The organism is Pseudomonas indica NBRC 103045, from assembly GCF_002091635.1.
GTDB classification, from domain to species: Bacteria; Pseudomonadota; Gammaproteobacteria; order Pseudomonadales; family Pseudomonadaceae; genus Pseudomonas_M; species Pseudomonas_M indica.
Genome location: NZ_BDAC01000002.1, coordinates 230687 through 459081 on the forward strand (window position 1 = coordinate 230687; position 228395 = coordinate 459081).

A 228395-nucleotide genomic window follows, 5' to 3' on the forward strand; every position below is an offset into this window, starting at 1 on the left:
ACGCCCTCCCTGCGCCTGTTCTTCGCCCTGCCGTGCCCCCTCGAACTGGCCCGCGCCATCGCGGACTGGCGCGACGCCCTGGAACTGGACGGCAAGCCGGTCGCCGCCGCCAACCTGCACCTGACCCTGGCCTTCCTCGGCAGTCAGCCGCGCGGCCGGGTCGACGAACTGAAGAGCCTGGCTTCCGCCTGTGCGACCGGTGCCTTCGCACTGCGCCTGGACCGCCTTGGATGCTGGCGCAACGGCCTGCTCCACCTGGATGCCAGCCATCCGCCCGAGGCGCTGTTGCAACTGGAGCGACAGCTTCGGCAGGCGCTGCTGGGTGCCGGCTTCGAGCCGGAACGCCGGCCTTTTCACGCTCATCTGACCTTGGCGCGCCGCTGCACCCGAATGCCTGCCGGCGTCATCCCAACCTTCGATTGGCTGGCCGATCGCTTCAGCCTGTTCGTCTCCGAAAACAGCCCCAAAGGCACCCACTACCGCACACTTGCCGACTGGCCGTTACGAGTTTCCGACACGATTTGACGTTTCAGCGCGTAACAGCAAGCCCTGCCGAGCATCGCCAACGAAGCGGACACATTCCCGCGCAAAGCCGTGCGCCAGAGCATCCCGCGCCGACCGAAGCGGAAATGGCATGGAAAATGCGCCACCCCATCGGCATCCGGAGTGATGCACGTGGCCTCGCAAGGATGCTTTTTCACTGCCGATTTCCTTTCTCGAGAGCATCTATGAAGAACAAGAAAACCCTGCTCGCCCTCTGCCTCGGCGCCGGCCTGGCCCTGTCCACCCAGACACAGGCGTTCTGGTTCGGTTCCAGCGGCTACACCCAGACCAAGTACCCCATCGTCCTGGCCCATGGCATGCTGGGTTTCGACAGCATCCTGGGCGTCGACTACTGGTACGGCATCCCATCCGCCCTGCGCCGCGATGGCGCCAGTGTCTACGTCACCGAAGTCAGTCAGCTGGACACGTCGGAAGCACGGGGCGAACAGTTGCTCGAGCAGGTCGAGGAAATCGTCGCGATCAGCGGCAAGCCGAAGGTCAACCTGATCGGCCACAGCCATGGCGGCCCGACCATCCGCTATGTCGCCGCCGTGCGCCCGGATCTGGTCGCCTCGATCACCAGTGTCGGCTCGCCGCACAAAGGCTCGGCCACCGCCGATTTCATCCGTCAGGTGCCGGAAGGCTCCGCCGGTGAAGCAGTGCTGGCCGGCATCGTCAATGGTCTCGGTGCGCTGATCAGCTTCCTGTCCAGCGGCGATCCGGGCGAGCAGAACGCCCTCGGCTCGCTGGAGTCGCTCAATAGCGAAGGCGCCGCCCGCTTCAATGCCAAGTTTCCCCAGGGCGTTCCCACCAGCGCCTGCGGCGAAGGGGCCTATCAGGTCAGCGGTGTGCGCTATTACTCCTGGAGCGGCACCAGCCCATTGACCAACATCCTCGACGTCAGCGACCTGATGCTCGGCGCTTCGTCCCTCACCTTCAACGGCGAAGACAACGATGGCCTGGTCGGTCGCTGCAGCTCCCACCTGGGCCAGGTGATCCGCGACAACTACCGGATGAACCACCTCGACGAGGTCAACCAGACCTTCGGCCTCACCAGCCTGTTCGAGACCGATCCGGTCACGGTCTATCGCCAGCACGCCAATCGCTTGAAGAACGCAGGCCTTTAAAGAGCGTCCAGCCGGGGCCGTTCGGCCCCGGCATCCCTCAGGAAGTATCCGTGAAAAAACTGCTGCTCCTGCCCCCTCTGGTTTTCGTCGGTTGCGTGGCCCTGGTTCTGGCCCTGCCACCGCCAGTTGCTACCACAGGGGCCAAGGCTCCCCAAGCCAACACCCCAACGACCACCATCCCCTCGCCCGCGCCGGCCGCGCCTCTCACCCCGGAGCGTGCCCTGGCCACGCCAAGCTCATTGGCGGGAACCCAGGTCGACGGCATCTTCCGTGTCGATGCCAATGGCGACCTGCTGATCAGCGAAGACATCCGGCGCATCTTCGATTACTTCCTCAGTTCGGTCGGCGAAGAATCGCTGGCCCGCAGCCTCGAGCGGCTACGGGCCTATATCGCCGGGCAACTGGAGCAGCCGGCTGAAGCCCAGGCCCTGGCACTGCTGGATCAATACCTGACCTACAAACGGGAACTGGTCCTGCTGGAGCGCAACCTGCCGCAACTGGCCGACCTGGAGGCCCTCCGCCATCGTGAACAGGCGGTGCAGGCACTACGGGCACGCCTGTTCAGCGATGAGGTTCGGCAAGCGTTCTTCTCCCGCGAAGAAGCCTACAACCGCTTCACCCTGGAACGCCTGGCCATTCAACAGGATGCCTCGCTCGATGCGGCGGGCAAGGCCGCCGCCGTCGATCGTCTGCGCGAAAGCCTGCCGGAAGAACTGCAAGCCAATGTTCTGCCGCAACTGCAGGCCGACTTGCGCAATCGAACCTCCGAATTGCGCGCCCAAGGCGCCTCCGCCGAACAGATTCGCCAATTGCGCCTGCAACTGGTGGGCGCGGACGCCACCCAGCGCCTGGAAGAGCTGGACCGCAAGCGGGACGCCTGGAAGCAACGGGTAAGGGCCTACAGCGAGGCCAAGGCGGAGATCGATGCCAATCCGGGACTCAGTGCCAGCGACAGGGAAGCCGCCATCCGACAACTGGCGGAGGACAGCTTCGACGAGCACGAGCGCTTGCGTCTGGACGCTGCTGAGCAATTGACCGTAGCGAAGGACGCAAACGGCGCTTAGCAGAAAGGGAATCGCGGCGAACGCACAAGGCGTCCGCCGCGAATAAGATCAGCGGAAGAATCAACCGGAGATGCGACGGTCCAGCGACAGCTTGCCAGCCCCCTCGATGAGCAGGGTGGCGCTGATCAGGGCGAGGATCATCGCGTACTCGAAGCCATTGGCGGTGATGAAGAAGCCATTGACCCAGTGCACGGTGAATATCGCCACCAGCATCGCCACGATCAATGCCGCAGCGGCCGGGCGCACCAACAAGCCCAGTACCAGTGCCAGGCCACCGAAGAATTCGGCGCTACCCGCCATCAGGGCCATCAGGTAGCCGGGCGTCAGGCCGATGCTTTCCATCCACTGCCCTACGCCAGCCAGGCCGTAGCCGCCGAACCAGCCGAACAGTTTCTGCGAGCCGTGCGCGGCGAACGTAAGGCCGGTCACGATACGCAGCAGCGCAATGCCATAGCCGGCTTGGGTAGAAGTGATGGACTTGATCAGGTTGTTCATTTTCGAATGCCGCCTCGGTTGGGGAAGATGGAGACAGCATAGATTATATTTTCGATATTATAATCGCGAAAAACGACTTATAACCATCGAAAAAACAGATATCAGCGACTTCTCCCCGCCGTCTGCGCTTGTGGCTCTAGCAAATACCTCTCGCGAGCATAGGCCAGGTAGTACTTATTGACGCTATTGACGTAGCTGACCACCCCCATGCCGACCTGCTCGGCGGCGACCCGTTCCACCTGGAAGAACCACTGGTTGGGATTGAGCCCGCGCCGACGCGCCTCGGCACGCAAGCCCTGGACTCGTTGCGGGCCCAAGTTGTAGGCGGCCAGGACGAACGCCATGCGCTCGCGCTCATTGAGCTGGGCGCTGGCGAAGAAATTACGTCGAATCGTCGCCAGGTACTTGGCGCCGGCCTGCACATTGCCGTCCAGGTTCTGGATGTTGCCCACCCCGACACTCCGCGCGGCGGACGGCGTGATCTGCATCAGCCCGGTAGCCCCACTGGCACCGCGCGCCGCTGGATTGAGGGTGGACTCCTTGAACGCCAGCGCGGCGAGGTTCAACCAATCGAATTCATGCTGCTCGGCATAGCGCTGCAGCACCGGGCGCACCTTTTCCAGACGCTGGCGGTCGCCCCGATTCAACGGGTAATGCACTTTGTAGAGGCGCCGGTAGGTGCGCTGGAACGCGCTGTCCAGATCGGCCGGACTGCGGTAGCCCTTGAGGAAGCGATCGACGCTGGCGCGCAGCATCGAGGCATCCCGGCGCATGAACCAGCTCATGTTGCCCTGGTTGCTCAGGACCAGATGACGTTCGATACGCAGTTTCGGCAGCACCTTGGCCCAACGCTCGGCGATGGGCTGCTCGACGGCAGTCATCGGGTAGATGCCCGCCTGGACCATTTCCAGCACATCTTCCACCGCCAGCGTCGGATCGACCCACTCGATCACGATGGGTGCCATTCTCCGCTGCGCCAACTGCTGGTTGACCACGCGTATCGCCTCGCCGGCCGCGCTCCCGGCAGGCAGCGCCAGGCTGCGTCCGGCCAGTTGTTCGAGACGCTGGTAGCGCCGGCTGCCCTGCCGGGAAACCAGCAGGAGCGGCACGTGCTCGCGAATCGCCGCGCTGGCGCTCAGGTCACGCCCCGCCTTGCCGCCGAACAACTCGCCGGGCGCGACCAGATCCCCCTCGCCACGCTGCAAGGCAGCGAGCAACTGATCCTTGGCCTTGGGAATGATTTTCAGGGTGAGGCTGCGGCCATCCCGCGCGTTGCGGTTCAAGTATTGCTCGAGCGCGCGCAGGCGATGGTATTCGATGCCGATGGCCTGCCCCTTGACCTCGCCGGAACTGTTGCGGCTCTGGTTGACCAGCACGCGCAAGACGCCGCTCCGGCGAATTTCCGCCAGGTCACGTACCGTGCCCGGCTGCTGCCAGGCCTCGGGCGGGCCGGCCACACGCGCGGCCGCCGCCACCGGAAGCAGCATCAGCAGGCAAAGCAAGAGCACCGAGGGTCGCGTCATCGAATCTCCAGGCCGGGCGCCAAGTGCGAATCCGACCGCCTAAGACAACTCGCCGGAGGCAATTTCCGGTTCGCAAGGGGCGCGGAGGTTCTCACAGCCCTCCTTCGGATGCCACCCCGACCCGACAGAACACCTTACCAAAACGTTACAACATCTTGTTTTGTAACAGCTTTTATAAAAAAAGCCCGGCTCTGCTATGCTGCCTAACCCGCCAGAGGTAGCACCATGCAACTCATCGACATCGGCGTCAATCTGACCCATCCGAGCTTCGACCAGGAGCGTGAGGCACTGCTCGTTCGTGCCTTCGAGGCCGGCGTTTGCCAGTTGGTGCTGACCGGCACCAGCCTCGACGAAAGCGAGCAGGCGCTCCGGCTCTGTCGGCAACTGGACGAAAGCGGCAAACGCCTGTTCAGCACCGCCGGCATCCATCCCCACGACGCCAGCCACTGGAATGCCGGTAGCGCCGGACAACTGCGTTCGCTGTTGAAGGAACCGGAAGTACGCGCCGTCGGCGAGTGCGGCCTGGACTTCAATCGCGACTTCTCCCCTCGCCAGCAGCAGGAAAAGGCCCTGGAGGAGCAGCTCGCGCTGGCGGCGGAGCTGCAGATGCCGGCCTTCCTTCACGAGCGCGATGCTGACCAGCGCCTGCTGGCCATCCTGCGCGACTACCGGGACCGCCTCCCGGCCGCGGTGGTGCACTGCTTCACCGGCGAGAAACGCGCCCTGTTCGGCTATCTCGATATGGACCTGCACATCGGTATCACCGGCTGGATCTGCGACGAGCGCCGCGGCACTCACCTGCATCCGCTGGTCCGCGAGATTCCCGCCGGGCGACTGATGCTGGAGAGCGACGCCCCCTACCTGCTGCCACGCAGCCTCAAGCCAAGGCCGAAGAACAACCGCAACGAACCCGCCTACCTGAGTGAAGTGCTGCGCGAAGTCGCCCATCATCGCCAGGAAACGCCGGAAGCCCTGGCCGCGCATACCACGGCCTGCGCCCGGCGTTTCTTCGGCCTGCCGGCGATCGACTGAGCCACGGCAAAATCTGCTTCGCGACGCTCAAGCAACCGTCCGCGCCGCCGTTAACCAGAATGGCGCCTTTGACGCGAATCAAAGGTAGACTGCCGTCCATGCGGCAATATGCCACCACTCTTGCAAAACGAACCGACATAGAAGAAAGCCATGGGCGACTGGATGCGCGACATTTCGCTGAAGTACAAGTTCTGGGCCGTCAACGCAGTAGCGTTCGTCACTACCCTGCTGCTGGTGCTCTACGCCATGCAGCTCGAACACCTCGCCCGGGTCGCCGATGCCCAGGCCACCGCCCAGGAGCGGGCCCGTCTGCTGACGGCCTGGCCAGCCGGGCAGCCCCTGCCCAGCGATGCGAACCTGCTGCGCTTCGCCAACGGCGAAACACCGAAACTCGCCAACGGTGCCGGCAATACCCTGAGCCGCGCCCGCGGCTGGGTCGAACTGGAGCATGACGGCCTGTTCGGCAGCGATCCGCTGATCGGCGCCCAGGTCATCGATCTCCCCGATGGGCAGCGCCTGGCCGTGCTGGCGCACGCTCCGAGCCTGATCCAGGTGTTCGCCACGCGCGCCTTCAATTACGCCGTGGCCGTCGGCATCCTGATGCTGATCCTGCTCGGTGCCTCCCAGTTGCTCATCCGCTTCCTGCTCACCCACCTGAATACCTTGAAGGACGTCATGCTCCATGTGGAGAAGAGTGGCGACCTGTCCGCCCGCGTGCCGCTGGACAGCCGCGACGAAGTCGGCCAGATGGCCAGCGCCTTCAATGCCATGCAGGCCGGTTACCAACGTGTCGTCGGCACCGTTGCGCAGGCGGCGACGCGCCTGGACGAAGGCGCCGCACGCCTGGCGACCAGCATGAACGATGTCCGCCACGGCATGCTCGGCCAGCAGAGCGAAACCGACCAGGCGGCCACTGCGATCAACGAGATGTCCGCGACCGTGCATCACATCGCCCAGCACACCGCGGATACCCGTGATCAATCGAAGAACGCCGACCAGTTGGCCGGTGCCGGGCAGCAAGTGGTCGGCCGCGTCGAGCAGTCCATCGCCGGGCTCTCCAGCGGCGTGCAACAGACCGCCGAAATGATCCGCAAGCTCGCCGAGGACAGCCAGAAGATCAGCAGCGTGGTCAGCGTGATCCACGGCATCGCCGAGCAGACCAACCTGCTCGCCCTCAACGCCGCCATCGAGGCCGCCCGTGCCGGCGAAATGGGCCGTGGCTTCGCCGTGGTGGCCGACGAGGTGCGCAACCTCGCCAAGCGCGTGCAGGACTCCACCGATGAGATCACCAACATGATCGGTGCACTCCAGGCCGGCACCCGCGATGCCGTGGAGTTCATGCAGGAGAGCTCGCTCAAGGCCGACGACTGTGTGCAACTGGCCCATGAGGCCGGCGCCGCCCTGACCGCCATCGCCGGAGCGGTGGCGCAGATGCGTGAAAGCAACACGCAGATCGCGGTCGCCGCCGAGCAGCAGAGCCAGGTCGCCGAAGAGATGAGCCGCGCCGTGGTGAGCATCCGCGACGTCACCGAACAGACCGTGCAGCAGACCGTCGATTCCGCCAGCACCAGCAGCGAACTGGCCTCGCTGGCCGGAGAACTGAGCCGGGCGATCCGCCAGCTCAAGCTGTAACGTCTTCTATACCGTCCATAAGCAGGAACGATTCGCCGGCCTCCAGGGGCCGGCCTAGACTTCCAGCAAATCTTTCGAGGATTTGCAGCATGGCCGTCAAGCGTCACCCCCATCCGCTCAACTGGCAATGGCGTGGCTACGCCACCAACCACCGGCATCCGACCAACCTGGTCCTGCATCTGATCGCCGTGCCGTTGTTCATCCTTTCCACCCTGCTGTTGCTCACCGCGCTGTTCCAGCTGCGTCTGTTGCCCTTGCTGCTCGGGGTGATCGGCCTGTTCGCGGCGCTCGCCCTGCAGCAGCATGGCCATCGCCTCGAAGAACATGCGCCGGAACCTTTCCTGGATCGGCAGGATGCCGTCGAACGTCTGCTGATGGAGCAGTTCGTCACCTTCCCCCGCTTCCTGCTCAGCGGAGGCTGGTGGCGGGCCTGGAAGAACCGCCGGCGCTGAACGCCGGATCAGCCGAACACGGTCACCGTCTGCCGACTGATCGCCACCAGTTCTCCAGCCGGGCTCCATAGGGCGGCAGCGATGTGCCCATAACCATCGCGGGCATGCTCGATCTCGGCCTGATACAGGCACCAGTCCAGCGTGCTCAGGTCGGGCGTCGGCTGGACGAACTCGATGGTCCAGGTCAGCGAGCTGCCGGGTGCCGGCGTCTTCAAGTATGGCAATACGGCTGGCGGCCAGGCATCCACCAGCGCCAGCAGGTGGGACTCATCGACCCGCTCCTCCTGCGCATCGCGCAAGCGCACCCAGCCACCCATCTGGCGGGACGGCGTGTTGCTGAACGGCAAACCGCCCACGCCCCAGCGCATCGCCAGGAAGCGGGTGAATTCCGGCAGGACGCCTTTGACGAAGGGCAGCTCCTGGCACTCATCCACCGGCTTCATGGGCGGTGGCGCCTCACTCGACACGGCGACCGCCGATGCGCGGGACGCACCGAAGCTCCCCTGCACCAGCGTAACCACCTGGCCATCCTGCACCGCCCGCCCCAGCACCTGGCTGACGGCCTTCCCCTCACGCAGCACTTCCGCCTCCAGTCTGACCGGCACGTCGCAGGTCAAGGGACCGACGAAGGTGATGGCCAACGAGCGGACCGGACGCCCCTCGGGCACTTGCGCACGCATGGCCTCGTAGACCAGCGCGGCAGCCATTCCGCCGAACGCCGCACGCCCCTGTCCCCACAGGCCCGGCACCACCACTGCTTCAGGGTTGGCACGCGCCGCCTGGATCATTTCGGAAAACGTCATACCTACCTCCCCCAACGATTGGGTTCGATCTTAGGGGATCGGTTATCCACGACGGTAGAGCCAGGAGAGGCCGATTCAGCCAAAGGCAGAGGGAAAATGGCAGGAATGACGCCCGTCAGCGCTCAGGAAAATGTTCCAGCAGCAACTCCAGGGCCTGGTCCGCACGCTGCTCGGCCTCGGTCAGCTCTGCCCGCCAAGCGCTGGCCAAGGGCTGAAGATCGGGCTCCGCCTCGGCACGTGCCAGCCACTGGAGCCGGTCATGCCAGTCTCCCAGGGCGGACTGGGCAGCCTTGAGCCGCGCGGGCTCGTCGCCGCCGACCGGGATCAGTTCCGGGTACGCATCGAAGCCATAGCGCACGCGCTTGATCAACAGGCGCAGCCGATGGCGGTCATGGGCCGGATCCCGCAGGGCCCGGGCCAATTGCCGGCGCTGCTTGACGAGACGCTTGCGCACGCGTTTGCGCAGGCCGCTCAAGGCCCCGCTGCGCTGTGCCTGACGCCAGAGCGCCGGCCAGGCATCGAGATGACGAAACAATCGCTCCAAGGCGGAAGACGCGAGCAAACGTTCATAACCGGCTTCGAGTCGGGCCAGGCGCACGGCCTCGGCCCCTCCCAGACCTTTCGCCCGCAGCTCCGGCAGCAGCACCTCGAGGTCACGCAGCGGCCCGCTCAACTCGCCGACGGCCCCGGCTGCCGCGCGCAAGGGCTCGACACCCGGCAGGTCGCGCAACGGCCGCAGCAGGCTGCGCAGCCTGCGCAAGGCGATGCGCATATCGTGCAATGCCTCAGTGTCGGTACGTGCCGCCAGGCGCGCCTGGCTGGCTCGCAGTTGCACTTCCAGCGTCAGCACCTGGGCAATCAGCGCATCGATGAAACGGCTCATCCTGCCATGCTCCCGACTTCGACTCGACCGCAATGACCCGTAAGCCTAGACGGCCGCCGCTTCGCTGCACAGTGGCCGAAAGTCGCATCAATCGGCGCGCGTGAGGCGCCAGGGCAAACCTTGGCGCACACGTGCCAGGGCCTGTCGCAAGGTCGCCGGCGAAGCCTTCTGCCCACCATAACGCTGCGCTTCGTAGACTTGGACGAAACCCCGGATCGCCTCCGCCTGCGCCGGGAGCGCCAGGGACGCGCGTTCGGCGAACGCCCGCGGCCCCTCCCCGGTCCGCCGACGCAGGCCGTGCCGGGCCAGCAGGCGCTCGAAGCGAAGAAACAGGCGCTGCTGGGGATCGTGCTCACAGCGCCAGGGTTTGAACAACAGCAGCGCCAGCAAGCTCAGCATCAGCCCGCCACCGCCGACCAGAACCACCGCCAGGACGCCGTTATCGATGCGACCGAACCAGCGCTGCAAGACCTCCAGCTGCTGCTCCCCCTGGTAGCCCAAGACCCAGCGCTGCCAGCCGTAGTTGACGCGATCCCAGGTCAGGCGCAGTTGGTTGATCCAGCCGATGTTGCGGTAGCGCAGCGGTGAAAACGGCGAGCTGGCGAGAAAGCTCTGTTCTTCCGCCACCGCCTGTTCGAGGCCCTGTTCGATCCGCTCGGGAGCGACCTGGAAGGTCGGATCGGCGCTGACCCAGCCCTTCCCCGGCTGCCAGTACTCGACCCAGGCATGGGCATCGAACTGGTGTACCGAGAGGTAGCGGCCGGACGGGTTGTATTCGCCGCCCTGGTAGCCGGCGACCACCCGCGCGGGAATGCCGGCAACCCGCAGGGCGAAGGTCATGGCGCCGGCGTAATGCGCACAGAACCCCCGCCGGGTGTCGAACAGGAATTCGTCTATCCCGTCAGCGCCGGCCAGCGGCGGTTTCAGGGTGTAGACGTAAGGCTCGCGGTTGAAATGCGCCAGCAGTGCCTGCGCCAGCTCGTCAGGCTGGGGATACTGCCGCTTCAGGGCCTCGGCCCATTCGCGCGTGCGCGGGTTGCCCGTTTCCGGCAGTTGCAGGGCCCGGCGCAATTGTCCGCCCGCCAACTGCGGTTCGCGCACTGCCTGGGGCCAGGACACCACCCGGTAGAGCAGCGAACGGTCCACCGGGCGGTAATACTCCAGACGGAAGTCGTTCATCATCCGCGCCCGATCCAGCGAGGTCTCGCCGATATCCAGGCTGAACAACCAGGGTCGCTGGCTGGGCTCCATGACGATGCTGTACTGCAGCGGCGTCCCCTTCCGTTCCCAGCGCGGTGCGATGGGCAGATGCGCAGCAGGCGACTGCGACCAGCGGCGGCCGTCGAAGTGTTCCAGGGTCAAGGCACGCCAGTAGAGCTGCTGGCGCGGCGGCGGTTCACCATCGAAGCTGGCACGGAACGCCAGGGCACCGGACTGGCTCAGCTCGGCGATATCGCCTGGCGCCATGCTGTCGGAGAGGCCGGTCACCGCCTGGTCGCCCGGTTGCGGCAAGGTCCACAGCGGCCCCAGGCGGGGAAAGAAGACGAACAGCAGCAGCATCAATGGCAGCGCTTGCAGTAGCATCCCGCCAGCCAGGCGCAGGGTCGGCCAGGGCCGCTCGGCGAAGCGAGTCTGCTGCAGACCGATCAGCGCCGCCAGCAAGGCGGTCACCGGCAGCAGGCTGTACAGCGCACTGACGATGCTGTCGTCGAACAGGTAGGCCGTGACCACGGCGAAGAAGCCGAGAAAGATCAGCACCAGCGCATCGCGGCGGCTGCGCATTTCCAGCAGTTTGAGGATGAACGCGGCGATCAGCAGGACACTGCCGGCTTCCAGGCCGATCAGGCTACCGCGGGAGAAGAACACGCCGAACCCCGTGCCGAGCAACAGGCCGAGCTTGATCCAGGCATTGGGGTAGCGCGCCCGCATCAGGAACACCTGGATACGCCAGCCGGCGCAGCCGAGCCAGAGGAAGACGATCCACAGCGGCAGGTGGATCAGGTGCGGCAGGATCACCAGGACCTGGGCCACCAGCAGCCAGGTCAGGCTGATCCGCGGGATCGCCTCCGGTGTCCGGCTCATCGCGGCTCCCCGTACAGCGCCAATGCCCGCAGACAGGCCTCACGGTGCGCCTCGCCGTTGTCCAACGGCAGGAACTGATCCGGCAAGCGCAAGGCGAACGGTTGCAGGCGCTCGGAGAACTGCAGCACCCAATGGCAGAGCAGCGACAGCCGATGTTCCGGGTCGCCTTCCAGCGCGTCGAAATCCAGGCACAGGTCGCGCCCCGCCAGGGCGGCGAAGTCCTTCACCAACAGCCCATGCCCACGGGAGAACGCCTTCCAGTGCAAACGGCGCTTGGAGTCGCCGGGCTGGTAAGGCTTGAGCCCCTGGTAATCGTCGGCGCCCGGCCCCTGGGCGCGGCGCCCCTCGTCGTCCTCATCCTCTTGCGCACCGACCGACAAGGGCAGGTCACCCTCCAGCGGGCGCGGATAGACCAGCAGCGCCTGATCCAGATCGACCCAGCTCCAGGCCACCAAAATGCCTAGCGGGAAGCGGCTCTCGATCCGCAGACGGCCGGGCCGCAGCCAGCCGCGTCGCAATGCCGGCTGGCTCAGCTCGCATTCGCTGAGCCCCTGCGCAGGCACATCCAGCGCCTGCAACGGCGCCGGTGGCCAGCCCAGGGCGATGGCCTGGTGCGCCCGCCCGGCGCTTTCCAGGCGCACCCGGAAACGCGCCTGCTCGCCGACGAACACAGCCCCTCCGCCCCCTGCCCTGACAATCAGCCCTGCGAGATTGCGGTAGGTATGCAGGATGGCGACGATGAACAGCGAGCCCAACAGGAATGTCAGCGCATAGGCGAGGCTGTTCTGGTAGTTGATCGCGGCCAGCAGCATCAGCAGCAGCGCGATACCGAACGCCAGCCCGACACGGGTGGGAATGATGAAGATGCGCCGCTGATTCAAACGAACGCTGGCGGCTGCCGGGATACGCCGCTCCAGCCAGCGGCTCCAGCGCGCCTTGAGTGGATGGGCGGCCATCAGACCGCTGCCACCTCGGTGAGCAGCCACTGCACCAGCGCACCGCCGCCGTGGCCGGTGGGGTCGGCGCGCTCGCGCAGGCGGTGCCCGACCACCGACGGCAGGACCGCCTGGACATCCTCGGGAATCACATAATCGCGCCCGGCGAGAAAGGCCCAGGCCCGCGCCGCGGCGAGCAGCGCCAGGCTGGCCCGTGGCGACAGGCCCCAGGCGAACTGCGGTTGGCTGCGGGTCGCCTCGACCAGCCGCAGCACGTAATCCACCAGCGCATCGCTGGCCCGCACCCGGGTGACCTCCTGCTGGATGGCCGCGAGTTCGGCATGATCCAGCACCGCATCCAGGCGCGGCAGGATTTCCCGGCGCGACTCGCCGAGCAGCAGCGCCTTCTCCGCCGCCTTGGCCGGATAGCCGAGCGACAGGCGCATGAGGAAGCGGTCGAGCTGGGATTCCGGCAGGGCGAAGGTGCCGCCCTGGCTGACCGGGTTTTGCGTGGCGATGACGAAGAACGGCTCCGGCAGCGGTCGGGTCGCGCCCTCGATGGTCACCTGTCCCTCTTCCATTGCCTCCAGCAACGCGCTCTGGCTCTTCGGCGTGGCCCGGTTGATTTCATCCGCCAGCACCAGCTCGGCGAAGATCGGCCCGGGATGGAAGACGAACTGCCCGGTGTCCTTGTCGAACACCGAGGTGCCGAGGATGTCGCCGGGCAGCAGGTCGGAGGTGAACTGGATGCGCTGGAAGCTCAGCCCCATCACCCGGGCCAGGGCGTGGCTCAGGGTGGTCTTGCCCATGCCCGGCAGGTCCTCGATCAACAGGTGCCCCCGGGCCAGCAGGCAGGTCAGCGCCAATCGCACCTGGGCCTCCTTGCCGAGCAATACCTGATTCACCGCCTGCAGGCAGTCCTCCAGTTTCGTGCGCATGCCACTCTCCTCTGTCAGGCGAACGATCCTACTGGTGCATATGACCGCCGCAAAGCCTCTGCAATCTTTGCTGACGAAAGTTGTGAAGCCGTTTGATCCAGGCCAATACCCGGTTCGGACCGTCCCTCTAGGCTGGAGTCGTATTCATCACCGGAGGACGCCATGAACGCCCCCGCTTCCCGCGACTGGCATGCGCAACCCGCGCATTACAGCCTGCAACAGCTCGACGCCAGCGACACTGGCCTGAGCACCGAGGAGGCCGAGCGCCGTCTCGCTCTCCACGGTCCCAACCAACTGCCGGAGCGCAACGCCGCCGGGCCGCTGAAGCGCTTCTTGCGCCAGTTCCACAACCTGCTGATCTATGTGCTGCTGCTTTCGACCCTGGTCACCCTCGCCTTAGGCGAGTGGCTGGACAGCGCGGTGATCTTCGGCGTGGTGCTGATCAACGCCATCGTCGGCTTCATCCAGGAGGGCAAGGCGGAACAGGCGATGCGCGCCATCCAGAAGATGCTCACCCTGGACAGCCGGGTGCGCCGCGACGGCGCCGTGCAAAGCGTACCGGCCGAACGCCTGGTGCCCGGCGACCTGGTGCTGCTGGAAGCCGGCGACCGGGTCCCCGCCGACCTGCGCCTGCTGGAAACCCGCGACCTGCGCATCGAAGAAGCGGCCCTCACCGGCGAGTCGCTGCCGGCCGACAAGGCCACCGATCCGGTGGCCCGGGACGTCGGCCTGGGCGACCGGCGCAGCATGGCCTACTCCGGCACGCTGGTCAGCGCCGGCAGCGGTTGCGGCGTGGTGGTCGCCACCGCCGGCCACACCGAACTGGGCCGCATCAGCCACATGCTGGGCACGGTGGTCAGCCTGCAGACCCCGCTGCTGGCGGACATGGCGCGCTTCGCCCGGCACCTGACCCTGATCATTCTCGCCCTGGCGCTGCTCACCTTCGCCTTCGGCGTCCTGCTGCGCGGCTACAGCCCGCAGGACATGCTGCTGGCGGCGGTCGGCCTGGCCGTGGCGGCGATTCCCGAAGGCTTGCCGGCGGTGCTCACCATCATCCTGGCTCTCGGCGTACAGCGCATGGCCCGGCGCCAGGCGATCATCCGCCGCCTGCCGGCAGTGGAAAGCCTGGGCGCGGTGACGGTGATCTGTTCGGATAAGACCGGCACCCTGACCCGCAACGAGATGACCGTGCAACAGGTCTTCACCACCGCCCACCGTTATACGATCGATGGCGTCGGCTATGCACCGGAAGGCCGCATCCATTGCGATGACGGTCAGCTCTGTAGCCTCGACAGCGCGGACGACCTGCGCGAACTGGCCCGTGCCGGGCTGCTGGCCAACAGCGCCAGCCTGTGTCTGGCCGACCAGCGCTGGTGCATCACCGGCGACCCCACCGAAGCCGCGCTGTTGACCCTGGCTGGCAAGCTGGGCCTGGAACGGGAGCGCGAAGTACTATCCCTACCGCGAGTCGACGCGATCCCCTTCAGTTCCGAACGCCGTTGCTTGGCCAGCCTGCATCACGACCACGCCGGGCATGGCCTGATCTATCTGGTCGGCGCTCCCGAACGCCTGCTGGAGGTGTGCAACCGGCAGTGGCGCGACGGCCGCCCCGAGCCGCTGGACCCGCGCCACTGGCACGAGGTCCTGGGTAACGGCGCCAGCCAGGGCCTGCGCATGCTCGGCCTCGCCCTGCGGCCGCTGCCCACGCCGCAACACGAGCTGGACTACCGCGATCTGGAAGGCGATTTCATCCTGCTCGGTCTGGTCGGCATGCTCGATCCGCCGCGGGAAGAGGCCATCGCCGCCATCGCCGAATGCCACAGCGCGGGCATCGCGGTGAAGATGATCACCGGCGACCACGCCGCCACAGCCAGCGCCATCGCCCAGCGCCTCGGCCTGGGTGGCGGTGCGCCGCTCACCGGGACCGATCTGGACCGGCTGAGCGATGCCGAGCTGGATGCCCGCCTGCCCCACACCACGGTATTCGCCCGCACCAGCCCGGCGCACAAGCTGCGCCTGGTGGAACGCCTGCAAGCCTGCGGCGCCCGGGTGGCGATGACCGGCGACGGGGTCAACGACGCACCGGCGCTCAAGCGCGCCGACATCGGCGTGGCCATGGGGGTCAAGGGTACCGAAGTGGCCAAGGAGGCAGCGCAGATGGTGCTTGCCGACGATAACTTCGCCACCATCGCCCACGCCGTGGAGGAAGGCCGCACGGTCTACGACAACCTGCGCAAGTCGATCCTCTTCATCCTGCCTACCAATGGCGGCGAAGCGCTGGTATTGCTGGTGGCCATCGCCCTCGGCCTGACCCTGCCGATCACGCCGTTGCAGATTCTCTGGGTCAACATGATCACCGCGGTGACCCTGGCCCTGGCGCTAGCCTTCGAGCCGGCCGAGGACGACCTGATGCGAAGGCCGCCGCGTGACCCACGCATGCCGCTGCTGACGCCTCGTCTGCTCTGGCGCGTGCTGTTCATTTCGATCCTGATGACCGTCGCCAGCCTGGGCCTGTTCCTCTACGCCCAATCGCTGGGCTGGAGCCTGGACAGCAGCCGTACCCTGGCGGTCAACGCCATGGTCGCCAGCGAGATCGGCTATCTGTTCAGCAGCCGCCGGCTGGACGGCACCGCCCGCTTCGGCTGGCGCGACAATCCGATGGTCTGGAGCATGGTGCTGCTGCTCATCGGCATGCAACTGGCGCTCACCCATTGGTCGCCGCTGCAGGCCTTGTTCGCGACCACCTCGCTGCCGGCGGACGCCTGGGGCTGGTGCCTGCTGGTGGCGGTCGGCGTCTGCGTGTTGGTGGAGTTGGAGAAGCTTCTGGTACGGAGCCTGGGGCAGTCGCCCCAGGTATGAATATGAAACGGAACTCGGCCGCGTCAGAGCTGCGGCCGGGCCATCTCGAACACCTCACGGGTGTGGGTATAACCGCTCCCGCCGAGCCGGCCGATCAGATCCAGCTTGCGTGGGTCGACTCGGCCACGTTCGTCGAGTATCTCCGGGTCGACGTGCGCCAACAGGATGCGGGCGAAGATCAGGTAATTGCTGGGGTTGTCGCGCGGATAGGGTTGCACCTCGGCCAAGGAGCACTCGAAGGCCACCGGCGCCCCGGCAACCCGCGGCGGAGCGACCCGTTCGGCCGGTACGCTGGCGATGCCACATGCCTCGAACTCGCTGACGCCATGCGGCAAGGAGGCCGACGAGGCGTTCATCGCCTCGGCCTGGCTCGCCGTCACCAAGTGGATCACCAGCTCGCCGGTGTCCTGCACGTTGCGCAGCGTGTCCTTGAGCCGACCATCGTCATGCAGGCCAATGTTGACCAGCAGGGTCGGCGGCTCGTCGCTGATCACCTGGAAGAAGCTGAACGGCGCCAGGTTGCTCACGCCTTCGCGGGACAGGCTGGACACCCAGGCGATCGGCCTCGGCGTCACCGTGGCGGTCAGCCAGCGATAAGCCTCCAGCGGGGTCAGCCGGGTAAAGTCGATGAGCATGGAAACCTCCGGCACGGAGCCGAAAATGCAAGGGAATGGGCGCCGGGCCAGAAGCGCGGCACCCGGAGGGAAATCAACGCCCGGCGCGGGACTCGCGGATGTAGAAGCGCGCCTTTTCCGCTTTGCGGGAGCACCCTTCGTAGGCCTCGAACTGCTGCTGGGTCTTGGCGCCGGTGAGCAGCGTCAGGGCCTTGGAGTAGCTCACGGTACCGGCGAAGCCTTCAGCCTTGGCCAGGTCCAGTTCCTTCCAGGCGGCGTCCAACTGGTTCGCGCAATTGTCGCGGTAGGTCGTCTTGGCGGCACATCCGGCCAGCAGCAAGGCGATCAAGGGCAGGCTGATCCAGGCTTTCATCCAATTAACTCCTCGAAAAAGGGACAACGATGGAAATGCGGGCGCGATGCGGGGTTCCGTTCACGCCCGATCGAATCCTAGCGCCAGGCTATGACGACGAGAAACCGGAAAAGTGCCGCTTTGTGGCCTATCCGGCACTGCCGCCACTTCAACGCGGCTGACGCTGGCGCAGATACTCGATCACCGCCGCCTGCTCGCCAGCGAATTCGATACGCTCCGCCTTGCTCTCGCGCTGGTAGGCGTACATCGGGTCGTAGTATTCGCTCAGCAACCCTTCGATCCAGCCGCGGTGCAGGCTGACGTCGCCACTGCGCTCCTGCTCGATCAACGCTGCGTCCATGATGGCGGCCATGCGTTGGTAGCGTTCCCCGCCCAGCCGCTTGACGATGTTCGACAGACTCTGCCGGAGCCGCTCGGCGAACGCCGGGAAACCGCGCTCCTCGCCATGTTCGGCGATGAACTCGGCGGTCAGGTCGATCACGTAGTCCTTGAGAATGCGCTCGATCCGCCCTTCCAGGCTGTCTTCCAGCCAGACCAGCGGGTATCGCTGCATACCCTGGTACAGCTCCAGCGGCACCGAGCAACTGCCGACGATGCGCCCTTCGTCCTCCAGAACGAACTGCTCGATCCCCGCCGCGCGCTTCTTCAGCAGGTCGATGGCCAGGCGGTTCTCGAAGTCGATCTGCGCCGGCTGCGGCGTGGCGCGTTTGCCGAAGCTGGAGCCACGGTGATTGGCGTGGCCTTCCAGGTCCAGACTGTTGGCCAGTTGCGCCACCACTTCGGTCTTGCCGGTGCCGGTGAGGCCGCCGACCAGCACGAAATCGCACTGTTCCACCGCCTGCTGGGTGGTTTCCAGCAGGAAGGTCCGCAGCGCCTTGTAGCCGCCGGTCACCCGCGGATAATCGATGCCCGCTTCGCTTTTCAGCCACTGCTGGACGATCTGCGAACGCAACCCGCCGCGGAAGCAATACAGGTAGCCGTCCGGGTTAGCCTTGGCGAAGGCGGCCCAGGCCTCGATGCGCTCGGCCTTGGTCGTGCCGGACACCAGTTGGTGGCCCAGCTCGATGGCCGCCTTCTGGCCGTGCAGCTTGTAGCAGGTGCCGACCTTCTGCCGCTCGATATCGGTCATCAGCGGCAGGTTGACCGTGTGCGGGAAGGCGCCCTTGGAAAACTCCACCGGAGCGCGGGCATCCATCATCGGCAAATCGTTGAGAAAAAGGGCGCGGTAATCGGCGGTATCCGGACGCATCAGAGCACCTCGACCGCGTAACGCTGTCGCTCGACCAACTGGCCGATCGCTTGCAGCTCCAAGCCCAGCTCGGCGCAGGTCGTCTGGAACGCCGCCTCGCCCTCCGGCGCGACGGCCACCAGCAGACCGCCGCTGGTCTGCGGATCGCAGAGCAGGAGTTTCTGCAATTCGGGCAGCGGCGCGATCTTCTCGCCGTAGCTGTCGAAGTTGCGCAAGGTCCCGCCCGGCACGCAGCCCTGCTCCAGGTAGTACTCGACCCCCACCAGACGTGGCACCCGGGCGAACTCGACACGTGCGGTCAGGCCGCTGCCGTCGGCCATCTCGATCAGATGACCGAGCAGGCCGAAGCCGGTGACATCGGTCATCGCCTTGACCCCGGCGAGCTTGCCGAAGCGGCTGCCGGGCTTGTTCAGGGTGCACATCCAGTCGCGCGCCACGCCCACGTCCTCGGCGCGCAAACGGGCCTTCTTCTCCGCCGTGGTGAAGATGCCGATGCCCAGCGGCTTGGTCAGGTACAGGGTGCAGCCGGCGGTGGCGCTGTCGTTGCGCTTCATGTGGCGCTTTTCCACCAGGCCGGTGACGGCCAGGCCGAAGATCGGCTCCGGCGCATCGATGGAATGGCCGCCGGCCAGCGGGATGCCCGCCTCATCGCAGACGGCACGGCCGCCGCGAATCACTTCGCGGGCGACTTCCGCCGCCAGCACGTTGACCGGCCAGCCGAGGATGGCGATGGCCATCAGCGGGTCGCCGCCCATGGCGTAGATGTCGCTGATCGCATTGGTGGCAGCGATCCGGCCGAAATCGAAGGGATCATCGACGATCGGCATGAAGAAATCGGTGGTGGAAACGACACCGCGCTCATCGTCCAGGGCATAGACCGCCGCATCGTCGCGCGAGGCGTTGCCAACCCACAGGCGCGGATCGAGGTTCTGTGCACCGCTCCCGGCGAGAATCACCTCCAGGACCTTGGGGGAAATCTTGCAGCCACAGCCGGCGCCGTGGCTGTACTGGGTCAGGCGAATGGGATCGCTCATGGGGAATCTCTCTGCGGACGACAACTGGCGGCGGATTTTACCTTGGCGCAGCCCTGTCGCGCGCGTATTGTCGAAAGGGAGTTGCCGGGGGTGGGTGCGATGGGGACGAAAGTGGCGTTGGTACTGGGCTCGGGCGGTGCGCGCGGTTATGCGCACATCGGAGTCATCGAGGAAATCGAGGCGCGGGGTTACGAGATCGGCTGCATCGCCGGCTGTTCCATGGGCGCCGTGGTCGGAGGCATCTACGCCGCCGGCAAGCTGCCGCAGTACCGCGAATGGATCGAAAGCCTGGACTACCTGGACATGCTGCGCCTGCTGGACGTCAGCTTCCGCCTCGGGGCGATCCGTGGCGAGAAGGTGTTCGGCCAGATCCGTGAGATCCTCGGCGAGATCGATATCGAGGACTTGCCGATCCCCTACACCGCCGTCGCCACCGACCTGACCAACCAGCAGGAAATCTGGTTCCAGGAAGGCTGCCTGCACAAGGCCATGCGCGCCTCGGCGGCGATTCCCAGCCTGTTCACCCCGGTCCAGCAAGGCAAGCGGATGCTGGTCGACGGCGGGCTGCTCAACCCGCTGCCCATCGTTCCGGTGGTGTCCAGCCATTGCGACCTCATCATCGCGGTCAACCTCAACGCCACCAACCAGAAGCAATACCAACTGCCGATCATTGAGCGGCCGGATGCGATCAAGGGCCGCTTCGACCTGCTGATGAGTTCGCTCGGCTCGCGGCTACCGTTCCGTCGCAAGGCCGGCGAAGAGATCGCGCTACTGGAGTCGGAGATCACGGCGGAATCGCCCGGGGCCAGCGACCCCTGGCTGGACGAACCGCCAGTGCCGGCCGCCCAGCCACCGGCGGCGCCGGAGACGGAAGGTGCCCCACGCTCGGCCAGCGACTCCACCGTGGTGGATATTGGCGGCCCGGCTTCGCTGCTCGAGCTGATCAACCAGAGCTTCGAAGTCATGCAGACCTCGCTCGCCCAGTACAAGATCGCCGGCTACCCGCCGGACGTATTGATCAACATTCCCAAGCGGGTCTGCCGCTTCTTCGAGTTCTACAAGGCGCCGGAGCTGATCCTGCTGGGACGGCAGATTGCCCGCGATACCTTGGATAAGTACGAATCCCACTAAACCAGCTCGGGCTCGTCAGAAAATCGACCAGCCGATCCGCGACGACAGCAACTCCAGCGCCGCCATGCCGGCCAGGGAGTTGCCCGCCGCGTTCAACTCCGGCGACCAGACGCAGACGGTGAAGCGCTCGGGCACCACCGCAACGATCCCGCCGCCCACGCCGCTCTTGCCCGGCAGGCCGACCCGATAGGCGAAGTTGCCGGCTTCGTCGTACAGGCCGCTGGTGGCCATCAGGGCATTGACCTGCTTCACCTGGCGAGGTGTCAGCACCTGCTCGCCGCTGTGCAGGCAATGTCCGCGGTTGGCCAGGAAGCAGAAAGCCCGGGCCAGGTCCGCGCAGCTCATGCGCAGGGCGCAATGATGGAAATAGCTGCGCAGCACCGCCTCGACGTCATTGTGGAAGTTGCCGAAGGACTGCATCAGGTAAGCCATGGCCGCGTTGCGCGAGCGATGCTGGTATTCCGAGCGGGCCACCATCTCGTCGGAGACCAGCAGGGGGTTGCCGCTCAGGCGGCGGACGAAATCGCGCATCGACTGGGCCGGCGCGGCGAAGCGCGACTGGTTGATGTCGCAGATCACCAGCGCGCCGGCATTGATGAAGGGATTGCGCGGCATACCGCGCTCGAACTCCAACTGCACCAGCGAGTTGAACGGCTGGCCGGACGGTTCCTGCCCCAGGCGCTCCCAGATCGCCTCCCCGGAATGCTGGATCGCCTGGACCAGGCTGAACACCTTGGAAATGCTCTGGATGGAAAACGGCACCTGGCCATCGCCCGCCACATACAGCTCGCCCTGGTTGCTGTAGACCGCGATACCCAGTTGGGCCGGCGGCACCTGGGCCAATGCCGGAATGTAATCGGCGACCTTGCCCCGTCCGATCAGGGGACTGACTTCGGCGAGAATCTCATTCAACAGTTCTTGCATGACGTCCTTCGCTCAAGCTGTGCGGAACGCTCCGCACGGTAGCTCGCTAGACGCCGGCCGTACCGGTGGAATCACACGGACTTTTCGCGGCCCGCCCGGAGCCTGTCTCATGCCTCCCGCTCTGCCCGCAGGCGATAACCGATCCCCGCCTCGGTGACGATGAAACGGGGATTCGCCGGGTCGTCGCCGAGCTTCTGCCGCAGATGGCCCACGACCACCCGCAGGTAATGGCTGTCCTCGACGTGGGTCGGGCCCCAGATGTCCTTGAGCAGTTGCTGCTGGGTCACCACCCGTCCGTGGTATTGGGCCAGCGTCGCCAGGACCGCGTATTCCTTGCGGGTCAGCGCCACCTCACGACCGTCGAGGGTGACCTGGCGGAAGGCGAAGTCCACCCGCAGCGGGCCGCTCTCCACCGCCGCCGCACCGCTATCGCCCTGCCCGCTCTGGCGCAGCAGCACGCGGACCCGGGCGAGGAATTCCTGGATGCCGAACGGCTTGGTCACGTAGTCATTGGCCCCGCCATCGAGCGCCAGGACCTTTTCGCCCTCGCCGGAGCGTACCGACAACACCAGCACCGGCACCGTCGACCAGCCGCGTAGCTCGCGCAGCACCTCCTGGCCGTCCATGTCCGGCAGGCCGAGGTCGAGCACCACCAGGTCCGGCCGGGTCAGGGCCGCTTCGGCGAGCCCGCTCCGGCCATCGGCCGCCTCGATCACCCGGTAACCTTGCGCCGTCAGGCTGATGCGCAGGAATTTGCGAATCTGCGCCTCATCGTCGATCACCAGAACGACATGGCTGTTGTCGGTCATGCTCAGGCCTGTCTCCCAAACCCTGTCATCAGGTTTCCTCCTCCGCGGCCGGCTGCTCCTGCAACGGCAAGTGCAGCATCAAGGTGGCGCCCCGGCCGTCCAGCCCTTCATCGACGGTCACCCGCCCCCCGTGCGCCCCGACCATGCCCTGGCAGATCGCCAGGCCCAGGCCGGTGCCCTGGCCGCCGCGATCGCCGCGCTTGGCGGTATAGAACATATCGAAAATCCGGCTGCGCTCCTCTTCCGGAATCCCCGGTCCCTGGTCGCTCACGGAAAAACGCAGCTCATCGCGCCCCACCGTCACCGCCAGGCGCAGACGGCCGCCCGGCGGCGAGAAGCGCGCGGCGTTCTCCAACACATTGACCAGCGCCTGCTCGATCAGCGCCGCATGAACATACAGCAGCGGCAGCTCGGCGGGCAGCTCGGTCTCCACGCGCAAGGGTGCCAGCACCGGCCGCAAACGTTGCAGGGCGCTGGCGACGATATCCGCCGGCGCCACCCAGTCGCGGCTCAGCTTGAGCCCGCCATGGCCCAGCCGGGTCATGTCCAGGAGGTTCTGGATATAGCGGTCCAGGCGCTCGGCCTCGTTACGGGTGCCTTCCAGCAACTCGCGGCGGTCGGCCTCGGGAATGCTTTCACCGAGGGCCAACAGGCTGTCGATGGAACCGCGCATGGCAGTCAGCGGTGTGCGCAGGTCGTGGGACACCGAGGCGAGCAAGGCGCTGCGCAGGCTCTCGGTTTCGCCCTTGAGACGGGCCGCTTCCAAATCCTCGGCCAATTGCGCACGCTCCAACGCCTGGACCAGCGGCTGGCAGAGCGCCCCGATCAGGCGGCGCCGCTCCGGCGGCAGCGGGTCACCATCCTTCGGGCTCATACCCAGCAGGGCCAGTGGCCCGTCCTCGCCGGCCAGCGGACACCACCACCAGCGGCCGACGGGCAAGGTCCCGGTGCCCAGGCCGGCCGGCTGGCCATGCTGCCAGGCCCAGTCGGCCGCGGCGCGCTCCTGCTCGGCAAGCAACCGATGGACGCCGGCCTCGACCTTCCATACGCCGTCCTTGCCGCGCGACATCAGGCAGCTTTCCAGATCGGACGCCAGTTCGAACTGCTGGATCGCCGCGGCGAGCACAGCGCGGCGGTCGGTGGCGGCGGTCAGCTTGCGCGACAGGTCGAGCAGCGCGGTGGTCTCCTGCTGGGTCTGCCGCAGGCTCTCCAGTTGCCGGCGCTGCCGCGCGGCGAGGTTGCCGGTCAGCCCGGCCATGAGCAGGAAGAACAGCAGCGTCAGGAGGTCTTCCTGGCGCTGGATGAACAAGGTGAGCCGGGGCGGGATGAACAGGAAGTTGTAGGCCAGGAACGCCAGCCCGGCGCAGACCAAGGCCGGCCCCAGGCTGCTGCGCACTGCCACCAGCAGCACGGCGGCGAGGAACACCAGGGAAATGTTCGGCAGCGCGAGCAGATGGGACACGCCCCAGGCCAGCGCGGTGGCGATCACCGAAGCGATCACCGCCAGCAGATAGTCCCGCCGCGTCGCCTGGTGCAGGCCGAAATGCCGCGCCGGCAGCGGGTTGTCGCCATTGTCCAGCACGCTGATTTCCAGGCCCCGGCCCCGCGCCAGCAGGCGCTCCGCCACGCCCCGGCTGCCCAGCCAGCGCCGTTGCCAACGCGGTCGGCTGATGCCCACCAGCAGCACGCTGGCGCGGCGCTCGCGGGCATGTTCGATCAAGGTCCGCGCCACTTCGCCGCCACGCAGCCGCACCACCTCGCCGCCCAGCCGCTCGGCCAACTGTTGCGCGGCCTGCAAGCGGGCCCGCGAAGGCTCGCCCAGGGGCCGGCCGACATCGACATGCACCAGGCTCCACGGCAGATGGCGCCGTTCGGCCACCCGGCTGGCATGGCGCACCAGCCGCTCGGCCTGGTCGTCGCCATCGACGCCGACCAGCAGGCGCCCCTGCAGGCTCGGCGCATCCTGCCCCTGCTGGCGGTAGCGCCGGTTGAGATCGGCATCCACCCGCGCGGCGGCGGTCTGCATGGCCAGTTCGCGCAGTGCGGTCAGGTTGGTCTGGGTGAAGAAGGCATCGATCGCCGCCCGCGCCTGCTCGGGCACGTAGACCTTGCCGTCGCGCAGGCGCTCGAGCAGTTCGCGGGGCGGCAGGTCGATCAGCAGAATCTCGTGGGCCTCCTGGAGCACCCAGTCCGGGACCGTTTCGCGAACGTGCACGCCGGTGATGTCGCGCACCTGATCGTTGAGGCTTTCCAGGTGCTGGACATTGACCGTGGTGAAGACATCGATGCCGGCGGCGAGCAGCTCCTGCACGTCCTGCCAGCGCTTGGCGTGGCGGCTGCCCGGTACGTTGCTGTGAGCCAGCTCGTCGACCAGCGCCAGTTGCGGGCGGGCCGCCAACAGCCCGTCCAGGTCCAGCTCGAACAGGGGCAGACCACGGTACTCCAGGCGTTTCGGCGGCTGCTGCGGCAGGCCGGCAAGCAAGGCCTCGGTTTCCGCCCGGCCGTGGGTTTCCACGATGCCGGCCCTCAACTTCACACCATGGCGAAGCTGCGCCTGGGCCGCCTGCAGCATGGCGTAGGTCTTGCCCACGCCCGGCGCGGCGCCGAGAAAGACCTTCAGCCGCCCACGGCCGTTCGGCCGCACGCTGTCGGGCAACTCGGCCAGCAGCGCCTCGGCGCGCGCCGTGTCGCTCATCGAACGCCCTCGCCGCTGGAGAGTGCGGCCAGCGCCCGGTTGAGCCCGGTCACGTTGACCACCGGCGGACCGAACAGCGGCCGCTCGGTGTGCTCACGCACCAGATGTGCCAGATGGGCCTCCGGTATGCCCCGGGCCTCGGCGATGCGCGGGATCTGGTACATCGCGGCATGCGGCGACAGGTCCGGGTCGAGCCCGCTGCCGGAAGTAGTCACCAGGGCCAGCGGCACCGGCCCCGATCCATGCTGGCGGCGGCTCTCGGTGGCGATACGCTCGGCCAAGGCCGCGCTGCTCGGCGCCAGGTTGCTCGCCCCGCTGGGCAGGGTGGCGTAGTCGGCGGCCGACGGGCGCGGCTGGAACCAGCCGGCGCCGTCGAAGCGCTGGGCCAGCAGCTGCGAGCCCCGCACCTGGCCGTCGTCGTCGACGAGTTGGCTGCCGTTGGCCTGCCAGGGAAACGCCAGTTCGGCGATGGCGGTCACGCCCAGGGGATAGGCGACGCCGGTGATCAGTGTCATCAGGAGCAAAAGACTGAAGGTGGGACGTAGTGCGTCAAGCATATGCAGTTCCTCCGGAAAAATCGAAGCCGTTCAGGCCAGCCCCACGGCTGTCAGCAACAGGTCGATCAGCTTGATCCCGACGAAGGGCGCGACCAGCCCGCCCAGGCCATAGATCAGCAGGTTGCGCCGCAGCAGGCTGGCCGCGTCGGCGGCCTCCACCCGCACCCCGCGCAGGGCCAGCGGGATGAGCGCGACGATGATCAGGGCGTTGAACACGATGGCCGAGAGAATGGCGCTCTGCGGGCTGGCCAGCCCCATCAGGTTGAGCACGCCGAGCTGCGGGTAGATCCCGGAAAACAGCGCCGGCAGGATGGCGAAATACTTGGCCACGTCGTTGGCGACCGAGAAAGTGGTCAGGGCACCACGGGTAACCAGCAGTTCCTTGCCCACCTGCACCACATCGAGCAGCTTGGTGGGATCGGAATCCAGGTCGACCAGGTTGGCGGCCTCGCGCGCCGCCTGGGTACCGTCGTTCATCGCCAGGCCGACGTCGGCCTGGGCCAGTGCCGGCGCGTCATTGGCGCCGTCGCCGCACATCGCCACCAATCGACCGTCGGCCTGCTCCTGGCGAATGCGCGCCAACTTCTTCTCCGGCGTGGCCTCGGCGATCACATCGTCGACGCCCGCCTCGGCCGCGATGGCCGCCGCCGTCAGCGGGTTGTCGCCGGTCACCATGACGGTGCGGATGCCCAGTCGGCGCAACTCGGCGAAGCGTTCGCGGATGCCCGGCTTGACCACATCCTTCAAATGAATGACGCCGAGCAATTGGCCGTCGGCGCAGACCAGCAACGGCGTACCGCCGCTCTGGGCGATGCGTTCGATTTCCCGAGCCAGTGGCTCGGGAAGCTGTTCGCGGGTCAGGCCGAGGAAGCCCAGCACCGCATCCACCGCCCCCTTGCGATAGACATGGCCCTCCCAGTCGACACCGGACAGGCGGGTTTCGGCGCTGAACGGCACCACCGTCAAGCGATCGCGGGCCGGCTCCGGCATCGGGTGCAGGTTGCGCAGGTACTCGACGATGGACTTGCCTTCCGGGGTGTCATCGGCCAGCGACGCCAGCAGCGCGCCCTGGGCCAGTGCCTGGCCGCTGACACCCGGGCTTTTCAGCATCGCACTGCAACGACGGTTGCCGAAGGTGATGGTGCCGGTCTTGTCCAGCAGCAGCACCTGGACGTCCCCCGCCGCTTCCACCGCACGGCCGGACTTGGCGATGACGTTGAGCCTGACCAGACGGTCCATGCCGGCGATGCCGATGGCCGAGAGCAGGCCGCCGATGGTGGTCGGCACCAGCGTCACCAGCAGCGCGACGAGGAACACCAGGGGCAGCTCGCCACCGGAAAAGCGGGCGAACGGCTGCAGAGTCGCCACCACCAGCAGGAAGATCAGCGACAGGCCGATCAGCAGGATATCCAGCGCCACTTCATTGGGCGTCTTCTGCCGCCGCGCGCCTTCCACCAGGGCGATCATCCGGTCCAGGGTGGACTCGCCGGGATTGGCGCTGATACGCACCAGCAGCCAGTCGGATACCACCCGGGTGTTGCCGGTGACGGCCGAACGGTCCCCGCCGGACTCGCGGATCACCGGAGCGGACTCACCCGTGATCGCCGCCTCGTTGACCGCGGCGATGCCTTCGATGACCTCGCCATCGCCGGGAATCAGCTCACCGGCCTCCACCCGTACCACGTCGCCCCTGCGCAGGCGACTGGCGGCAATGCCTTCGTATTGCCCCGGCGCGACCTGCCGACGGGCGATCAGCCCCTGGCTGCCGGCTTTCAGGCTGTCCGCCCGCGCCTTGCCACGCCCTTCGGCCAGCGCCTCGGCGAAATTGGCGAACAGGACGGTGAACCACAGCCACAGGGCGATCTGCACGGCAACCCCGGTGGCCACTGCCTGGCCGGGAACGAAGCAGAGCAAGGTGGTCATCAGGGCCGTGATTTCCACCAGCAGCATCACGGGCTGGCGCATCAACTGGCGCGGGTCCAGCTTGACGAAGGCCTGGCGCAGCGCCTCGCGCCAGAGCGGCGCCGGGTGCGCGGCGGCCTCGTGACGTACCGGCTGATCGATGAGTTCGTTTCGTGCGTTCATGTCTCGCTCCACTTACCAGCTCAGGCCGGCCAGTTGGCCGAGGTGCTCGGCCAGCGGCCCCAGAGCCAGCACCGGGAAAAAAGTGAGGCCGCCCACCAGCAGCAGGGTGGCGGTGAGCAGGCCGACGAACAGCGGGCCGTGGGTGGGGAAGCTGTCCTGCCCGAGCGGCGCGGCACGCTTCATCGCCAAGCCGCCGGCAATGGCCAGCACGGGCAGAATGATCCCGTAACGGCCGAGCAGCATGGCCAGGGCAATCATCAGGTTGTGATAGGTGGAACCGGCGCCGAAGCCGGCGAAGGCCGACCCGTTGTTGCCGGCACCCGAGGTGTAGGCGTAGAGGATCTGGCTGAGGCCGTGCGGGCCCGGATTGCTCACCGCCGCCACGCCGGCCGGCAGGATGGCTGCCAGCGCACCGAGCAGCAGCACGCCGATCGGCATCACCAGCAGGCTCAGCACCAGCAGGCGCACTTCCCTCGCCTCCAGTTTCTTGCCGAGGTATTCGGGCGTGCGGCCGACCATCAGGCCGGCGAGGAACACCGCGATCAGGACGAACAGCAGCATGCCGTAGAGGCCGGCGCCGACGCCGCCGAAGATCACTTCGCCGAGCATCATGTTGACCAGAGGCACCATGCCGCCCAAGGCACTGAAGCTGTCGTGCATGGCGTTCACCGAACCGTTGGAGGCCGCGCTGGTGGCGGTCGCCCAGAGTGCCGAGGCGGTGATGCCGAAACGGCTCTCCTTACCTTCCAGGGAGCCCGCCTGCTCGACCGGCAGTCCGGCCCAGGCCGGATTCGGCTGCCACTCGGCCCAGACCGCGACACCCAGCCCGATGCAGAACAGCAGCAGCATGCAGGCGAGAATGGCGCGGCTCTGGCGCAGGTCCTTGACGTAGTGGCCATAGCTGAACACCAGGGCGGCCGGAATCAGGAGAATCGCCGCCACTTCCAGCAGGTTGCTGAACGCCGTGGGGTTTTCGAAGGGATGGGCGGAGTTGACGCCGAAGAAACCGCCGCCGTTGGTGCCCAACTGCTTGATGGCGATCTGGCTGGCGGCCGGTCCCAGGGGCAGGCTCTGCTCCGCACCTTGCCAAGTAGTGGCCGTAACCGCGTGGGCAAAACTTTGCGGCACGCCCTGCCAGACCAGTAGCAGCGCCAACGGGATCGCCAGAGGCAGCAGCACATAGAGCGTGGCACGGGTGAGATCGATCCAGAAATTGCCCAGGGTCGCGGCCGAACGACGGGCGATGCCCCGGCACAGCGCCACCAGCACGGCGAGGCCGGTGGCGGCGCTGACGAAGTTCTGCACGCCGAGGCCGATCATCTGGCTGAAATAGGACAACTGCGCTTCGCCGCTGTAAGCCTGCCAGTTGGTGTTGGTGACGAAACTGACTGCGGTGTTCAACGCCAGCGGCCAGTCCATCCCGGCCACCTTCTGCGGATTGAGCGGCAGCGCGCCTTGCAGCATCAGGACCGCAACCAACAGGACCAGGCTGACGCCGTTGAACGCCAGCAGTGACAGCGCATAGCGCCGCCAGTCCTGCTCGATGGCCGGATCGACGCCCGCACTCCGGTAGCAGAAGCGTTCGAGCGGCGACAGCAGCGGGCTGAGCCAAGTGCGCTGCCCCTCCATCGCCCGGTGAATGAAGCGTCCCAGCCAGGGTGCCGGTGCCAGCACCAGAACGAAGAACGCGCCGATGAGCAGTACATCATGCATGGCCATGATCGCCCCCTAGCTCCGGCCGGTGCGCAACAGCGCGACCAGCAGGAACGCGAACAGCGCCACGGCGAGTGTCAGTGAGATTCCATCGAGAACGGTCATGTTTGCCTCCTGTGCGAATGTGCATGGAGGCATTGTTTTCCCCACCGGCGTAAAGGAACGAGATGGTAACGCCGGCCCGCCCGTAAAGAAGCCGTAAATTTGCCCCGAGGGGCCGCTTTGTATCGATCTGGATACAAAGCGCACATGCTTGCGATACGTCTGGCTAAGAGCCTTCTACACTGGCCGCGACCCCTCGCGCCGAGTAGGATGCGGGCATGTCCGGCGACGAACCCGGTGCCCGCCGGCACCGTTTTCCAGCAGCCAGCCCATGGCAGGACTTCATGCAGTACAAACCCCAGAGCCCTGGCGATATGCCAACCGACCCGACCACCGACAGCCGCCGCTGGAACGTCCGCGCCCTGCTCGTCGACGATGACCAGCCGATCCGCGAACTCCTCTGCGACTACCTGGGACGCTTCAACATCCTTGCCCATGGCGTCAGCAACGGCGACGGCATGCGCCAGGCCCTGGCCAACAAGCGCTTCGACGTGGTGGTGCTGGACCTGATGCTGCCCGGCGAGGACGGCCTTTCGCTGTGTCGCTGGCTGCGGGCCGAATCGGATATCCCGATCCTCATGCTCACCGCCCGCTGCGAGCCCACGGACCGCATCATCGGCCTGGAACTGGGCGCCGACGACTACATGGCCAAGCCGTTCGAACCCCGCGAACTGGTGGCGCGCATCCAGACGATCCTGCGCCGGGTCCGCGACGAGCGCGCGCCGGCCCAGCCGGAACCGCGCAACAGCCTGCGCTTCGATGGCTGGCGACTGGACGGTGTGCTGCGCCAGCTGCAGTCCGCCGAGGGGCTGGTGGTGCCGCTGTCGAATGCCGAGTTCCGCCTGCTCTGGGTCTTTCTGGAACGGCCACGCCGCGTCCTCAGCCGCGAACAACTGCTCGACGCCGCTCGCGGGCGCGCCATCGAAGCCTTCGACCGCAGCATCGACCTGCTGGTCTCGCGCCTGCGGCAGAAGCTGGGCGACGACCCGCGCGCTCCCCGGCTGATCAAGACGGTACGTGGCGAGGGTTACCTGTTCGATGCCCGAGACATCGAATGATGCGCAGTGCCGACACGCTGTTCGCCCGGCTGTTCGGCATCTTCCTGCTGGCCATCGTTCTCGCCCACCTGCTGGCATTCGCCTGGTTCGCTCAGGGCAGCCCGCCCTCCGAACGCCAGAATCCTCCTCCGCCCCGGACCGCTCTCGGCGACCCGGGTGGGCCACCACCGGGGCCTCGTCCCCCTGACGACCGGCCACCACCCAAGCCCGGCGTATTCGGCGGGCCCTGGATTCCCTTCGCCTCCCAGTCGCTGGCGCTGGTAATCGCCGCCTGGATCGGCGCACGCCTGCTGACCCGGCCGATCCGGCGCCTGTCCCGGGCGGCCGAGCAACTGAGTGAAAACCTCGACAGCCTGCCGATGAACGAAACCGGGCCGGCGGAAGTCCGCCAGGCGGCACACAGCTTCAACCGCATGCAGGCGCGTATCCGCGAGCAGGTCGAGCAGCGCAGCCGCATGCTGACGGCGGTCTCGCACGACCTGCGCACGCCACTGGCGCGCATGAAGCTGCGGGTCGAGCAGGTCGAGAACGAAGCGCTGCGAGACCGTCTGGCCCAGGACCTGGGCGAAATGAACCAGATGCTCGAGGCCACGCTTTCCTATCTGCGCGAACAGCGCAGCCAGGAGGAAGCCCAGTTGTTCGACCTGCAGGCCCTGGCCGAGTCGCTGGCGGAAAACGCCCAGGATCAAGGGGCCGATGTCCAGGTCGAAGGGCATTGCCGGCCGGTGCGCGTCCCGCCGATGGCGCTGCGCTCCTGCCTCGGCAACCTGCTGGAAAATGCCCTGCGCTACGCCGGACACGCACACATCCAGTTGCTGGATGGCGAGCAAGAGATCGAGGTGCGTGTCATCGACCGGGGGCCGGGCATACCGGCGGACAAGCGCGAGGCCGTCTTCGAGCCATTCTTTCGCCTGGAAAGCTCACGCAACCGGAACTCGGGGGGCGTCGGCCTCGGCCTGAGCATTGCCCTGGAAGCCTCGAAGCGCCTGGGTGGCAGCCTCGCGCTGGAAGAAACCCCGGGCGGCGGCCTGACCGCCATCCTCCGCCTGCCGCGCGCGTAAGAAGCCGGATACAAAGCACACACACCCCTGACAACAAACCCGTCGACTCTGCCATGACCGGAGAACCTTCTCCGGGCACACAACAGAGGAGTGACTCCCATGATCAGTGGTGTCAGCAGCGCCTATTCGGGGTACAGCTGTACCTCGAATTTCGCCAGCAAAACGCGCCCGCCCGCCGGCGACGCGCCTGATCCGGCGAAATTTCAGGCGGAGCTGTTCAGCAAGCTGGACAGCAACAGCGACGGCGGGATCGGCAAGGACGAACTGACTGCCGCGGTGAGCGCCGCCCAGGAAAGCGACAGCAGCCTTGAGATCGATATCGACGAGCTGTTTTCCCAACTCGACGGCGACGGCGACGGCAGTATCAGCGAGGAGGAAAGCGCCGCCCTGGCACCGCCTCCGCCGCCACCGCATGGCGGGCCCAACCCGGAAGAGCTGTTCGCTCAACTGGACAGCGATAGCGACGGCAGCGTCAGCCTCGATGAACTGACCAGCGCCATCGAATCGGCCCAGGGAACCAGCGGCACCGACCTCAGCGAACTGTTCGCCGCCCTGGACACCGATGAGGACGGCAGCCTGAGCCTGGAAGAAAGCGCCGCACTGGCTCCGCCCCCTCCGCCGCCGCCCGGAGAGTTTTCCAACAGCCAGGGCACCTATGCCGAGGCCGATACGTCATCCACCCAAAGCAGCAGCGATGAGGCTTACGGCAACCTCGTGGCCAACCTGCTCAAGCATTACCAGGCCGGCGCCGCCAGCTACAGCTCCCGACTCGGTAGCCAACTCAACCTTTCGGCCTGAAGGCCGCCGGCCATCTACCTCTGGTGGCCGGTTTTTTCCAGCGGCTCGACAGGTTCGAGCGCGTCTCCATTGCCATTGCCCACCCAGTCGCCAAGCAGGCTGTAGGCGACCGCCAGCAGCGTCGGGCCGAGGAAAAGCCCCATGAAGCCGAAGGCCAGGATGCCGCCGAACACCCCCAACAACACGACGACCAGCGGCAGGTTCCCGCCCCGGCTGATCAAATAGGGCTTGAGAACGTTGTCGACCCCGCTGACCACGAACATTCCCCAGATGCCCAGGAACACGGCGAAGCCGTAGTCGCCCTTCCAGGCCAGCCAGGCCGTGGCCGGTATCCACACCAGCGGCGGCCCCATGGGGATCAGGCTGAGCACGAAGGTCAGGATGCCCAGCACGATGGCGCCCGGCACACCGGCGATCCAGAACCCTATCAGCGCCAGCACCGCCTGGGCTGCCGCCGTACCGATCACACCGTTGACGACCCGCTGCACGGTCCCGGCGACCAGTTCGAGGTAGTGGTCGGCGCGGTTGCCGATCAGCCGCTCCAGCACACGGTGTACGAAGGCGGCCAGGCGCGGGCCGTCGCGGTAGAAGAAGAACACCAGCACCAGGCTCAGGGCCAGTTCCAGCATGCCGCCGCCCACCTGGGCGCTGCGCGCCAGCAGCCAGTTGCCGACCTGCCCGACGTAGGGCCGCAACGTGGCGAAGAACGCCGCGCCCTGCTGATCGATGGTCAACCAGAACGCCACCAGCCGATCTCCCACCAGCGGCAGATCGCCCAGCCAGGCAGGCGGCGGAGGCAAGCCCTCCACTTGCAGGCTTTTGACCAGCACGGTGGCGTCGCGGATATGGTCGGCCAGGTTGAAGCCCAGCATGACCAGCGGCACGGCGACCAGCACCATCCATCCGGCGGTCAGGATCGCGGCGGCCGCGGCTTCCCGGCCCTTCAGCCAATGCGTCAGCAGACGCATCAGGGGCCAGCTGGCAAACGCCAGCACCGCCGCCCAGAACAGTGCGGACCAGAACGGTGCCAGCACCCAGAGGCACGCGCCGAGTAATGCCAGCAGCAGGATCTGCACCAGCAGACGGTCATTGTTCAACATGCGAAGCGCTCCGCATCAAAGGAAGGCAGGCCGAAAGCGGGCCATTGTAGGGAAAGGCCTGTCCGGCGGGTTTGAGCCAGCGCTCAACCCCGCCGCGGCATGATCAACGCAGCACGCTCAGGTGCAGGCCCTTTTCATCGCCTTCGCCCAGCTCCAGCCGGGCCGCTCTGACGCCCTGAGCCACCAGCGCTTCACGCCAGGCGTCGGCATTCGGCCCGTCGAGGCTGACCCGGAGGGTCGTATCCAGGTTGAGGCTGCGCGCCAGCACTTCGACCCAGGGCTGCTCCGGCTCGCCGCTCAATCGCAGCAGCTTCAGCTCGCCGGTGCTCTTCAATTGACGGAGCAAGGTGGCCGGCGCCGGCAACAGCGTTCCCAGCGGAGCGGCGGAATCCAACTGCTCGACATGCAGATAGGCGCGCCGGTTGCCGCGAGTGATCGCGTAGAGTGCCAGCAGACTCTCCGGGTTCGGCTCCGCCAGCCGCAGCAAGGCGTAGGCCTGCTGATCGTCGGGGCCGTACAGGGTCGCCTTGCCGAACACCGAGTTGGCCCAGAGGCTGCTGGACCCGCAGTCGCGGCCCTGGCACCAGTAGAGCAGCTCGGCGCCCTTCTCCATCAGCGCCCGACGCGCCGCCTCGAAGGCTTCCGCACTGGAATGCTCGCTGGACAGCCGGTAAGTCACCGCGGTGAAGGCTCCCTCCGCCAGCACCTCACGCTCATAGCGCAACTGGCCGCTGATACGGCGGATGGAACCTTGCGGATAGAGACGCTCCAGCGTGGGCTCGGAACGGAAGTCGGTAATCTCCGATCGCGGGAAGCGTGGAAGAATCTCGAGATCGCGGCTGCCCGGCAGATCGGCCGCGAACAGCGAAGGTCCCGCGAGACACAAGCTCAACAGAATGATCAGGCGCATCCTGGCCTCAAAGTGTCAGCATGGATTGAGCGGTGTTCACGGTCTTGTCGGCATCGGTCTCCCGCTTGGGAATTTCCAATCCCCGTTGCACGGCCGGCCGGGCCTCCAACGCGGATATCCAGCGCTGAAGATTCGCCAGTCCGTCCACCGATACCCCGGACCAGTCATGAATGCGAACCCAGGGGAAGGTGGCAATATCGGCGATGCTGTAATCGCCGGCGAGGTATTCCGATTCGCCCAGGCGCCGGTCCAGCACCTCGTATAGGCGGCGGGTCTCATGCTGGTAACGGTCGATGGCGCCCGGCAATTTCTCCGGGAAGTAGCGGTAGAAGACATTCGCCTGCCCCTGCATCGGCCCTACGCCGCCCATCTGGAACATCAGCCACTGGATGACACGGGAGCGGCCTTTGACATCCTGCGGCATCAGGCGCCCGGTCTTTTCGGCCAGATAGATGAGGATGGCCCCGGATTCGAAAACGGCGAAATCATCGTTCTCGCGATCGACGATTGCCGGAATCCGTCCGTTCGGATTGATCTTCAGGTAGTCGGGCGCCTTCTGTTCCTTTCGGTCGAAACTCAGCGCATGCACGCGGTAGGGCAACCCCAGCTCTTCGAGCGCGATGGAGATTTTGTGTCCGTTCGGTGTGGCGGCGGTATACAGGTCGATCATTGCTTCTCTCCTGTGGCAACCCGCCCAGCCTCCGCAGTTGGTCAGGGCAAGTCAAGCCACAGTAAAGAAGCGATTGAAACAGTCTGCTACGGCATCCGCGCCTTTTTCATCGTCCAGGTGCAGGTGATGCCCGCCGGCCAGAGGGGTCACGTCGAAGGAGAATTCGCCCAGCATCTTCACCACCGCCGCCTGATGCGCCAGCATGCCCTGCTCCGCCAGGGCCAGGCTGACCGGGCAACTCAGGCGACGCAAAAACGCCAGGGCATGGGCCTGGGTCAGGCGTAGCGGCGATGGAAGCGTCAGGCGCGGATCGGTACGCCAGGTGTAACCGCCCGGCACGGGCATCAGTCCACGTTGCGCCAGCAGCTCGGCCGCCTCCCGACTGACCGCGCCGACACCCTTCATACGCGCCTCGACGGCACGCTCGACCGTCTCGTAGACGGGCTTGCGCTTGCTGCCCAGCGCGAGCTTCGCCCGTAGTGCCTCGCCCAGCTTCTCCGGGGCGGTTTCCGCCTCGCCGGTGAACGGCACCAATCCGTCGATCAGCGCGAGGCGTTCCACACGCTCCGGCAGGGCGCCGGCGAGCAGCACGGAAACTATGGCCCCCATCGAATGCCCAAGCAGCGAGAAACGCTGCCAGCCGAACTGCTCCGCGACCTGCAAGATGTCGTAGGCGTAATCCCAGAGCGCATATCCCCCGCCGGCCGGGCGATGCCCGGAATGCCCGTGGCCGGCAAGATCCAGGGCGACGATGCGCACGCCTGTCAGCTTCGGCGCCAGGCGGGCGAAGCTCATGGAATTGTCCAGCCAGCCATGCAACGCAATCACCGGCAGCCCGTCTTCCGGGCCGAACAGGTGGGCCGCCAGTTCGATATGCGGCAGGTTCAGGCGGACCTCTTCGAACAGGTTGCTCATGCACTCTCCTCGCCTTCTGTCGAGCCGTCCCAGCGGGTCAGCACGCGCCTCAGCAACTCGGCGGTCTCCTGGGGACGCTCCAGCGGAAACATGTGGCCACCCGGCAACGTCAGGTAAAGCCCCTGCGGCACACGCCGCACCAGCCGTGCATGGTGCGGCAGGACGACCCGGCTGTGGCGCCCGCGCACGACCGCCAGCGGTACCTTGAGCTGCTGGGGGCGGCCAGGGCTGGTGTGCGGGACGCTGCGGTAGATGCTGATCTCGGTCGCCGGGTCGAACCGCAGGCGCAGCCCATCTCCGGCTTCCTGCAAGCCATGCCGTACGTAGGCATCCAGGCAATCCGGGTCGAAGCGTCGGAACAGCGTCTTGCCGGCAAAGTATCGGCGCGCCTCTTCGATGCCGCCGAAGTGCTCGCGCCGCCCCAGCGTCCGTCCCGCCGGTGTGATGCGATCGATGAGGCCGAAGCGTTTCGCCGCGCGGATCAGCACGCGATCGGCCAGGGTCAGGACTGGCGAATCCAGCATCACCACTCCCCGGTAAAGCTCGGGCCGCCGCAGCGCGGCGTGGTAATGCAACACGCCGCCGAGCGAATGTCCCACACCCCAGATCGGCTCATCCAATTCACCGAGATGATGGAGCAGTTCTTCGACCAGGCTTTCCCAGTTGTCGTTTACGGGAAAGCGCGGGTCATGGGCGTGCTGCGCCAGATGCAGCACCCGATAATCCGGCTCCAGGGCCGCGAACAGCTTGCCGTAGGTGGCGGAAGGGAAGCCATTTGCATGGGCGAAAAAAACGGTCTGGACCATGGCGGCGTACGGATGGCGAAGATGAGCGGGATTGTCCGGCACCTTCGAGAAAAGGAGCAATGACCGTAATGGCCAGGAATGACGACACTCCGGCCATGTCCATGGTCCGGTCGCCGGATGCGCGGAACCTGTTAAAATACCGCCTCTGCCCGTCGTCTGGCCCTTCAGAGCGTTGTCCCTTGGAACTGTTCAAAGAATTCATCTTCGAAGCCGCCCACCGCCTTCCCCACGTACCGGAAGGACACAAATGCGGGCGCCTGCATGGCCACTCGTTCCGCGTGGCGATCTACATCGAAGGCGAAGTGGACCCGTACACCGGATGGATCCGCGACTTTTCCGAGATCAAGCAGATCTTCAAGCCGCTCTACGAGCAGCTCGATCACAACTACCTGAACGACATCCCCGGCCTGGAAAACCCCACCAGCGAAGTGCTGGCGAAATGGATCTGGCAGAAACTGAAACCGCTCCTGCCCGAACTGTCGCGCGTACGTATCCACGAGACCTGCACCAGCGGCTGCGAATATCGCGGCGATTGAGCGTCACCCGCCCACGGTCGCCCTGACTGCATGGCCCACCTGTCATGACGGGTGGGCCTTTTCCTTACTTAGATACGGAACTGCTTCACCAGCGCACCCAGGCGTTCGCCGAGGCCGGCCAGGCTGCGGGCGGTCTGGGCGCCCTGCTGGGTTTCGTCGGCCACGCTGTCCACCGCCACGGCGATCTGGTGCACACTGCGATTGATCTCCTCGGCCACCGCGGTCTGCTCTTCGGCGGCGCTGGCGATCTGCGCGTTCATGGCGTTGATGGTGCCGATCAACTGGGCGATGGCATCCAGCGACGAACCGGCCTGGTTGGCCTGTTCGCTGGTGGTGTCGCCGGCCTCGCTGGAGCGGCGCATCGCGGTCACCGCTTCCTGGGTACCCTGCTGCAGGCGGTCGATCATGCCCTGGATTTCCTGGGTGCTCTGCTGGGTGCGGCTGGCCAGCGCGCGAACCTCGTCGGCGACCACCGCGAAGCCGCGCCCGGCCTCGCCGGCACGCGCCGCTTCGATGGCCGCGTTGAGCGCCAGCAGGTTGGTCTGTTCGGCGATGGAACGGATCACACCGAGCACGCTGACGATGGACTGCACGTCCTGCTGCAGGCTGTCCAGGGACACGCCGCTCTTGCGGATATCGTCCACCAGGGCATGGATGCGCTGGATACTGCCGTCCACCACCTTCTTCGCGGCCTGGCCTTCCTGGTCGGTCTGGCGAGCCGCTTCGGCGGCGTTCTGCGCGCTGCGGGCCACTTCGTTGGCGGCGGCGGACATTTCGTTGATCGCGGTCGCCACCTGGTCGGTCTCATGGCGCTGGCGCTCCATGGCCTGCTCCGAGCGCTGCGCCTGGGCAGACACCTCACCAACCAGGCTGGTCAGTTGGCCGGTCATCTCGACGATCTGGCGCACCAGGCCATGAATCTTCTCGACGAAACGGTTGAACGAACCGGCCAGTTCACCCAGTTCATCATGGCTGTTCACCGGCAGACGGTGAGTCAGGTCGCCGTCACCGGCAGCGATGTCGTCCAGGTTGTCCTTGATCTGCTGCAGCGGACGCAGGATGGAGTTGCTCAGCGCGAGACCGGCGATACCCAACAGGACCAGCAGGATCAGGGCGATGACCACGATGCTGCTGACCACGGTGCTGATGCGATCGTCGATGGCCTTCTCCACCTCGGCCACCTGGGCCTCGATGCCGTCCAGGTTGACGGCGGTACCGATCACCATGTCCCATTTCGGCAGGTAATAGGTGTAGGCCAGCTTGGGTACCTGCACGCTCTCGTTGCCCGGCAGCGGCGAGGAGTACTGGACGAAATGGGTGCCGTTCTTGGCGACACTCACCAGTTCCTCGTTCAGCAGCACACCGTTGGCGTCACGGCGCCCCTTGAAGCTCTTGCCGACGTCCACCGGGCTGTCGCCACGGAACAGCCGGACGATCTCCGAGTCGTAGCCGAAGATATAGGAATCCTTGCCGTACTTGATCTTCGACAGTACGGCGATGGCTGCCTCGCGGCTGGCCATGTCGCCAGACGCGGCGGCGTCGTACATGCCCTGCACGGAGCCGAGGGCGATCTGCACGTAGTGCTCCAACTCTTCACGGCTTTCCTGCATCAGGCGTTCGCGGGTTTCCTCCAGCTCTTCATGCGCCAGACCGAGCAGTACCTTCGCCGTGGCGCCACTGAGCACCAGAGCGAACAGCAGCACCGGTACCAGGGCCAGCAACAGAACTTTCGATTTAAGCGTCAGACGCATTGTCCTTTCCTCGTGAGACGGCAAGCGGAATGAAAACGGGGTGACCTTATATCGGCCACCCCGTTGAAAAATTGAGCGAATAGTTTGACGCCAAAATGATGGCACTTCAATGACATCCTGATCGAACGGACAGTCCCCCAGGTGTCGACACGGGCCGCCAGGGCAGCGGCCCGGCAGGATTTACAGCAGCATCGCCGCCGCCCAGCCGAACACCAGCAGCGGCAGGTTGTAGTGCAGGAAGGTGGGCACCACGGTGTCCCAGATGTGGTTGTGCTGGCCATCGACGTTGAGGCCGGAGGTCGGGCCCAGGGTCGAGTCGGAAGCCGGCGAGCCGGCATCGCCCAGGGCGCCGGCAGTGCCGACGATGGAAACGATTGCCAGCGGGCTGAAGCCGAGCTGCATGCCCAGCGGCACGAAGATGGCGGCAATGATCGGCACCGTGGAGAAGGACGAACCGATACCCATGGTCACCAGCAGGCCGACCAGCAGCATCAGCAGCGCGCCGACCGCCTTGCTGTGGCCGATCCAGGCGGCCGAGGCATCCACCAGGGTCTTCACCTCGCCGGTGGCCTTCATCACTTCGGCGAAGCCAGCGGCGGCGATCATGATGAAGCCGATCATGGCCATCATCTTCATGCCTTCGGTGAACAGGTCGTCGGCCTCCCGCCAGCGCACCACGCCGGACACCGAGAAGATCACGAAGCCCACCAGCGCACCGATGATCATCGAATCCAGCCACAGCTGCACGGCGAACGCGGCGGCGATGGCGACGCCGGCCATCAGCAGGCTCAGCGGGTTGTACTGCACGTCGGCCCGCTCGACCTGCTCGATCCGGGCGAGATCGTAGACGCGCTTCTTGCGGTAGCTGAACAGCACCGCCACCAGCAGGCCGAAGAGCATGCCCAGGGCCGGGATCGCCATGGCCTGGGTAACGCTCACGCCGCTGACGTCCACCCCGGCCTTGGTCACGTTGGCCAGCAGGATTTCGTTGAGGAAGATGCCGCCGAAGCCCACCGGCAGGAACATGTAGGGTGTGATCAGGCCGAAAGTGATGACGCAGGCGATCAGGCGGCGGTCCAGCGACAGCTTGGTCAGCACGTACAGCAGCGGCGGCACCAGCAGCGGGATGAAGGCGATGTGGATCGGCAGGATGTTCTGCGAGGACACCGAGACCGCCAGCAGCAGCACGATCAGCACCCACTTCACCGCCCCGCCACCCTGTGCATCCTGGCGACCGACCAACGCCAGCACCTTATCGGCCAGGGCATGGGCCAGGCCGGACTTGGCGATTGCGACCGCGAACGCACCGAGCAAGGCATACGACAGCGCCACCGTGGCGCCGCCACCGAGGCCCTGGTTGAAGGCACTCAGCGTGCCCTCCACGCCCAGGCCACCGATCAGGCCGCCGGCCAGCGCGCCGACGATCAGGGCCACTACCACGTGCACACGGCACAGACTGAGGATCAGCATGATGCCGACCGCTGCGATCACAGCATTCATCGATAAGCTCCAGGATTCGACCGGAAGGCCCGGAAAAAAGGCGCGTACTCTGCCCCATGGCCGCCGTGCCTGTCAAAACGCAACCTGTCCGGTTCGACAGGTGAATTGCCGCAGGGGCGTGAGCCACGACTCACCTGGCGCATTCCGCCACCCACGCCGGCATCTCCGTCCTTGTTCCAAAGGGCTCTCACGGCTAGCCTGCGTGCACTTTTCCAGGAGAGTCATGCCATGCTCAACATCGCCCTCATTGCCGGATCCAGCCGCAACAACAGCCAATCCGGCAAGGTCGCGCGCTTCCTGCACCAGCGCCTGATCCAGCTCGAAACCACCACCGAGGAAACCAGCTCCGTCATCGATCTCGGCCTTGCCCCGCTGCCGCTGTGGCCGGGTGAAGACAGCGGCCCCTGGGACCTGTACGCCGCGCAACTGAAGGCCGCCGATGCGGTGGTAGTGGTGGCGCCGGAGTGGAACGGCATGGCCTGCCCGGCGATCAAGAACTTCTTCGTCTACGCCAGCAAGGCCGAACTGGCCCACAAGCCCGGCCTGCTGGTGGCGGTCTCCGCCGGCATCGGCGGCGCCTCGCCAATCAGCGAGCTGCGTGCCTCCAGCTACAAGAACTGCCGGCTGTGCTACCTGCCGGAGCACCTGATCGTGCGCCAGGTGGAAAAGGTGCTGAACACGCCGGAACCGGCCAGCGAGGACGAGCAGCGCCTGCGTGGGCGGATCGACTATGCGCTGGATATCCTGGCGAAGTACGGGGAAGCGCTGAAACCGGTGCGTGCGGCCATCGATATAAGTAATCCGGCGTTCACCAACGGCATGTAAGGACGCACAGTGGCCCGGATCAACGTACGTCCGGGCCACGCGCCGGCAGGAGGATTCGCACGCGCAGCCCACCCAACGGGCTTTCCTCCAGCGCCAGGCTCCCCGCCCAGGCATCGACGATATCGCGCACGATGCCCAGCCCCAGGCCATGCCCCGGCACCTGCTCGTCCAGCCGAGAGCCCCGGTCGAGCACCTGCTCGCGAGCTTCGGCGGCGATGCCGGGACCGTCGTCATCGATGGTCAACTGGAAGCCCGTCTCCACCGGTTCGATATCCAGTGTCACCTGGCCTCGCGCCCACTTGCAGGCGTTGTCCAGCAGGTTGCCGAGCAGTTCGAGCAGGTCCTCCCGATCCCACGGCAGGCGCAATCCGGGCGGAGCCTGCCAGCGCAGGTCCAGGTTGCGGTCATGGATCATCGCCAGCGTCTCGAACAGGCCGGGCAGTTCCGCCGCGCAATCGAAACGCGCCTTGGGTAGCGCCTCCCCGGCCAGCCGTGCGCGACCCAGCTCCCGGGCCAGCAGTTGCTCGATCTGCGCCAGTTGCTCCTGCAACCGTGCCTGCAAGTCCGGATGGGCCTGCAATTCCTCGCGATTGGCCAGGCTGAGCAGGACGGCCAGCGGCGTCTTGAGCGCATGGCCGAGATTGCCCAAGGCATTGCGCGAACGCTTGAGCGTGCTTTCGGTATGCGCCAGCAAATGGTTGATCTGCGCCACCAGCGGCTCCAGCTCCGGCGGGACGTCGCGGTCCAGCTCGCCGCGCTGGCCGCTCTGCAGTTGGGCGATCTGCTGGCGTGCCGACTCCAGCGGGCGCAGGGCGCGGTGGACGGTCCAGCGCTGCAACAAAACGATCAGCAGCAAGGCGCCGGCACCCAACCAGAGGATGAGTTGGCGCAGGCGGCGGAAGCTGTCGAGCACCGGGGTGTAGTCGTGCGCCACGCTGATCGACAGCTCGCGGCCGAAGCGCCGGTAGTCCGCCCGGTAGACCAGCAGATGCTGGTCGCTCGGCCCGTCGCTCAGTCCCTCCTGCAATCCGGCCGCTTCCGGGCGTGGCAGCGTATGGTCCCAGAGCGAGCGGGAGCGCCAGACCCGGTCGTCGAAGTCGATGCGAAAGTAATGCCCGGACAACGGCCGCTGGTAGCCGGGACCGATGCGCTGTTCGTCCAGTTGCAGGCCCTGCGGCCCGCGCACCATGGCGATCAATAGCGCTTCGGCTTCTTCACGCAGGTAATTCTGCAGGTAGCGGCGCAGACCGAGGTCGAACAGCCAGAGGCTGCCTTGGGCAAAGATCAGCCCGACGACCAGCAGTACCGCCACCAGCCCCAGGCTCAACCGATGCTGCAAGGCTATCACCCGCCGGCACCGTTGTAGCGGTAGCCCTGTCCGCGCCGGGTCTCGATCACTTCGCGACCGAGCTTGCCGCGCAAGCGATTGACGTGCACTTCGATGACGTTGGAGTCGCGCTCCTTCTCGCCGTCATACAGGTGCTCGGCCAAATGCGTCTTCGACAGCAACTGCCCCGGATGCAGCATGAAATAACGCAGCAGCCGGAACTCGGCGGCGGTCAGCTCGATCCATTCGCCGTTGCGTCCGACACACTGTCGCGCCTCGTCCAGTTGCAGGCCGGCGGCCTCCAGTTGCGGCTGGTTGGCCAGCCCGTGGGCCCGGCGCAGCAACGCCTGGATGCGCAGGTTCAGCTCTTCGGGATGGAACGGCTTGCTCAGGTAATCGTCGGCGCCGGTCTTCAGCCCCTCGATGCGCTCGGCCCAGGAGTCACGCGCGGTGAGGATCAGTACCGGCGTGGTCAGCCCGCCGGCACGCCATTCGCGCAACACCTCCAGCCCCGGCTTGCCGGGCAGGCCGAGGTCGAGAATGATCAGGTCGTAGGGTTCGCAGGCCCCCTGGTAGGCCGCATCGCGGCCATCGGCCAACCAGTCCACGGCATAGCCCTGGCGGCCAAGGCCGGCGACCAGTTCGTCGGCCAGGGGCACGTGGTCTTCCACCAGCAGCAGGCGCATCAGTCTTCCTCGTCCTTCAGGATGGCCCCATTGCGGGCATCCAGTTCCAACTCGCGGACCACACCGCCCTGAGTCAGCAGCTCCACTTCGTAGACGTAGACGCCGTCTTCCTCTTCCAGCTCGGCTTCCAGCAGGGTCGAGCCGGGGTAACGCGCCAGCGCGTTTTCGATCAGGCTCTCCAGCGACTGGATGACGCCTTCCTGGCGCAGGCGCAGAGCCGCGTCCTGATCCAGGTCACGGGCCGAGACATCCCGGCCCAGCAACCCCAGCAGCAGGAAAAGTACCCCGATCCGGTGCAGCGTCGTATGCATCAATCGTCCTGGTGATCCTTGAGGATCTGGCCATTGGTGGCGTCGAGTTCCAGGTCCCATTTCACGCCCTGGGCGTCACGCAATTCGACCTGGTAGATATAGCGTCCGTATTCTTCTTCCAGCTCGGTTTCCTCGACGGTGGCACCGGGGTGCTTGGCCACGGCGGCGGCGTTGAGTTTCTCGAAGGACTGGATGGTGCCGGCGTCGCGCAGCTTCAGCGCCTCGTCCGGGCCGAGGTCTCGGGCCTGGGCGATACCCGCGGTAGCGGCAAGGGCGGCGGTGGCGAAAAGGGCTGTCAGTTTGTTCATGGCGGTTTTCCTCGCGGGATTGGTTTCGACGTGTTCAGGTTATTCAAGCGGACTTAAGCCAACCTGAATTTCCCGTGTGCCGTCCGATCGCCCTGTTGCCCATCATTCATCCGCTGAAGCCACTTGGCCGCCCACCATTGCCCTCTATAATCGCTGCCTTGTGCGATGGAGGCCAGCATGAGCGCCGTTCAGATCAAATTTCCAGCCCTCACCCTGCGCGCCGGACAACGCGCCGCCGCGCGCATCCGCGAACGCGGCCTGACGCCCGCCGATGTCGGTATCCTTCCCGGCGCGGCCGGCGGGCCCAAGGCGCTGGGTATCCAGGGCCTGGACCTGGCGCTGTTCGGCGACTGGCTGCCGCGCGCGCCACGGGAACGCTCGCTGATCGGCGCCTCGATCGGCTCCTGGCGCTTCGCCAGTGCCTGCCTGGCGGCGGATGCCGCGGCCGGTATCCGCCGCCTCGGCGAGCTGTACACCGCGCAACGCTTCGCCAAAGGCGTGACCATGGCCGAGGTCAGCCGCAGCTGCGTACGCATGCTGGATGAGCTGCTCGACGGCCGTGACGCGGACATCCTCGCCAATCCGCACTACCGGCTGAACGTGGTGGTGGTGAAGAGCCACGGCCTGCTCGCCCACGATAGCCGTGGCACGCTCGGCCTGGGGCTGTCCTCGGTGATCGGTAATAACCTGCTGGGCCGCCCGCGCCTGGCCAGGCACTTCGAACGGATCATCCTCCACGACGAACGCCTGCCGCCGCCGCTGGCGCCGCTGCACGACTTCCCCTCGCGCTTCCTCGCCCTGGACACCGGCAACCTGCGCCATGCCCTGCTCGCCTCCGGCTCGATTCCGATGGTCATGGAGGGCGTGCGCGACATCCCCGGCGTCGGCCCCGGCACCTACCGCGACGGGGGCTTGCTCGACTATCACCTGGACCTGCCCTACCGCGGCGACGACATCGTGCTCTACCCGCACTTCACCGACCGGGTCATCCCCGGCTGGTTCGACAAGGGACTGCCCTGGCGCCGCGGCTGCACCACGCGCCTGCAGGATGTACTGCTGGTTTCGCCGTCCCGCGAGTACCTGGCCCGCCTGCCCCACGGCAAGCTGCCGGACCGCAAGGACTTCACCCGCTACCTGGGCGACGATGCCGGACGCGAACGCTACTGGCGCAAGGCGATGGACGAAAGCCAGCGCCTCGGCGACGAGTTCCTCGAACTGGTGGAAAGCGGCCGCCTCGGCGAACGATTGTTGCCGCTCTGATCCCCCGGTATCGACCAAGGAAGACGCATGAAACTGGCAGTGGCGATCATTCACGGCATCGGTCCCAAGCTGGACCGGCAGGATGAGGAAGGACAATACGAATACGCCCAGGGCCTGATCCGGGGCATCCGCCGGCAGCTCGGCGAGGAAGCCGGGCAGATCGTCTTCCGCAGCCTGTTCTGGGCCAGCGTGATGGACGAGCGCGAGCACGATTTTCTCGACAGCCTGGACAACCAACCGGTCACCTGGCGCTGGCTGCGCCGGCTGGTGACGCTCTTCCTCGGCGACGCCAGCGGCTACCGCAAGGTCAGCCAGGCCTACGACGACACCTATGAGCAGGTCCACCAGCGCGTGCGCCAGGGCATCTATGCCCTGCGCGCCGAAGTCGGCCCGGACACCCCGCTGGTGGTGCTGGCGCATTCGCTCGGCGGGCACATCTTTTCCAACTTCGTCTGGGATCAGCAGAAACTCAACGAGACGTCGAGCCGCCCGGACGACCCGTTTCTCGCCCTGGAAACGCTGGCTGGGCTGGTCACCTTCGGCTGCAACATCCCGCTGTTCACCTTCGCCTACGACAAGGTGGTGCCGATCCGCTTTCCCGGCGACCGCCTGACCCCGGCCGTGCGCGAACAGGCTCGCTGGCTGAACTATTACGCCCCGGCCGATCCACTGGGCTATCCGCTGCGCACCCTGCCCAGCTATGCGGCAGTGGTCAACGAAGACCATGCTTGGCCCGCCGGCGCCTGGTACAAGCGACACACACCCCTGAGCCACATGGAATACTGGCGCGATCCGGGATTTCACCGCTACGTGGCGAATTACCTGCGCCAGTTGCTGCCCACGTGCATCGACGAATGAGGGGATGGCCATAGGCGAACACGGCAGCCCTTCGGGCTGCTCGGGCGAATGAATTCGCCCCTACGTGGAGTCCGGCTTTGCTTTTGTAGGAGCCAGCTCTGCTGGCGATGCTTTTGTGTCGCCATCGCGAGCAGAGCTCGCTCCTACAGAAGACGAGAACCCAACCGTAAGGACGAATTCATTCGCCAAGGGCCGCGCAGCGGCCCCTCTCCCCGGATCTATTTCTCCAACGGCACGATGGCCATGGTCAGGCGCGAGATGCAGCTGGGCTTGCCATCGTCGCCGGACAGGCGGATATCCCAGACATGGGTGGTCCGCCCCAGATGCACCGCACGGGCCACCGCAGTGACCCGTCCGCTGCGCAGACCACGCAGGTGGTTGGCGTTTACCTCCAGGCCGACGCAGCGGTATCGACTGCTGTCGATGCACAGGAAACTGGCGGTGGAACCGAGGGTTTCCGCCAGCACCACCGACGCGCCGCCATGCAGCAGGCCATAGGGTTGGTGGGTGCGCCGGTCCACCGGCATGCTGGCGGTGAGGGACTCGTCGTCGAAGGCTTCGAAACGGATATCCAGTTGTTCGCCAATGGTGTTCGCCAAGGTGGCGTTGAGCTGTTCCAGATCGGGTGTCTGGCGCCATAGGCTCATGGGCATCTCCTTCGGTGCAGTCAGGGAATCATTCGTGCCAGAGTATCGCCTCACCACGGGCGATCCATTCAGGGATACGCGGCCCGTAGGCCCCCTCCACCACGCTCCGCTTGATCTTCAGCGTCGGAGTGAGGAAACCGTTGTCCACGGCCCAAGCATCCTTGACCAGCACCAAACCGAGCAGCCGCTCATGCTTGTCCAGGGCGGCGTTCACCTCTTCGAGCAGTTCGCGCAGGCTCTGTTCCAGCACCGAACGCGCGCCGTTCGCCGCTTCCTGACGACCGACGTCGGAGAGCACGCACAGCGCCATGGGCTGTGGCAGACCATCGCCGACCACGCAGACCTGCTCCAGGCGCGAATGCACCGCCAGGCGGTTTTCGATGGGCGCCGGGGCGACGTACTTACCCTTGCTGGTCTTGAAGATTTCCTTGATCCGCCCGGTCAGGCGCAGATAGCCCTCGGCATCCACCTCGCCCTTGTCGCCGGTGCGCAGGAAACCGTCCTCGGTGAGGGCCTCGGCGGTCTTCTGCGGGTCCTTGTAGTAGCCCTGCATGGTCGCGCCGCTGCGTACCAGCACCTCGCCCTCCTCGCTGATACGCACCTCGACGCCCGGGTTGGCCTGGCCGATCCAGCCGTGCTTCTGCTTGCCCGGCCGGCAGATATGCGAATAACCGGCGTTCTCGGTCATGCCATAGACCTCGAGCACGTCCAGGCCCAGGCGCCGGTACCAGTCGAGCAGCGCCTCCGGTACCGGTGCCGCCCCACAGACCGCGTAGCGCACCGCATCCAGCCCCAGGCCGGCGAGCACTTTGTGGCCGACCCGCGGGCCGAGCAGCGGCAGGCGCAGGAGAAAGTCCAGGCGCTTCGCCGGCATTTTCGAATAGACGCCCATCTGGAATTTGGTCCAGATCCGCGGCACCCCGAAGAACACCGTGGGCCGCGCACGACGCAGGTCGTCGATGAAGGTGTCCAGGCTCTCGGCGAAGAAGATCGTCTGCCCGGCGTAGATCGACGACAGCTCGACGAACATGCGCTCGGCCACATGGCACAGCGGCAGATAGGACAGCAGCCGGTCGTTCTCACCAACACCGAACAGCTCGGTGGCGTGGCCGGCGGCGAAGCCGAAGTTGGCGAAGGTGTGCATCACTCCTTTCGGCGCCCCGGTGGTGCCGGAGGTATAGATGAGCGTGGCCAGGCAATCGGCGGCGGGCCGGGGATCGTCCTGGATCGGCGCACAGACCTGCAGATCGCTCCACAGGTAGTCGAAACGCCCTTCGGGGCGCATCGGCATGCCTACCGTCGGCACCCCCTCGGGAACGCCCGGCGCCATGCTCGGCCAGTCGTCCAGCTTGCCGATGAAAGCGACCACCGCCTCGGCATGTTCCAGCACTTGGCGGACGGACTCGGCGGTAAGGTTCGGATAGAGCGGTACGGACACATGGCCGGCCATCCAGATCGCCAGGTCGGTGACGATCCAGTGCGCGCAGTTCTTCGAGATGATCGCGATGCGGCTGCCCTGAGGCAGATCCAGGCCACGCAGCCAGGCGGCGGTACGGCGTGCCTGGTCACCCACGTCGGACCAGCTCAGCTCCTCCACGCGACCGCCCCCCAAGGGCTGGACCAGGTAGCGTTTGTTCGGGTGACGCACCTCGCGCTCGTAGAACAGCTCGAGCGGCAAACGGACGGCATGAGTCACTGGGTCTTCTCCTTTGTTGTTCTTGTAGGGTCAACCAAGCACTTGCTTGGTCGACTATTCCATGCACAAAGGAGTGAAGCAAGTTAAGAAATGTATCGGGATTCGCCGCGCTGCAGCGAAGCCCGAATCAATGGTGTTTCGGGTGATGCAACTCGGCCAGACGCATCGCCCCGGCCAGGATCATCTCGCCCTCCAGCTCGGCGAGGCTGGCGGTCTTCATCGGCAACGGGTCCTGCCGGTGACCATGAATCAGCAATCCGGCCAGGGTGCCGACGAAGGGCTGGTGGGTCACCAGCAGCAATTCCTCGTCCTCGCGCTCGGCGAGGTACTTCAACGCCTCGCGGGGATCGCTGTCCGGCGTCAGCCAGGGAGCGACACCGACCGCCCCGGCGAACCCCAGTGCCTCGCGCACCAGCTCGGCGGTCTGCTGGGCCCGCACGTAAGGGCTGGCCAGGATCGCCGAGAGCGGCCGCCCGGCCAAGTGGGCCGCCGTCCTCAGCACCTCCTTGCGGCCATGCCTGGTCAGCTCGCGCTCGGCGTCGGTCGGGGCATGGGGCTCGGCCTCGCCATGACGGAGCAGCCAGAGCCTCACAGCTTGGGCTCTTCGTCTCGCACCGGGCTGGGCGCCGGAGGAATATCGTGGGGTGCCTCGCCTTCCGGAGCGCGCGGCACCGGCCAATCGGAGAACGGCCAGGGCTTCTCGTCGGTGTGGAAGGTGCCGAAACGGCCAATCTGCGCCAGGTACTGGCTGAGGCTGTCACCGAAGTTCATCAGGCTGCCGCTCGGCGCGCCATAGAACAGCCGGTAGCCCAGCTGCAGCAGGACCACCGCCCCCAGCAACAGCTCGGCCAGTTGCCAGACCAGGGTGAAGATCACCATCCAAAGGATGCGCAGCAGGATGGATTCGCGTTGCAGGTCGTCGGTGGGTTCGCTCATGGGATAGCTCCTTATCCGTTCCAATCAGGTTAGGCTGCGCGGCTAGAAACCGCTGGTGGGAATGAAATCCACGTCCGTCTTCGGCTCGCCGCGCATCAGGGCCTCGATCACCTGGGCCAGGGTGCGCCCTTCGAAGAGAATGGCATGCAATCCCGCGACCAGCGGCATGTAGACCTGCAGCTCCTCGGCCTTGGCCTTGAGCACCTTGAGCGTGTTGACCCCCTCGGCCACTTCGCCGAGCCGCGCCACCGCGTCTTCCAGGCTGAGCCCCTCGCCGAGGGCATAGCCGACCTGGTAGTTGCGGCTCTTCGGCGAGGAGCAGGTGACGATCAGGTCACCGACCCCAGCCAGGCCGAGGAAGGTCATCGGATTGGCGCCCAGCTTCACCGCGAAGCGGGTCATCTCAGCCAATGCCCGGGTGATCAGCATGCTCTTGGTGTTCTCGCCCATGCCCAGGGCCACGGCCATGCCGGAAATAATCGCGTAGACGTTCTTCAGGGCCCCGCCCAGTTCCACGCCGAAGCGGTCGCGGCTGGCATAGACGCGGAAGGTCCGACCATGCAGCACGGCCTGGACGCGCTGGCAGAGTTCCTCGTCTTCGCTGGCGACCACTGTGGCGGTCAGAGCGTGTTCGGCGACTTCCTTGGCCAGGTTGGGCCCGGACAGCACACCGATGCGCGCCAGCGGGGCGATTTCCTCGAGAATCTGGCTCATCAGCTTGAAGCTCTGCGCCTCGATACCCTTGGTGGTGCTCACCAGCAGCTTGCCGGCCAATTGCGCCGCCAGCGGCTGCAGTACCTGGCGCAACGCGCTGGACGGTAGGGCAACGAAGATCAGCTCGCAGGCGGCCAGGGTGGCCGGCAGGTCGGTCACCGCCTCCACCGCCGGATGGATCTTCACGCCCTTCAGGTAACGGGGGTTCTCGCGGTTGCTGCGGATCGCCTCGGCCTGTTCCGGGTCGCGCATCCAGAGCAGGACAGGCTGGCCGTTCTCGGCCAGCAGATTGGCGATGGCGGTGCCGAAGCTGCCGCCGCCGAGAACCGCGATAGGTTGCTGTGCAGTCATAACGCATCCATGAGTGACCACCGGAGTGGCAGTAGCGGGCATTATACGGAGGCCTGGGCGACCGGCCAGTCGGGATTTTCCGACTGGCAAACGCGCCCGGCTCGGTTAACATGCGGCCATCCTGCCACCGCCATAAGACGCTTCGTCGTGCTGCCGAGCCTGCGCACTTCACTGCCGATCACCTTCTTCGCCCTGCTCACTGGCGGTCATGCGCTGGCCGACGACCTGTTCCTGGACGATCCCGACCTGCCGCAGGTACTCACCGCCACCCGCCTGAAACAGGCGGCGGCCGCGGTTCCAGGCAGCATGACCGTACTCGACCGCCAGTTGATCGACGCCTCCGGCGCACGCGACATCCCCGAACTGCTGCGCCTGGTTCCGGGCATGTTGGTCGGCTATCGCAACGGCAACCAGGCGACGGTGAACTACCACGGCACCAATGCCACCGAGGCCCGCCGCCTACAAGTGCTGGTCGATGGCCGCTCGCAATACCGGCCCGGCCTGGCCACCGTCGACTGGAGCGACATTCCGGTGGCCATCGAGGACATCGAGCGGATCGAAGTCTTCCGCGGGCCGAACACCGTGAGCTACGGCGCCAATGCGCTGATGGGGGTGATCAACATCATCACCCGCGCACCGGCCAACAGCGATGGCACTCGCCTCAAGTACACCCAGGGCCAGCGCGGCATCCGCGATTGGTACGCCAGCCAGGGGTTCGGCCAGGGCGGTCACGATCTGCGCCTGTCGCTGTCCGGCCAGCAGGACGATGGCTTCGACCATGACCAGTTTGGCCAGGACTACCGCGACGGCCGCCGCCTGAACCGTTTCAACCTGTCCGCCAGCCATGTGCTGGCCGCCGACCAGACCCTCGATTGGCAACTGGCCGTAAAGGAAGGCAACAAGCAGCGGCCCAACGCCTACCGCCCGGTATTTGCCGGCATCCCCAACGGAAGCGACAACGCCGACATCGAAGCCCGCGACTATGCCGCGTCGCTGCGCTGGACCTTCGACGCCAGCCCCGACCACAGCCTGTACGTCCAGGGCTACGCCCAGCAATGGGAACGCCTGCAGGAATGGCGGCCCTGCGAAGCGACCATCGCCTTCAGTCCGCAACTGGGGGCGCTCTGGCAGATCGATCCCGGCTACGTCGAAGCCCTGACCGCCAACATCCGCCGGGGCGTGTTCAGTCCGCCGTCCGGCACCGCCCAACAGCAGAGTCTGGCAACGCAGGTACTGCAGCAACTCGCCGGGCCGGGCCAGCAGCCGGTTTGCGGCTACATCGACCAGAACACCCGGGAAACCCGCTACGACCTGGAACTGCAGGACACCCTGAGCCTGTCCGATCGTCTGCGCCTGGTCAGCGGCGTGAACTACCGCTACGACCGAGCGGTCTCAGAAACCTACCTTGGCGGTCGGATAAATAACGAGGTGTGGCGACTGTTCGGCCACCTGGAATGGCGAATGAGTGAGCACTGGTTATTGCAGGGAGGCGCCATGCTGGAAAGCGATCAGCTTTCGGGCAGCTCGCTGAGCCCACGGCTGGCGGCCAACTACCTGATCACGCCGCGCCACGGGCTGCGCGCCGTCTATTCCGAGGCGGTGCGCTCCCCGGACATGTTCGAGAACAACGCCGATTGGAGCTACCGGCTGCAATCGCCCTCCCGGCCGTTGCAGAACGACCGCTATTTCGCCCGCGCCCAGGGCTCGGGAACCCTGGACAGGGAAATCATGCGCTCCCGCGAACTGGGCTATAACGGCCAGTTCGAAGCCCCGGACCTGAACGTCGATATCAAGCTGTTCCACGACGAAATCACCCGGATGATCAGCGAGCCCCTGCGGCTGGTGGATTTCACGCCGAGCAACGACAACCGGATCAGCTTCGACGGTGCGGAAACCCAACTGGACTGGCGCCTGGGCCGGCAGGATCGCCTGCGCCTGACCTATGCCTACATCGAATTCGACGCCAGCCATCGCCTCGACCAGCGCCTAACGCCCCGCCACAGCGGTTCGGCCGGATGGTTGCGCGATTGGGGCCGGGGCTGGTCCAGCGCCCTCTTCTATTACGGTGCCGACCAGCTCAACGAGTACCGTTTCGAGCGTGTCGACCTGCGTGTCGCCAAGCGCCTGACGCTCGGCCGTGCGGACCTGGAGCTGTCCGGTGTCCTGCAGCAGCGTCTCGATGACGAACCCCTGACCTGGCGCGAGAACCGCTACGCGGATCGACACCTGCTCTATTTCAGTGCGGAGCTGGCCTTCTAGATGCGCCACTCCGCCTCATGGACGAGCCGGCGAACCGCCCCTTGGTCCACCTGCCTGCTCCTGCTCTGCTGTCTTGTCGCCAGCCTGCCGACGCGGGCTGCCGAACTGCTGCTGAGTGCCGAGGACAGCCCTGCCGTGCGTGGCTTCGTCAATCAACTGGCCGAACGCCGTCCGCAGGACGAGGTGCGCTTCCTGCCCCTGGACCAATTGCCACCGCCCGATCGCCTGCCGGGCAGCAGCCGGCTGATTCTTTTGGGCGAGAAGGCCCTGGAATGGCGCCTTTCCTCCACCTCGGGCCCGCCGACCCTGGCGCTGCGGATCAGCCGCATCCAGGCCCGCCGGCTACTCGGCGAAAAGCGCCCGAATGGCGTCACCCTGCTCTGGAGCGACCCCCAACCGGCACGTCAGTTGCGCCTGGCCCGCCTGCTTTTTCCCCGCGCCCAGCGCATCGGTGTGCTCTATGACAAGCACAGCGCCTTCCTGCTCGAGGAGCTGCGTCACGCCGCCGCGCCTCTGGGATTGACCGTGGTCGGCCAGCCTTGGCCAGACCAGGGCGACAGTCGCCCGCTGCTGTCCTTGCTCGGCAACAGCGATCTTCTGCTCGGCCTGGACGATGAGGATCTTTACAATGCGAGGACCGCGAAGAGTCTGCTGCTCACCAGCTACACCCGGCAACGCGCCCTGCTCGGCCCCAGCGTCAGCTTCGTCAGGGCCGGCAGCCTGGCCAGCAGCTACAGCGACCAGGCCGATTGGCTGGCAACGCTCGACGAGCTGCTCGACCAGCCGCCCGGGCACTGGCCAAGGGCAGCCTATCCGGCCTATTACAAGGTGATGGGGAACCGGCAGGTGGCCCGTGCGCTCGGCATGGAGCTGGCCAGCGACAGCGAATTGGAGCAGCAATTGGTTGCAGGGGAGAAAACTCAGTGATCCCGTTCAAAGGATGGGACATCCATGCCCGAACCCAACTGATCAGCGTGGGCCCCGCCCTGCTGCTGACGCTGCTGCTCACCGCATTCTTCACCTTCGCCCGCCTGCAGGACCTCCGTCAGGAGCTGGATCACACCGGCCAGTTGATCGCCAATCAGTTGGCTCCCGCGGCCGAATACGGTGTGATCGCCGGCAACCTGCCGGTCTTGCGCAGCCTGCTCCAGGCCACTTTGGACACCCCCCATGTGCGCTTTTTGGAAGTCCGCGACCGCGAAGACAACATCCTGGTGTACGTGGAACGCCCCAGTGACCAGGGCCAGAGCACGCCCCAGGTGAAGGTGTTCCATGCGCCGATCCGCCTGCAACGGGTCGACCTTCAGGGCGACGAGCTGTTCGACAGCGAGCCCGCCGGTAATCCGGACCAGGACATTCTGGGACGGGTCGTGGTGGGTATGTCCGGCGACGCCTTCACCAGCCAGCAACAGGTCATCCTGCTGAAGGCCGCCGGTCTCGCACTGCTGGCCCTGATGCTTGCCTTTTTCCTTGCCCGCCGCCTGGCCCTGCGCCTGTCGGAGCCGATCAGCGCCATGGGCAAGGCGGTGGAAGCCATCCAGGCCGGCGATTACCGGGCAGCCCTGCCGGAAGTCGACGACGGCGAGTTGGGGGAACTGGCACGACACATCAACCGCCTCGCCAATGGCCTGGAAAAGGCCAGCCAGGAGCAGCAGCAATCCATCGAGCAACTGGTCAAGGCGCGGGAAGAAGCCGAGCAGGCCAACCGGGCGAAGTCCGATTTCCTGGCGATGATGAGCCATGAGCTGCGCACGCCGATGAACGGTGTACTGGGTATGCTGCAACTGCTCGAAACCACCGAGATGAACCAGGAGCAGGCCGAGTACGCGGCACTGGCGACCGAATCCACCGAGCACCTGCTCAAGGTCATCAACGACATCCTCGACTTCTCCCGTATCGAGCGCGGCGCGCTGGAGCTGGAGCGCATTCCGTTCAACCTCCTCGAGCTCATCCAGGGTTCGGTGCTGGTGTTCCAGCACAGCGCCCAGCAGCGCGGCCTGGACCTGCGCATCGAAACCCAGTCCGGCCTGGAGGACATGGAGGTCCAGGGCGACCCCACCCGGCTCCGCCAGATCCTGGTCAACCTGATCGGCAATGCCTTGAAATTCACCGAAGAAGGCAGCATCCGCGTGGAAATCCGCTGGCAGGCGCTGGATACCGAGGTGCTCTGGTTCACCTGCGCGGTTCGCGACAGCGGTATCGGCATCCCAGCGGAGCGTCTGGAGCACATGTTCGACGCCTTCCAGCAGGCCGACAGCTCGATTTCCCGCCGCTACGGCGGCACCGGGCTCGGCCTGCCCATCGCCCGCACCCTGGCCGAACGGATGGGCGGCACTCTCAGCGCCGAAAGCGAGGAAGGCCGCGGCTCGGTGTTCACCCTGGAAATCCCGCTGCCGTTCCGTCTGTGCGAAGCCCAGCCCACCCGCTTGCCGCTGCAGGCCGGCGGTTCCGGAGGCGGCCAGGATGTGCTGCTGGTGGAAGACAACCCGGTCAACCAGACCGTGATCGAAGCCATGTTGCGCAGCCTCGGCTACAGCGTCAGCCTGGTCGGCGACGGCGCCCAGGCGGTCCGACGCGTCGAGAACCAGGCGTTCGACGCGATCCTCATGGATTGCCGCCTGCCGGTGCTCGACGGCTATGAAGCGACCCGGCAGATTCGCCGGCTGGACGGCGGCGCAGGGGTTCCCATCATTGCCCTTACCGCCAACGCCCTGCAGGGCGACCGGGAAATCTGTCTCGCCGCCGGAATGAACGATTACCTGGCCAAGCCGTTCAAACGAGCGGATCTGCAGCAGGTATTGCAGCGCTGGTTGTCACCCCGACCTTCGGCGAGTGGCCAACAGTGATAAAGTGCTTCAGGCTTGACCGCCTCCGGGAGCGGCGTTGCGTTGGCCGTACCGCCCCGAGTGAACACTTGTACTCGGCGCGCTGTGACTTTCACCACAACGCAACAGTCTATGACTAGGCTGCCGGCTAACCTTCCGCAGCCAGGACGATTCGCCCAGCCCTTCTCACGGGGACCATTGAGGAGCTCGCATGACCAAACAACACGCTTTCACTCGGGAAGACCTGCTGCGCTGCAGTCGCGGCGAGCTGTTCGGTCCGGGTAATGCGCAACTGCCCGCCCCCAACATGCTGATGGTCGATCGCATCATCCATATCAGCGAAACCGGCGGCAAATTCGGCAAGGGTGAATTGGTCGCCGAGCTGGATATCCATCCCGACCTCTGGTTCTTCGCCTGCCACTTCGAAGGCGATCCGGTGATGCCCGGCTGCCTCGGCCTCGACGCCATGTGGCAGTTGGTCGGTTTCTACCTCGGCTGGCAGGGTAATCCGGGCCGCGGCCGGGCCCTCGGCTCCGGCGAAGTGAAATTCTTCGGCCAGGTACTGCCGACGGCGAAGAAAGTCACCTACAACATTCATATCAAGCGCACCATCAACCGCTCGCTGATTCTCGGCATCGCCGATGGCACCGTCAGCGTCGATGGACGCGAGATCTACAGCGCCGAAGGCTTGCGCGTCGGCCTGTTCACCTCTACCGACAGTTTCTGAAGGATTTTCCCATGCGTCGCGTCGTGATCACCGGTCTGGGCATCGTCTCCTGCCTGGGCAATGACAAAGACACCGTCTCCGCCAACCTGCGCGCCAGCCGCCCGGGCATCCGGTTCAACCCGGAATACGCCGAGATGGGCCTGCGCAGCCAGGTCTCCGGTTCGGTGAACCTGGACCTCGAAGCCTTGATCGACCGCAAGGTCTACCGTTTCATGGGTGACGCGGCCGCCTTCGCCTATCTGTCGATGGAGCAGGCGATCAAGGACGCCGGCCTCACCCCGGAAGAAATCTCCGATCCGCGCGTCGGTCTGGTCGCCGGCTCCGGCGGCGCCTCCACCTTCAACCAGATGGAAGCCCTGGACATCCTGCGCGAGAAAGGCGTCAAGCGCGTCGGCCCATACCGCGTACCGCGCACCATGGGCAGCACCGTTTCCGCCTGCCTGGCCACGCCGTTCAAGATCAAGGGCGTCAACTACTCCATCTCCTCCGCTTGCGCCACCAGCGCCCATTGCATCGGCAACGCAATGGAACTGATCCAGATGGGCAAGCAGGACATGGTCTTCGCCGGCGGCGGTGAAGAAGAGCATTGGACCCAGAGCTTCCTGTTCGACGCCATGGGCGCCCTCTCCACCCAGTACAACGAAACCCCGGAAAAGGCCTCCCGCGCCTATGACGCCAAGCGCGACGGCTTCGTCATCGCCGGCGGTGGCGGCATGGTGGTGGTGGAAGAACTGGAGCATGCGCTCAAGCGTGGCGCGAAGATCTACGCCGAGATCGTTGGCTACGGTGCTACGTCCGATGGCTACGACATGGTCGCCCCGAGCGGCGAAGGCGCCATCCGCTGCATGCAGCAGGCCCTGGCCACCGTCAAGGACCCGATCGACTACCTGAACACCCACGGCACCTCCACCCCGGTGGGCGACACTGCGGAAGCCGGTGCGGTACGTGCCGTGTTCGGCGACAAGGCGCCGATGATCAGCTCCACCAAGAGCCTCTCCGGCCACTCCCTCGGCGCCGCCGGCGTCCAGGAAACCATCTACTGCCTGCTGATGATGGAAGGCGGTTTCGCCGCCGGCTCGGCCAACATCGAGGAAATCGACCCCGAGGTCGCCGACCTGCCGATCCTCCGCGAAACCCGCGACGCCACGCTGAACACCGTCATGAGCAACAGCTTCGGTTTCGGCGGCACCAACGCGACGCTGGTGCTGAAGCGCTGGACCGGCCAGTAAGCTGCCAGGATGGCACTAAAAAGGGGCACCGCAAGGTGCCCCTTTTTCGTTGTGGTGTTTCCGTCAACGTGTTGCCTTGCGCCGCAGGGCAGCCGGGCTGAATGCCGAATCGGGCGGTGGCGGCTGACTGAAGTCCACCGTGCCGGGCTCTTCGTTGTCCAGCCACTGCACGCCGTAACGGCGTGCCTGCAGGTCGTGGAAGGTGTCCAGGGCGGTCCAGACGGTGGGCAGCTCGTAGAAGTTCTTCAGGTAGGCCATGGAGACCCGCCACAGCTCGTCGCGCCCGTCGTACTGGTCGATCACTGCGGCACTCCAACTGTCTTCGTCGAGATACAGGGTTCGCCGGGAGTAGATGTGCCGGGCGCCGGGCTTGAGCTTCCCTTCGACGACCCAGACACGGTGCAGCTCGTAGCGGGTGTAGGCGGGATTGATATGGCCGGGAGTCAGCAACGCCTTGTATGACACCTCCGGGCTGGTGACCCGGTAGTTGTTGTAGGGAATGTAGATTTCCCGCTTGCCTTGCAGGGTCCAGTCGTAGCGGTCCGGCGCACCGTTGAACATATCGGTGTCGTCGGCGGTGCGCAGCCCGTCGTTGGCGTCGATGGGCGTGTCGTAAGCCAGTGTCGGAGCGCGCCGCACCCGACGCTGCCCAGGGTTGTAGCCCCACGCCTGACGCGGCTCCTTGACCTGATCGAGGGTTTCCTGGACCAGCGAACCGTTACCCGCCAGGCGCGCCGGTGCCGTGGTGAAAGACAGGTAATAGAACAGCGTGTTGTTCAGCGTGGCGTAGCTGCCGCGCGGGTCGTAGAAACGGAACAACGCTTCGTCCTGGGAAACCACCAGCGAATAGGCCCCATTGCGCTGCACCCCGACCTCCCCCGAGCGCCTCACGATGTAGGTGCCCCGGTAGCGGGCGATGTGGTTCCACAGCGCCTCCAGCCCGTTCTGCGGGATCGGGAATGGAATGCCACCATAGGCATCGGCGAAACCGTTGCCGCCGTTGAGCAACTTGGCGCTGGTCGCATTGGCGAAGGTGTTGTCGTAGACCCACTGCGGCGCCGAGGCCGAACGCCGGCTCGGGTAGACCGGCATACGGAAGGTCTCCGGGTAGGTGTTGAGCAAGGCAATCTGCCCCGCCGTCAGGTGCGCCTTGTGCTGCTCCAGGTTGCTCTTGTCGATGGTGAACAGCGGCTGGTCGGCGGCGAACGGATCGGGGTGGTGTTGGCCGGCACCCTTGTAGCCCGGCGGAGGCTGGGTAATGCCGCCCGTCCATTCGGGGATGCGCCCATCGGCCGTACCGGCTCTTTCACCGCCCAGAGGCGTCAGATCGCTCTTCAGGCGGGCAGCCTCTTCAGCGGGAACGGCAGCCAGTGCCACCGACGAGAACAGGCCCAGGGACAGGATGGCGAACAGGGAAATCGTCTTCGACATACGGCGGTTCTCCATGGCTGCGGGCTCAGAACGAATATTTGGCCGTCAGCGAGACGTTGTCGCGGTCGCGCAGGCTGTTGTTGCGCCCGGCGCCGTAGTACTGGGTGTACTGCAGGCCGACCTCGAAACTGTTCAGGTAGCTGGCATCGAGTCCCAGGGTGTGCGCCTTGCGCCCTTCGATGAAATTACCGGTCCGGTCGGAATTACCTTTGAAGTCATGCTGGAACACCACGTAGGGCGACAGCTTTACCCCGGCATAGACATCGTTCCAGCTACCGCTGAGCACCAGCGTGTAGCCGTAGCTGTCGCGGCTGATCTGGTCCGAGTCGTTGTTGCGCGAGTCGATGTAGGCCTTGTCGGTCGCGCTGACGAAGCGCCGTCGGGTCCCATCCCAGGCGGTGTATTCCAGGCTGCTGCCGCGGATGTGCTGGGAAGCCAGTTCGGCCATGCCGAACAGCGAGTCGAAACTCAAAGCCGGACCGAAGTTGTAGATCGTCGACAGCGAGACGTTGAAGGTCTCCGCACGCTCGTAGTTCTCGAACAGGCTGCCCCGGCAGAGCATCTTCCCGGCCACCGGCGTGCACGCCTGGCCGGCCGGAACGGTGCCATCCCAGACATTACTCACGCCGGTCAGGCTGGGGATCAACACATCGCCGAGGATATCGTCGGTGGCGGCGATGCTGATCGGCATATTCGGCCGATAGGCGATTTCCCCGGACACCGAGGCATCGCCCAAGGTGGTGGCGAAGCTCAGACCGTACAAGCGGATGTCTTCCACGTAGTCGCGACGGGCCTCGGCATTACCAGCCATGTCCAGGGTCGCCAGGCCAGGCAAGGCCTCCGGCGGCAGGAACGCCCAGATCGGGTCGCTGCTGTCCACGCCCTGGTAATCGCGCAGGTCGACGGCAATCTGCGGCTCCTTCGCGTGGTAATTGATGAAGTAGAAGCCGAACTCGGTGGCGTTCAAGCTCTCGGCGACGTAGCGGAAGGCCACACCGAACTGGCCATCGTCACGAGCCTCGATATCCCTGCCGATGTTGGCCACCTTGAAGGTGCCGGTCTCGGCATCGATAAAGCTGTTGGGTCCGTAAGGACCCCGGCCGAGCCCACCCAATTGCAGGCCGGCCGCCAGTGGATAGGCCGCCAGCAGGTCGGCCAGCAGTGGATCGTCGAAGCTGGTGTAGGCGGCCTCGCCGCCGTCGGCGAACAGATCCGTATCGGAGAAAAAGGTCCCCACCGGATCGAGCCGGGTTTCCTTCCACTTCCACTGGTAGAAGGCTTCCATCGACAAGCTGTCGCTCAATCCCAGGCTGAAACTGAGCGCCTCCACCGGCACCAGCACCTCTTTCACCTCCGAGCCCGGCAGGTGAAAACGGGTGGCGTCGAGGGGGTTGGTGGCGTTGATGCCTCCCCGGTAGAAAATACCCTCCCCCCAGTTGAACACTTGCCGCCCCAGACGGGCGCTGAGCGGTTGCTCGTACAGGTCCCAGGAGCCGGACAGATAGGCATCGAGGATTTCCGCCTTGCGCCCGGCGATATGCCGGGTGTCGTCGGTGAAATGATCGTCGTGGGGATAGGCCTGGCTGGGTCGCTGCACGCCGTCGGTGGTGGCGTAGTAGTCGTTGCGCCGGTCCATGATGCGCGTGTCGTAATGCGCGGTGCCGCGTACGAAAGCCGAGTAGTTGCGGTAATTCAGCGTCAGCTCGGAGGTGGCCTTGTAGACCTCGGAGACGACGCCGGTATCGAAATTCCGGTTGCCATCGTCGGCATTGATATCGGAAATGTTCTCCTTGTCACGCCCCTCGACACGCCACATGACGCCGTACGACAAGGTGGTATCGAGGGAGCCGCCGATCTCGTTGTCGGCCAGGCTGAATTCCATGGCCGACGCCGGATCGATGAGCAGCAGGGAGCATACGCCGAGCACGGCACCCACCGCCTGGCGGGATTTGGAGCGCGCGCCGCAGACACAGGAATGACGGAGCATTGCTGGAACTCCTGGACGGTCAAGGCAGTTGGCCGCTCCTGGGAGGCGGCCTGTTCTTTTTGTTTTGGCTACCGAGGCCCGCACGGTGCATCAGGCATTCGGCAGATACTGCATTCCGCTGCGCTCGTTGGCGGGCGGCACATCCACTTGCGAAAGCAAATCTAGCACGAACGTACCATAACGCAACGAATCCTCCTGTTTTGCTGGCGGCTCCTGGGGAACGAAACGAAAACAGCCTCCCGTACCGGTCGATACGGGAGGCCGTTTCAAGGCCGGACGGTCAGACCTGGAAGCGCCTGACCTGCTGTTGCAGGGTGCTGCCCAGGCGGGCCAGTTCGTTGCTGGAGGCCGCTGTCTGCCCGGTCGCGGCCGCGGACTGGTCGGCGATATCGCGCACCTTGGTCACGCTGCGATTGATCTCTTCCGCCACGGCGCTCTGCTCTTCCGCCGCCGTGGCGATCTGCCGGACCATCTGCTGGATGTTGGCGATCATCTGGGTGATGGTCATCACGGCATCGCCGGCATTGCCGACACCCGTGACGGTCTCGTCGGTGAGGCTGCGACAGACCTCCATCATCCCGGCCGCCTCCTCCGCGATCCGCTGCAGGCTGGCGATCAGACCTTCGATTTCCTGGGTTGCGCCCTGGGTCCGCTTGGCCAGGTTGCGCACCTCGTCGGCGACCACCGCGAAACCGCGTCCGGCATCCCCTGCCCTGGCGGCCTCGATGGCGGCGTTCAAGGCCAACAGGTTGGTCTGGTCGGCGACCGATTTGATCACGTCCAGCACCCCACCGATATGCTCGCTTTCCTGCTTTAGGCGGGCCATGGCACTGGCTGACTGAATGACCTCCGCGGCCAGCCGCTCGATCTGCACCAGAGCCTGCTTGGCCATCTTCTCGCCCGTCTGCGCCTGCTGATCGGCGGTCAGGGCAGCGTTGGCCGCATCCTCGGAATTTCGCGCCACCTCCTGCACGGTTGCGGCCATCTCGTGGATCGCCGTGGCCACCTGATCCACTTCCAGCTTCTGATTGCTCACCCCTGCGCTGCTTTGCTCGGTAGCGGCCGACAGCTCCTCGGCGGCGCTGGAAATGATCTCGGCGGAACTGCGAACCTGGCTGATCAGGCCGCTCAGGTTCCGCTGCATCTCGCCGAGCGAGGCCAGCACGCTGCCAGCCGCGGCCGCCTCGATACCGGAAACCGGGCGCATATCGCCGGATGCGACACGTTGAGCGGCGGCGGACAGGTCGGCCGGTTCGGCGCCGAGGGCGCGGGTCAGGCTGCGGGTGATCAAAAGCGCCAATGCGACGGCGATAGCGATAGATACCAGACAGACACCGATCAGCAGGTTGCGCTGCCAGACATAGCCCTCATTGGCCGACTCTTCACTGGCCTTGGCCCCCTTGGCACTGTGTTGCAGATAGGCTTCGACGGCGCTGTCCAGCTCTGCCAGCAACGGTCGGCATTCGGCATTCATTTTGGTGATGGCCGAGTCTCGATCGCCACTCAGTGCCTTGGCGACGATATCCAACGCAACAGGTCCGTAGAGTCCCTCGACCCGGGCGATTTCATCCACCAGTTTCTGTTCCTCGCGCGCTTCCTCCCCGGCCTGGGCCACGGCGGTCTTGAGCCGGGCCAACAGGTCCTGGACCGCTTCGTGCTCACGGGTCACGTTCAGCCGCTCGGCCTCCTGTTCGGCCGGCGTCGAGACCAGAACCATATTGCGCGCGGAAATGGCCCGCTGGTCAGCCGCCATCATTAGCTCCGCGGCCAGGTTGTTGCGCTCGCTGATGCCCTGAACGTAGGAAGAAAAACGCTGGTTGGATGCACTCAGCTCCATGAGCGACAAGGCAGAAACCACGAGAAGGATCAAGGTAAGCACGCCGAAGCTCAGGCTGAGCTTCGCTTTCACAGACAGATTGCCGGTCATAGAGGCACCTTTCGCGAGTGGACTGAGCGGGGCCGTCCTTTCCTTACAACGAAGCGGCGTTGTAATTGATCAATCTAGTCTGGCTTTGGCGACTTGCCCGTTCGCTCGACCGCGATTGCCCCTCGACTGGCCATCGGCCTGCCCAGGGCTTTCTTTATACGACGGAAAAGAGCCGACGATGAACGGTCGGCTGGGGAGCCTGCCTCAGCGCAACGGCAGGCCAGGGAAAACGTGATCCGACGAGACGAACAACTGGGCGAGACGACGCCCTCGACTCGCCACCCACGCTCATCAACGCACGTTGAAACGTTGCTCGGCCAGCTTGCGGTCGCCCTGGAACACCATGAAATGCCATTCGCCAGGCACCACTTCATGAGACTCGGTGAACTCGTAGGCCATGACATCCAACGGCGCCTCCGGCACCAGCTTCTGCACGACTTCGAACTTGTCGTGACGCTTGCCGTCCGGAGTGGTGACGCCGGGAGTGAAGTAGATCAGGGTCAACGGTGTGTCGTCGGCGCGCTTGTCCGCCAGGGAATAGCGCATCCCGAACTTGCTGCCGAGACGGGCCGGAATGTCCAGGGTCTGGCGAATCTGCTCGTTGCTGCGGGTGAGCACACGCTCACCGGGCTGGACGTCCTGGTACTGCCGCTCGAAAAGACCGTACTCGACCGGCCCATCGACTCGGACATCGGCGCCGGCCAGACCGGCGAAAGACAGCAGCGCAACCAGCGCGCTCGGCGGGAGGTATCGCATTCTCAGGCTCCTTGGTTCGAGATGGCGCGAGCCTATGACGCGGGCATGACAGGCTGATGACAATCCGCCACGTTCAGCGCGGCAGCTCCGCCTGGACCCGTCGCGGCAGCACAGCGAGGAAATTGTCGCGCGCGACCTTCCGCGCGACCTCCTCGGGCAATGCATCGAGGAACGGATCGAAGGCATTCAGGTATTCGTCAAGCCCATCGAAACGGCCGACCACATCGGAGCCCAGCATGAAGCGCGAGGGATAGCTGCTGACCAGTTGCACCCAGTCAGGGTCGGGTTGCCCCTGTGCATCCAGCAGGTACGGACGCAGGACCGTCCAAGACAGATCGATGTACAGGTTGGGGTAGTCATCGAGCATCCGTTTCAAGGTCGGCAGGAGGAAATCCAGCTTTTCCTGGTGCCGATGGATTTCCATGCTGGTGCCGGCATGCGCCCAGATGAAGCGGACGTGGGGATGGTTGCGCAACGGCTCTTCGATTTCCTGCAAGTAGAGCGGGTTCTTCTCACGCTTCGAGGTGATGTTGGAATGCACCATCACCGGCAGGTCGAATTCGGCGGCCAAGTGATAGACCCGGGTCAGCGCCTCGTTGTTGGCGCGCGGAGTATCGCCGTAGGTCAGCGCGGTGAGGTCGTCGTGGCGGGTGAAGATTTCGCCCAGCCCCTGCCAGAAACCCGGCTCCAGTTCGAGCATGCGGCGAATGTGTGCGTCGGCGTTCTTGTCCGTGGGATTGAAGCCCGAAAGGAAAGGATGCAGGCGCTGCCGATGCTCCACCGGCAGCTTCTTCACCGCCGCCGCCACCAGCACGTCGGTGGCGCTGTACCAATAGGCGCCGGCATCGTCACCGGCGTAGTAGCGCGGCCGCTTGGGCTCGTCCTCGTGCCACTTCTTCGCCACCGGAATACCGGAAATCATCGCATGGTCGATGCCTCCCTTCGCCATCGCCTCCAGCAGCGAGTCCATGCCACCGCTTTCCTGGAAGAAGTCGACGTAGTGGAGGTGCGCATCGCTGTAGTGGTATTCGCGTGCCGACACGCCAGTAGCAACGGCTATCAAGATCAAGGCAAGAGCGGTCCGGAGCGGTGGCAATGCGTTTCCTCCCAGGTAGAGCCAGAGTAGACCGCTGCCGCTTCGCCAGGTTCGAACCCACCTCGCCGGCGAACCCGCTATGCTGCTGACGAATACAGCGAGGACCGCCATGCCTACCCGCCTGATCGCACCACGCCCGGACCTGATCGCCGGCCAATCTATTCTGCGCGCCCTGCCGGTGGCGCAGTGCCGCAGCATTGGCCCCTTCGTGTTCTTCGACCACATGCTGCCTACGACCTACCCGCCGGGCAGCGGCCTGGATATCCAGCAGCACCCGCATATCGGGCTCTCCACCCTCACCTACCTGTTCGACGGTGAATTGCTGCACAAGGACAGCCTGGGTTCCGAGCAGATCGTCCGGCCCGGGGACGTGAGTTGGATGACCGCCGGCGCCGGTGTCGCCCATGTCGAGCGGACGCCCGCAGCACTCCAGGCGAGCGGCTCCCGGTTGCATGGATTGCAGGTCTGGCTGGCGCTGCCACGGAGCCTGGAAACCTGCGCGCCGACCTACAGCCATCATGCTGCCAACAGCCTGCCGCTCAGCGAGCAACTCGGTGTACGTATCCATCTGATCGCCGGCCAGGGCTTCTGCCTGGAATCGCCGGTACCGGTCCACAGCCCTTGCCTGTATGCCGATCTACGCCTGGAAGCCGGCGCAACCCTGCCGCTGCCAGCGGAGCACCAAGAGCGGGCGCTCTACCTGATCGACGGCGAAGCGCGGCTGGACGACCTCGCCTTGCCGCCGCATTCCCTGGCCATCCTGGAACCAGGAGAAAGCCCGTTACTCAGCGCCTGCGGCAGTTGCCACGCGGTGATCATCGGCGGAGCGCCCTTGGATGGGCCACGCCGGATGAACTGGAATTTCGTCGCCAGCGATTCGGCCCTGATCGAACGGGCCCGGCAACGCTGGGCCGAGGGCGACTGGCCACGCGTGCCGGGCGAAACCCAGCGGATCGAACTGCCTGATTGAGAACCTCAGCGGGGCGCAAAGGCTTCGTCGAAGAAATCGTTCATCGCCCTGAAGGCACGGGCAGCCACCACCGGATGGTATTCGTTGCGCCCCGGCACGTTGGCCACCGGGTTGGTGAAGGAATGCACCGCGCCGCCATAGCTGACCAGTTGCCAGTCGGTCTTCGCCGCCTTCATTTCCTCGATGAAGCCGTCGACCTGCTCCTTGGGTACGGCGGGATCGTCCGCCCCGTGCAGTACCAGAATCGGTGCCTTGATGTTCTTCGCATCGGCCGGGTTCGGCGTATCCAGGTTGCCATGGAAGGACACGAAACCCTTCAAGGGTGAGCCCGAACGGGCCAACTCCAGGATGGCTCCGCCTCCGAAGCAGAAGCCGATGGCTCCCAGTTGGTCCTTGTTCAGGGCCACCTTCTCGCCCTGGCGCTCGAAAACCTCCAGCGCCGCCTGGGTGCGCTTGCGCATCAGCGGCCGATCGGCGCGCAACGCACCGGCGGCGGCCTTGGCTTCGTCCGGATTGCTCGGCCTGACTGCCTTGCCGTACAGATCGGCCATGAACACCACATACTTGTCGCCGGCGGCACGGGCAGCCTTCTTCGCCGAATCCTCGTTGACGCCCAGCCAATTCGGCACCATCAGCAGCCCCGGCCGCGGCGCCTTCACCGCATCGTCGTAGATCAGCAGGCCCTCGTAGGGCTCGCCATCGATCTCGTACGGCACCGGCTCGATCACCACGCCAGCCTCGGCCAATCCAGCCAAACCGGCGAACACCAGGGGAAGCAGCCTTTTGCTCATCGTCTCGTCCTCCGTCACGGTCCAGACAGACAGCGTAGACACTGAACGGGAATCGCTCTCAATCAGGACGTCACAAAGCATTACAGGGCTCTGCGCGGCTCTAATGAAAAAGGCCCGTAATGCGGGCCTTCCTCAAGCGAGCTGACGCCATCAGGCCGAAAGCTCGACCAGCAGCTTGTTCAGCCGGCGCACATAGCTGGCCGGATCTTTCAGGCTGTCGCCCGCCGCCAGCGCGGCCTGGTCGAAGAGAATGTGCGAAAGATCGGCGAAACGATCCTCGTCCGACTCGGCATCCAGCTTCTCGATCAACGGGTGGGCCGGGTTGATCTCGAAGATCGGCTTGGACTCTGGCACCTTCTGTCCGCTGGCCTCGAGAATCTGGCGCATCTGCAGACCGAGATCCTGCTCGCCGATGGCGAGGATCGCCGGCGAGTCGGTCAGGCGGTGCGACACGCGCACTTCCTTGACCTGTTCGCCCAGTGCCCCCTTGAGGCGTTCCAGCAACCCTTCCTTGGCCTTGGCGATCTCTTCCTGGGCCTTCTTGTCCTCTTCGGTGTCCAACTTGCCGAGGTCCAGGTCGCCACGGGCGACATCGACGAACTGCTTGCCATCGAACTCGGTGAGGTAGCTCATCAGCCACTCGTCGATACGATCGGTGAGCAGCAGAACCTCGATGCCCTTCTTACGGAACACTTCCAGGTGCGGGCTGTTCTTGATCTGCGCGTAGGACTCGCCGGTCAGGTAGTAGATCTTGTCCTGACCTTCCTTCACGCGGCCCAGGTAGTCGGCCAGCGAGACGCTCTGTTCGCCGGACTCGTCGGCGGTGGAAGAGAAACGCAGCAGGCCGGCAATCTTCTCCTTGTTGGCGAAGTCTTCCGCCGGACCTTCCTTGAGCACTTGGCCGAACGCCTTCCAGAAGGTCTTGTACTGCTCCGGCTCGCTCTTCGCCAGCTTCTCCAGCATATCGAGGACGCGCTTGGTCAGCGCCGACTTCATCGAGTCGATCACCGGGTCCTTCTGCAGAATCTCGCGGGAGACGTTCAGCGAGAGGTCATTGGAGTCGATCACGCCCTTGATGAAGCGCAGGTACAGCGGCAGGAACTCGTCGGCCTGGTCCATGATGAACACGCGCTGCACATAGAGCTTGAGGCCCTTGGGCGCTTCACGATGGTACAGGTCGAACGGCGCGCGGGCCGGCACGTAGAGCAGCGAGGTGTACTCCAGCTTGCCTTCGACCTTGTTGTGGCTCCAGGTCAGCGGGTTCTCGAAGTCGTGGGCGACGTGCTTGTAGAACTCCTGGTACTCCTCGTCCTTCACCTCGGTACGCGGACGGGTCCACAGCGCGCTGGCGCGGTTGACGGTTTCCCATTCGGGCTCGGCCGGCTTGTCCTCGCCGTGATGCTCCTTCGGCAATTCGATGGGCAGAGCGATGTGGTCGGAGTACTTCTTGATGATGTTGCGCAGACGCCAGCCGTCGGCGAACTCCTCCTCGTCCTTCTTCAGGTGCAGGACGATACGGGTACCGCGCTCGGGCTTCTCCACGGTCGCGACGTCGAACTCGCCCTCGCCCTTCGAAGACCAGTGCACCCCTTCGCTCGCCGGCGCGCTGGCTCGGCGGGTGAAGACATCCACCTTGTCGGCGACGATGAAGGCCGAATAGAAGCCCACGCCGAACTGACCGATCAGGTGGGAGTCCTTCTTCTGATCACCGGACAGGTTCTTCAGGAAGTCGGCGGTACCGGATTTGGCGATGGTGCCGAGGTGAGTGACCACCTCTTCGCGGCTCATACCGATGCCGTTGTCTTCGATGGTGACGGTCTTGGCGTCCTTATCGAAGCTCACGCGAATCTTCAGGTCCGCCCCGCCCTCGAGCAGCTCGGGCTTGGCCAGTGCCTCGAAGCGCAGCTTGTCGGCGGCATCGGAGGCATTGGAGACCAGCTCGCGGAGGAAGATTTCCTTGTTCGAATACAAGGAATGGATCATCAGGTGCAGCAGTTGCTTCACCTCGGTCTGGAAGCCCAGCGTCTCTTTTTGAGTCTCCACACTCATGGTCGTCTAACTCCACTTGGATGGCAGGCCGCAACTGCGGCGGATGCCATCCAGATGGGGGCTTTGCCTGGGATTTCAAGTGTTTGGCCAGACGCCCCGCACAATCAGGGCTCCAGCAACTCGATCCTGGCGATATCCTCGGGGCGCAGGCTGAAGTTCGCCTCGCCGGCACCGTTCATGTTGCGCCGGATCAGCACATGGCCTTCGTTGTCGAGGCCAACGAAACGTCCCTGGACGGTACCGCCGCGCTCGTTGACCAGTCGCATCGCGAGGTTCCGGTAGTGATTGGGATTGCTCAACAGGCGCTCCAGGGAGAAACGCTGGCGGCGATCGGCGGGACGGGCGCCGGCATCGGCGGTCGGTGCCTGGGCCGGACGGTCCTGCTCGACGGCGGCAGTCGTTGCCTGGGGCGGAGGAAGCGGCGGGAAGCGATCCCCTTCCACCATCCAACCGCGCGAGCCGGCCTTGCTCAGGCGCAATGGCAGGTGCTCCGAGCGGTCGTCGATCCGGGCATCGACCTCGAGTTCAAGAGACTTGGCCGGCAGCGTCGGGGTCGGCAGCGTGGTCAGCTCCACAGCACGGGTGGCGAAGCGGCGCTGCAGGTAGTCCTCGATCACGTAGGCCAGGGTGTCCCTGGAGTCGTAGGTGGTGTCCACCTTGCCATCGTCGCGATAGCGCAGGCGGTCGGTGAACAGTTCCACGGTACCGCTCAGGGTAGTCTGGTATTGCGGCGGCAACACGAGGTGGAAGTCCCCCACCAGCCGATTCGGCGCTTCCGGTTTCAGGTCCAGATGCAGCGTATAGCCGCGGCTCAGCCGGCGGGCTTCTGGAAGCTCCTGCTCGGGCAGCAGCCAGCTCACCTCGACTTCCGGCAGCTTGCCGGCGTCCTGCGGCAGGACATCCAGGCGAACGCCGTCTTCCGTCGCTTGCGGCAGGCGGATGCTCAACTCGCGGCGAGCGAAGAAATCCTGCCCCTCGCGCAAACTGAGGATGCCATCGATCAGTTCGCCCCGCTGCGGCGCGAATGGCTCGCCGTTCAGCTCGCCATGCAGACGGATCGCCAACTCGGCCGGCGCCTCCTGCTGTGGCTGCAGCCAGTGCATGGCGAGTATCGCTTCCAGGCGCGCCGCATCCCGGTTGGCCAGCAGGGTCATGCCCACCACCAGCGGAATCACCCCCAGGGCCGCCAGCACCACGGCCTTGCGCGCCGTGCGCCAGTGCCGCAGGACGTAGATCAGGGTGATCGGCGGCAGCAGGCTGCCGAAGCCCCAGAGCAGGCCGGTACCGAAGGCCAGCATCACCAGCCAGACCAGACCGGCCAGCATCAACAACAGACCGCCGAGAATCAGCAGTGCATCCATCCGGAATTCCTTGTAATGGCCGCCCTTTGCGTCGAGGAACAACGCGCTCTTTCAGGCGCCGCCAATCTGGCAGCGGCGGGCGTCAGGGCCCGTCCACCTTGAAATGAGCGCGCGCCGTCGCGATGGGTTCGGCTTGGGTTGTCTGCCAGGCGGTGATGGCGACGTTCGCCACACGGCGCCCCTGTCGCCAGACCTGGCACTGAGCGAAGGTGTCACGATAATGACCAGCGCGCAGGTAATCTATGGAGAAGTCGATGATTTTGGGCAAATGTGGGATGCCCATGAACATCAGCAGGTGAAGCATGGCCGCATGTTCCATGAACCCGGCGATCACGCCGCCATGGATGGCCGGAAGGATCGGGTTGCCGATGGTGTCTTTGCTGGCTGGCAGGCGGAACACCAAGTCGTCGCCCAGCCGCAGACACTCGACGCCGATCAGCTTCGCGTAGGGAATCAGGCCGAGCAGTTGGTCGTAGTCGTTCTTTTCCCGGGCCTCGCGCACCAGGGTATCGAAATCCAGACCGCTCATGCCGCACCGCCTTGAATGTCGCGCTTGAGCCCCTGCCCACCCTGGGCGGCCTTGCCCATGCGCATGAAGGTCCCGACCACATGGGCGATCGGCTGCTGCGGGTCGTCCTGGTAGGCGAAGCCGCGCGTGAAAATGATGTTCGGCGTGACCCGATAGCATTCGGCGAACCCATAGACGTCCTTGTGCGGCTCAGCCGGGTGCATGTAGTCGATGCGCAAATCCAGGGTCGGACAGATTTCGAAATCGGGCAGCGCACAGACCGTGGAAATGCCGCAGGTGGTATCCATGAGCGTGGTGATCGCACCGCCATGGATCACGCCGGTGTCGGGGTTACCGATGATCGAGGAGCTGTAGGGTAGACGCAGGGTCAGGCCATGGCTGTCGGCCGCCTCCACCGCTATTCCCAGGACCTGGCAATGGCGAAGGGCCGAGAGGAAACGCTGGGCCCGTTCGAGGATAACGCTGTCGCTCACGATCGGTTCTCATACATCAAAAAATCGAGGCGCGCATCATACCTTCTTGTGGGGATACGCCGCAGAGAAACGGGAACTTAATCACACTTTCCAGCTCGAAAATGCCGCGAACGGGACATGCCCGTTGTTTGGAGAATGATCATGCAGAAATCCCTCACCTACGCCCTGCTGCTTGCCGCGACGGTCGGCCTGGCCGCTTGTGAGAAGACCCCGGAAGACAAGATGCAATCCGCCAAGGAGTCGGCTTCCGAAGCCATCGAGAACCTGGGCGAAGCCGCCGAGGAAAGCAGCGAAGCCGCCGAGCAGAAGGCCGACCAGGCGCTGGGTAACGAACCCACCACCGGCGAGAAGATCGAAGAGACCGCCGACGATGCCGCCGACGCTATCGAAGAGGCGGGAGACGAAGCGAAAGACGCCGCCAACTGACGGCGCCTCATAGGGAGCGGATTCGTCAGCAGGCCGGCACCGGCGCGAACGAATCCGCCTCCCGTCAGCGCAATGCCGGGCTGACCATGAGTGCCAGGCAGCACAGCAGACCGATACCCCAGATCACACTGCGCTGCCAGTGCAAGTCAGCCCAGTAGCAGATCAGATAAAGCACCCGCGAAATCACGAAGGTCACCGCCAGTGCGTCGATCAGAAACCCCTGCGTCTGGGTGGTGTGCGCCATCAAGACTCCGGCCACGAACAGCGGGAAGATTTCGAAGCTGTTCTGGTGAGCCGCCAGCGCGCGGGCACCGAATCCGGTCAGCCGGGCCTGTTGGGCACGCGGGTGACGGTTGTCGTATCCCCGCCCCTCCTCGCTCATCGCCTTGGCCACAGGTGCCTTGGCCAGGTAGATCAGCAGCGCGCTGATGAACAAGCACCAGAATGGAATCGTCATTCGCTTTTCTCCTTGAGCGGCTCGGCCGCGGGGGTCTGGGTGTAGACCATTACTTCCAGTACATCCGAATGAAATTCTCGGCGGTACAGCACCACTACCACGCCGGCGGTGATCAGCATGAAGAACCAGGGGTTGATGAACCAGGCCAACATCGACATGCCGAAATAATAGGCACGCAGGCCGAAGTTGAACTGGTTGGCGGCCATGGAGATCACCCGTGCGGCGCGTTCGGCGAACGCCTTGCGCTCCTGCTCGGTGACATGACGCTCGCCGACCATCGGCGCGGACCCCACCAGCACGGCCGCGAAGTTGTATTGGCGCATGCACCAGCTGAAGGTGAAGAAGGCGTAGACGAACACCATCGCCAACCCCAGCAACTTGATTTCGGACATCTCCCGGGTCGCCGCCTGGACGAACGGGAGGTCAGCCAGCAGCGACACCGCACGATCGGACGCCCCGAGCACGGTGAGGATGCCGGCGAGAATGATCAAGGTACTGGAGGCGAAGAACGACGCGTTGCGCTCCAGGTTGCCGATCACGTTGGCATCGCCGATGCGGTTGTCGCGCAGCAGCAGGCGACGCATCCAGTCCTCCCGATAGAGATGCAGGACGCTGGCCAGACAAGGGGTGTCGCGGCCCTTCCAGGTGGCGTACCGGGTATAGCCGATCCAGCAGACAAGGAACCAGAAAATGGCGAGAAGATGGGGCAGATAGCTTTCAGCGCTGAACATGGATTCTCCTTGCAGGCTCGCCGATTATAGACAGCACTGGCTTTCCTCAAGCCACAAAAAAGGCCGCGTCGGCGGCCTTTTTCGTTCGGTGTTTATCTCGAAGCCAATGCAGCCTTCGGTTTCCCCAGGATGCGGTCGAGCACCGCCGCCAGCACCAGTGTCACCAGCGCCGGAATCAGCCAGCCAAGGCTCTGCTCGGCCAATGGCAGACGGCTGATGAAACTCGGTACCAAGTCCTGGCGTCCGGTCGCGGCGATCCCGTCGAAAACGCCGAAGATCAAAGTCACCGCCATCACCGGCACGAACACCAGACGCTGCGACAGCCACAGGCGATCCAGCAGGCTTAGCGCGACCAGCACGATAGCCAACGGATAGAGGCCAACCAGAACCGGCACCGAAACGCTGATCAACTGGGTCAGCCCCTGGTTGGCGACACCCAGGCTGAACAGGCCGAAGAGGATGACCACGGTGCGGTAGGAGACCGGCAGCAGGCCGCTGAAGAACTCCCCACAGGCGGTCAGCAGGCCGACTGCGGTGGTCAGACAGGCCAGCGTAATGACTACGGACAACAGCAGACTGCCAGTCGTACCGAAAGTGTGCTGGACGTAGGTCGTCAGAATCTGCACACCGTTCTGCGCGTCACCGGCAATCCCCTGGCTGGTGGCGCCAAGGTAGAACAACGCCAGATAGACCAGCGACAAGCCGATGGCGGCAACGATCCCGGCCACGACCGAGTAGCGCGTCACCAGGCTCGCATCGCTCACGCCGCGGTCGCGGATCGCCGTAGCGATGACGATGCCGAACACCAGGGCGCCCAGGGTATCCATGGTCAGGTAGCCTTGCAGGAAGCCTTGCACGAACGGTTCGGCCTGATAGCTGTCGGAAGTCACGCCGACCTCACCAGCCGGCGCGAACAGTGCAGCGCCACCCAGCACCAGCAAGGCAGCCAGCAGGACCGGGGTGATGAACTTGCCGATGCGGTCCACCAGGCGCCCCGGATTGAGCGAAAGGAACAGCACGGCGACGAAATAGGCCAGCGTGTAGAGCAGCAGCGGCATACCGCTGTTGCCGGTGAACGGCGCCACGCCCATCTCGAAGGACACCACGGCGGTACGCGGCGTCGCGAACAGAGGACCGATCGCCAGATAGACCGCTACGGCGAGAAGCGTACCGGCGGACTTGCCGAGCGGCGCGGTCAGCCGCTCCATGCCGCCCCCCACCCTGGCCAGGGCCACGACCGTCAACAGCGGCAGACCGACGCCGGTCAGGAGGAAACCGAAAGCCGCCTGGCCCATGTTCTGTCCGGCAGCCATACCGGCGCTCGGTGGAAAGATGATGTTGCCCGCGCCGAGGAACAGCGCGAATGTCATGAAGCCGAGGGCCAGCAGGTCCAGACCTTTCAAACGAATCATTTCGGGAAATACCACATGCAGGAAATCGTCATTGCAGAGGGTCTCCCCTTGGGGTCGAGGGAAACGTCATCCTTCCGGTTGGGAGGGACCATGGAAAGCGCCTGCTACCCCTGGGTAAGGGGTCGGCGCGGCGAAGGCGGCACCTTAATGGAAACAGCCGCATTCAGCGACTGCTGGCCGTCCGACGCGTCGAACCGCCAATGGCGGATGTCGCAAATCTGTAAATAGTGTCCGCTTGGTCAGAATTCCCCGACGGCATTAAAAAAACATTGCCCAAACGAAAAAGGCCACCCGAAGGTGGCCTCTCTCAACAGTCGCGTCGGCCTCAGGCCTTCTTGACTTCCCAACCGGTCAGCTCGGCCAGGGCCTTGCCGATGTCGGCCAGGGAACGCACGGTCTTCACACCGGCATCCTGCAGGGCGGCGAACTTCTCGTCCGCAGTACCCTTGCCGCCGGAGATGATGGCACCAGCGTGGCCCATGCGCTTGCCGGGCGGAGCGGTGACGCCGGCGATGTAGGAAACCACCGGCTTGGTCACGTTGGCCTTGATGAAGGCAGCGGCTTCTTCCTCGGCGGAACCACCGATCTCACCGATCATCACGATCGCTTCGGTCGCCGGGTCTTCCTGGAACAGCTTGAGGATGTCGATGAAGTTGGAACCCGGGATCGGGTCGCCACCGATGCCCACGCAAGTGGACTGGCCGAAACCGGCGTCGGTGGTCTGCTTCACGGCTTCATAGGTCAGGGTGCCGGAGCGCGACACGATACCGACCTTGCCCGGCAGATGGATGTGACCCGGCATGATGCCGATCTTGCACTCGCCGGGAGTGATCACGCCCGGGCAGTTCGGGCCGATCAGGCGTACGCCCAGCTCGTCGCACTTGACCTTGGCTTCCAGCATGTCCATGGTCGGAATGCCTTCGGTGATGCAGACGATCAGTTTGATGCCGCCGAACGCCGCTTCCAGGATCGAGTCCTTGCAGAACGGAGCCGGAACGTAGATGACCGAAGCGTCAGCGCCGGTCGCTTCCACGGCTTCCTTGACGGTGTTGAACACCGGCAGGCCGAGGTGGGTTGTACCGCCCTTGCCGGGGGTCACGCCACCGACCATCTTGGTGCCGTAGGCGATGGCCTGTTCGCTGTGGAAAGTACCCTGGCTACCGGTGAAGCCTTGGCAGATGACTTTGGTGTCTTTATTGATCAGGACGCTCATTACTTACCCTCCGCGGCCTTGACGACCTGCTGGGCAGCGTCGGTCAGGCTGGTTGCCGCGATGATGTTCAGACCGCTTTCGGCCAGGACCTTGGCGCCCAGCTCAGCGTTGTTGCCTTCCAGGCGGACGACCACCGGAACCTTCACACCGACTTCCTTCACGGCGCCGATGATGCCTTCCGCGATCATGTCGCAGCGCACGATGCCGCCGAAGATGTTCACCAGAACGGCCTTCACGTTGCTGTCGGACAGGATGATCTTGAACGCTTCGGTCACGCGCTCTTTGGTCGCGCCGCCGCCAACGTCCAGGAAGTTGGCCGGCTTGCCGCCGTGCAGGTTGACGATGTCCATGGTACCCATGGCCAGGCCGGCACCATTGACCATGCAGCCGATGTTGCCTTCGAGAGCAACGTAGTTCAGCTCCCACTTGGCAGCATGGGCTTCACGCGGATCGTCCTGGGACGGGTCGTGCATGGCGCGCAGCTTCGGCTGGCGATACAGGGCGTTGCCGTCGATGTTGATCTTGGCATCCAGGCAGTGCAGGTTGCCGTCCTTCTTGATCACCAGCGGGTTGATTTCCAGCAGGGCCAGGTCGTAGTCCTGGAACAGCTTGGCAAGGCCGGTGAAGATGTGCACGAACTGCTTGATCTGGTCACCCTGCAGGCCCAGTTTGAAAGCCAGCTCGCGGCCCTGGTACGGCTGAGCGCCGACCAGCGGGTCGATGGTAGCCTTGAGAATCTTCTCGGGAGTCTCGTGGGCGACTTTCTCGATCTCCACACCACCTTCGGTGGAAGCCATGAAGACGATGCGACGGCTGGAGCGATCGACGACTGCACCGAGGTACAGTTCCTTGTCGATGTCGGTGCAGGATTCCACCAGGATCTTGCTGACCGGCTGGCCATTGGCGTCAGTCTGGTAGGTCACCAGACGCTTGCCGAGCCAGTTGGCGGCGAAGGCTTTGGCGTCTTCTTTGCTCTTGACCAGCTTCACACCGCCAGCCTTGCCGCGGCCGCCGGCATGCACCTGGGCCTTCACAACCCACATGTCGCCGCCAATCTTGTCGCAGGCCTCTGCAGCCTCTTCCGGGGTGTCTACGGCAAAGCCCTTGGATACGGGCAGGCCGTATTCAGCGAACAGCTGCTTACCCTGATATTCGTGGAGATTCATGCTTGTCTACCGTCTTCGTTTAGGTATTGCGCATTTCGGCGCTGCGCTTATGGCGCCGCGCCACCTGTGACCGCCCTGGGGCGGTCCGGCGGACATTCCGCGGTGAGCCGCAAGGCTCACGACGGGCAGCCCGCCGTGGTTCTTTGCCTCAGCGCTTCTTGCGATTGGCGATGTGGATGGCGTGGCCATTCACCGCCAGAGCCGCTTCGTGCAGCGCTTCGGACAGGGTCGGGTGCGAGAACACCATCATGCCGAGGTCTTCGGCACTGGTGCCGAACTCCATGCCGATCGCGCCTTGCTGAACCAGCTCGGCAGCGCTCGGGCCGATCACATGTACGCCCAGCACGCGGTCGGTCTTGGCATCGGCGATGACCTTGACCAGACCGGCGGTATCGTTGGCAGCCATGGCACGGCCGCTGGCAGCGAACGGGAAGGTACCGACGTTCACTTCGACGCCTTCGGCCTTCAGAGCCTGCTCGGTCTTGCCGACCCACGCGATTTCCGGGTGTGTGTAGATGACCGACGGGATCAGGTCGTAGTTCATCTGGGCCTTGTGGCCGGCAATGCGCTCGGCGACCATCACGCCCTCTTCCGAGGCCTTGTGCGCCAGCATCGCGCCACGTACCACGTCGCCGATGGCGTAGACGCCCGGTACGCTGGTGGCGCAGTAGTCATCGACGAAGATGAAGCCGCGCTCATCCATGTCCACGCCGCTGTCGGCAGCCAGCAGATCGGTGGTGACCGGACGACGGCCGACCGCGACAATCAGCTTGTCGAAGGTCATCTTCTGCTCGCCCTGAGCGTCGGTGAAGCTCACGGTGACCTGCTTCTTCTTGACTTCGGAGCCAGTCACGCGGGCGCCCAGACGGATGTTCAGACCCTGCTTGGTGAGGATCTTCAAGGCTTCCTTGGAGATCTGCTCGTCGGCAGCCGGGAGGAACTTGTCCATGGCTTCGATAACGGTCACTTCCGCACCCAGGCGGGCCCAGACGGAGCCCAGCTCGAGGCCGATGACGCCTGCGCCGATGACGCCCAGCTTCTTCGGCACGGCCTGGAAGTCCAGGGCGCCGGTGGAGTCGACGATGACGTCCTGGTCGACCGGGGCCGGCGGGATGTCGACCGGCTTGGAACCGGACGCCAGAATCACGTTGGTGGCTTCGATGACTTCGACCTTGCCGTCACGACCGGTCACTTCGACCTGCTTGTTGGCCAGCAGCTTGCCATGGCCTTCCAGCAGGGTGACGCCGTTCGCCTTGAACAGGGTGGCGACGCCGCCGGTGAGGTTCTTCACGATGGTGTCCTTGCGGGCCACCATGGAGGGAACGTCGATGGTCACGCCCTTGGCTTCGATGCCATGGACCTTAAAGCCCTCGTGGGCCTCGTGGTACTTGTAGGAGCTGTCCAGCAGCGCCTTGGAGGGGATACAGCCGACGTTCAGGCAGGTGCCGCCCAGAGCGGTCTTGCCATCCTTGCCCTGATATTTCTCGATGCAAGCGGTCTTCAGACCGAGTTGCGCGGCCTTGATCGCCGCCACATAGCCGCCAGGACCGGCACCGATGACTACCACGTCGAATTTCTGGGTCATAACTCATTCCTTCTCGGATGAAACCGGACGGCCCTTCTCGGGCCGCCGTGGAGAGAAGCTGGCTCAGATGTCCAGCAGCAGACGTGCCGGGTCTTCCAGCAGATCCTTGATGGTGACCAGGAAGCTCACGGCTTCCTTACCGTCGATCAGACGATGATCATAGGACAGCGCCAGGTACATCATCGGCAGGATCACCACCTGGCCGTTCACCGCCATCGGGCGCTCCTGGATTTTGTGCATGCCGAGGATCGCGGTCTGCGGCGGGTTGACGATCGGGGTCGACAGCAGCGAACCGAACACGCCACCGTTGGAGATGGTGAAGGTACCGCCAGTCATGTCTTCGATGGTCAGCTTGCCGGCCTTGGCCTTCTTGCCGAAGTCGGAGATGGTGCCTTCGATTTCCGCCAGGCTCATGTGCTCGGCGTTACGCAGCACCGGAACCACCAGGCCACGGTCGCTGGACACGGCGACACCGATGTCCTGGTAGCCGTGGTAGACGATGTCGTTGCCGTCGATCGACGCGTTGACGCCCGGGAAGCGCTTCAGCGCCTCGGTGGCCGCCTTGACGAAGAAGGACATGAAGCCCAGGCGAACACCGTTGTGGGTCTTCTCGAAGAGGTCCTTGTACTTCGAGCGCAGGTCCATCACCGGCTTCATGTTGACCTCGTTGAAGGTGGTCAGCATGGCCATGGAGGACTGGGCTTCGACCAGGCGCTCGGCAACCTTGGCACGCAGGCGGGTCATCGGTACGCGCTTCTCGACGCGATCGCCAGCGGCGAACAGCGGCGCTTCGGCGGCCGGAGCGGCAGGCTTGGCAGCCGGGGCAGCGGCCGGGGCGTTCTTCTTGGCCTCGACGGCGGCAACCACGTCTTCCTTGGTCACACGCCCGCCTTTGCCGGTGCCGGCGATGCTGTTCGGGTCGATGCCGTTCTCCTCGGCCAGCTTACGGGCGGCCGGAGACAGGATCTGGTCTTCGGCGGCAGCGGCCGGAGCATTGGATGCAGCGGCCGGAGCAGCAGCAGCCGGAGCGGCTGCGGGAGCGGCGGCAGCAGCGCCGCCTTCGGTCAGCTTGCCGAGCAATTCGCCGCTCAGGACAGTGTCGCCCTCGTTCTTCACGATTTCGGCGAGCACGCCGTCCGCTTCGGCGAGCACTTCCATGACCACTTTGTCGGTCTCGATGTCGACGATCAGCTCGTCACGCTTGACGGCATCACCCGGCTTCTTGTGCCAAGTGGCGACGGTGCCGTCGGCAACCGATTCCGGGAAAGTGGGGGCTTTGATCTCGATAGCCATAGTAATTCCTATTGATTCGGTTTCTTCGTCGAGACGGCCGCAACGGCCGTCTCTCATCTGAAGGCGTTAAACGGTAAAGGCGTCCTGCAGCAGTTTTTCCTGCTGTTCCGCATGCATCGAGGCGTAACCGCACGCGGGCGCGGCCGACGCTTCGCGACCGGCGTACTCGAGGAACAAGGTCTTCTTGTGCGCGGTGGCGACACGGCGCATGTGATGCTGGCTGCAATACCAGGCACCCTGGTTCATCGGCTCTTCCTGGCACCAGACGATGTGCTTGAGGTTCTTGTACGGAGCCAGAACCTCGGCCAGATCATCTTCCGGGAACGGATAGAGCTGCTCGAGACGCACGATGGCGATGTCGTCGCGGCCTTCGTTGCGGCGTTTCTCCAGCAGGTCGTAGTAGACCTTGCCGCTGCACAGGACCACGCGCTCGACCTTCTTCGGATCGATCGGGTCGATTTCCCCGATGACCGTCTGGAAGGAGCCTTCCGCCAGATCTTCCAGCGTGGAGATGGCCAGCTTGTGACGCAGCAGCGACTTGGGCGTCAGGGCCACCAGCGGCTTGCGCAGCGGACGGATCACCTGGCGGCGCAGCATGTGGTAGACCTGCGCCGGCGTGGTCGGTACGCAGACCTGGATGTTGTGCTCGGCGCACAGCTGCAGGTAACGCTCCAGGCGCGCGGAGGAGTGCTCCGGCCCCTGCCCTTCGTAGCCGTGCGGCAACAGCATGGTCAGGCCGCACAGACGGCCCCACTTGTGCTCGCCGCTGGTGATGAACTGGTCGATCACCACCTGGGCACCGTTGGCGAAGTCACCGAACTGGGCTTCCCAGATCACCAGCGCGTTCGGCGTGGTGGTGGCATAGCCGTATTCGAAGGCCAGTACGGCTTCTTCCGACAGGTAGGAATCGTACAGATCGAAGCGCGGCTGTTTCTCGAACAGGTGCTGCAGCGGCAGGTAGGTGCTCGCGTCCTTCTGGTTGTGCAACGCGGCATGGCGATGCGAGAAGGTGCCGCGGCCGACGTCCTGGCCGGTGATGCGAACCGGATGGCCCTCGAACAGCAGGGTTGCGTAGGCCATGGTCTCGGCATAACCCCAGTTGATCGGCAGCGCACCGGCGCCCATCTTCTGGCGATCTTCGAGAATCTTCGCGACCTGGCGCTGGACGACGAAGCCTTCCGGGATTTCCAGCAGCTTGGCCGACAATTCCTGCAAGGTCTTCAGATCGAAGCGAGTGTCGTGACGTGCGGTCCAGGCATGCCCCAGGTAGGGACGCCAGTCGACGAACAGCTCCTTGTTCGGTTCCTTGACCAGGCTCTTCACCACATGCAGACCGTTGTCCAGAGCACTGCGATACTCGTCAACCTGCGCCTGGACGTGCTCGTTGTCGAGGACGCTGGCCTGGATCAGGGCATCGGCATACTGCTCACGGGTGGTGCGCTGCTTGGCGATCTGCTGGTACATCAGCGGCTGGGTACCGCTCGGCTCGTCCGCTTCGTTATGACCACGACGACGGTAGCAGACCAGATCAATGACCACGTCACGCTTGAACTGCATGCGATAGTCGACAGCCAGCTGAGTCACGAACAGCACGGCTTCCGGATCGTCGCCGTTCACGTGGAAGATCGGCGCCTGGATCATCTTCGCCACATCGGTCGCATACTCGGTGGAGCGCGCGTCTTCCTGGCGGCTGGTGGTGAAGCCGACCTGGTTGTTGATCACGATGTGGATGGTGCCGCCCGTGCGATAGCCACGGGTTTGCGACATCTGGAAGGTTTCCATGACCACGCCCTGGCCGGCGAATGCCGCGTCGCCGTGGATGGATACCGGCAGGACCTTGTCACCGCTCGGATCGTTGCGGCGATCCTGGCGCGCACGTACCGAGCCCTCCACCACCGGCGAAACGATTTCCAGGTGGGACGGGTTGAAGGCCAGCGCCAGGTGCACTTCGCCGCCCGGGGTCATGACGTTGGAGGAGAAGCCCTGGTGGTATTTCACGTCACCGGAGCTGAGACCTTCGACCTTCTTGCCTTCGAACTCGTCGAACAGATCGCGCGGGTTCTTGCCGAAGGTGTTGACCAGCACGTTCAGGCGGCCACGGTGGGCCATGCCGATCACGATTTCCTGGGTGCCGTAGGAACCGGAACGCTGGATCACTTCGTCCAGCAGCGGGATCAGGCTCTCGCCGCCTTCCAGGCCGAAACGCTTGGTGCCCGGATACTTGGTGCCCAGGTACTTTTCCAGGCCTTCGGCGGCGGTCAGGCGCTCGAGCAGGTGCGTACGCACTTCGGCGGAATATGCCGGGCGGCCGCGCACGCTCTCGAGGCGCTGCTGGAACCAGCTACGCTGCTCGGAATCGACGATATGGGTGAACTCGGCGCCGATGGTGCGGCAATACGTCTGTTGCAGGGCCTCGCGAATTTCGCGCAGACTCGCTTCATCCTTGCCGATGAACAGGCCGCCGGTGCGGAAAGTGGTATCCAGGTCGGCGTCGGTCAGACCGTAGTGATTGATCGACAAGTCGGCCGGTGCGGGGCGCTGCCAGAGGCCCAGCGGATCGAGCTGGGAGGCCTGATGGCCACGCATGCGATAGGCCTGGATCAGACGCAGGACTTCAACCTGCTTCTTCTCGTGCTCGCTGCTGACGCTGCCAGCGGAAACCGGCTGAGCGCGGCGCTGGTTCTTGGCCAGGAGTACGAAATGATCGCGAACCGTGGAATGCGAAACGTCGGTGGCGGCGTTGCCGTCGGCGGGCAGCTTCTGGAAGTAGGTGCGCCACTCTTCGGGCACAGCGTTGGGATCGTGCAGGTAGAGCTCATAGAGCTCTTCCACATAGGCAGCGTTACCACCGGATAGGTGGGCACTGTTCCACATGCGCTGCATTACGCTTTCTTGCATGCTTGGTCACCCTCGGTAAGGGGACACCACCGGCGTGGAAACCGCAGCCTGGCCATTTTCCCAAGTCCTGAAGCAGCGACTTCGGTCAAGCCACCACGGATCCCGCAGATAGTCCGGGTACCAGCCCGGATGCCCCTGCTGGTCATCATATTTTTCAAATGAGAACCGCGGCTTTGTGGGCTACGGCTCGATTAAAACTACGGCGCCGGGTTAACGCCAGCGCCGCAGGTGTCACAGGTAAAACCGTGAGCGGATCAAGTCCCGCTCTGCAGCAGCATGTTGCGGACGTGACCGATGGCCTTGGTCGGGTTCAGGCCTTTCGGACAGACGTTGACGCAGTTCATGATGCCGCGGCAACGGAAGACGCTGAACGGGTCATCCATTGCGGCCAGGCGCTCTTCGGTCTTGGTGTCGCGGCTGTCGGCCAGGAAACGATAAGCCTGCAGCAGCGCAGCGGGACCGAGGAACTTGTCCGGGTTCCACCAGAAGGACGGGCAGCTGGTCGAGCAGCACGCGCACAGGATGCACTCGTACAGACCATCCAGCTTCTCGCGCTCTTCCGGCGACTGCAGACGCTCGATGGCCGGAGCCGGCGTATCGTTCTGCAGATAAGGCTGCACCTTCTCGTATTGCTTGTAGAAGATGCTCATATCGACAACCAGGTCACGAATGACCGGCAGACCCGGCAGCGGGCGAATCACCAGCTGACCGCCACGCAGCCCCGCCGCGGACAGCGGGGTGATGCAGGCCAGGCCATTCTTGCCGTTGATGTTCATGCCATCGGAGCCGCAAACGCCTTCGCGGCAGGATCGACGGTAGGAGAAGGTGACATCCTGTTCCTTGATCAACGCCAGTACGTCGAGGACCATGATGTCCTTGCCGCCGGTATCGACCTGGAATTCCTGCATGAACGGGGCGGCGTCCTGCTCGGGGTTATAGCGATAAACACTGACTTTCAACATATCGGCCACCCTTAATAAGTCCGAACCTTGGGTTCAAATGCCGGAACAGTCTTCGGCGCAAAGTTGACGGCACGCTTGGCGACGCGCTTTTCACCCGGGAAGTACAGGGTGTGGCACAGCCAGTTCTCGTCATCGCGCTCTTCGAAGTCTTCACGGGCATGTGCACCACGGGACTCTTTGCGGGTTTCTGCTGCGATCGCAGTGGCTTCGGCCACTTCGAGCAGGTTCTGCAGTTCCAGCGCTTCGATGCGCGCGGTGTTGAACGCCTGGCTCTTGTCGGCGATCTTGACGCTGGCGATACGGCCACGCAGTTCGGCCAGTTGCTGGATGCCCTTCTGCATGTATTCGCCGGTACGGAACACACCGAAGTAGTTCTGCATGCAGTTCTGCAGTTCCTTGCGCAGCGGAGCGACGTCTTCGCCACTGGTGCGCTCGTTCAGGCCGCTCAGGCGAGCCAGGGCGACGTCCAGGTCGGTGTCGCTGGCGTTGCGGTATTCGATACCGTCCTTCAGGGCCTTTTCCAGATGCAGACCGGCCGCACGACCGAAGACCACCAAGTCGAGCAGCGAGTTGCCGCCCAGGCGATTGGCGCCGTGCACCGACACGCAAGCCACTTCGCCCACGGCGAACAGGCCTTCGATGATCGTGTCGTTACCGTTGGCATCCTGGGTGATCGCCTGGCCATGAATGTTGGTGGCCACGCCACCCATCATGTAGTGGCAGGTCGGGATGACCGGAATCGGCGCGACGACCGGGTCGACGTGCGCGAAGGTCTTGGACAGTTCGCAGATACCGGGCAGGCGGCTGTGCAGGACTTCCTCACCGAGGTGGTCGAGCTTCAGCAGCACATGGTCGCCATCCGGACCACAGCCGTTGCCGGCGATGACTTCCTTGACCATGGAACGGGCCACCACGTCGCGGCCGGCCAGGTCCTTGGCGTTCGGCGCATAACGCTCCATGAAGCGCTCGCCGTGCTTGTTGATCAGGTAGCCACCCTCGCCACGGCAACCTTCGGTCACCAGCACGCCGGCACCGGCGATGCCGGTCGGGTGGAACTGCCACATTTCGATGTCCTGCACCGGCACGCCGGCACGCAGGGCCATGCCCACGCCGTCACCGGTGTTGATCAGGGCATTGGTGGTGGAGGCGTAGATACGGCCGGCACCGCCGGTGGCCAGTACAGTGGCCTTGGAGCGGATGTAGACTGTCTCGCCGGTTTCGATGCAGATCGCGATCACACCGACGATGGCGCCATCCTGGTTCTTCACCAGATCGACGGCATACCACTCGTTCAGGAAGGTGGTGTTGTTCTTCAGGTTGGCCTGATAGAGCGTGTGCAGCAATGCGTGACCGGTACGGTCGGCAGCGGCACAGGTACGGGCAGCCTGCCCGCCTTTGCCGAAGTCCTTGGACTGGCCGCCGAACGGACGCTGATAAATGCGGCCCTGCTCGGTACGGGAGAACGGCAGGCCCATGTGTTCCAGCTCGAAGACGGCTTCCGGACCGACGGAGCACATGTATTCGATGGCATCCTGGTCGCCGATGTAGTCGGAACCCTTGACGGTGTCGTACATGTGCCAGCGCCAATCGTCGTTCGGGTCAGCCGAAGCGATGGCGCAAGTGATGCCGCCCTGGGCGGAAACGGTATGCGAACGCGTCGGGAAGACCTTGGTCACGACAGCGGTCTTGTGGCCGGACTGGGCCAGTTGCAGCGCGGCGCGCATGCCGGCGCCACCGCCACCTACGATGATGGCGTCGAAGGAAAGCGTACGAATTTTAGCCATGAATCAGATACCCCACAGAATCTGCACACCCCAGACGAAGAACGCGAACATCGCAATGCCGCATGCCGCCTGGAAGAGGAAACGCACGCCGGTAGCCCACTTGCCCAGCGACATCGGAGTCAGATAGTCGGTGGAAATGGTCCACATGCCGACCCACGCGTGAGCGCCGAGAGCCACGAGGGCCAGGAGGCTGAAGATGCGCATCCAGTTCTGGGAGAACAGACCGTGCCAGTCGGCGTAGGTCAGGTCCGGGCTGGCAACGAGGTAGCCCAGCAGAAAGAGGAAGTAAGCCGCGAGAACGACCGCAGAAACGCGTTGGGCCATCCAGTCGTAGAGGCCGGAACGCGAAAGATTCGTGACGTTAGTTACCATACCCACACCCCTGCCAGCACGATCAGCAACGCCGAGACGACGAGCACGATTTTCGAGCCCAGCTTGCCGCCTTCCAGCGTCTCGCCGATGCCCAGGTCCATGATCAGATGGCGCACGCCCGCCACCAGGTGATACAGCAGCGCGGACAGCAGGCCCCAGATCACCAATTTTGCCAGCGGACTGGCGAGACACGCCTTCACCTGCTCGAAGCCTTCCTCGGAAGCCAGGGACTTATCGAGTGCGAACAGCAGCACGGCGATGCCCAGGAAGAGGATGACACCGGAAATGCGGTGAAGAATGGACGTGTAAGCGGTGACTGGGAGTTTTATGGTCCTAAGGTCTAGGTTTACAGGTCGTTGGCTATTCACGGCTTTTTTTCACACTGAGAGCCCTAAGGATCAGGGCAAAGTTGTCGGGAAGTGCACTGGTCAGGTACCCACCCCCCAGGGAGTGACGACCCCCAGAATACGGGCTCTAAGGCCCCTGGCGATCGGACGCCGAGTATAGACAGTTAGGCTACTAATGACAATGCGATGGTCTTCCCCAAAAAGCGGATTGCGCTGCCTATATAAAAGGCGTAAATAGCGGCCTTTTTTCATTCAAAAGGCCTCTAAAAACCCGTCTGCGGCCAGGGTTGGCCCAAATTGACTTTCGAATTTATCTCTCTATAGTGATGCGGGCCCTGCGTGGGGGGCTTCTGATGATTTCAAGCATAAATAGGAGGCCACATATGGCTGACAAAAAAGCGCAGTTGATCATCGAGGGCGCAGCCCCCGTCGAACTGCCCGTTCTGACCGGCACCGTTGGTCCCGATGTAATCGATGTGCGGGGCCTCACCGCCACGGGCCGCTTCACGTTTGATCCTGGCTTTATGTCGACCGCCTCTTGCGAGTCGAAGATCACCTATATCGATGGCGACAAGGGTGTTCTTCTGCACCGCGGCTATCCGATCGAACAACTGGCAGAGAAGTCCGACTACCTGGAAACCTGCTACCTGCTGCTGAATGGCGAACTGCCGAATGCCGAAGAGAAGGCTAAGTTCGTCGGCACCATCAAGAACCACACCATGGTTCACGAGCAACTGAAAAGCTTCTTCAACGGTTTCCGCCGCGACGCCCACCCGATGGCAGTGATGTGCGGTGTGGTCGGCGCCCTGTCGGCCTTCTACCACGACTCCCTGGACATCAAGAATCCGCAGCACCGCGATATTTCCGCGATGCGCCTGATCGCCAAGATGCCGACCCTGGCGGCGATGGTGTACAAGTACTCCATGGGCCAGCCGATGATGTATCCGCGTAACGACCTGAACTACGCGGAAAACTTCCTGCACATGATGTTCAACACCCCGTGCGAGATCAAACCGATCAGCCCGACCCTGGCCAAGGCCATGGACCGCATCTTCATCCTCCACGCGGACCATGAGCAGAACGCCTCCACCTCCACCGTGCGTCTCGCCGGCTCGTCGGGCGCCAACCCCTTCGCCTGTATTGCCGCCGGTATCGCCGCACTCTGGGGCCCGGCCCACGGCGGCGCCAACGAAGCTGTGCTGACCATGCTGGACGAGATCGGCGACGTGTCGAACATCGACAAGTACGTGGCCAAGGCCAAGGATAAGGACGATCCGTTCAAGCTGATGGGCTTCGGCCACCGCGTCTACAAGAACTTCGACCCGCGCGCCAAGGTCATGAAGCAGACCTGCGACGAGGTACTCCAGGAGCTGGGCATCAACGACCCGCAATTGGAACTGGCCATGCGCCTGGAAGAGATCGCCCGTAACGATCCGTACTTCAAGGAGCGCAACCTGTACCCGAACGTCGACTTCTATTCGGGCATCATCCTGAAGGCGATCGGTATTCCGACCAGTATGTTCACCGTGATCTTCGCCCTGGCCCGTACCGTCGGCTGGATCTCCCACTGGAAGGAAATGCTCTCCAGCCCGTACAAGATCGGCCGTCCGCGCCAGTTGTACACCGGCTACGAGCAACGCGACTATGTTTCGCTGAACGACCGCAAGTAAGTCGGCGAAACGAAAAAAAGGCTGCCTCGAGGCAGCCTTTTTTCTTTCTAGCCAAACGCCATCAATGCTTCTCGGCACGCTCGCGCAGCCCCTTGAGCGTATTGAACGGCGCATCGACCACGAAACTGTTGGCCAACCACGACGGCACGCTGCCACCCGGCTCGGTGTGGACCTGATAGATCACTTCGACCTCTCCCGCGCCCTTCGGCGTGAGTTTCCAGAAGCCTTCCACCTTGCTCACCCGGACGAAGCCTTTTTCCTCCGGCAGGTAATCCGGTACCCCCTCGAGCACGCGGGTGACGCCGCCATCGCTCCCCTCCTCCGTGGTCACGTGGATCACCGAGTCACGCGGCGTCACGGGCCAGGGGGTATTGAAGCGGGTATAGGCCCAGCTCTCCTTTCCTTCCGACTTGAGCAGCTTCTGCTCCCGACATTCATGAATCCAGGCACAGGACCCGGAAACGTCCTCCTGCAACGCACGCAGGGTGGCGACATCCGTCTTCATGCTGGCCACACCCCGATAGGCCTTGTATTTGGAGCCTTCGACCGGACTCAGGTAGACACGGATACCGTCCTCTTCCTTGGCCAGCTTCCAGTCTTCGGCCTGTGCCGCCGACACCATGACGATGCCCAAGCCGGCAGCCATGGCCAAACGAAACAACGAACCCATTACCTTCTCCTTGTTGAGTGCGCCTTCCGATAGGAAGAACGCCGATAAGCATTACGCCGTTGCCTGCTCCAACCAGCCGATCAGACGGATCGCCTCGTCGCGGCTACCGCCACAGACCTGTTCATCGGCCGCGAACGCGCCGCAAACGGCTGGGCGCTCGGGCTGGCCGAACAATTGGCATAGATAATCGACCGAAAGATGTACACAGCGTTCGCCTGCCGCCTTCCCCCGCGGCATACCGGGAATCGGCGAACTGATCGAGGGGGCAATGCAGCAAGCGCCACAGCCCATACGGCACTGCATAACGGTTATGTCTCCCAAGCACAGACAAGACGGCGCGAAATACTACCCGGCGCCCAAGCAAATGGGGATATCTCCGCCCCATCTTGCTGAGCGCCCGACCGATCGTTAGGCTGTCGCGCATTTTTCGCCCCGCCTCACCCTCCCCCGGAGTACAACCATGCCCGTCTGGCTGCAAACCGCCGCCCTGCTCAGCCTATCGAACGTTTTCATGACCTTCGCCTGGTACGGCCACCTGAAGACCCTGGGCAACAAGCCCTGGATCGTTGCCGCCCTGATCAGTTGGGGCATCGCGCTGTTCGAGTACCTGATCATGGTTCCGGCCAACCGTGTCGGTTACACGGAACTCTCCGTCGGACAACTGAAGATCATGCAGGAAGTGATCACTCTGTCCGTTTTCCTTCCCTTCAGCGTGCTGTACATGCAGCAACCTCTGAAGCTCGACTACCTATGGGCCGGACTGTGCCTGGTGGGGGCGGTGTATTTCATTTTCCGCACCTGACAGGCACGGAATGTCAGCGCTTGGCCGGTTTCAGGCGCGCGATCAGGCTGGAAGTATCCCAACGATTGCCGCCCATCGCCTGGATGTCCGCATAGAACTGATCGACCAGCGCCGTGACCGGCAGTTGGGCGCCATTGTGGCGTGCCTCGTCCAGCAGGATTGACAGGTCCTTGCGCATCCAGTCGACGGCGAAACCGAACTCGAACTCGCCAGCCAGCATGGTCTTGTGGCGGTTCTCCAGTTGCCAGGATTGCGCGGCTCCCTTGCTGATCACCTCCATCGCCGCCAGACCGTCCAGCCCGGCGCACTGGGCGAAGTGCAATGCCTCGGCTAGCCCCTGGACCAGCCCGGCGATGCAGATCTGATTGACCATCTTGGTCAACTGGCCGCTACCGGCCGGCCCCATCAGCCTGACCATGCGCGCATAAGCCTGGATCACAGGCTCGGCGCGGTCATAGAAGGCCTTTTCGCCACCAACCATCACTGTCAGCACGCCGTTCTGTGCGCCTGCCTGGCCGCCCGACACCGGGGCATCGAGGAAGCCCAGCTCACGCTCGGCCGCCTGCACCGCCAGCTCGCGGGCAACATCCGCCGATGCCGTAGTGTGGTCAACCAGCACCGCTCCCGGCGCCATGCCGGCCAGAGCACCGCCCTCTCCGAGCACCACACTGCGCAAGTCGTCGTCGTTACCGACGCAACTCATCACCAGCTCTGCGCCTTGGGCCGCTTCGCGGGGAGTGGCGGCACAACGCCCGCCGAACTCCTCCACCCATTGTGCAGCCTTGGCTGACGTCCGGTTGTAAACGCAGACCTCATGCCCCTTGCGAGCAAGGTGCCCGGCCATGGGATAGCCCATCACGCCGAGCCCGATAAAGGCGACCTTCGACATCTCGAACCTCCAGATCACGGAAGCCCCAAGCATAGCCCGGAACACCCCACCGCTGGACAGACACAGCCGCCGGGCAAAACTGTTCGCCCTTGGTTTGCCGCACCGGGAAAGCACCTCCATACTGCCGGGTAGTCGCAATGGAGGGCCTATGGGGCATTGGCTGGTCATCGATCTGGAAGCCACCACCGAAGAAGGCGGTTGGCCGCTCGAAGAAATGGAAATCATCGAAATCGGCGCTTCGCTGGTAGCGGCCGACGGCCATGAGTTGGATCATTTCCAGCGTTTCGTCCGTCCGCAGCGCCGGCCCTGCCTCACCACGTTTTGCCGCGAACTCACCCACATCAGCCAGGCGAACGTGGATGGCGCCGCCCCGCTGAGCGAGGTCTGGACAGCCTTCGAGCGCTGGCTGGGCCCTTACGTACCGCACCTTGCCGGCTGGGCCAGTTGGGGCGAGTACGATCGCCGCCAATTGGAACTGGAGTGGCAGCGCCAGCAGCTCGACAGCGCGCTCAACCAGATACCCCACCTCAACCTCAAGCAGCGCTTTGCCGAGGCTCGCCAATTGAAACGCGCAGTGGGCCTGAACACCGCCCTGCAGATTTCTGGGCTGCAGTTCATTGGCCAACAGCATCGCGCATTGGAGGATGCCCGCAACACCGCCCGGCTGCTTCCCCTGGTGCTGCCGGCGTAGCGCGAAGCGGATGACGCCTGCAAAGGCCTTGTGCATACTGGCGGGCCTTTTTTTACCGCTTCGAGGAATCGCGCATGTTCAAGGTCAACGAGTATTTCGACGGCACCGTCAAATCCATCGCCTTCTCCATGGCCGAAGGTCCGGCCACCATCGGTGTCATGGCTCCGGGCGAGTACGAGTTCGGCACCAGCCAGCTGGAAGTGATGCATGTGGTCGCCGGCGCGCTCACCGTCAAGCTGCCGGGTAGCGACAACTGGCAGACCTTCGAGTCCGGTAGCGACTTCACCGTTCCGGCCAACAGCAAGTTCCAACTGAAGGTCGCCGTGGACACCGCCTACCTCTGCGAATACCGCTGATCGCCGGCTCCCTGAAAACCGGCCACCGGGCCGGTTTTTTTATTCCACTCGAAAGGCCTCTGATGCCACGCTCGTCTCTATCCGCGGCACTCGCCCCGATCGCCCTGCTGCTGGTCGCCATGTCCTCGCTGCAGGGCGGCGCCTCCCTGGCCAAGAGCCTGTTTCCGGCGATCGGCCCGGAAGGCACCACGGCGCTGCGCCTGGGTATCGCCGCTATCCTGTTGAGCCTGTTCATGCGCCCGTGGCGCGCCCGACTGAGCCTGGCCTCCTGCCGCTCGCTGCTCGGCTACGGCCTGTCGCTGGGCAGCATGAACCTGCTGTTCTACCTCTCGCTGAAGAGCGTACCGCTGGGAATCGCCGTGGCGCTGGAATTCACCGGGCCGCTCGCCCTGGCCCTGCTGTCGTCGCGGCGGCTGCTGGACTTCGTCTGGATCGCGCTGGCGGTGTTCGGTATCTGGCTGCTATTGCCGAGCGAACACTCCAGCGCGCACCTCGATCCCGTCGGCATGGCCTTCGCACTCGGCGCGGGCCTGTGCTGGGCACTGTACATCGTGTTCGGCAAGCAGGCGGGCGCCGAGCATGGCCGGCATACCGTCGCCCTGGGCACGCTGGTCGCCGCCCTGCTGGTGTTTCCGGTCGGACTGTTCCAGGTCGGTAGCGGGCTCTTCACGCCGGAGCTGCTACCGGTCGCCGCCGCTGTTGCCGTGCTGTCCTCGGCTCTGCCCTACAGCCTGGAAATGGTTGCCCTTACCCGCCTTCCGGCCCGTACCTTCAGTGTCCTGATGAGCATGGAGCCGGCCGTCGCCGCACTCTCCGGCCTGCTGTTCCTGCAGGAGCGACTAAGCCTGAATCAATGGCTGGCCATCGGCGCCATCATTCTCGCGTCGGCCGGTGCGGCGGCGACTATCCGGCCGAGAGGGTCCGCATCTCACTGAGCGGAATCAGCGTCGAACGGGCGCCGCATCGAACTGCAATGCTGCCAGACGCGCATACAGCGGGTTATCGACCATCAGTTCGGCATGGCTGCCGACAGCCACCAACTTGCCCCGCTCGACCACGGCGATACGGTCGGCGTTTCTTACGGTAGCCAGCCGATGCGCGATCACCAGGGTGGTGCGCCCCTTCATCAAACGCGGCAATGCCTGCTGGATCAGGTGCTCGCTTTCCGCGTCCAGAGCACTGGTCGCCTCGTCCAGCAGAAGGACCGGCGCATCCACCAGTAGCGCACGGGCAATAGCCAGGCGTTGACGCTGTCCACCGGACAAGCCGATTCCGGCCTCGCCCAAGTGAGTCCGATAGCCCTGCGGCAAGCGAATGATGAACTCATGGGCGTGGGCCGCCCGTGCCGCCGCTTCCAGCTCATCCTGGCTCGCCGCGGGCTTGCCATAGCGGAGATTGTCTTCGACCGTGCCGTAGAACAGGGCCGGGGTCTGCGGTACCAGGGCGAAGCACCGCCGCAGATCGTTCGGTTCGAGGTGCTCGATGGGATAGCCGTCGAGCAGGATGCGGCCCTCTTGCGGATCGTAGAAGCGCAGGAGCAGATCGAACAACGTCGACTTGCCAGCGCCGGATGGCCCCACCAGGGCCAGCGTCTCTCCCGGTCGGATGGCCAGGCTGAACGCATCCAGCGCCGGCGTTTCGGGACGGGACGGATAAGCGAAACGTACCGCCTCCAGGGCAATTTCGCCCCGAACCGACGCAGGCAGCCGCATGACGTCGGCCGAGGGCGCGACAATCATACTGCGCGCCTGCAGCAACTCGGCAATCCGCTCCGCAGCACCTACTGCGCGCTGCAACTCGCCGATCACTTCGCTGAGCGAGCCGAAGGCCGAACCGACGATCAGACTGTAGAAGACGAACGCCGCCAACTCGCCGCCGGAAATCCGCCCTTCGATCACATCCATGCCGCCCACCCAGAGCATGATGCCGACAGCGCCGAGCACCAGCACGATCACTACCGTGATCAACCAGGCGCGCTGAGCGATGCGGCGGCGCGCCACGGCGAAGGCCTCTTCCACCGTGGCGGCAAAACGACGCTTATCTTCTCCCTGGTGGTTGTAAGCCTGAACCGTCTTGATCTGTCCCAGGGTTTCGCCGACATAGCTGCCGACATCGGCAACACGATCCTGGCTCAAACGCGACAGACGGCGAACCCTTCGGCCGAAGATCAGGATCGGCGCCACTACAAGCGGCAATGCCAGCATCACAATCGCGGTCAACTTGGGATTGGTGACGAAAAGCAGCACTACGCCGCCCAACAGCATCAAACCGTTGCGCAGTGCCAGGGATAGCGAAGAACCGATCACGGACTGCAGCAATGTGGTATCCGCCGTGAGCCGGGACTGAATCTCCGAGCTTCGGTTGCTTTCGTAGAAGCCGGGGTGCAACTCAATCAGATGGTCGAACACCTGCTTGCGGATATCCGCAACGAAACGCTCGCCCAGCCAGGAGACCAGGTAAAACCGGGTGAACGTTCCCACCGCCAGGGCAAGGATCAAGGCGAAGAACAGCAGGATCGATTGATTCAGCAATCCCGGAGAACGGGTGGCGAATCCTTGGTCCACCAGCAGACGAATACCCTGCCCCATGGACAGTGTGATCGCGGCCGTGAACAGAAGCGCCAGCAACGCTCCCGCCATTTGCCACCGGTACGGCGCGGTGAACTGCGCCGCCATCCGCAACGCCTTGCGCTGTCGTGAAGAAAGAAGCGATACCATGACAATACTCATCGAAGGCCTTCAGGTCGGTCGCTCGGCAACCCACACCACCCAGCACAACGCCAAGGCCGCGAGGTTGGTCGACACCGGGTTGAACGCCTGCACCAACAACTCAGGCGTGAATAACGCGACATCCAGTAGCAACGCGACCAACAAAGCCGCCGCCAGTGCCAGAGGCCAACGCCAGCGGCCCACCAGCAAAAGCAGCGCAAGGGTTATTTCCGCCAGGCCGGCCAAACGCGCCAGCAGATCGACCGGCGCCAAGCCATGAGCCTCGATCATCATCGCTTCGCCCGGACTCAGCCAGAGAATCTTTGGCGCCAACCCATGCCAGAAGAACACCAGCGCCAGCGCAATGCGCGCCACCAAGCCGATCTGCCGCAAGCGGACGTCAGGTACGGCCATCGAGGAACCGCCGGGCATGGTCTGCTGCAGGCAGCAGGCAACTGTCATAGCGACCGAATAGCCGGTAGCGGTTCAGAGCGATACGGTCGTAACACCAATCCCGGAGCGGCCGGGGAAGCAGACGCAACGCGGCGGCCAATCGCCAGGGCCTGGGCAACTGGCCGACGACACGCAGCACCGCCTCGGAACGGACGAACAATCGGTCGCCCTCGACATAGGCCATGGTATCGAAGCGGTCGGTAGGCAGATCGAACCAACCCAGAATGGCCTGCCCCTCCGGCGATTGCACCGAAGCCAGCTTGAACGAATGGCCAGAGTCATGACGGATGAGGAATTTCGCCCAGCCATTGCAAAGTTTGCATACCCCGTCGAACAGTACTACCCGGTCGTCAGCTTGGATCAAGGGCGGCAGATTCTCGCTCATGGATGGCTCCCGGTGCTTTCCACCGCTTCCGACGCTGCCTGAACGGCAGGAAACCGGTAATGCCCGATGATTTTGAAACGGAACAGGATGTCTTCCTCGCGGGTCCCGCGCCCGATGTTGTGCAGCACCAGCGGCTCGCCGCCGGCCGAGTGGCGATCGGAAAGGATGCCGATATGGGTAAGGCCGTTGCCCAGGTCCCAGGCGACGATATCCCCGGCCAGGTAATCGGCGGGACGCTCGCCAGCAGGCAACGCCATGCCCTGACGGGCAAACCAGGTCATCAGATTGGGGACGCGGCGGTGGTCGATGTTGCGGTCGGGGCGGGTCATGCCCCAATTCTGAGGATAGGCCCGGAAATGCCGGCGCATGTCCTCATGCACCGCTTTCTGAAGATCCAGCCCCTGCACCCGCAGTGCGCGGATCACCACATCGGTACAGACCCCGGTTGCCAGCGGAACGTCGCCGCCCGGGTAGGCCAGTTGGCGGTATGCCGGATCGTAGCCCAGGGTGACACCCACCTGATCACGGGCAGAAACGACCAATTGTTCCGGCTGGATCGCCACAGCCGGCCCGGAGAGGCCCGCAAGCAGGCAAAAGAGAATGAGCAGTTCGCGCATTGAAGGCTCCTTGCGTGCGCTTGAGTCGGCGAAGCGTCACCCGCCCACCGGGTACAACAACTCTTCCTTATAACCAGCCCAGACCCGCACGACATCCGGGAAGGAGTCGTCCAGCGCGGAATCGCCGGAATCCACCAGCAGCGGCCGTCCTTCCAGCGTCTGCAATTTGCGCTTGGTGGCGACCACACGCAACCGATCCAGGCCAATGGCGCGCAGCACCCGTGGGCTGATCTGCTGGTTGCCGCGCCCGATGATGTGCCCCTGCCCACCGATGGCCGTTACCAGGAGAAAGGCCGGATGGCCGTCGACCAGCTCGAACAGCGCCTGCTCCCCGAGATCACGACCGATGACTTGGCCGTTCTCGATCACGTCGACGCCCAGAAGCGTGGTCTCCAACCCCAGATTGCGGGCCAAGCCATGGAGCGTCGAACCGGGACCGAAGACGTAGCGTACGTCCGGCTCCCAACTGTCTTCCAGCCAGGCCGCGAGATCGCTGAGCACCAGTTCCTCGGACTCCATGCCGGCCTGTTTGACATGCTGCATGAAGCCGCCCTCTTCCGGCACGCACAGCTCGCCATACCAGCGAGCCGCGACACGGCCGTCACGCAGCGCCGCTTCGTCGATATCGCGCACTTCGCCACTGGCCAGCCGCACCAGGCCGCCCTCGACCAGGCGCCGGGCCAGTTCGCCGGCCGCGCGCGGGCTGATGGCATAAACCCCCGAGTGGATCTTCACGCCCGCCGGAATGCCCAGGACCGGCTGCCCTTCGCGAACCACGGAGCAGATGTCGCGGGCCGTACCGTCGCCCCCGGCGAACAGGATCAGCGCAACGCCAGCCGCCTGTAGCGCCTCCACAGCCTCCCGCGTATCGGCGGCACTGGTCGTCCCGTCGCCGAGATGCCCCAGCACCCGGTGGGCGAATCCCATTTCCGCCAGCAGGTCGCCGCCCATCGGACCAGGAAAGGTGAGGAACTCAATCCGCTGCGTCACCGGTCGCAGGCACTCCAGGGCAATCCGCGTGCGCGCTGCGGCACGTGGCTCCGCACCCCGCGCCAGGGCCTCGGCGGCCACACCGTCGCTACCCTTGAGCCCTACGGCCCCACCCAGCCCGGCCAACGGGTTGATGATCAGGCCGATATGAAACGCTGACATGCACTCTCCTTCACTGAACTCTGCCGCCGCTGCCGGGTCCACCCTTGAGGACCGAGCAGAACAAGCGACCGGCAGTCGCACGTTTTCTCGGTCCTTTGCTTTTCGTGGCGTTTACGGGCGCCTTGACTGTCACTGCGCGTTCATCTGACGGCCCTAGACTGCGCGCAAACCCTGATGAGGAGACAGGCCATGAGCTTGCAAACCACTGCTACATCACCTGATCGCCGTGTCATCCCGATGAAACAAGAGCAACCCGTAGGGGGTGCCATCATCGATGCCCAGGGCCGGGAAATTCCCATTACCGAAACCATGATCCAGCAGGCCTGCCGTGAGCTGCACAAGGCTTGGGTGGCTGCCGTCCCCAAACAGGCCTGAGAACTGTCTGGCTGCACGAGATCGTAAACAAATTCGAGGTCCACTCCCTGCCTCTCACGTCCCCGAGAGGCCTGTCTGGCCCGGGCGCAACACCCGGGCCTTTCTTGTCTCCCCGATCAGACCAGCGTGGCGCCCAACGCCCGCACCAGCCGAACCAATTCCGGCGCTTCTCCGCTCAGGCTGACACGCAGCCCATCGATCTCACGGCGCACCGGGTAGCGCTTGCGCAACCCATCGAACGCCAGACGGCGGACCTGAGCGTCACCAAACAGACTGCGGCGAAAGTCAGCATCGTCGCGGCGCGGATCGTAGACCGCCCGGCACAGCGCGGCCAGCGCCCAAGACGGATCGGCCGAGGCATCCAGACGCATTTCGGCGAGCCAGGGGGCGGGCAGCAGTTCATCCAGTTCGATCTCCGCCGGAAGGCTCTGATGGGCGCAGTACGCCTGATAGATCTGCGCCGTTCCGCGCAACTTGCCATCCAGGCTGTAGCCGGCGATATGCGGTGTGGCGATATGGCACAACTCGGCCAACTCGGGGTCCGCCAACGGCTCGCCCTCCCAGACATCCAGCACCGCCTCCACGTCATTGCGCCGGTCGAGCAGCTCGCGCAGGGCAGCGTTGTCCACCACGGCACCGCGGCTGGCATTGATCAGCCAGGCGCCGGGACGCAGCAGGTCGAGGGCGTAGGCATCGAGCAGATGCCGCGTGGCATAGGGACCTTCGCGGGTCAGCGGCGTATGCAGGCTGATGGTGTCGCATTCGCGCAGGATCGTTTCCAGATCGACATAATCGCCGCCCTCCCGCTCCTGGCGGGGCGGATCGCAGACCAGCACGCGCCAGCCGAGACCGCGCAATACGTCCAGCAACCGGCCCCCGACCTGGCCGACGCCGACGATGCCATAGCAACGCTGCGCCAGGTCCACGCCATACAGGTCCGCCAGGCTCAGCAAGCTGCCGAGCACATAGTCCACCACGCCACGGGCATTACAGCCGGGCGCGCTGGCCCAAGCGATACCGGCCTCGCCCAGGTAGTCCAGGTCCAGATGATCGGTACCGATGGTGCAGGTGCCGACGAAACGCACCCGACTCCCCTCCAGCAGCTCGCGATTCACTTCCGTAACCGAACGGACCAGCAGAACTTCGCTATCGCCCAGGCTGGAACGGTCGATAGCGCGTCCGGGCATGCGGCGGATTTCGCCGAAACCTCCGAAGAAGGCGTCGACCAGGGGAATGTTTTCGTCGGCGAGAATTCGCATGGCAGGCTCCCAATTCAAGGCGCCCATTGTAGGGCAACTCACCCTGGCTCAGGACGAGGCGGCGAAAATAAGCCAGGGAAACGCGGCGGCCTCTCCGACGCACCGCACATCGCTCGCAGATGCATCTTTCCTGACCGAAACGTCAAAGCTAGACTAGCCGGCTTCCCGCGACCCGGATGTCCGCCACCATGCCTGCCGAAACCCGCTCGAGACGTGTGCGCCGCGAGCTTCGTGCCCTGCTCGCCCTGGCTACGCCCATCATCATCGCCCAACTGGCGCATACCGCCATGGGCTTCGTCGACACCCTGATGGCCGGACGGGTCAGCCCGCGCGACCTGGCCGCGGTGGCGCTGGGCAACTCCATCTGGGTCCCGGTGTTCCTGCTGATGACCGGCATCCTGCTCGCCACCACGCCCAAGGTGGCGCAATGCTTCGGCGCCGGGCACGAGAAAGAGATCGGCCCGCTGGTACGCCAGGCTCTCTGGCTGGCCCTGGGCGTCGGCGGCAGCGCGGCGATCGTGCTGTGGAATGCGGAACCGGTCCTGCATTGGATGGGCGTCGAGGCGGACCTGATCGAGCCGGCCATGGGCTACCTGCGTGCGGTGGCCTGCGGCTTCCCCGCCGTGGCGCTCTATCACGTGCTGCGCTGTTTCAGCGACGGTCTCGGCCATACCCGGCCGAGCATGGTCCTGGGCATCTGCGGCCTGCTGCTGAACATTCCGGCCAACTATGTGTTCATCTACGGCAAGCTGGGTCTGCCGGCCATGGGTGGCGTCGGCTGCGGCTGGGCCACCGCGCTGGTGATGTACGCCATGCTCAGCGGCATGCTCTGGTGGGTGAACTGGGCGCCGTACTACAAACCGAGCCGGCTGTTCGGCCACTTCGACACCCCGCAATGGCCGGTGATCCGGCGCCTGCTCTCGGTAGGCGTGCCCATCGGCGTGGCGGTGTTCGCCGAGTCGAGCATCTTCGCCGTGATCGCCCTGCTCATCGGCGGCCTGGGCGCCACCGTGGTGGCGGGCCACCAGATCGCCCTGAACTTCTCCTCGCTGGTGTTCATGATCCCCTACTCCCTGGGCATGGCTGTGACCGTGCGCGTCGGCCAGGCACTGGGGCGCGGAGAGCCGCGGGAAGCCCGCTTCGCCGCCGGTGTCGGCATGGCGTCGGCGCTGGCCTACGCCTGCTGCTCGGCCAGCGCGATGATGCTGCTGCGTGGCGACATCGCCCGTATCTACACGCCGGATGGTGCCGTGATCGCCGTGGCCAGCGGGCTGATCATCTATGCCGCGCTGTTCCAGTTCTCCGATGCCGTGCAGGTCACCGCCGCCGGTGCACTGCGCGGTTACCAGGACACCCGGGCAACCATGCTGTTCACCCTGTTCGCCTACTGGGGCATCGGCCTGCCGGTGGGCTACGGCCTCGGCCTGACCGACTGGCTCGGCGAGCCCAGCGGCCCGCGCGGATTGTGGCAAGGGCTGGTGGTCGGCCTGACCTGCGCCGCGCTGCTGCTCGGTATCCGCCTCACGCGCAGCGCTCGTCGGCGGATCAGGGCACAGGCTCCGCGCTGAGTCGCATGGCCACGCCGGCAGCCGCCCTCTAAGCTGTGCGCCATGCGCGCCTTATTGCCGATCCTGTTCCCCCTGCTCCTCATCGCCTGCACGCCGGCCGACGATAGCTTGGCTTTGCAAGACGACTACCTCGAACGCCTCGCCAATGCCACCGAAGGCACGGCAGCGGCACCGTTCGATCGCACCACGCTGAGCCGCTACCGGATGCCGCCCCGACGCGAGCGCATCCGCGAAATAGTGGAGCTGCGCATCGGCCTGCTCGACCTGCTGATCGACACCCATCGCTGCCCTCGTCTCCAGCAACTGATCGGCGAACGCAACAGCGCGCTCGGCAAGCAACTGGTGGCGAGCCGCCGACTGGCGTATGAGGGCGATCTGCTGCGCGCGCTCGACGACTGCCTGCCGCATCTGAAGGACGAACGCTTCCACGCCACCCTGGCTGCGTTAGCCACGGAGAAACGCAGCCAATTACCGGATGTGTTCTGGAATGCCCTGAATGCCAGCGCCGAATTCGAACGCTACCTGCGCTTCGCCGAGCAGCCCTTGCCGGTTTCCATCCGGGAAGACAGTGCGGCCCTGGAAGCCTTGGAACAACTGGCCGCGCTGGGCTCACACCTGCCACAGCACCTGCCGCCGCCGGCGACACGACTCGACCCGCTGTTCCAGGCCCTGCAGGCCAGCCCGCAAGGCGGCCAATTGATCGCCAGCCTGGCCAGCTTGACGCATACGCTGCAAGCCGGCAGCACCTTGCTGGAAGAACGTCTCAGCCGCCGCCCGCCCTGCCCGCTGGGCAAGGCGACCGAGCGGGGACGCACCCTGCAGAACATCTTCGTCAAGTTCTACGCCGGGGCGCTGCAACCCTACCTGGCACAGGTACACCAACGGGGCGAGCGCTGGAGCGCCGCTCTGCGGCAACTGAGCACTGCGCCCGGCATACCGGATGCCACTCGGGGCTATCTCATGCAACTGGCCGGCCCGGAGAGTTCCCTGTGGAGCGACTTCGAGCGGGCCACTGCACGCCATGTCGAGGCCTGGCAGAACACCCTGCGGAGCTGCGGGCTCGCGCCGGGCCAGTCAGGATGGCCGGCACCGCAACGGGGATGAGGTGAAATTCGATGGCGCCGCTGGGCGAATGAATTCGCCCCTACGGATGAAGTGGGCCCAACCTCGCCTTCATTCCGTCTTCTTGCGAATCCAGTAGAGGTAGGTTCCCGCCTCTTCCTGCTGGTCGAGCAGTTCGTGACCAAGGAACAGGCAGAACTTCGGGATGTCGCGGCGGGTGGAGGGGTCGGTGGCGATCACCTTCAGCAGGCCGCCGGCCGGCAGGTCGCGCACCTTGTTGTGCAACATCATTACCGGTTCGGGGCAGTTCAGGCCGCTGGCATCGAGAATGGCATCGGCGGCCGGGATATCGGTCTGGGTCATAGGGCACTCCGGAAACTGGCGGCTATTGTGGCGCGAAAGCGCCCCCAGGGTCACCCCCGCCGGGTCAACGCAGCGGGCCGGGCGGCGCTTCGTCCAGTTGCGCCAGCAGCAGCGGACGCGCCTCGCCGCAGGTCGACAGCAGCGCCCATTGCTCGCGCTCGCCCTGCCGGCAATGTTCCTGTCGCACCCGACTGCCGAGGAACAGCGGTGCCTCGAAATGCACGTCCAGGCGCACCCGCTCGGGCAGACGGCGACCGGCAAGGCTGCGCCCCAGCGCCCACTGCCCATGGACGGACGGCCGCGGGAAACCAAATACCCGTGCCGCCAGCCGGGACAAGTGCAGCGGGTTGAAATCGCCACTGATGCGGGCGAAACGCCAGCCACCGGTCAGCGGGACGCGCCAGGAGTCCAGCGGCTCGGGCGCTGCGGACAGCGGCTGCCACTGCGCGCGCGGAGGCAGCGGATCGGGAGACTGGCCAGCGGGCAGGTAGTCGCCCCGGCAGAGATAGGTGGTGATCGCCTGCCAGAGCAGCAGGTCATCGCGCCAGACCTCGGTACCGATATCGAACTCCAGGCCGCGCCCGGTACGCCGCTCGGTCAGAATCCGGCACGTCAACTCGACACGCACCTGCAACGGCACGTGCTGGTAACGCTGGACATGGTTGCGCAACTGGATGAGTCCCAACGGGGCGATGGGCATGCGCGAACGGCCGATGAGGCGCATGTGCAAGGGAATGGCATGAATCTGCGGATACAGCAGCGGCACGGCCTCCGCCTCGTCCAGCCGACAGACACGGCGATAGGCGGCGATCCGGCGTGCCTCGAAGTGCACGGCGGAACAGCTCAGGACGAGCCGGGGCAGACGCCCATCCGCCGGCAGGCCACGGCGCGGCAGGAACAGGATGCGGCTGTAACTGCCCCACAGCGAGGGCATCTTGCGGATCACGGACAAACCTCCCGATTCGACGCGCCGCACAGGATGCGCCAGCCTACCGGCAGAGACAAGGCGCCGCGCTCATTTCAGGCGGCGCAGATGGCAGGTCACCTCTTCGCGGTCGTGGTAGAGCTGTTTGCAGGCGATAGCCACCCTCACGCCACGTGCCTGGAAACCGTCCTCGATGCGTTCCAGCAGGCGGCGAACCTCGGCATAGCGCTGCTTCATCGGTAACTTGAGGTTGACCACCGCCTCGCGGCACCAGCCTTCGCCGAGCCAGGTCTCTATCAGCGCGGCGGTGCGTGCCGGCTTCTCGACGATGTCGCAGACCATCCAGTCCACCGGCTTGCGCGGGCGGAACGTGAAGCCGTCGGCCCGCTGATGATCGACCAGGCCGGAATCCATCAGGCTTTCCGCCATCGGCCCGTTGTCCACGGCGGTCACCTTCATATGCCGGTTGACCAGTTGCCAGGTCCAGCCGCCCGGTGCGGCGCCAAGGTCCACGGAGGTCATTTGCGGAGCCAGCCGCTCGTCCCACTGATCGCGCGGAATGAACTGGTGCCAGGCCTCCTCCAGCTTGAGGGTGGAACGGCTGGGTGCCTCGCGGGGAAACTTCAGGCGCGGGATGCCCATCGGCCAGAGCGCGGAATTGTCCGGCTCGGCCACGCCGAGGAACATCTCGCGGCCACTTTTGAACGTCAGTAGCAGGCGCGGCTTGCGGCCGTCTTCCACCAACCTGCCGGCCTTGACCAGGGCCTTGCGCAACGGCGCTTCGAACTTGCGGCAGAAGGTCGACAGTTCCTTGCCTTCGTTGGTATCCAGCACCTCCAGCCACAGGCTGCCGCAAACCGGGTACGCCTGCAGGCGCTCCAGCAAGACGCTGATGCGGTCGCTTTCCGGCAGTTCGACGAACTCGCCACGGGCCCACTGGCGCGGAAAGATCAGCCGGTCGAAGCGCTGTCCGCGCATGAGCCGCTCGGCACCACCGGGCTCCTGGCAGATGAATTCGGCATGGGCGCTGTTCGGCCGGGCCTTGGCGTAACCGGCAACGTCCAGGCGCGCGGCCTGGTCGGACAATTCGGCGCAGACCTCGTTTTCGAAGCCGGGACGGCAATGCAGTAACAAAGTGTTCATCGGGTACTCCTCGAAGGCGCGCATGATAGCGAACTCGGGAACCCAGGGCCTCTCCGACCGGTCCAGTGAATGGCGAGACCGGCCAAACAGAGCTAGTTTTCTAAACGGCAACGAGCCGGCAGCCTCCCTGGCTCACCGGTCGAAACCATCCTGCCTGTACGCGCTCCGCCGGCCGAACCGTCAGCTTGGCCCCGAGCGGGCGCACCAAGGAGATCGCAATGCCTTCCGTGGATAGCCTGAATTGTCGCCGCAGCCTCCAAGTCGGGGGCGAGACCTATCATTACTACAGCCTGCCCGAGGCGGCCGCGCGGCTCGGTGATATCAGCCGCCTGCCCGTCTCGCTCAAGGTCCTGCTGGAAAACCTGCTGCGCTGGGAAGACGGCGCCACCGTGCATCCGGAGGATTTCCAGGCCGTCGCCGACTGGCCCAAGACGCGCCGCTCCGAGCGCGAGATCCAGTACCGCCCGGCGCGGGTATTGATGCAGGACTTCACCGGCGTGCCGGCGGTGGTCGACCTGGCAGCCATGCGTGACGCGGTAGCCAAGGCCGGTGCCGATCCGCAGAGAATCAATCCGCTGTCGCCGGTGGACCTGGTGATCGACCACTCGGTAATGGTGGACCGCTTCGCCGACCCCAGCGCCTTCGCCGACAACGTCGCCCTGGAAATGCAGCGCAACGGCGAACGCTACGCCTTCCTGCGCTGGGGCCAGCAGGCGTTCGACAATTTCCGCGTGGTACCGCCGGGCACCGGCATCTGCCACCAGGTCAACCTGGAATACCTGGCCCAGGTGGTCTGGACCCGTGACGAAGACGGCGCGACCTACGCCTACCCGGACACCCTGGTCGGCACCGACTCCCACACCACCATGATCAACGGCCTCGGCGTACTCGGCTGGGGCGTCGGCGGCATCGAAGCGGAAGCGGCGATGCTCGGCCAGCCGGTGTCCATGCTGATTCCGGAAGTGGTCGGCTTCCGCCTCACCGGCAAGCTGCGCGAAGGCATCACCGCCACCGACCTGGTGCTGACCGTCACCCAGATGCTGCGCAAGCAGGGCGTGGTGGGCAAGTTCGTCGAGTTCTACGGCCCCGGCCTGGACCACCTGCCGCTGGCCGACCGCGCCACCATCGCCAACATGGCCCCGGAATACGGCGCCACCTGCGGCTTCTTCCCAGTGGACAGCGTGACCATCGACTATCTGCGCCTGTCCGGCCGCGACGAACAGCGCATCGCCCTGGTCGAGGCCTACAGCAAGGCCCAGGGCATGTGGCGCGACAGCACCTCGGTGGACCCGGTGTTTACCGATAGCCTGGAACTGGACCTGGGCAGCGTCGAGCCCTCGCTGGCCGGCCCGAAGCGCCCGCAGGACCGTGTCGCCCTTTCCGACATCGGTGCGGCCTTCGACCTGCTGCTGGAAACCAGCGGTAAGAAAGCCCAGGCCAACACCCCCGTACCGGTGCCCGGCGAAGACTTCGTGCTGAAGCACGGCGCCGTGGTGATCGCCGCGATCACCTCCTGCACCAACACCTCCAACCCCAGCGTGCTGATGGCGGCCGGCCTGGTGGCGAAGAAGGCCGTGGAACGTGGCCTGAAACGCCAGCCCTGGGTGAAATCCTCTCTGGCCCCCGGCTCCAAGGTGGTCACCGACTACCTGGCCAAGGCCGGATTGACACCCTACCTCGACGCCCTCGGCTTCAACCTGGTGGGCTACGGCTGCACCACCTGCATCGGCAACTCAGGGCCGCTGCCGGACCCGATCGGCCAGGCGATCACCGACAACGACCTGATCGTCTCCTCGGTGCTCTCTGGCAACCGCAACTTCGAAGGCCGAGTACACCCGCTGGTGAAAGCCAACTGGCTGGCATCTCCGCCGCTGGTGGTCGCCTTTGCCCTGGCCGGCACCACTCGGATCGATCTGAGCCGCGAACCGGTGGGCTACGACGACAATGACCAGCCGGTGTACCTGAAGGACATCTGGCCGAGCAACCAGGAAGTCGCCGCAGCCGTCAGTGCCGTGGACGGCATCATGTTCCGCAAGCAATATGCGGACGTCTTCAGCGGCGATGCCAACTGGCAATCCATCGCCCTGACGCCGGGCAACACCTACCGCTGGGACGCCAACTCCACCTACGTGCAGAACCCACCGTTCTTCACCGCCATCGGCGAGCCACCCCAACCCCCGGCAGACATCAAGGACGCCCGCATCCTGGCACTGTTCGGCGACTCCATCACCACCGACCACATCTCCCCGGCCGGCAACATCAAGGCCACCTCGCCGGCCGGCCTCTACCTGCAAAGCCTTGGCGTCAAGCCGGAGGACTTCAACTCCTACGGCGCCCGGCGCGGCAACCATGAGGTGATGATGCGCGGCACCTTCGCCAACATCCGCATCAAGAACGAGATGCTCGGTGGCGAGGAAGGCGGCAACACCCTCTACCAGCCCGGCAGCACCAAGCTCACCCTCTACGACGCCGCCATGCGCTACCAGGCGGAAGGCGTGCCACTGGTGGTGATCGCCGGCAAGGAGTACGGCACCGGCTCCTCCCGCGACTGGGCGGCGAAAGGCACCAACCTGCTCGGGGTGAAGGCGGTGATCGCCGAGAGCTTCGAGCGCATCCACCGCTCCAACCTGATCGGCATGGGCGTGCTGGCCTTGCAGTTCGTCGACGGCCAGACCCGCCACAGCCTGGGGCTGAGCGGTACCGAGAAGCTGTCGATCCGCGGCCTCTCGGAAGACATCAAGCCCCGCCAGTTGCTCATGGTCGAAGTGGAGCGTGCCGACGGCAGCGCGTTCAGCTTCCCGGTGCTCTGCCGCATCGATACCGTCAACGAAGTCGAGTACTTCAAGGCCGGCGGCATCCTGCATTACGTCCTGCGCCAACTGATCGCCGCCTGAGCGCCCCGCCCGCCCCACCGCCGCAACGGCGGTGGGGCCTGGCATGCCTGGCACTATAATCCTTGTCCAGTCGCTCAACTTTGGCCGAGCGCGGCCGAAGACCTTGGCATAGCCAGAACGGATACCCCCATGCGCAACAACCAGCCTGTCACCCAGAGAGAACGCACCTTTCCCGCCCAGCAGCGGCTGATCTCCACGACCGACCTCAAGGGCCAGATCACCTACTGCAACGAAGCCTTCATCGAAATCAGCGGCTTTTCCCGCGAAGAGCTGATGCGTGCCCCCCACAATCTGGTGCGCCACCCGGACGTGCCGCCGGCCGTCTTCGCCCACCTCTGGCAGACGCTAAAGGAAGGCAAGCCCTGGATGGGCGTGGTGAAGAACCGCTGCAAGAACGGCGATCACTACTGGGTCAATGCCTATGTCACGCCGATGCTGGAAAAAGGCCAGGTGGTCGGTTACGAGTCGGTACGGGTCAAGCCCACTGCCGAACAGGTACGCCGCGCCGAAGCGCTGTACCAGCGAATCAACCAGGGCAAGGCGGCCGTACCGAGGCGCGACCGCTGGCTGCCAGTGTTGCAGGACTGGCTTCCGTTCATTCTGATCAGCCAGATCGGCTTCCTCATTGGCGCCTGGCTCGACAGCCACTGGGGCTTTCTGCTCGCCGCCCTGCTCTCGGTTCCTCTCGGCCTCACCGGCCTGGCCTGGCAGAACCGCGGCATCAAGCGCCTGCTGCGGCTGGCCGAACAGACCACCTCCGACCCGCTGATCGCCCAGATGTACACCGATAGTCGTGGCGTACAGGCGCGCCTGGAAATGGCCATGCTCAGCCAGGACGCGCGCCTGAAGACCTGCCTGACCCGCCTGCAGGACACCGCCGAACAGCTCGCCCAGCAGGCGCGCCAAGCCGACACCCTGGCCCACAACAGCTCCGCCGGCCTGGAGCGGCAGCGCCTGGAGACAGAGCAGGTGGCCACCGCGGTCAACGAAATGGCCGCCACCACTCAAGAGGTCGCAGGCAACGTGGCGCGCACCGCCGACGCCACCCGCGAGGCCAATCGCCTGACCAGCCGGGGCCGCACCATCGCCGCGGAAACCCGCGAGGCGATCCAGCAACTGTCGATCGCCGTCGGCGAAACCGGGGAAACCGTCACCCGCCTGGCCCATGACAGCAATCAGATTGGCGGCGTGGTGGACGTGATCAAGGGCATCGCCGACCAGACCAACCTGCTCGCCCTCAACGCTGCCATCGAAGCCGCACGCGCCGGCGAGATGGGGCGTGGCTTCGCCGTGGTCGCCGACGAAGTACGTCAATTGGCCCAGCGCACCGCCGAATCCACCGGGCAGATCCACCAGTTGATCGCGCAATTGCAGAAGACCGCCGAGGAAGCCGTGCACACCATGGAAAGCGGCCGCCGGCAAGCCGACGAAGGGGTCGAGCGGGTCCAGCAGGCCGACCAGGCGCTGGCCGGCATCAGCGATGCCGTGGCCAACATCGCCGACATGGCCAACCAGATCGCCGCCGCAGCCGAGGAGCAGAGCGCCGTCGCCGAAGAGATCAACCAGAACATCAACACCATTGCCCAGCTCGCCGACCAGACCGCCGGCGAAGCACAGAGCACGGCCCTGCTCAGCGAAGCCCTGACCACCACGGCGCAGGGGCAATACGCGCTGGTGGAGCGTTTCAACCGCTGATCCCCTGGCGGCCCGCTTGCTGACGGGCCGTTTTCTCTAGGAATACCGCCACCACATCCGCCGCCGTATCGAGATGCTGCGGGTGCGTGATGCCGGAAACCTTCAACGGCTTGAGGTCGTGGTCGGCTGCGGCCAGCCAGTGCAGCGCGACGGCCTTCGACAAGGCGTAGCCTTCCACCGTGATCCGGTCGCCCATGGCGTCGCGCTCGCCCTGGATGATCAGGGTCGGGGTTTTCAGGTCGGCCAGGTGCGCCACGCGGGGCTTGTCCGCCTTGCCCACGGCATGGAAGGGATACCCCAGGCAAACCAGCGCATCGACACCCAATTCGTCGGCCACCAGACTGGCCATCCGTCCCCCCATGGACTTGCCGCCGATGGCCAGGCGCCCTGTGACTTGCTGTCGCACATCCGCATACACCTGGCGCCAGGTTTCCAGTAGCAAGGCCTGTTGGTTCGGTGGCCGACGCCGCCCGTCCAGGCGCCGTTGAGCCATGTACGGGAACTCGAAGCGAACCACCGTCAGCCCGCGTGCGGCAAGGCGTTCAGCCATTTCCTGCATGAACGGGCTGTCCATCGGCGCACCGGCGCCGTGGGCCAGGATCAGGCAGGTCTCGGAGGGTCCCGACGGGCGGTTCCACAGCCATTGGCCATATCCCCTCTCCCCGTGTGGGCATTGATCCCTGTCAATACTCCCGCGTTGTGCTTTGCCCATGCTTGCCTCGCTCCATAAACCTGTCGGGCTCGATGCTGGCCGTGCCGAAGCGCCGAGCGAATGGATTCTCCGGGTTTCCCAACGAAGGGCTCAAGTCTTCGAACGGAACCGCTGGCCATACGCTCCCGCCTCTCGCAGTCAGTCCCGCCAGGGGTGGAAGAATCTGCCCATAACCGTGCATGGAAACCCATACATGAACACAGCAACCAGTACCGCCTACAACTACAAGGTGGTCCGCCAATTCGCCATCATGACGGTGGTTTGGGGAATCGTCGGGATGGGGCTCGGCGTTTTCATCGCCGCCCAATTGGCCTGGCCGGAACTCAACCTCGATCTCCCCTGGACCAGTTTCGGCCGCTTGCGACCCCTGCACACCAACGCAGTGATCTTCGCCTTTGGCGGTTGCGCCCTGTTCGCCACCTCCTACTACGCCGTGCAGCGCACCTGCCAGACCCGTCTGATCTCGGACAAGCTGGCCGCCTTCACCTTCTGGGGCTGGCAAGCGGTGATCGTGCTGGCTGCGGTCAGCCTGCCGCTGGGCCTGACCAGCTCCAAGGAATACGCCGAGCTGGAATGGCCGATCGACCTGCTGATCACCGTGGTCTGGGTGGTCTACGCCATCGTGTTCTTCGGAACGCTGATCAAGCGCAAGACCAAGCACATCTACGTGGGCAACTGGTTCTTCGGCGGCTTCATCCTCACCGTGGCGCTGCTGCACGTGGTGAATAACCTGGAGATTCCGGTCACGCTGACCAAATCCTACTCGCTGTACTCCGGCGCCACCGACGCGATGATCCAGTGGTGGTACGGTCACAATGCCGTGGGCTTCTTCCTCACCGCCGGCTTCCTCGGGATGATGTATTACTTCGTGCCGAAGCAGGCTGGCCGCCCGGTCTACTCGTACCGCCTGTCCATCGTCCACTTCTGGGCGCTGATCGCCGTGTACATCTGGGCGGGTCCGCACCACCTGCACTACACCGCCCTGCCGGACTGGGCCCAGTCCCTCGGCATGATCATGTCCCTGATTCTCCTGGCTCCGAGCTGGGGTGGCATGATCAACGGCATGATGACCCTCTCGGGTGCCTGGCATAAGCTGCGCAGCGACCCGATCCTGCGCTTCCTGGTGGTCTCCCTGGCCTTCTACGGCATGTCCACCTTCGAAGGCCCGATGATGGCCATCAAGACCGTCAACGCCCTCTCCCACTACACCGACTGGACCATCGGCCACGTACACGCCGGCGCCCTCGGCTGGGTCGCCATGGTGTCGATCGGCTCGCTCTATCACCTGATCCCGAAGGTCTTCGGCCGCGAGCAGATGTACAGCGTCGGCCTGATCAACAGCCACTTCTGGCTGGCCACCATCGGCACCGTGCTCTACATCGCCTCGATGTGGGTCAACGGCATCGCCCAGGGCCTGATGTGGCGCGCAGTCAACGAAGACGGCACCCTGACCTACTCCTTCGTCGAAGCGCTGGAAGCCAGCCACCCGGGCTTCGTAGTACGGGTGATCGGCGGCGCCATCTTCTTCAGCGGCATGCTGCTGATGGCCTACAACACCTGGCGCACCGTGCGTGCGGCCAAGCCGGCTGAAATCGAAGCCGCTTCGCGCTTCGTGGTCGAAGGAGCCCACTGATGAAACAGCATGAGATTCTCGAGAAGAACGTCGGCCTGCTGGCCCTGTTCATGGTCCTGGCGGTGAGCATCGGCGGCCTCGTGCAGATCGTTCCGCTGTTCTTCCAGCAGGAAACCACCCAGCCGGTGGAAGGGCTCAAGCCCTACACCGCGCTGCAGTTGGAAGGTCGCGACATCTACATCCGCGAGGGCTGCGTCGGCTGCCACTCGCAGATGGTCCGTCCGTTCCGCGCCGAGACCGAGCGCTACGGCCATTACTCCGTCGCCGGCGAAAGCGTCTGGGACCACCCCTTCCTGTGGGGTTCCAAGCGTACCGGCCCGGACCTGGCCCGCGTCGGCGGCCGCTACTCGGACGACTGGCACCGTGCGCACCTGTACAACCCGCGCAACGTCGTGCCGGAGTCGAAGATGCCCTCCTACCCCTGGCTGGTAGAAAACACCCTCGACGGCAAGGACACCGCAGCCAAGATGGGCGCCCTGCGCACCCTGGGCGTGCCCTACAGCGACGACGACATCGCCGGCGCCTCCGCAGCGGTGAGCGGCAAGACCGAGATGGATGCCCTCGTGGCCTACCTGCAAGTGCTCGGCACCAGCCTGAAGAACAAGAGGTAAGCGCGATGGCCTTCGACAACCTCGACATCGGCACCCTGCGCGGCCTCGGCACGGCGCTGGTGATGCTCGCCTTCATCGGCGTGACCGTATGGGCCTACAGCAGCAAGCGCAAGGCGGCCTTCGACGAAGCCGCCAACCTGCCCTTCGCCGACGACCCGACGCCCGAGCACGCCCGGAACGCTTCTAGGAGTTACCTCGCATGACCACTTTCTGGAGTTGGTACATCACCATCCTCACCATCGGCACCTTCGTCGCGCTGTTCTGGCTGGTCTTCGCCACCCGCAAGGGCGAGCCCAAGGGCGGCACCGACCAGACCATGGGGCATGCCTTCGACGGCATCGAGGAATACGACAACCCGCTGCCGAAGTGGTGGTTCCTGCTGTATGTCGGCACCATCATCTTCGCCATCGGCTATCTGATCCTCTACCCGGGCCTGGGCAACTGGAAAGGCGTCCTGCCGGGTTATGAGGGCGGCTGGACCCAGGCCAAGCAATGGCAGCGCGAAGTGGACAAGGCGGAAACGCAATATGGTCCGATCTTCGCCAAATTCGCCGCGATGCCCATTGCGGACGTAGCCCAGGACCCGCAAGCGCTGAAGATGGGCGGCCGCCTGTTCGCCACCTACTGCTCGGTATGCCACGGCTCCGATGCCAAGGGCTCGGTCGGCTTCCCGAACCTGACCGACGCCAACTGGCGCTGGGGCGGCGAGCCGGACGCGATCAAGACCACCATCCTGCACGGTCGCATGGCGGCCATGCCGGCCTGGGGTCCGATCCTCGGTGACGAAGGCGTGAAGAACGTCGCCGCCTATGTGCGCCAGGGCCTGGCGGGACTCACCCTGCCGGAAGGCAGCGAAGCCGATGTGGCCGCCGGCAAGCAGATCTTCGAAACCAACTGCGCGGCCTGCCACGGTGCAACCGGCCTGGGCATGGCAGCCATGGGCGCTCCGGACCTGACCCATTCGGCCGGCTGGATCTACGGTTCGAGCCTGGCCCAGCTGCAACAGACCATCCGCTATGGCCGCAACGGCCAGATGCCCGCCCAGGAGCCCTACCTCGGCAACGACAAGGTACACCTGCTCGCGGCATACGTGTATAGCCTTTCCCAAGGCAAGGAACAGGTAGCAGCCAAGTAATATCACTTCGGTCCGGAAGCCCTTCCGGACCTGCTCCAGGGATGAGGCGCCACCAGCATCTCATCCCTTGGTCTAAGCCAGTGCGACCAAGTGTCGCACCGCATCAGCGGTTCACAATCCGAGTCTCAGCCTCTAAGCTGCTCGGCATCGCCACCCCTATCACAGAATTTCAAGGCGAACCGTCCCTCCGTCGCATCGGTCTGATGCGACCAAAGTCCTGAAAAACGCATCGGATATCGCGCTCTGGCAGGGCTTTGACGGCAGGAGAGAGCGCCCCTGCGTCGTTGCAATGGCCCCCCTCTTTCTCCATACTTGCCGCCGTTTTTTGCCCCACAAAACCCTCCATTAACCGTGGAACCAAGCATGAGCACAGCAATCAGTCAGACTGCTTATAACTATAAGGTGGTCCGCCAGTTCGCCATTATGACGGTGATCTGGGGGGTCATTGGGATGGGTCTCGGTGTTCTGATCGCCGCCCAGCTGGTATGGCCGGAACTCAACTTCGACCTGCCGTGGACCAGCTTCGGCCGTCTGCGCCCGCTGCACACCAACGCAGTGATCTTCGCCTTCGGCGGCTGCGCCCTGTTCGCCACTTCCTACTACGTGGTGCAGCGCACCTCCCAGGCCCGACTGATTTCCGACGGTCTCGCCGCCTTCACCTTCTGGGGCTGGCAAGCGGTAATCGTGCTGGCAGTCCTGACCCTTCCGCAGGGCTACACCTCCTCCAAGGAGTACGCCGAGCTGGAATGGCCGATCGACATCCTGATCGCCGTGGTCTGGGTCAGCTATGCGATCGTGTTCTTCGGCACCATCGTCAAGCGCAAGACCAAGCACATCTATGTGGGTAACTGGTTCTTCGGTGGTTTCATCCTGACGGTCGCCCTGTTGCACATCGTCAACAACATTGAAATTCCGGTCGGTGCGTTCAAGTCCTACTCGGTCTACTCCGGCGCCACCGACGCGATGATCCAGTGGTGGTACGGCCACAACGCCGTGGGCTTCTTCCTCACCGCCGGCTTCCTCGGGATGATGTATTACTTCGTGCCGAAGCAGGCCGAACGCCCGATCTATTCCTATCGTCTCTCGATCGTGCACTTCTGGGCCTTGATTTCCGTCTATATTTGGGCCGGTCCGCACCATTTGCACTACACCGCCCTGCCGGATTGGGCCCAGTCCCTCGGCATGGTGATGTCGCTGATCCTCCTGGCACCGAGCTGGGGCGGCATGATCAACGGCATGATGACCTTGTCCGGCGCCTGGCATAAGCTGCGCACCGACCCGATCCTGCGCTTCCTGGTGGTCTCCCTGGCCTTCTACGGCATGTCCACCTTCGAAGGCCCGATGATGGCCATCAAGACCGTCAACGCCCTCTCCCACTACACCGACTGGACCATCGGCCACGTACACGCCGGCGCCCTCGGCTGGGTAGCGATGATCTCCATCGGCTCCATCTACCACCTGATTCCGAAGGTGTTCGGTCGCGAGCAGATGCACAGCGTCGGCCTGATCAACGCCCACTTCTGGCTGGCCACCATCGGCACCGTGCTCTACATCGCCTCGATGTGGGTCAACGGCATCACCCAGGGTCTGATGTGGCGCGCGGTCAACGAAGACGGCACCCTGACCTACTCCTTCGTCGAAGCGCTGGAAGCCAGCCATCCGGGCTTCCTGGTTCGCATGATCGGCGGCGCCTTCTTCGTCACCGGCATGCTGCTGATGGCCTACAACACCTGGCGCACCGTGCGTGTCGCCAAGCCGGCAGAATACGAAGCCGCTGCGAAGATCGCTGAGGTAGCTCACTGATGAAGCAACATGAAGTAGTCGAAAAGAACGTCGGCCTGCTGGCCCTGTTCATGGTTCTGGCGGTGAGCATCGGCGGCCTCGTGCAGATCGTTCCGCTGTTCTTCCAGGGCGTGACCAACACCCCGGTCGAAGGCATGAAGCCGCGCACCGCGCTGCAGCTGGAAGGCCGCGACATCTACATCCGCGAAGGCTGCGTCGGCTGCCACTCGCAGATGGTCCGCCCGTTCCGCGCCGAAACCGAGCGCTACGGCCACTACTCCGTCGCCGGCGAGAGCGTCTGGGACCACCCCTTCCTGTGGGGCTCCAAGCGTACCGGCCCGGACCTGGCCCGCGTTGGCGGTCGCTACTCGGACGACTGGCACCGCGCACACCTATACAACCCGCGCAACGTCGTGCCGGAATCGAAGATGCCTTCTTACCCCTGGCTGGTCGAGAACAAGCTGGACGGCAAGAACACCGCAACCAAGATGGAAGCTATGCGCACCCTGGGCGTGCCCTACACCGACGAAGACATCGCCGGAGCCAAAGACGCCGTGAAAGACAAGACCGAGATGGATGCCCTCGTGGCCTATCTCCAGTCTCTGGGCACTTCTCTCAAAAACAAACGGTAACGCCTCATGGATATCGGGACTCTCCGCGGCCTGGGCACCCTGCTGGTATTCGTCGCTTTCATCGGTGTCGTGCTCTGGGCCTACAGCAGCAAGCGCAAGAAAAGCTTCGACGAAGCCGCCAACCTGCCCTTCGCCGACGAAGAGCCGAAGCCTGAAGAGCGCGAGCAAGCTTCTAGGAGTAAGAAAGAATGACCACTTTCTGGAGTTGGTACGTCACTCTGCTGACCGTCGGCACCTTGCTGGCGTTGACCTGGCTGATCTTCGCCACCCGCAAGGGCCAGCGAAAGGAAGCCACCGAAGAAACCGTCGGCCATGCGTTCGACGGCATCGAGGAATACGACAACCCGCTGCCCAAGTGGTGGTTCATGTTGTTCGTCGCCACCCTGGTGTTCGCCGTGGGCTACCTGGTCCTGTACCCGGGCCTGGGTAACTGGAAGGGCCTGATGCCCGGCTACCAGGACGCCAACGAGTTCGCCAGCAAGGAGAAGGGCTGGACCGGCGTGCACCAGTGGGAAAAGGAAATGGCCAAGGCCGAAGAACAGTATGGTCCGCTGTACGCCAAGTACGCCGCCATGCCGATCGAGGAAGTGGCCAAGGACGAGAAAGCCCTGAAGATGGGCGGCCGTCTGTTCGCATCCAACTGCTCGGTTTGCCACGGTTCCGACGCCAAGGGCGCCTACGGTTTCCCGAACCTGACCGACAACGACTGGCTGTATGGCGGCGAGGCGGAAACCATCAAGACCACCATCATGCAGGGCCGTCAGGCCGCCATGCCGGCTTGGAAGGACGTGATCGGCGAAGCAGGCATCAAGAACGTTGCCGGCTACGTGCGCAGCCTCTCCGGCCTGAAGAACCCGGAAGGCGTCGACATTGCCGCAGGTCAAGAGATCTTCAAGGCCAATTGTGTAGCCTGTCATGGTCCTGAGGGCAAAGGTACGCATGCCATGGGCGCGCCGAACCTGACCGACAAGGTCTGGCTGTACGGTTCCAGCTTCGCCCAGGTCCAGCAGACGCTGCGCTATGGCCGTAACGGCCGCATGCCGGCCCAGGAAGAGCACCTCGGCAACGACAAGGTGCACCTGCTGGCGGCCTACGTGTACAGCCTGTCGCAGAAACCCGCGCAGGAGTGAGTCTCCAGCCGCTCAGGCGCGACCTCCTGTCGCATCTGGCACCCCCTCGTCAGGCGTACCATACGCAGCAGGAAATTGACCCCGGCCGGCACGTATCGGCCGGGGCACCAACCCCAAGCCGTGGTACGAATCGATGAGTGAGCAGATTCCCGTTCAAGATGTCACCCCACCGGCCAAGGTCACGGAAAACGTTGACCTCTATGCCAAGCGTGAAAAAATCTACACCCGCGCCTTCACCGGCCTGTTTCGCAACCTGCGCAGGGGCGGTGGCGCCCTCCTCTTCATTCTCTATTTCGGTACCGTCTGGCTGAGTTGGAACGACCGCCAGGCAGTCTGGTGGAACCTGCCGGAGCGCAAGTTCTACATCTTCGGCGCAACCTTCTGGCCCCAGGATTTCGTCCTGCTGTCCTGGCTGCTGATCATCTGCGCCTTCGGCCTGTTCTTCATCACCGTGTTCGCCGGCCGCGTCTGGTGCGGCTACACCTGTCCGCAGAGCGTGTTCACCTGGGTGTTCATGTGGGCGGAAAAGGTCACCGAAGGCGACCGCAACAAGCGCATGAAACTGGACAAGGCGCCGATGTCCGGCGACAAGTTCCTGCGCAAGCTGGCCAAGCACGCGATCTGGCTGGGCGTTTCGCTGGTGACGGCGATCACCTTCGTCGGCTACTTCACCCCGATCCGCGACCTGATCCCCGACCTGTTGACCTTCCAGGCCAACGGCTGGGCGCTGTTCTGGGTAGGCTTCTTCACCCTCGCCACCTACGGCAACGCCGGCTATCTGCGCGAGCAGGTGTGCATCTATATGTGCCCCTACGCCCGTTTCCAGAGCGTGATGTTCGACAAGGACACTCTGATCGTCTCCTACGACCCGCGGCGCGGTGAAAAACGCGGCCCGCGCAAGAAGGAGCTGGACTACAAGGCCAAGGGCCTGGGCGACTGCATCGACTGCCAGATGTGCGTGCAGGTCTGCCCGACCGGCATCGACATCCGCGACGGCCTGCAGATCGAGTGCATCGGCTGCGCGGCCTGCATCGACGCCTGCGACAGCATCATGGAAAAGATGAACTACCCGAAAGGGCTCATCAGCTACACCACCGAGCACAACCTGTCCGGCCAGAAGACCCACCTGCTGCGGCCACGCCTGATCGGCTACGCCGTCGCCCTGCTGGCCATGATGGTGCTGTTCGCCTACGCCGTCGCCGTACGCCCGCTGGTCAAGCTGGACGTGATCAAGGACCGTGTGCTTTATCGCGAGAACGATCAGGGCCGGATCGAGAACGTCTATACCCTCAAGGTGATGAACAAGGCGCAGCGCGACCAGGTCTTCGTCATCGAAGCCGATGGCCTGGACGGCCTGGTTTACGAGGGCAAGCGCGAAGTGAAGGCAATGGCCGGCGAGGTGCTTTCGGTCCCGGTGGAACTGTCCATCGACCCCGAGCGCCTGCCGTCGAGCACCAATGAGATCCTCTTCCGCGTCCAGTCGGCAGACGACCCCAGCATCCATAACGACGCCAAGAGCCGCTTCATCGGCCCGAGCGTCCGTTGATATAGGACACGCATGCAGCACGACACTGAAATCAGCCGTTGGTACCAGCAGCCCTGGGCCTGGTTCATCATCGCCATCCTGGCCTCCTCCGTGATCCTCGGGGTGTCGCTGGTGGTCATCGCCGTCCGCGACGGCGACAGCCTGGTGGTGGATAACTATTACGACGTCGGCAAGGGCATCAACCAGTCGCTGGAGCGCGAGGCCCTGGCCAAGCGCCTGAAGATGAGCGCCGTCCTCACCCTGAACGAAGACACCGGCATCGCCGAGATCAACCTGAGCGGTATCAGCCGCCCGCAGCATCTGGTGCTGAACCTGATCTCGCCGACCCAGCCGGAGCGCGATCGCCGGGTCATCCTCCAGCCCCAGGGCGAAGGAATCTACCAGGGCCAGTTGCAGGACGCCGTCCAGGGCCGCCGCTTCGTCGAGCTGCTCGGCACAGAGGGCGGCCAGGACTGGCGCCTGTTCGAGGAGGAAACCCTCGAATCCGGCCAGGCGATTCCGCTCGGCGAACAGTGAACCAAGGCCGTTCCGCCGAGCGATCCTGACGGCCCGGGCGTGATCCGCTACGCTCGGGCCAGGCCCGCCCCTCCCGATGTCCGACCTGACGACCGTCCCCGACGCCATGGCCAGCCCAACCCCCTGCTATCACTGCGGCCTGCCGGTCCCTGCCGGTAGCCGCTTCCAGGCCCGCGTGCTGGGCGAGACGCGGGAGATGTGCTGCCCTGGCTGCCAGGCGGTGGCCGAAGCCATCGTCGCCGGAGGGCTGGAAAGCTACTACAAGCACCGCAGCGAAACCTCCGCCAACCCGGACAGCCTGCCCCAGGCATTGCCCGACGAACTGGCGCTGTACGACCGCGATACAGTCCAGGAACCCTTCGTCGAACACCAGGGCGAGCTGGCCAGCACCTGCCTGCTGATAGAAGGCATCAGTTGCGCGGCCTGCGGCTGGTTGATCGAAAAACACCTGCGCGGCCTCGATGGCGTCGCCGAAGCCAGTCTCAACCTGTCCAACCACCGACTGCAGGTACGCTGGTCGGACAGTCGCCTGCCGCTCAGCCAGTTGCTCAAGGAACTGCGCCGGATCGGCTACGCTGCCCACCCCTACCAGCCGGACCGTGCCGCCGAGCACCTGCAGCGCGAGAACCGCCGGGCGCTCCGTCAGCTCGGCGTCGCCGGCCTGCTCTGGGTGCAGGTGATGATGGCGGCCATGGCCACTTGGCCGGAATTCAATCTGGACCTGTCCCCGGAGTTGGACAAAATCCTGCGCTGGACCAGCCTGTTCCTCACCACCCCGATCGTCTTCTACTGCTGCACCGACTTCTTCAAGGGCGCCCTGCGCGACCTGCGCACCCGCCACCTGACCATGGACGTCTCGGTCTCCCTGGCCATCGGCGGCGCCTACGGAGCGGGCATCTGGTCGACGGTGACCGGCGTCGGCGAACTGTATTTCGACGCGGTGGGCATGTTCGCTCTGTTCCTGTTGGCTGGCCGCTATCTGGAACGCCGCGCCCGCGAGCGCACCCTGGCGGCCACGGCACAACTGGTCAACCTGCTGCCTGCCTCCTGCCTGCGCCTGGATGCCGGCGGGCAGAGCGAGCGTGTCCTGCTCAGCGAGATCAAGATCGGCGACCGCGTCCTGGTCCAGCCCGGCGCCCTCCTCCCGGCCGACGGTGTGATCCTCAGCGGCCAGTCGAGCGTCGACGAATCGCTGCTCACCGGCGAATACCTGCCACTGCCGCGCGCGACCGGCGACCGGGTCACCGCCGGCACGCTCAACGTCGAGGGACCACTGACGGTCGAGGTCCAGGCCTTGGGCGACGACACCCGGCTGTCAGCCATCGTCCGCCTGCTGGAGCGCGCCCAGGCGGACAAACCGCGCCTGGCCGAGCTGGCCGATCGCGTGGCCCAGTGGTTCCTGCTCGTCGTGCTGGGCGTCGCCGCGGTGGTCGGCCTGATCTGGTGGCAGCTCGATCCGCAGCGCGCCTTCTGGATCGTCCTCGCCCTGTTGGTCGCCACCTGCCCCTGCGCCCTGTCGCTGGCCACGCCGACCGCCCTGACCACCGCCACCGGCAGCCTGCACAAGCTCGGCCTGCTGCTGACACGCGGCCATGTGCTGGAAGGGTTGAACCACATCGACACGGTGATCTTCGACAAAACCGGCACCCTGACCGAAGGTCGCCTGTCGCTCAGCGCCGTGCATCCGCTGGGAGCACTGGACAGCGATGCCTGCCTGGCCCTTGCCGCGGCCCTGGAAAACCGCTCCGAACACCCCATCGCCCGCGCCTTCGGCCGTGCCCCGCTAGCGGCCGAGCGGGTGGACAACGTACCGGGCCTGGGCTTGGATGGTCTCGTCGGCGGGCGCCACCTGCGCATCGGCCAGCCCGACTTCGTGGCCGAACTCAGCGGCCAGCCGGCACCGGCGATTCCCGGCGAGCACGGCCAATGGCTGCTGCTCGGCGATGCGCAGGGCGCGCTGGCCTGGCTGGTGCTGGACGACGCCCTGCGCGAAGACGCTCCAGCGCTGCTCGATGCCTGCCGCGCGCGCGGCTGGAAAACCCTGCTGCTGTCCGGCGACAGCTCGCCGATGGTCGCCGAAGTGGCCGGACGACTGGGCATCGACGATGCCCGCGGCGGCCTGACGCCGGACGCCAAGCTGGCCGTGCTCAAGCAATTGCACGAAGACGGGCATCGCGTGCTGATGCTCGGCGATGGGGTCAATGACGTACCAGTCCTGGCCGGTGCCGACATCAGCGTGGCCATGGGCTCGGCCACCGACCTGGCGAAGACCAGCGCCGACGCGGTGCTGCTCTCCAACCGCCTGGAGAGCCTGGTACAGGCCTTCGCCATGGCCCGCCGCACCCGCCGGATCATCGTCGAGAACCTGCTCTGGGCCAGCCTGTACAATGGTCTGGTCCTGCCCTTCGCCGCCATTGGCTGGGTCACGCCGATCTGGGCGGCCCTGGGCATGTCCGTCAGCTCGCTGCTGGTGGTGCTCAACGCCCTGCGCCTCGCACGCCAGTAAGCCGATTGCACAGCGCAACGCACAGCCCAGGTCCGCCCGGGCCGCTCATCGAACCGGAGACCGCATGACCGCTCTCTACGTAATGATTCCCATCGCCGTGATCGTGGTCGCCCTGGCCATCTGGCTGTTCTTCTGGGCCGTGGACAGCGGCCAGTACGACGATCTCGACAGCCCGGCACACAGCATCCTGTTCGACGACGAGGACCCCAAGCACAAGGGCGGCGTCGAAGAAGCCCAGGGCCAGGCGGAAAACGACCGCCACGACGAGGAAGAACCCCGTGGCTGAACTCGCTCCGCTGCTGGTTTCCGCGCTGATCCTCGGCCTGCTCGGCGGCGGTCATTGCCTCGGCATGTGCGGCGGCCTGATGGGTGCCCTGACCCTGGCCATACCGCCGGAGCAACGCGCCCAGCGCTTCCGCCTCCTGCTCGCCTACAACCTCGGGCGCATCCTCAGCTATACCGTCGCCGGCCTGCTCATCGGCCTGGCCGGCTGGGCCGTCGCCAGCAGCCCGGCGGCCATGGCGCTACGGGTGGTCGCCGCCCTGTTGCTGATCGCCATGGGCCTCTACCTGGCCGGCTGGTGGAGCGGGCTGACCCGCGTCGAAGCCCTGGGGCGCGGCCTCTGGCGGCATATCCAGCCGCTGACCCGACGCTTCATGCCGGTCACCAGCCTGCCACGCGCATTGGTGCTCGGCGCGCTCTGGGGCTGGCTGCCGTGCGGGCTGGTCTATAGCACCCTGCTCTGGGCCGCCAGCCAGGGCGATGCGTTGGACAGCGCCCTGCTGATGTTCGCCTTCGGCCTCGGGACCTGGCCGGTGCTGGTCGCCACCGGGCTGGCCGCCGAACGGCTGACCGCCCTGCTGCGCAAGCGTGGGGTGCGGATCGCCGGCGGGCTGCTGGTCATCCTCTTCGGCCTCTGGACGCTACCCGGTCCGCACCAGGCCTGGATCATGGGACATGACATGGATCATGTTTCGCCGCCTGCGAGCCAGCACGCGCATTGACCCGGTTGATACAGGTCAAGATGCCCCGGCCAGCGGGACCATAGACTCCTCGCTACTGATTGTTGAACCGGGGATTGCCCGCATGCCGACTTCCATCCGCTGGGATACCGACCTTATCCGCCGTTACGATATGGCCGGCCCACGCTACACCTCCTATCCGACCGCCGTGCAATTCCATGACGGCGTCGGCTCCTTCGACCTGCTGCATGCACTGCGCGAAAGCCGCAAGGCGCTGCGTTCCCTGTCGCTGTACGTACACGTGCCGTTCTGCGCGAACATCTGCTACTACTGCGCCTGCAACAAGGTGATCACCAAGGACCGCGGCCGTGCCCTGCCCTATCTGGAGCGGCTGGAAAAGGAAATCGAGCTGGTCGCCTGCCACCTCGACCAGAAGCAGGTCGTCGAGCAACTGCACTTCGGCGGGGGTACGCCGACCTTCCTCAGCCATGACGAACTGCGTCGCCTGATGAAATGCCTGCGCACGCACTTCCACCTGCTCGACGGCAACCTCGGCGACTACAGCATCGAGATCGACCCGCGCGAAGCCGACTGGTCGACCATGGGCCTGCTTCGCGAACTGGGCTTCAATCGCGTCAGCCTCGGCGTGCAGGACCTCGATCCGGATGTCCAGCGTGCCGTCAATCGCCTGCAGAGCCTGGAGGAAACCCGCGCCATCGTCGAAGCCGCACGGACCCTGCAATACCGCTCGGTGAACATCGACCTGATCTACGGCCTGCCCAAGCAGACCCCGGAGAGCTTCGCCCGCACCGTGCGCGAAATCATCGCCCTGCAGCCGGACCGGCTGTCGATCTTCAACTACGCGCACCTGCCGGAGCGCTTCCTGCCCCAGCGGCGGATCAACGCGGCGGACCTGCCGGCACCGGGCGACAAGCTGGCCATGCTGCACGACAGCATCGAGCAACTGACCGCGGCGGGCTATCGCTACATCGGCATGGACCACTTCGCCCTGCCCGACGACGAACTGGCCATGGCCCAGGAGGACGGCAGCCTGCAACGCAACTTCCAGGGCTATACCACCCACGGCCACTGCGACCTGATCGGCCTCGGCGTATCCGCCATCAGCCAGATCGGCGACCTCTACAGCCAGAACGACAGCGACATCGCCCGCTACCAGAACACCCTGGACCAGGACCAACTGGCGACCTGCCGGGGTCTCGTCTGCAACGACGACGACCGCCTGCGCCGCGCCGTCATCCAGCGGTTGATCTGCGACTTCCAACTGGAGTTCACCAGCATCGAGAAGACGTTCGGCATCGTCTTCCGCGATTATTTCGCCGATGTCTGGCCGAGCCTGGAACAAATGGCCAGCGACAAGCTGATCCAACTCAGCGACACGCGCATCGACGTGCTGCCGGCCGGCCGCCTACTGGTCCGCTCGGTGTGCATGCTGTTCGATCGCTACCTGCCGCAGCAGAGCACCAAGCGCTTCTCGCGGGTGATCTGACCCACCGAACCAGCGGCGGCACGACCCGCCGCTGGCGCCTCACGCCCGCAGAACCGACTGCGACCATCGGCCACTGTCGATCTCCCCCTCCCGCATGCCATGCTTTCGCCATGGCACTCAGCTATCGCTGCAGCCCGAAGGCCGGACAGAACTTGACACGATCGTCAGGTCTGGATGGCGGGCATACCTCTTGTGGGATATGCTTGCCCGTACTTGCGTTACCCCTTCAGGATTAACTATGCCCGAGAACATCAAATTGCGCGGGATGCATCAAGCCAATTGCCATGACTGCAGCCTCGCAGCGCTCTGCCTTCCCCTGTCGCTGAACATGGAAGACATCGAGTCCCTGGATGAGATCGTCAAGCGCGGCCGGCCGTTGAAGAAGGGGGAGTTCCTGTTCCGCCAGGGCGATAACTTCGGCTCCATCTTCGCCGTGCGCTCCGGTGCGCTGAAAACCTTCAGCGTGACCGACAGCGGCGAGGAGCAGATCACCGGCTTCCACCTGCCCAGCGAGCTGGTCGGCCTGTCCGGCATGGACAGCGACCTCTGCCCGGTATCGGCGCAGGCGCTGGAAACCACTTCGGTCTGCGAGATTCCGTTCGAACGCCTCGATGAACTGTCGGTCAAGCTGCCGCAGCTGCGCCGCCAGCTGATGCGCGTGATGAGCCGGGAAATCCGCGACGACCAGCAAATGATGCTGCTGCTTTCGAAGAAGACCGCCGACGAGCGCATCGCCACCTTCCTCGTCAACCTTTCCGCCCGCTTCCGCGCCCGCGGCTTCTCGGCCAACCAGTTCCGCCTGGCCATGTCGCGCAACGAGATCGGCAACTACCTGGGCCTGGCGGTGGAAACCGTGTCGCGAGTCTTCACCCGCTTCCAGCAGAACGGCCTGATCGCCGCCGAAGGCAAGGAAGTGCACATCCTCAACTCCATCGAGCTGTGCTCCCTGGCGGGCGGCAACCTCGAAGCCTGACCCGATCTATACTGCGAGGCGGCCCGCTTATGCGAGCCGCCCGTTTTTTTGTGCCCATCCGTAATCCACCGCAGGCTCTCGACGATGATCTTCGATGAATTCACCATCAAGTCCCTGATCCGTCCGGTTCCGGACTTCCCCAAGCCCGGCGTGGTGTTCCGCGACATCACCCCGCTGTTCCAGTCGCCCCGCGCCCTGCGCATGGTCATCGACAGCTTCATCCAGCGCTACGTGGAAGAAGACTTCAGCCATATCGGCGCCCTCGATGCACGCGGCTTCCTGCTCGGCCCGATCCTCGCCTACGAGTTGAACAAACCGCTGATCCTGTTCCGCAAGCAGGGCAAGCTGCCCTCCGACCTGCTGGTGGAGACCTACCAGACCGAGTACGGCGACTCCGTCATCGAAGTCCAGGCCGACAACCTCTGCGAAGGCGATTCCGTCCTGCTGGTGGATGACCTGATCGCCACCGGCGGCACCCTGATCGCCGCGGCCAACCTGGTCAAGCGCATGCGCGCCAGCGTCTACGAAGCCGCCGCCATCATCGACCTGCCGGAACTCGGCGGCTCGCGCCGGCTGCAGGACATCGGCATCGCCACCTTCACCCTCACCGCCTTCGCCCTCGACGACCGCTGAGTCTCCGCCTGCCTGCGATACCCATCGACCATGGGTATCGCCTCCTCGCCTTTCGATCGGTTCGCCCGACCCAACCTAAGTTGGCGGCGCCGGGCTGTCCGGCCGCCCAATAATGACATCAACCAATGACACAGTTACCAGTGTCTTGGCGAGCCAAGAACAACATGGCCCCCGCCAGGGAGCGGCCGCACAAGAGGATTCGCCCAATGACAGCCAGCAGCACCGCCGCCCAGCCGCGCGCCAACTTTCCCGTCCGCCGCATGGACTTCAGCTTTACCAGCACGCCCAAGTACTGGTGGAGTGGCGACCCCTTCATGAGCCATTTCATGAACAACCTGTCGTCGCTGTTCCCCTACGGTGAGAAATTCTTCGTCGACAGCGTGCGCGCCGTCCGCCAGCAGGTGCAGGACCCGCAACTGCAGAAGGACATCAGCGCCTTCATCGGTCAGGAGGCGATGCACTCCAAGGAACACGCCACCTACAACGAATACGCCGCCGCCCATGGCATCGACCTGGAGCGCCTGGAATTGCGCATCAAGGTCCTGCTGGAGTGGATCACCCGGCTGAGCACCAAGAAGCACCGCCTGGCCGCCACCTGCGCCCTCGAGCATTTCACCGCGACCATGGCCGAGCAGTTGCTGCGGCGCGAGGACATCACCACGCAGATGGACGACCCGAAGATGTACAAGCTGTGGATGTGGCACGCCATCGAAGAGAACGAGCACAAGGCCGTGTGCTACGACGTCTACCAGGCGGTCGGCGGCGGCTATTTCACCCGTGTCATCGTGATGATGCTGACCACGGTGATGTTCCTCGGCGTGATCGGCTGGTTCCAGCTCCACCTGCTGCGCAAGGATGGCCAGTTGTTCAACTGGCGTTCGTGGAAACATGGCCTGAAGACCCTGTTGAGCCCCCGCGACGGCTTCTTCACCCGTCTGATCGGCCCCTACCTGGACTACTACCGTCCGGGTTTCCATCCCAAGGATCACGACACCCAGACCCTGGAACGGCGCTGGAAGGATCGCCTCGCCTTCGAAGGCTGATCCACCTGCGGCCGAAGGTCGCATTCCGTTGCCCGATTCGGGCCCGGCCTGCCCTCCGCGGTCCGGGCCCGCTTTTTACAGGAAGGGCTGGGAGCCACGTAAATCAAGGCTTCCAGCGGTACAGCCGCGAACGGGTCAATGCCGGGCGCACCTGGCCGGCATCTCGACCTCAGTCCTTCTGCGACAACCCGCCACAGCACATCACCGCTGCGTTTGTTGCTTCATATCAAGGACGGCGCTGCCGCTTTCAGGCAGCCCGGCCGTTGTCGTGGAGTGACCGCATGACCGACAAGCCCGCTTCGCCCTGGCGCATTCCCCTGGTCCGCGAACTCGCCGTGATCCTGGCGATCAAGCTGGCCCTGCTGCTGGCGATCAAAGCCCTCTGGTTCGATGCCCCCAGCGTCCCTGTCGATGGCAGCCAGCACGTCGGCACGCACCTGTTCGGCGCTCCGCAAGCCCCATCCCCGCCCCGTACCGAGGAGATGCCGAGATGATCTCGGAAGAAGTCGTCGACCTGTCCCGCCTGCAGTTCGCTATGACGGCGATGTACCACTTCCTGTTCGTGCCGCTCACCTTGGGCCTATCCTTCATCCTGGCGATCATGGAGTCGGTCTACGTGATGACCGGCAAGCAGGTCTACCAGGACATGGTGAAGTTCTGGGGCAAGCTGTTCGGCATCAACTTCGCCCTGGGCGTCACCACCGGGCTGACCATGGAATTCCAGTTCGGCACCAACTGGGCCTATTACAGCCATTATGTCGGCGACATCTTCGGCGCACCGCTGGCCATCGAAGGGCTGATGGCGTTCTTCCTCGAATCCACCTTCATCGGCCTGTTCTTCTTCGGCTGGGACCGCCTGAGCAAGGTGCAGCACCTGGCGGTGACCTGGTTGGTGGCGATCGGCTCGAACATGTCGGCGCTGTGGATTCTCATCGCCAACGGCTGGATGCAGAACCCGGTGGGAGCCGAGTTCAACTTCGAGACCATGCGCATGGAGCTGGTGGACTTCGGTGCCCTGCTGTTCAACCCGGTGGCCCAGGTGAAGTTCGTGCACACCGTGGCGGCTGGCTACGTCACCGGCGCCATCTTCGTCCTGGCCATCTCCAGTTGGTATCTGCTGAAGAAGCGCGACCTCGGCTTCGCCCGCCGCTCCTTCGCCATCGCCTCGGCCTTCGGCCTAGCGTCGATCCTCTCGGTGATCGTCCTCGGCGACGAATCCGGCTACGAGATCGGCGACGTACAGAAAACCAAGCTGGCGGCCATCGAGGCCGAATGGGAAACCCACCCGGCACCGGCCGGCTTCACCCTGTTCGGCCTGCCCAACCAGGAGGAGCAGCGCACCGATTACGCGGTGAAGGTTCCCTATGTCCTGGGCTTGATCGCCACCCGTTCGCTGGACAAAGAAGTCAAGGGCATCAAGGACCTGGTGGTCGAGCACGAAGCGCGTATTCGCAACGGCATGCTCGCCTACGAGCGCCTGGAAAAGCTCCGCGCCGGCGACAAGAGTTCCGAAGCCATCGCCGCCTTCAAGGCCGTGCAGAACGACCTGGGCTACGGCCTGTTGCTGAAGAAGTACACCGCCAACGTCACCGACGCCACGGAAGCGCAGATCAAGCAGGCCGCCCTGGACACCATTCCCAGCGTGTTCAGCCTGTTCTGGAGCTTCCGCGCCATGGTCGCCTCAGGCTTCCTGATGCTCGCCCTCTTCGCCTGCGCCTTCTGGGCCTCGGCGAAGAAGAACGAAGAGCGCAAGCCCTGGCTGCTGCGGTGGGCGCTATGGAGCCTGCCGCTGCCCTGGATCGCCGCGCAGACCGGCTGGTTCGTCGCCGAACACGGCCGCCAGCCCTGGTCCATCGGCGAAGTGCTGCCGACCCACCTCTCCGCTTCCAGTGTGTCCAGCGGCGATGTCTGGGGCTCGCTGGTGGCGTTGATCGCCTTCTACAGCCTGCTGCTGGTGATCGAGATGTACCTGATGATCCGGTTCGCCCGCCTGGGACCGTCGAGCCTGCATACCGGCCGTTATCACTTCGAGCGGTCGGGTGCGACCAGCGGAAACCATCTGCCCGCAGGTGCAATGTAGGGGCGAATTCATTCGCCCGACGAGGCTGGGCTGGGCGAATGAATTCGCCCCTGCATCAAGGCTTCGCCAGCAGAGCTGGCTCCTACAAAAGCCGGTCGGCCTATTGGCCCCGACAGAGGAACGCAACATGTTCGATTACGAAACGCTGAAACTGGTCTGGTGGGTGCTGATCGGCGTCCTGCTGATCGGCTTCGCCCTCACCGATGGCTTCGACCTCGGCGCCGCGGCGCTGATGCCCTTCGTCGGGCGGAGCGACAACGAGCGGCGGGTGGTGATCAACACCATCGCGCCGCACTGGGACGGCAACCAGGTCTGGCTGATCACTGCCGGCGGCGCGCTCTTCGCCGCCTGGCCGATGGTCTACGCGGCGGCCTTCTCCGGCTTCTACTGGGCCATGCTGGTGGTGCTGTTCGCCCTGTTCGTGCGCCCGGTCGGCTTCGACTACCGCAGCAAGCTGAGCGACCCGCGCTGGCGCCAGGCCTGGGACTGGGGCCTGTTCGTCGGCGGCCTGGTGCCGGCGCTGGTGTTCGGCGTGGCCTTCGGCAACCTGCTGCTGGGTGTGCCCTTCCAGCTCGACGACACCCTGCGCAGCAGCTACCACGGCAGCTTCTGGCAACTGCTCAACCCCTTCGGCCTGCTCGCCGGGACGGTCAGCCTGAGCATGCTGCTGATGCATGGCGGAACCTGGCTGATGATGCGCACCGAAGGCCCGGTGGCACGCCGGTCGCAACGCGCGGCGCAAGTACTGTCGCTGGTCTACCTCGCCGCCTTCATCGTCGCCGGGCTCTGGCTGTGGTCGGGTATCCAGGGCTTCGCCATCACCTCGGCATTCGACCCGGGCACCACGCTCAACCCGCTGGCGAAGAGCGTGACCCAGAGCAACGCCGGCTGGATGGCCAACTACGCGCAGTATCCGCTGACCAAGCTGGCGCCGCTCGCCGGCATCCTCGGTGCCGTACTGGCGTTCGCCGCGGCCAGCGCGGGACGTGGCGGCTTCGCCTTCCTCGGCTCCAGCCTGGCGATCGTCGGCACCCTATGCACCGCCGGCTTCGCGATGTTCCCCTTCGTCATGCCGTCCAGCCTCGATCCGGCTTCCAGCCTGACGCTATGGGATGCGGCCTCCAGCCAGAAGACCCTCGGCATCATGCTGGTGGCGGCCTGCATCTTCGTGCCGCTGATCCTCTGCTACACGCTGTGGGGCTACGTGAAGATGTGGGGCAAAGTCACCACCGGCCACATCGAAAGCAACAGCCATGGACTGTACTGAGCCCTGAAGAATGTAGGGGCGAATTCATTCGCCCGCCCCAGCCTGGCCCGACGAGTGAACATACCGAGCCAGGCACGCGACAAGCACACGCATCGGGAGGTTTAACGCAATGTGGTACTTCACCTGGATTCTCGGCGTCCTGCTCGCCTGCAGCTTCGGCATCATCAATGCCCTGTGGCTGGAAACCACCCAGAACCTCGACGAGGACCCGACGGGTGAATGACGCCCTGCCCCGGCAGCGGAGCGGCGCCTGGCGAGTCCTGTCGCTGCTCCTGGCCACGCCGCTGGCCTTGCTGCTGTTGATCCACCCCGCCGCCATGCTCGACGCCGAGGGTCGCTACAGCCACAGCCTGCTGATGCTGGTGATGTGGGGCGTGGCCGGCGGTTTCGTGCATGGCGTGGGTTTCACCCCTTACAGCCGGGTCTGGCGTGGCGCCTTCGGCCCGCTGCTGGCCTGGCCACTGCTCCTTCTCGGCTATCTGATCCTGTACCGCGCCCGCATGGGCTGATCGCTGGCGATCACTCGCCCTCGTCGTCGAAATATTCCTGGAAGAACAGGTCCAGCTCGCCCTCGTACTGGTCCAGCGCATACAGCGTGTCGGCGGCCAGCAAGTCCAGCAGGATCAAGCCGTTCAGGCTGGAATCCTCCTCCGCCGCGGCGCGCAGGCGCCGGCTCATGCCCAGGTTGACCTGGCGCAGGTTGCGGTAGATCGCCCGCAGCCCCTCCAGCGACCAGTCGCCGGACTGGCCGCGCTTCATCCGCAGGAACTGCCCCAGCAGGTAGGTGCCCAGGGCCCGGTAGAGGGTCTCGTCGGAGGTGCTGAACGGCAGGTGGAACCACGCCATGGCTTTCATCATGCGAGTGTGCGGGCACCCCGAAGTGGCGCCCAGGGCGCCGAGCAAGGAACCCAGCCCCCGTTGCAGGGTGGTGTGCTGGCGAATCTCCCGGCCGCGCCAGCGCACGATGACCTCCACCTCCTCGAAAGAGGTGTGCTTCGACAGCATCTCCACCGGCCGCACCAGCGCCACCGCGAAGGGGCAGCGCGGCGCTTCCTCGACCTTGAGCGGGCAGTGACCGCACTGATGGAAGGACAAGCCGGTCCAATCCGGTAATGCGGTTGTCCGTTCGCCCTCGGCAGCGGCCGTCAGGCTAACTTCATGCTGCCAGTTCCGGCCGTCTGCGAAGCGGAATTCGTAGCGGATGAGCGTGTCGCTCTTCGAGTCTGCAACCATGGTCTACCCTGACGAGCACCGGGTTATGAAACACAACGATACTGGCAATAGGCTATTATTCGTCATAGAACCAGCGTCAGCGTTTTGTCGGGCCGCCAACCGAGCGCGCAGCGGGTCCCGGCGTCATGGGAGGAGTCACTAATGGACAACCGCCAGCAGCTCTTGGCCTCCGCGCTCGTCGAACACATCAGCGTTGGCACCATCATCCTCGATACGCAGTTGCGTATCCAATACTGGAACGCCTTTCTCGAACGGTGCAGCGGCAAGCGCCTGGAGGACGTTCGCGGTCGCCCCTTCACCCAGGTGTTCCCGGAGGCCGATACGCTGTACCTCCACCAGATCATCGAACAGGCCCGCAACGAAGGCCGGCACGTCTACACCCAATGGCGCGATACCCCCTCGCTGGTCCGCCTGACGTTCGAGCGTGCCCAGCAGAACCCCTTGATGCTGCAGAGCACCCTGCTCTTTCCGTTCCGCATCGCGCCGGACGACGCCTTGCATTTCGGCCTGGTGCTCTACGACACCACCGACCTGGCCAAGTCCAGCAACAAGCTGGAAGCGGCCCTGCAGGCCCTGAGCGTCAAGCAGACCGAACAGGAACAATTGATCAAGAAGTTGGAAAAAGCCAACGACCAGTTGCTGCAATCGGAAAAACTCGCGGCCATCGGGCAACTGGCCGCCGGCGTCGCGCACGAGATCAACAACCCGATCGGCTACGTGTTCTCCAATTTGCAGACTCTCGCCGGCTACGTGCGCGACCTGCTACGCATCATCGACGCGGTGGAATCCGCCGGCGGCCTGGAGGACCTCCGCCAGCTCAAGCGCAGCCTGGAGTACGACTACATCCGCAGTGACATCGAGGCGCTGATCGGCGAATCCGAAGACGGTATCGACCGGGTCAAGAAGATCATCACCTCGCTCAAGGACTTCTCCCACATCGAGGAAGAGGAATTCCACCCGGCCGACCTCCATCGCGGCCTTAACACCACCCTCAACGTGGTCAACAACGAACTCAAGTACAAGGCCGAGGTGATCAAGGAATACGGCGACCTGCCCGACGTGGAGTGCATTCCCTCGCAGATCAACCAAGTGATCATGAACCTGCTGGTCAACGCCGCCCACGCCATCGAGCAGTTCGGCCGCATCACCCTGCGCACCGCCCATGAGGGCGACTGGGTCTGGCTGGAGGTGGAGGACACCGGCAAGGGCATCGAGCCGCGCCTGCTCAATCGCATCTACGAGCCCTTCTTCACCACCAAGCCGGTCGGCAAGGGGACCGGCCTCGGGCTGTCGCTGTCCTACAGCATCGTGCAGAAACACCATGGGCGTATCGAGGTCGACAGCGAGCTGGGCCGCGGTACGCGCTTCCGCGTCTGGCTGCCGGTGCGGCAACCGACGCCCACGGAGGAGAGTCCAACGCCTCATGAATGAGCCGAGCCCAGCCCCACTCGCCACGCTGTTGCTGGTGGACGACGAGGAAAACATCCTCAGCAGCCTGCGCCGCCTGCTGCGCAACCAAGGCTACGAAATCCTCACCGCCACCGGCGGCGAACAGGCGCTCGCCATGCTGGAAGAGCGCCCGGTCGACCTGGTGATTTCCGACGCGCGCATGCCGGGCATGGACGGTGCCACCCTGCTGGCCGAAGTGCAGCGGCGCTGGCCGGACTGCATGCGCATCCTGCTCACCGGCTACGCCGATATCAGCACCACCATCAAGGCGATCAACCAGGGGCAGATCTACCGCTACATCAGCAAGCCCTGGGACGACGATGAACTGCGCATGGTGATCCGCCAGGCCCTGGCGTTCCACACCTCCGAGCGCGAGCGGCTGCGCCTGGAGAAACTCACCCAGGAGCAGAACCAGCACCTGCAGGAACTCAACGCCACCCTGGAGCAACGGGTCAAGGCGCGCACCGCCGAGCTGCAGCAGACCGCCGACATGCTCGACCTGGCCTACGAGGAGCTGCGGCGCAGCTACGTGACCGCCACCGAAGTGTTCGCCAGCCTGATCAACCAGCGCCTGCCGCGGGAGAAGCAGACCAACACCCAGATCATCGCCCTGGTCCGCGCCTACGCCGACCACCACAAGCTCGGCGAGGGCCTGGCCCGCGACCTGACCATGGCCGCCGCGCTGTACAACATCGGCAAGCTGACCTGGGACGACCAGTTGCTGAGCAAGCCGTCGGATACCCTCTACAAGCAGGACCGCGAGCGCTACCGGCAGTATCCGGTTCAGGGCGAGAACCTGCTGATGACCCTGGAGCCCCTGCAAGACGCGGCGCGCATCATCCGCCATCACCAGGAGCGCTGGGACGGCGGAGGCTTTCCCGACCGCCTGAAGGAAGACGCCATCCCCTTCGGCTCCCGGCTGCTCAAGCTGGCGGTGGACTTCATCGAACTGCAACGCGGCATCATCCTCGAGCGCCGGCCGACCCGCCACGAAGCCCTGCAACTGATCAAGAAATACGCCGGCCGCCTCTACGACCCGGAGCTCTGCGAGCACTTCGTCACGCTCTGTATCGAACTGGCGCCGGACATCACCCTCGACGACCCCAGCATCATCAGCCTGGACACCCGCCGTCTCGAGCCGGGCATGGTGCTCGCGCGCAACCTGCACGCCGAGAACGGCATGCTGCTGCTCAACGAGGGCAAGCAACTGACGCGCATCCTGATCGACAAGCTGATCGCCTTCGAAAGCACCGAAGGCGCGCGCTACACCCTGTTCGTCCGCAAGCCGGAAGACTTCGACGCCACCGCCCCGCAGGAGACCGCCCCATGATCAAGATCCAACTGGTGGACGACGAGCCCCATGTGCTCAGCGCCCTGCAACGGGTGCTGCGGCCGCACCGCTGGGAGGTCCATGCCTTCGATGACGTGCAGGAAGCCCTGGAAGCCCTGACCCTCCACGACTATGCGGTGATCATCTCCGACTACAAGATGCCGCACCTGGATGGCGTCACCTACCTGCAATTCGCCAAGCAGCGCCAGCCCCACGCCATGCGCATGGTGCTCAGCGCCCACGGCGACCGCCAGTCGATGATGCAGGCGATCAACCAGGCGGAAATCTACCGCTTCCTCTCCAAGCCCTGGGAGGACTACGAGATCGAGACGGCGATCAAGGCCGCCATCGACCTCTACCAGCTGCGCCACGAGAACCAGCGGCTGTTGGAGCAAGTGCGCCGACAGAAAGACACCCTACAGCGCCAGCAGGACGAACTGCTGCGCCTCGAGCGGGAGAATCCGGGGCTGACCCGGGTCCTGCGCGATACCGACGGCGCCGTGCTGATCGATGAACTGGACGACCCGAGCGACCATGGCTGAATACCTCGACAGTGAGCGCAAGCTGAACCTCAAGGTGGTCTATTACGGGCCGGCGCTGAGCGGCAAGACCACCAACCTGATGCAGCTGCATACGCTGCTCAACCCCCAGCGCAAGGGCGAGCTGATGGTGCTCGAGACCCGCGACGACCGCACGCTGTTCTTCGACATGCTGCCAATCGGCCTGCGCAGCCAGGAGGGCCTCGACCTGCGCCTGAAGCTCTACACCGTGCCCGGCCAGGTGCAGCACGACAGCACGCGCAAGGCCGTGCTGTCACGGGCCGACGGGGTGATCTTCGTCGCCGACTCGCAGCTCTCGCAGCAGGACAACAACGCCACCGCCTTCGACAACCTCGCCGACAACCTGCAGAAGCTCGGCATGGACATCGAGAGCCTGCCGCTGGTGGTGCAGTTCAACAAACGCGACCTGCCGGACGCCATCGACGAGGCCACCCTCCAGGCGCGCTGGGCGCAGACGCCGTGGAGCCCGCTGTCCCTGGCCAGCGCCCTCAACGGCGAGGGCGTGGTGGAGAGCTTCCGTCAGTTGCTGCGACGGCTTTACCCGGTGCTCGACCGCGAGTACCAACTGGCCGGCCGGCATGGCATCGACGCCGAGGCGTTCGTTCGCCAACTGAGCGCGGCCCACGAGGCGCCCCATGCGTAGTTTCGAAGACGACCCACGCCTGGCCGACCTGCTTTCGGCCGACCAGCAGGCCCGCTTGGGCCAGTTGATCGGCGCCCTCGGCGGCGGCCGCGTCAGCCTCGAGGAACAACACCAGGCAGGCGCCGAGCCGCTGGAATTCAACCTGGAGACCATCGGCTGGCTGCAGGGCGAACTGCCTGCCGAACGCCTGGACGCCGCCGCCCGATTGGTCGAATTCGTCCTGCTGTTCGTCGCCAAGTACCGGCTGGCGGCCAACCTGCACAACGACACCACCGAGGCCAGCTTCGCCGAACTGCAACGCCAGCACGCTGCCCTGCAAGCCTCGGAGGCGCGCTACAAGGCGCTCTCCGAGCAGTTACAGGAGCGCGTCGAGGACCAGGTCAAGGTCATCGAACAGGCCCAGCAGCAGCTCTACGAAACCGCCCGTCTGCGCGCCGTCGGCCAGCTCGCCGCCGGGGTCGCCCACGAGATCAACAATCCCATCGGCTTCATCACCAGCAACCTGCGGGTGGCCGGCGACTACCTCGACGAGCTGGCGGAAAAGGTCCCCGGCGGGCACTCGGCCAGCCTGCTGCTCGACGACTTCCGCGCCCTGCTGCGCGAATCGCTCAGCGGCACCCAGCGCATCGCGCGGATCGTCGCCGACCTCAAGACCTTCTCCAACATCGACCAGGCGGACTTCATCCCCTGCGATCTCAATGCCCTGCTCACCACCAGTTGCCACCTGCTGCAAGCGGAAAGCCAGCAGGCGATCGACGTCCGCCTCGACCTCGCCCCGCTGCCCAAGCTGGCCGGCTATCCGGCCAAGCTGTCCCAGGCCTTCTTCAACGTGCTGGACAACGCGGCCAAGGCCATCGACGCCGAGGGCGTCATCCGGGTCGGCAGCCGGCTGGCCGAGGACGTGATCGAAGTGATCATCGAGGACAACGGCACGGGCATCCCGCCGGATGTCCAGGAGCGCATCTTCGACCCCTTCTTCACCACCCGCGCGGTCGGCTCCGGCACCGGCCTGGGACTGAGCGTGGCGCGGGACATCATGCGTGCCCACCGGGGCGAAATCCTGCTCGACAGCCAGGTCGGCGCCGGCACCCGGGTCACCTTGCGCTTCACCTGCCCGAACACGCCCTGAGGAGCGGAAATGGCCAAGCGTTACGCTTCCCTGTTCGTCAGCGACAGCCCCGACGAGAAACCCGTCGAAACCCCGGCGGCGCCCTACAAGCTGCTGCTGGTGGACGACGAGCCCGGCATCCTCGCCGCCCTGCGCCGTGTCTTCCAGCGCGAGAACTACGAGCTGCACTTCGCCCGCAACGCCAGCGAAGCGTTGAAAATCCTCGAAGCCAAGCCGGTAGAGCTGATCATCAGCGACTTCATGATGCCGGGCATGAACGGCTCGGAGCTGCTCAGCCAGGTGCGCGAACGCTGGCCGGACACCATCCGCATCATGCTCACCGGCCACGCCAACACCGATGCGGTACTGGGCTCGATCAAGGACGGCGCGGTCTACCGCTTCATCCTCAAGCCGTGGAACGACGATGACCTGCGCCTGACCATCGCCCTGGCCCTGGAGCAGTACGAGCTGATGCAGCGCAACCGCGCCCTGGAACAGGAGAACAAGAAGCAGCACCGCGACCTGGAAACCCTGGCCAAGCTCAGCGTCACCAACCGCAGCCAACTGGCCATCCTGCTGCACAAGAAGGGCCTGCTCAACGCCCAGCAGATCCAGCAGCTGCACAAGGAAATGCAGACCCACAAGACCTCGGTGCTGCGCCAGCTGATGCAGCACGACTGGGTGTCGCCGCAGAAAATCTACCAACTGCTGCGCGAAGACATGATGTTCGAGGAGATCGACCTGCGCGAATTCCAGGTCGACCCGCCGCTGCTGGCGCTGATTCCCCAGGCCGTGTGCACGCGCCAACTGGTGCTGCCGCTGCGGGTGGTGGGCAAGCGCCTGCGCCTGGCCATGGCCGACCCGATGGACATGGGCCTGATCGAAGAACTCGGCTTCATGTCCGGCTACAGCATCCACCCGCTGCTCTGCGAAGTCGGGCAGATGCAGGACAAGCTCAAGGAACTCTTCGGCGAAAGTGGGCCGCAACTGGACGACCTCGCTACCGTGGTCGGCAGCAGCGACCCTTACGAAGGCATCGAGATCGTCCTCGACGACGACGAAGCGCCGGAAAGCCTGGAACAACTGCTCGGCAGCTCCGAAGAGCCGCCGGCGATCCGCCTGGTCAACGCGATCATCCTCGAGGCCCTGCGCCTGGGCGCCAGCGACATCCATATCCATCCGCGCACGAAGAACGTCAGCGTGCGCTACCGCATCGACGGCGTACTGCAGGATAAGATCCAGATCCCCAGCAACCTGCTGATGTCGGTGGTCTCGCGGATCAAGGTGATGGCCGAGTTGGACATCACCGAACGGCGCCGCCCGCAGGACGGCCGCATCACGGTGAAGACGCCGATGCGCATCGTCGACCTGCGCATCTCCACCCTGCCCACCATCAACGGCGAAAAGATCGTCATGCGCGTGCTGGAACGCCAGTCGGCGGCGCAATCGCTGGAAGACCTGGGCCTGTCGCCGCACAACCTGCGCCGGCTGCTCTACGTGGTCAGCAAGCCGCAGGGCATCATCCTCGCCACCGGCCCCACCGGCAGCGGCAAGACCACCACCCTCTACGCCCTGCTGCAGCACGAGGCCTCCTCGGAAAAGAACTACGTCACCATCGAGGACCCGGTGGAATTCCACGTCGATCTCGCCGGCCAGGTGCCGGTGCGCGAACGCATCGGCCTGAGCTTCGCCAGCATCCTGCGCGCCATCCTGCGCCAGGACCCGGACGTGATCTTGCTCGGCGAAATCCGCGACGAGGAGACCGCCGACGTCGCCTTCCATGCCGCGCTGACCGGCCACCTGGTGTTCTCCACCCTGCATACCAACTCGGCGGCGGCCACCGTCGCCCGCCTGCTCGACCTGGGCCTGAAACCCTACGTGCTGGCCTCGGCCCTGGAAGCGATCATCGCCCAGCGCCTGGTGCGGCGCATCTGCCGCCACTGCCGGGAAGAAATCCCGCCGCCGGTGGCCTTGCTGGAACGCCTGGGGCCGAACTTCCTCGCACCGGACCTGCGCTTCTACCGCGGCCGCGGCTGTAACCAGTGCCACCAGGGCTACAAGGGGCGCATCGGCATCCACGAGGTGCTGACCATGAACGACACGCTGCGCGACGCCATCACCCGTGGCGCCAGCGCCACCCAGTTGCAGGCCATCGCCCGCGAGCAAGGCATGACCACCCTCCTCGACGACGCCCACGACAAGCTCCAGCAGGGCCTGATCACCGCCGAGGAAGTCCTGCGCCTGCTCGGCCCCCAGGACCTCCAAGGCTGATCGATGAAAGCACGCCACCTGATCATCCAGGCCTACCTGCACTGCCTCGCCTTCGCCCTGATCGCCATGGGCGTGGTCAGCCTGCTCGGCTACCTGCAGATTGAGCATCCGACCCGCCATTCCACCGTTCTGCTACCGGACAGCGCCCTGGTGTCGCTGCTGCTGGGGCTGGTCCTGCTCACCACCGCACGCGCCCTGCGCCCGCTGAGCCTGATCCTGGCCACGCCGCTGCTGGCGCTGGCGCTCTATTCCCTGGTGCACAACTATGTCGCCGGCAGCGCCGACAACGGGACCTCGCTGGTCACCGGCTTCCTGCGCGTGCGCAGCGCGCTGGCGGTGTCCACGCTGGCCCTCACCTTGGCCATGCTGTGCAGCAGCGGCGGCGCGTTCGGCAAGCTGTTCTGCCGCGGCATCGGGCTGGTCATCGTCCTCGTCGGCCTGCTCTCGCAACTGGCGATCTGGCTGCCGGGGCTGGAGATGGCCCGCCTCGGCTTCAAGCCCGGCACCACCAGCGTGGCCAACCTGTTCTCGATCCTGCTCGGCATCGCCGCGCTGCTGCTGACCGAGTTGCCCGCCCAGCGGGAGCGCCTGCTGGACCGGCCGAGCCTGGTGGTCGGCATCATCGGCGCCCTGCTGACCTGCCTGAGCTGGTACATGCTGAGCCTGCAGAGCATCGACTCGCTGACCCGTCAGAGCGACCTGCTGCTGTCCAAGGCCCGGCTGGGGATCGAACGCAGCCTGGACGCCCGCCTGTCATTGATCCAGCGGCTGGTGGAGCGTTGGCAGGTGGTTGGTGCGATCCCCGCCGAACGTCTCTGGGAGCAGGAGGCCGACAGCTACCTGCGCGACTTCTCCAGCATCCGCCTGATTGGCATGCTCGACGGCCGGCTCGAACCCCGCCTCATGCGCATGCGCAATGCCTCGGCCCGGCATTGGCTCGAGCATTTCCTGGAGGACCCGGAGCACCGCGACTGGCTGATCGAGTCCCAGCGTGGCTCGAAGCCGGACATGAGCCATGTCGAGCTGATCGAAGGCTCACCCTCGGCGATGATCATCATGCCCCTGCACCTGCCCGCCGGCGACGGCGTGGTGATCGCCGGACTGGACATCCCCGACCTGCTGGCCAACATCCTCGGCGGTGACCAGAGTGGCTTCGTCATCCGCGTCTACGAGGAGGACAAGCTGGTCATCGACACCCGTGCCGACCGCCCGCAGCGCTTTTCCGTGGAGGTGGGCGAGCTGGACATCCAGCTCGAACACGGTACGACCTGGCGCCTGGTCAGCTTCCTCGGCGACCCGCAGCAACAAGCCTCCATGGCCTTCCTGCCGACCCTGGTGATGCTCTTCGGGCTCGGTTTCACCTTCTTCCTGGTGGTCAGCCAGCGCCTGGTCCGCCTCACCGTCGAACGCAACGACCGCCTGCGCCAGACCAACCAGGAGCTGGAAGACAGCCTGCAGCGCCAGGCCAGCCTGCAGGCGCTGAACCAGCGCATCATGGCGTTCTCCATGGACGTACTCTGCTCGATGGACGAACAGGGCCGCTTCACCCAGCTCAGTCCCTCCAGCGCGACGGTATTCGGCTACCTGCCGGAGGAGCTGATCGGCCACGCCTATCTGGACTGCATCGTGCCCGAGGAACGCGAGCGGACCCAGGCCGAAGTCCGCGCCATCATCAATGGCAGCAGCAACCAGCCGATTCGCAACCGCTTCTGCCGCAAGGACGGCAGCATCGTCCATGTGCTCTGGTCGGCCGACTGGTCGGCGAACGACCGCACCCTGTTCGCCGTCGCCCATGACATCACCCGCCTGGTGCAGAACGAAGCCTACGCCGAGGACCAGCGCGACATCCTCAGCATGATTTCCACCAACCAGGGCCTGGCCGATATCCTCCAGGCCGTCTGCCAGATGGCCGAATCCCAGGACGCCGGCGCGCTCTGCGTGCTGCAACTGATGGACAGGGAACAGCGCACCCTGCACCTGGGCGCGGCGCCCAGCCTGCCCGAAGCGTTCCGGCGTACGCACGAGAGCCTGCCCAACGATCCCGACGACAACCCCTTCAGCAGCGCCGTGCAGAGCCGCCAACTGACCATCGTCGAGGACTTCGCCCACGAGTCGCGCTGGCGGGAACAGCGCAGCCGACTCCAGGAGCACGGCCTGCACGCCTGCTGGGTGATCCCGCTGCTGTCCTACCACGGCGAGGTGCTCGGCACCTTTTCCCTCTATCACCGCCCGCCCCGCGCGCCGGACTCGGAGCAGCTCCAGTTGATGGCCACTGCGGCCCAGCTCGCCGCCATCGCCATCGAGCGGGAGCGCGACCAGATACGCCTGCAGGAGAGCGAGGAACGCTACCGCTCGTTGTTCACCTTCAACCCGGACCCGGTGTTCTCCTTCGACCTCAACGGCAATTTCGAGAGCATGAACCAGGCCGGTTGCCAACTCACCGGCTACCGGGAGGAAAACCTCATCGGACGGAACTTCTCCATGCTGGTCCTGGCCGAGGAAATGCCCCGGGTCAGCAACCACTTCCAAGCCGCGCGCAGCGGCGAGGCGCAACGCTACGAAGTGAAATGCCGCACCGAGAGCGGTGAGCTGCTGGAGCTGTACGTCACCAACCTGCCGATGGTGGTCAAGGACCGCATTGTCGGCGTCTACGGCATCGCCAAGGACATCGGCGAGCGCAACCGGATGAACCGTGCCCTGCGCGAGGCGCTGATGCACTCCGAGCGCCAGGCCGAACTGTTGCGCGGCCTGAGCCAGACCGCGGTACACATGAGCGGCATCCTCGATATCCAGGCCCTGCTCGATTATCTGGCCGAGCAGATGCGCCTGCTGATCGGCGCTCACCTTGCGGTCATCCATCTGGAAGAAGATGCGGGCGCACGAACCCAGCAGACCAGTGCCACCTCGCTCTCCGAAAAATACGCCGCCTGGACGGGTACCCAGCCGCTCTTCGACAGCGGCGGCATCTACGCCTTGATCAGCGAAAGCCCGCACCCGCAGATCATGACCCAGGCGGAACTGGACGCCTACCAGCAGTGGTACGGCAGCGGCGAGCGCAAATCGCCGCCGCTGCGTGGCAGCCTGAGCGTTCCCTTGAAAGACCCCAACGGAAAGAAACTGGGGCGGCTGCTGCTGTCGGACAAATACGCCGGCGATTTCGACCAGGACGACCTGGCCATCGCCCAGCAGTTCGCCCAGATGACCGCGACCATGCTGGAAAACAACCGGCTGATGCGCGAGGTGCTGTCCGGCGAGCAGCGCCTGCAAGCCCAGTTGGAGTTCACCTCGGCGATCACCGACAGCATCGCCGAAGGCTTGATCGCCATCGATGCCCAGGGCCTGCTGACCTTCGTCAATCCAGCCGCGGCCTACCTGATCGGCCGGCCCGCCGAAACGCTGCTGGGCGAGCCCCTGGCCGAGCAACTGCCCCTGCCCGTCGCCGAGTGGAGCCATCCGGGCGAAGGACAGGGCAGCCTGCATGGCGAGTTCTGCCTGCGCGACGACCGGGGCGAGGAGCTCTGCCTGGCCTATGACAGCGCGCCGCTGCAGGGCAGCCGCGGCCCGAACGGCTGGGTGGTGGCATTCCGCGACATCAGCGCCCAGCGCCGCGCCAGCCAGGCCATGCGCGAGCGCGACCAGTTCTTCACCCTGTCGCTGGAAATGTTCTGCCTGATCAGCCTCCAGGGCCATTTCATCCAGGTCAACCCGGCCTTCGTCATGGTGCTCGGCTATCCGGCCGAACGCCTGATCGACCAGCCCTACCTCGACCTGATCCACACCGAGGACCGGCCCATCATCGAGGCCGCCATCCGCCGTCTGCAGGAAGGCCACCTGGTGCAGGACCTGGAGACCCGCGTCACCGACAGCCAGGGCCGGCTGCGCTGGCTGCAACTCAGTGCGGCGCTGGGCGACGACCGGGTGATCTATTGCGCGGCCCGCGATATCACCCAGCGCAAGGCCGACGAGCAGGCCCTGCAGGACACCCTGCGCGAACTGGAGCGCAGCAACCGCGAATTGCAGGAGTTCGCCTTCGTCGCCTCCCACGACCTGCAGGAACCGCTGCGCAAGATCCAGGCCTTCTCCGAACGCCTGGAAAGCCAGGCGGAATCCCTCAGCGAGGAAGGCCGCGACTACCTGCAACGCATGAGCCAGGCAGCCAGCCGCATGCAATCGCTGATTCGCGACCTGCTCGCCTATTCGCGGGTCACCACCCGCGGCCAGCCGTTCGTGTCCGTGGAGCTGGACCAGATTCTCGACGGCGTGCTGCAGGACATGGAAACCAGCCTGGAGAGCAGCGGCGCCGAGATCCAGCGCTCGCCGCTGCCGCCCCTGCAGGGCGACCCGACGCAACTGCGCCAGTTGTTGCAGAACCTGCTGAGCAACGCGGTCAAATTCCACCAGGAGAACCAACCGCCGCGCGTGCGTATCTATGCTGAAAGGCAGTCGCCCAAGGAATGGACCCTCTGCGTGGCGGACAACGGCATCGGCTTCGAGGAGAAATACCTGGACCGCATCTTCAACCCGTTCCAACGCCTGCATGGCCGCCAGGCCTACCCCGGCACCGGCATCGGCCTGGCCATCGTCAAGAAAATCGTCGAGCGCCACGGCGCCAGCATCACCGCCAACAGCCAGCCCGGCCAAGGCACCACGTTCAGAATCCGTTTCAGAACCTGAGAGACGCCCGCTGCATGGACAAGAATTCGATCCATATCCTCATTGCCGACGACGATCCCGACGATTGTCTGCTGACCCGCGAGGCGTTCCGCGAAAGCCGGATGACCAACGAGGTTCATTTCGTGCACAACGGCGAGGAACTCATGGACTACCTGCGCCACCGTCCACCCTACGAGGACCGCCAGCGCCACCCCCGGCCGGGCCTGATCCTGCTGGACCTGAACATGCCGCTCAAGGACGGCCGCGAAGCACTGAGCGAAATCAAGGCGGACGAAAACCTGCGCAGCATCCCGGTGGTGGTCCTGACCACCTCCTCCGCCGAGGAGGACATCATCCGCAGCTACGACTGCGGGGTGAACTCCTTCATCACCAAGCCGGTGAGCTTCCGCGGCCTGCTCGACGTCGTGCAGACCCTCGGCCGCTATTGGCTGCAGATCGTCGAACTGCCAGAAGAACACATGAAGCCATGAGCCAGCCCGAATCCACCCTGCGTCTCCTGCTGGTCGAGGACGACGAAGACGATTACCTGATCACCCGCGACCTGCTGCGCCAGGCCCGACAACTGCGCTGCGATCTGGATTGGCTGGACAATTACGACGATGCGCTAGCCGCCATCCTGCGCCAGGAACACGACCTGATCCTGATCGATTACTACCTGGGCGCCGAGTCCGGCCTGGCGCTGATCGACCATGCCCTGAAAGCCGGCATCCGCACGCCGATCATCCTGCTCACCGGCCAGGGCGACGACGAACTGGATGCCAACGCGGTGAAACTGGGCGCCGCCGATTACCTGGTGAAAGGCCAGATCGACAGCCGCACCCTCGCCCGCAGCATCCGCTATGCGGTCGGCCGCGGGCAGATCACCGCCGAACTGGCGGACAGCGAAGCCCGCTATCGCCTGCTGTTCGAAGCCAACCCGGAACCCATGTACGTCTTCCACCGCGAGACCCTGCGCTTCCTCGCGGTCAACCAGGCCGCCCTCGACCTCTACGGCTACAGCCGCGAGGAATTCCTCGGCATGCGGGTGCTCGACATCCGCTCCATCGAAGAACAGGAGCGTTTCCTCGCTTACCACGAAAGCCACGGCGGTGGCACGCAGTACCCCAACGCCGGTCTCTGGACCCACCGGGACCGGCACGGCCGGGAAATCCAGGTGGAGATCATGGCCCACGACATCGACTTCAACGGCCAGCCGGCGCGCCTGACGCTGGCCATCGATGTCACCGAGAAGCTCAAGACCGACGCGGAGATCAAGCGCAAGGAAGAAGCCTTCCGCCAGTTGCTCACCGACAACCGCGACGCCCTGCTGGTGATCGACGCGGAAGGCCGGGTGCGCTACGCCAACCCGGCAGCGGAAACCCTGCTGCGAACGCCATCGGAATCGCTGCTGAACCGGCACTTCGAACTGCCGTTGCAGGAGGGCAATCTCTACGAGCACAACCTGCCCATGGCCGACGGCGGCAGACTGCCGGTGGAAATCCAGTCCGCCCATACCGAATGGGAAGGCCAGGACATGCGCCTGCTGTCGTTGCGCGACATCAGCCAGCGCAAGGAGTCCGAGCGCCAGTTGCGCCTGCTGCAACGCAGCCTGGAGGCCAGCTACAACGGCATGCTGATCTGCGATGCGCGCAGCGCAGACCTGCCGATCATCTACGTCAACCCGGCCTTCGAACGCATCACCGGCTATCCCGCCAGCGAAGCCCTGGGGCGCAACTGCCGGTTCCTCCAGGGCGATGAGCGCGACCAACCCGGCGTCGAGGAAATCCGCCGCTGCCTACGCGAGAAAAGCGACGTCAACGTGGTGCTGCGCAACTTCCGCAAGGACGGCTCACCATTCTGGAACAACCTCTACATCGCCCCGGTGCCGGACGAAAACGGCGAGATCACTCACTTCATCGGCGTGCAGAACGATATTTCCGAGCAGAAGCGCTACGAGACCGAACTGGCCTACAACGCCAGCCACGACGTGCTCACCGGCTTGCCCAACCGCGCGCTGCTGGAGGACCGCCTGACCCAGGGCTGCCGGATTTCCCAGCGCTACAACCGCAGCCTGGCGGTGATGTTCATCGACCTGGACGGCTTCAAGCCGATCAATGACACCATGGGCCACAGCGTCGGCGACCAGATTCTCGTCGAAGTGGCGCGGCGCATGAGCCAGCAGGTCCGCCCCGGCGACACCGTGGCGCGCCTGGGCGGCGACGAGTTCATCGTGCTGCTGCCCGACCTGGCCCGCGACGAGGATGTGCTGCTGGTGGCCGAACGGCTGATCGACAGCCTCGCCCGGCCTTACCAGGCCCAGGGCATCGACCTGCACATCACCGCCAGCATCGGCATCACCCTCAGCGACGGCGAGGTCGAGCAGCCGATGCAGCTCATCCAGCAGGCCGACCTCGCGATGTACAAGGCCAAGCAGCAGGGGCGCAACAACTACCAGTGGTACACCACCGACCTCAACCAGAAGGTCAGCGAGCGCGTCGCCCTGCGCAACGAGTTGCAGAAGGCCATCGAAGGCGAGGATTTCGAGCTCTACTACCAGCCACAGATCGACGGCCGCAGCGGCCGCGTCACCGGCGTCGAAGCGCTGCTACGCTGGCATCACGCCGAACAGGGCCCGATCCCGCCGGCGCAGTTCGTACCGGTGGCCGAGGACACCGGCCAGATCATCCCGCTGAGCCTGTGGGTCCTCTCCACCGCCTGCCGGCAGATTCGCCAGCTCAACGAGCAGGGTCTCGACATGGTAGTGGCAGTGAACGTCTCGCCCTTGCAGTTCCAGCGCACCAACTTCGTCGAGAGCGTCCAGGCCGCCCTGTTACAGAGCCAGCTACCCCCTACCCAGTTGGAACTGGAGATCACCGAAACCGTACTGCTGGACAACGCCGAGCGCGCCATCCACATCCTCCATGCCTTGAAGGAGCTGGGCGTGAGGGTATCCATCGACGATTTCGGCACTGGCTTCTCCAGCCTGAACTACCTCAAGCGCCTGCCCATCGACAAGGTGAAAATCGACCGCTCCTTCGTCCACGAGGTGATCAGCGACCGCCATGATGCCGCCATCACCCAGGGCATCATCTCCATGGCCCACCACCTCAACCTCAAGGTCACCGCCGAGGGGGTGGAAACCGAGCCGCAATACGCCTTCCTGAAAAAGAGCCACTGCGACGAGTTCCAGGGGTACTTCTTCGCCAAGCCGATGCCGTTCGGCCAACTCGAACAGTTCCTCCGCGAACGTCAGGCGCCGCCCCCGGAGCTGCCGAAGACCGACGACAACGTGCAGACGCTGCTCCTGCTCGACGATGAAGAGAACATCCTCCGCGCCCTGACCCGCGTACTGCGCCGCGACGGTTACCGGATACTCACCGCCAACCACGCCCAGGATGCCTTCGAGCTGCTGGCCAAGCACGATGTCCAGGTGGTCATCTCCGACCAGCGCATGCCGGAAATGAACGGCACCGAATTCCTCAGCCGGGTCAAGGACCTCTACCCGGACACCATCCGCATCGTGCTCTCCGGCTACACCGACCTGAAGTCGGTGACCGATGCCATCAACCAGGGGGCGATCTACAAGTTCCTCACCAAACCCTGGGACGACGAGCAACTGCGCCAGAACATCAGCCAGGCCTTCCAGCACCACAGCCAGGCCAAGCAGAAAGAGGGAACGGGGATCGGTAATGGCTCCGGGTGAACAAGGCTACGACCTTTGCCATGTGCGCGGCGCCCCCTCTCCCTCGGCCCCTCTCCCGTAAACGGGAGAGGGGAGATTCGTGCCGCACGGCGTAGCGAAGTGATCCTGGCGCCTTGGCATTGCCCGAAGGCTTGCAGAAGAGGTTCGGCTAACTCCCGCGCCCCTTGACCTACCGATCCTCCTGCGGCTGGCGTGCCGGCAGCCAGACGGTGAAAGCCGTGCCCTTGCCCGGCTCGCTCTCCACCTCGATCCGCCCGTGGTGCTTGCTGACGATGTTGTAGGACACCGATAACCCCAGGCCAGTCCCCGAGCCCACCGGCTTGGTGGTGAAGAACGGCTCGAACAGACGCTTCAGGTTCTCCGGCGGAATGCCGCAGCCGTCGTCGCGCACCCGGACGAACACCCAGTCGTCGCGCGTGCCGGTTTCCAGCCAGATGGTGCCGCGGTTCGGAATGGCATGCGCGGCATTGACGATCAGGTTCATGAACACCTGGTTGAGCTGCGAACCGATGCACTCCACGTCCGGCAGCTCGCCGTACTGCTTGACCACCTCGGCCTTGAACTTCACCTCGTTCCAGACCACGTTCAGCGTGCTGTCCAGGCCCTTGTGCAGGTCCACCACCTGCCAGTCCGCCGAGTCCACGTGGGAAAAATCGCGCAGGTCCTGGACGATCCGCTTGACCCGCTCCAACCCCTCGCGGGACTCGCGGATCAGATCGAATATGTCGCTGCGCAGGAACTCGTAGTCCAGCTCGCGGTTGGCCTGTTCGATCCGCGCACGGAACGCGGCATCCTGCAACGACGGCAGGTCGCGGTTGTAGGCTTCGATCAGGCTGAACAGGTCCTTCACATAGGATTCCAGGCTGGCGAAGTTGGAGTTCACGTAGCCGACCGGGTTGTTGATCTCGTGCGCCACCCCGGCGGCGAGCTGGCCGATGGCGGCCATCTTCTCCGATTGCAGCAGTTGCGCCTGGGCCTCTTCCAACTTGCGGATCAGCCGGGCCTGCTCTTCCTTCTCGGCCTGCAGCAGCTCGTTCAGCCGCGCCAGTTCCAGATGCTGCGCGGCCGTTTCGGTGGCATCGGCCACGGTCAGGCAGACGTACTTGATCGCCCCGGAAGTCTCCACCACCGGAAAGAAGGTGCAGTTCTGGTACATCGCCGCCACCTGCCCGGTAATGGGCCGGCTGTCGGAGAAGTCGAACAGGTGCGGGCGCTGCTGCCAGGAGGTGAACGCCAGGTTCTGCAGGGTGAAGACACTGTCGATCTTCTTCTTCACCCATAGGCGCGGCAGTTCCGGGAACAGGTCGAACAGCGATTGGCCGACCACCTCGGCCGCGCTGCGCCCGCTGTTGATGCTCATGAAATCGTTCCAGTACATCACCCGGCAGTCGCGGTCGAGCAGCACGACGCCGAGGTTGATCTGCTGCAGGACGGATTCCAGCTCCGTGTGCAACGGGGACTGCTGTGCCGGAAGGTCCATGGGCCGCCTCAGATGTCGTTCAGCAATTGGTCGATCGCCTCGATCACCGTAGCCACCGTGTCCTCGGCGATGCACACCAGCAGGTCGCAGATGAAGCTGTGGGTGGCCACTTCGAAATGGATTTCCAGCACCAGGGCCTGGTGGCCTTGCAGCACCTGGCTGTCCAGCACCTCCTTCAGCGAACGGCCGCGCGACAGGATCGACGGCGCGCCGTAGCTCACCTTGAGGTCGATTTGCTGGGCCAGGCCGTTGATGCAGGCGCCGGTGAGGATGTTGGTGACGTCCAGCATCAGCTCGTCCTGGCTGTTGGCTTCGCCTTCGTAGCCCATCAGCCCGGCCAACTGGTCGGCGCCGTTCTCGCCGAAGCAGACCACCACCTCGCCGCGCAACCGGCCGAGGAACGACTGGCGCGTGACGATGGCCGGCTGGCCGGCCATGTCCAGGTTTTCGAGCAGGTTGGCGTGGGCATCCTCCACCGGGTGGATACGCGGCACGGACAGGGTGACGAAGGTTTCGGTCAGGCGCGCCAACCGGTCGGCGCCCTGCCCCATGGCGACGTTCATCAGCTCCTGCAGGGCATCGCGCCGGTCCTCGCTGAGGTTCGCCAGGCGGTTCATCAGATCAACCCCACGTCATGGAGGGCCGCCTGCATGGCCTCCGGTGTGATCGGCTTCTTGACGAACCCCGCGGCCCCCAGCTCGCGCACCCGCTGCTGCGCCTGCGGCTGGATATCCGCGCTGATCACGATGACCACCGCGTTGGCGTCCTCGCGCTTGAGCAATTCGAGGGTGCGGAAACCATCCATCACTGGCATGGTCAGGTCGAGAAAGATCACTTCGGCATTACCCGCATGGTAGGCGGCCAGCGCTTCCTCGCCGTTGGCGGCCTGGCTGATCTCCGCCTCGAACTCGGGCGGCAGCGCCTTCATCACCATTTTCCGGGACATGGCGGAATCGTCGACGATCAGTACTTTCAAGCAGAGTCTCCTTTCGGCCGGGCATGCGACGTTGTGAGTATAGACAGCCACCCGGCATCGCCAGGATGACCGGCACCGCTTGAAGTTTTGGACCACCGTTCGTACCGGGCGATTCCCGAGGCGGAGGGGGAAATGCGGCGGCGCCGGCGCAATCCGGAGCAACGGACTCCCGGATTACGCTTCTCTTATCCGGACGACGATCGAGATCGCTGCAGGCCCCTGTAGGAGCGAGCTCTGCTCGCGAATGGGACCGCGCAGAAGCTTCGCCAGCAGAGCTGGCTCCTACAAAGTACAAGCCCCCGTAGCCCGATCCCTGACGCCTTCAGGCCCGAGGCGCCTGCTCCAGGCTCCGCAGCACGCTGGCACCGGCGAACAGGGTGACGATCATCTCCTCCGCTTCGGCGCAAATGCGGGGGCGCTGGTCCACCTGCTCCAGGTAATCCAGCGACATCTGGAACAGGTGCCGGCTGATCAGCGACGACAGCCGCTTCACCCCCTCGCCGTCCAGCGCTACCAGTTGCAGGTTCTGGATGTCTTCGGCCATGTCCTGGGCGAACCCCTCCATCACTTCGCGCAGCTCGGCCCGCAGCAACGGCGAGGCGCCATGCAATTCGCGCATGCCGACGATGAAGGCCTCCGGGTTCTCTTCGACGAAGCGGAAGAACAGCGCCACCGTCTCGTGGCACACCAGACGCCCCCGGCCGAGGTCGACCCCCAGCAACCGCGGGCCACCCTCACCGCCCTCCGCCGCGCGCTGGGCCGCTTCCCGGCGCAGGTCACGCAGCGGCTGGCGCAATTGGTCGGCGATGTGCCGGATCAGCGCCATGCCCAGCTCGTCCACGCTCTGGAAATGCCGGTAGAAGGTATTGGGATTGAGCCCCGCCTCCCGCGCCAGCTCGCGCAGGCCCAGGCTGCTCAGGCTGCGGCTGTGGGCCATCAGTCGCAGGGCGGCGTCCATCAACAGGCGCTTGCCTTGCGCCACACCGGATCGAACCAGGGTCATGGGATTTCCTTTCGTCACAACGGCGATCAAAACCGAGGGCACTCGGCCACGCAACCCATCGGAGGATAGGGTGCCCCGCCGGGTATACAAATGTCTACTTGGTACAGCGTCGTAACGCCAGCCAATGACAACAAGAGGACCCTGGCCATGAATGCCCCTGCGGCTACCCTGCCTGTACAGCACTGCAAGATCGCCATCGTCGGCACCGGTTTTTCCGGTCTCGGCATGGCCATTCGCCTCAAGCAACGGGGCGAGGACGACTTCCTCCTGTTCGAGAAGGAAGGCGGCGTCGGCGGCACCTGGCGGGTCAATCACTACCCGGGCTGCGCCTGCGACGTACAATCGCACCTGTATTCGTTCTCCTTCGAGCCGAACCCGGAGTGGACGCGCATGTTCGCCCGCCAGCCGGAGATCAAGGGCTACCTGGAAGGTTGCTGGGAGAAGTACCGGCTGCAGGAAAAAACCCTGCTGAACACCGAAATCCGCCGGATGCACTGGGACGAGGAGCAGGAGCTGTGGCACCTCGAGGATGCCGCCGGCAACCGCTACAGCGCCCGCTTCGTGGTGTCCGGGATGGGCGCCCTGTCCACGCCGTCGATTCCCAGGCTGAACGGCCTGGGGACTTTTACCGGCAAAATGTTCCACTCCCAACAGTGGGACCACGACTACGACCTCACGGGCAAGCGCGTGGCGGTGATCGGCACTGGCGCCTCGGCGATCCAGTTCGTCCCGCAGATCCAGCGCCAGGTCGCCCACCTCGATCTCTACCAGCGCACGCCGCCGTGGATCATGCCCAAGCCGGACCGCGCCATCGGCGAGCGCGAACGCGAACGCTTCAAACGCTTCCCGCTGGTGCAGAAGCTCTGGCGCGGGCTGATCTACGGGCTGCTGGAAAGCCGGGTGATCGGTTTCGCCCTGCTGCCGCGGGTGATGACGCTGGCGCAGGTGGTCAGCAAGGCCTACATCCGCCGGCAGATCAAGGACCCGGTGCTGCGCGCCAAGGTCACCCCGGACTACCTGATGGGCTGCAAGCGCGTGCTGATCTCCAACGATTACTACCCGGCGCTGACCCAGCCCAACGTCGATGTGATTACCGACGGCATCCGCGAAATCCGCGCCAATAGCATCGTCACCACCGATGGCACGGAACGCGAGATCGACGCCATCATCTTCGGCACCGGCTTCACCCCCAGCGATCCGCTGCCGCGCGGGGCCATCTTCGGCCGGGGTGGCGTCGACCTGCTCGACACCTGGCCGGAAGGCCCGGAAGCCTACAAGGGCACCCTGACCGCCGGCTTCCCCAACCTGTTCTTCCTGATGGGCCCGAACACCGGCTTGGGTCACAACTCGATGGTCTACATGATCGAGTCGCAGATCCACTATGTGCTCGGCGCCCTCGACCTGCTCGAACAGCGCAACCTGCGCAGCCTGGAGGTCAAGCGCGAGGAGCAGGACCGTTTCAACGGCAAGATACAGGGCAACCTCGGCAACACCGTGTGGAACGCCGGTGGCTGCATGAGCTGGTACCTGCATCCGGTCAGCGGTCGCAACTGCACGGTCTGGCCTGGCTTCACCTGGCGTTTCCGCCTGCTGACGCGCAACTTCGACGCCAGCGCCTACCACTTCAGCCGCGCAAACCCCGCGCACCCGGCACAGACGTTCGCCGCCACACCGGCACAGGAGGCCACCGCATGAAATCCTTCGAAAACAAGGTCGCCGCCATCACCGGCGCCGGCTCCGGCATCGGTCGCGCCCTCGCCTATGCCCTTGCCCGCCAGGGTTGCCACCTGGCGCTGAGCGACGTGAACGTCGAAGGCCTGGCGGAAACCGCCAGCCGCGCCCGTCAACTCGGCGTCCAAGTCACCGAAACGCGCGTCGACGTGGCCGACCGCGGGGCCATGCAAGCCTGGGCCGACCAGGTGGCATTGGACCACGGCCGGGTCAATCTGATCTTCAACAACGCTGGCGTGGCCCATGCCGGCACCGTGGAAGGCAGCGATTTCGCCGACTACGAATGGATCATGAACATCAACTTCTGGGGCGTGGTGAACGGCACCAAGGCCTTCCTACCGCACCTGAAAGCCTCCGGCCAGGGCCATGTGGTCAACGTCTCCAGTGTCTTCGGCCTGTTCGCCCAGCCGGGCATGAGCGCCTACAACGCCACCAAGTACGCCGTGCGCGGCTTCACCGAGTCGCTGCGCCAGGAGCTGGACATGGAAGGCTGTGGCGTGTCGGCCAGTTGCGTGCACCCGGGCGGGATCAAGACCAACATCGCCAAGACCGCGCGGATGAACGACAGCCTCGCCCGGGTCACCGGCCAGGCCGCCGACCAGTCGCGCCAGCAGTTCCACGATCAGTTGCTGCGCACCACCCCGGAAAAGGCTGCCGCGGTGATCCTGCGTGGCGTACTGCGCAACAAGCGACGCATCCTGATCGGCTCGGATGCGCTCGCGGCCGATCTGATGCAGCGCCTGCTGCCAGGCTTCTACCAGCGGCTGGTCACCGCCAGCATGCGCCTCGCGGCCCGGTTCGCGCCCAAACCCAAGGGGCGGGCGTTATCCGCGGAGTGAGACCAAGCCCCGGCGCTCACCGCTCGGCGGCGTGCCGGGGCAAACCGATGGAAAGCAGCGCGGCCAGCAGCACGAACGCCGAGGACACCCAGAGACACACCGCCAGGCCATGAGCCTGGAACAGCCAGCCGGACAGCAACGTGCCGACCAGCCGTCCCAGGGCGTTGGACATGTAGTAGAAGCCCACGTCCAGCGACACGCCGTCCTCCTGGGCGTAGGACACGATCAGGTAGCTGTGCAGCGACGAATTCACCGCGAACAGCGCCCCGAACACCAGCAATCCACCTAGCAGCACCGGCTGCGCCGGCAGCCCGCTGCCCAGGCCGAGGGCAATCGCACCCGGCAGCACCGCCAGCGGCAAGGCCCAGCCGAGGGCCGCGCGCCCATCCGGCACGTGGCCGCTGCGCTTGCCGGTCAGCGCCGGGGCGAACGATTGGACGATGCCGTAGCCGATGATCCAAGCAGCGAGAAAGCCGCCCACCCACCAGAAATCCCAACCGAACACCGTGCTCAGGTAAACCGGCAAGGCAACCACGAACCAGACGTCGCGGGCGCCGAACAGAAACAGACGCGCCGCCGACAGGATATTGATCGCCCGGCTCTTCGACAGCAGGTCGCGGAACTTCGGCTTGGCCTTCGCCTTGCCCAGCTCCTTCCTCAACAGGAACAGACTGGCCAGCCAGATCGCCGCCAGCACCGCCGCCATCGCCAGCACCGCACCGGCGAAGCCGAGCAGCGCCAGCAACGCCCCGCCGAGGAAGAAGCCGACACCCTTGAGCGCGTTCTTCGAGCCGGTCAGCAGCGCCACCCAGCGATACAGCGTGCCCTGCCGGTCGCCCGGCACCAGCAGCTTGATGGCGCTCTTCGCGCTCATCTTGTTCAAGTCCTTGGCGATGCCGGACAACGCCTGGGCCAGCATCACCCAAGGCACCGTCAGCCAGGCTGCCGGCACCGTCAGCATGAGCAGCGCCACAACCTGCATCGCCAACCCGAGGTTCATGGTGCGGTTCAAGCCCAGGCGGGCGCCGAGGTAGCCGCCCAGCAGGTTGGTCACCACGCCGAAGAACTCGTAAAACAAGAACAGCGCGGCGATCTGCAGCGGCGAATAGCCCAGCGTGTGGAAATGCAGCACCACCAGCATGCGCAGCGCGCCGTCGGTGAGGGTGAAGGCCCAGTAGTTGCCGGTCACCAACAGGTACTGGCGGACTTCCGGGGCGAGTCGGGAAAGAAAAGGCATCGGATCGTCCGAAAAACGTCGGGAATCTGTGGGAGCGAATTCATTCGCGATAAAACGTTCCGATCGCGAATGAAGGCTCGCCCCCAGGCAACGGCTCAGCCGGCACGCCCCACCAACCGCGCCAGCTCCACAGTGCGGTTGGCATAGCCCCATTCGTTGTCGTACCAGGCGTAGATTTTCACCTGCGTACCGTTCACCACCAGGGTCGACAGCGCATCGACAATCGACGAGCGCGGATCGGTCCGGTAGTCGATGGACACCAGTGGCCGCTCTTCGTAGCCGAGGATGCCGGCCAGCGGGCCTTCGGCAGCGGCCTTGAGCAGGCGGTTGACCTCCCCTGCCGTGGTCGCCCGTTCCACCTCGAACACGCAGTCGGTGAGCGAGGCGTTGGCCAGCGGCACGCGTACCGCATGGCCGTTCAGACGGCCGCGCAGCTCGGGGAAGATTTCGGCGATGGCGGTGGCCGAGCCGGTGGTGGTGGGGATCAGGCTCATGCCCGAGGCCCGCGCCCGGCGCAGGTCCTTGTGCGGCTGGTCGAGAATGCTCTGGGTATTGGTCAGGTCGTGGATGGTGGTGATCGAGCCGTGGCGAATGCCCAGGTTTTCATGAATCACCTTGACCACCGGCGCCAGGCAATTGGTGGTGCAGGAGGCGGCGGTGACGATGCGGTGCCGGGCCGGATCGAACAGGTGCTGGTTCACCCCCATGACCACATTGAGCGCGCCCTCCTCCTTCACCGGCGCGCTCACCACCACGCGCTTCACGCCCTGATCCAGATAGGCCTGGAGCACGGCGACGGTCTTCATCTTGCCGCTGGCCTCGATCACCAGATCGCAGCCGGACCAGTCGGTATCGGCAATCGCCTTGTTGGCGCTGACCGCGATGCGCTTGCCGTCGATCACTACGGCATCGCCTTCGGCACCCGCCTCGTACTGCCAGCGTCCATGCACCGAATCGAAGTTCAACAGGTGCGCGTGGGTCGCCGCATCGCCGGCCGGGTCGTTGATCCGCACGAACTCCAGCTCGGGCCAGCCCCAGGCCGCTCGCAGGGCCAGACGGCCGATACGGCCGAAGCCGTTGATGCCTACCTTGAGGGTCATGTGTGTCTCCAGAGAAGAAAGGGCAAGTCAGGGGCAGCAGGCGGCGGTCCGCGCCGGACGCTCGCCCATGCCGGCGAGGCGCCGGGCGTCGTCGTCGAGCCACGCCGTAGGCGCTTCGAGCACGGTGTGCAGGACGTCCCTCGCCCAGGCCGGCAGTTCCGGGTTCAGGCGGTAGTACACCCACTGGCCCTGGCGGCGGTCCGCCAGCAGGCCGCAGCTGCGCATTTGCGCGAGATGCCGGGAAATCTTCGGCTGGCTCTCGCCGAGGGCGCAGGTCAGCTCGCAGACACACAGCTCGCCCTCACGGGCGACCAACAGCGCGAGGCGAGTGCGCGTCTCGTCGGCAAGGCACTTGAAGAGGGAGGTAGGGGTAAGCGATTCGGCCATGACAGTCAGCGCTGAACATATGGGAAACCGAATATATGGATTCTCGCATATGAGGTAAAGCACTGATTGTCGAAACTGGCGGAGCCTGGAAGGTCAGAGCCCCATCTGCTTGGCAATGATCTCGTTCATGATTTCCCGCGAGCCGCCGCCGATGGAAAGGATGCGGTTGTCGCGGTAAAGCCGCTCCACCAGGCTTTCGCGCATGTAGCCCATGCCGCCGAGCATTTGCACCGCGTCGTAGGTCAGGCGGTCGGCGATGTCGGTGGCGAAGTTCTTGGCCATGGAGATTTCCTTGATCACGCTCTTGCCCGCCGCCATTTTCGCCGCCTGCCGGTAGGTGAACTCGCGGGAGACTTCCAACTGAGTGGCCATTTCCGCCAAGCGATGCTTGAGCACCTGGAACTTGCCGATCGGCCGGCCGAAGGCTTCGCGTTCGCGGGCCCACTTCAGCGACTCTTCCAGGGCGAGCTGCGCGGTCATGTTGGCCATGATCGCCAAGGCCAGCCGCTCGCTCTGGAAATTCGCCATGATGCAGGCGAACCCGGCATTTTCGACGCCGATCAGGTTTTCCGTCGGCACTCGGCAATCGTCGAAGAACAGCTCGGCCGTATCCGAGGCCCACCAACCCATCTTCTTCAGCTTGCGCCCCACGCTGAAACCCGGCGTCCCCTTCTCCACCAGCAACAGGCTGACCCCGCCGAAGCCTTCGCCGCCGGTGCGTACCGCCACCGTGTAGTAGTCGGCGCGCACGCCACTGGTGATGAAGGTCTTGCTGCCCGTCACCCGGTAATGCTCGCCGTCACGCACGGCGCGGGTCTTGAGATTGGCCACGTCGGAGCCACCGGAAGGTTCGGTTACCGCCAGGGCCATGATCTTCTCGCCGGCCAGCACCTGCGGCACGACGCGCTCACGCAACTCCGGCCGTGCCCACTTGAGCACCGGCGGCAGGCCGATATCCAGCGAACCGAGCCCCGCCACCAGCCCGCCCGAGCCACAGCGTATCAGCTCCTCGCTGGCCGCCACCTTGGCGAACAGATCACCCTCGTGGCTGCCGCCGTAGGCTTCGGGATAACCGATGCCGAGGATGCCCGCCGCGCCGGCCTTGCGGTACAGCTCGCGGGGAAACTCCTCCGCCTCTTCCCATTCATCGATATACGGCAGGATTTCCCGCTCGACGAAGCGGCGTACCGCATCGCGGACCAGTCGATGGGAGTCGTCGAAGTATTCCTGAAAAGCGGACATGGCTGCGCTCCTGGTAGGTGTCGACGACCATACCGAGCGCTTGCTTGGTTTTCAATCCGGCAATCGGGCCAGTTGCCGGGGCATTCGTGCCGTCAGAGATGGATCGGCTTACGCCCCGCCAGGGCATGAGCCAGGGTGCCACCGTCCACCAGGTCGAGTTCGCCACCCAGCGGTACGCCATGGGCGATGCGTGAAACGACCAACCCCTTGGGCATCAGCAACTGGGCAATGTAATGGGCGGTGGCCTCGCCTTCCACCGTGGGGTTGGTGGCCAGGATGACTTCGCTGAAACCGCCCTGGTCGATACGCGCCATCAGATCGGGAATGCCGATGGCTTCCGGCCCCAACCCATCCAGCGGCGAGAGATGGCCCTTGAGCACGAAGTAGCGGCCGCGGAAGCCGGTCTGCTCCACGGCGAACACGTCCATCGGCCCCTGCACGACGCAGAGCAGACTGTCATCGCGGCGCGGGTCGGCGCACTGCGGGCAGAGTTCATCCTCGCTCAGGGTGTGGCACTGCTTGCAGTGACCCACGCCTTCCATGGCCCGGGTCAGCGCCTGGGCCAGGCGCAGGCCGCCACTGCGGTCGCGCTCCAGCAGTTGCAAGGCCATGCGTTGCGCGGTTTTCTGCCCCACACCGGGAAGAATGCGCAAGGCGTCGATCAGTTGGCGAATCAGCGGGCTGAAGCTCATGGAAACGGACCGAATGTTCAGGAGACGCGGGTTATACCCGCGCCCCCGGCGAGCGTCAAATGGTCATCCGGACTACATCCGCCGCAGAGCCGGCCTCGCCGGGACAGCGGACCTTGTGTAGGAGCCAGCTCTGCTGGCGAAGCTCTTGATGGTCCCTTTCGCAAGCAAAGCCAACCCATAGGGGCGAATTTATTCGCCCAACCCACCCACGCCGGGCGAATGAATTCGCCCCTACGGGACCTTCATGTGGGAGCGAATTCATTCGCGATCAACCCAGCCCGGAACCATCTTCAGGACAACGCCTCCACCACCAACTGCGCAGTCTTGGCACTGGACGGCGGGTTCTGTCCGGTAATCAGGTTGCGGTCACGGATGGCGTAGGCCGAAAAATCCGGCGCTGTTTTCATGATCGCGCCCAACTCGCGCAGCGTGCTCTCCAGCAGGAACGGCACCGCTTTCTCCAGCCCCACCGCATGCTCCTCGCTGTCGGTGAAGGCGGTCATCTCGCGCCCTTCCACCAGCGGCAAATCATCGGCCCGCTTGGGGCCGACGAAGCCGGCCGGGCCGTGGCACACCGCCGCCCAGACCTTGCCTTGCGCATCGAACTCCGCCAGCAGGCGCCCCAGCTCCGGATGCCCCGGCAGATCGAACATCGTCCCGTGGCCACCCGGCAGGAAGATCGCATCGAAGTCGGCGGCCTTCAGGCGCGAGTCCAGCATGCCGGTGTGCCTCAACATTTCCGCCGCCTCGGTCCACTCGGGGTGGTCCTGAAGCTCGTCGCGGCTGCGCGGGTCGATGGGCGTCTCGCCGCCTTTCGGGCTGGCCACGGTGATGCGGTAGCCGGCCTCCTTGAACACGTGGTAAGGCACGGCGAACTCTTCCAACCAGAGGCCGGTGGCTTCGCCATTGGGCATGCGGTCGGCGCTGGTGACGACAATCAGGACATGGCGGGACATGGGGGTTCTCCTCGAAGATCGAAGCATCGGGTTTTAGAGAACATGCACCGCGAAAGATTCGCAGCCTGCCTGGCAACCATAGACCACCCGGTCTCGATGCCAGCGGCAAACGGCTGCCGGAAAGAAACAGCCCCGGCGAACGCCAGGGCTGGGAGGATCAGAACGGCATCTTGAAGCCGGGCGGAAGCTGCAGGCCGGCGGTCATGCCCGCCATCTTCTCCTGGCTGTTCTGCTCGATCTTGCGTACCGCGTCGTTCACCGCGGCGGCGATCAGGTCTTCGAGGATTTCCTTGTCTTCCTGCATCAGGCTGTCGTCCAGCGTGACGCGCTTGACGTCGTGGCGACCGTTCATCACCACGCTCACCAGGCCAGCACCGGATTGGCCGGTCACTTCGGCGTTGGCCAGCTCTTCCTGCATCTTCTGCATTTTTTCCTGCATCTGCTGGGCCTGCTTCATCAGGCCGGCCATGCCACCTTTCATCATGGGGATCACCTCGGGATATTCAGGGGTTCACACGCTTTCAACGGGTTCGATGGTGCCGTCGCGGATCACCGCGGCGAACTGCTGGATCATCTGCTGCACCAGCGGGTCGGACTGGATGGAAAGCTCGGCGGCCCGCTGGCGTTCGGCCCGCTTGCGCGCCGCCGCCTGGGCCGGGGTTTCCTGTTCCGGCCGGATCAGTTCGATTTCCAGCTTGATCGGACGCCCGTGGTACTGGTTCAAGGCGTCGTTCAAGCGGCGCTGCTGGTTGGCATTGAACAACGCGCTCTGTGCCGGATCCAGGTGCAGACGCCAGGTGTCGCCCTCGATCGCGACCAGGGTGCAGTTGGCGGCAATGCTCCCGGTCAGGCCGCCCAGGCCCAGGCGCGGGAACAGGTCCAGCCACTCCGCCGCCAGCCCGGTGGCCGGCTGTACCGCGGGCAAGGGCTCCGGCTCGGCCACGGCGCTGTCTTCGGCCGGATCGAGGGCATCCAGATAGGCATAGGCCTCGCTGTCCGTCTCGTAGTAATCGTCGGCCATCGGCGGCTCGTCATCGTCGTCCGCCTCCGGCGTGGGAGCCTCGGCGACCGGCGGTACATCCACGGACGCCGGAACATCCGCTATCGGCAGCTCGGCAGAGACCACAGGCTCGACGGCTTTTGGCTCGACCAGCGGGGCGCTCGGCGCTTCGGCCACGGCGGGCGCCGGAGTCTCTTCGACAGGCGCAGGAGCGATTTCCGGCGGGACCTCGCTGGCGGCAGCCTCTTCCCAGGGCAGGTCGATCTTCTCCGCTTCCGCCACCGCAGGCACGGGGGTCGACGACGACGGCACAGCAGGCGCCGCTTCGGCAACAGGCTGTGCGACCACCGCTTCCGGAGCCGCAGCGACCTGCGGTGCGCTGGGAGCCGGCGTCGGCGCGGGCTCGGGCATCACGCTGGCAGGTACTGCAGGCGGGACAGCAGGCACGGCAGCCGGCGCAACGACCGGCGCCGCAACGGCGGCGCCGGCCACGGGGTTCGAGCTGGAATCAGCTGTGGCCTTGCTGATTCCCAGGTCCTTTAGCGGCGATCTCGGTGCGCCATCCACATCCGCCGGCCGGAACGCCAGCATGCGCAGCAGCACCATTTCGAAGCCGCTGCGCGGGTCCGGCGCCAATGGCAGGTCGCGACGGCCGATCAGACCCATCTGGTAGTAGAACTGCACGTCTTCGGCCGGCAATGCCTGGGCCAGCGCCAGGACCCGCTCGCGGTCGCCTTGGCCGTTGTCCACCGCTTCCGGCAGTGCCTGGGCGATGGCCACCCGGTGCAGCACATTGAGGATTTCCGCCAGCACACCGTTCCAGTCCGGCCCCTGTTCGGCCAAGTGGCGCACGGCTTCCAGCAGGGCCCGGGCATCACCTTCGAGCAGGGCATGGAGCACACCATAGACCTGGCCATGATCGAGGCTGCCGAGCATGGCGCGCACGTCGGCGGCCAGCACCTTGCCTTCGCCGAAGGCAATGGCCTGGTCGGTCAGGCTCATGGCGTCGCGCATCGAACCGTCGGCGGCACGGCCGAGCAGCCAGAGGGCATCTTCTTCGAAAGGGACGTTCTCGGCGCCGAGCACGTGGGTCAGGTGCTCGACCACCCGCTCCGGCGGCATGTTCTTCAGGGAGAACTGCAGGCAACGCGACAGGATGGTCACCGGCAGCTTCTGCGGGTCGGTGGTGGCCAGCAGGAACTTGACGTGCGGCGGCGGCTCTTCGAGGGTCTTCAGCAGCGCGTTGAACGAGTGCGTGGACAGCATGTGCACTTCGTCGATCAGGTAGACCTTGTAGCGCCCGCGGCTCGGCGCGTATTGCACGTTGTCGAGCAGCTCGCGGGTGTCTTCCACCTTGGTGCGGCTGGCGGCGTCGACTTCGATCAGGTCGACGAAGCGGCCTTCGTCGATTTCCCGGCACACCGAACACTGCCCGCAGGGCGTCGAGCTGATGCCGGTCTCACAGTTGAGGCACTTGGCCAGGATACGCGCGATAGTGGTCTTGCCCACCCCGCGGGTACCGGTGAACAGATAGGCGTGATGCAGACGCTGGTTGTCCAGCGCGTTGATCAGGGCCTTGAGCACATGCGTCTGGCCGACCATTTCGCGGAACGAGCGCGGGCGCCATTTACGTGCAAGAACCTGATAACTCATGGGAATCCGTCGCGACAGTGAAGCAGAAACGCTAATGCTAGCGGAGCAGCCCGTAAATTGCACCCGATGGGCAGAGCGAGTCTGGCCAAGGTGTGCGGCGGGCGTCATTGTAATAGAAGAATGTAATCAGTCCCGCCGGGGTTTCCATGCGCCAAATCGCGCTGTTGTTGATGTTCTGTTCATGCGCTCTGTGCCAGGCCGCGCCGGAGCCGCTGCGTTTTTCGGTCATGGAAAGCTGGGCCATGCCCATGGCCAGCATCGATAACGGGCAACTGACCGGCGGCATCATGCGTGACCTGATGCTCGAACTGGCCGAGCGCGTCGGCCGGGAGGCGGAATTTCTGGTCATGCCTCGCATGCGCGTCCTCCTCGCCCAGCAGAATCGCGAATTCGACGTGCGCTGCTACGTGGCCCGCTCCTGGGTACCCGACGCAGACGATGGCTACGCCTGGAGCCCGCCCTACATGGAACAACGCGATCTGCTGGTCGCCCGCCAGGATACCCCGATGGAACTGAAGCCGAGCGACAGCCGGGCCCAGCTCATCGGCACCGTGCTGGGCTACAGCTATCCGAAGCTGCAGGCCTATTTCGACCAGGGCAGCCTGCTCCGCGACGATGCGCGCAGCCAGGACCTGGTCCTGCAGAAACTCCTCGCCCGCCGCTACGACCTGGCCGTCAGCAGCGACCTCGCCCTGGCCTGGTTCAACCTCCAGCACGAGAGCGACGATCGCCTGGTGGCCATCGACGTGCTCGAGCGCACGCCCCTCAGCTGCATGGTACGCAAGGCCGCGGACATACCGACGGAACGCATCCTGCAGGCGCTGGAGGAGATGAAAGCATCGGGAGAGATCGAAAGGATCGTGGCGCGCTATCGCTGACGCCCGGAAAACTGGAGGTGACCCCACCAGCCACACCCCGGCACACGATGTCACCGCTACGGCTGCTCCCTTCCGGGCCTGACCGGGTTCACGGCTGATCGTTGCGGGGGGACCGGCAGGGCCACCATAACGACGCTCGCTGAGCAGCGAGCGGGCGCCATTGTACCGGCTCAGAGAAAAGTTACAACCACCACAAGCACTTAGGTTCTTGCTTCAGGGCGATGCCGCATAGGCGTGAGCCAAGGGCGAACCCGCCAAGCGACGGAGTAGCGCGTTTTTACCCTCTCCCGTAAACGGGAGAGGGAACAGAAATCTCAGACGCGGAACCGCCCCACCAGTTGCGCCAGGCCATGGGATAGCTCGGACAGCCGCCGGCTGGCCTGGGAGCTTTGCTCCGAGGTGTGTGCCGCTTCGTTGGAGAGGTCGCGGATGTCGCTGATGTTGCGGGCGATCTCGTCGGTGACGCTGCTCTGCTCCTCGCAGGCGCTGGCGATCTGGGCAACCATCTCGTTGATCCGCTGTACCGAGTCTCCCGCGCTGGACAGCGCCTGATCCGCGCCCGCCGCCCGCTCGACGCTGCCGCGCGCCTGCTGGCTGCCCGAGTGCATGGCGCGCACGGCGTTCTGCACGCCCTGCTGCAAGCGCTCGATCATTTCCTGGATGTCCTTGGTCGATTCCTGGGTGCGCGCCGCCAGGGCCCGCACCTCGTCGGCCACCACGGCGAAGCCTCTGCCCTGCTCGCCGGCCCGTGCCGCTTCGATGGCGGCGTTGAGCGCCAGCAGGTTGGTCTGCTCGGCGATGCCCTTGATCACCGCCAGCACCGCGCCGATGTTGGCAGTCTCCTGCTCCAGCGCGCCGATGCTGCCCGAGGCCGTTTCCACCTCCCTGGCCAACTGGTGAATCGCCTGTATCGTCGCCCCAACCACCTGGGCGCCCTCGTGGGATTGCTCCTCGGCGGTCCGCGCCGCGTCGGCGGCCTGCTGGGCGTTGCGCGCGACCTCATGGACCGCTGCGCTCATCTCCGTGGCCGCAGCGCTGACCTGGTCCACCGCGGCGTGTTCGCTGCTGATCAACCGGTCGTTGGCCGCCGACATGCCGGCCAGGCTATCGGCGGACTGGGCCACTTCGCCGGTGACCCGCCCCACTTCGCGAATCAGCGGCTGCAACTTGTCGAGGAAACGGTTGAAGGCGATCCCGAGCTGGCCCAGCTCGTCCCGCGACGTCACTTCCAGCCGCACCCGCAGGTCGCCGTCGCCCTCGGCGATCTGTTCGATGCGGTGCAACAGGTTTTGCAGCGGGCGGGTCACCAGAACCGGGAAACCGACCACCAGTACCAGGCAGATCAGCAGCCCGACGACAATGGCAGCGCCCTGCTGCCAGGCGCGCGTCTCGCTCTCGGCGATGGCGGCGGTGCCCACGGTATTGGCCTCGCCGTCCTCCAGTTCGCCCAGTTTGTCGATGGCATCGCGCACCGCCTCGAACTGCCGCTCACTGTCGCCGAAACTCAGCACGGCAGCCGCCTGCGGATCACTGCCAGCCAGGCGGACGACCTGTTGGCTCAGGCCTTTCCAGCGCTCCAAGCCGCTATCGAACTGCATCACCCATTTCTGGGCTTCCTCGCTGGGACGCATGGCCGCGTATTTGTGTACGCGGTCGTAGGCCTGCTGGATGTTCTCCTGGTGAAATTTCTCCAACGCCTGTAACCGCTCGACGCCCGAGGGGTTCAGCAGGCTGCGCTCGGCAACGAAAGCCTGGTAGAGGTCCCGGTCGGCGTTCAACAACAGGCTGACTGCCGGGAGATAACGATGCGTGAGCTTGCCATTGGCGTCGGCCACCTGGCCGATCGCCTGCATGCCAAGTCCTCCGATCACCACCAGCAACAGCGCGATAAGCAGGATGGGCAAGGCGATTTTCCAGCGGAAACCCAGATCGGCGAAGGCTTTCAGCATGTCGGCAACCCTGGTGGCGATGTATGGGAAAGCGTAGACCAAGCGCCGGATGCGGGCGGAGCGGCATTACCTTCGCCAACCGGACTTCACCGTGTAGGAGCCAGCTCTGCTGGCGATGCTTTTGCGCCGTCCCGTTCGCGAGCAGAGCTCGCTCCTACAAAAACGGTTTGCACCCAAACGGGGCTGTAGGGGCGAATTCATTCGTCCGGCGCAGAAAGGAGCCCCGGCAACGAATTCGGGCCCCTGCCCTTGCTCACTGCTGCGCGATTGCCTCCGTCACGGGAGTCGGTGCCGTAACGACCGCTTCCGATATCGGCTGGGACATGCCGAGCTGGCGGATGCGGCGAATCTGCTGCAGCCGGTTCAGGTTCTGCCAGGCGGCCTCGTTGTGGGAGGGGGACTGCTCGATGGCGCTGCGGAAGAACTGCTCGGCCTCGTCCAGCTTGCCTTCGATCAGGCAGATGTAGCCGACGTCGTTGCTCGCCTCGGCGTCGCCCTCGACCTGCTGGAACGCCGACAGCGACTCCTCGTAGCGCTCCATCCGCGCCAGCAGCAGGCCATAGTTGCGCCACAGCGGTTTGTAGCGGCTGTCGTAGGCCACGCCGCGCCGGTAGGTCTGCTCCGCCTCCAGCCAACGCCCGCCGAGGTAATGGGAATAGCCCAGGCTGTTGAGGGTGAGCGCCGAGCGCGGGTCGATCTGCAAGGCCAGGCGGTAGTAACTCCCGGCCTTGTCGAAATCGCCATTCAGGTCCGCCAGGACACCAAGCCCGTTGTAGACCTTCAGCGGCGACTGGCTGTCCACCTTCAGCTCGCCCGCTCCGCCACCGAGGCGCTTCTGGTCGAGGGCGACGGCCTTGCCGAGCAGCTCCGCAGCCTTGCCCTGGTTGCGCCGGGACAGTTGCAGCAGACCCATCTCGGTCAGTGCCTCCAGGTTGTCCGGCGCGCTGTTCAGTACGTCGGCGAAGGCCAGCTCGGCCAACTGATCGTTGCCGCGCTCGCGGTGAATTCGCCCGACCCAGACCAGCGCCTCGTAACGCGTCGGGTCCAGTTCGATGGCGCGCAGGTACTGGTAGAGGGCCTGGTCCAGGTCGCCGCCGCGATAGGCCACGGTCGCCATGACCATGGCCTGGCCCGCCGAGGTGGCCTCCTTCTGCACCTGGTAGAGCACCGAGCGGCCACCGTCGTAGTAGCCGGAACGGCTGTTCCCGCCCGCATCCGGCCCCATGGTCTGACATCCCGACAACACGGCCACCGTGGCCAACAGCAGATTGACCTTGTTCATATCAAAGCTTCCCGAAGGTTCTGAGTATCCCGATGATCACGGGGCCGATGGCGACCAGGAAAAAGCTGGGCCACAAACAGAAAATCAGGGGAAAGACCAGCTTGGTGCCGATCTTTGCCGCCATTTCCTCGGCGGCCTGGGTACGCCGGTCGCGGAACTCCTCGGCGTAGATGCGCAGGGTGTCGGCCACGCTGGTGCCGAAGCGGATGCTCTGCGCCAGCAGGCTGACCAGCCCTTGCACATCCTCCAGGCCGGTGCGGTCGGCGAGGTGTTTGAGCGCCTCGGTGCTGGGGATACCGGCGCGGATTTCCACGTTCACCAGCGCCAGCTCCTCCGCCAGTTCCGGCTGGCTCACCGTCATTTCCTCCGCCACCCGCTCCATCGCCTGGGGCAGCGCCAATCCCGATTCGACGCAGACCACCATCAGGTCCAGCGCATCGGGGAAGGCCGCCCGCAGCCGGCCCATCCGTGCCTGCTTGCGCTTGTCCACGTAGATCGCCGGGAGCAGCCAGCCGACCGCCGCCGCCGAGCCGACCAGCAGCACACCCACCAGCAGCGACAGCTTGGGAATCAGCGGCAGACCGAGGAAGGCGACGCCGATCAGCAGCAGCGGCAGCAGCAGCCGCACGGCCCAGTAGACTTGCGGCGCCGACGGCGAGCGATAGCCGGCATGCGTGAGCAGGGTGCGGGTCGCCGAGACCTTGCCCTCCTCCGCCGAAGAGAAGCGCTGCCCCACCTGCTCCAGCATCAGTTGCAGGTTGCTCGGCGGCGGCTCGCCATGGGCCAGCTCGCCGTGCCCGCGTTTGAGCAGGCTCAGGCGCCGCTGCACCGGGTCCTGCAGCCCCTGGATCAACATGACCAGCGTGACGGCGGCCAGCAAGGCACTGAGCCCGATGGCGCCGACGAACAGCAGGCGCGCAGCCTGCTCGTTTCCGACTGCGTTATTGATCAGACCGAGCAGATAATCCATGACAGCTTCTCCTCTGCACTATCAGGCTGTTGAAAAACTACCTGCGTTGCCGATACGGCGTTAAAAACGACCTCGAATGCGAGCCCAGTCAAAATGCTCATTTACAGCACGTAAACTGCGCTTTTTCGGTCGTTTTTGCCTTGTCTCGGCTGCCTCGCCTACGTTTTTCAACGGCCTGCTATCGCACTACACCTGAATGCGGATGATCTTGCGAATCCACAGGATGCCCAGCAGCATGGCGCCGAACGCCGCCATGACCATCTTCTGTCCCAGCGGGTCCTTGATCAGCATGGGCAGGTACTCCGGCGAGGTCAGCACGATGGCCGCCGCCAGCACGAAGGGCACCGCCACCAGCACCCAGGCGGACATGCGCCCCTCGGCGGACAGCGTCTTGACCTTGCGCTGGAAGCGGAAGCGGCCTCGGATCAGGCTGCTCAGCCGCTCCAGCACCTCGGTGAGGTTGCCGCCGGTGTCTCGGTGGATGAGGATCGAGGTCACCAGCATCATCACCGTCATGCTCGGCATGCGCTCCAGCAGGCCGAGCATCGCCCGGCGCACGTCGTTGCCGTAGTTGATGTCGGCGAAGGTCAGGCCGAACTCGTGGGCTACCGGGCCTTTGTGTTCCTCGGCCACCAGGCGCAGGGTCTCGTTGAACGGGTGGCCGGCACGCAGCGCGCGGCAGATGGCATCCAGTGCGTCCGGCAAGCCCTCTTCGAAGGCCATGAAGCGCTTGGCGCGGTCGCGGGCGATCTTCACCAGCGGCAACCAGAACACCAGCGCCGCCACCGGCAAGGCGACCCACCAGACCTTGAACACCAGCCAGGCCAGCAGGCCGGCGCCACAGCCCAGCACCAACCCCAGCATCAGTACCCGATAGGCGCGGTACTCATGGCCGGCCTGCTCGATCGTCTGCGCGAGGTTTTCCATCCAGGGCAACTGTTCCAGCGCCGCCTCCAGCGGCGACAGGCGCTTGAGGTACTTCTGCCGCAGCACCGTCTGCATGTTCGGCAGGTTGCTGGCCTTCTCCAGCACGTGCAGGCGGCTGCGGATACGCTTGCGCACCCGCCCCGCCTCGCCGAATACCGGTACTACCAGCCCCTGGCTGAGCAGGAACACCGCAGTGAAGACCATGGCGAGAAAGGCGATGATCAGTTCTGTCGGAATCTGGCTCATGGCTACACGGCCTCCATCCACTCGGGGCGGAACAGGTTCAGCGGCAACTCGATGCCGCGCTTGGCCAGTTCCTCGCGGAAGCCGGGGACCATGCCGGTCGGCCGGTAGTCGCCGAGGACTTCGCCTTTTTCACCGATGCCGCGCCGTTCGAAGGCGAAGATTTCGGTCATGGTGATGATGTCGCCTTCCATGCCGTTGATTTCCTGCACGCTCACCAGCCGCCGCTTGCCGTCTTCCTGGCGTTCGAGCTGCACCACCACGTCGATGGCCGAGGCGATCTGCTGGCGCAGGGCCTTGATCGGGAAGGTCGCACCGGTCATGGAGACCATGTTCTCGATCCGCCCCAGGGCATCGCGCGGGGTGTTGGCGTGGATGGTGGTGAGCGAGCCGTCATGGCCGGTGTTCATCGCGGTGAGCATGTCCAGCGCCTCGGCGCCGCGCACCTCGCCGATGACGATGCGGTCCGGGCGCATCCGCAGGCTGTTGCGCACCAGCTCGCGCTGGTTCACCTCGCCGCGCCCCTCGATGTTCGATGGGCGGGTTTCCAGGCGCACCACATGCGGCTGCTGCAATTGCAGTTCGGCGGAGTCCTCGATGGTGACGATCCGCTCGTTGTGCGGGATGAAGCTGGACAGCACGTTGAGCATGGTTGTCTTGCCGGTCCCGGTGCCGCCGGACACCAGCACGTTCAGGCGTCCGCGCACGATGGCCTTGAGCATCAGGGCGATGCCCGGCGTCAGGGTGCCCATCTCGACCAGGCTGTCGCTGCTCAAGAGGTCCACCGCGAAACGGCGGATCGACATGCTCGGCCCGTCGATGGCCAGTGGCGGGATGATCGCGTTGACCCGCGAACCGTCCTTCAGCCGCGCATCCACCAGCGGCGACGATTCGTCGATGCGCCGTCCCAGGCTGGAGACGATGCGGTCGATGATGTTCAGCAGGTGCTGGTCGTCGCGGAAGCGCACGTCGGTCTTCTGCAATTTGCCGAAGCGTTCGACGTACACCGAGGCGTATCCGTTGACCAGGATGTCCGACACGCTGCGGTCGGCCAGCAGCGGCTCCAGCGGCCCGAGGCCGAGCACTTCGTCGGTGATCTGCTTGATGATCAGCTGCCGGCTCGAGGCGCTCACCGGGGCCGAATGATCGTCCAGCAGGCGCTGGCAGATGTCGCGGATCTGCCGCGCCGCGTCGGCCGGCTCCAGGGAATCCAGCAGCGACAGGTCCATGACCTTGAGCAGTTGCTGGTAGATCCGCTCGCGCCACTCCGCCTCCACCGGGCTGAGCTGGGTGCGGGTTTCATAGGTTTCGGTCGGGGCGCACTGCTCCCAGGCCAGACCTTCCTCGAACGTGGCGGCCTTGCCATCCGCCTCGTCCCCTCTGCTTCCACTCTTGGCCGGCTGCTGGCGCAATCGGCTGCGAAAATCACTGAACATGGCTCACTCCCCGAAAAAGCGGCTGAACGCACGCTTGAATAGGCTCTGCCCCGCATCGGCCTGATGCCCGGCCAGCTCCTTGCTCAATTCGCGCAATGCCTGGGTGATCGGTGCCCGCGGCGCATGGATATCCAGCGGCACCCCGGCGTTCTGGCTTTCGCTGACCACGGCGAAGTCGTTCGGCAGCTTCTGCAATTCGGTGCAACGCAGAGCTTCGCCGATGTCCCGCAGGCTGATCGGCGAGCCCTTGTCGTAACGGTTCACCACCACTTGCAGGCGGCCGCCCTGGACGCCCAGCTCGTCGCGCAGGATGCGCACCAGCCGGCCGGCATCCTTGAGATGGCTGATGCTCTGCTGGACCAGGACGTAGATCCGGTCGGCCTGTTCCAGCACCGTCCCGGTCAGGTGATCGATCTGCCGCGGCAGGTCCACCACGGTCCACTCGTAGTTGTCCTTGGCCAGCCGCAACAGGGCTTCGAGCTGCTCGGCCTGCACGTCCTGCGGCAGGCACAGTTCGTCCAGGCGACCGCCGAGGATGTGCAACGTCGGGCTGAAATGGCTGCAGAAACCCCGCAGCGCCACCCCGTCCATGTCGTCGATCTGCTGCAGCACCTCCACGTGGCTGTGGTTCGGATGCACGTCCAGGTAATGCGAGACGCTGCCGAATTGCAGGTCCAGATCGAGGAGCAGCGTGCTGCCGACCTTGGCACTCAGTTGCTGGGCCAGGTTGCAGGCCAGCAGAGTGGCGCCGGAGCCGCCCTTGGCATTCATCACCGCCACCAGTTGCCCGGTCGCACCACCGCCCGAGCGGCTTTCCGACACCATGCGGCCGAGGGCCTTCAGCAACTCCTCGGCAGCCACCGGCTCGGGCAGGAAATCGCGCGCACCGGCCTGCATCGCCAGGCGCATCCCCTCGCGCTCGTCCAGGGGACCGCAGACCAGCAGCGGCGGCCGTTCGTGGGCGGGGCGCTGCAACAGTGCATCCAGTTCCTCGCGCCACAGGTGGCTGACCCGCAGTAGCAGCAGGTCGGGCATCTGCTCCAGCCCATAGAGCGGGTCGGTATGGCCGTTGGTGACCAGACGGGTGTTCACCCGCAGACTGGGGATACGCTGGCTGAGCCCCTGCAAATGGCGCAGGGCGCCGGCGTCGCGGCTGCTGATCAACAGGCTCAGGCCCTGCTTGCGGGCAGCGGTGGCAATGGATGCCTCTCTCGACTTCAACATGGCGTGACCCCTACGGAAGGATCGACATTCGATGGTTGATCGTATGGCTGCGCGCCATCGGCATGGCCGCCCAGGCTTTCGCGGGGCACGATCGATTGGAATACGGGCAGGGTCAGGACCCCGGTGAACCCCGGAACCAGGAAGTTGAAGGTGAAGTTCTCGATCCGCAGGCGCACATAGCGGATGTTCTGGAACCCACCGGAAGCCGAGGCCGGGCTGCCCACCGGGTTGCCGGACTCGTCCAGGTAGCTGAGGTTCAGGTCGGCGGTGTCCAGGTTGCCGACCAGCACGCTCTGCCCGGCATCGTCGGCCGAGTTGAAGATCGCCCGGCGCAGGATCACCGGGTCCTGGATGTCGCACACCGCCGCCAGCCGCGCGCCGCGCCGGGCGGCCTCGCTGAGGGTATTGACGGTGAAGTACAGCCGGCCGAACTCCAATACTCCGAACAGCAAGGTGAACAGGAGCAGGCCGATGATGGCGAACTCCACCACATAGACGCCACGCATGCCCCGGGGATTCATCACAGCGCCCTCATGACGGTGGTGGCGATCAGCGGGATGTTCAGGGTAATCGCATCACCGACGAACGCCGGGATGCTGTTGCCGATCACCGGCTGGAACACGTAGCTGATGCTGACCTGCACATGGGTGGTCCCCACGGCGCCGACCTGTACGTTCGTGACGCTCAGGCCCGGCACTACCTCGTTACCCGGTTGCGCCACCGGCACCCCGTAGACGGCGATATTGCGCGTCTCGGTCTGCAAGGCTGGTGTGATCGCCACCTGCCCGAGGGTGCCGTTCCAGGCCTTGCCGGCGAGGTAGCGCACCGCGTCGCGGTTGGATTGCAGCAAGGTGTTGTAGTGGTAAAGCATGCGGCCGAACTCAGCCACGGCGAACAACAGGAGCAGCAGCAAGGGCAAGGCGACGGCGAACTCCACCATGGCCACCCCCTGCTGGTCCTTGCGCCGCCTGAATGCAACAGTGGCCATCGCACACCTCCTAGGAGTCGGTGCTGGGGGTCGAGGGGGTGATGTAAGTCTTGTAGAGCTGGATGATCACCGGGCCGACGTCGTTGGCCGGTGTCGGCCCCGCCACCCCGTCGCCCTCGCACTCCTTGATGAACTGGCCGAACACCTGTGCCTCGGAGCCCTGCTGGCGGACGGTCTGCAACAGGAAGAAGCAGCCGAAGTCCAGCACCGGCACGTCCACCTGCCCGCCCGACTCGCCAGTGCAGTTGCCGATCACGATGTTCAGCATGCGGCGCTCGTGGGCGCCCTGGCAGGTGCCGGACGCCGCGCAGGCGGCGCTGTCGGCAAGCCAGTCGTTGAGATCGTAGAGCGGCGCTCCGCCGGCGCTGAGGTCGCCGCCGTTGGAAACCACCGGTTGGCCCTGGTACTCCACCTGCGAGGTCGTGCCGTTGTATGTCATGCGCGGCTGGCTGAACTGGGTGACCCAATCAGGCGGGTAATCGGTGGGGTTCATGCCAGGGCCGGTGTATTCCCCGAAACGGGTATTCAGCCCCTGAGCCACCGGCCCCACGGTATTGCCGGGCTCGGTTCCCACTTCGTCGCCGACCACGTTGCATTTCTCGATGCCGCCAGCCAGCGCGGTACGCAGGTCGTTGGCACCGGTAGCGCCATCCAGGCGCAGCAGTTGGAAGTTGCCGGGCCCGATGACGGAAGCGTTGCCCGCCGCGCTCTTGAGCACCTCCAGGTCACCGAAGCCGTAACCCCAGTAGGAGGTGCCGCCGTTTTCCGCCGGGTCGTCGTTAGGGTTGCCGCAGACCATGATCGGCTCGATCTTGCAGGGCGCCGCCGACGGGCTCGGCCCCGCCGTCGCGATGGCCGCCACGGCCTTGTCGCCCAACTGGCCGCCGCCGAACACCTGGGCGAAGTTCCAGAAGAAGCCGGCCAGCGGGTAATCCGGCACCGACACCCGCACGTAGCGCGAGTCTGCCGGCCCCGGATAGGAGAACGGGCCATACACGCTGGCGGCGAACTCCACCACCGCCATGTTCCCGGCCCCACCGGCGGCGGCCAGCGCCTGGGCCAGCTCGCCATTGCCGTTGGCGTCGGCATTCAGCGTCAGGGTGGCCAGGGCGGCGTCCCGCGACAGGCTCGATGCGTTGCCCGACCCCGCCAACTGCTGCAGGGTCTTGGCCCCGCTGAGCGCGGCAGCGTCCACCGCATTCTGCAGGCGGGTCTTGTTCAGCAGCATGTGCCCGCCATCCAGCGCCAGTGCCGACATCAGCAGGATCGACGCCAGCGCGATGACGATCAGCACCATCACCGCACCCCGCTGGCGCCGTGGCGCCGGGCCGAAGGGTCGCTGCATCCGGGTGCTCATGGCCGCGCCCTCAATCGCCGATGTTGATCTGGATCGGCTGGCCGACCTGCGCGGCGTTGCCGGTCACACCGCGATAGCCGTCCATCACCTTCTCGGTGAGCGGACCGTCGGTGCCGGTAGGCGCTACCTCGGTGCCGGGGCTGGCCGCCACATCCTTGTTGGCGATCTGCTGGTAATGGGTCTGGTAGACGCTGTAGCCCAGCGTGCCCACCCGGGCCTCGTCGTAGGTCATGCAGCCGGCCAGGCCGAGCAGCAGGAAGAGAGGAATCAAGGCTTTCATCGCACATACCTCACTGGGGATGACCGGACGGCGTACCGCCCTTGTGCTGCCGTTCAAGTCCCGCACCCTTCCGGGAGAGTGTCCTTGCCAGAGATCGCCACCGGGGCGTGTGCCGACCCCTCGCGCCTTCCACCTTTGCCCCGGAAGGGAGCGGGAAACCCATTGCCACGCCTAGTCGAGGTCGTGACCGAAATTGCCGCCGGAGACGCCCAGGCTCACCGGCACCTGGCGTGCCGGGCCTTCGCCCTTGGTCTTGCCGAGCAGGTAGAAATCCATGTCGCCCGGCTCCACGATCTTCTCGGTGGGCAGGCGCACCGTCCTGGCATCGATGGGCTTGGCCAGATGCGGCGTCACCAGGATTACCAGCTCGGTCTCGCCGTTGATGAACTCCTGGCTGCGGAACAGATGGCCGAGCACCGGCACGTCGCCCAGGCCGGGGAAGCGGCTCACGAAGTCGCGGGTGTTCTCGCTGATCAGGCCGGCGATGGCGATGGTCTGGCCGTTGCTCAGCTCCACGGTGGACTGCGCGCTGCGCTTGGTCAGCGCCGGCACCAGCAGGGAGGCCTCGACCGCATCGCCGGTGCTCACCACCAGGCTGTTGGCCGACACCAGTTCGCTGACCGACACGTTCAGATTGAGGTTGATGCGGTCCTGGTCGAGCACCACCGGGAGGAATTTCACCCCGACGCCGAACTCCTTGAACTCGATGGTGATGCCATCGTCGTCCGAGACCGGGATCGGGAACTCGCCGCCGGAGATGAACTCGGCCTGCTGCCCGGTCAGGGTGGTCAGGGTCGGCTCCGCCAGGACCTTGGCCGAGCCGTTTTCCTTGGCCGCTTCGAGCACCGCGTCGAACAGGAAGCTGCCCGAGGAAAAGCGCGCCAGGAAGCCCTTGTCGCTGCTCAGCAACGTCTCGGCCAGGGACGCGCTGTCATTGAAACCGCCCAGGTCCCAGTTACCCGACTTGCCGATGGCGAGGAAGCGCACGCCGAGCCGCTTGACCAGGCTGCGCTGCATCTCCGCCACCTTCACTTCCAGCATCACCTGCTGGCTGCCGCCGATGGTCAGCAGGTTGACCACGTCCAGCGACTGGGTCGGCACGGCTTCGGCGGCCTCCCCCTTGCCCTGCACGATGCTCTGGCTCTGGGCGGCGTAGGTCTTGGCCAGCTTCACCGCCGAATCCATCGCCGCCGCACTGCTCACCTGACCACGCAGGACCAGCGCGCCCTGGGCGCTGTAGACGGAGATGTTCTCGTCGGGCATCAGTTCGTGCAGCTTGGTCTTCAGGCTTCCCAGGTCATGCACCACCTCCAGGTCCAGGCTGTCGATCAGCCGGTTGTTGCCATCCCAGAGCAGCACGTTGGTGCTGCCCAGGGAACGGCCGAGCAGATAGAGCTGGGTCGGGCTGGTGATCAGGATGTCGGCGATCTCCGGGTTGCCGACCGAGATCTTCTTCACCGGTGCCCGAGTGGTCAGCACCCGCGACTTGTAGATCGGCACCTGGATGTTGCTCACGTTGGCCGCCGGCATCGCATTGACCGCGGGCATCGGCTGGGCTGCCTGCACCGAGGCGACCAGCAGCAGGCCGGCAGCCATCGCAGACAGCGCGCACGACCAAAGTTTGCGGATGATGTCCATGTCCTGTTCCTCTTTATATTGAGGCGGGTTGTTCGAAGCCGGCAGGCACCGGCACTGCTCTTACAACTGGGCCTTGGCCGTTTCCACGGCGGTACCACGGATGACGGTGATGCCACCGGGGCCACTGCTGCGGCGCACGGCCGGCTTGGGCGCAACGATCGGGGCCGGGGCTGGCGGTGCGGCCATCGCCACCGGCTCCACGGGCAAGGGCTTCTTCTGATTGTCCAGGGGGTTGCGCAGGGCCAGTTGCAACTGGCCCTCGGTCTTCGCCTTGACCAGCTTTTCCGCCTCTTCGGGGGTCATCTCCAGGGTCACCGCGCGCACCACCACCGGCTGGGTCTTGTCGGTGCTGGCGGTCTGGTCCACGGCCAGTACGCGCAGGTCTTCGAGGATGGTTTCGGACTTGGCGGTGTTGCCGGCGCCGTCGGTCTTCTTGGTCGCCAACACATCGACGCGGTTGCCCGGCAGCAGGAAGCCGCCGACCCCGACCACGTCGTCCACCCGCACCGTCACCGCGCGCTTGTCCTTCTCGATCAGCGAGGCCAGGGTGCTGCCGCCAAGGTGCTCGGCCAGCCGCGCGGCACGCAGGATGTCGCCGCGCAGCATGCCGAAGGTGGCGATCTTGCCGACGGTCTTGTCCACGCTGTCGAAGGCATCGTCCGGCACCGTGCCCTTGGGCATCCGCACCAGGCTCACATGCTGGGCCTCGACCATTTGCCCGAAAGGGATTTCCACCGTCGCCACCACGACGCTCTGCAGGTTGTCGTCCGGCCCGGCAGCGAGTCGGGCACTCAGCCAGTTGTTGGCCATCCAGGCCGCGCCCAGCCCGAGGGCCAGCGAGAGTCCGATCAACATCAGCGTGCGCGCGTTCATCACGGTGTCTCCCAGTTCAATTGGCGTTCAGGCTGACGAAGTAATTGCGCCAGGCCCAGGCCAGGGTTTTCGGTGAAGGGCCTTCGGCGTCGTCCAGCCCCAGGTAGCGCTGGCGGTCCATGGCCATGCCCAGCAGGTCGCGCGGATGACAGGGCGCCAGAGGCCGCTGTTCTCCGTGGTGAAGGCGCTCGATGGCGTACTCGACCAGGGCGGGGTCGAAGGGAATGCCCAGCTTTTCGCACTCCTGCTGCCAGATGCGCTGGTACTCGTCCGGGCGCAGGTAGCCGAAGTGCAGCTTGTACCCAATGCGCCGGAGGAAGGCCTCGTCGGCCAGCTCCAGCGGATTCAGGTTGGTGGAGAACACCAGGATCAGGTCGAACGGCAGCTCGCAGTGCCGCCCACCGCCCAGGTTGAGGTAGTCCTTCTTCTCTTCCATGGGCACGATCCAGCGGTTGAACAGGTCAACCGGCGCCACCCGCTGCCGCCCCAGGTCATCGATGATGAAGATGCCGTTGCTCGCCTTCAGTTGCAGCGGCGCCTGGTACTGGCGGGCGTAGGGATCGAATCGGATGTCCAGCATGTCCAGGGTCAGCTCGCCGCCGGTGATGACGATGGGCCGCCGGCAGCACACCAGGCGCCGGTCGATGCCTTCGTCCAGGCGCAGGCTGCGCGGCTCGCCGGACGGCAGCGGCTTGTGCACCTGGGGGTCGAAAATCTCGATCACCGCCTCGTTGATGGCGATGGCGTGGGGAATCCATACCGCCTCGTGGAACAGCTTGATCAGGCGCTGACTGATGTAGGTCTTGCCGGTCCCGGCGGGGCCGTAGATCATCATCGCCCGTCCGGAATTCATCGCCGGACCGAGTTCGTCCAGCAGTTCCTCGCGCAGCACCACGCCGTCGAACGCATCGCGCATGGCCTGGGCATCCACCCGGCTTTGATGCACGCTCTGGGCGCTCAGCAGCTCCCGGTAGCGTTCCACCGGGAACGGCGCCGGGCCGATATAGCCGCTGCGCAGCAAGGCATCCTTGGCGGCGCTGCGGCCACGGTCGGTCAGGCCATAGCGCAGGCCCTGCCCGCCGCTCTGGCCAAGCACCTCGATGCGGCCATCCTTACGCAGGAAGGCCAGCAGCTCGTCCAGCACCGAACCGGTCAGCGCCAGGCGCTCCACCAGCCGCTGCATGTCCAGCACGCCGGCGTCGTGCAGGTGCTTGCAGATCAGATCGCCAAGCAGGTTGTCGGCCAGGCCGGTCTCGGCGACTGTCCTTGGTTGGGGGGCCAGACGTGCGATGCCGGTGCCACCTGCTGCCGGGCTCGCCTGTCGAACGCTTGCAATCTGCATGTCGGCCTCCCGCTCAGCTGAAATTCATCCAGTACACGCTGCCCAGGGTGCCGAGCAGAACCGCGACGGAATAAGGGAAAGGTTTGCCGGCCACCTCGTGGCTGGCCGGCGCCAGGTAGGCCCTGGCCTTGAACATCAGCCCGTAGCGCGCCAGGGTCAGCGGCAACTGACCGCGGAACAGCACGATCAAGAAGCCGCAAACCCCGCCGGCGATCAGGCTGAACGCCGCTGCCCAGAGCGCGTCCCAGGGGCTGAGGAACGCGCCCGCCATGGCCATCAGCTTCACATCGCCGGCGGCCATGCCGCCCAGGGCATACAACGGCAGGAAAACGGCAAAGCCCACTGCCATGCCCTGGAAGGCGTTGCCCAGCCCCGACCACCCCGCCACATAGGCCTGGCTGACGAAGCCAAGGGCCAGGCCCAACAGGATCAGCAGGTTGGGGATGCGGTGGCGGAGGAGATCAAAGACCACTGCGATACCCAGTAGCCCGAAGAGCGGGATCGCGGTGATCAGCAGCTCGGTGGTCATGACAGAGCCCTACCTGGGTCAGCAAGCGACGTTGCCGTTGACTGCCTGGCACAGAGCGTTGATGGTCGCACCAACTTCTGTCCCCAACGCTATGAATGCAGCGGCCACCGCCACCGTGATCAACCCCCCCGCCACCGCGTACTCGACAATGGTCAGGCCGTCTTCGTCTTTGATGAACTTCAGTACTGAAGTCTTCACTGCTTGAAAGATCATTTCGCTCACCTCGTTCGCTTGGTTTTATCGACCCGGCGACGCATTACCGCCCCGCCTGATCTCTACGCTAGTTATCCAATCGAAAGAGGGGTTAGGAACTTTTTGCAGAACTCAGGGACTTTTTTGCGGGCGCGTAGAGTCGCGCAAAATGACAGCCGCTCAAGCGGATACGAGCGCAGAAAACCATTCGCCGGAAAATTGACGAGCATTAGAGAGACAACTTTCCTGCGTACCGAAGAGAGGCTTTTCCATTCAATGTTTATTCTCAACATCAAATGAAATAGAAATTCTCACGGGCTCATGGAACTTTTTTCGTCAACAGGAATCACGACCGGACCCCTACAAACCTTGCGGGCTCTGCTTAATCCACAATGATCTAATGCTTATGAACATCGGTTCTTTGTATCGATGTCACTTTGCCTTCTATGTAAGTAATTCCTAACAGTCGAAATCGGACCTGTTACAGCCATGAACTCCCGTACGGCAGTACCACAATTGCTGTGGTTCGACCTGACTCATGACCGTTCGGCGCAGGATTTCATTCCACTGTTTGCCGATGTCTGCCAGATCGATCTGGCTCGCGACCTGAGCGTGGCCGGTATCGATACCCGCCGGCGCCCCGACATGATCTGCATGCACTACGACCGCCCCGATTCGCTGGGGCTCGGTCTGCTGCTGGAGCTCAAGAACGCCATCCCCTCCATCCCGATCACCATGCTGACCCAGCAGCACTCGGAAGAACTCGCGGTCTGGGCGTTCCGCTCGGGTACCTGGGACTATCTGGTACTGCCGCTGACCGACCCGGAATGCGCCCGCTACCTCAGCGCACTCCAGGAACTGTGCAAATTGCGCCGGGAACCCAGGGAGGACAGGAAGAACCACCTGCCCCGCACTCACCACCTGCCGGAAAGCGTCCGCCTCACGCCGGACTTCCACAAACAGCAGTCCCTGCAGAAAGCCGTCCGCTACATCGAGCAGCACTACACCGAGCAGATTGACGGCAAGACGATGGCCCAGCTCTGCGGCATGACGCCGTTCCGCTTCAGCCGGCTGTTCAAGCAGACCCATGGCATCGGCTTCGTCGAATTCGTCCTGCAGAAGCGCATGGAGCGCGCCAAGGACCTGCTCTGCAACAGCCAGATGCCGGTCACCAGCATCGCCTATACGGTCGGTTTCAAGGACCCGTCCTACTTCGCCCGCGCCTTCAAGCAGTATTTCGAGTGCAGTCCCAGCGACTTTCGCCGCGATGGCCCACCGAAGCGGCAGGTGGCCCAGGCCAATACACTCCAGGCCGCCCAGAAGAGCCATGACCTACGTGACGCCGTGCCAGGATTTTGATCGCCTGCGCGCTCCACTCAAATTGGTCTCTCGGCTTTAGAACCGGCTCACAAATGCCAAGCCTTGTCACATTCCGACGCTAGGCAACACCTCGGCAAGCCGGTAGCGTCTGCCGCTCCTGAGTCCTCGGGAGCCCCGGAACCATGTCGCCCAGAAAAGCCGTCCCCCTCGCCCTCATCACCACCAGCGTGTTCAGCACGCCCGTCCCGGACGCCAGCGCCAAGGACATCGACGCCGATCGGATCATGCAAAGCGTCGAACGGGTGCTGGAGGAAAACCGCATCTACGCCACGTGCCTGTCCATGGACAAGAATTCGCTCGACTTCGTCCGCAGCAACTGGCGGCGCATGGTCGGCGAAACACGGGACCTGCTGCGCAAGGCCAACTTCGATACCAGCTTCCTCACCCTCTTCGAACTCAAGGTGCGCGCCGCCAACCTGCTCGACCAGAACCTGTCGCTGCACCAGGCCATGGCGATCTGCCACGCCAACGAGGCGATGATCAGCCGTTTCTACGAATTCGGCTTCAGCAACCTGCGCCAGGAAGTGGAAAAAGCCATGACAGGTGACAACGTGCCGATTCCCAGCACATATAACGAGGCGCGCGCCCCTGCCGCAGCCTATCCTTGAGCGTTCTGTGCTAGCGTGCTGCACGCCCGCATTCGCGTCCCGCAGCGGCACACCGAATCGATGCACAAGCGCAGCCGGACGGTTGCGCTCATTCAAAACCTAATGGAGTAAAAACCCATGGCAATTACCAAAGACCAACTGATCAGCGACATCGCCGAAGCCACCGACGCCCCCAAGGCCAGCGTACGTGCCGTGCTGGAGCAGCTCAGCGAAATCGTCAGCGACGCCCTGGAAAATGGTGACGAGCTGACCCTGCCGGGCATCGGCAAGCTGAAAGTCAGCGAACGCCCGGCCCGCACCGGCCGCAACCCGCAGACCGGCGCCGCCATCGAGATCGCCGCCAAGAAAGTCGTCAAATTCGTCCCGGCCAAGGCCCTGACCGACGCCATCAACTAAGCGCCAACGCGCTCCGGGGGCGAGTCGCTCGCCCCCACCGACGCAGGGCGAATAAATTCGCCTCTACACCGGGGCTCTCGTAGGAGCCAGCTCTGCTGGCGAAAAGCGTCGCGAGCAAGCGCGCTGCTATAACGCCTTAGGACCTGCGTCGCTTTCCAGACAAGCCTGCATCGCCGCCCTGGCCATTTCGATCAGGTAACCGCAGGCATAGCCCAGTTGTTCGCTGCCCGTGCTGGTGGCCTGCACCGCCAGCTCTTCGGCGGCATCCAGCAGCAGGCAAGCGCACTCCAGGGCCGCATGGGCCGGCACGTCGGGCTGGACATTGAACAGGTGGTGAGCGCCGTCGTTACAGCGGTGAAACGCGACGGGCTGGGTGTGAACGCATTCAGAACGCATGGTGAAGCTCCTTCGTCAGATGAGAGAGCTGCCACCCTTCACGGCCAAATGAAATGGGAGGCAACTGTGCGCAGGTTGGCCGACCGGGGACAAAGGAACCCGGCACACCCGAAGGTGTCCCGCGCACAGCTGCCATGACACGACATTGCGGACACAAAAAAAGCGCCTGCAATGAAGTTGGGGCGCTGTGCGCCTTCGTCTATCCGACCGGCCAAGGTCAAGTCGCGGATTACCGCGACGGCGGCACTATAGGCGCTTCGCGGAAAGGCTGGCAAGTCGGGAATCGCGACGCAGAGCGTCGCAGGCTGCATTCCCACGCAAAGCGTGGGAACGATCGTTCGACACCGGTAGCGCCTCGTAGGGGCCAGCTCTGCTGGCGAAGCGCTGGCAGGGCCCACTCACAAGCAAAGGCCAAACCTGTAGGGGCTCCGCCCTTGGCACCTCGCTACAAGCGTTCACATTCCTTGAGTTTTTCCAGGAAGGCTTCTTCATCCATCACCTTCACCCCCAGCTCGCTGGCCTTGGCCAGCTTGGAGCCGGCGCCGGGGCCGGCGACGACGCAAGTGGTCTTGGCCGAGACCGAACCGGCGACCTTGGCGCCCAACGACTCCAGCTTTTCCTTGGCAACGTCACGGCTCATGGCTTCCAGGGTGCCGGTGAGTACCCAGGTCTGGCCGGCCAGCGGCAGGCCTTCGACGGCTTTCTTCTCGCTTTCCCAGTGCATGCCGAATTCGCGCAACTGTGCCTCGATGGCGCGGGCACGCTCGGCGTTCGCGCCGTCGCCGAAGAAGGCGCGCACCGATTGCTTGGCCTTTTCGTTGAGCCCTTTCATGGCGCTGAGATCGAGCCAATCCGCCTGGATGATCTGTTCCACACCGCCGAACCGTTCGGCCAGGTTCTTCGCCCCGGTGGCCGCCACGTAGGGAATGTTCAGCTTGTCGAGGAAGTCCGCCAGGGTGACGCAGGCGGCGTACTCCGGGCTGAGATCGCCCTCTTCCTGCAACGCCACGCCGTACTCTTCGTCCAGCAGCGCGCGGATGACCTGCTGGTTGTGTTCATCCTCGAAGAAGCTATGGATCTCATGGGCCACTTCCAGCCCGACGTCCGGCAGGTAGGTTAGCACCTCCGGCAGCGCCTTCTGGATCCGCGCCAGCGAGCCCAGGGAGCGCGCCAGCAGCTTGGCGGTTTCTTCGCCGACGTCGGGGATGCCGAGGGCGTAGATGAAACGGGCAAGGGTTGGCTTGCGGCTGCCCTGAATGGCGGTGAGCAGGTTCCTGGTGGATAGATCGGCGAACCCCTCCAGCTCGAAGACCTGTTCATAGGTCAGCCTGTAGAGGTCCGCCGGCGAACCGACCAGCCCCTTGTCGACCAGTTGCTCGACGATCTTGTCGCCGAGGCCGTCGATGTCCATGGCGCGGCGCGAGACGAAATGGATGATCGCCTGCTTGAGCTGCGCCTGGCAGGACAACCGTCCGACGCAGCGGTAGATCGAGCCTTCGCTGACCGACTCCTTGCCCTTGCTGCGCTTGATCAGTTGGGTGCGCTCCACCGCCGAGCCGCAGACCGGGCAGTGTTCCGGCACATGCACAGCCTTGGCATCCGCAGGACGGCGCTCGACGATGACACCGAGAATCTGCGGAATCACGTCGCCGGCGCGGCGGACGATCACGGTGTCGCCGATCATCACGCCCAGGCGGGCGACTTCGTCCATGTTGTGCAGGGTCGCGTTGGAAACGGTCACGCCAGCCACCTGGACCGGCTTCAAGCGCGCCACGGGCGTGATGGCGCCGGTCCGGCCGACCTGAAACTCGACGCCGAGCAGTTCGGTGATCTCTTCCCGTGCCGGGAACTTGTGAGCCAGCGCCCAGCGCGGTTCGCGGGCACGGAAGCCGAGTTCGCGCTGCTGGCCGATATCGTTGACTTTGAACACCACGCCATCGATCTCATAGGCGAGCGCATCGCGCTTCTCGCCGATGGCGCGGTAATAGGCCAGGCATTCTTCGGCCCCCTTGGCCAGCTTGAGTTCGCGACTGATCGGCAGGCCCCACTCACGCAGGGCCTGCAACAGTTGGAAGTGGGTCTTCGGCAACTCGCCGTCGCTGCGACCCACGCCATAGGCACACAGCTCCAGCGGGCGGCTGGCGGTGATGCGCGGGTCCAGTTGGCGCAGGCTGCCCGCCGCCGCGTTGCGCGGGTTGGCGAAGGTCTTGCCGCCGGTTTCCAGCGCCTTGGCGTTGAGCGCTTCGAAGCCGGCCTTGGACATGTACACCTCGCCGCGCACCTCCAGGACCTTCGGCCAGCCGCTGCCGTGCAGCTTGAGCGGGATGTTACGCACGGTGCGCACGTTGGCGGTGATGTCCTCGCCAGTGGTGCCATCGCCACGGGTGGCGCCGCGTACCAGATGACCATTCTCGTAGAGCAGGCTGACCGCCAGGCCGTCCAGCTTCGGTTCGCAGCTGTATTCCACCTGGGCGCCGTCGCCGAACAGGTCACCGGACGGCAGGTCGAGCCCCTCGCGCACGCGGCGGTCGAACTCGATCAGGTCCTGCTCTTCGAAGGCGTTGCCGAGGCTGAGCATCGGCACTTCGTGACGGACCTGGCCGAACGCGGACAAGGCCTCGCCGCCCACGCGCTGGGTGGGCGATTCCGGGGTGACGAGTTCGGGATGTTCGCTTTCCAGCGCCTTCAGTTCGTTGAACAGGCGGTCGTACTCGGCGTCGGGAACGCTCGGTTCGTCGAGTACGTAGTAGCGGTAGTTGTGTTGCTCGATTTCGCTGCGCAGGGCGGCGATGCGTTCGGCAGCGGTCTGGGCGTCGGTCATCTGGGAGCCTCAAGCCGCAAGCGACAAGCTGCAAGCTCCGGGCTTACTGCTTGGGGCTTGCGGACTGGCTCGCGACCTCTTTTCCTAGCGCTTGGTGGTCAACTGCCGACGCTCGAATTCGACGATGCGCTGGCGGTAGTGTTCGATGGTTTGCGCAGTCATCACGCTGCGCTGGTCATCCTTCAGCTCGCCGTTCAGCTCGTGGGAGAGCTTGCGGGCGGCGGCGACCATCACGTCGAACGCCTGCTTGGGATGGCGCGGGCCCGGCAGACCGAGGAAGAAGCTGACCGCGCGGGTGCTGAAATGATCGATATCGTCCAGGTCGAAGGTGCCCGGCTTGACGCCGTTGGCCATGGAGAACAGCACTTCGCCGTTACCGGCCATGCTTTCGTGGCGATGGAAAATGTCCATCTCGCCGAAACGCAGCCCGCTTTCCAGGATGTTCTGCAACAGTGCCGGCCCCTTGAAGCCACCCTCTTCCCGGGCGACGACGTTGATCACCAGCACTTCTTCCACCGGCGGCAGTTCCTTCGGCTCTTCCTTGGCCGCAGCCTTGCGCGGAGCCGGCTTGCCTTCGTCGACGGGGTTGAGCAGGGTCGGTACCGGCTCGTCGAGGTTCAGGTCGCCCTGGCGCGGCTCGCTTCCACGACGCTTGTTGAGTTCGCGGGCGCTCATGGCGGGCAGGTCTTCCTCGTCCAGCGACGGCTCCTGGTGACGCTCCACCACCCGCGCCGGGCCCAGCAGTTCGGCAGTGCCTTCATCGTCGGGCATGTTGGCGAAACTGCGATCGAGTTTGAATTTCAGCTTGCCTTTGCTGCCGCGCATCCGGCGCCAGCCATCGAAGAGAATGCCGGCAATGACAATGATGCCGATGACGATCAGCCACTCGCGCAGACCGATATCCATGTATTTCTGTGACCCCTGACGAAAAAAATGATGATGCTACGGGACATCCTGTCTCTTTGTTCAGCACACTCACGTGGCGCCAACTCCCTGTTCTGACTGACATTGTCCACGTGCGACAAAAGTGGGCACTAAGCTAGCACGACGAAAGGCAACTTTACACCGTTCGTCGCATCATGCTTCGGCCAGCGCGACCGCCTCCTCCACATCCACTGCGACCAACCTGGAACAGCCGGGTTCATGCATGGTGACCCCCATCAGCTGATCGGCCATTTCCATGGCGATCTTGTTGTGGGTGATGTAGATGAACTGCACCTTTTCCGACATTTCCTTGACCAATCGCGCATAACGACCGACGTTGGCGTCGTCCAGCGGCGCATCGACCTCGTCGAGCATGCAGAACGGCGCCGGGTTGAGCTGGAAGATGGCAAAAACCAGGGCCAGTGCGGTCAGCGCCTTTTCTCCGCCGGACAGCAGGTGGATCGTGCTGTTCTTCTTGCCCGGCGGGCGCGCCATGATCGCCACCCCGGTATCGAGTAGATCTTCCCCGGTAAGTTCCAGGTAAGCGTGCCCGCCGCCGAAAACCTTGGGAAACAATGCCTGAAGGCCAGCATTGATCTGGTCGAAGGTTTCCTTGAAGCGGTTGCGCGTCTCCCGGTCGATCTTGCGGATGACGTTCTCCAGGGTTTCCAGCGCTTCCACCAGGTCGTCGTTCTGCGCGTCGAGGTAGCGTTTACGCTCGGATTGCTGCTGGTATTCGTCGATCGCCGCCAGGTTGATCGGGCCGAGACGCTGGATGCGCGCAGCCAGCCGTTCCAGTTCTTCCTCCCAAGCTTTCTCGCTGGCTTCTGCCGGCAGCGTGGCCAGCACGCCATGCAGGTCGTAGCCATCCTCGTGGAGCTGATCCTGCAACGCCTTGCGGCGAACGGTCAGCGCCTGCCAGTCCATGCGCTGCTGCTCCAGTTGGCCGCGCAGCAGTTGCGACTGCTGTTCGGCCTGGGTACGGCGCTTTTCGGCATCGCGCAACTCGCGGTCGGCATCTTCCAGCGCCAGCCGCGCCAGCTTGAGTTCTTCCTCGACACCCATGCGCCGCTCGAGCAATTCCTCCAGCTTGATGCGCAGTTCTTCCAACGGCGCGGCGCCCTCTTCCAGGTTCAGCGTCAGTTGCTCGCGGCGCTCCACGGCCCGTTCGAACTGCAGTTCCAGGCGCTCCAGGGACTGCCGGAGGGAATCGTGCTGGGCGCGCAGCGAGCCGATACGGACCGCCAATTGATGGGCGTGGTCCTTGTGCTGGCGCGACTCCTGGCGCACCCGGTCGAGACGCTCGCGGAGCCCGTCGCGGCTGGCCAGCAGTTGCTCGCGCTGCTCGGTATCGACCGCCATGGCATCCAGGGCGTCCTGCAATTGCAGGCGGGCCTCGCCGAGTTGCTCGTGCTCCAAGGCTCGCTGCTCGCCCAGTTCGACCATTTCCTCGTCCAGGCGCCGACGCCGCAGCGCCAGTTGCTCGACCTTGGCCTGCTGGGCGGACAACCGTGCCTTCAGCTCACTCTGTTGGCGTGCAGCTTCCTGCAAACGCCGACGTTGCTGCTCGCGCGCTTCTTCCTGCTGACGCTGGGTTTCGCGCAAACGCTGCAGGCGTTCGTCCAGATCGGCCAGGGCGGCCTCGCGCTCTTCGCGCTCCGCCTGCAAGCGCTCCAGCTCCTGGCCACGGGCCAGCACACCGGATTCCGCTTCGCTGGCACGCCGTACCCGCAGGAAATGCCGGCCGACCCAGTAGCCGTCACGGCTGATCAGACTCTCGCCATCGGCCAGCGACGAACGCCGGGCCAGGGCCTCGTCGAGCGACTCGACGGGACGCACGCTCCCCAGCCAAGGCGCCAGATCGATGGCCGCCTCCACCTTGTCCAACAGGCTGCCGGGAAGCCGGGACCCGCTCCGCGACGGGCTGGCCAGACGCAGTTCGCCCTGTTCGAAGCCGCCCAGGTCGAGGCTGGTGAAATCGTCCAGCAGGACGGCCTGCAGATCGGCGCCGAGCACGGTTTCCACCGCCAGCTCCCAGCCGGGCTCGACACGCAGTCCCTCGGCCAACCGCGGCCGCTGGTGCAGATTCTGTTCGCGCAGCCACTCGCCAACGCCCTTGCCGGGGTCCAGTGCCGCCTGTTGCAGGGCCTCCAGCGAGGCGATACGGCCGTTCAGTCGTTGCAGCTCGCCCTGGGCCTGCTGCTGTGCGCGGGTTGCTTCCTGCAACTCGCCGCGTAGTTGTTCCAGGCGCTCGACCACGGTTTCTTCCGCCGCCTGCAGCTCTTCCAGCAGCAGGTCGCCGGCAGCCATCTGTTCGGACAGTTCGAGGATCGCCGCGTCTTCCGGGTCAGCGGCGAGCAACGCCCGCTCATCGTTCAGGCGGCGCTCGCGCTCGACCAGCCGTTCGAGGCTCTGTTCGAGCTGCAGGATGCGCGCCTGCTGTACCTCGGCGGCACGGCGGGGCTCGGCGCTGCGCTGGTTGAAGCTATCCCATTGCTCCTGCCAGCCGTGCATGGCGGTTTCCGCATCCTCGAGGGTGGCGGCGGACTCTTCGGCAGCGGCGCTGGCCATCTCCTGCTCGGGTTCGAGCATGGCCAGCTCTTCGCCCAGGGTCGCCAGCAAGGTGCGGTCGTGGCCGAGGTGCGACTCGGTTTCCTGCCGCGCCCGCTCCGCCTCGCGCAGGTCGTCCTGCAACTGGCGCAGGCGCTGCTGGCCATGCTGGATGCTCTGCTCGACGCGGGCGATGTCGCCACCCACCGAATAGAAACGGCCCTGGACCTGGTTGAAGCGTTCGGACAGCTCGTGATGGCCATCGCGCAGCCGCTCGATGCTGGCATCGGCGTTGCGCTGCTCGGCCACCAATGCCTCGAACGCGACCTCCTGGTCGCCGATTACCTTCTCGCGCTGCCCGACCTGATCGTTCAGCGCCTGCCAGCGCAAGGCCGCGAGCTGGGCCTTGAGCTGGCGCTCCTCGGCCTTGTATTCCTGGTACTTCTCCGCCGACTGGGCCTGGCGATGCAATCGCTCGAGCTGGCGTTCCAGCTCTTCGCGCAGGTCGCTCAGGCGCGCCAGGTTCTCCTGGGTGCGGCGGATGCGGCTTTCGGTCTCGCGGCGGCGCTCCTTGTACTTGGAGATGCCGGCGGCTTCCTCGATGAAGTTGCGCAGGTCCTCGGGCTTGGCCTCGATCAGCTTGGAGATCATGCCCTGCTCGATGATCGAGTAGCTGCGCGGGCCCAGGCCGGTACCGAGGAAGATGTCGGTGATGTCGCGGCGCCGGCATTTGGTGCCGTTGAGGAAGTAGGTGTTCTGCCCGTCGCGGGTTACCCGGCGGCGGATGGAGATTTCCGCGAAGGCCGCGTATTCGCCGACCAGGCTGTTGTCGGAGTTATCGAAGATCAGCTCAATGCTGGCCTGGGTCACCGGCTTGCGGGTGTTGGAGCCGTTGAAGATGACGTCGGTCATCGACTCGCCGCGCAGGTTCTTCGCCGAGCTTTCGCCCATCACCCAGCGCACGGCGTCGATGATGTTGGATTTACCGCAACCGTTGGGGCCGACCACGGCAGCCATGTTGCTGGGGAAACTGACCGTGGTCGGATCGACGAAGGATTTGAACCCGGCCAGCTTGATGCTCTTGAGGCGCATGCCCGGTCCTCAGCGGTCGGCCAGGGCGGCCAGCACCAGCTCGCAGTTGTGCCTGCCGTATGCGCCGAGCACCTCGCGGATGCGCGCCGGATCACGGGCGATCACCGCCTGCAGCAGTTCGCCGAAGGCATTGAGAAACTGCCCCATCTCCGCCTTGCGTCGCTCCAACGCCAGGTGGTAGTTGCGGCTGATCGCCGGCAGGAGGTTCTCCACCGTTTCCTGCAGGTAGGGGTTGTCGGCGAACGGGAAAGCCGCACGCATGATGTCGAAACTGTGGTCGACGAAGGCATTGATGTCCTGCCGCTCCGCGCTGTCCACCAGGCGCTGCTGGATGGCCAGGAACGGAGCCAGGTCCTCCTCCTTGCGCCACTGCTCGGCCACGGCATGGGCGAGCAGGATGTACAGCTCCATCATCAGGGCGTAGAGGCTCTTGACCTTATGCGGGGTCAGTTCCGCAACCTGGGCGCCTCGGCGCGGCAATATTTCGATCAGGTGCCGCCGCTCGAGGATCAGCAGCGCCTCGCGTACCGAGCCGCGGCTGACATTCAGGGACTGGGTGACTTTCAGCTCCTGGATCCGCTCACGCTCCTTGAGCTCTCCCCGAATGATGCGTTCGGCGAGGTGGTGAGCGATCTGCTCGGCGAGGCTGTCCGGTGCCTTGAACGTCATGGTTTTCCTTCGAATTCATGGAGAACGCGCAAGGCGCGGAGTGTAACACAGGGTGTTACCCGACCAAGGTGGCGGCAGCGCGCGATACCGAGCAAAAGGTGGGGGAATCCGGGCTGGGTTGGCGGACTCGACTGTCCTACAGTCCTACAAAATCATAAGAAAGCCTTGGAGTCGCCCATGTTCGCGCTGCTGCCTTCCGCCTGGATGATCCGCCTGAAGAAGGTGGGCTACTGGATCTGGCTGATCCCCGTATTCGGCATCCCGCTGAGCTATTTCTGGTCCTATGGCAGCGACTCGCCGAACGCCTGGGCCTGGCTGGTCATCGGCGTAGTGTTCGGGATCATTCCGTTGCTGGATTTCGTGGTCGGACGCGACCCGGCCAATCCGGACGAGCAGACCGAAGTGCCCGAACTGGAACGGCAGGGCTACTACCGGCTGCTCAGCCTGGCCACCGTCCCGTTGCTGCTGGGGATGCTCGTCTATGGCGGCTGGGTCATCGCCCACTACGATGTCTGGAACTGGCTGGGCAAGCTGGGCTGGATTCTGTCCGTAGGCACTGTGATGGGCGCCATCGGCATCACCGTTTCCCATGAGCTGATCCACAAGGACCCGGCCCTGGAGCAGAACGCCGGTGGCCTGTTGCTGGCGGCGGTCTGCTACGCCGGCTTCAAGGTGGAGCACGTGCGCGGCCACCACGTGAACGTCTCGACGCCGGAGGATGCGTCCTCCGCCCGCTTTGGCCAGAGCCTGTACGCGTTCCTGCCGCATGCCTACAAGCACAACTTTCTCAATGCCTGGAGGCTGGAGGCCGAACGCCTCAAGCGCAAGGGCCTGCCGGCACTGCACTGGCGCAACGAGCTGATCTGGTGGTACGCGATCAGCCTGGCCTTCCTGATCGGCTTCAGCCTCGCCTTCGGCTGGATCGGTGCAGTCTATTTCCTCGGCCAGTCGGCCATGGCCTTCACCCTGCTGGAGATCGTCAACTACGTCGAGCATTACGGCCTGCACCGCCGCAAGCAGGAGAACGGCCGCTACGAGCGCACCACACCGAAGCACTCCTGGAATAGCAATTTCCTGCTGACCAACCTGTTCCTGTTCCACCTGCAGCGGCACTCCGACCATCACGCCTACGCCAAGCGCCGCTACCAGGTGCTGCGGCACTTCGACGACAGCCCGCAACTACCCAACGGCTATGCCGGCATGATCGTCCTGGCGCTGTTCCCGCCGCTCTGGCGCGCGGTGATGGACCCGAAGGTGCGTGCTTACTACGCAGGCGAGGAGCACCAGTTGACTGCGTCGCAACTGGCCTAGGGCTGCCCATCGGGAATGAATTCGCACACAGCCCCCCTCGCTTTGTAGGAGCGAACTTGCAATTGCAACCGGCATAGAAGCTTCGCCAGCAGAGCTGGCTCCTACGGATGTACGCCAGACGGATACATGCGTAGGGGCGAATTTATTCGCCCGACGTCAACAAACAGGCGAATGAATTCGTCCCTACAGATGGCGGGCCGACACTCCCCTGCGCAACGCCACCTTTTCCAGAACCCCGCCGGACCGGGCATACTTCACCGTCTCGCACTCTTCATCGTCCGGCTTTTCATGCGTATCCACGTCACCTTCATCGACCGCGTCGGCATCACCCAGGAAGTCCTCGCCCTGCTCGGCGGGCGCAATCTCAACCTGGATGCGGTGGAGATGGTGCCGCCGAATGTCTACATCGACGCACCGACGCTCAGCCCCGATGTGCTGGAAGAGCTGCGCGACGCCCTGTTCAAGGTGCGTGGTGTACAGGCAGTCAGCGTGGTGGACATCCTCCCCGGACAACGCCGTCGGTTGCAGTTGGACGCCCTGCTCGCCGCCATGACCGACCCGGTGCTGGCGGTGGACGGCGCCGGCCATATCCTATTGGCCAACCCCGCGCTGATTGCGTTGTGCGGGCGCGAACCGGAGGGCGCTTCGGTCGCCGAGCTGTTCGCCGATCCGGGCCTGCAGGCCGCCCTGCTCGAGCAGGGCTTTCGCCTGCCACTGCGGGAGGTCAATCTTGACGGTCAGGCGTTGCTGCTCGACGCCCAGCCGATCAGCGAAACGGCCGACCAGGGGCCGTCCCGCCTGGCCGGCGGCCTATTGACGCTGTATTCCCCCAGCCGCATCGGCGAACGCCTGGCGGCGCTGCACCATGATCACGCGGAAAGCTTCGATGCCCTGCTCGGCGATTCGCCGCCGATGCGCACCCTCAAGGCCCGCGCCCAGCGGGTTGCCACGCTCGATGCCCCCCTGCTGATCCAGGGCGAAACCGGCACCGGCAAGGAACTGGTGGCTCGCGCCTGCCATGCCGCCAGCACGCGGCGCAACGCGCCCTTCCTCGCCCTGAACTGCGCGGCGCTGCCGGAAAACCTCGCCGAGAGCGAACTGTTCGGCTATGCCCCCGGCGCCTTCACCGGCGCGCGACGCGGCGGCAAGCCGGGCCTGCTGGAACTGGCCAACCAGGGCACGGTGTTCCTCGATGAGATCGGCGAAATGTCGCCGTATCTGCAAGCCAAGCTGCTGCGTTTCCTCAACGATGGCAGCTTCCGCCGGGTCGGCGGTGATCGCGAAGTCAAGGTGGACGTGCGCATCCTCAGCGCTACTCACCGCAACCTAGAGAAGATGGTCAGCGAAGGCAGTTTCCGCGAGGACCTGTTCTACCGGCTCAACGTGCTCAATCTGGAAGTCCCGCCGCTGCGCGAGCGCGGCCAGGACATCCTCCTGCTGGCCCGGCACTTCATGGCCCAGGCCTGTGCGCAAATCCAGCGCCTGCCCTGCCGGCTGGCGCCCGGCACCTACCCGGCCCTGCTCGGCAACCGCTGGCCGGGCAATGTGCGGCAGTTGCAGAACGTGATCTTCCGCGCCGCCGCGATCAACGAAAGCAATCTGGTGGACATCGGTGATCTGGACATCGCCGGAACCGAAGTGGCGCGCCAGACGGACGGCGAAGTGGGGAGCCTGGAAGAAGCCGTCGAAGGCTTCGAGAAAGCCCTGCTGGAGAAGCTGTACGTGAACTATCCGTCCAGCCGCCAACTGGCTGCACGCTTGCAGACATCGCACACTGCCATCGCCCATCGCCTGCGCAAGTACGGGATTCCGGGCAAGACCTGAGGCGACCGCGAGACACGCGCCCTGGACGGACGGGGCAGCCACGCACTTGGCTGCCGAACGCTTGCTTGGTTATGATCCTGCACCGGCTCAGAGCCTGGCTCAGGTTTTGCAGACCGCAAGGCGTCCATCAGAGGCGCCGGAAAAACAGCAGGGATCGTTTTTTACATGAATTACGCCACCACCGACCGGCTCAATGGTATCCCCACTCCGCCGCTTCGCGAGTATTACTCCCGGGTATTGGCGTATATCGCCTCGGCGGCGTGCATCGCGGCCGGCACCTACGTCCAGTACTTCGGCTACGACGTGCTCTGGATGGTGCCCTACGCCCTGCTCTACCCCCACCTCGCCTATCACCTGAGCCGGCGCTTCAAGCGCGACCATCCGCAACAGACCGACCTGAGCCTGCTCGCCATCGACGCCGTGCATGCTGGCATCGGCATGGTCCTGCTGGGTTTCACCGCCGTGCCGAGCCTGATGTTCGTCCTGACCCTGTCCTTCAGCGCCCTGGTGATGGGCGGGCTGCGCCACCTTGGTCTGTCACTGCTGGTCGCCACCAGCAGCATGCTGCTGGCCACCGGGCTGCTCGGCCCCGACGTCAAGGATACGACGCCGACCCTGGTTGCCGTGGTGAGCATCTTCTTCACCACGCTGTACATCTGCATCACCGCTTATTTCGTTCATCAGCAGGGGCTGCGCCTGGCCCAGGTGCGCGCGGAAATCAAGCGCGAGCAGGAAAAAGCCGCGCGGCTGGCGCGCAACCTGGCCAAGTACCTGTCGCCGCAGGTCTGGGAATCGATCTTCAGCGGCAAGAAGCACGTGCGCCTGGAAACCCAGCGCAAGAAGCTCACGGTGTTCTTCTCCGACATCAAGGGGTTCACCGAGCTGTCGGAAGAACTGGAAGCCGAAGCGCTGACCGACCTGCTCAACAACTACCTCAACGAAATGTCGAAGATCGCCCTCAAGTACGGCGGCACCATCGACAAGTTCGTCGGCGACTGCGTGATGGTCTTCTTCGGCGACCCCAATACCCTCGGCGCCAAGCGCGATGCGGTGGCCGCGGTGTCCATGGCGATCGCCATGCGCAAGCACATGAAAGTGCTGCGCCAGCAATGGCGTGCACGCGGCATCACCAAGCCCTTGGAAATCCGCATGGGCCTGAACACCGGTTACTGCACGGTGGGCAACTTCGGCGCCGATACGCGCATGGACTACACCATCATTGGCCGTGAAGTGAACCTTGCCAGCCGGCTGGAAAGCGCCGCCGAGTCGGGGGAAATCCTGATTTCCCACGAAACCTACTCGCTGGTAAAGGACGTGATCATGTGCCGCGATAAGGGACAAATCGCCGTAAAAGGCTTCAGCCGCCCGGTGCAGATCTACCAGGTGGTGGACTTCCGCCGCGACCTGGGCGCCACGTCCAGCTACGTCGAGCACGAACTGCCGGGCTTCTCCATGTACCTGGATACCAACGGCATCCAGAACTTCGACAAGGAGCGGGTCATCCAGGCCTTGCAGCAGGCGGCGGAGAAGCTCAGGGACAAGGTGATCCTGTAGCCGCCCCGCAGTACGACGAAACCGCCCGAGGGCGGTTTTTCATTGAGGTCATTCCTCGACTTTCGGCTTCTTGGGAATGCCCTGCTTGATACGCTGATACACCTCTTCGCGGTGTACCTCGATCTCGGGCGGCGCCTGCACGCCAAAGCGGACTTGCCGGCCATTCACGGCCAATACGCGGACTTCGATACCGTCGGCAATAGTGACGGCCTGGCCAATGAAGCGGGTCAGAATCAGCATGGACATTTCCTTAATCCAGACGAAGGGATGAGTGCCGTATCCGTACCGCTGCTCACCGAATGCCAGGCGACTCTCGAACGGCGGACACGTTACCCAGCCGCCCGCCACCCCGCTGCGACGTGGCTCGCCATTGATCTGGGGGATAGCTCAGAAAAACCGGAATCGGATGAAGGATGTCGCGATAAACGAAGGGGCGCTCCTGCGGACTACACCCCTTCCTTCAGTGACAAGCTTTCGGCCGGCATGCAGACCTCGCCGTCCAGCAATGGCTGTCGAGCCAGGAATTCCAGCGCCGAGCCACGCCACGACTGCTGCGCCGCAATGTCGGCGCAGCGCTGGCGATCCAAGGCCAGCGCCGCGCGACAGGCCCTGCCGAGGTCGTCGCCCATGACACCGGTAACGCCATCCTGCAGGACATCCAGCGGTCCCGGTACGGGAAAGGCCGCCACCGGCGTGCCACAGGCCAGCGCTTCCAGCATCACTAGGCCGTAGGTGTCGGTGCGCGACGGAAACACCAGTACGCTCGCCTCGCGATAGGCATCGGCAAGCGCTTCGCCATGCCGATAGCCGAGGAAGCGCACCTCCGGATAACGGGCCTGTAGCACCTCACGCAACGGACCGTCGCCCACCACGCGCTTCTCGCCCGGCAAGTCCAGGTCGAGAAAGGCTTCGAGGTTCTTTTCCGGTGCGATGCGACCGACGTAGAGGAACACCGGCGGGCCGGCGTCCTGCCGTGACGGCGCCGGACGAAACAGGCGGGTATCCACCCCCTTGCGCCAGAGGGTCAGGCGTTGCAGCCGCCACTGGCCCAGCTCTTCGCGCAGGCGACCGGTGGTCACCAGCACCGCCTCGCTCGGCCGATGGAACAGGCGCAGGAAGGCGTAGCCCCAGGCCAGGGGAATGCGCGGCCAGCGGGTATGCACGTATTCGGGGAAGCGGGTATGCACCGCGCTGGAGAACGCCAACCCGCGCTTCACCAGCCAGCGCCGCGCCGCCCAGCCGAGCGGGCCCTCGGTCGCCAGGTGCACGCAATCCGGACGAAAATCGCGGATCGCCGGGCCGACCCGCCAAAGGTCCCAGACCAAGGGGATTTCCGGATAGGTCGGGCACGGTCGGGACCGGAAATCCTGTGGCGACAGCAGCTTGACCTGATGGCCGAGCCCACGCAGCTCGCCGACCAATGCCTGCAGGCTGGTCACCACACCGTTCACCTGCGGTAGCCAGGCATCGCTGACGATGAGAATCCTCATGCCGCCGGCTCGATGGCTTCGACCTGCGCGTCCAGCAGCTCCAGCCGCGCCTGATCCTCGGCCAGCCGGTAGAGTTCGATGTGGCCGTCCCAGTGCTCGATCAGTGCCGTGCAGGACTCCACCCAGTCGCCGCAATTGAGGTACTCCACCTCCCCCACCCGGCGAATCTCGGCGTGGTGGATGTGCCCGCAGACCACCCCTTCCAGACCGCGCTTGACGCATTCGTGGGCGATGGCTTCCTCGAAGTCGCTGATGAAGTTCACTGCCGTCTTGACCTTGTGCTTGAGGTAGGCCGACAGCGACCAGTAGCCGTAGCCCCAGCGCTCGCGCCAGTGGTTGAGCCAGCGGTTGAGGGTCAGGGTGAACTCGTAGGCCGAATCGCCGAGGAAGGCCAGCCAGCGGTGGTAGCGGGTGATGACATCGAACTGATCGCCATGGATGACCAGCAGCCGGCGGCCGTCGGCAGTGACGTGCTCGGCCTCGTCCACCAATTGGATGTTGCCGAGCATCAGGCTGGAATAGCGGCGCAGGAATTCGTCGTGGTTGCCGGTGACGTAGATCACCTCGGTACCGCGCTTGCTCATGGTCAGCAGGCGGCGGATCACATTGGTGTGCGCCTGCGGCCAATAGATGCCGCCGCGCAGTTTCCAGCCGTCGATGATGTCGCCGACGAGATATACCCGGTCTGCATGGTAGCGCTTGAGGAATCGTGCCAGATGCTCGGCCTGGCAATCGCGGGTGCCGAGGTGGACGTCCGAAATCCACAGCGTGCGGACGCGTTGCTTGCGGCTGGGCTTGACGAGCTGGACGCTGGTCATGAGCGGTCTCCGGCTGGGTTTTTCCGATCATGGGGGCTCGCGGTGAACGCCGTATGACATCGTCGTTGCAGCCAGATGACACTGCCGACCCGCAGCGATTTGGGTAGACTCGTCGGCATCGTTCGGCAGAACCCCGCCTCTGCCGAAGCACCGTCGATACCGAGGCCCGCGATGAACTCGATTCTTTCCCTGCGCCACTACAGCCATGACCTGATCGCCCATAGCCACGAGCATGCGCAACTGGTGTTCGGTCTCAGCGGCACACTGGACTTCGACGTCGCCGGACGGGGTGCGCGGGTGGTCCGGCAGACTGTCGCGGTGGTGCCGGCAGGCACCCATCACGCCTGCGGCAGTCCCTCCGGCAGCCACTGCCTGGTGCTGGATGTCCCCACGGAAGACTGGTTGCGGCAATCCCTTGGCCGCCATGCCGACGCCAGCCTGCGTCTGCTCGACCTGCCCGGCGCGCGCCTGCTCAGCCCGGCGCAGAGCCAGTTGGTCGGCTGGCTGGCCGCCAGTCCGGTCAACGACGACGTAATCGCCCGCCAGGGCGCCGCCCTGCTCCTGGCCAGCCTGGTCGGCGAACCACGCTCCCTGGCGGAAACACAGCGCCTGCCCATGGCCGCGCTCGATGCCCACATCGACCGGCATGTCACCCACCCGTTGCAGGTCGCCGACCTGGCGCGTCTCTGCGGTCTCTCGGCAGCACGTTTCCATGCGCGCTTTCTCGCCGAAGTCGGGCAAACGCCGATGGACTACGTGCGCAGCCGGCGGCTGAACCTCGGCCGGCAACTGCTGCTCGATAGCCATCTGCCGGTGGGCGAGATCGCCGCGCGGGTCGGCTACGCCTCGCAGAGTGCTTTTACCGCGGCCTTGTCACGCACCTACGGCGTCACTCCGCGCGAGTTGCGCGACAAACGCCGCGAGTGACGCGACAGACCTTCGCGCCGGAATGACCTAGGCTGGTCGGACCTGAAACCACCGAGGACAGCCATGCCCACCATTACCTGGCAAGACTTCGAGAGCGTCGAACTGCGCGTCGGTACCCTGCTCTCCGCCCGTGTCAACGAGAAGGCCGTCAAGCCCGCCTATATCCTCGAAGTGGATCTCGGCCCGCTGGGCATCAAGACCTCCAGCGCCCAGCTCACCCACCATTACCGCGCCGAAGAATTGCCGGGCAGGCAGGTGCTCTGCGTCTGCAATTTCGAACCCAAGCGCATCGCCGGGGTACGTTCGGAAGTCCTGGTGACCGGGGTCTACGACGCCGACAACAAGGTGGTACTGGCCGGCTTCGACAAGCCGCTGCCCAACGGCGCGCGCCTGGCCTGACAGCCACGGACCGCAAACGCATTCATCGTTTTTCTGGAAGTCTTCGATGCAACACCGTTCGGCCCTATTGGCTATTCATCTCGGCGCCCTGATGTTCGGCCTCTCCGGCGTCTTCGGCAAACTCGCCGACAGCGGCCCGCTGGTCATCGCCTGCGGCCGTGCGCTGTTCGCCGTCGTGGCGCTGGCACTGTTCGCCCAGTTGTTCGGCCAGAGCCGCGGCCAGCGGCCCGGCGCGCGCCAGTTGGCGCTGCTGGCCCTCGGCGGCGTGCTGCTGGGCAGCCACTGGCTGACCTTCTTCCTCGCCGTGAAGGTGTCCGGGGTCGGTATCGCCACCCTCGGCTTCGCCAGTTTCCCCGCCTTCACCGTGCTGCTCGAAGGCTTGTTGTTCCGCGAACGCACCCGCGCCATGGAATTCGCCATGGTCGGCCTGGTCAGTCTGGGGCTGGTGCTGGTGACGCCGGAATTCGATCTGTCCAGCCAGGCCACCAGCGGCCTGCTCTGGGCGATCCTCTCGGGATTGCTGTTCTCGTTGCTGTCGCTGCTCAACCGCGCCAGTACCCGCGGGCTCGACCCGGTGCAGGCGGCGCTCTGCCAGAACCTCACCGTGTTCGCCTGCTTCCTGCCGCTCGCCTGGCCGCAATTGCCCCAGGTGCCGGCGCTGGACTGGCTGTGGCTGGCCATGCTCGGCATCTTCTGCACCGGTCTCGCCCACAGTCTGTTCGTCGCCAGCCTGCGCGTGCTCAAGGCGCGGACCACGGCGGTGATCTTCGCCCTCGAACCGGTCTACGGCATCGCCTTCGCCTGGTGGCTGTTCAACGAAACGCCAACCCTGCGCATGCTGGTCGGCGGCGTCCTGATCATCTCGGCGATCTTCCTCTCGGCCCGTTTCGGCGCTCCCGCCGATCACCCGAAACAGGAGCCGGCGGCAGAACCGAAGCCGATCAATTGACGCTGTAGCCGCGCCCGGTCAGGCAGGCGCCGAGGGCCCGGCGATAGCGTTCGGTGCTCTCCGCGCCGACCGGCCGGGTGGCGGTCGCCGGGTCGAAGCCGCTCTGGCCGACCGCCCAGGTGTGACACTCGTAGCGGTCGCGGCCTTGCTGGTCGAGGCTCTGCCCCTGCGCCGGGTAGGCGATCACTTCATAGCTCGCCACGCTGTTGCCCTGCACCGCCGGCGGCGGCACCACCACTTCGTAGCGCTGGGTATTGGCGTTCCACAGGTAATAGGTACCGGCCGCGACGAAATACAGCATGCTGCCGATCCAGACCTCCCGGGCGAAGTCCGGCAGGCCATGGCCGCCATGCCCATCGCGGTGCCAGCCTGGCCCCGGCCCCCAGTCCGGCCCGGGACCGCCATGCCCACCCGGGCCGGGCCCCGCCAATACCTGGGCGGACAAGCCGATCAACAACAAAGCGGTTCCGATCTTACGACCCGTGCGCGAGATCATCGTGCGTACTCCTGGAGAAGGTAACGGGCAGCCTTCGGCTGCGACCCGGGCCGGATGGAGCGATCACGTTCGAGATTCCGCGAACGGCATATCCGCCGTCGCCTTCGCCCGTGTCACGCCACCCGGCCCGGACCGTCACCATTATCCCGAGCCGCCGGAGCCTGGAGGTCAGCGCTGGGTAAAGTCAGGGTAAAGAGGCGGACACAAAAGCTGTCCGAACCGGCAGGCCGCTTTCTCCGGGGGGCTGCGAGACATCGGGGGAATCAGGAAACCCGATCGTTATGCCCCAGGTCGCGACCGGGGTCGATACGGTCGCGCACGCGCTGCTTGAGCACCTTGGCCTCGGGGAAGCCGCCGTCGGCCTTGCGCTCCCAGATTTCCACGCCGTCGCAGGTGATGCGGAAGACTCCGCCGGTGCCGGGCTCCAGACTCACCTTGCCGAGGTCGTCGGAGAAGGTGCTGAGCAGCTCCTGGGCCAGCCAGGCCGCTCGCAGCAGCCACTGGCACTGGGTGCAATAGGTGATGACGATTTCCGGCTTGGCGGCATTCATGGGCGGGGCTCCTCGGGACGCGGGGTCCTATAATAGCGGCCCAGCCAGTCCAGGGATGTTCCATGCGCCGCCTCGTGCTCTTCGCTCTGCTCCTGTTCCTCCCCCTCGCCAGCATTGCCGAGCCGGTGCGGCCGAAGATCGGCCTGGTGCTGTCCGGCGGCGCCGCCCGCGGCCTGGCCCACATCGGCGTGCTCAAGGCACTGGAGGAACAGGGCATCGAGATCGACGCCATCGCCGGTACCAGCATGGGCGCGGTGGTCGGCGGGCTCTATGCCTCGGGCTACCGGATCGAGGAACTGGAAAAACTGGCGTTGACCCTGGATTGGCAACAGGTGCTTTCCGATGCGCCGCCCCGCGAGGACATCCCCTTTCGCCGCAAGCAGGACGACCGCGATTTCCTGGTCAAGCAGCAGCTCAGCTTCCGCGACGACGGCAGCCTCGGCCTGCCCCTCGGCGTGATCCAGGGGCAGAACCTCGCCCTTTTGCTGGAAAGCCTGCTGGCCCATACCAGCGACACCCGCGACTTCGACCGCCTGCCGATCCCCTTCCGCGCGGTCGCCACCGACATCGCCAACGACGAGAAAGTGGTGTTCCGCCGTGGCCACCTGCCCCTGGCGATCCGCGCCAGCATGTCGATCCCGGCGGTGTTCGCCCCGGTGGACGTGGACGGCCGTCTGCTGGTGGACGGCGGCATGGTGGACAACATCCCGGTCGACGTGGCCCGGGAAATGGGCGTCGACCAGGTCATCGTGGTGGACATCGGCACGCCGCTGAAACCGCGCAAGGAACTGCTGACGGTGGTGGACGTGCTCAACCAGTCGATCACCATGATGACCCGGCGCAATTCGGAGGCGCAGTTGGCGACCCTCGGTCGCGACGATCTGCTGATCCAGCCGGCCCTGGCCGCCTATGGCGTCACCGATTTCGACCGTGCCGAGCAATTGATCGATGCTGGCTACCGGGCGACCCGTGCCTTGGAGGGAAGGCTCGCCGCGCTGCGCCCGGCGTCACCCAGCAAGCCGGAACTGACCCAGGCGCGCACGCCGAGCCAGCGCAAGCCGTTGATCACCGAAATCCGTGTGGAGAACGACTCCAAGGTCGGCGACGCGGTGATTCGCCGGCATATCCGCCAGAAGATCGGCGAACCGCTGGACATGGGCCGTCTGCGCACGGACATGGGCACTCTCTACGGCCTCGACTACTTCGATCAGGTGCACTACCGCGTCGTCCGCCTGCCGCTCGGCAACGCGCTGGTGATCACTGCCCGGGGCAAGCGCAGCGGTACCGACTACCTGCGCCTCGGCCTGAACCTGTCGGACGACCTGCGCGGCGACAGCGCCTTCAATATCGGCGCCAGCTACCGGATCAACGGCATCAACGAACTCGGCGCCGAATGGCTGACGCGGGTGCAACTGGGCGACCACCAGGAGATTTACAGCGAGTTCTACCAGCCGCTGGACGCCGGCTCGCGCTGGTTCGTCGCACCCTACCTGCTGGGCGAAGCGCGGAACATCGAGGCCACCCTGGACAACGACCCCATCGCCGAATACCGCCTGGAGCGCTACGGCTACGGCCTCAACGTCGGCCGGCAGATCGCCAATAACGGCGAAATCCGCTTCGGCATCGGCCAGGCCTGGGGCGAGGCGGATGTGCGGGTCGGCGAACGCGACCTGCCGAGTTTCAGCTTCACCGAGGGCTATTACGAACTGAAGTATTCGTTCGACACCCTGGACAATGTCGACTTCCCCCACGAAGGCGAGGACATCGGCCTGACCATCCGTCAGTACGACCCGTCCCTGGGCTCCGACGAACGTTATCGCCAGTGGCTGCTGTCCCTCGACAAGCCGCTCAGCCACGGGCCGAACACCTGGGTGCTCGGCGGCCGCTACGGACGCACCCTGGACGATGCCGAAGTGGTGACCTCCAGCTTCCAGCTCGGCGGCGCGCGGCAGTTGTCCGGCTTCCGCCAGGACGCGCTGTCCGGGCAGAACGTCAGCCTGGGCCGGTTGGTGTACTACCGGCGGATGACCCAGCGCTCGATCCTGCCGCTGGATTTCCCGCTCTACCTCGGCGGCAGCCTGGAACGCGGCCGGGTCTGGAACAACGACAACGCCTTCGACAGCGGCTACATCAATGCCGCCAGCATCTTCCTCGGTTTCGACACCCCGCTCGGCCCGCTCAACTTCGGCTACGGCTTCAACGACGAAGACGAGAAGGCCCTGTACCTCAACCTCGGCGGCACCTTCTGAGCCCGGCTCAGGCGATCTTCGCCAGCAGTTCGCGGGCTTCCTGCCGCTCCTGGTCGTCGCCCTCGATGATGACCTCGTTGAGGATGGCGCAAGCGCTGCCCAGGTCGCCCTGCTCGATGTAGGCCAGGGCCTGGTTCAGCTTGGTCAGGTGCTCGCGGCTGCCCGCCAGATGATCGAGATTGCGCTCCACCGGCGGCGTCTCGCGCGGGGCATCGGTATCGCCAAAGGCGTCGAAGAAGGCTTCCGAAAGCTGGTCGTCCTCGAACGGCTTGGCTTCCGGCGTATCGCCGAAGGGGCTGAGCACGTCCGGGTCGAGGGTCAGCTCGAAGAGTTCCGGCAGCTCTTGGAGGTTCGAATTGAAGTTCGAATCGACCGCCTCGGGCTGCGTCGGCTGGCTCGCCTGGGCACGTTTGGGCGCGGCGGGCTTGAACGGACTGTCCAGGTCCCAGTCGGCATCCAGGGAAAAATCGTCCAGGTTGAGCGCAAAGTCATCCTGCGACTCCAACGCCACGGGCTCGGCTTCCGCCTCCGCTTCGCGCAGGACCGGCTGCAGTACATCGGGGATCTCGTCGAGCGGAGCGGCCGCCAATGGATAGCGCGCCTTGAGCTGGTCCAGCTTCACCGTGCTGAATCCCTGTTCGCGCAAGGCCGCCTCTTCGCTGGCGAAACCGGCGCGGTCGCCCAGCTCACCGAGCACCTCCAGCAGGCGGTAGCGCAGATCGGTGCGAGTCGGCTCCCGATTGACGGCGGCGCGCAGCACGGTCAGTGCCTCGGCGAAGCGCCCGTAGGCGATGTACAGGTTGGCGCCTTCCAGCGGATCGCTGGACACCATCGGCCGTGCGGCTACCGGCCGGAAAGGCTCGTTGCGCCAGAGGTTCGACAGGGACTGCTCCTCCAGCGGTTCCGGGGCTGCCGCTGCCGACACGACCTCGGCGGCCGTCTCCTCGGGCTCTTCCCGGCGACGGCGCCGGGCCAGGAGCCACCACGCCAGCCCCAGCAAGATCAGCAGCAACCCACCGAGCGACGCCCAGAGCCCGTTCGCCAGGAACGGCCGGCTGCCCTCCGCAACAGGCTCCTGGCGGACCTCCGGCGACACCGCTTCGGAGCCCTGCTCGACCGGCGTCGCCGGCTCGCCGCCCTCCGCCGGAGCGTTCGCAGAGGGCCGAGCCAGGCCGGCCCGTACCTCGGCCAGTTGGCTGTCCATGTCGTTCAAGCGTCGCTGTAGCTGCTCCAGGCGCGCCTCCAGCTCCGCCTTTTCGTCGCGCAGACGCTGTTTTTCCGCTTCGCTGGCCAGGAGTTCTTCGTCCAACCGCCGTTGCAGGGCGGCGACCTGCGCCGTTTCTGCCGGTTCCGGCTGCCCGGCCGACGCTTCGGCTCGTTGCGGCTCAGGCACCGGAGCCGCTGCCTGCTCGGCAGACGCTACCTGCGGCTCGACCGCCGTATCCGGCAACAACAAAGTGACACCGGCCTTGAGGCGGTGAATGTCCCCGCCACTGAAAGCCTGCGGATTGAGCGCATGGATGCCGGTCATCAGTTCGTCCAGCGACGCCTGGCTGCCCGCCGCCTGAAGCCTCCGGGCGATGGCCCAGAGGCTGTCGCCGGAAGCCACGGTATAGCGCTTGCCCTGGGTCGCAGACGGTGCGGGGATCGCCGGGACGGTATCGCGATCGGGACGTACCTGTGCCAAGGTCTGGCTGGCCTGGGCGTGGTACGCGCTGCCCGGTGGATCGAGCAGGACCGTGTATTCCCGCAGCAGGCGCCCGGTCGGGCGCTGCACTTCGATCAGGAAATTCAGGTACGGCTCACGCACCGGCCGGGTCGAGGCGACGCGGATCACGCTGTTCGCACCGCGCAGCACGGGCGAGAAGCGCAGGTCGTTGAGAAAGACGAAACGCTCGACGCCGGAGCGCTGGAAATCGTCGGCCGACGCCAGTCCGACGTGGATGTCGCTGGCATCCAGGTCGCCGATGTCCAGCAACTCGATCTCGGCGTCGAGCGGCTGATTCAAGGCCGAATGCAAGGAAATTTCGCCCAGGCCCAATGCAGGCACGATGCCCGAATACAGCGCAGAGCCCGAGGCAAGCGTGAGCAGGAGTCGATGTGCTCGAACCATGGATTCCCCCGGTCGTTACGGTTTGCACGCTGCTCCCACGAGCGACTTCAGGCGCATCCCTGAGGTGGGAAAAAAAGCAGGCGGCGAATGAAATCGTCGGGAGAACAGTCCGTGTCGGACCCGGCTGGAATGAGTATGGATGCTTATCCGCGATCTGCCCTGACAAGAGGATCAGGCGATAAAGGCACATCGCCATCATACCCTTATGTTTCATATCGTCAATAAAACGACAAGCGATGCCGGGAAGAATTCTCGAAGTCAGGATTTTGTCGAGCGAACGCCTCGGGCGGCCAACACCGCCAGGGCGAAGAGCGCCGCCATCAGCCAGAAGGTCTGCTGGAAGGCCTGGGCCTCCGCCAGCGTGTCACCTCCCTCCGCCGCATGACGCCACTCCAGGAAGAACGTCAGCAGGTTGACCCCGAAGGCGCCACCCAACTGGCGCACGAAGGTGATGGCCCCGGCGCCGAGCGCCAGTTCTTCGGCCTTCAGAACATCCAGTGCACCGGTGTTCAATGCCGGCAACAGCAGGCCCAGACCGATCCGCCCGACACAGGCCCACGTGCAGAGCGCCAGGAACGAAGCCCCCTGCTCCAGGGTTCCCAGCCCTGCCGAAGACAGGGCAAACACCGCCAGGCCGGCGCCGAGCAGCAGCGCAGCGGACAGCTTGTCGCTCAGCCAGCCGCCGATGAAGGAGGCGATCCCCAGCACCACGCCGGTCGGCAGCAACAGCAGGCCGGCCCTGCCCGCGCTGTAGCCTTCGACCATTTGCAGGTAGAGCGGGATCAGGTAGGTCGAACCGTATAGGCCCATGCCCAGCACCAACGCCACCCAACTAGCGCTGCGAAACGCCGCGTGACGCCACAGGCCCAGCGGCAGCAGAGGCTTGGGTTGGCGCCGGCTGCGCAGGAAAAACGCCGCACCGGCGAGCAGCCCGATCAGCATTGGCACCCCGCTGCGCGGTACCAGCCAGCCGAAGCGCTGCGCCTCGGCCAACGCGCCGAGCAGAGCGAACAGTGCGATGCTGAGCAGGAGAAAAGCCCACAGATCGAGCGGTGGCGTGGTGTCCGCGCGTCGGTTGGGCAGCAGCCAGTGCGCCCCCAGCAAGACCAGCAGGCACATCGGCAAGGGCATCCAGAACACCGCGGCCCAGCCGAAATGGTCGACCAGATAGCCGCCGACGGTGGGCCCCAGGGAAGGCGCCACCATCACGCCGAGCCCATAGATGCCCAACGCCATGCCGCGCCCACCCTCGGCGAAGGTACGGAAGATCAGCACCATGGCCAGCGGCTGGATCACCCCGGCGCAAAGACCCTGGACGATGCGCAGGGCGATCAACTCCCAGGCGCCGGTAGCCACCAATGCCAACAGCGATGCGGCGATGAACAGCAGTAACCCGGCCTGCACCGTCAGCCGCGCGCCGAAACGGGCCAGCGCCCAGGCCGACAGCAGCAACCCGGCCGTCATGGCGGCGAGAAAGCCGGTGGACAACCATTGCGCCAACGGTCGGCCGATGGCGAAATCGGCCATGATCGCCGGCAAGGCTACGTTGATGCTGGTCGAGGCCAGCACCATCGCCATGCTGCCGGTCATCAGCAGCGCCAGCAGCCAGTTGGGATAGGACGCGCCGAGCCGCGCGCGCAGCGCCTCGAGGTCCTGCCCCATCAACGTTTTTCCAGATTCGCCAGAATCCGGGCGTGAACCTGCTGGCAACGACGCAGTTCTTCCTCGTCGATGCCGGAAAACAGCTCTTCACGCAGTTGGGTGGAAATCGCTTCGATCTTCTCGATCAACGGGCGCGCCTCGGGACTGAGGGTGATCTTCTTCGCCCGGCGATCCTCCAGCACGGCCTGCCGGCGGACCAGGCCCTGGGCCTCGAGGCTGTCCAGCAGACGCGCCAGGGTCGGGCCTTCGACGCCCACGCTCTGGGCCAGCTCACGCTGGGTCGGCGGCTCCTGGAAGCGGGCCAGGTGCAGGAGCACCAGCCACCTCGCCTGGGACAGCCCTAGGCCGACGAGGCGGCGGTCCAGCTCGGCCCGCCAGGCACGGGAAAGCTGGGCCAATTGCATGGCGAAACGGTGTTGATCGGGATAGGACATGCGGAGACTCTTGGCTAACTTCAAAATCAATTATTAGTCAGCTAACCATAGCCACGGAGACGGAGCAAGCTTTCCCAGCCCCTGCACACCCCTCCATTGACATCGCGCAACAAAATCGCGCCGTACGCTACAGCATGGCCCGATTGCGGCCGTCCGCCTTGGCCAGGTAAAGCGCCCGGTCGGCACGTTCGTAAAGCTGGCTGAGATTGTCCTGCTCCGTGGGCTGCAAGCAGGCCACACCGATGGACATGGTCACCACCTTGGCGGTGTCCGAACGATCATGGGGAATGGCCTCGGCTTCCAGCGCAGCGCGCAAGGCTTCGGCGCGCCGCAGCGCCTCGCTCTCCTCGATGTCGTACAGCAGCACGGCGAATTCCTCGCCGCCCATGCGCACGGCCATGTCCAGAGGCCGCCGCGCCGCGCTCTCCAGCACCAGCCCGACACGCTGCAGCGCCTTGTCCCCCGCCTGGTGTCCGTATCGATCGTTGTACGCCTTGAAGTGATCGATATCGCACAGCAACAGCGCCACGGAGAGTTTCTCGCGCTGGGCATGCCGCCACAGCCGCTCCAACTGGCGATTGAAACTGCGGCGGTTGTGCAGTCCGGTGAGGCTGTCGTGGTCAGCCAGGACCCGCATCAGCCGGCTGACCAGGAAATGCTGTCGCGACTTGAACTCGAGGAGATAACAGCCCAGGGCGCCGATCAGGTTGCCGAAGGCCAGGAATAGCACGTTGTTGATCAGCCGGGCCGCGGGCAACCCGGCCAGCAGTTCGAAGCCGACATAAGCCAGCAGCACGGCCAGGGCGCAGGCCAGGGCTTCGCTCAGGCGCAGGCCGACCAGGAAATAGGCCGCCATGCTCACCAGCAGCAGCCCTTCGTAGGGGTAGCCCGGATCGCTGCGGTGCGCGAGAGCCACCACCGCGGCCGCCCCCAGGCCGAAGGCCAGGATGCACACCAGGCTCAGCGGTAGCAGCAGGTAAATATGGCGCCGCTGCATCATCAACCAGGCGCAGATCACCAGCAGGACCAGCACCAGGAGCCGGATGCCGATCATCCCCCATCGAGCACCATCGCTGATCAGCAGTTGGTCCAGAACGGCGAAGGCCAGCCAGAAGAGAATGCCGACTCCCAGGGCGATACGCTTCAGCTCGAAGCCGTCTTCCAGCATGAACTCGCGGTATTCGCGTTCGAGGGGGCGGGAGAAACGCAACAGGCGAAAGCCCGATGCGAGCTGGTCGGCATAGGGATTGGGGCGAACGTCATCTAGCCAGGCAGGACGGGGCGACAACTTCATACCTCTTCTCTTGGAGGCCTGGACACACCTTAGCCGCTTTGCCGAGGCAGCCACAAGCTGACCGCCTCCCCGCCTCGTCTCAGACTTCGAACTCCGCCTGCAACGCGGCCCTCACGCAATGCAGCACACCGTCCGGAACGCGACCGGCGAACAGGTCGGCGATTTCCGCCACCGGCGGCAGCTCGCCCTCGCCATCGAGGAAGGCATCCTGGATCTCGCCCAGCAATTCTTCCGGCAGGTCGAGCGCCTGCTCCAGGCTCAACTGCTGCCGCCCGATGGCCTCGGCCAGTAGGCTGTAGACGTTCTTTTCGGTGCAATTCAGCTGGCGGGCGATCTGCGCCGGCGTCATGCCGGCGGACGCCAGGCTGATCAACTCGTGGCGCAGATCGGTGACAGCCCGCGGCGCCTCCGCCTTGCCGTTGAGCACTTCGAGGAAGGCTTCGCCGTAGCGCTCCAGCTTGCGCGCACCGACACCGCTGACCCGTGCCATCTCCGCCAGGGTCGATGGCCGGCTGCGCAGCATTTCCAGCAAGGTCGCGTCGGGGAAGATGACGTAGGGCGGTACCGAATGCTCCTCGGCCAGCTTGCGGCGCAGGGCCCGCAGGGCTTCCCACTGCTCGCGTTCCTCGCCCCGCACCAGTTGGCTGGCGGCGCTGGAGGAGGCTTTCGGCGCCTGCGGCTTCAGATCGCGGCGCAGCTGCAATTCAACCTCGCCACGCAACAGCGGCCGGCAACTGTTGGAGAGGCGCAACCCGCCGAAACCATCCAGGTCCACGTCGGCCAGCCCGCGCGCCACCAACTGGCGGTACAGCGAACGCCATTCGCCCTCGGACAGCGACTTGCCGACGCCGAATACCGACAGATGCTGGTGCCCCGGCCCCCGGACCTTCTCGTTGTCGCGGCCGAGGAGGATGTCGACCAGATGGCCGACACCGTAACGCTGGCCACTGCGGTAGATCGCCGACAGCGCCTGACGTGCCGGCTCGGTGGCGTTCCAGGTCTGCACGCCGTCGACGCAGTTATCGCAGTGCCCGCACGGCTGCGGCAGCTCTTCGTCGAAATAGGCCAGCAGCGCCTGGCGGCGACAGCGGGTTTCCTCGCAGAGCGCGAGCATGGCATCCAGCTTGTGCTGCTCGACGCGTTTGTGCCGCTCGTCGCCCTCGGAGTTGTTGAGCATCTGCTTGAGCAGCAACACGTCCTGCAACCCATAGGCCATCCAGGCATCGGCGGGCAACCCGTCACGACCGGCGCGACCGGTTTCCTGGTAATAGGCTTCGAGGGACTTGGGCAGGTCGAGGTGAGCGACGAAACGCACGTTGGGTTTGTCGATGCCCATGCCGAAGGCGATGGTCGCCACCATGATCAGCCCTTCCTCGTTGAGGAAGCGCTTCTGGTGGAACGCCCGCAGGTCGCTGGGCAACCCCGCGTGATAAGGCAGCGCCGGGAATCCCTGTTCCGAGAGGAAAGCCGCCACCTCCTCGACCTTCTTGCGCGACAGACAATAGACGATGCCCGCGTCACCCCGGCGCTCGGCGAGGAAGCCGATCAGCTGCTTGCGCGGCTGCTCCTTCGGCACGATGCGGTAGAAAATGTTCGGCCGGTCGAAGCTGGAGAGAAAACGCTCGGCCTGCTGCAAATGCAGGCGGTTGACGATTTCTTCGCGGGTACGCCTGTCGGCCGTCGCGGTCAGGGCGATGCGCGGCACGTGCGGGAACTGCTCGGCAAGTTGGCCCAGTTGCAGGTATTCCGGGCGGAAATCGTGGCCCCATTGGGACACGCAATGGGCCTCGTCGATGGCGAACAAGGCGATCCGCTGGCGTTGCAGGAACGCCAGCATACGGGGCTGGACGAGCCGCTCCGGGGCCAGGTAAAGCAACTTGATCTCGCCCCGGGTAATCCGGTCGGCGATATCGCGCTGCTCCTCCGGGCTCTGGGTGGAATTCAGCGCCACGGCCGGCACGCCCAGTTCGTCGAGGGTGGCGACCTGATCGTCCATCAGGGCGATCAAGGGCGAAACCACCACCGCCAGGCCCTCGCGCAACAGGGCGGGCACCTGATAGCAGAGCGATTTGCCGCCGCCCGTGGGCATCAGTACCAGGACATCGCCACCTGTGGCGACGCGCTCGATGATAGCCGCCTGGTTGCCACGAAAGGCGTCGTAGCCGAAGACGTCTTTGAGGATGCGCTGGGCCTGTTCGAGCATGCAAAACTCCACGGTCTTTCGGAACCCCATCCCGGGCGGCTCCGGATTCGCCCCAAGGCACAGGCAACGCGGCCTGGCCGAACGGGACGGCGGCACCTGGCCGCGTAAAAGCCGCGCATTATACGTGAGGCGGGCCGGCCACAGGGACACGCCCATCGAGTAAGCGGTCAGCGGTCAGCGGTCAAAAGGATGTGCTGTGAGAGGCATTTCAAACAGGAAAATCGGGGTTCATCGCAAAAAAAACCGCTCTGCGGCAGCCGGCACGCGCATATCCGGGCTAAAATCCAGCCTCGTCAACACCTCAAGGTAGTCCCCACGATGTCCTTCGCCGAGCAACTGTCCCGCCTGCAAGCCTTTCTCGATGCCGACGAGCTGCATGAAGAGGCCCTGGACTATGTGGCCGCCCATGGCTATTTGACCGCCCTGTCGATCTGCCCGGAGCAGGTCCCGGAGCGTGAATGGATCGACGCGCTCTTCGCCGAGCCGCCGCACTATCGCAGCGACGCCGAACGCGACGAAATCGAAGGCACCCTGCTCCAGCTCAAGGCCCACATCGGCCGCCAACTGGCCAGCGACGACGACCCCGAGCTGCCCTGCGACCTGGACCTCGGCGACGATCCCGACGAATCCGACCTGCGCGGCTGGTGCATCGGCTTCATGGAAGGGGTGTTCCTGCGCGAAAGCGTCTGGTTCGAAGACGCCGAAGACGAAGTCAGCGAGTTGCTGCTGCCGATCATGGTCGGTTCGGGCCTGTTCGACGAGCAGCCGGAATTCGCCGAAATCGCCCGCGACCGTCATCTGGTGGACGAAATGGCCGAGCAGATTCCGGAACTGCTCACCGCCCTCTTCCTGCTGTTCAACGCCCCCGAAGAAAAACCCGCCCTGCTCAAGCCGCGCCATCACTGAGCATCGCTTCCCGGCGCGCGGCCCGACCGCGCGCTTCTCTCCTCGTTGCAAGCCCTGCACAATATCGATCGACCCTGGCACCAAGGAGTGCATTGTCGATGAACCGCCCCACGCCGCAGCCGGATATCCGTGAGGCACGCCATCCTGCCGTGCGTTACGTGCTGCTCGCGGTGGGCTGGCTCTGCATCGTCCTCGGCGTGATCGGCATCTTTCTGCCGGTGCTGCCGACCACCCCCTTCCTCCTGCTGGCCGCCGCCTGCTTCGTGCGCAGCTCACGGCGCTTCTACCTGTGGCTGGTCACCCACCCCCGCCTCGGCCCGTGGATTCGCGATTATCTCGACGGGCAGGGCATTCCGCTCAAAGGCAAGGTCTACGCCATCGTCCTGATGTGGGTGAGCATCGGTTTTTCCTGCTATCTGGTTCCGCTGGTCTGGGCACGCGTGTTCATGCTGAGCAGCGCCGTGCTCGTCACCCTCTACATTCTCAAGCAGAAGACTTTGCCGGCCCGCTGACCGCCTATACCTCGCGGCAGAGAAGGCAAAATGCCTTTATAGCGCTTACACTTGAGCCACCAACGGCAGAGACGCGACCCATGCTTCAGTGGCTGTGCATTCCAGGAGGATCGACGCGCCCGCTCACGGCCCGCCTGGATCGCTGCCTGCTGCTCGCCCTGCCCCTCTTCCTGGCCTTCCTGCTGACGACCGCCTCGGCCAACTGGGACTTCGAGAACATCATCCGCAACGCGGAAAAACGCTATGGCCCACTCGGCATCGCCAAGGGCCGCATCGAAGCCTGGAGCGACCTGATCGACAGCAGCGGCGAGCTTCCCGAACGGGAGAAGCTGGACGTCGTCAATCGCTTCTTCAACCGTCAGTTGCGCTTCACCGACGATTTCCGCATCTGGCAGCAGAACGACTACTGGGCCACCCCTATCGAGGCCCTGGTCAAGGGCGCCGGCGACTGCGAGGACTATTCCCTCGCCAAGTACTTCACCTTGCGCCGCCTCGGCGTGCCCAGCGACAAGCTGCGCATCACCTACGTCAAGGCGCTCGATTACAACCAGGCGCACATGGTGCTGACCTACTACGTCAGCCCCACCGCCGAACCGCTGGTGCTGGACAACCTGATCGGCGATATCCGCCCCGCTTCGCAACGCAAGGACCTGCTGCCGGTATACGCCTTCAACGCCGAAGGCCTCTACCTGCCGGGGGCCGGCGGCGGCAAGCGCAGCGGCGATGCCAAGAAGCTGTCGCGCTGGCAGGACCTGTTGAAAAAAATGCGGGCCGAAGGCTTTGTCATCGGCGAGGGTTAGGAGGGACGCCATGTCACTACTCAAGCAACTGTTCATCGCCATCTGCCTGTTCCTCGTCGTGGCCTTCACCGGCAGCTTCATCGCCGGGGTGGAGAACTCACGCGAGCAATTGATCAGCCAGTTGCGCTCCCACGCGCAGGACGCCGCCACCGCGCTCGGCCTGTCGATGACGCCGCACGTGGACGACCCGGCCATGCTGGAGCTGATGGTCAGCTCGATCTTCGACAGCGGCTACTTCGCCAGCATCCGCGTGGTGCGCATCCCGGACGAAACGGTGGTAGTCGAGCGCAACGCCGAACCGCGTCCCGACGAGGTACCACAGTGGTTCGTCGATCTGGTCGACCTCCGCCCACAGGGCGGCGATGCGCTGATCAGCCGAGGCTGGGAACAGGCCGCGCGGGTCGAAGTGATCAGCCATCCGCGCTTCGCCCTGGCCAGGCTCTGGGAAAGCGCCATCGCCAGCCTGCTCTGGTTGCTGCTGTGCGGCCTGATCAGTGCGGTGCTCGGCGCCTGGCTGCTGCGTGTCCAACTGACGCCGCTGGACAAGATGGTGCAACAGGCCCAGGCCATTTCCCGGCGCGAGTTCCTCAGCCTGCCACGCATTCCCCGCACACCGGAATTCAAGCGTGTGGTGCTGGCGATGAACCAGATGGTGGACAAGCTCAAGGCGTTGTTCGCCGAAGAGGCGGCACGTAGCGAAAAACTGCGCGAGGAGGCCTATCAGGACAGCCTGACCGGCCTGGCCAACCGCCGCCTGTTCGATCTCAAACTGGCCAACCAGCTCAGCACGGCCGAACAGCACTCCGCCGGCTACCTCGTGCTCCTGCGCGTGCAGGATCTGGTCGGCCTCAACCAACGGCTCGGCGGCGAGCAGACCGACGCCCTGATCGGCGCCATCGCCGAGCAGCTCGAGCGCCTCGTCGAGCGACACGGCAAACCGGACTGGCTGGCCGCGCGCAGCCGTGGCGGAGAATTCACCCTGCTCGCCCCCGGCCTGACCGGCGAGGACGCCGACCGCCTGGCCGCCGAACTCAGCGAGGCGCTGGACAACCTGTACCGGACCGGCGCCAGCGATTGCCAGCCGGTGGCCCATGTCGGGGTTGCCGCGTTCAAGCCCGGGGAAACACCGGCCAATGTCATCGCCCGCGCGGACCAGGCCCTGGCCCAGGCGCAGAGCAATCCGGGCAAGGGCTGGGAGCGCCTCGACGACTACCTGACGCAGAACGGCAAAGGCCTGCACAACTGGCGCGCCTGGCTCGACGAAGCGCTGGACCAGGGCAAGCTGCAGTTATATTTCCAGCCCGTCGTACGCTGTGCTGAGCGCAGCCAGGTGCTGCATCACAAGGTCCTCGCCCGGCTGATCGATCCCCAGGGTGAAGCGGTGAGCGCCGGCCGCTTCCTGCCCTGGATCGAGCGCCTGGGCTGGGGTGCCCGCCTCGACCGGGCGATGCTCGAACACAGCCTGGCCCACCTCGCCGAACATCCGCAGCCGCTCGCTCTCAGTCTGTCCGCCGCGACCCTGCGCGAGCCGGACAGCCTGGCGGGCCTGCTCGACCTGCTCAAGCAGAACCCCCAGCAAGCCAGCCTGATGACCCTGGATCTGGACGAGCGCTACCTGCCGCCACCCGCCGAACTGGAGCGCCTGGCCCAGAACCTGCGCAGTGCTGGCGTTCAGCTCGGCCTGCAGCACTTCGGCGGACGCTTCAGCCTGATCGGCAACCTCACCCACCTCGGCCTGGCCTATCTGAAGATCGACGGCAGCTACATCCGCCACATCGACCAGGAGCACGACAAGCGGCTGTTCATCGAAGCCATCTTCCGCGCGACCAACAGCATCGATCTGCCGCTGATCGCCGAAATGGTGGAAACCGAAGGGGAATTGCAGGCGCTCGGCGAATTGGGCGTATACGGCGCCATGGGCCGCCTGATCGGCGCGCCGGAACCGTGGAAGGAAATGCCCTGACGCCCTTGCTTCCGTAGGAGCCAGCTCTGCTGGCGATGCTTTCGCGCAGTTCCAATCGCGAGCAGAGCTCGCTCCTACAACGAACGGATCTCCCGGGGCGATTTCATTCGCCCAAACCAACCTCCGCCGGGCGAGTAAACATCCACGTTCGTAGAACGTGGACTTGCTTTAGCCCCCTAGAAGGGGGCGAGGCCAGCCCACGGAGCAGCCTGATAAATCGTAGCCCGGATGCACAATCCGGGAGTGGAGCTTGAGCTTCACTAACCCTCGGCTATCGATTCCAACCGATACCGTGCAAGACGCTAGCATTTCGAGCCTGCACAATTCCGACCAGCCTCGTCGATCTCATCCACCAGAGGAATCGTCACAGGCAGAGCCGATGACTCATGACCACGTCCTAAGGACGTGGTTTCCCAAGTTCAAATGAATTCGCCCCTACCACAGACCGGCAGCACCCACTCGCTTCCGTAGGAGCCAGCTCTGCTGGCGATGCTTCTGCGCAGCCCCAATCGCGAGCAGAGTTCGCTTCTACAACGAAAGCGATTAGATCAACCCACCTTCGTCATCGCCCAGCAAGCCGCTGAGCCCGCCCAGCTCCGCCCGCGTTTCCGCCCGCGCATGCAGTTTGCGCCGCGCGGCTTCCGGCAGGTCGGTGTAGCGGATCACGCCGCGGTCGACCAGCACGGTCACCAGGTCCTCCAGCACCCGGATCATTTCCAGGTCGGAATTCCGCAATTTGGCCAAGCGGAGCTGCATCTTTTCCTGGGCATCCAGCCACTGGAGCAGCTCCTCGTCGTCCACCGCCAGGGTTTCCGTCATGCCCTCGAAGGGCGACTGCTCCGCCCGGAGCAAGCGCCCTTCCCGATCCCGCTGCACATACACCATGGTCATTCCCCGACTGCCATAAAAAAGCCCGCCGCCCGTGTGAGGGTGGCGGGCTCCGTCTTCTCGCTCAAGATTAGACTGTATCCACCTTCAACGAACCGTCGTTGAGCATGCCGCTGATCACCGTCCCCACATCGGAGCTGCTGTAGTAGGCACCACTGGACAAGTCCACGCCCTCCAGCACGATGGTCTGCTCGACGGGACCGTTCACGCCCTGGACATCGACACCGATGGTGGTGCCATTCGGGCCGAACGAGAAGCTCAGGTAGTGACTCAACTCACCGGCATCCGGCGTCGGCGAGAGCCCCGTCAACAATTGGGACAGGTCGAGAACGTCCTCGCCCGGCTTGAAGTCGGTGATCCGGTCCGTACCGGTCTCGCCGGCGTTCCACTGGAAGGTGTCGGCACCGGCGCCACCGGACATCAGGTCGTTACCCAAGCCACCGATCAGCAGGTCGTTGCCGTCGCCACCGGACAGCACGTCGTCGCCCAACAACCCGGAGAGGGTGTCGTCGCCGCCGTTGCCGAACAGGTGGTCGACACCGCTGGTACCGGTCAGGGTATTGCCACCGGCATCGCCTTCCACGCTGGTGTCGACCGGGTACAGCGTCGCCGTGATGTTACTGGCGATGCTGTCGCCGTCCCCATCCGTCGCGGTGATCGGATGGGTGAGGTCGATCGGCTGGCCGGGTACTTCCTGCGAATACGACAGGAAGCTCAGGGAGAAGTCGCCGGTACCGGTCGCGCCCTGCACATGCACCGCGCTGAACGCGTCGTCCGAGACGATCTGGAAGGTCCAGCCGTCCTTCATGCCCTGGATGGTGATGGAGTTGCCGTTGTCCACCAGTGTCACCAGATTCGTGACATCGGTGGCACCGTTGAACACCTTGATATCGCTGGTGGAGAGGTTGACGTAGCTTTCGCCCGGATCGCCGTTGCCGAAGACATAATCGCTGTCGGCAATGATCGCCGTGACGATCAGATTCGCCGTGTTGGCGGCTCCGCCCTTGACGAATATGCGTTGCTTGTAGCTGAACGCCAAGTTGTGGTCCGTGTAGACGAAGCCCGTGCCGTTCGCGCCGCCAGTGGCCAGCCCGTTGACGAAATCGAAGCGCACGTTTTCGCCGGTGCTGATCCACTGGTTGGCGATACCGATGTCGTCGACGTCGCTGTTGATGCTGCCGGTGGTCGAGGAAATCAGTACATCCTGGTCGCTGCCGCCGATATTGATCAGGCCCTTGAAGTTCACGTTACCCGCACCGACGCCGGTCAGGTTGGTGGTGGTGATTTCCTGTACCCCGTTGGAGATCACGCCGTAGGTGGTGAGGGTGTAGCTATCGGCCGCCGGATCGATATCGATGGTGTAGCCGATATCACCGCCCGCCGTCTTGGCCACCAGCTCGGTATGGTCGGCGCCGTAGTACAGGAACAGTTGCTGACCGTCGAGCATCAGGATGCGGCCATCGGCGTCCAGCGCGGCCGTCCCTTCGGTGATGTTGAACACCACATTGCCCACGCCGTCGGCGCCCGTTGCCTGGGCGAAACGCAGATCGGCCGTGATGCTGTGCACGGCGGTGGTCTGGTCCACCATCAGGCCGTTCACCGGCACGAAAGCCACCGGTACGTCGTCGACGATATCCACCAAGATGGTCCCGGTGGCGGTGTTGCCGTTGGCGTCCGTCACCTGGTAGGTGAAGCTGTCCTTGCCCAGCTCCACGTTGGCGCCATTATTGGCATCCGGGCTGGTGTCGTAGGGCTTGGTCAGGGTGTAGACATAGCTGCCATCGCTGTTGATCTGGATGGTGCCGTAGCTGCCGGTGGCGCTGCCGACCAGGCTGTAGGTCAGAACTCCTACGCCACCCGTGGCGTTGAGCTGGTTGCTGGCGTCCGTCTCGCCGGTATGGCCCGGCAGGCTGCCGGTCACCGTGCCGGCGGCCAGGTCGGAACCGCTGACCGTGGTGTCCAGCGCCTTCTCGTAGACCAGCACGTCGTTGTCCAGCGGCGCGAAGAGCCCGCTATCGGTGAGCCCGATGGTCAGGGTGGTGGTGCTCAAGTCACCGTCCGCATCGCGGATGGTATAGGTGAACACGTCGGTCGCTCCCGCCGGCGGCACCACATTGGGGAAGCCGTCGTAGGTGTAGCTGCCATCGGCGTTCAGCACCAGGGTGCCATAGGTACCGGTCAGCAACGAGCCGACACTGCCGGAAGCCGGTGTGCCGGTGTCGCCACCGACCTTGACGCCGACGACTCCGCCACCGGCCGTGGCGCCATCCGCGCCGAACACATCGGGCGTGCCGTCGGTCAGCACATTGCCGTTGACCACCCCACCTTCCACCACGCTGTTGGTGTCGGCGTGGGCAGTCGGGGCATCGTCGACGATGGTCACGTCCAGGCTGGCGTTGGACGATGAGCCGTCTTCATCGGTGACTACGATGGCGAAGCTCTCGGTCGCCTGGTCGGAACCCACTGCGTTGCTCACCGGGTCCTGCAAGGTGTAGGTGTAGGACACCGTACCGCCCGATCCAGTACCGCTGTAGCCATTGATCACCAGTACGCCGGCCGGGCTGTCAATCACTAGATTGGCGCTGCCCGAGTTGGCCAGTTGCGCGTAGGTGAAGCTGACCCCACCGATACTGATGGTGGCGATGCCATCCGGAGCACTGATGACGAACGAGCCACTGTCGCTAAGGGACTCGGGCGTCTGATCGCTGCCGTTGGGCAGATCGTCCTCATCCACCAGCAACTCGCCGCCGTTCACGTCCAGACCGGTAATGACCACACCGTCGTCGGCGCCCTGAATGGTCAGGGTCAGGGTGGCGCTGCTCGGGTCGCCATCGGCGTCCTGCATGCCGTAGCCGAAGGACTCGCTCAGCGACTCGCCCTCGCTCAAGCCCTGGATAATCGCCTGGGTCGCCGGATCGGTGTAGAGCGTGTAGGTGTAGCTACCATTGGCGCCCAGTACCAATTGACCGTAGGTACCGGCGTAGCTGCCGGGCGTGGTGACCACCTTACCGCCATCGGCACCGCCGATGTCGTTGGTCAGCACGTTGCCGCCGACGCTGGTGGCATCCTCGCTCAGGCTGGCGCTATCGTTAGCCGCGACAGGTTTGTCATCGATGATGGTCACGTCCAGCGAATCAGTACCGGACGAACCATCCGCATCGGTGACAACCACAGCGAAACTCTCGGTCGCCTGATCGGAGCCCAGCGCGTTGCTCACCGGGTCCTGCAGCGTATAGGTGTAGGAGACGGTACCGCCCGTTGCCGAGCCGCTGTAGCCGTTGATCACCAGCACGCCGGCCGGGCTGTCGATCACCAGATTGACGCTGCCCGAATTGGCCAGTTGCGCGTAGGTGAAACTGACCCCACCGATGCTGACGGTGGCGATGCCATCCGGCGCTGTGATAGCGAACGAACCGCTCTGGCTCAGCGAGTCGGACTGATCGGTACCATTGGGCAGGTCGTCTTCGTCGACCAGCACTTCCCCGCCGTTCAGGTCCAGGCCGGTGATCACCACACCGTCGTCGGCGCCCTGGATGGTCAGGGTCAGAGTGGCGCTGCTCGGGTCGCCATCGGCGTCCTGCATGCCGTAGCCGAACGACTCGCTCAGCGACTCGCCCTCGCTCAAGCCCTGGATAATCGCCTGGGTCGCCGGGTCGGCGTAGAGCGTGTAGGTGTAGCTGCCGTCCGAATTCAGCACCAGTTGACCGTAGGTCCCGGCATAGCTGCCGGGCGTGGTGACCACCTTGCCGCCGTCGGCGCCGCCGATGTCGTTGGTCAGCACATTGCCGCCGACGCTGGCGTCGTCCTCGCCCAGGCTGTTGCTGTCGTTCAACGCCGTTGGCACGTCGTCGACGATTTCGATGATGATGTTGGCCGGGGCCGACGAAGCGGTGCCGTCCGAAACGGTCAGGGTAAAGACGTCGGTCTCCACGCCAGGGCCATCGGTGGTCGGGCTGGTCAGCTCGTAGGTGTAGCTGGCCACGCCGGTGTCCGGATCGTAGGCGGTGATGGTCAGGGTGCCGTTGCTGCCGGCGAAGCTCGAACCCGCCAGGCTGCCGATGGCCACGGTCACGCCGTTGATGGTCACGCTCTGGAGATCGTCCAGCCCATCGGCATCCGACAGGGTGAAGGTACCGCTGGCGAACTCGCTGTTCGCCCCTGCATCCGACCCGGCCGGCAGGCCGGACTCGAACACCACGTCGTTGGCGCCGCCGTTGCCCGGATCGACCGTCAGGCCAGGCACGTCGTTGCTGCCGACGATGGTGACGGTCACCGTGGCGGTGCTCTCGTCGCCGTCCGCGTCGCGCATGGTGTAGCTGAAGGTCTCGGTCAGCGTCTCGCCGCTGTCCAAGCCCTGTACCACCGGGTTGGCCGTATTCAGGGTGTAGATGTAGGCACCGTCCGCGCCCAGCACGAACTGGCCATAACTGCCGCTGCTGGTACCCGGGGTGGTGACGGTCTTGCCGCCATCGGCACCGGCACTGTCGTTGTCCAGCACGTTGCCGACGACACTGGCGGTGTCTTCGCCCAGGCTGGCGCTGTCGTTGGCTGCGATGGGCTGATCATCAATGATGGTTACGTCGAGACTGGCGTTGGACGAAGAGCCATCCTCGTCGGTGACTACGATGGCGAAGCTCTCGGTCGCCTGGTCGGAGCCCACTGCGTTGCTCACCGGGTCCTGCAAGGTGTAGGTGTAGGACACCGTACCGCCCGATCCAGTACCGCTGTAGCCATTGATCACCAGCACACCGGCCGGGCTGTCAATCACTAGATTGACGCTGCCCGCGTTGGCCAGTTGCGCGTAGGTGAAGCTGACCCCACCGATGCTGACGGTGGCGATGCCATCCGGCGCTGTGATAGCGAACGAACCGCTCTGGCTCAGCGAGTCGGACTGATCGGTACCATTGGGCAGGTCGTCTTCGTCGACCAGCACTTCCCCGCCGTTCAGGTCCAGGCCGGTGATCACCACACCGTCGTCGGCGCCCTGGATGGTCAGGGTCAGAGTGGCGCTGCTCGGGTCGCCATCGGCGTCCTGCATGCCGTAGCCGAACGACTCGCTCAGCGACTCGCCCTCGCTCAAGCCCTGGATAATCGCCTGGGTCGCCGGGTCGGCGTAGAGCGTGTAGGTGTAGCTGCCGTCCGAATTCAGCACCAGTTGACCGTAGGTCCCGGCATAGCTGCCGGGCGTGGTGACCACCTTGCCGCCGTCGGCGCCGCCGATGTCGTTGGTCAGCACATTGCCGCCGACGCTGGCGTCGTCCTCGCCCAGGCTGTTGCTGTCGTTCAACGCCGTTGGCACGTCGTCGACGATTTCGATGATGATGTTGGCCGGGGCCGACGAAGCGGTGCCGTCCGAAACGGTCAGGGTAAAGACGTCGGTCTCCACGCCAGGGCCATCGGTGGTCGGGCTGGTCAGCTCGTAGGTGTAGCTGGCCACGCCGGTGTCCGGATCGTAGGCGGTGATGGTCAGGGTGCCGTTGCTGCCGGCGAAACTCGAACCCGCCAGGCTGCCGATGGCCACGGTCACGCCGTTGATGGTCACGCTCTGCAGGTCGTCCAGCCCATCGGCATCCGACAGGGTGAAGGTACCGCTGGCGAACTCGCTGTTCGCCCCTGCATCCGACCCGGCCGGCAGGCCGGACTCGAACACCACGTCGTTGGCGCCGCCGTTGCCCGGATCGACCGTCAGGCCAGGCACGTCGTTGCTGCCGACGATGGTGACGGTCACCGTGGCGGTGCTCTCGTCGCCGTCCGCATCGCGCATGGTGTAGCTGAACGTCTCGGTCAGCGTCTCGCCGCTGTCCAGGCCCTGTACTAGCGGATTGGCCGTATTCAGGGTGTAGGTGTAGGCGCCGTCCGCGCCCAGCACGAACTGGCCATAGCTGCCGCTGCTGGTACCGGGCGTAGTGACAGTCTTGCCGCCATCGGCACCGGCACTGTCGTTGTCCAGCACGTTGCCGGCGACGCTGGCGGTGTCTTCGCCCAGGCTGGCGCTGTCGTTAGCTGCACTGGGGCCGTCGTCGTAGACGGTGATGTTCAGGACGCTGACCGGAGAGATGTCGCCATCGCTGTCGATGACGCGTACGCCGAAGCTCTCCCCGACCTGGTCGGCCGCGCCGGTGCCCGTACCGCTGTGATCTTGGGTCGCACCGCTCAGGGTGTAGGTCCAGTTGCCTGCCGCATCGACCACCAGCGTGCCGTACACACCCTGCACGGTGCCACCGTTGGTGACGTCGATCCAGTTGCCGTCACGGTCCTGCACCTGCACGGCGGCCACGCCGTCCGGCGAGTTGACGATCAACCGGCCCTGGGTCTGCTCGGCATCGCTGCCAGGGTTGCTGCCGTCCGCCAGGGCAGCCTCATCGACCACACCCGGTCCGGCGATCACCTCGCCTTCGAAGTCCTCATAGACCACCTCGACGCTCGGCGTGAAGTCCGGCGCGGCCGGCTCTTCCGGCTCGGCGGCGACGATATCGGCCTCGGGGAACAGCGGGCTGAAACCCAGTCCCTCGGTGGGGAAGCCGATCACCGGGTCGACGGCGCCACCAACCTCGCCCAGCAGGACGAACGAGTGCCCGCCGCCTCCACCGCCGGCACCGCCTGCTCCGGCACCCGGGCCGGCCGCGGTGGCTTCACCGATCTGGGTCGGGTCGGCGCCCGCCGCGATGGCACGTTGCAGGGCTTCGACGTCGGTCAGAGCCTGGTCGCTCGGCGCAGTCGCGGCCGCCTGCTCCGCCGATGCACCGCTGCCCTCGGCCAGCAACTGGCTATCCAGCAGCAGTTCGCTCTGCCGTCCGAGTTCCAGTTCCCCACCCTTGGCCAGCGCGATGGAGATTGCGCCCTCCGGCCCGGTGACGATCTGTTCGCCGGCGAATACCCGGTCACCCTCAACGAGGAGACGCCGCCCGCCATCGCTGGCGACCGCATACACCTCTCCCACGACCTGTCTGACGACACCGATCAACGTAGCCATGTCCATCCTCCGCAAACAACGAATCGGCCTCTGCCGACGATTCCTTCAGAGGGCCCGGGGTGCTCTTCGAAACAGGAGTTGCGGAGAGAAAAATCGCTGTAAAGGACGGCGCCAATTTTTTGTTTAAAAAATACGCGACAAAAAAATGTCGCATTTTCGAGCCACGCCGTACGACTTTAACCGGTTGATTTCCCGCCCTTCGCTCTAGACCGAGCCCTGGCCATCATTTCGCCCGTGAAATCAATGAAAACCTTTGATATCGGGGCCTGCCAAAGCGAACAATGTGCTTATCTAAGAAAAATTGCATAAGAATATTTAGTCATATTTTCTATGACAAAATCTTCTGAGCTTTTTTAAAAGATGACCTTAGCTGTGATGTTACAGTCCTGATACGGTTTCACAGGAAATAACGTCAGTAATTTGACGACAGGATTCGAAGTCTTTTAAGGAGAGCATTCCATGCGCGCTTTAACCCCCCTCTGGTCCAGCATGCTGTTGGTCATGGTTTACAGTCAGGCCCAGGCGATGAACCTGTCGGAAGCCATTCAAAGTACCGTGGACAATCACCCCGAGATCCAGGCCAACGCCAACAGCCGGCTCTCCTCGGACGAAGACGTGAAGATCGCCAAGGGCGGCTACCTGCCCACCGTCGACATGCTGGTCGGTTATGGCCGCGAACATACCGACAGCCCGAGCACCCGCGCCTTCGGCGACCACCACACCGAAACGCTGAACAACACCACCGCCGAGCTGCGCCTGCGGCAGATGCTGTTCGATGGCTTCAACACGCCGAACGAAGTCGCGCGGACCGAAGCGGTGGTGAATTCGCGCGCCTACCGCCTGCTCGGCACGGCCGAGAGTCTGGCGCTGCGCACCGTCGAGGTGTACCTGGAAGTGCTCAAGCGGCGCGAGCTGGTGACGCTGGCCAAGGACAACCTGCTCAGCCACCAGCGCGTCAACGATCAGATCGGCCTGCGCAAGGAGCGCGGCGTGGGCAGCACCGCCGACGTCGACCAGTCCGAAGCGCGCGTGGCGCTGGCGCAGAACAACCTGTACACCGAGCAGGTCAACCTGGCCGATGCCGAGGCGAACTTCTTCAGCGTGGTCGGGCGCATGCCGGACGAACTCGAAGCCCCGGCCTCGATCAAGGGCGAGCTGCCCGCCGACCTGTCCGCAGCCCGGCAACTGGTGATGGAAAACAACCCCTACCTGAAATCGGCCCAGGCCGACGTCCAGGCCGCCGAGAAGCAGTACGAGGTCGCCAAGTCGCCGTTCTATCCGCGCTTCGACGTCGAGCTGGCCACCAGCGCCAACGACAACGTGCAGGGCGACGAAGGCCACTACAACTCGTGGCGCGCCGGCGTGGTGATGAATTACAACCTGTTCAACGGCATGCGCGACAAGGCCCGCCTGCAATCCAGCGCCCACCAGATCAACGAGGCGATGGACATCCGCAATAACGCGCTGCGCCAGCTCAACGAGAACCTCGCGCTGGCCTGGAACGCCATGGAAAACGCCCGTGCGCAGACCAAGCCGGCCCGCGACTACGCGGATTACACCACCCGCGTCCGCGAGGCCTACCAACAGCAGTTCGGCCTGGGCCAGCGCAGCCTGCTCGATCTGCTGGACAGCGACAACGAGCTGTTCACCGCGAACCGCCGCTACGTCGAGGTGCGCTACACCGAAGAGTTTTCCATGTACCGCGTGATCGCGGCGATGGGTGAGTTGCTGCGCAAGCAGAACATCGTAGTCCCGGCCGAAGCGGTAGCCCTCACCGAGGTGAAGAGCGAGGCTCGACTGCCGGCCATGAAGTAACGGCCACCGGAGCAGTTGAACGTGACCAAGATGGAGCAGGCCATACCCGCAGGCGATCCCCGGCTGAGTCACGACGACCCGCTGCTCGATGGCCTGCTCATCCTCTGCAAACTGCTCGGCTGCTCCGCCAGCCGGGCCAGCCTCAGCGCCGGCCTGCCCTTGCCCGAGCAGCGCCTGAGTACCGACCTGCTGCCCCGCGCCGCCGCGCGCGCCGGCCTGCAGGGACGGCTGCTGCGCCGTGAACTGGGGGCCATCTCATCGCTCAACCTGCCGGTGCTGCTGCTGTTGAAGAACGGCCGTACTGCCGTGCTGCGCCAGTGGGGGCCGAAGAACCAGGCGCTGATCCTTCCCTGCGAGGCGGAAGGCGGCCAGCAATGGGTCGATCGGGAAAAACTGGCCGCCGAATATGCCGGCCAGGCGTTCTTCGCCCGCCCCCGGCACGAACTGGAGGAAGCCCGCACACCGCTGGTGCCGCGTGTGGAAGCCTGGTTCCGCGACACCCTCAAGCTGTCGCGCTGGCTCTACACCGACGCCCTGGTGGCCAGCCTGCTGGTCAACGTGCTCGGCCTGATGGTGCCGCTGTTCGTCATGCAGACCTACGACCGCGTGGTGCCGAACCAGGCCACCGCCACCCTTTGGGTCCTGGCCATCGGATTGCTGATCGGCACCGGTTTCGAACTGCTGCTGCGGGTGCTGCGCGCCCATCTGCTGGACACCGCCGGGAAGAAAACCGACGTGGTGCTGTCCGCCACGCTCTTCGAGCGCATCACCGGCATGGCGATGAAGGCGCGGCCGGCGACGGTCGGCGGCTTCGCCCAGAGCATCCATGACTTCCAGGGCCTGCGCGAATTCCTCACCGCGGTCACCCTGACCAGCCTGATCGACCTGCCCTTCGCCGCGCTGATGATCGTCGTCATCGGCCTGCTCGGCGGCTGGCTGGTGATGATCCCGCTGCTGGCTTTCCCGCTCACCGCGATCTTCGCGCTGATCATCCAGGCGCGCTTGCGCGACACCGTGCAGAAGAGCCTGGCCCTGGGCTCGGAACGCCAGGCACTGCTGGTGGAAACCCTCGGCGGCCTGGAGACTCTCAAAGCCTGCGGCGCCGAGAGCGAGCGCCAGCACCGCTGGGAAAAGACCCATGGCGCCCTCACCCGCCTCGACAGCCATGCCCGCTTCCTGTCCTCGCTGGCCACCAACGGCACCCAGTTCGTCCAGCAGTTCGCCGGCATGGCGACTATCGTCGCCGGGGTCTACGCCATCATCGCCGGCAACCTCAGCGTCGGCGCACTGGTCGCCTGCTACATGCTCGGCAGCCGCGTGCTCTCCCCTCTCGGCCAGATCGCCGGGTTGATCACCCGCTACCAGCAGGCGCGGCTGACCATGAAGAGCACCGACGCGCTGATGGCCCTGCCGCAGGAACGCCAGGCCACGCAGCGGCCGTTCGAGCGCACCCAGCTCAAGGGCGCGCTGGACGTCGCCCAGGTAACCTTCCGCTACCCCGGCCAGAGCGCCGCCGCGCTGAGTAACGTCAGCCTGCGCATCGCTCCCGGCGAACGCATCGGCATCATCGGCCGCAGCGGTTCCGGCAAGAGTACCCTGGCGCGCCTGTTGATGGGCTTCTACGCACCGGACGAAGGCCAGATCCTCCTCGACGGCCTGGACCTGCGCCAACTCGACGTCGCCGACCTGCGCCACCAGATCGGCTACGTGGCCCACGACCTGCCGCTGTTGGCCGGCAGCCTGCGCGACAACCTGACCCTGGGTGCCCGTTACGTCAGCGACGCGCGGATGCTGGAGGTCGCCGAACTGACCGGCGTCGACGAACTGGCCCGCCAGCATTCGCAGGGCTTCGACCGCCCGGTGGGCGAGCGTGGCCAGTTGTTGTCCGGCGGTCAGCGGCAAAAGGTGCTGCTGGCCCGCGCCCTGCTGCTCGATCCGCCGATCCTGCTGCTCGACGAGCCCACCAGCGCGCTGGACAACACCAGCGAAGACGTCCTGCGCAATCGCCTGCAGCGGCTGGCCCAGGGCAAGACGTTGCTGCTCATCACCCACCGGGCCTCGATGCTCAGCCTGGTCGAGCGGCTGGTGGTGGTGGACAACGGGCACATCGTCGCCGATGGGCCGAAGGACGCCGTGATCGAGGCCCTGCGCAAGGGCCGGGTCGGCACCGCGTCCGCCTGAACAGCCAGGTCCATCCCCGGAAGGGTGGCCTGAGAACCTGTTTACGATCTCGCGAGCTAGAGCCATGCAAGGCAAAAACCGACGAGGACGCGATTGGAGTCGCATTCGACTTTACGAACTGTAAATGAGCAGTGCGACCGGGCTGGCGATCCAGTTGGTTTTTAACGCAGCAGGGCCGACGCGCAGCAGATCGTAAACAGGTTCTGATATACCGGAAGCCGGAGAAGTACGGGTTGCGCCCCGCCCCGGCACGAAAGGACAAGCGGCGCGACCCGATCTGTGCTCGGAGTACCAGCATGGCGTTGTCACAAATGATCTTCGGCTACTTCACCGGCCTGGGCCGGCAGCGCCCGGACCTGGAATTCATGCCCGAGGTCCAGGGCGCGGTCCTGGAGGATTCCCCCTGGCTGACCCGCGTCACGGTGTGGAGCGTGGCGATATTCCTGATCGTCGCCCTGCTCTGGGCCCGCTTCGCCGTGCTCGAGGAAGTCACCACCGGCGAAGGCAAGGCGATTCCCTCCAGCAAGGTGCAGACGGTGCAGAACCTGGAAGGCGGCATCGTCGCCGAAATCTTCGTCCGCGAAGGCCAGGTGGTGGACAAGGGCGACACCCTGCTGCGCCTGGACGACACCCGTTTCCTCTCCAACAAGGGCGAGACCGAGGCCGACCGCCTGGCGCTGGTCGCGCGCATCGAACGCCTCAGCGCCGAGGCCGAAGGTCGGCCTATGGCGGTGCCGGAGGAAGTGCGGCGCAACGCCCCGCAACTGGCCGAGGACGAGCAGGCCCTGTACCGTTCGCGTCAGCAGCGGCTGCAAAGCGAGCAGCGCACGCTCCAGGAGCAACTGCGGCAGAAGGAGCAGGAACTCGCCGAATTCCGCGCCAAGGCCCAGCAGTACCGCTCCAGCCTGGGGCTGATCCAGCAGGAACTGAACATGTCGCAACCCCTGGTGGGCACCGGCGCCATCTCCGAGGTGGAAGTGTTACGCCTGCGCCGCAGCGCGGTGGAGATGCGCGGCTCGCTGGACGCCACCACCCTGGCGATTCCCCGTGCCGAAGCGGCGGTCGGCGAGATCAAGAGCAAGATCGAGGAATCCGTGCTGGCCTTCCGTTCCGACGCCTTCAAGGAACTCAACGAAGTCCGCACCGAACTGCAGAAGATTACCGCCACCGGCCTGGCAATCCAGGACCGGGTCAGCCGCACCACCGTGGTCTCGCCGGTGCACGGCGTGATCAAGCAGCTCAAGGTCAACACCATCGGCGGCGTGGTCCAGCCGGGCAGCGACCTGCTGGAAATCGTGCCGCTGGAAGACAGCCTGCTGATCGAGGCCAAGGTCCGCCCGCAGGACGTGGCCTTCCTCCATCCGGGGCAGAAGGCGATGGTCAAGTTCAGCGCCTACGACTACACCATCTACGGCGGGCTCAAGGCCGATCTCGAACTGATCAGCGCCGACACCATCACCGACGAGGAAGGCAAGAGCTTCTACCTGATCCAGGTGCGCACCGAGAAAAGCCACCTCGGCAGCGACGAACATCCGCTGCTGATCATTCCCGGCATGATCGCCACGGTGGACATCATCACCGGCGAAAAGAGCGTGCTGGACTACCTGCTCAAGCCGGTGCTGAAGGCCCGCGCCGAAGCGCTGAGGGAACGCTAGGGCGGCCCCTGGACTTTTCCGGCACAATCGGGGCGGTCCCGGAGAAGCCGTCCCATGCTGATCGACGAAGAACTGACCCTGAAGAAGCTGGAGATCTTTCTCGCCTTCATGCGCAGCGGCAACCTCGCCCGCGCCGCGGCGGAACTGAACACCAGCCACGTCAGCGTCCACCGCGCCATCCATTCCCTGGAAAACGCCCTGCGCTGCCCGCTGTTCAAGCACGAGGGGCGCACCCTCACGCCGCTGGAAAGCGCCTATGTGCTGGAAGAGCGCGCCCAGAATCTGATCCAGGAAATGGTCGAGACGGTACGCCTCACCCGCGAGGCGGCCGGCTTCTCCGCCGAACGCTTCAAGCTGGGCGCGCTTTATTCGTTGACGGTAAAGACAGTGCCGCAACTGATCATGGGGCTGAAGCTGCGGCGCAGCGAGCTGAACATCGACCTGATCCTCGGCTCCAACGTCGATCTGTTCTACAAGCTGAAAAACATGGAGCTGGACGCCATCCTGGTCTCGCTCAACGAGAGCGTCAGCGACCCGGACTGCGCCCAGTTGCCGCTGTTCTCCGACGACATCTTCCTCGCCTGCCCCGCCGACTCGCCGTTCGCCGAGCAGGCGGACGTGGACCTGGGCGACCTGCGCGAGGCGACCTTCATCACCCTCACCCCCGGCTTCGCCACCTACCAGGATGGCGTGCGGGTATTCCAGCAGGCAGGGTTCGAGCCCAAGGTGGCGATGCAGGTGAACGACATCTTCACCCTGCTCAGCATGGTCAGCTCGGGCGTGGGCTACGCCCTGCTGCCGGGACGCATCGCCGCGGTGTACGAAAGCCGGGTACGGTTGGTGCCGCTACAGGCGCGCTACCAGTTGCAGCAGCACATCGGCGTGGTGTTCCTCAAAGCCAAGGAGCGCGACCCGAACCTCCTTGCCCTCCTCGCCGAATGCCGCATGTACAGCCTGAAACACCCGGCCTGACGCCATACTTCAGGTCATGCACATTCGCTCCCCTCTCCCGTTTTACGGGGGAGAGGGTCGAAACTGCCGCCCCTCTCCGCAACCCGGATAAGCCCCAGCGCAATCCGGGACAGGACCACGCTGGATCATCGCCCGGACTCAGCCCATCAACCCCCGCATCACAAAAAACAACAACGACGGCCCGAGCAAACACCCCAAGGCTGTGTAGAAGGCAGCAGTCAAACAGCCATACGGCACCAGCTTCGGATCGGTGGCGGCGAGCCCGCCGGCGACGCCGCTGGAGGTGCCCATCAACCCGCCGAAGATCACCGCCGAGCGCGGGTTGTTCAGGCCGACCAGCGGCGCGACGAAGGGTGTCGCCACCATCACCAGGATCGCCTTCACCAGGCCGGCGGCGATGGACAGCGCCATCACCTCGGAGCTGGCGCCGATCGCCGCGCCGGTCACCGGGCCGACGATGTAGGTCACCGCCCCCGCGCCGATGGTGGTCAGGCTCACCGCGTCGGTGTAGCCGAACGCCAGCGCCACCGCCACCCCGGCGATGAATGAGATGAAGATGCCGAAGAACAGCGACACCACCCCGGACACCCCGGCGCGTTTCAGTTCGTCGATGTTCACCCCGAACGCCGTGGCGACGATGGCGAAGTCGCGCAGCATGGCGCCGCCGAGCAGGCCGATGCCGGACAGCAGCGAGATGTCCACCAGCCCCTTCTGCCCGCCCGTCACCACACCGCCGACGTAGGACAGCACCAACCCGAGGAAGATGGCGATGGCCGAGCCGTGCAGGCGGCCGTGGGTCACCTTGTCGGAGAGCCAGTAGGAGAACCACATGGTGACGCCGATGACGGCGAAACCACTGATCAGGCCGTAGCCGGTGATCACTTTCAGCATGGATTCGTACATGGCGGTCACCGTTGCGCGCTGGTCAGGGGTTTATCGGAGGTGGCCGCCACCGACTTCTTTTGCCCGAAGCGGTCGAGCACCGGCAGCATGACGAAGCTGAGCACCACCGCGGCAACGCCGGCGAGGATCGCCATGGGCCCGCCACTGAGCGCACCCAGCACGTTCTGCTGGGCGGCCATGGCGACCACGATGGGAATGTAGACCGCGCTCCAGAACTCCACGCCCTGGTTGGACTTGGCGTTCATCAGGCCGCGTTTGTGCAGGTAGCTGCCGATGAAGATCAGCAGGAGCATGGCGATACCGACACCGCCGACGTTGGCGGGTACGCCGAGCAGCTTGCCCAGCAACTCGCCGATGAGCAGGCCCGCGAGAGTGCAGAGGGCCAGGAAAGCGACACCGTAGATGATCATTATTGTTGTCCTCCGGTTGGATCGAAGTGGGTTGTTCTTGTCCTTCGAAAAGCACGCGGGCTATGGCTCCTGGCTTACCTCCCGACGCAGCAAGGCGTCCAGCGAATCCGGACGGGTGCCCTGGAAGGCGATGATCCGGCAGGGTTCGAATACGCGCTGGGCCAGGCCGGACAACACGGTGCCGGGCGGCAGCTCGAGGTGCAGCCGCACGCCGCGTTCGCGGGCCGAGTGCAGGGTGGCGTGCCAGTCGACGACGCGGCAGAGGTTGTAGGCCAGGTCGTCGCGCAGCTTGTCCGGATCGACCAGCAAGCGGGCGCTGCTGCCGCTCAGGTAGCGGTATTGCGGGCGGCGCAGGCGGACCGCTGCGAAGGCCTCGGCCAGCCGTTCCGCCGGCCCCGCCAGCAGCTCGCAATGGGACGGCACGCTCACCGCCAGACGCTTGGCCGCGCCGGCGCCAGCATCGCGGGCCCGCCCCGCCACCGCGTCCATGGCCGCTTCGCTGCCGGCGATCACCACCTGGTTATCCGCGTTGATATTGGCCAGGTAGACCGGCGAGCCGCTGCCGCGAACCTCGCCCACCAGCCGCTCCACGGTCGGAAGGTCGAGGCCGTTGATCGCGGTCATGCCGTAGCCAGCCGGGTAAGCCTCCTGCATCAACCGGCCGCGCAGCGACACCAGGCGCACGGCATCGGCGAAGTCCAGTGCCCCGGCAGTCACTGCCGCCGCGTAGGCCCCGATGGACAAGCCGCCTACATAGTCCGGCGCCAAGCCGCGCGCCATCAGCAAACGTGCTGCAGCCACCCCGGCGAGCAGCAGGCAGAGCTGCACGGCACGGGTATCCTGCAACGCCTCGGCGCTGTCGAGCCGCAACGGGTCCTCGCCCAGCGCATCGCCCGCTTCGTCCAGGCAATCGCGCAGCGGCGGCAGGTCCAGCAGCGTGTGTAACATGCCGGCCCGTTGCGCACCCTGCCCCGGAAAGCTCCAGAGCGTGCTCATTGCGCCAGCCTCCAGGGATCGGCAACCAGCGCCGGCCCCTCGCGTCCCTTGAGCAGGACCCTGGCCGCGCCGCTCGCCCATTCGCGCAGGGCGACGCCGCCGTTCGGCGTTTCCAGTTGGACATCCACCGCGCAAGGCATGTCCTCCAGCAGCATCAGCAGTTGCCGCGCCTGCTCGCGGCCGAGCGGGGCCGGGGTGCGCAGGAGAAGGTCCAGGTCGCTGGTCGGATGCAGCGCCGGCAGACCGCTGGCCAACTCGAAGCCGGCGCTCCCGGTCGGCCCCCAGCACAGCCCGCAACCGTCCAGCCGCGCCTGCAACAGCCCGAGGGCGCGCAGCACCGGCCACTGCGACTGGGCATGGCGCCGCCAGCGACGCGCCCGGGCCAGGGCTTCCGGGCTGACCTTGCGGGTCAGCCGGTCGAGGCGCAGCCAGGTGGCGTAGCGCTGCTCGCGGCCGCGACCGCGTACCCCCACCGGCAACCAGCCGGGCTCGGCCGGCGCACGACGGATCACCACCGGCGGCCGCTCGCCCAGGGCCTCGCTCACCCAGGCCGGAGCATCCGTCGGCAACTGGTTGGGCGTCAGGCCCCAGATCAGGTCATGGGGACGCAGCATGGCGCGGTCGATGATGGCCATGGCCGCCCGCCTCTACCACTGCTCGCGCAGGCGCGCCCGCACGTCTCGCGACGCCGCGCGGTTGGCCGCACCGAGGCGACCGCCGAGGTCGCGCGGGCCACGTTCGATATCGTCCACCGCCAGCTTCAGGCAGGCCCGCACCCGCGCCAGATCGTCCGCGTCCGGCTGCTCGACGCTGCGCACCGACAGCGTCTCCCAGAGCAGGCCGAGGGACGCATAGCTGTCGAGGTCGTAGGCCATCGG

203 protein-coding genes, 1 other RNA gene and 1 pseudogene (2 of these 205 running past the window's edge) are annotated in these 228395 nt (G+C 65.1%); 84 read left to right on the forward strand and 121 right to left on the reverse strand.

The window, feature by feature from the left end:
- The 3 genes from thpR to PIN01S_RS03610 all read left to right on the forward strand — a co-directional run.
- Positions 1-525: the 3' portion of an RNA 2',3'-cyclic phosphodiesterase gene (gene thpR / locus PIN01S_RS03600; protein WP_084333758.1), read on the forward strand. It extends 6 nt beyond the left edge of the window; the window shows 525 of its 531 coding nt (coding positions 7-531); its start codon lies off the left edge, out of view; its stop codon occupies positions 523-525.
- 203 nt (positions 526-728) lie between these two features.
- Entirely contained in the window at positions 729-1670 is a 942-nt protein-coding gene (lipA, locus tag PIN01S_RS03605) for a triacylglycerol lipase (RefSeq protein WP_084333759.1), read from the forward strand.
- Positions 1671-1720: 50 nt separating this feature from the next.
- Positions 1721-2734, forward strand: a complete 1014-nt coding sequence (locus PIN01S_RS03610; RefSeq protein WP_084333760.1) for a lipase secretion chaperone — start codon at positions 1721-1723, stop codon at positions 2732-2734.
- A gap of 60 nt (positions 2735-2794) precedes the next feature.
- On the opposite strand, the gene PIN01S_RS03615 is transcribed toward PIN01S_RS03610, so the two are convergent.
- Both PIN01S_RS03615 and PIN01S_RS03620 read right to left on the reverse strand, forming a co-directional pair.
- Positions 2795-3229, reverse strand: a complete 435-nt coding sequence (locus PIN01S_RS03615; RefSeq protein ID WP_084333761.1) for a DoxX family protein — start codon at positions 3227-3229, stop codon at positions 2795-2797.
- A gap of 101 nt (positions 3230-3330) precedes the next feature.
- Entirely contained in the window at positions 3331-4752 is a 1422-nt protein-coding gene (locus PIN01S_RS03620; protein WP_084333762.1) for an MltF family protein, read from the reverse strand.
- 225 nt (positions 4753-4977) lie between these two features.
- Between PIN01S_RS03620 and PIN01S_RS03625 the strand changes: the two genes are divergently transcribed.
- The 3 genes from PIN01S_RS03625 to PIN01S_RS03635 all read left to right on the forward strand — a co-directional run bounded on the left by PIN01S_RS03625 (position 4978) and on the right by PIN01S_RS03635 (position 7868).
- Complete coding sequence (locus tag PIN01S_RS03625) at positions 4978-5784, forward strand: TatD family hydrolase (protein ID WP_084333763.1); 807 nt, start codon at positions 4978-4980, stop codon at positions 5782-5784.
- Between the two features lie 150 nt (positions 5785-5934).
- Positions 5935-7416, forward strand: coding sequence for a methyl-accepting chemotaxis protein (locus PIN01S_RS03630; RefSeq protein ID WP_084333764.1), 1482 nt, complete (start codon positions 5935-5937; stop codon positions 7414-7416).
- Positions 7417-7505: 89 nt separating this feature from the next.
- Positions 7506-7868 (forward strand): Mpo1-like protein, encoded by a 363-nt coding sequence (locus PIN01S_RS03635; RefSeq protein ID WP_084333765.1) that lies wholly within the window; start codon positions 7506-7508, stop codon positions 7866-7868.
- Positions 7869-7876: 8 nt separating this feature from the next.
- Here PIN01S_RS03635 and PIN01S_RS03640 read toward each other — a convergent pair whose 3' ends face one another.
- The 5 genes from PIN01S_RS03640 to PIN01S_RS03660 form a co-directional block, all read right to left on the reverse strand.
- Positions 7877-8671, reverse strand: a complete 795-nt coding sequence (locus PIN01S_RS03640) for an acyl-CoA thioesterase (RefSeq protein WP_084333766.1) — start codon at positions 8669-8671, stop codon at positions 7877-7879.
- A 115-nt stretch (positions 8672-8786) separates the two neighbouring features.
- Positions 8787-9554 (reverse strand): CHAD domain-containing protein, encoded by a 768-nt coding sequence (locus tag PIN01S_RS03645; RefSeq protein WP_084333767.1) that lies wholly within the window; start codon positions 9552-9554, stop codon positions 8787-8789.
- A gap of 87 nt (positions 9555-9641) precedes the next feature.
- Positions 9642-11636 (reverse strand): transglutaminase TgpA family protein, encoded by a 1995-nt coding sequence (locus PIN01S_RS03650; protein WP_084333768.1) that lies wholly within the window; start codon positions 11634-11636, stop codon positions 9642-9644.
- Positions 11633-12592 carry a DUF58 domain-containing protein gene (locus PIN01S_RS03655; protein WP_170837179.1) on the reverse strand — a complete coding sequence of 320 codons (960 nt, stop codon included), beginning with the start codon at positions 12590-12592 and terminating at the stop codon, positions 11633-11635. Before PIN01S_RS03655 ends, PIN01S_RS03650 begins: the two co-directional genes overlap by 4 nt.
- Positions 12592-13509 carry an AAA family ATPase gene (locus PIN01S_RS03660; RefSeq protein ID WP_084333769.1) on the reverse strand — a complete coding sequence of 306 codons (918 nt, stop codon included), beginning with the start codon at positions 13507-13509 and terminating at the stop codon, positions 12592-12594. Before PIN01S_RS03660 ends, PIN01S_RS03655 begins: the two co-directional genes overlap by 1 nt.
- A gap of 162 nt (positions 13510-13671) precedes the next feature.
- On the opposite strand from PIN01S_RS03660, the gene PIN01S_RS03665 reads away from it, so the two are divergent.
- Positions 13672-16368: an HAD-IC family P-type ATPase gene (locus PIN01S_RS03665; RefSeq protein ID WP_084333770.1), complete on the forward strand. Its 2697-nt coding sequence runs from the start codon at positions 13672-13674 to the stop codon at positions 16366-16368.
- A gap of 23 nt (positions 16369-16391) precedes the next feature.
- Here the strand turns inward: PIN01S_RS03665 and PIN01S_RS03670 are convergent, their stop codons facing one another.
- The 4 genes from PIN01S_RS03670 to selD form a co-directional block, all read right to left on the reverse strand.
- Positions 16392-17003 (reverse strand): flavin reductase family protein, encoded by a 612-nt coding sequence (locus PIN01S_RS03670; protein WP_084333771.1) that lies wholly within the window; start codon positions 17001-17003, stop codon positions 16392-16394.
- A 73-nt stretch (positions 17004-17076) separates the two neighbouring features.
- A complete protein-coding gene (locus tag PIN01S_RS03675; RefSeq protein WP_084333772.1) occupies positions 17077-17355 on the reverse strand; it encodes a hypothetical protein in 279 nt (92 codons plus the stop codon).
- A gap of 148 nt (positions 17356-17503) precedes the next feature.
- A complete protein-coding gene (gene mnmH, locus PIN01S_RS03680; RefSeq protein ID WP_084333773.1) occupies positions 17504-18604 on the reverse strand; it encodes a tRNA 2-selenouridine(34) synthase MnmH in 1101 nt (366 codons plus the stop codon).
- Positions 18604-19638 carry a selenide, water dikinase SelD gene (gene selD, locus PIN01S_RS03685; protein ID WP_084333774.1) on the reverse strand — a complete coding sequence of 345 codons (1035 nt, stop codon included), beginning with the start codon at positions 19636-19638 and terminating at the stop codon, positions 18604-18606. Before selD ends, mnmH begins: the two co-directional genes overlap by 1 nt.
- A 99-nt stretch (positions 19639-19737) precedes the next feature.
- On the opposite strand from selD, the gene PIN01S_RS03690 reads away from it, so the two are divergent.
- On the forward strand, positions 19738-20769 hold the full coding sequence (locus PIN01S_RS03690) for a patatin-like phospholipase family protein (protein ID WP_084333775.1): 1032 nt from the start codon (positions 19738-19740) through the stop codon (positions 20767-20769).
- Positions 20770-20784: 15 nt separating this feature from the next.
- Here the strand turns inward: PIN01S_RS03690 and glsB are convergent, their stop codons facing one another.
- The 7 genes from glsB to PIN01S_RS03725 all read right to left on the reverse strand — a co-directional run bounded on the left by glsB (position 20785) and on the right by PIN01S_RS03725 (position 29657).
- Positions 20785-21693, reverse strand: a complete 909-nt coding sequence (gene glsB, locus PIN01S_RS03695) for a glutaminase B (RefSeq protein WP_084333776.1) — start codon at positions 21691-21693, stop codon at positions 20785-20787.
- A gap of 107 nt (positions 21694-21800) precedes the next feature.
- Positions 21801-22502 carry a response regulator gene (locus tag PIN01S_RS03700; RefSeq protein WP_084333777.1) on the reverse strand — a complete coding sequence of 234 codons (702 nt, stop codon included), beginning with the start codon at positions 22500-22502 and terminating at the stop codon, positions 21801-21803.
- A 28-nt stretch (positions 22503-22530) separates the two neighbouring features.
- Positions 22531-25197 carry a DUF4118 domain-containing protein gene (locus PIN01S_RS03705; RefSeq protein WP_084333778.1) on the reverse strand — a complete coding sequence of 889 codons (2667 nt, stop codon included), beginning with the start codon at positions 25195-25197 and terminating at the stop codon, positions 22531-22533.
- Positions 25194-25754, reverse strand: a complete 561-nt coding sequence (kdpC, locus tag PIN01S_RS03710; RefSeq protein ID WP_084333779.1) for a potassium-transporting ATPase subunit KdpC — start codon at positions 25752-25754, stop codon at positions 25194-25196. Before kdpC ends, PIN01S_RS03705 begins: the two co-directional genes overlap by 4 nt.
- A gap of 30 nt (positions 25755-25784) precedes the next feature.
- Positions 25785-27839 carry a potassium-transporting ATPase subunit KdpB gene (gene kdpB / locus PIN01S_RS03715; RefSeq protein WP_084333780.1) on the reverse strand — a complete coding sequence of 685 codons (2055 nt, stop codon included), beginning with the start codon at positions 27837-27839 and terminating at the stop codon, positions 25785-25787.
- Between the two features lie 12 nt (positions 27840-27851).
- Positions 27852-29558, reverse strand: a complete 1707-nt coding sequence (gene kdpA / locus PIN01S_RS03720; protein ID WP_084333781.1) for a potassium-transporting ATPase subunit KdpA — start codon at positions 29556-29558, stop codon at positions 27852-27854.
- A 9-nt stretch (positions 29559-29567) separates the two neighbouring features.
- The gene (locus tag PIN01S_RS03725; protein WP_084333782.1) at positions 29568-29657 is read right to left on the reverse strand and encodes a potassium-transporting ATPase subunit F; all 90 of its coding nucleotides are present in this window, start codon (positions 29655-29657) and stop codon (positions 29568-29570) included.
- Between the two features lie 311 nt (positions 29658-29968).
- On the opposite strand from PIN01S_RS03725, the gene PIN01S_RS03730 reads away from it, so the two are divergent.
- The 3 genes from PIN01S_RS03730 (at position 29969) to xopAW (ending at position 32571) form a co-directional block, all read left to right on the forward strand.
- The gene (locus PIN01S_RS03730; protein WP_090257150.1) at positions 29969-30712 is read left to right on the forward strand and encodes a response regulator; all 744 of its coding nucleotides are present in this window, start codon (positions 29969-29971) and stop codon (positions 30710-30712) included.
- Positions 30709-31773 (forward strand): ATP-binding protein, encoded by a 1065-nt coding sequence (locus tag PIN01S_RS03735; RefSeq protein WP_084333783.1) that lies wholly within the window; start codon positions 30709-30711, stop codon positions 31771-31773. Before PIN01S_RS03730 ends, PIN01S_RS03735 begins: the two co-directional genes overlap by 4 nt.
- Before the next feature lie 99 nt (positions 31774-31872).
- Positions 31873-32571 carry an EF-hand domain-containing protein gene (gene xopAW / locus PIN01S_RS03740; RefSeq protein ID WP_084333784.1) on the forward strand — a complete coding sequence of 233 codons (699 nt, stop codon included), beginning with the start codon at positions 31873-31875 and terminating at the stop codon, positions 32569-32571.
- 14 nt (positions 32572-32585) lie between these two features.
- Here the strand turns inward: xopAW and PIN01S_RS03745 are convergent, their stop codons facing one another.
- The 5 genes from PIN01S_RS03745 to PIN01S_RS03765 form a co-directional block, all read right to left on the reverse strand.
- On the reverse strand, positions 32586-33671 hold the full coding sequence (locus PIN01S_RS03745; RefSeq protein WP_084333785.1) for an AI-2E family transporter: 1086 nt from the start codon (positions 33669-33671) through the stop codon (positions 32586-32588).
- Positions 33672-33774: 103 nt separating this feature from the next.
- Positions 33775-34581 carry a DUF4892 domain-containing protein gene (locus PIN01S_RS03750; RefSeq protein WP_084333786.1) on the reverse strand — a complete coding sequence of 269 codons (807 nt, stop codon included), beginning with the start codon at positions 34579-34581 and terminating at the stop codon, positions 33775-33777.
- Between the two features lie 7 nt (positions 34582-34588).
- Positions 34589-35251, reverse strand: a complete 663-nt coding sequence (locus tag PIN01S_RS03755) for a glutathione S-transferase family protein (protein ID WP_084333787.1) — start codon at positions 35249-35251, stop codon at positions 34589-34591.
- Positions 35252-35302: 51 nt separating this feature from the next.
- A complete protein-coding gene (locus tag PIN01S_RS03760; RefSeq protein WP_084333788.1) occupies positions 35303-36166 on the reverse strand; it encodes an alpha/beta hydrolase in 864 nt (287 codons plus the stop codon).
- Positions 36163-36972, reverse strand: coding sequence for an alpha/beta fold hydrolase (locus PIN01S_RS03765; RefSeq protein WP_084333976.1), 810 nt, complete (start codon positions 36970-36972; stop codon positions 36163-36165). Before PIN01S_RS03765 ends, PIN01S_RS03760 begins: the two co-directional genes overlap by 4 nt.
- Positions 36973-37151: 179 nt before the next feature.
- Between PIN01S_RS03765 and queD the strand changes: the two genes are divergently transcribed.
- Positions 37152-37508 (forward strand): 6-carboxytetrahydropterin synthase QueD, encoded by a 357-nt coding sequence (gene queD, locus PIN01S_RS03770; RefSeq protein ID WP_084333789.1) that lies wholly within the window; start codon positions 37152-37154, stop codon positions 37506-37508.
- Between the two features lie 68 nt (positions 37509-37576).
- Here the strand turns inward: queD and ctpM are convergent, their stop codons facing one another.
- Both ctpM and PIN01S_RS03780 read right to left on the reverse strand, forming a co-directional pair.
- Positions 37577-39259, reverse strand: coding sequence for a methyl-accepting chemotaxis protein CtpM (gene ctpM / locus PIN01S_RS27695; protein WP_084333790.1), 1683 nt, complete (start codon positions 39257-39259; stop codon positions 37577-37579).
- Positions 39260-39439: 180 nt separating this feature from the next.
- Positions 39440-40759 carry a Na+/H+ antiporter family protein gene (locus PIN01S_RS03780; RefSeq protein ID WP_084333791.1) on the reverse strand — a complete coding sequence of 440 codons (1320 nt, stop codon included), beginning with the start codon at positions 40757-40759 and terminating at the stop codon, positions 39440-39442.
- A gap of 228 nt (positions 40760-40987) precedes the next feature.
- On the opposite strand from PIN01S_RS03780, the gene PIN01S_RS03785 reads away from it, so the two are divergent.
- Positions 40988-41584 (forward strand): NADPH-dependent FMN reductase, encoded by a 597-nt coding sequence (locus PIN01S_RS03785; protein ID WP_084333792.1) that lies wholly within the window; start codon positions 40988-40990, stop codon positions 41582-41584.
- Between the two features lie 19 nt (positions 41585-41603).
- Here the strand turns inward: PIN01S_RS03785 and PIN01S_RS03790 are convergent, their stop codons facing one another.
- The 4 genes from PIN01S_RS03790 to PIN01S_RS03805 are packed head-to-tail and all read right to left on the reverse strand — an operon-like array spanning position 41604 to position 44216.
- Positions 41604-42932, reverse strand: a complete 1329-nt coding sequence (locus tag PIN01S_RS03790; RefSeq protein WP_084333793.1) for a sensor histidine kinase — start codon at positions 42930-42932, stop codon at positions 41604-41606.
- On the reverse strand, positions 42929-43597 hold the full coding sequence (locus tag PIN01S_RS03795) for a response regulator transcription factor (protein WP_084333794.1): 669 nt from the start codon (positions 43595-43597) through the stop codon (positions 42929-42931). Before PIN01S_RS03795 ends, PIN01S_RS03790 begins: the two co-directional genes overlap by 4 nt.
- A complete protein-coding gene (locus PIN01S_RS03800; RefSeq protein WP_084333795.1) occupies positions 43597-43908 on the reverse strand; it encodes a PepSY domain-containing protein in 312 nt (103 codons plus the stop codon). Before PIN01S_RS03800 ends, PIN01S_RS03795 begins: the two co-directional genes overlap by 1 nt.
- A complete protein-coding gene (locus tag PIN01S_RS03805) occupies positions 43908-44216 on the reverse strand; it encodes a PepSY domain-containing protein (protein ID WP_084333796.1) in 309 nt (102 codons plus the stop codon). Before PIN01S_RS03805 ends, PIN01S_RS03800 begins: the two co-directional genes overlap by 1 nt.
- Positions 44217-44393: 177 nt before the next feature.
- Between PIN01S_RS03805 and PIN01S_RS03810 the strand changes: the two genes are divergently transcribed.
- Both PIN01S_RS03810 and PIN01S_RS03815 read left to right on the forward strand, forming a co-directional pair.
- Positions 44394-45476, forward strand: a complete 1083-nt coding sequence (locus tag PIN01S_RS03810) for a patatin-like phospholipase family protein (RefSeq protein ID WP_084333797.1) — start codon at positions 44394-44396, stop codon at positions 45474-45476.
- A 27-nt stretch (positions 45477-45503) separates the two neighbouring features.
- Positions 45504-46334, forward strand: coding sequence for a hypothetical protein (locus tag PIN01S_RS03815; protein ID WP_084333798.1), 831 nt, complete (start codon positions 45504-45506; stop codon positions 46332-46334).
- A gap of 218 nt (positions 46335-46552) precedes the next feature.
- Here the strand turns inward: PIN01S_RS03815 and PIN01S_RS03820 are convergent, their stop codons facing one another.
- The 5 genes from PIN01S_RS03820 to PIN01S_RS03840 form a co-directional block, all read right to left on the reverse strand.
- Positions 46553-46981 carry a hotdog fold thioesterase gene (locus PIN01S_RS03820; protein WP_084333799.1) on the reverse strand — a complete coding sequence of 143 codons (429 nt, stop codon included), beginning with the start codon at positions 46979-46981 and terminating at the stop codon, positions 46553-46555.
- A 28-nt stretch (positions 46982-47009) separates the two neighbouring features.
- Positions 47010-48677 carry an AMP-binding protein gene (locus tag PIN01S_RS03825; RefSeq protein WP_084333800.1) on the reverse strand — a complete coding sequence of 556 codons (1668 nt, stop codon included), beginning with the start codon at positions 48675-48677 and terminating at the stop codon, positions 47010-47012.
- Positions 48678-48804: 127 nt separating this feature from the next.
- On the reverse strand, positions 48805-49269 hold the full coding sequence (gene sixA / locus PIN01S_RS03830; RefSeq protein ID WP_084333801.1) for a phosphohistidine phosphatase SixA: 465 nt from the start codon (positions 49267-49269) through the stop codon (positions 48805-48807).
- Positions 49266-49613: a DUF4389 domain-containing protein gene (locus tag PIN01S_RS03835; RefSeq protein ID WP_084333802.1), complete on the reverse strand. Its 348-nt coding sequence runs from the start codon at positions 49611-49613 to the stop codon at positions 49266-49268. The genes sixA and PIN01S_RS03835 overlap by 4 nt, the downstream gene beginning before the upstream one ends.
- Positions 49614-49655: 42 nt before the next feature.
- On the reverse strand, positions 49656-50678 hold the full coding sequence (locus tag PIN01S_RS03840; protein WP_084333803.1) for an NAD(P)H-dependent glycerol-3-phosphate dehydrogenase: 1023 nt from the start codon (positions 50676-50678) through the stop codon (positions 49656-49658).
- A 147-nt stretch (positions 50679-50825) separates the two neighbouring features.
- Between PIN01S_RS03840 and PIN01S_RS03845 the strand changes: the two genes are divergently transcribed.
- From PIN01S_RS03845 to fabB, 5 genes are all read left to right on the forward strand, one after another.
- Positions 50826-52937: a TonB-dependent receptor plug domain-containing protein gene (locus PIN01S_RS03845; protein ID WP_425287673.1), complete on the forward strand. Its 2112-nt coding sequence runs from the start codon at positions 50826-50828 to the stop codon at positions 52935-52937.
- On the forward strand, positions 52938-53864 hold the full coding sequence (locus PIN01S_RS03850; protein ID WP_084333805.1) for an ABC transporter substrate-binding protein: 927 nt from the start codon (positions 52938-52940) through the stop codon (positions 53862-53864).
- A complete protein-coding gene (locus tag PIN01S_RS03855) occupies positions 53861-55783 on the forward strand; it encodes an ATP-binding protein (RefSeq protein ID WP_084333806.1) in 1923 nt (640 codons plus the stop codon). The genes PIN01S_RS03850 and PIN01S_RS03855 overlap by 4 nt, the downstream gene beginning before the upstream one ends.
- A 190-nt stretch (positions 55784-55973) precedes the next feature.
- Entirely contained in the window at positions 55974-56489 is a 516-nt protein-coding gene (gene fabA / locus PIN01S_RS03860; RefSeq protein WP_084333807.1) for a 3-hydroxyacyl-[acyl-carrier-protein] dehydratase FabA, read from the forward strand.
- An 11-nt stretch (positions 56490-56500) separates the two neighbouring features.
- A complete protein-coding gene (gene fabB, locus PIN01S_RS03865; RefSeq protein ID WP_084333808.1) occupies positions 56501-57718 on the forward strand; it encodes a beta-ketoacyl-ACP synthase I in 1218 nt (405 codons plus the stop codon).
- A 63-nt stretch (positions 57719-57781) separates the two neighbouring features.
- Here fabB and PIN01S_RS03870 read toward each other — a convergent pair whose 3' ends face one another.
- The 5 genes from PIN01S_RS03870 to PIN01S_RS03890 all read right to left on the reverse strand — a co-directional run bounded on the left by PIN01S_RS03870 (position 57782) and on the right by PIN01S_RS03890 (position 64915).
- Positions 57782-59149: a DUF1329 domain-containing protein gene (locus tag PIN01S_RS03870; protein WP_084333809.1), complete on the reverse strand. Its 1368-nt coding sequence runs from the start codon at positions 59147-59149 to the stop codon at positions 57782-57784.
- A gap of 25 nt (positions 59150-59174) precedes the next feature.
- Positions 59175-61136 carry a DUF1302 domain-containing protein gene (locus PIN01S_RS03875; RefSeq protein ID WP_084333810.1) on the reverse strand — a complete coding sequence of 654 codons (1962 nt, stop codon included), beginning with the start codon at positions 61134-61136 and terminating at the stop codon, positions 59175-59177.
- Positions 61137-61416: 280 nt separating this feature from the next.
- Positions 61417-63063, reverse strand: a complete 1647-nt coding sequence (locus tag PIN01S_RS03880) for a methyl-accepting chemotaxis protein (RefSeq protein ID WP_084333811.1) — start codon at positions 63061-63063, stop codon at positions 61417-61419.
- Positions 63064-63354: 291 nt separating this feature from the next.
- On the reverse strand, positions 63355-63819 hold the full coding sequence (locus tag PIN01S_RS03885; RefSeq protein ID WP_084333812.1) for a DUF3859 domain-containing protein: 465 nt from the start codon (positions 63817-63819) through the stop codon (positions 63355-63357).
- A 73-nt stretch (positions 63820-63892) separates the two neighbouring features.
- Complete coding sequence (locus PIN01S_RS03890; RefSeq protein ID WP_244505943.1) at positions 63893-64915, reverse strand: amidohydrolase family protein; 1023 nt, start codon at positions 64913-64915, stop codon at positions 63893-63895.
- A gap of 109 nt (positions 64916-65024) precedes the next feature.
- On the opposite strand from PIN01S_RS03890, the gene PIN01S_RS03895 reads away from it, so the two are divergent.
- On the forward strand, positions 65025-65885 hold the full coding sequence (locus PIN01S_RS03895) for a pirin family protein (protein ID WP_084333814.1): 861 nt from the start codon (positions 65025-65027) through the stop codon (positions 65883-65885).
- A gap of 5 nt (positions 65886-65890) precedes the next feature.
- Here PIN01S_RS03895 and PIN01S_RS03900 read toward each other — a convergent pair whose 3' ends face one another.
- The 5 genes from PIN01S_RS03900 to PIN01S_RS03920 all read right to left on the reverse strand — a co-directional run bounded on the left by PIN01S_RS03900 (position 65891) and on the right by PIN01S_RS03920 (position 71088).
- The gene (locus PIN01S_RS03900) at positions 65891-66676 is read right to left on the reverse strand and encodes a dienelactone hydrolase family protein (protein WP_084333815.1); all 786 of its coding nucleotides are present in this window, start codon (positions 66674-66676) and stop codon (positions 65891-65893) included.
- Positions 66677-66826: 150 nt separating this feature from the next.
- The gene (gene htpG, locus PIN01S_RS03905; protein WP_084333816.1) at positions 66827-68725 is read right to left on the reverse strand and encodes a molecular chaperone HtpG; all 1899 of its coding nucleotides are present in this window, start codon (positions 68723-68725) and stop codon (positions 66827-66829) included.
- A gap of 104 nt (positions 68726-68829) precedes the next feature.
- Positions 68830-70086, reverse strand: coding sequence for an MFS transporter (locus PIN01S_RS03910; protein WP_084333817.1), 1257 nt, complete (start codon positions 70084-70086; stop codon positions 68830-68832).
- An 82-nt stretch (positions 70087-70168) separates the two neighbouring features.
- Positions 70169-70615, reverse strand: coding sequence for a PaaI family thioesterase (locus PIN01S_RS03915; RefSeq protein ID WP_084333818.1), 447 nt, complete (start codon positions 70613-70615; stop codon positions 70169-70171).
- The gene (locus PIN01S_RS03920; RefSeq protein WP_084333819.1) at positions 70612-71088 is read right to left on the reverse strand and encodes a PaaI family thioesterase; all 477 of its coding nucleotides are present in this window, start codon (positions 71086-71088) and stop codon (positions 70612-70614) included. The genes PIN01S_RS03915 and PIN01S_RS03920 overlap by 4 nt, the downstream gene beginning before the upstream one ends.
- A 141-nt stretch (positions 71089-71229) precedes the next feature.
- Between PIN01S_RS03920 and PIN01S_RS03925 the strand changes: the two genes are divergently transcribed.
- Positions 71230-71514 (forward strand): hypothetical protein, encoded by a 285-nt coding sequence (locus tag PIN01S_RS03925; protein WP_170837180.1) that lies wholly within the window; start codon positions 71230-71232, stop codon positions 71512-71514.
- Positions 71515-71578: 64 nt separating this feature from the next.
- On the opposite strand, the gene PIN01S_RS03930 is transcribed toward PIN01S_RS03925, so the two are convergent.
- The 12 genes from PIN01S_RS03930 to sdhC form a co-directional block, all read right to left on the reverse strand.
- A complete protein-coding gene (locus PIN01S_RS03930) occupies positions 71579-71971 on the reverse strand; it encodes an MAPEG family protein (protein WP_084333821.1) in 393 nt (130 codons plus the stop codon).
- Entirely contained in the window at positions 71968-72702 is a 735-nt protein-coding gene (locus PIN01S_RS03935; RefSeq protein ID WP_084333822.1) for a DUF599 domain-containing protein, read from the reverse strand. Before PIN01S_RS03935 ends, PIN01S_RS03930 begins: the two co-directional genes overlap by 4 nt.
- A gap of 92 nt (positions 72703-72794) precedes the next feature.
- On the reverse strand, positions 72795-74114 hold the full coding sequence (brnQ, locus tag PIN01S_RS03940) for a branched-chain amino acid transport system II carrier protein (RefSeq protein WP_084333823.1): 1320 nt from the start codon (positions 74112-74114) through the stop codon (positions 72795-72797).
- A 325-nt stretch (positions 74115-74439) separates the two neighbouring features.
- Positions 74440-75327 carry a succinate--CoA ligase subunit alpha gene (gene sucD, locus PIN01S_RS03945; RefSeq protein WP_084333824.1) on the reverse strand — a complete coding sequence of 296 codons (888 nt, stop codon included), beginning with the start codon at positions 75325-75327 and terminating at the stop codon, positions 74440-74442.
- Positions 75327-76493, reverse strand: a complete 1167-nt coding sequence (gene sucC, locus PIN01S_RS03950) for an ADP-forming succinate--CoA ligase subunit beta (RefSeq protein WP_084333825.1) — start codon at positions 76491-76493, stop codon at positions 75327-75329. Before sucC ends, sucD begins: the two co-directional genes overlap by 1 nt.
- A gap of 148 nt (positions 76494-76641) precedes the next feature.
- A complete protein-coding gene (lpdA, locus tag PIN01S_RS03955; RefSeq protein WP_084333826.1) occupies positions 76642-78078 on the reverse strand; it encodes a dihydrolipoyl dehydrogenase in 1437 nt (478 codons plus the stop codon).
- A gap of 63 nt (positions 78079-78141) precedes the next feature.
- Positions 78142-79371, reverse strand: a complete 1230-nt coding sequence (gene odhB, locus PIN01S_RS03960; RefSeq protein ID WP_084333827.1) for a 2-oxoglutarate dehydrogenase complex dihydrolipoyllysine-residue succinyltransferase — start codon at positions 79369-79371, stop codon at positions 78142-78144.
- A 66-nt stretch (positions 79372-79437) separates the two neighbouring features.
- Positions 79438-82269 carry a 2-oxoglutarate dehydrogenase E1 component gene (locus PIN01S_RS03965; RefSeq protein ID WP_084333828.1) on the reverse strand — a complete coding sequence of 944 codons (2832 nt, stop codon included), beginning with the start codon at positions 82267-82269 and terminating at the stop codon, positions 79438-79440.
- Positions 82270-82523: 254 nt separating this feature from the next.
- The gene (locus PIN01S_RS03970; RefSeq protein ID WP_084333829.1) at positions 82524-83231 is read right to left on the reverse strand and encodes a succinate dehydrogenase iron-sulfur subunit; all 708 of its coding nucleotides are present in this window, start codon (positions 83229-83231) and stop codon (positions 82524-82526) included.
- Between the two features lie 11 nt (positions 83232-83242).
- A complete protein-coding gene (gene sdhA / locus PIN01S_RS03975; RefSeq protein ID WP_084333830.1) occupies positions 83243-85015 on the reverse strand; it encodes a succinate dehydrogenase flavoprotein subunit in 1773 nt (590 codons plus the stop codon).
- A 3-nt stretch (positions 85016-85018) separates the two neighbouring features.
- Positions 85019-85387, reverse strand: coding sequence for a succinate dehydrogenase, hydrophobic membrane anchor protein (gene sdhD, locus PIN01S_RS03980; RefSeq protein ID WP_084333831.1), 369 nt, complete (start codon positions 85385-85387; stop codon positions 85019-85021).
- Positions 85381-85755 (reverse strand): succinate dehydrogenase, cytochrome b556 subunit, encoded by a 375-nt coding sequence (sdhC, locus tag PIN01S_RS03985; RefSeq protein WP_084333832.1) that lies wholly within the window; start codon positions 85753-85755, stop codon positions 85381-85383. Before sdhC ends, sdhD begins: the two co-directional genes overlap by 7 nt.
- Positions 85756-86117: 362 nt before the next feature.
- Between sdhC and gltA the strand changes: the two genes are divergently transcribed.
- Positions 86118-87404 carry a citrate synthase gene (gltA, locus tag PIN01S_RS03990; RefSeq protein WP_084333833.1) on the forward strand — a complete coding sequence of 429 codons (1287 nt, stop codon included), beginning with the start codon at positions 86118-86120 and terminating at the stop codon, positions 87402-87404.
- 61 nt (positions 87405-87465) lie between these two features.
- On the opposite strand, the gene PIN01S_RS03995 is transcribed toward gltA, so the two are convergent.
- Together PIN01S_RS03995 and PIN01S_RS04000 are read right to left on the reverse strand one after the other, a co-directional pair.
- Positions 87466-88074: an START domain-containing protein gene (locus tag PIN01S_RS03995; protein WP_084333834.1), complete on the reverse strand. Its 609-nt coding sequence runs from the start codon at positions 88072-88074 to the stop codon at positions 87466-87468.
- Positions 88075-88125: 51 nt separating this feature from the next.
- On the reverse strand, positions 88126-88377 hold the full coding sequence (locus PIN01S_RS04000; RefSeq protein ID WP_084333835.1) for a YkgJ family cysteine cluster protein: 252 nt from the start codon (positions 88375-88377) through the stop codon (positions 88126-88128).
- A 157-nt stretch (positions 88378-88534) separates the two neighbouring features.
- On the opposite strand from PIN01S_RS04000, the gene PIN01S_RS04005 reads away from it, so the two are divergent.
- Positions 88535-88876 (forward strand): DMT family protein, encoded by a 342-nt coding sequence (locus tag PIN01S_RS04005; RefSeq protein ID WP_084333836.1) that lies wholly within the window; start codon positions 88535-88537, stop codon positions 88874-88876.
- Positions 88877-88889: 13 nt separating this feature from the next.
- On the opposite strand, the gene PIN01S_RS04010 is transcribed toward PIN01S_RS04005, so the two are convergent.
- Positions 88890-89765 carry an NAD(P)-dependent oxidoreductase gene (locus PIN01S_RS04010; RefSeq protein WP_084333837.1) on the reverse strand — a complete coding sequence of 292 codons (876 nt, stop codon included), beginning with the start codon at positions 89763-89765 and terminating at the stop codon, positions 88890-88892.
- A gap of 148 nt (positions 89766-89913) precedes the next feature.
- Between PIN01S_RS04010 and PIN01S_RS04015 the strand changes: the two genes are divergently transcribed.
- The 3 genes from PIN01S_RS04015 to rhtA all read left to right on the forward strand — a co-directional run bounded on the left by PIN01S_RS04015 (position 89914) and on the right by rhtA (position 91747).
- Positions 89914-90456 carry a 3'-5' exonuclease gene (locus PIN01S_RS04015; protein ID WP_084333838.1) on the forward strand — a complete coding sequence of 181 codons (543 nt, stop codon included), beginning with the start codon at positions 89914-89916 and terminating at the stop codon, positions 90454-90456.
- A gap of 74 nt (positions 90457-90530) precedes the next feature.
- The gene (ppnP, locus tag PIN01S_RS04020) at positions 90531-90812 is read left to right on the forward strand and encodes a pyrimidine/purine nucleoside phosphorylase (protein ID WP_084333839.1); all 282 of its coding nucleotides are present in this window, start codon (positions 90531-90533) and stop codon (positions 90810-90812) included.
- A 62-nt stretch (positions 90813-90874) separates the two neighbouring features.
- A complete protein-coding gene (rhtA, locus tag PIN01S_RS04025) occupies positions 90875-91747 on the forward strand; it encodes a threonine/homoserine exporter RhtA (RefSeq protein ID WP_084333840.1) in 873 nt (290 codons plus the stop codon).
- A 6-nt stretch (positions 91748-91753) separates the two neighbouring features.
- Here the strand turns inward: rhtA and PIN01S_RS04030 are convergent, their stop codons facing one another.
- From PIN01S_RS04030 to PIN01S_RS04050, 5 genes are read right to left on the reverse strand one after another with little or no spacing between them, the layout of a single operon-like run.
- The gene (locus PIN01S_RS04030) at positions 91754-93529 is read right to left on the reverse strand and encodes an ABC transporter transmembrane domain-containing protein (RefSeq protein ID WP_084333841.1); all 1776 of its coding nucleotides are present in this window, start codon (positions 93527-93529) and stop codon (positions 91754-91756) included.
- Between the two features lie 21 nt (positions 93530-93550).
- Positions 93551-93934, reverse strand: a complete 384-nt coding sequence (locus PIN01S_RS04035) for a DoxX-like family protein (protein ID WP_084333842.1) — start codon at positions 93932-93934, stop codon at positions 93551-93553.
- Positions 93921-94358, reverse strand: a complete 438-nt coding sequence (locus tag PIN01S_RS04040; protein WP_084333843.1) for a thiol-disulfide oxidoreductase DCC family protein — start codon at positions 94356-94358, stop codon at positions 93921-93923. Before PIN01S_RS04040 ends, PIN01S_RS04035 begins: the two co-directional genes overlap by 14 nt.
- Positions 94355-94975: a DUF1287 domain-containing protein gene (locus tag PIN01S_RS04045; RefSeq protein ID WP_084333844.1), complete on the reverse strand. Its 621-nt coding sequence runs from the start codon at positions 94973-94975 to the stop codon at positions 94355-94357. Before PIN01S_RS04045 ends, PIN01S_RS04040 begins: the two co-directional genes overlap by 4 nt.
- Positions 94976-95011: 36 nt before the next feature.
- Complete coding sequence (locus PIN01S_RS04050; protein ID WP_084333845.1) at positions 95012-96127, reverse strand: ATP-NAD kinase family protein; 1116 nt, start codon at positions 96125-96127, stop codon at positions 95012-95014.
- 189 nt (positions 96128-96316) lie between these two features.
- Between PIN01S_RS04050 and PIN01S_RS04055 the strand changes: the two genes are divergently transcribed.
- A complete protein-coding gene (locus PIN01S_RS04055) occupies positions 96317-96502 on the forward strand; it encodes a PA1571 family protein (RefSeq protein WP_084333846.1) in 186 nt (61 codons plus the stop codon).
- 116 nt (positions 96503-96618) lie between these two features.
- On the opposite strand, the gene pdxB is transcribed toward PIN01S_RS04055, so the two are convergent.
- Positions 96619-97761: a 4-phosphoerythronate dehydrogenase PdxB gene (gene pdxB, locus PIN01S_RS04060; protein ID WP_084333847.1), complete on the reverse strand. Its 1143-nt coding sequence runs from the start codon at positions 97759-97761 to the stop codon at positions 96619-96621.
- 188 nt (positions 97762-97949) lie between these two features.
- Between pdxB and PIN01S_RS04065 the strand changes: the two genes are divergently transcribed.
- Positions 97950-99329, forward strand: a complete 1380-nt coding sequence (locus PIN01S_RS04065; protein ID WP_084333977.1) for an MATE family efflux transporter — start codon at positions 97950-97952, stop codon at positions 99327-99329.
- Between the two features lie 42 nt (positions 99330-99371).
- On the forward strand, positions 99372-100433 hold the full coding sequence (locus PIN01S_RS04070) for a DUF3080 domain-containing protein (protein WP_084333848.1): 1062 nt from the start codon (positions 99372-99374) through the stop codon (positions 100431-100433).
- A 69-nt stretch (positions 100434-100502) separates the two neighbouring features.
- Here the strand turns inward: PIN01S_RS04070 and tusA are convergent, their stop codons facing one another.
- From tusA to rlmM, 3 genes are all read right to left on the reverse strand, one after another.
- Complete coding sequence (gene tusA / locus PIN01S_RS04075) at positions 100503-100754, reverse strand: sulfurtransferase TusA (protein ID WP_084333849.1); 252 nt, start codon at positions 100752-100754, stop codon at positions 100503-100505.
- A 64-nt stretch (positions 100755-100818) separates the two neighbouring features.
- The gene (locus tag PIN01S_RS04080) at positions 100819-101700 is read right to left on the reverse strand and encodes a MaoC family dehydratase (RefSeq protein WP_084333850.1); all 882 of its coding nucleotides are present in this window, start codon (positions 101698-101700) and stop codon (positions 100819-100821) included.
- 69 nt (positions 101701-101769) lie between these two features.
- Positions 101770-102822 (reverse strand): 23S rRNA (cytidine(2498)-2'-O)-methyltransferase RlmM, encoded by a 1053-nt coding sequence (gene rlmM, locus PIN01S_RS04085; protein ID WP_084333978.1) that lies wholly within the window; start codon positions 102820-102822, stop codon positions 101770-101772.
- A gap of 218 nt (positions 102823-103040) precedes the next feature.
- Between rlmM and acnA the strand changes: the two genes are divergently transcribed.
- On the forward strand, positions 103041-105716 hold the full coding sequence (acnA, locus tag PIN01S_RS04090; protein ID WP_084333851.1) for an aconitate hydratase AcnA: 2676 nt from the start codon (positions 103041-103043) through the stop codon (positions 105714-105716).
- A 129-nt stretch (positions 105717-105845) separates the two neighbouring features.
- A complete protein-coding gene (locus PIN01S_RS04095; RefSeq protein ID WP_084333852.1) occupies positions 105846-107411 on the forward strand; it encodes a methyl-accepting chemotaxis protein in 1566 nt (521 codons plus the stop codon).
- On the opposite strand, the gene PIN01S_RS04100 is transcribed toward PIN01S_RS04095, so the two are convergent.
- Complete coding sequence (locus PIN01S_RS04100; protein ID WP_084333853.1) at positions 107401-108123, reverse strand: alpha/beta family hydrolase; 723 nt, start codon at positions 108121-108123, stop codon at positions 107401-107403. The two genes, PIN01S_RS04095 and PIN01S_RS04100, sit on opposite strands and share 11 nt — an antisense overlap.
- 193 nt (positions 108124-108316) lie before the next feature.
- Here PIN01S_RS04100 and ccoN (PIN01S_RS04105) point away from each other — a divergent pair, with 193 nt between their 5' ends.
- The 22 genes from ccoN (PIN01S_RS04105) (at position 108317) to PIN01S_RS04210 (ending at position 128588) form a co-directional block, all read left to right on the forward strand.
- On the forward strand, positions 108317-109756 hold the full coding sequence (ccoN, locus tag PIN01S_RS04105) for a cytochrome-c oxidase, cbb3-type subunit I (RefSeq protein ID WP_084333854.1): 1440 nt from the start codon (positions 108317-108319) through the stop codon (positions 109754-109756).
- Entirely contained in the window at positions 109756-110367 is a 612-nt protein-coding gene (gene ccoO, locus PIN01S_RS04110) for a cytochrome-c oxidase, cbb3-type subunit II (protein WP_084333855.1), read from the forward strand. Before ccoN (PIN01S_RS04105) ends, ccoO (PIN01S_RS04110) begins: the two co-directional genes overlap by 1 nt.
- A 5-nt stretch (positions 110368-110372) precedes the next feature.
- Positions 110373-110570: a cbb3-type cytochrome oxidase subunit 3 gene (locus PIN01S_RS04115; RefSeq protein WP_084333856.1), complete on the forward strand. Its 198-nt coding sequence runs from the start codon at positions 110373-110375 to the stop codon at positions 110568-110570.
- The gene (gene ccoP / locus PIN01S_RS04120) at positions 110567-111502 is read left to right on the forward strand and encodes a cytochrome-c oxidase, cbb3-type subunit III (protein ID WP_084333857.1); all 936 of its coding nucleotides are present in this window, start codon (positions 110567-110569) and stop codon (positions 111500-111502) included. The genes PIN01S_RS04115 and ccoP (PIN01S_RS04120) overlap by 4 nt, the downstream gene beginning before the upstream one ends.
- Before the next feature lie 363 nt (positions 111503-111865).
- Positions 111866-113305, forward strand: a complete 1440-nt coding sequence (gene ccoN, locus PIN01S_RS04125; protein ID WP_084333858.1) for a cytochrome-c oxidase, cbb3-type subunit I — start codon at positions 111866-111868, stop codon at positions 113303-113305.
- On the forward strand, positions 113305-113916 hold the full coding sequence (gene ccoO, locus PIN01S_RS04130) for a cytochrome-c oxidase, cbb3-type subunit II (protein WP_084333859.1): 612 nt from the start codon (positions 113305-113307) through the stop codon (positions 113914-113916). Before ccoN (PIN01S_RS04125) ends, ccoO (PIN01S_RS04130) begins: the two co-directional genes overlap by 1 nt.
- Positions 113917-113922: 6 nt before the next feature.
- Positions 113923-114108, forward strand: coding sequence for a cbb3-type cytochrome oxidase subunit 3 (locus PIN01S_RS04135; protein ID WP_084333860.1), 186 nt, complete (start codon positions 113923-113925; stop codon positions 114106-114108).
- Positions 114105-115046, forward strand: coding sequence for a cytochrome-c oxidase, cbb3-type subunit III (gene ccoP, locus PIN01S_RS04140; protein ID WP_084333861.1), 942 nt, complete (start codon positions 114105-114107; stop codon positions 115044-115046). The genes PIN01S_RS04135 and ccoP (PIN01S_RS04140) overlap by 4 nt, the downstream gene beginning before the upstream one ends.
- Before the next feature lie 133 nt (positions 115047-115179).
- On the forward strand, positions 115180-116592 hold the full coding sequence (gene ccoG / locus PIN01S_RS04145) for a cytochrome c oxidase accessory protein CcoG (protein ID WP_084333862.1): 1413 nt from the start codon (positions 115180-115182) through the stop codon (positions 116590-116592).
- 12 nt (positions 116593-116604) lie between these two features.
- On the forward strand, positions 116605-117108 hold the full coding sequence (locus tag PIN01S_RS04150) for a FixH family protein (protein WP_084333863.1): 504 nt from the start codon (positions 116605-116607) through the stop codon (positions 117106-117108).
- A 106-nt stretch (positions 117109-117214) separates the two neighbouring features.
- Positions 117215-119614, forward strand: coding sequence for a heavy metal translocating P-type ATPase (locus tag PIN01S_RS04155; RefSeq protein ID WP_084333979.1), 2400 nt, complete (start codon positions 117215-117217; stop codon positions 119612-119614).
- A 64-nt stretch (positions 119615-119678) separates the two neighbouring features.
- A complete protein-coding gene (ccoS, locus tag PIN01S_RS04160; RefSeq protein ID WP_084333864.1) occupies positions 119679-119900 on the forward strand; it encodes a cbb3-type cytochrome oxidase assembly protein CcoS in 222 nt (73 codons plus the stop codon).
- Positions 119893-120618, forward strand: a complete 726-nt coding sequence (locus tag PIN01S_RS04165) for a sulfite exporter TauE/SafE family protein (protein WP_084333865.1) — start codon at positions 119893-119895, stop codon at positions 120616-120618. Before ccoS ends, PIN01S_RS04165 begins: the two co-directional genes overlap by 8 nt.
- A gap of 82 nt (positions 120619-120700) precedes the next feature.
- Positions 120701-122083, forward strand: coding sequence for an oxygen-independent coproporphyrinogen III oxidase (gene hemN / locus PIN01S_RS04170; protein WP_084333866.1), 1383 nt, complete (start codon positions 120701-120703; stop codon positions 122081-122083).
- A 238-nt stretch (positions 122084-122321) separates the two neighbouring features.
- Positions 122322-123056, forward strand: coding sequence for a fumarate/nitrate reduction transcriptional regulator Fnr (gene fnr, locus PIN01S_RS04175; protein WP_084333867.1), 735 nt, complete (start codon positions 122322-122324; stop codon positions 123054-123056).
- Between the two features lie 84 nt (positions 123057-123140).
- Positions 123141-123689 carry an adenine phosphoribosyltransferase gene (locus PIN01S_RS04180; RefSeq protein ID WP_084333868.1) on the forward strand — a complete coding sequence of 183 codons (549 nt, stop codon included), beginning with the start codon at positions 123141-123143 and terminating at the stop codon, positions 123687-123689.
- A gap of 206 nt (positions 123690-123895) precedes the next feature.
- Entirely contained in the window at positions 123896-124732 is an 837-nt protein-coding gene (locus PIN01S_RS04185) for a metal-dependent hydrolase (protein WP_084333869.1), read from the forward strand.
- Positions 124733-125013: 281 nt separating this feature from the next.
- On the forward strand, positions 125014-125226 hold the full coding sequence (cydP, locus tag PIN01S_RS04190; RefSeq protein ID WP_084333870.1) for a cytochrome oxidase putative small subunit CydP: 213 nt from the start codon (positions 125014-125016) through the stop codon (positions 125224-125226).
- Complete coding sequence (locus PIN01S_RS04195) at positions 125223-126812, forward strand: cytochrome ubiquinol oxidase subunit I (RefSeq protein WP_084333871.1); 1590 nt, start codon at positions 125223-125225, stop codon at positions 126810-126812. Before cydP ends, PIN01S_RS04195 begins: the two co-directional genes overlap by 4 nt.
- A gap of 127 nt (positions 126813-126939) precedes the next feature.
- Entirely contained in the window at positions 126940-128079 is a 1140-nt protein-coding gene (gene cydB, locus PIN01S_RS04200) for a cytochrome d ubiquinol oxidase subunit II (protein WP_084333872.1), read from the forward strand.
- Between the two features lie 109 nt (positions 128080-128188).
- Positions 128189-128302 (forward strand): cytochrome bd-I oxidase subunit CydX, encoded by a 114-nt coding sequence (gene cydX / locus PIN01S_RS04205; protein ID WP_084333980.1) that lies wholly within the window; start codon positions 128189-128191, stop codon positions 128300-128302.
- A complete protein-coding gene (locus tag PIN01S_RS04210; protein ID WP_244505946.1) occupies positions 128295-128588 on the forward strand; it encodes a cyd operon YbgE family protein in 294 nt (97 codons plus the stop codon). The genes cydX and PIN01S_RS04210 overlap by 8 nt, the downstream gene beginning before the upstream one ends.
- 10 nt (positions 128589-128598) lie before the next feature.
- Here the strand turns inward: PIN01S_RS04210 and PIN01S_RS04215 are convergent, their stop codons facing one another.
- Positions 128599-129312 (reverse strand): DUF6901 family protein, encoded by a 714-nt coding sequence (locus PIN01S_RS04215; protein ID WP_244505947.1) that lies wholly within the window; start codon positions 129310-129312, stop codon positions 128599-128601.
- Positions 129313-129453: 141 nt separating this feature from the next.
- Here PIN01S_RS04215 and PIN01S_RS04220 point away from each other — a divergent pair, with 141 nt between their 5' ends.
- The 9 genes from PIN01S_RS04220 to PIN01S_RS04260 are packed head-to-tail and all read left to right on the forward strand — an operon-like array spanning position 129454 to position 145029.
- Complete coding sequence (locus PIN01S_RS04220) at positions 129454-130743, forward strand: ATP-binding protein (RefSeq protein WP_084333874.1); 1290 nt, start codon at positions 129454-129456, stop codon at positions 130741-130743.
- Positions 130736-132091, forward strand: a complete 1356-nt coding sequence (gene nosR, locus PIN01S_RS04225) for a response regulator c-di-GMP phosphodiesterase, NosR family (RefSeq protein ID WP_084333875.1) — start codon at positions 130736-130738, stop codon at positions 132089-132091. The genes PIN01S_RS04220 and nosR overlap by 8 nt, the downstream gene beginning before the upstream one ends.
- Positions 132088-132633 (forward strand): response regulator, encoded by a 546-nt coding sequence (locus PIN01S_RS04230; RefSeq protein ID WP_084333876.1) that lies wholly within the window; start codon positions 132088-132090, stop codon positions 132631-132633. The genes nosR and PIN01S_RS04230 overlap by 4 nt, the downstream gene beginning before the upstream one ends.
- The gene (locus PIN01S_RS04235; RefSeq protein ID WP_084333877.1) at positions 132626-133294 is read left to right on the forward strand and encodes a GTP-binding protein; all 669 of its coding nucleotides are present in this window, start codon (positions 132626-132628) and stop codon (positions 133292-133294) included. The genes PIN01S_RS04230 and PIN01S_RS04235 overlap by 8 nt, the downstream gene beginning before the upstream one ends.
- Positions 133287-134423 (forward strand): sensor histidine kinase, encoded by a 1137-nt coding sequence (locus PIN01S_RS04240; protein WP_084333878.1) that lies wholly within the window; start codon positions 133287-133289, stop codon positions 134421-134423. Before PIN01S_RS04235 ends, PIN01S_RS04240 begins: the two co-directional genes overlap by 8 nt.
- Positions 134424-134432: 9 nt before the next feature.
- A complete protein-coding gene (locus tag PIN01S_RS04245) occupies positions 134433-136673 on the forward strand; it encodes an ATPase, T2SS/T4P/T4SS family (protein ID WP_084333879.1) in 2241 nt (746 codons plus the stop codon).
- 3 nt (positions 136674-136676) lie between these two features.
- Positions 136677-141347 (forward strand): PAS domain S-box protein, encoded by a 4671-nt coding sequence (locus PIN01S_RS04250; protein ID WP_244505948.1) that lies wholly within the window; start codon positions 136677-136679, stop codon positions 141345-141347.
- Between the two features lie 14 nt (positions 141348-141361).
- Positions 141362-141817: a response regulator gene (locus PIN01S_RS04255; protein WP_084333880.1), complete on the forward strand. Its 456-nt coding sequence runs from the start codon at positions 141362-141364 to the stop codon at positions 141815-141817.
- Entirely contained in the window at positions 141814-145029 is a 3216-nt protein-coding gene (locus tag PIN01S_RS04260) for an EAL domain-containing protein (protein WP_084333881.1), read from the forward strand. The genes PIN01S_RS04255 and PIN01S_RS04260 overlap by 4 nt, the downstream gene beginning before the upstream one ends.
- 169 nt (positions 145030-145198) lie before the next feature.
- Here PIN01S_RS04260 and PIN01S_RS04265 read toward each other — a convergent pair whose 3' ends face one another.
- The 4 genes from PIN01S_RS04265 to PIN01S_RS04280 all read right to left on the reverse strand — a co-directional run bounded on the left by PIN01S_RS04265 (position 145199) and on the right by PIN01S_RS04280 (position 148488).
- Positions 145199-146509, reverse strand: a complete 1311-nt coding sequence (locus PIN01S_RS04265; RefSeq protein ID WP_084333882.1) for an ATP-binding protein — start codon at positions 146507-146509, stop codon at positions 145199-145201.
- 8 nt (positions 146510-146517) lie between these two features.
- Positions 146518-147126: a chemotaxis protein CheC gene (locus tag PIN01S_RS04270; RefSeq protein WP_084333883.1), complete on the reverse strand. Its 609-nt coding sequence runs from the start codon at positions 147124-147126 to the stop codon at positions 146518-146520.
- Positions 147126-147485 (reverse strand): response regulator, encoded by a 360-nt coding sequence (locus PIN01S_RS04275; protein ID WP_169715783.1) that lies wholly within the window; start codon positions 147483-147485, stop codon positions 147126-147128. Before PIN01S_RS04275 ends, PIN01S_RS04270 begins: the two co-directional genes overlap by 1 nt.
- Positions 147486-147807: 322 nt before the next feature.
- Positions 147808-148488: a TetR family transcriptional regulator gene (locus PIN01S_RS04280; RefSeq protein WP_084333884.1), complete on the reverse strand. Its 681-nt coding sequence runs from the start codon at positions 148486-148488 to the stop codon at positions 147808-147810.
- A gap of 147 nt (positions 148489-148635) precedes the next feature.
- Between PIN01S_RS04280 and PIN01S_RS04285 the strand changes: the two genes are divergently transcribed.
- Positions 148636-150183 carry a flavin-containing monooxygenase gene (locus PIN01S_RS04285; protein WP_084333885.1) on the forward strand — a complete coding sequence of 516 codons (1548 nt, stop codon included), beginning with the start codon at positions 148636-148638 and terminating at the stop codon, positions 150181-150183.
- Positions 150180-151058 (forward strand): SDR family NAD(P)-dependent oxidoreductase, encoded by an 879-nt coding sequence (locus PIN01S_RS04290; protein WP_084333886.1) that lies wholly within the window; start codon positions 150180-150182, stop codon positions 151056-151058. Before PIN01S_RS04285 ends, PIN01S_RS04290 begins: the two co-directional genes overlap by 4 nt.
- 16 nt (positions 151059-151074) lie before the next feature.
- On the opposite strand, the gene arsJ is transcribed toward PIN01S_RS04290, so the two are convergent.
- The 8 genes from arsJ to dnaX all read right to left on the reverse strand — a co-directional run bounded on the left by arsJ (position 151075) and on the right by dnaX (position 159325).
- Entirely contained in the window at positions 151075-152295 is a 1221-nt protein-coding gene (gene arsJ, locus PIN01S_RS04295) for an organoarsenical effux MFS transporter ArsJ (RefSeq protein WP_084333887.1), read from the reverse strand.
- A gap of 95 nt (positions 152296-152390) precedes the next feature.
- Positions 152391-153395 (reverse strand): ArsJ-associated glyceraldehyde-3-phosphate dehydrogenase, encoded by a 1005-nt coding sequence (locus tag PIN01S_RS04300; protein WP_084333888.1) that lies wholly within the window; start codon positions 153393-153395, stop codon positions 152391-152393.
- A gap of 27 nt (positions 153396-153422) precedes the next feature.
- Positions 153423-153782: a metalloregulator ArsR/SmtB family transcription factor gene (locus PIN01S_RS04305; protein ID WP_084333889.1), complete on the reverse strand. Its 360-nt coding sequence runs from the start codon at positions 153780-153782 to the stop codon at positions 153423-153425.
- A gap of 93 nt (positions 153783-153875) precedes the next feature.
- A complete protein-coding gene (locus PIN01S_RS04310; RefSeq protein ID WP_084333890.1) occupies positions 153876-155024 on the reverse strand; it encodes an acyl-CoA dehydrogenase family protein in 1149 nt (382 codons plus the stop codon).
- A 92-nt stretch (positions 155025-155116) separates the two neighbouring features.
- Positions 155117-155716, reverse strand: a complete 600-nt coding sequence (gene recR / locus PIN01S_RS04315) for a recombination mediator RecR (protein WP_084333891.1) — start codon at positions 155714-155716, stop codon at positions 155117-155119.
- A 290-nt stretch (positions 155717-156006) separates the two neighbouring features.
- The gene (locus PIN01S_RS04320) at positions 156007-156672 is read right to left on the reverse strand and encodes a type 1 glutamine amidotransferase domain-containing protein (protein ID WP_084333892.1); all 666 of its coding nucleotides are present in this window, start codon (positions 156670-156672) and stop codon (positions 156007-156009) included.
- A 157-nt stretch (positions 156673-156829) separates the two neighbouring features.
- Positions 156830-157156: a YbaB/EbfC family nucleoid-associated protein gene (locus tag PIN01S_RS04325; protein ID WP_084333893.1), complete on the reverse strand. Its 327-nt coding sequence runs from the start codon at positions 157154-157156 to the stop codon at positions 156830-156832.
- Between the two features lie 27 nt (positions 157157-157183).
- Complete coding sequence (gene dnaX / locus PIN01S_RS04330) at positions 157184-159325, reverse strand: DNA polymerase III subunit gamma/tau (RefSeq protein WP_084333894.1); 2142 nt, start codon at positions 159323-159325, stop codon at positions 157184-157186.
- A gap of 146 nt (positions 159326-159471) precedes the next feature.
- Between dnaX and PIN01S_RS04335 the strand changes: the two genes are divergently transcribed.
- The gene (locus tag PIN01S_RS04335) at positions 159472-160203 is read left to right on the forward strand and encodes a substrate-binding periplasmic protein (RefSeq protein WP_084333895.1); all 732 of its coding nucleotides are present in this window, start codon (positions 159472-159474) and stop codon (positions 160201-160203) included.
- A gap of 21 nt (positions 160204-160224) precedes the next feature.
- Here PIN01S_RS04335 and ffs read toward each other — a convergent pair.
- The 17 genes and pseudogenes from ffs to PIN01S_RS04415 all read right to left on the reverse strand — a co-directional run bounded on the left by ffs (position 160225) and on the right by PIN01S_RS04415 (position 175454).
- Positions 160225-160321: signal recognition particle sRNA small type (gene ffs, locus PIN01S_RS04340), an RNA gene on the reverse strand.
- 196 nt (positions 160322-160517) lie between these two features.
- Complete coding sequence (locus PIN01S_RS27550; protein ID WP_425287674.1) at positions 160518-161297, reverse strand: methyl-accepting chemotaxis protein; 780 nt, start codon at positions 161295-161297, stop codon at positions 160518-160520.
- Between the two features lie 78 nt (positions 161298-161375).
- Positions 161376-162152 (reverse strand): annotated as a pseudogene (locus tag PIN01S_RS27555) (HAMP domain-containing protein); the annotation flags it as partial.
- Positions 162153-162405: 253 nt separating this feature from the next.
- A complete protein-coding gene (locus PIN01S_RS04350; protein ID WP_084333897.1) occupies positions 162406-163434 on the reverse strand; it encodes a tetratricopeptide repeat protein in 1029 nt (342 codons plus the stop codon).
- A 1-nt stretch (position 163435) separates the two neighbouring features.
- Positions 163436-164404 carry a type II secretion system F family protein gene (locus PIN01S_RS04355; protein WP_084333898.1) on the reverse strand — a complete coding sequence of 323 codons (969 nt, stop codon included), beginning with the start codon at positions 164402-164404 and terminating at the stop codon, positions 163436-163438.
- 186 nt (positions 164405-164590) lie between these two features.
- The gene (locus tag PIN01S_RS04360; protein WP_084333899.1) at positions 164591-165577 is read right to left on the reverse strand and encodes a type II secretion system F family protein; all 987 of its coding nucleotides are present in this window, start codon (positions 165575-165577) and stop codon (positions 164591-164593) included.
- Positions 165578-165579: 2 nt separating this feature from the next.
- On the reverse strand, positions 165580-167010 hold the full coding sequence (locus PIN01S_RS04365) for a TadA family conjugal transfer-associated ATPase (RefSeq protein ID WP_084333900.1): 1431 nt from the start codon (positions 167008-167010) through the stop codon (positions 165580-165582).
- 3 nt (positions 167011-167013) lie between these two features.
- Complete coding sequence (locus PIN01S_RS04370) at positions 167014-168234, reverse strand: AAA family ATPase (protein ID WP_084333901.1); 1221 nt, start codon at positions 168232-168234, stop codon at positions 167014-167016.
- The gene (locus PIN01S_RS04375) at positions 168228-168755 is read right to left on the reverse strand and encodes a TadE/TadG family type IV pilus assembly protein (RefSeq protein ID WP_084333902.1); all 528 of its coding nucleotides are present in this window, start codon (positions 168753-168755) and stop codon (positions 168228-168230) included. Before PIN01S_RS04375 ends, PIN01S_RS04370 begins: the two co-directional genes overlap by 7 nt.
- On the reverse strand, positions 168755-169222 hold the full coding sequence (locus tag PIN01S_RS04380) for a TadE/TadG family type IV pilus assembly protein (protein WP_084333903.1): 468 nt from the start codon (positions 169220-169222) through the stop codon (positions 168755-168757). Before PIN01S_RS04380 ends, PIN01S_RS04375 begins: the two co-directional genes overlap by 1 nt.
- A gap of 10 nt (positions 169223-169232) precedes the next feature.
- Positions 169233-170579 carry a pilus assembly protein TadG-related protein gene (locus PIN01S_RS04385; protein WP_084333904.1) on the reverse strand — a complete coding sequence of 449 codons (1347 nt, stop codon included), beginning with the start codon at positions 170577-170579 and terminating at the stop codon, positions 169233-169235.
- Positions 170580-170589: 10 nt separating this feature from the next.
- Complete coding sequence (locus tag PIN01S_RS04390) at positions 170590-170859, reverse strand: hypothetical protein (RefSeq protein ID WP_084333905.1); 270 nt, start codon at positions 170857-170859, stop codon at positions 170590-170592.
- Positions 170860-171030: 171 nt separating this feature from the next.
- Complete coding sequence (locus tag PIN01S_RS04395; RefSeq protein ID WP_084333906.1) at positions 171031-172497, reverse strand: type II and III secretion system protein family protein; 1467 nt, start codon at positions 172495-172497, stop codon at positions 171031-171033.
- Between the two features lie 60 nt (positions 172498-172557).
- Positions 172558-173370 carry a Flp pilus assembly protein CpaB gene (cpaB, locus tag PIN01S_RS04400; RefSeq protein WP_084333907.1) on the reverse strand — a complete coding sequence of 271 codons (813 nt, stop codon included), beginning with the start codon at positions 173368-173370 and terminating at the stop codon, positions 172558-172560.
- Between the two features lie 16 nt (positions 173371-173386).
- Positions 173387-174712 carry a DUF8689 domain-containing protein gene (locus tag PIN01S_RS04405; RefSeq protein ID WP_084333908.1) on the reverse strand — a complete coding sequence of 442 codons (1326 nt, stop codon included), beginning with the start codon at positions 174710-174712 and terminating at the stop codon, positions 173387-173389.
- A 13-nt stretch (positions 174713-174725) separates the two neighbouring features.
- Complete coding sequence (locus tag PIN01S_RS04410) at positions 174726-175241, reverse strand: A24 family peptidase (RefSeq protein WP_084333909.1); 516 nt, start codon at positions 175239-175241, stop codon at positions 174726-174728.
- A gap of 18 nt (positions 175242-175259) precedes the next feature.
- The gene (locus tag PIN01S_RS04415) at positions 175260-175454 is read right to left on the reverse strand and encodes a Flp family type IVb pilin (RefSeq protein WP_084333910.1); all 195 of its coding nucleotides are present in this window, start codon (positions 175452-175454) and stop codon (positions 175260-175262) included.
- A gap of 468 nt (positions 175455-175922) precedes the next feature.
- On the opposite strand from PIN01S_RS04415, the gene PIN01S_RS04420 reads away from it, so the two are divergent.
- From PIN01S_RS04420 to PIN01S_RS04430, 3 genes are all read left to right on the forward strand, one after another.
- Positions 175923-176792 (forward strand): helix-turn-helix transcriptional regulator, encoded by an 870-nt coding sequence (locus PIN01S_RS04420; RefSeq protein ID WP_084333911.1) that lies wholly within the window; start codon positions 175923-175925, stop codon positions 176790-176792.
- A gap of 143 nt (positions 176793-176935) precedes the next feature.
- Positions 176936-177421 carry a hypothetical protein gene (locus tag PIN01S_RS04425; RefSeq protein ID WP_084333912.1) on the forward strand — a complete coding sequence of 162 codons (486 nt, stop codon included), beginning with the start codon at positions 176936-176938 and terminating at the stop codon, positions 177419-177421.
- Positions 177422-177538: 117 nt separating this feature from the next.
- The gene (locus PIN01S_RS04430) at positions 177539-177817 is read left to right on the forward strand and encodes an HU family DNA-binding protein (protein WP_084333913.1); all 279 of its coding nucleotides are present in this window, start codon (positions 177539-177541) and stop codon (positions 177815-177817) included.
- 126 nt (positions 177818-177943) lie between these two features.
- On the opposite strand, the gene PIN01S_RS04435 is transcribed toward PIN01S_RS04430, so the two are convergent.
- The 5 genes from PIN01S_RS04435 to PIN01S_RS04460 all read right to left on the reverse strand — a co-directional run bounded on the left by PIN01S_RS04435 (position 177944) and on the right by PIN01S_RS04460 (position 186269).
- Positions 177944-178213: a DUF3077 domain-containing protein gene (locus tag PIN01S_RS04435; protein ID WP_084333914.1), complete on the reverse strand. Its 270-nt coding sequence runs from the start codon at positions 178211-178213 to the stop codon at positions 177944-177946.
- A gap of 445 nt (positions 178214-178658) precedes the next feature.
- The gene (gene ligA / locus PIN01S_RS04445) at positions 178659-181034 is read right to left on the reverse strand and encodes an NAD-dependent DNA ligase LigA (RefSeq protein ID WP_084333916.1); all 2376 of its coding nucleotides are present in this window, start codon (positions 181032-181034) and stop codon (positions 178659-178661) included.
- Between the two features lie 84 nt (positions 181035-181118).
- Complete coding sequence (gene zipA, locus PIN01S_RS04450; protein ID WP_084333917.1) at positions 181119-181940, reverse strand: cell division protein ZipA; 822 nt, start codon at positions 181938-181940, stop codon at positions 181119-181121.
- Positions 181941-182111: 171 nt separating this feature from the next.
- Positions 182112-185600 carry a chromosome segregation protein SMC gene (gene smc / locus PIN01S_RS04455; RefSeq protein WP_084333918.1) on the reverse strand — a complete coding sequence of 1163 codons (3489 nt, stop codon included), beginning with the start codon at positions 185598-185600 and terminating at the stop codon, positions 182112-182114.
- A gap of 9 nt (positions 185601-185609) precedes the next feature.
- A complete protein-coding gene (locus PIN01S_RS04460; protein WP_084333919.1) occupies positions 185610-186269 on the reverse strand; it encodes a GntR family transcriptional regulator in 660 nt (219 codons plus the stop codon).
- A 177-nt stretch (positions 186270-186446) separates the two neighbouring features.
- Between PIN01S_RS04460 and PIN01S_RS04465 the strand changes: the two genes are divergently transcribed.
- From PIN01S_RS04465 to PIN01S_RS04475, 3 genes are all read left to right on the forward strand, one after another.
- Positions 186447-187580, forward strand: a complete 1134-nt coding sequence (locus PIN01S_RS04465) for an alkane 1-monooxygenase (protein WP_084333920.1) — start codon at positions 186447-186449, stop codon at positions 187578-187580.
- 288 nt (positions 187581-187868) lie between these two features.
- The gene (gene gcsR / locus PIN01S_RS04470; RefSeq protein ID WP_084333921.1) at positions 187869-189404 is read left to right on the forward strand and encodes a transcriptional regulator GcsR; all 1536 of its coding nucleotides are present in this window, start codon (positions 187869-187871) and stop codon (positions 189402-189404) included.
- A 165-nt stretch (positions 189405-189569) separates the two neighbouring features.
- A complete protein-coding gene (locus PIN01S_RS04475; RefSeq protein ID WP_084333922.1) occupies positions 189570-190958 on the forward strand; it encodes an adenylate/guanylate cyclase domain-containing protein in 1389 nt (462 codons plus the stop codon).
- 48 nt (positions 190959-191006) lie between these two features.
- Here the strand turns inward: PIN01S_RS04475 and csrA are convergent, their stop codons facing one another.
- The 3 genes from csrA to PIN01S_RS04490 form a co-directional block, all read right to left on the reverse strand.
- Positions 191007-191198: a carbon storage regulator CsrA gene (gene csrA / locus PIN01S_RS04480; protein WP_084333923.1), complete on the reverse strand. Its 192-nt coding sequence runs from the start codon at positions 191196-191198 to the stop codon at positions 191007-191009.
- Between the two features lie 206 nt (positions 191199-191404).
- On the reverse strand, positions 191405-192448 hold the full coding sequence (locus tag PIN01S_RS04485; RefSeq protein ID WP_084333924.1) for a glycosyltransferase family 4 protein: 1044 nt from the start codon (positions 192446-192448) through the stop codon (positions 191405-191407).
- Complete coding sequence (locus tag PIN01S_RS04490) at positions 192445-193266, reverse strand: UDP-2,3-diacylglucosamine diphosphatase (protein ID WP_084333925.1); 822 nt, start codon at positions 193264-193266, stop codon at positions 192445-192447. Before PIN01S_RS04490 ends, PIN01S_RS04485 begins: the two co-directional genes overlap by 4 nt.
- Positions 193267-193437: 171 nt before the next feature.
- Here PIN01S_RS04490 and PIN01S_RS04495 point away from each other — a divergent pair, with 171 nt between their 5' ends.
- From PIN01S_RS04495 to PIN01S_RS04505, 3 genes are all read left to right on the forward strand, one after another.
- Complete coding sequence (locus PIN01S_RS04495) at positions 193438-194193, forward strand: helix-turn-helix transcriptional regulator (protein WP_084333926.1); 756 nt, start codon at positions 193438-193440, stop codon at positions 194191-194193.
- 63 nt (positions 194194-194256) lie between these two features.
- A complete protein-coding gene (locus PIN01S_RS04500) occupies positions 194257-194592 on the forward strand; it encodes a tRNA-binding protein (RefSeq protein ID WP_084333927.1) in 336 nt (111 codons plus the stop codon).
- 46 nt (positions 194593-194638) lie between these two features.
- Entirely contained in the window at positions 194639-195541 is a 903-nt protein-coding gene (locus PIN01S_RS04505) for a DMT family transporter (protein ID WP_084333928.1), read from the forward strand.
- Here PIN01S_RS04505 and PIN01S_RS04510 read toward each other — a convergent pair.
- Together PIN01S_RS04510 and PIN01S_RS04515 are read right to left on the reverse strand one after the other, a co-directional pair.
- Positions 195534-196037, reverse strand: a complete 504-nt coding sequence (locus tag PIN01S_RS04510; RefSeq protein WP_084333929.1) for a hypothetical protein — start codon at positions 196035-196037, stop codon at positions 195534-195536. The two genes, PIN01S_RS04505 and PIN01S_RS04510, sit on opposite strands and share 8 nt — an antisense overlap.
- 263 nt (positions 196038-196300) lie before the next feature.
- Positions 196301-196588, reverse strand: coding sequence for an Rdx family protein (locus tag PIN01S_RS04515; protein WP_084333930.1), 288 nt, complete (start codon positions 196586-196588; stop codon positions 196301-196303).
- A 62-nt stretch (positions 196589-196650) separates the two neighbouring features.
- On the opposite strand from PIN01S_RS04515, the gene PIN01S_RS04520 reads away from it, so the two are divergent.
- Positions 196651-198837: a patatin-like phospholipase family protein gene (locus tag PIN01S_RS04520; RefSeq protein WP_084333931.1), complete on the forward strand. Its 2187-nt coding sequence runs from the start codon at positions 196651-196653 to the stop codon at positions 198835-198837.
- 7 nt (positions 198838-198844) lie between these two features.
- Here the strand turns inward: PIN01S_RS04520 and PIN01S_RS04525 are convergent, their stop codons facing one another.
- The 5 genes from PIN01S_RS04525 to recQ all read right to left on the reverse strand — a co-directional run bounded on the left by PIN01S_RS04525 (position 198845) and on the right by recQ (position 206543).
- Positions 198845-200950, reverse strand: coding sequence for a motility hub landmark protein FimV (locus PIN01S_RS04525; RefSeq protein WP_170837181.1), 2106 nt, complete (start codon positions 200948-200950; stop codon positions 198845-198847).
- A 258-nt stretch (positions 200951-201208) separates the two neighbouring features.
- Positions 201209-202612: a DHA2 family efflux MFS transporter permease subunit gene (locus tag PIN01S_RS04530; RefSeq protein ID WP_084333932.1), complete on the reverse strand. Its 1404-nt coding sequence runs from the start codon at positions 202610-202612 to the stop codon at positions 201209-201211.
- A complete protein-coding gene (locus tag PIN01S_RS04535; RefSeq protein WP_084333933.1) occupies positions 202612-203046 on the reverse strand; it encodes a MarR family transcriptional regulator in 435 nt (144 codons plus the stop codon). The genes PIN01S_RS04530 and PIN01S_RS04535 overlap by 1 nt, the downstream gene beginning before the upstream one ends.
- A 127-nt stretch (positions 203047-203173) precedes the next feature.
- Positions 203174-204340, reverse strand: a complete 1167-nt coding sequence (locus PIN01S_RS04540; protein ID WP_084333934.1) for a GGDEF domain-containing protein — start codon at positions 204338-204340, stop codon at positions 203174-203176.
- Positions 204341-204419: 79 nt separating this feature from the next.
- A complete protein-coding gene (recQ, locus tag PIN01S_RS04545) occupies positions 204420-206543 on the reverse strand; it encodes a DNA helicase RecQ (protein WP_084333935.1) in 2124 nt (707 codons plus the stop codon).
- 318 nt (positions 206544-206861) lie between these two features.
- Here recQ and PIN01S_RS04550 point away from each other — a divergent pair, with 318 nt between their 5' ends.
- The 4 genes from PIN01S_RS04550 to lapD all read left to right on the forward strand — a co-directional run bounded on the left by PIN01S_RS04550 (position 206862) and on the right by lapD (position 210724).
- Positions 206862-207449, forward strand: a complete 588-nt coding sequence (locus PIN01S_RS04550; protein WP_084333936.1) for a UPF0149 family protein — start codon at positions 206862-206864, stop codon at positions 207447-207449.
- A gap of 98 nt (positions 207450-207547) precedes the next feature.
- A complete protein-coding gene (locus PIN01S_RS04555; protein WP_084333937.1) occupies positions 207548-207961 on the forward strand; it encodes a YbaN family protein in 414 nt (137 codons plus the stop codon).
- A gap of 80 nt (positions 207962-208041) precedes the next feature.
- The gene (gene lapG, locus PIN01S_RS04560; RefSeq protein ID WP_084333938.1) at positions 208042-208761 is read left to right on the forward strand and encodes a cysteine protease LapG; all 720 of its coding nucleotides are present in this window, start codon (positions 208042-208044) and stop codon (positions 208759-208761) included.
- 10 nt (positions 208762-208771) lie between these two features.
- Positions 208772-210724, forward strand: a complete 1953-nt coding sequence (gene lapD, locus PIN01S_RS04565; RefSeq protein WP_084333939.1) for a cyclic di-GMP receptor LapD — start codon at positions 208772-208774, stop codon at positions 210722-210724.
- A gap of 543 nt (positions 210725-211267) precedes the next feature.
- Here lapD and PIN01S_RS04570 read toward each other — a convergent pair.
- Together PIN01S_RS04570 and PIN01S_RS04575 are read right to left on the reverse strand one after the other, a co-directional pair.
- Positions 211268-211609, reverse strand: coding sequence for a tryptophan synthase subunit beta (locus tag PIN01S_RS04570; RefSeq protein ID WP_084333985.1), 342 nt, complete (start codon positions 211607-211609; stop codon positions 211268-211270).
- 73 nt (positions 211610-211682) lie between these two features.
- Positions 211683-218585: a retention module-containing protein gene (locus PIN01S_RS04575; protein WP_169715784.1), complete on the reverse strand. Its 6903-nt coding sequence runs from the start codon at positions 218583-218585 to the stop codon at positions 211683-211685.
- 459 nt (positions 218586-219044) lie between these two features.
- Here PIN01S_RS04575 and PIN01S_RS04580 point away from each other — a divergent pair, with 459 nt between their 5' ends.
- From PIN01S_RS04580 to PIN01S_RS04595, 4 genes are all read left to right on the forward strand, one after another.
- Positions 219045-220400 carry a TolC family outer membrane protein gene (locus PIN01S_RS04580; protein WP_084333941.1) on the forward strand — a complete coding sequence of 452 codons (1356 nt, stop codon included), beginning with the start codon at positions 219045-219047 and terminating at the stop codon, positions 220398-220400.
- 30 nt (positions 220401-220430) lie between these two features.
- Entirely contained in the window at positions 220431-222581 is a 2151-nt protein-coding gene (locus PIN01S_RS04585) for a type I secretion system permease/ATPase (protein ID WP_084333986.1), read from the forward strand.
- A gap of 296 nt (positions 222582-222877) precedes the next feature.
- A complete protein-coding gene (locus PIN01S_RS04590) occupies positions 222878-224236 on the forward strand; it encodes an HlyD family type I secretion periplasmic adaptor subunit (RefSeq protein WP_084333942.1) in 1359 nt (452 codons plus the stop codon).
- 54 nt (positions 224237-224290) lie between these two features.
- Positions 224291-225208, forward strand: coding sequence for a LysR family transcriptional regulator (locus PIN01S_RS04595; protein WP_084333943.1), 918 nt, complete (start codon positions 224291-224293; stop codon positions 225206-225208).
- Positions 225209-225346: 138 nt separating this feature from the next.
- On the opposite strand, the gene madM is transcribed toward PIN01S_RS04595, so the two are convergent.
- The 5 genes in view from madM to mdcE are tightly spaced (at most 60 nt apart) and all read right to left on the reverse strand, a layout consistent with a single transcriptional unit that may run on beyond the window.
- Positions 225347-226111, reverse strand: coding sequence for a malonate transporter subunit MadM (gene madM, locus PIN01S_RS04600; protein WP_084333944.1), 765 nt, complete (start codon positions 226109-226111; stop codon positions 225347-225349).
- A 5-nt stretch (positions 226112-226116) separates the two neighbouring features.
- Positions 226117-226521, reverse strand: a complete 405-nt coding sequence (gene madL / locus PIN01S_RS04605) for a malonate transporter subunit MadL (protein ID WP_084333945.1) — start codon at positions 226519-226521, stop codon at positions 226117-226119.
- Between the two features lie 60 nt (positions 226522-226581).
- Positions 226582-227517 (reverse strand): malonate decarboxylase subunit epsilon, encoded by a 936-nt coding sequence (gene mdcH / locus PIN01S_RS04610; protein WP_084333946.1) that lies wholly within the window; start codon positions 227515-227517, stop codon positions 226582-226584.
- Entirely contained in the window at positions 227514-228152 is a 639-nt protein-coding gene (locus PIN01S_RS04615; protein WP_090257144.1) for a malonate decarboxylase holo-ACP synthase, read from the reverse strand. The genes mdcH and PIN01S_RS04615 overlap by 4 nt, the downstream gene beginning before the upstream one ends.
- A gap of 12 nt (positions 228153-228164) precedes the next feature.
- Positions 228165-228395 carry the end of a biotin-independent malonate decarboxylase subunit gamma gene (gene mdcE, locus PIN01S_RS04620; RefSeq protein ID WP_084333947.1) on the reverse strand. Its footprint extends 576 nt past the window's final position, so the window shows 231 of its 807 coding nt (coding positions 577-807); its start codon lies beyond the right edge, outside the window; it ends in the stop codon at positions 228165-228167.

Coding starts and splice junctions, on each gene's coding strand:
- lipA (WP_084333759.1), top strand. CDS start 729: ATGAAGAACAAGAAAACCCTGCTCGCCCTCTGCCTCGGCGCCGGCCTG.
- PIN01S_RS03615 (WP_084333761.1), bottom strand. CDS start 3,229: ATGAACAACCTGATCAAGTCCATCACTTCTACCCAAGCCGGCTATGGC.
- PIN01S_RS03620 (WP_084333762.1), bottom strand. CDS start 4,752: ATGACGCGACCCTCGGTGCTCTTGCTTTGCCTGCTGATGCTGCTTCCG.
- PIN01S_RS03625 (WP_084333763.1), top strand. CDS start 4,978: ATGCAACTCATCGACATCGGCGTCAATCTGACCCATCCGAGCTTCGAC.
- PIN01S_RS03630 (WP_084333764.1), top strand. CDS start 5,935: ATGGGCGACTGGATGCGCGACATTTCGCTGAAGTACAAGTTCTGGGCC.
- PIN01S_RS03635 (WP_084333765.1), top strand. CDS start 7,506: ATGGCCGTCAAGCGTCACCCCCATCCGCTCAACTGGCAATGGCGTGGC.
- PIN01S_RS03640 (WP_084333766.1), bottom strand. CDS start 8,671: ATGACGTTTTCCGAAATGATCCAGGCGGCGCGTGCCAACCCTGAAGCA.
- PIN01S_RS03645 (WP_084333767.1), bottom strand. CDS start 9,554: ATGAGCCGTTTCATCGATGCGCTGATTGCCCAGGTGCTGACGCTGGAA.
- PIN01S_RS03650 (WP_084333768.1), bottom strand. CDS start 11,636: ATGAGCCGGACACCGGAGGCGATCCCGCGGATCAGCCTGACCTGGCTG.
- PIN01S_RS03655 (WP_170837179.1), bottom strand. CDS start 12,592: ATGGCCGCCCATCCACTCAAGGCGCGCTGGAGCCGCTGGCTGGAGCGG.
- PIN01S_RS03660 (WP_084333769.1), bottom strand. CDS start 13,509: ATGCGCACGAAACTGGAGGACTGCCTGCAGGCGGTGAATCAGGTATTG.
- PIN01S_RS03665 (WP_084333770.1), top strand. CDS start 13,672: ATGAACGCCCCCGCTTCCCGCGACTGGCATGCGCAACCCGCGCATTAC.
- PIN01S_RS03670 (WP_084333771.1), bottom strand. CDS start 17,003: ATGCTCATCGACTTTACCCGGCTGACCCCGCTGGAGGCTTATCGCTGG.
- PIN01S_RS03675 (WP_084333772.1), bottom strand. CDS start 17,355: ATGAAAGCCTGGATCAGCCTGCCCTTGATCGCCTTGCTGCTGGCCGGA.
- mnmH (WP_084333773.1), bottom strand. CDS start 18,604: ATGCGTCCGGATACCGCCGATTACCGCGCCCTTTTTCTCAACGATTTG.
- selD (WP_084333774.1), bottom strand. CDS start 19,638: ATGAGCGATCCCATTCGCCTGACCCAGTACAGCCACGGCGCCGGCTGT.
- PIN01S_RS03690 (WP_084333775.1), top strand. CDS start 19,738: ATGGGGACGAAAGTGGCGTTGGTACTGGGCTCGGGCGGTGCGCGCGGT.
- glsB (WP_084333776.1), bottom strand. CDS start 21,693: ATGCAAGAACTGTTGAATGAGATTCTCGCCGAAGTCAGTCCCCTGATC.
- PIN01S_RS03700 (WP_084333777.1), bottom strand. CDS start 22,502: ATGACCGACAACAGCCATGTCGTTCTGGTGATCGACGATGAGGCGCAG.
- PIN01S_RS03705 (WP_084333778.1), bottom strand. CDS start 25,197: ATGAGCGACACGGCGCGCGCCGAGGCGCTGCTGGCCGAGTTGCCCGAC.
- kdpC (WP_084333779.1), bottom strand. CDS start 25,754: ATGCTTGACGCACTACGTCCCACCTTCAGTCTTTTGCTCCTGATGACA.
- kdpB (WP_084333780.1), bottom strand. CDS start 27,839: ATGAACGCACGAAACGAACTCATCGATCAGCCGGTACGTCACGAGGCC.
- kdpA (WP_084333781.1), bottom strand. CDS start 29,558: ATGGCCATGCATGATGTACTGCTCATCGGCGCGTTCTTCGTTCTGGTG.
- PIN01S_RS03725 (WP_084333782.1), bottom strand. CDS start 29,657: ATGACCGTTCTCGATGGAATCTCACTGACACTCGCCGTGGCGCTGTTC.
- PIN01S_RS03730 (WP_090257150.1), top strand. CDS start 29,969: ATGCCAACCGACCCGACCACCGACAGCCGCCGCTGGAACGTCCGCGCC.
- PIN01S_RS03735 (WP_084333783.1), top strand. CDS start 30,709: ATGATGCGCAGTGCCGACACGCTGTTCGCCCGGCTGTTCGGCATCTTC.
- xopAW (WP_084333784.1), top strand. CDS start 31,873: ATGATCAGTGGTGTCAGCAGCGCCTATTCGGGGTACAGCTGTACCTCG.
- PIN01S_RS03745 (WP_084333785.1), bottom strand. CDS start 33,671: ATGTTGAACAATGACCGTCTGCTGGTGCAGATCCTGCTGCTGGCATTA.
- PIN01S_RS03750 (WP_084333786.1), bottom strand. CDS start 34,581: ATGCGCCTGATCATTCTGTTGAGCTTGTGTCTCGCGGGACCTTCGCTG.
- PIN01S_RS03755 (WP_084333787.1), bottom strand. CDS start 35,251: ATGATCGACCTGTATACCGCCGCCACACCGAACGGACACAAAATCTCC.
- PIN01S_RS03760 (WP_084333788.1), bottom strand. CDS start 36,166: ATGAGCAACCTGTTCGAAGAGGTCCGCCTGAACCTGCCGCATATCGAA.
- PIN01S_RS03765 (WP_084333976.1), bottom strand. CDS start 36,972: ATGGTCCAGACCGTTTTTTTCGCCCATGCAAATGGCTTCCCTTCCGCC.
- ctpM (WP_084333790.1), bottom strand. CDS start 39,259: ATGCGTCTGACGCTTAAATCGAAAGTTCTGTTGCTGGCCCTGGTACCG.
- PIN01S_RS03780 (WP_084333791.1), bottom strand. CDS start 40,759: ATGAATGCTGTGATCGCAGCGGTCGGCATCATGCTGATCCTCAGTCTG.
- PIN01S_RS03785 (WP_084333792.1), top strand. CDS start 40,988: ATGCTCAACATCGCCCTCATTGCCGGATCCAGCCGCAACAACAGCCAA.
- PIN01S_RS03795 (WP_084333794.1), bottom strand. CDS start 43,597: ATGCGCCTGCTGCTGGTGGAAGACCACGTGCCCCTGGCCGACGAACTG.
- PIN01S_RS03800 (WP_084333795.1), bottom strand. CDS start 43,908: ATGCATACGACGCTGCACCGGATCGGGGTACTTTTCCTGCTGCTGGGG.
- PIN01S_RS03805 (WP_084333796.1), bottom strand. CDS start 44,216: ATGAACAAACTGACAGCCCTTTTCGCCACCGCCGCCCTTGCCGCTACC.
- PIN01S_RS03810 (WP_084333797.1), top strand. CDS start 44,394: ATGAGCGCCGTTCAGATCAAATTTCCAGCCCTCACCCTGCGCGCCGGA.
- PIN01S_RS03815 (WP_084333798.1), top strand. CDS start 45,504: ATGAAACTGGCAGTGGCGATCATTCACGGCATCGGTCCCAAGCTGGAC.
- PIN01S_RS03820 (WP_084333799.1), bottom strand. CDS start 46,981: ATGAGCCTATGGCGCCAGACACCCGATCTGGAACAGCTCAACGCCACC.
- PIN01S_RS03835 (WP_084333802.1), bottom strand. CDS start 49,613: ATGAGCGAACCCACCGACGACCTGCAACGCGAATCCATCCTGCTGCGC.
- PIN01S_RS03840 (WP_084333803.1), bottom strand. CDS start 50,678: ATGACTGCACAGCAACCTATCGCGGTTCTCGGCGGCGGCAGCTTCGGC.
- PIN01S_RS03850 (WP_084333805.1), top strand. CDS start 52,938: ATGCGCCACTCCGCCTCATGGACGAGCCGGCGAACCGCCCCTTGGTCC.
- fabA (WP_084333807.1), top strand. CDS start 55,974: ATGACCAAACAACACGCTTTCACTCGGGAAGACCTGCTGCGCTGCAGT.
- fabB (WP_084333808.1), top strand. CDS start 56,501: ATGCGTCGCGTCGTGATCACCGGTCTGGGCATCGTCTCCTGCCTGGGC.
- PIN01S_RS03870 (WP_084333809.1), bottom strand. CDS start 59,149: ATGTCGAAGACGATTTCCCTGTTCGCCATCCTGTCCCTGGGCCTGTTC.
- PIN01S_RS03875 (WP_084333810.1), bottom strand. CDS start 61,136: ATGCTCCGTCATTCCTGTGTCTGCGGCGCGCGCTCCAAATCCCGCCAG.
- PIN01S_RS03880 (WP_084333811.1), bottom strand. CDS start 63,063: ATGACCGGCAATCTGTCTGTGAAAGCGAAGCTCAGCCTGAGCTTCGGC.
- PIN01S_RS03885 (WP_084333812.1), bottom strand. CDS start 63,819: ATGCGATACCTCCCGCCGAGCGCGCTGGTTGCGCTGCTGTCTTTCGCC.
- PIN01S_RS03895 (WP_084333814.1), top strand. CDS start 65,025: ATGCCTACCCGCCTGATCGCACCACGCCCGGACCTGATCGCCGGCCAA.
- PIN01S_RS03900 (WP_084333815.1), bottom strand. CDS start 66,676: ATGAGCAAAAGGCTGCTTCCCCTGGTGTTCGCCGGTTTGGCTGGATTG.
- htpG (WP_084333816.1), bottom strand. CDS start 68,725: ATGAGTGTGGAGACTCAAAAAGAGACGCTGGGCTTCCAGACCGAGGTG.
- PIN01S_RS03910 (WP_084333817.1), bottom strand. CDS start 70,086: ATGGATGCACTGCTGATTCTCGGCGGTCTGTTGTTGATGCTGGCCGGT.
- PIN01S_RS03915 (WP_084333818.1), bottom strand. CDS start 70,615: ATGAGCGGTCTGGATTTCGATACCCTGGTGCGCGAGGCCCGGGAAAAG.
- PIN01S_RS03925 (WP_170837180.1), top strand. CDS start 71,230: ATGCAGAAATCCCTCACCTACGCCCTGCTGCTTGCCGCGACGGTCGGC.
- PIN01S_RS03930 (WP_084333821.1), bottom strand. CDS start 71,971: ATGACGATTCCATTCTGGTGCTTGTTCATCAGCGCGCTGCTGATCTAC.
- PIN01S_RS03935 (WP_084333822.1), bottom strand. CDS start 72,702: ATGTTCAGCGCTGAAAGCTATCTGCCCCATCTTCTCGCCATTTTCTGG.
- brnQ (WP_084333823.1), bottom strand. CDS start 74,114: ATGATTCGTTTGAAAGGTCTGGACCTGCTGGCCCTCGGCTTCATGACA.
- sucD (WP_084333824.1), bottom strand. CDS start 75,327: ATGAGCGTCCTGATCAATAAAGACACCAAAGTCATCTGCCAAGGCTTC.
- sucC (WP_084333825.1), bottom strand. CDS start 76,493: ATGAATCTCCACGAATATCAGGGTAAGCAGCTGTTCGCTGAATACGGC.
- lpdA (WP_084333826.1), bottom strand. CDS start 78,078: ATGACCCAGAAATTCGACGTGGTAGTCATCGGTGCCGGTCCTGGCGGC.
- odhB (WP_084333827.1), bottom strand. CDS start 79,371: ATGGCTATCGAGATCAAAGCCCCCACTTTCCCGGAATCGGTTGCCGAC.
- PIN01S_RS03965 (WP_084333828.1), bottom strand. CDS start 82,269: ATGCAAGAAAGCGTAATGCAGCGCATGTGGAACAGTGCCCACCTATCC.
- PIN01S_RS03970 (WP_084333829.1), bottom strand. CDS start 83,231: ATGTTGAAAGTCAGTGTTTATCGCTATAACCCCGAGCAGGACGCCGCC.
- sdhA (WP_084333830.1), bottom strand. CDS start 85,015: ATGGCTAAAATTCGTACGCTTTCCTTCGACGCCATCATCGTAGGTGGC.
- sdhD (WP_084333831.1), bottom strand. CDS start 85,387: ATGGTAACTAACGTCACGAATCTTTCGCGTTCCGGCCTCTACGACTGG.
- gltA (WP_084333833.1), top strand. CDS start 86,118: ATGGCTGACAAAAAAGCGCAGTTGATCATCGAGGGCGCAGCCCCCGTC.
- PIN01S_RS03995 (WP_084333834.1), bottom strand. CDS start 88,074: ATGGGTTCGTTGTTTCGTTTGGCCATGGCTGCCGGCTTGGGCATCGTC.
- PIN01S_RS04000 (WP_084333835.1), bottom strand. CDS start 88,377: ATGCAGTGCCGTATGGGCTGTGGCGCTTGCTGCATTGCCCCCTCGATC.
- PIN01S_RS04005 (WP_084333836.1), top strand. CDS start 88,535: ATGCCCGTCTGGCTGCAAACCGCCGCCCTGCTCAGCCTATCGAACGTT.
- PIN01S_RS04010 (WP_084333837.1), bottom strand. CDS start 89,765: ATGTCGAAGGTCGCCTTTATCGGGCTCGGCGTGATGGGCTATCCCATG.
- PIN01S_RS04015 (WP_084333838.1), top strand. CDS start 89,914: ATGGGGCATTGGCTGGTCATCGATCTGGAAGCCACCACCGAAGAAGGC.
- ppnP (WP_084333839.1), top strand. CDS start 90,531: ATGTTCAAGGTCAACGAGTATTTCGACGGCACCGTCAAATCCATCGCC.
- rhtA (WP_084333840.1), top strand. CDS start 90,875: ATGCCACGCTCGTCTCTATCCGCGGCACTCGCCCCGATCGCCCTGCTG.
- PIN01S_RS04030 (WP_084333841.1), bottom strand. CDS start 93,529: ATGGTATCGCTTCTTTCTTCACGACAGCGCAAGGCGTTGCGGATGGCG.
- PIN01S_RS04035 (WP_084333842.1), bottom strand. CDS start 93,934: ATGGCCGTACCTGACGTCCGCTTGCGGCAGATCGGCTTGGTGGCGCGC.
- PIN01S_RS04040 (WP_084333843.1), bottom strand. CDS start 94,358: ATGAGCGAGAATCTGCCGCCCTTGATCCAAGCTGACGACCGGGTAGTA.
- PIN01S_RS04045 (WP_084333844.1), bottom strand. CDS start 94,975: ATGCGCGAACTGCTCATTCTCTTTTGCCTGCTTGCGGGCCTCTCCGGG.
- PIN01S_RS04050 (WP_084333845.1), bottom strand. CDS start 96,127: ATGTCAGCGTTTCATATCGGCCTGATCATCAACCCGTTGGCCGGGCTG.
- PIN01S_RS04055 (WP_084333846.1), top strand. CDS start 96,317: ATGAGCTTGCAAACCACTGCTACATCACCTGATCGCCGTGTCATCCCG.
- pdxB (WP_084333847.1), bottom strand. CDS start 97,761: ATGCGAATTCTCGCCGACGAAAACATTCCCCTGGTCGACGCCTTCTTC.
- PIN01S_RS04065 (WP_084333977.1), top strand. CDS start 97,950: ATGCCTGCCGAAACCCGCTCGAGACGTGTGCGCCGCGAGCTTCGTGCC.
- PIN01S_RS04070 (WP_084333848.1), top strand. CDS start 99,372: ATGCGCGCCTTATTGCCGATCCTGTTCCCCCTGCTCCTCATCGCCTGC.
- tusA (WP_084333849.1), bottom strand. CDS start 100,754: ATGACCCAGACCGATATCCCGGCCGCCGATGCCATTCTCGATGCCAGC.
- rlmM (WP_084333978.1), bottom strand. CDS start 102,822: ATGAACACTTTGTTACTGCATTGCCGTCCCGGCTTCGAAAACGAGGTC.
- acnA (WP_084333851.1), top strand. CDS start 103,041: ATGCCTTCCGTGGATAGCCTGAATTGTCGCCGCAGCCTCCAAGTCGGG.
- PIN01S_RS04095 (WP_084333852.1), top strand. CDS start 105,846: ATGCGCAACAACCAGCCTGTCACCCAGAGAGAACGCACCTTTCCCGCC.
- PIN01S_RS04100 (WP_084333853.1), bottom strand. CDS start 108,123: ATGGGCAAAGCACAACGCGGGAGTATTGACAGGGATCAATGCCCACAC.
- ccoN (WP_084333854.1), top strand. CDS start 108,317: ATGAACACAGCAACCAGTACCGCCTACAACTACAAGGTGGTCCGCCAA.
- ccoO (WP_084333855.1), top strand. CDS start 109,756: ATGAAACAGCATGAGATTCTCGAGAAGAACGTCGGCCTGCTGGCCCTG.
- PIN01S_RS04115 (WP_084333856.1), top strand. CDS start 110,373: ATGGCCTTCGACAACCTCGACATCGGCACCCTGCGCGGCCTCGGCACG.
- ccoP (WP_084333857.1), top strand. CDS start 110,567: ATGACCACTTTCTGGAGTTGGTACATCACCATCCTCACCATCGGCACC.
- ccoN (WP_084333858.1), top strand. CDS start 111,866: ATGAGCACAGCAATCAGTCAGACTGCTTATAACTATAAGGTGGTCCGC.
- ccoO (WP_084333859.1), top strand. CDS start 113,305: ATGAAGCAACATGAAGTAGTCGAAAAGAACGTCGGCCTGCTGGCCCTG.
- PIN01S_RS04135 (WP_084333860.1), top strand. CDS start 113,923: ATGGATATCGGGACTCTCCGCGGCCTGGGCACCCTGCTGGTATTCGTC.
- ccoP (WP_084333861.1), top strand. CDS start 114,105: ATGACCACTTTCTGGAGTTGGTACGTCACTCTGCTGACCGTCGGCACC.
- ccoG (WP_084333862.1), top strand. CDS start 115,180: ATGAGTGAGCAGATTCCCGTTCAAGATGTCACCCCACCGGCCAAGGTC.
- PIN01S_RS04150 (WP_084333863.1), top strand. CDS start 116,605: ATGCAGCACGACACTGAAATCAGCCGTTGGTACCAGCAGCCCTGGGCC.
- PIN01S_RS04155 (WP_084333979.1), top strand. CDS start 117,215: ATGGCCAGCCCAACCCCCTGCTATCACTGCGGCCTGCCGGTCCCTGCC.
- ccoS (WP_084333864.1), top strand. CDS start 119,679: ATGACCGCTCTCTACGTAATGATTCCCATCGCCGTGATCGTGGTCGCC.
- hemN (WP_084333866.1), top strand. CDS start 120,701: ATGCCGACTTCCATCCGCTGGGATACCGACCTTATCCGCCGTTACGAT.
- fnr (WP_084333867.1), top strand. CDS start 122,322: ATGCCCGAGAACATCAAATTGCGCGGGATGCATCAAGCCAATTGCCAT.
- PIN01S_RS04180 (WP_084333868.1), top strand. CDS start 123,141: ATGATCTTCGATGAATTCACCATCAAGTCCCTGATCCGTCCGGTTCCG.
- PIN01S_RS04185 (WP_084333869.1), top strand. CDS start 123,896: ATGACAGCCAGCAGCACCGCCGCCCAGCCGCGCGCCAACTTTCCCGTC.
- cydP (WP_084333870.1), top strand. CDS start 125,014: ATGACCGACAAGCCCGCTTCGCCCTGGCGCATTCCCCTGGTCCGCGAA.
- PIN01S_RS04195 (WP_084333871.1), top strand. CDS start 125,223: ATGATCTCGGAAGAAGTCGTCGACCTGTCCCGCCTGCAGTTCGCTATG.
- cydB (WP_084333872.1), top strand. CDS start 126,940: ATGTTCGATTACGAAACGCTGAAACTGGTCTGGTGGGTGCTGATCGGC.
- cydX (WP_084333980.1), top strand. CDS start 128,189: ATGTGGTACTTCACCTGGATTCTCGGCGTCCTGCTCGCCTGCAGCTTC.
- PIN01S_RS04215 (WP_244505947.1), bottom strand. CDS start 129,312: ATGGTTGCAGACTCGAAGAGCGACACGCTCATCCGCTACGAATTCCGC.
- PIN01S_RS04220 (WP_084333874.1), top strand. CDS start 129,454: ATGGACAACCGCCAGCAGCTCTTGGCCTCCGCGCTCGTCGAACACATC.
- nosR (WP_084333875.1), top strand. CDS start 130,736: ATGAATGAGCCGAGCCCAGCCCCACTCGCCACGCTGTTGCTGGTGGAC.
- PIN01S_RS04230 (WP_084333876.1), top strand. CDS start 132,088: ATGATCAAGATCCAACTGGTGGACGACGAGCCCCATGTGCTCAGCGCC.
- PIN01S_RS04235 (WP_084333877.1), top strand. CDS start 132,626: ATGGCTGAATACCTCGACAGTGAGCGCAAGCTGAACCTCAAGGTGGTC.
- PIN01S_RS04240 (WP_084333878.1), top strand. CDS start 133,287: ATGCGTAGTTTCGAAGACGACCCACGCCTGGCCGACCTGCTTTCGGCC.
- PIN01S_RS04245 (WP_084333879.1), top strand. CDS start 134,433: ATGGCCAAGCGTTACGCTTCCCTGTTCGTCAGCGACAGCCCCGACGAG.
- PIN01S_RS04250 (WP_244505948.1), top strand. CDS start 136,677: ATGAAAGCACGCCACCTGATCATCCAGGCCTACCTGCACTGCCTCGCC.
- PIN01S_RS04255 (WP_084333880.1), top strand. CDS start 141,362: ATGGACAAGAATTCGATCCATATCCTCATTGCCGACGACGATCCCGAC.
- PIN01S_RS04260 (WP_084333881.1), top strand. CDS start 141,814: ATGAGCCAGCCCGAATCCACCCTGCGTCTCCTGCTGGTCGAGGACGAC.
- PIN01S_RS04265 (WP_084333882.1), bottom strand. CDS start 146,509: ATGGACCTTCCGGCACAGCAGTCCCCGTTGCACACGGAGCTGGAATCC.
- PIN01S_RS04270 (WP_084333883.1), bottom strand. CDS start 147,126: ATGAACCGCCTGGCGAACCTCAGCGAGGACCGGCGCGATGCCCTGCAG.
- PIN01S_RS04280 (WP_084333884.1), bottom strand. CDS start 148,488: ATGACCCTGGTTCGATCCGGTGTGGCGCAAGGCAAGCGCCTGTTGATG.
- PIN01S_RS04285 (WP_084333885.1), top strand. CDS start 148,636: ATGAATGCCCCTGCGGCTACCCTGCCTGTACAGCACTGCAAGATCGCC.
- PIN01S_RS04290 (WP_084333886.1), top strand. CDS start 150,180: ATGAAATCCTTCGAAAACAAGGTCGCCGCCATCACCGGCGCCGGCTCC.
- arsJ (WP_084333887.1), bottom strand. CDS start 152,295: ATGCCTTTTCTTTCCCGACTCGCCCCGGAAGTCCGCCAGTACCTGTTG.
- PIN01S_RS04300 (WP_084333888.1), bottom strand. CDS start 153,395: ATGACCCTCAAGGTAGGCATCAACGGCTTCGGCCGTATCGGCCGTCTG.
- PIN01S_RS04305 (WP_084333889.1), bottom strand. CDS start 153,782: ATGGCCGAATCGCTTACCCCTACCTCCCTCTTCAAGTGCCTTGCCGAC.
- PIN01S_RS04310 (WP_084333890.1), bottom strand. CDS start 155,024: ATGTCCGCTTTTCAGGAATACTTCGACGACTCCCATCGACTGGTCCGC.
- recR (WP_084333891.1), bottom strand. CDS start 155,716: ATGAGCTTCAGCCCGCTGATTCGCCAACTGATCGACGCCTTGCGCATT.
- PIN01S_RS04320 (WP_084333892.1), bottom strand. CDS start 156,672: ATGTCCCGCCATGTCCTGATTGTCGTCACCAGCGCCGACCGCATGCCC.
- PIN01S_RS04325 (WP_084333893.1), bottom strand. CDS start 157,156: ATGATGAAAGGTGGCATGGCCGGCCTGATGAAGCAGGCCCAGCAGATG.
- dnaX (WP_084333894.1), bottom strand. CDS start 159,325: ATGAGTTATCAGGTTCTTGCACGTAAATGGCGCCCGCGCTCGTTCCGC.
- PIN01S_RS04335 (WP_084333895.1), top strand. CDS start 159,472: ATGCGCCAAATCGCGCTGTTGTTGATGTTCTGTTCATGCGCTCTGTGC.
- PIN01S_RS27550 (WP_425287674.1), bottom strand. CDS start 161,297: ATGTCGGCGGCCAACGACCGGTTGATCAGCAGCGAACACGCCGCGGTG.
- PIN01S_RS04350 (WP_084333897.1), bottom strand. CDS start 163,434: ATGAACAAGGTCAATCTGCTGTTGGCCACGGTGGCCGTGTTGTCGGGA.
- PIN01S_RS04355 (WP_084333898.1), bottom strand. CDS start 164,404: ATGGATTATCTGCTCGGTCTGATCAATAACGCAGTCGGAAACGAGCAG.
- PIN01S_RS04360 (WP_084333899.1), bottom strand. CDS start 165,577: ATGAGCCAGATTCCGACAGAACTGATCATCGCCTTTCTCGCCATGGTC.
- PIN01S_RS04365 (WP_084333900.1), bottom strand. CDS start 167,010: ATGTTCAGTGATTTTCGCAGCCGATTGCGCCAGCAGCCGGCCAAGAGT.
- PIN01S_RS04370 (WP_084333901.1), bottom strand. CDS start 168,234: ATGTTGAAGTCGAGAGAGGCATCCATTGCCACCGCTGCCCGCAAGCAG.
- PIN01S_RS04375 (WP_084333902.1), bottom strand. CDS start 168,755: ATGAATCCCCGGGGCATGCGTGGCGTCTATGTGGTGGAGTTCGCCATC.
- PIN01S_RS04380 (WP_084333903.1), bottom strand. CDS start 169,222: ATGGCCACTGTTGCATTCAGGCGGCGCAAGGACCAGCAGGGGGTGGCC.
- PIN01S_RS04385 (WP_084333904.1), bottom strand. CDS start 170,579: ATGAGCACCCGGATGCAGCGACCCTTCGGCCCGGCGCCACGGCGCCAG.
- PIN01S_RS04390 (WP_084333905.1), bottom strand. CDS start 170,859: ATGAAAGCCTTGATTCCTCTCTTCCTGCTGCTCGGCCTGGCCGGCTGC.
- PIN01S_RS04395 (WP_084333906.1), bottom strand. CDS start 172,497: ATGGACATCATCCGCAAACTTTGGTCGTGCGCGCTGTCTGCGATGGCT.
- cpaB (WP_084333907.1), bottom strand. CDS start 173,370: ATGAACGCGCGCACGCTGATGTTGATCGGACTCTCGCTGGCCCTCGGG.
- PIN01S_RS04405 (WP_084333908.1), bottom strand. CDS start 174,712: ATGCAGATTGCAAGCGTTCGACAGGCGAGCCCGGCAGCAGGTGGCACC.
- PIN01S_RS04410 (WP_084333909.1), bottom strand. CDS start 175,241: ATGACCACCGAGCTGCTGATCACCGCGATCCCGCTCTTCGGGCTACTG.
- PIN01S_RS04415 (WP_084333910.1), bottom strand. CDS start 175,454: ATGATCTTTCAAGCAGTGAAGACTTCAGTACTGAAGTTCATCAAAGAC.
- PIN01S_RS04420 (WP_084333911.1), top strand. CDS start 175,923: ATGAACTCCCGTACGGCAGTACCACAATTGCTGTGGTTCGACCTGACT.
- PIN01S_RS04425 (WP_084333912.1), top strand. CDS start 176,936: ATGTCGCCCAGAAAAGCCGTCCCCCTCGCCCTCATCACCACCAGCGTG.
- PIN01S_RS04430 (WP_084333913.1), top strand. CDS start 177,539: ATGGCAATTACCAAAGACCAACTGATCAGCGACATCGCCGAAGCCACC.
- PIN01S_RS04435 (WP_084333914.1), bottom strand. CDS start 178,213: ATGCGTTCTGAATGCGTTCACACCCAGCCCGTCGCGTTTCACCGCTGT.
- ligA (WP_084333916.1), bottom strand. CDS start 181,034: ATGACCGACGCCCAGACCGCTGCCGAACGCATCGCCGCCCTGCGCAGC.
- zipA (WP_084333917.1), bottom strand. CDS start 181,940: ATGGATATCGGTCTGCGCGAGTGGCTGATCGTCATCGGCATCATTGTC.
- smc (WP_084333918.1), bottom strand. CDS start 185,600: ATGCGCCTCAAGAGCATCAAGCTGGCCGGGTTCAAATCCTTCGTCGAT.
- PIN01S_RS04460 (WP_084333919.1), bottom strand. CDS start 186,269: ATGACGTTCAAGGCACCGGACAGCCTCGCCGAGCAGATCGCTCACCAC.
- PIN01S_RS04465 (WP_084333920.1), top strand. CDS start 186,447: ATGTTCGCGCTGCTGCCTTCCGCCTGGATGATCCGCCTGAAGAAGGTG.
- gcsR (WP_084333921.1), top strand. CDS start 187,869: ATGCGTATCCACGTCACCTTCATCGACCGCGTCGGCATCACCCAGGAA.
- PIN01S_RS04475 (WP_084333922.1), top strand. CDS start 189,570: ATGAATTACGCCACCACCGACCGGCTCAATGGTATCCCCACTCCGCCG.
- csrA (WP_084333923.1), bottom strand. CDS start 191,198: ATGCTGATTCTGACCCGCTTCATTGGCCAGGCCGTCACTATTGCCGAC.
- PIN01S_RS04485 (WP_084333924.1), bottom strand. CDS start 192,448: ATGAGGATTCTCATCGTCAGCGATGCCTGGCTACCGCAGGTGAACGGT.
- PIN01S_RS04490 (WP_084333925.1), bottom strand. CDS start 193,266: ATGACCAGCGTCCAGCTCGTCAAGCCCAGCCGCAAGCAACGCGTCCGC.
- PIN01S_RS04495 (WP_084333926.1), top strand. CDS start 193,438: ATGAACTCGATTCTTTCCCTGCGCCACTACAGCCATGACCTGATCGCC.
- PIN01S_RS04500 (WP_084333927.1), top strand. CDS start 194,257: ATGCCCACCATTACCTGGCAAGACTTCGAGAGCGTCGAACTGCGCGTC.
- PIN01S_RS04505 (WP_084333928.1), top strand. CDS start 194,639: ATGCAACACCGTTCGGCCCTATTGGCTATTCATCTCGGCGCCCTGATG.
- PIN01S_RS04510 (WP_084333929.1), bottom strand. CDS start 196,037: ATGATCTCGCGCACGGGTCGTAAGATCGGAACCGCTTTGTTGTTGATC.
- PIN01S_RS04515 (WP_084333930.1), bottom strand. CDS start 196,588: ATGAATGCCGCCAAGCCGGAAATCGTCATCACCTATTGCACCCAGTGC.
- PIN01S_RS04520 (WP_084333931.1), top strand. CDS start 196,651: ATGCGCCGCCTCGTGCTCTTCGCTCTGCTCCTGTTCCTCCCCCTCGCC.
- PIN01S_RS04525 (WP_170837181.1), bottom strand. CDS start 200,950: ATGGTTCGAGCACATCGACTCCTGCTCACGCTTGCCTCGGGCTCTGCG.
- PIN01S_RS04530 (WP_084333932.1), bottom strand. CDS start 202,612: ATGGGGCAGGACCTCGAGGCGCTGCGCGCGCGGCTCGGCGCGTCCTAT.
- PIN01S_RS04535 (WP_084333933.1), bottom strand. CDS start 203,046: ATGTCCTATCCCGATCAACACCGTTTCGCCATGCAATTGGCCCAGCTT.
- PIN01S_RS04540 (WP_084333934.1), bottom strand. CDS start 204,340: ATGAAGTTGTCGCCCCGTCCTGCCTGGCTAGATGACGTTCGCCCCAAT.
- recQ (WP_084333935.1), bottom strand. CDS start 206,543: ATGCTCGAACAGGCCCAGCGCATCCTCAAAGACGTCTTCGGCTACGAC.
- PIN01S_RS04550 (WP_084333936.1), top strand. CDS start 206,862: ATGTCCTTCGCCGAGCAACTGTCCCGCCTGCAAGCCTTTCTCGATGCC.
- PIN01S_RS04555 (WP_084333937.1), top strand. CDS start 207,548: ATGAACCGCCCCACGCCGCAGCCGGATATCCGTGAGGCACGCCATCCT.
- lapG (WP_084333938.1), top strand. CDS start 208,042: ATGCTTCAGTGGCTGTGCATTCCAGGAGGATCGACGCGCCCGCTCACG.
- lapD (WP_084333939.1), top strand. CDS start 208,772: ATGTCACTACTCAAGCAACTGTTCATCGCCATCTGCCTGTTCCTCGTC.
- PIN01S_RS04570 (WP_084333985.1), bottom strand. CDS start 211,609: ATGGTGTATGTGCAGCGGGATCGGGAAGGGCGCTTGCTCCGGGCGGAG.
- PIN01S_RS04575 (WP_169715784.1), bottom strand. CDS start 218,585: ATGGCTACGTTGATCGGTGTCGTCAGACAGGTCGTGGGAGAGGTGTAT.
- PIN01S_RS04580 (WP_084333941.1), top strand. CDS start 219,045: ATGCGCGCTTTAACCCCCCTCTGGTCCAGCATGCTGTTGGTCATGGTT.
- PIN01S_RS04585 (WP_084333986.1), top strand. CDS start 220,431: ATGGAGCAGGCCATACCCGCAGGCGATCCCCGGCTGAGTCACGACGAC.
- PIN01S_RS04590 (WP_084333942.1), top strand. CDS start 222,878: ATGGCGTTGTCACAAATGATCTTCGGCTACTTCACCGGCCTGGGCCGG.
- PIN01S_RS04595 (WP_084333943.1), top strand. CDS start 224,291: ATGCTGATCGACGAAGAACTGACCCTGAAGAAGCTGGAGATCTTTCTC.
- madM (WP_084333944.1), bottom strand. CDS start 226,111: ATGTACGAATCCATGCTGAAAGTGATCACCGGCTACGGCCTGATCAGT.
- madL (WP_084333945.1), bottom strand. CDS start 226,521: ATGATCATCTACGGTGTCGCTTTCCTGGCCCTCTGCACTCTCGCGGGC.
- mdcH (WP_084333946.1), bottom strand. CDS start 227,517: ATGAGCACGCTCTGGAGCTTTCCGGGGCAGGGTGCGCAACGGGCCGGC.
- PIN01S_RS04615 (WP_090257144.1), bottom strand. CDS start 228,152: ATGGCCATCATCGACCGCGCCATGCTGCGTCCCCATGACCTGATCTGG.